164 protein-coding genes (1 of these 164 cut by a window edge) are annotated in these 172,520 nt (G+C 68.9%); 88 read left to right on the forward strand and 76 right to left on the reverse strand.

The window, feature by feature from the left end; genetic code table 11:
* The 4 genes from MKD38_RS02645 to MKD38_RS02660 form a co-directional block, all read right to left on the reverse strand.
* A protein-coding gene (locus tag MKD38_RS02645; RefSeq protein WP_252674519.1) for a chemotaxis protein CheW crosses the window boundary here: on the reverse strand, positions 1-298 show its 5' portion. 266 nt of this gene lie to the left of the window's left edge; the window shows 298 of its 564 coding nt (coding positions 1-298); the start codon lies at positions 296-298; its stop codon lies off the left edge, out of view.
* Between the two features lie 64 nt (positions 299-362).
* Positions 363-734, reverse strand: coding sequence for a response regulator (locus MKD38_RS02650; protein ID WP_012352035.1), 372 nt, complete (start codon positions 732-734; stop codon positions 363-365).
* Between the two features lie 38 nt (positions 735-772).
* Positions 773-1,300, reverse strand: a complete 528-nt coding sequence (locus MKD38_RS02655; protein WP_305882505.1) for a response regulator — start codon at positions 1,298-1,300, stop codon at positions 773-775.
* Positions 1,301-1,638: 338 nt separating this feature from the next.
* Entirely contained in the window at positions 1,639-1,809 is a 171-nt protein-coding gene (locus MKD38_RS02660) for a rubredoxin (protein ID WP_010813017.1), read from the reverse strand.
* Between the two features lie 241 nt (positions 1,810-2,050).
* Between MKD38_RS02660 and hemL the strand changes: the two genes are divergently transcribed.
* From hemL to MKD38_RS02680, 4 genes are all read left to right on the forward strand, one after another.
* Complete coding sequence (hemL, locus tag MKD38_RS02665; RefSeq protein ID WP_252674520.1) at positions 2,051-3,343, forward strand: glutamate-1-semialdehyde 2,1-aminomutase; 1,293 nt, start codon at positions 2,051-2,053, stop codon at positions 3,341-3,343.
* 101 nt (positions 3,344-3,444) lie between these two features.
* Entirely contained in the window at positions 3,445-4,071 is a 627-nt protein-coding gene (locus tag MKD38_RS02670) for a LemA family protein (RefSeq protein WP_025582727.1), read from the forward strand.
* A gap of 13 nt (positions 4,072-4,084) precedes the next feature.
* A complete protein-coding gene (locus MKD38_RS02675) occupies positions 4,085-4,948 on the forward strand; it encodes a TPM domain-containing protein (RefSeq protein ID WP_252674521.1) in 864 nt (287 codons plus the stop codon).
* A gap of 20 nt (positions 4,949-4,968) precedes the next feature.
* The gene (locus tag MKD38_RS02680) at positions 4,969-5,472 is read left to right on the forward strand and encodes a TPM domain-containing protein (RefSeq protein WP_252674522.1); all 504 of its coding nucleotides are present in this window, start codon (positions 4,969-4,971) and stop codon (positions 5,470-5,472) included.
* A 15-nt stretch (positions 5,473-5,487) separates the two neighbouring features.
* Here the strand turns inward: MKD38_RS02680 and MKD38_RS02685 are convergent, their stop codons facing one another.
* Positions 5,488-6,786 carry an MFS transporter gene (locus MKD38_RS02685; RefSeq protein ID WP_252674524.1) on the reverse strand — a complete coding sequence of 433 codons (1,299 nt, stop codon included), beginning with the start codon at positions 6,784-6,786 and terminating at the stop codon, positions 5,488-5,490.
* A gap of 81 nt (positions 6,787-6,867) precedes the next feature.
* Between MKD38_RS02685 and MKD38_RS02690 the strand changes: the two genes are divergently transcribed.
* The 4 genes from MKD38_RS02690 to MKD38_RS02705 all read left to right on the forward strand — a co-directional run bounded on the left by MKD38_RS02690 (position 6,868) and on the right by MKD38_RS02705 (position 11,501).
* Positions 6,868-7,836 (forward strand): LysR substrate-binding domain-containing protein, encoded by a 969-nt coding sequence (locus MKD38_RS02690; RefSeq protein ID WP_252674526.1) that lies wholly within the window; start codon positions 6,868-6,870, stop codon positions 7,834-7,836.
* Between the two features lie 1,136 nt (positions 7,837-8,972).
* Positions 8,973-10,349: a sigma-54 dependent transcriptional regulator gene (locus MKD38_RS02695; protein WP_252674527.1), complete on the forward strand. Its 1,377-nt coding sequence runs from the start codon at positions 8,973-8,975 to the stop codon at positions 10,347-10,349.
* A 31-nt stretch (positions 10,350-10,380) separates the two neighbouring features.
* Positions 10,381-11,115, forward strand: a complete 735-nt coding sequence (locus MKD38_RS02700; RefSeq protein ID WP_252674528.1) for a class I SAM-dependent methyltransferase — start codon at positions 10,381-10,383, stop codon at positions 11,113-11,115.
* On the forward strand, positions 11,112-11,501 hold the full coding sequence (locus MKD38_RS02705; protein ID WP_252674529.1) for a GtrA family protein: 390 nt from the start codon (positions 11,112-11,114) through the stop codon (positions 11,499-11,501). Before MKD38_RS02700 ends, MKD38_RS02705 begins: the two co-directional genes overlap by 4 nt.
* A gap of 29 nt (positions 11,502-11,530) precedes the next feature.
* Here the strand turns inward: MKD38_RS02705 and MKD38_RS02710 are convergent, their stop codons facing one another.
* Complete coding sequence (locus MKD38_RS02710) at positions 11,531-12,553, reverse strand: glycosyltransferase family 2 protein (protein ID WP_252674530.1); 1,023 nt, start codon at positions 12,551-12,553, stop codon at positions 11,531-11,533.
* A 768-nt stretch (positions 12,554-13,321) separates the two neighbouring features.
* Here MKD38_RS02710 and MKD38_RS02715 point away from each other — a divergent pair.
* The 16 genes from MKD38_RS02715 (at position 13,322) to MKD38_RS02790 (ending at position 29,847) form a co-directional block, all read left to right on the forward strand.
* Positions 13,322-14,791, forward strand: coding sequence for a hypothetical protein (locus tag MKD38_RS02715; RefSeq protein WP_252674531.1), 1,470 nt, complete (start codon positions 13,322-13,324; stop codon positions 14,789-14,791).
* A 1,350-nt stretch (positions 14,792-16,141) separates the two neighbouring features.
* Positions 16,142-16,330, forward strand: coding sequence for a Flp family type IVb pilin (locus MKD38_RS02720; RefSeq protein WP_252674532.1), 189 nt, complete (start codon positions 16,142-16,144; stop codon positions 16,328-16,330).
* Positions 16,331-16,423: 93 nt separating this feature from the next.
* Positions 16,424-16,597 carry a Flp family type IVb pilin gene (locus MKD38_RS02725; RefSeq protein WP_252674533.1) on the forward strand — a complete coding sequence of 58 codons (174 nt, stop codon included), beginning with the start codon at positions 16,424-16,426 and terminating at the stop codon, positions 16,595-16,597.
* Between the two features lie 57 nt (positions 16,598-16,654).
* A complete protein-coding gene (locus MKD38_RS02730; protein ID WP_252674534.1) occupies positions 16,655-17,188 on the forward strand; it encodes an A24 family peptidase in 534 nt (177 codons plus the stop codon).
* 77 nt (positions 17,189-17,265) lie between these two features.
* The gene (locus MKD38_RS02735) at positions 17,266-18,684 is read left to right on the forward strand and encodes a DUF8689 domain-containing protein (RefSeq protein WP_252674535.1); all 1,419 of its coding nucleotides are present in this window, start codon (positions 17,266-17,268) and stop codon (positions 18,682-18,684) included.
* 44 nt (positions 18,685-18,728) lie between these two features.
* Positions 18,729-19,568, forward strand: coding sequence for a Flp pilus assembly protein CpaB (gene cpaB, locus MKD38_RS02740; RefSeq protein ID WP_252674536.1), 840 nt, complete (start codon positions 18,729-18,731; stop codon positions 19,566-19,568).
* Between the two features lie 66 nt (positions 19,569-19,634).
* On the forward strand, positions 19,635-21,518 hold the full coding sequence (locus MKD38_RS02745) for a type II and III secretion system protein family protein (RefSeq protein WP_252674537.1): 1,884 nt from the start codon (positions 19,635-19,637) through the stop codon (positions 21,516-21,518).
* A 34-nt stretch (positions 21,519-21,552) separates the two neighbouring features.
* The gene (locus MKD38_RS02750; RefSeq protein WP_252674538.1) at positions 21,553-21,888 is read left to right on the forward strand and encodes a hypothetical protein; all 336 of its coding nucleotides are present in this window, start codon (positions 21,553-21,555) and stop codon (positions 21,886-21,888) included.
* A gap of 25 nt (positions 21,889-21,913) precedes the next feature.
* Positions 21,914-23,170, forward strand: a complete 1,257-nt coding sequence (locus MKD38_RS02755; RefSeq protein ID WP_252674539.1) for a pilus assembly protein TadG-related protein — start codon at positions 21,914-21,916, stop codon at positions 23,168-23,170.
* A 9-nt stretch (positions 23,171-23,179) separates the two neighbouring features.
* Entirely contained in the window at positions 23,180-23,689 is a 510-nt protein-coding gene (locus MKD38_RS02760) for a TadE family protein (protein WP_252674540.1), read from the forward strand.
* Entirely contained in the window at positions 23,686-24,144 is a 459-nt protein-coding gene (locus tag MKD38_RS02765) for a TadE/TadG family type IV pilus assembly protein (protein WP_252674541.1), read from the forward strand. Before MKD38_RS02760 ends, MKD38_RS02765 begins: the two co-directional genes overlap by 4 nt.
* 23 nt (positions 24,145-24,167) lie before the next feature.
* Positions 24,168-25,361 (forward strand): CpaE/TadZ family protein, encoded by a 1,194-nt coding sequence (locus MKD38_RS02770; RefSeq protein ID WP_252674542.1) that lies wholly within the window; start codon positions 24,168-24,170, stop codon positions 25,359-25,361.
* A 57-nt stretch (positions 25,362-25,418) separates the two neighbouring features.
* The gene (locus tag MKD38_RS02775; protein ID WP_252674543.1) at positions 25,419-26,789 is read left to right on the forward strand and encodes a TadA family conjugal transfer-associated ATPase; all 1,371 of its coding nucleotides are present in this window, start codon (positions 25,419-25,421) and stop codon (positions 26,787-26,789) included.
* A 45-nt stretch (positions 26,790-26,834) separates the two neighbouring features.
* The gene (locus tag MKD38_RS02780) at positions 26,835-27,812 is read left to right on the forward strand and encodes a type II secretion system F family protein (protein WP_252674544.1); all 978 of its coding nucleotides are present in this window, start codon (positions 26,835-26,837) and stop codon (positions 27,810-27,812) included.
* Positions 27,813-27,887: 75 nt separating this feature from the next.
* The gene (locus tag MKD38_RS02785) at positions 27,888-28,862 is read left to right on the forward strand and encodes a type II secretion system F family protein (protein WP_252674545.1); all 975 of its coding nucleotides are present in this window, start codon (positions 27,888-27,890) and stop codon (positions 28,860-28,862) included.
* A 211-nt stretch (positions 28,863-29,073) separates the two neighbouring features.
* Entirely contained in the window at positions 29,074-29,847 is a 774-nt protein-coding gene (locus tag MKD38_RS02790; protein WP_252674546.1) for a metallophosphoesterase, read from the forward strand.
* Between the two features lie 117 nt (positions 29,848-29,964).
* Here MKD38_RS02790 and groL read toward each other — a convergent pair whose 3' ends face one another.
* The 14 genes from groL to leuC form a co-directional block, all read right to left on the reverse strand.
* Positions 29,965-31,608, reverse strand: a complete 1,644-nt coding sequence (gene groL / locus MKD38_RS02795; RefSeq protein ID WP_211956260.1) for a chaperonin GroEL — start codon at positions 31,606-31,608, stop codon at positions 29,965-29,967.
* Between the two features lie 47 nt (positions 31,609-31,655).
* The gene (gene groES / locus MKD38_RS02800) at positions 31,656-31,946 is read right to left on the reverse strand and encodes a co-chaperone GroES (RefSeq protein WP_008644494.1); all 291 of its coding nucleotides are present in this window, start codon (positions 31,944-31,946) and stop codon (positions 31,656-31,658) included.
* A gap of 414 nt (positions 31,947-32,360) precedes the next feature.
* Positions 32,361-32,987 carry an isochorismate family cysteine hydrolase YcaC gene (ycaC, locus tag MKD38_RS02805; protein WP_115706148.1) on the reverse strand — a complete coding sequence of 209 codons (627 nt, stop codon included), beginning with the start codon at positions 32,985-32,987 and terminating at the stop codon, positions 32,361-32,363.
* A gap of 104 nt (positions 32,988-33,091) precedes the next feature.
* Positions 33,092-33,397 carry a YciI family protein gene (locus MKD38_RS02810; RefSeq protein WP_111518769.1) on the reverse strand — a complete coding sequence of 102 codons (306 nt, stop codon included), beginning with the start codon at positions 33,395-33,397 and terminating at the stop codon, positions 33,092-33,094.
* A gap of 11 nt (positions 33,398-33,408) precedes the next feature.
* Positions 33,409-33,813, reverse strand: coding sequence for a nuclear transport factor 2 family protein (locus MKD38_RS02815; protein ID WP_252674547.1), 405 nt, complete (start codon positions 33,811-33,813; stop codon positions 33,409-33,411).
* A 43-nt stretch (positions 33,814-33,856) separates the two neighbouring features.
* Positions 33,857-34,576 carry an ABC transporter ATP-binding protein gene (locus MKD38_RS02820; RefSeq protein WP_252674548.1) on the reverse strand — a complete coding sequence of 240 codons (720 nt, stop codon included), beginning with the start codon at positions 34,574-34,576 and terminating at the stop codon, positions 33,857-33,859.
* Between the two features lie 2 nt (positions 34,577-34,578).
* Positions 34,579-35,385, reverse strand: a complete 807-nt coding sequence (locus tag MKD38_RS02825; protein ID WP_252674549.1) for an ABC transporter ATP-binding protein — start codon at positions 35,383-35,385, stop codon at positions 34,579-34,581.
* Positions 35,382-36,371, reverse strand: coding sequence for a branched-chain amino acid ABC transporter permease (locus MKD38_RS02830; RefSeq protein WP_252674550.1), 990 nt, complete (start codon positions 36,369-36,371; stop codon positions 35,382-35,384). The genes MKD38_RS02825 and MKD38_RS02830 overlap by 4 nt, the downstream gene beginning before the upstream one ends.
* 2 nt (positions 36,372-36,373) lie before the next feature.
* The gene (locus MKD38_RS02835; protein ID WP_252674551.1) at positions 36,374-37,261 is read right to left on the reverse strand and encodes a branched-chain amino acid ABC transporter permease; all 888 of its coding nucleotides are present in this window, start codon (positions 37,259-37,261) and stop codon (positions 36,374-36,376) included.
* Between the two features lie 39 nt (positions 37,262-37,300).
* The gene (locus MKD38_RS02840; protein ID WP_252674552.1) at positions 37,301-38,461 is read right to left on the reverse strand and encodes an ABC transporter substrate-binding protein; all 1,161 of its coding nucleotides are present in this window, start codon (positions 38,459-38,461) and stop codon (positions 37,301-37,303) included.
* A 70-nt stretch (positions 38,462-38,531) separates the two neighbouring features.
* Positions 38,532-39,455, reverse strand: a complete 924-nt coding sequence (locus MKD38_RS02845; protein ID WP_252674553.1) for an NAD(P)-dependent oxidoreductase — start codon at positions 39,453-39,455, stop codon at positions 38,532-38,534.
* Between the two features lie 16 nt (positions 39,456-39,471).
* On the reverse strand, positions 39,472-40,464 hold the full coding sequence (locus MKD38_RS02850; protein WP_252674554.1) for a Bug family tripartite tricarboxylate transporter substrate binding protein: 993 nt from the start codon (positions 40,462-40,464) through the stop codon (positions 39,472-39,474).
* Positions 40,465-40,518: 54 nt separating this feature from the next.
* Positions 40,519-41,157 carry a 3-isopropylmalate dehydratase small subunit gene (gene leuD, locus MKD38_RS02855; protein ID WP_252674555.1) on the reverse strand — a complete coding sequence of 213 codons (639 nt, stop codon included), beginning with the start codon at positions 41,155-41,157 and terminating at the stop codon, positions 40,519-40,521.
* A gap of 21 nt (positions 41,158-41,178) precedes the next feature.
* Complete coding sequence (gene leuC / locus MKD38_RS02860) at positions 41,179-42,594, reverse strand: 3-isopropylmalate dehydratase large subunit (protein ID WP_252674556.1); 1,416 nt, start codon at positions 42,592-42,594, stop codon at positions 41,179-41,181.
* Positions 42,595-42,717: 123 nt separating this feature from the next.
* Between leuC and MKD38_RS02865 the strand changes: the two genes are divergently transcribed.
* Entirely contained in the window at positions 42,718-43,572 is an 855-nt protein-coding gene (locus MKD38_RS02865; RefSeq protein WP_252674557.1) for an IclR family transcriptional regulator domain-containing protein, read from the forward strand.
* A gap of 25 nt (positions 43,573-43,597) precedes the next feature.
* On the opposite strand, the gene MKD38_RS02870 is transcribed toward MKD38_RS02865, so the two are convergent.
* From MKD38_RS02870 to MKD38_RS02885, 4 genes are all read right to left on the reverse strand, one after another.
* Positions 43,598-44,437: a dioxygenase family protein gene (locus MKD38_RS02870; RefSeq protein WP_252674558.1), complete on the reverse strand. Its 840-nt coding sequence runs from the start codon at positions 44,435-44,437 to the stop codon at positions 43,598-43,600.
* A 20-nt stretch (positions 44,438-44,457) separates the two neighbouring features.
* Entirely contained in the window at positions 44,458-46,104 is a 1,647-nt protein-coding gene (locus MKD38_RS02875; protein WP_252674559.1) for a class I adenylate-forming enzyme family protein, read from the reverse strand.
* A complete protein-coding gene (locus tag MKD38_RS02880) occupies positions 46,101-46,898 on the reverse strand; it encodes a citryl-CoA lyase (protein WP_252674560.1) in 798 nt (265 codons plus the stop codon). The genes MKD38_RS02875 and MKD38_RS02880 overlap by 4 nt, the downstream gene beginning before the upstream one ends.
* Before the next feature lie 151 nt (positions 46,899-47,049).
* Positions 47,050-47,373: a hypothetical protein gene (locus MKD38_RS02885; protein ID WP_252674561.1), complete on the reverse strand. Its 324-nt coding sequence runs from the start codon at positions 47,371-47,373 to the stop codon at positions 47,050-47,052.
* 211 nt (positions 47,374-47,584) lie between these two features.
* On the opposite strand from MKD38_RS02885, the gene MKD38_RS02890 reads away from it, so the two are divergent.
* Positions 47,585-48,271: a TetR/AcrR family transcriptional regulator gene (locus MKD38_RS02890; protein WP_252674562.1), complete on the forward strand. Its 687-nt coding sequence runs from the start codon at positions 47,585-47,587 to the stop codon at positions 48,269-48,271.
* A 52-nt stretch (positions 48,272-48,323) separates the two neighbouring features.
* Here the strand turns inward: MKD38_RS02890 and MKD38_RS02895 are convergent, their stop codons facing one another.
* Positions 48,324-49,283: a hypothetical protein gene (locus MKD38_RS02895; RefSeq protein WP_256504651.1), complete on the reverse strand. Its 960-nt coding sequence runs from the start codon at positions 49,281-49,283 to the stop codon at positions 48,324-48,326.
* Positions 49,284-49,666: 383 nt separating this feature from the next.
* Between MKD38_RS02895 and MKD38_RS02900 the strand changes: the two genes are divergently transcribed.
* Positions 49,667-50,062 carry a hypothetical protein gene (locus MKD38_RS02900; RefSeq protein ID WP_252674563.1) on the forward strand — a complete coding sequence of 132 codons (396 nt, stop codon included), beginning with the start codon at positions 49,667-49,669 and terminating at the stop codon, positions 50,060-50,062.
* Between the two features lie 66 nt (positions 50,063-50,128).
* Here the strand turns inward: MKD38_RS02900 and MKD38_RS02905 are convergent, their stop codons facing one another.
* From MKD38_RS02905 to MKD38_RS02915, 3 genes are all read right to left on the reverse strand, one after another.
* Positions 50,129-50,416 carry a helix-turn-helix domain-containing protein gene (locus MKD38_RS02905; RefSeq protein ID WP_092308394.1) on the reverse strand — a complete coding sequence of 96 codons (288 nt, stop codon included), beginning with the start codon at positions 50,414-50,416 and terminating at the stop codon, positions 50,129-50,131.
* A 207-nt stretch (positions 50,417-50,623) separates the two neighbouring features.
* Positions 50,624-52,882 carry a xanthine dehydrogenase family protein molybdopterin-binding subunit gene (locus MKD38_RS02910; protein WP_252674564.1) on the reverse strand — a complete coding sequence of 753 codons (2,259 nt, stop codon included), beginning with the start codon at positions 52,880-52,882 and terminating at the stop codon, positions 50,624-50,626.
* 16 nt (positions 52,883-52,898) lie between these two features.
* Positions 52,899-53,363, reverse strand: a complete 465-nt coding sequence (locus MKD38_RS02915) for a (2Fe-2S)-binding protein (protein WP_115706136.1) — start codon at positions 53,361-53,363, stop codon at positions 52,899-52,901.
* Between the two features lie 376 nt (positions 53,364-53,739).
* Here MKD38_RS02915 and MKD38_RS02920 point away from each other — a divergent pair, with 376 nt between their 5' ends.
* Positions 53,740-54,786: an acyltransferase family protein gene (locus MKD38_RS02920; protein ID WP_371925615.1), complete on the forward strand. Its 1,047-nt coding sequence runs from the start codon at positions 53,740-53,742 to the stop codon at positions 54,784-54,786.
* Here the strand turns inward: MKD38_RS02920 and MKD38_RS02925 are convergent.
* Together MKD38_RS02925 and MKD38_RS02930 are read right to left on the reverse strand one after the other, a co-directional pair.
* Positions 54,783-55,670: a c-type cytochrome gene (locus MKD38_RS02925; RefSeq protein ID WP_252674566.1), complete on the reverse strand. Its 888-nt coding sequence runs from the start codon at positions 55,668-55,670 to the stop codon at positions 54,783-54,785. The genes MKD38_RS02920 and MKD38_RS02925 overlap by 4 nt on opposite strands.
* A gap of 98 nt (positions 55,671-55,768) precedes the next feature.
* Positions 55,769-56,167, reverse strand: a complete 399-nt coding sequence (locus MKD38_RS02930; RefSeq protein ID WP_252674567.1) for a nuclear transport factor 2 family protein — start codon at positions 56,165-56,167, stop codon at positions 55,769-55,771.
* Positions 56,168-56,517: 350 nt separating this feature from the next.
* Here MKD38_RS02930 and MKD38_RS02935 point away from each other — a divergent pair, with 350 nt between their 5' ends.
* The gene (locus MKD38_RS02935; RefSeq protein ID WP_252674568.1) at positions 56,518-59,901 is read left to right on the forward strand and encodes a diguanylate cyclase; all 3,384 of its coding nucleotides are present in this window, start codon (positions 56,518-56,520) and stop codon (positions 59,899-59,901) included.
* Positions 59,902-60,012: 111 nt separating this feature from the next.
* On the forward strand, positions 60,013-60,714 hold the full coding sequence (gene hutC, locus MKD38_RS02940; protein WP_172582611.1) for a histidine utilization transcriptional repressor HutC: 702 nt from the start codon (positions 60,013-60,015) through the stop codon (positions 60,712-60,714).
* A gap of 64 nt (positions 60,715-60,778) precedes the next feature.
* Here hutC and MKD38_RS02945 read toward each other — a convergent pair whose 3' ends face one another.
* Entirely contained in the window at positions 60,779-61,861 is a 1,083-nt protein-coding gene (locus tag MKD38_RS02945; RefSeq protein ID WP_252674569.1) for an SRPBCC domain-containing protein, read from the reverse strand.
* A complete protein-coding gene (locus MKD38_RS02950) occupies positions 61,858-62,241 on the reverse strand; it encodes an ArsR/SmtB family transcription factor (protein WP_252674570.1) in 384 nt (127 codons plus the stop codon). The genes MKD38_RS02945 and MKD38_RS02950 overlap by 4 nt, the downstream gene beginning before the upstream one ends.
* Before the next feature lie 159 nt (positions 62,242-62,400).
* Between MKD38_RS02950 and hutU the strand changes: the two genes are divergently transcribed.
* From hutU to MKD38_RS02985, 7 genes are all read left to right on the forward strand, one after another.
* Positions 62,401-64,086, forward strand: coding sequence for a urocanate hydratase (gene hutU / locus MKD38_RS02955; protein WP_252674571.1), 1,686 nt, complete (start codon positions 62,401-62,403; stop codon positions 64,084-64,086).
* Between the two features lie 196 nt (positions 64,087-64,282).
* Positions 64,283-65,602, forward strand: a complete 1,320-nt coding sequence (locus MKD38_RS02960) for an MFS transporter (protein WP_252674572.1) — start codon at positions 64,283-64,285, stop codon at positions 65,600-65,602.
* Positions 65,599-66,582, forward strand: coding sequence for a formimidoylglutamase (gene hutG, locus MKD38_RS02965; protein ID WP_252674573.1), 984 nt, complete (start codon positions 65,599-65,601; stop codon positions 66,580-66,582). Before MKD38_RS02960 ends, hutG begins: the two co-directional genes overlap by 4 nt.
* Positions 66,583-67,107: 525 nt before the next feature.
* The gene (locus tag MKD38_RS02970) at positions 67,108-68,415 is read left to right on the forward strand and encodes a dicarboxylate/amino acid:cation symporter (protein ID WP_252674574.1); all 1,308 of its coding nucleotides are present in this window, start codon (positions 67,108-67,110) and stop codon (positions 68,413-68,415) included.
* Positions 68,416-68,580: 165 nt separating this feature from the next.
* Positions 68,581-70,566: a sensor histidine kinase gene (locus tag MKD38_RS02975; protein WP_252674575.1), complete on the forward strand. Its 1,986-nt coding sequence runs from the start codon at positions 68,581-68,583 to the stop codon at positions 70,564-70,566.
* Positions 70,556-71,875: a sigma-54-dependent transcriptional regulator gene (locus MKD38_RS02980; RefSeq protein WP_252674576.1), complete on the forward strand. Its 1,320-nt coding sequence runs from the start codon at positions 70,556-70,558 to the stop codon at positions 71,873-71,875. The genes MKD38_RS02975 and MKD38_RS02980 overlap by 11 nt, the downstream gene beginning before the upstream one ends.
* A gap of 415 nt (positions 71,876-72,290) precedes the next feature.
* Positions 72,291-72,887 (forward strand): helix-turn-helix domain-containing protein, encoded by a 597-nt coding sequence (locus MKD38_RS02985; RefSeq protein WP_018007160.1) that lies wholly within the window; start codon positions 72,291-72,293, stop codon positions 72,885-72,887.
* A gap of 28 nt (positions 72,888-72,915) precedes the next feature.
* Here the strand turns inward: MKD38_RS02985 and ocd are convergent, their stop codons facing one another.
* Both ocd and MKD38_RS02995 read right to left on the reverse strand, forming a co-directional pair.
* Entirely contained in the window at positions 72,916-74,001 is a 1,086-nt protein-coding gene (gene ocd / locus MKD38_RS02990) for an ornithine cyclodeaminase (RefSeq protein WP_252674577.1), read from the reverse strand.
* Positions 74,002-74,016: 15 nt separating this feature from the next.
* Positions 74,017-74,895: a dimethylarginine dimethylaminohydrolase family protein gene (locus MKD38_RS02995; RefSeq protein ID WP_252674578.1), complete on the reverse strand. Its 879-nt coding sequence runs from the start codon at positions 74,893-74,895 to the stop codon at positions 74,017-74,019.
* A 190-nt stretch (positions 74,896-75,085) separates the two neighbouring features.
* Between MKD38_RS02995 and MKD38_RS03000 the strand changes: the two genes are divergently transcribed.
* From MKD38_RS03000 to MKD38_RS03030, 7 genes are all read left to right on the forward strand, one after another.
* A complete protein-coding gene (locus tag MKD38_RS03000; protein WP_183283943.1) occupies positions 75,086-75,505 on the forward strand; it encodes an Lrp/AsnC family transcriptional regulator in 420 nt (139 codons plus the stop codon).
* Between the two features lie 157 nt (positions 75,506-75,662).
* On the forward strand, positions 75,663-76,799 hold the full coding sequence (locus MKD38_RS03005) for an HPP family protein (protein ID WP_012351965.1): 1,137 nt from the start codon (positions 75,663-75,665) through the stop codon (positions 76,797-76,799).
* Positions 76,800-77,655: 856 nt separating this feature from the next.
* Positions 77,656-78,840 (forward strand): AI-2E family transporter, encoded by a 1,185-nt coding sequence (locus MKD38_RS03010; protein ID WP_252674579.1) that lies wholly within the window; start codon positions 77,656-77,658, stop codon positions 78,838-78,840.
* Positions 78,840-79,538 carry a paraquat-inducible protein A gene (locus tag MKD38_RS03015; RefSeq protein WP_252674580.1) on the forward strand — a complete coding sequence of 233 codons (699 nt, stop codon included), beginning with the start codon at positions 78,840-78,842 and terminating at the stop codon, positions 79,536-79,538. The genes MKD38_RS03010 and MKD38_RS03015 overlap by 1 nt, the downstream gene beginning before the upstream one ends.
* Positions 79,535-80,272 carry a paraquat-inducible protein A gene (locus tag MKD38_RS03020; RefSeq protein ID WP_252674581.1) on the forward strand — a complete coding sequence of 246 codons (738 nt, stop codon included), beginning with the start codon at positions 79,535-79,537 and terminating at the stop codon, positions 80,270-80,272. Before MKD38_RS03015 ends, MKD38_RS03020 begins: the two co-directional genes overlap by 4 nt.
* A complete protein-coding gene (locus MKD38_RS03025) occupies positions 80,259-81,935 on the forward strand; it encodes a PqiB family protein (protein WP_252674582.1) in 1,677 nt (558 codons plus the stop codon). Before MKD38_RS03020 ends, MKD38_RS03025 begins: the two co-directional genes overlap by 14 nt.
* Positions 81,932-82,558, forward strand: a complete 627-nt coding sequence (locus MKD38_RS03030) for a PqiC family protein (RefSeq protein WP_252674583.1) — start codon at positions 81,932-81,934, stop codon at positions 82,556-82,558. The genes MKD38_RS03025 and MKD38_RS03030 overlap by 4 nt, the downstream gene beginning before the upstream one ends.
* Here MKD38_RS03030 and MKD38_RS03035 read toward each other — a convergent pair.
* Entirely contained in the window at positions 82,555-83,085 is a 531-nt protein-coding gene (locus tag MKD38_RS03035; RefSeq protein WP_252674584.1) for a nucleoside 2-deoxyribosyltransferase, read from the reverse strand. The genes MKD38_RS03030 and MKD38_RS03035 overlap by 4 nt on opposite strands.
* A gap of 188 nt (positions 83,086-83,273) precedes the next feature.
* On the opposite strand from MKD38_RS03035, the gene MKD38_RS03040 reads away from it, so the two are divergent.
* The 5 genes from MKD38_RS03040 (at position 83,274) to MKD38_RS03060 (ending at position 86,957) form a co-directional block, all read left to right on the forward strand.
* A complete protein-coding gene (locus MKD38_RS03040; protein WP_252674585.1) occupies positions 83,274-84,215 on the forward strand; it encodes a 2-hydroxyacid dehydrogenase in 942 nt (313 codons plus the stop codon).
* A gap of 80 nt (positions 84,216-84,295) precedes the next feature.
* Positions 84,296-84,490 carry a DUF1059 domain-containing protein gene (locus MKD38_RS03045; protein ID WP_062797129.1) on the forward strand — a complete coding sequence of 65 codons (195 nt, stop codon included), beginning with the start codon at positions 84,296-84,298 and terminating at the stop codon, positions 84,488-84,490.
* Between the two features lie 222 nt (positions 84,491-84,712).
* Positions 84,713-85,483: a molybdate ABC transporter substrate-binding protein gene (modA, locus tag MKD38_RS03050; RefSeq protein ID WP_252674586.1), complete on the forward strand. Its 771-nt coding sequence runs from the start codon at positions 84,713-84,715 to the stop codon at positions 85,481-85,483.
* Between the two features lie 18 nt (positions 85,484-85,501).
* Positions 85,502-86,212, forward strand: a complete 711-nt coding sequence (modB, locus tag MKD38_RS03055) for a molybdate ABC transporter permease subunit (RefSeq protein WP_115706113.1) — start codon at positions 85,502-85,504, stop codon at positions 86,210-86,212.
* Positions 86,213-86,234: 22 nt separating this feature from the next.
* Positions 86,235-86,957, forward strand: a complete 723-nt coding sequence (locus tag MKD38_RS03060; RefSeq protein ID WP_252674587.1) for an ATP-binding cassette domain-containing protein — start codon at positions 86,235-86,237, stop codon at positions 86,955-86,957.
* A 47-nt stretch (positions 86,958-87,004) separates the two neighbouring features.
* Here MKD38_RS03060 and MKD38_RS03065 read toward each other — a convergent pair whose 3' ends face one another.
* From MKD38_RS03065 to MKD38_RS03075, 3 genes are all read right to left on the reverse strand, one after another.
* Entirely contained in the window at positions 87,005-87,604 is a 600-nt protein-coding gene (locus MKD38_RS03065) for a LysE/ArgO family amino acid transporter (RefSeq protein ID WP_252674588.1), read from the reverse strand.
* Positions 87,605-87,656: 52 nt separating this feature from the next.
* On the reverse strand, positions 87,657-88,451 hold the full coding sequence (locus MKD38_RS03070) for a TOBE domain-containing protein (RefSeq protein WP_252674589.1): 795 nt from the start codon (positions 88,449-88,451) through the stop codon (positions 87,657-87,659).
* A gap of 81 nt (positions 88,452-88,532) precedes the next feature.
* A complete protein-coding gene (locus MKD38_RS03075; RefSeq protein ID WP_252674590.1) occupies positions 88,533-89,375 on the reverse strand; it encodes a tyrosine-protein phosphatase in 843 nt (280 codons plus the stop codon).
* 245 nt (positions 89,376-89,620) lie between these two features.
* Between MKD38_RS03075 and MKD38_RS03080 the strand changes: the two genes are divergently transcribed.
* On the forward strand, positions 89,621-90,316 hold the full coding sequence (locus MKD38_RS03080) for a transglycosylase domain-containing protein (RefSeq protein ID WP_252674591.1): 696 nt from the start codon (positions 89,621-89,623) through the stop codon (positions 90,314-90,316).
* A gap of 30 nt (positions 90,317-90,346) precedes the next feature.
* Here MKD38_RS03080 and MKD38_RS03085 read toward each other — a convergent pair whose 3' ends face one another.
* Genes MKD38_RS03085 through MKD38_RS03105 form a run of 5 tightly spaced genes read right to left on the reverse strand, consistent with a single transcriptional unit; the run spans position 90,347 to position 96,472 of the window.
* The gene (locus tag MKD38_RS03085; protein WP_252674592.1) at positions 90,347-90,571 is read right to left on the reverse strand and encodes a formate dehydrogenase subunit delta; all 225 of its coding nucleotides are present in this window, start codon (positions 90,569-90,571) and stop codon (positions 90,347-90,349) included.
* Positions 90,568-91,443, reverse strand: coding sequence for a formate dehydrogenase accessory sulfurtransferase FdhD (gene fdhD, locus MKD38_RS03090; RefSeq protein ID WP_252674593.1), 876 nt, complete (start codon positions 91,441-91,443; stop codon positions 90,568-90,570). Before fdhD ends, MKD38_RS03085 begins: the two co-directional genes overlap by 4 nt.
* A gap of 15 nt (positions 91,444-91,458) precedes the next feature.
* Positions 91,459-94,338, reverse strand: coding sequence for a formate dehydrogenase subunit alpha (gene fdhF / locus MKD38_RS03095; protein WP_252674594.1), 2,880 nt, complete (start codon positions 94,336-94,338; stop codon positions 91,459-91,461).
* A 35-nt stretch (positions 94,339-94,373) separates the two neighbouring features.
* On the reverse strand, positions 94,374-95,936 hold the full coding sequence (locus tag MKD38_RS03100) for a formate dehydrogenase beta subunit (protein ID WP_252674595.1): 1,563 nt from the start codon (positions 95,934-95,936) through the stop codon (positions 94,374-94,376).
* A complete protein-coding gene (locus MKD38_RS03105) occupies positions 95,933-96,472 on the reverse strand; it encodes a formate dehydrogenase subunit gamma (protein ID WP_252674596.1) in 540 nt (179 codons plus the stop codon). Before MKD38_RS03105 ends, MKD38_RS03100 begins: the two co-directional genes overlap by 4 nt.
* A 160-nt stretch (positions 96,473-96,632) precedes the next feature.
* On the opposite strand from MKD38_RS03105, the gene MKD38_RS03110 reads away from it, so the two are divergent.
* Positions 96,633-97,733: a substrate-binding domain-containing protein gene (locus MKD38_RS03110; RefSeq protein ID WP_111518648.1), complete on the forward strand. Its 1,101-nt coding sequence runs from the start codon at positions 96,633-96,635 to the stop codon at positions 97,731-97,733.
* On the opposite strand, the gene fdxA is transcribed toward MKD38_RS03110, so the two are convergent.
* Positions 97,730-98,059 carry a ferredoxin FdxA gene (gene fdxA, locus MKD38_RS03115; protein WP_252674597.1) on the reverse strand — a complete coding sequence of 110 codons (330 nt, stop codon included), beginning with the start codon at positions 98,057-98,059 and terminating at the stop codon, positions 97,730-97,732. The genes MKD38_RS03110 and fdxA overlap by 4 nt on opposite strands.
* Before the next feature lie 151 nt (positions 98,060-98,210).
* Positions 98,211-98,678: a hemerythrin domain-containing protein gene (locus MKD38_RS03120; RefSeq protein ID WP_252674598.1), complete on the reverse strand. Its 468-nt coding sequence runs from the start codon at positions 98,676-98,678 to the stop codon at positions 98,211-98,213.
* 359 nt (positions 98,679-99,037) lie between these two features.
* Between MKD38_RS03120 and MKD38_RS03125 the strand changes: the two genes are divergently transcribed.
* Together MKD38_RS03125 and MKD38_RS03130 are read left to right on the forward strand one after the other, a co-directional pair.
* On the forward strand, positions 99,038-99,685 hold the full coding sequence (locus MKD38_RS03125; protein ID WP_252674599.1) for a recombinase family protein: 648 nt from the start codon (positions 99,038-99,040) through the stop codon (positions 99,683-99,685).
* Between the two features lie 61 nt (positions 99,686-99,746).
* Positions 99,747-100,163 carry a hypothetical protein gene (locus MKD38_RS03130; RefSeq protein WP_252674600.1) on the forward strand — a complete coding sequence of 139 codons (417 nt, stop codon included), beginning with the start codon at positions 99,747-99,749 and terminating at the stop codon, positions 100,161-100,163.
* 15 nt (positions 100,164-100,178) lie between these two features.
* On the opposite strand, the gene MKD38_RS03135 is transcribed toward MKD38_RS03130, so the two are convergent.
* The 8 genes from MKD38_RS03135 to MKD38_RS03170 form a co-directional block, all read right to left on the reverse strand.
* Positions 100,179-101,126, reverse strand: a complete 948-nt coding sequence (locus tag MKD38_RS03135; protein ID WP_252674601.1) for a glycosyltransferase family 4 protein — start codon at positions 101,124-101,126, stop codon at positions 100,179-100,181.
* Complete coding sequence (locus MKD38_RS03140) at positions 101,119-102,120, reverse strand: glycosyltransferase family 9 protein (protein ID WP_252674672.1); 1,002 nt, start codon at positions 102,118-102,120, stop codon at positions 101,119-101,121. Before MKD38_RS03140 ends, MKD38_RS03135 begins: the two co-directional genes overlap by 8 nt.
* A 125-nt stretch (positions 102,121-102,245) precedes the next feature.
* The gene (locus tag MKD38_RS03145; protein WP_252674602.1) at positions 102,246-103,232 is read right to left on the reverse strand and encodes a glycosyltransferase family 2 protein; all 987 of its coding nucleotides are present in this window, start codon (positions 103,230-103,232) and stop codon (positions 102,246-102,248) included.
* Positions 103,219-105,000, reverse strand: a complete 1,782-nt coding sequence (locus tag MKD38_RS03150; RefSeq protein WP_252674603.1) for a carbamoyltransferase family protein — start codon at positions 104,998-105,000, stop codon at positions 103,219-103,221. Before MKD38_RS03150 ends, MKD38_RS03145 begins: the two co-directional genes overlap by 14 nt.
* Positions 104,981-106,222 carry a glycosyltransferase family 9 protein gene (locus MKD38_RS03155; RefSeq protein WP_252674604.1) on the reverse strand — a complete coding sequence of 414 codons (1,242 nt, stop codon included), beginning with the start codon at positions 106,220-106,222 and terminating at the stop codon, positions 104,981-104,983. The genes MKD38_RS03150 and MKD38_RS03155 overlap by 20 nt, the downstream gene beginning before the upstream one ends.
* Positions 106,219-106,860, reverse strand: coding sequence for a D-glycero-alpha-D-manno-heptose-1,7-bisphosphate 7-phosphatase (locus tag MKD38_RS03160; RefSeq protein WP_252674605.1), 642 nt, complete (start codon positions 106,858-106,860; stop codon positions 106,219-106,221). The genes MKD38_RS03155 and MKD38_RS03160 overlap by 4 nt, the downstream gene beginning before the upstream one ends.
* Positions 106,857-107,627 carry an SDR family oxidoreductase gene (locus MKD38_RS03165; protein ID WP_252674606.1) on the reverse strand — a complete coding sequence of 257 codons (771 nt, stop codon included), beginning with the start codon at positions 107,625-107,627 and terminating at the stop codon, positions 106,857-106,859. Before MKD38_RS03165 ends, MKD38_RS03160 begins: the two co-directional genes overlap by 4 nt.
* 190 nt (positions 107,628-107,817) lie before the next feature.
* Positions 107,818-108,336, reverse strand: coding sequence for a hypothetical protein (locus MKD38_RS03170; protein WP_252674607.1), 519 nt, complete (start codon positions 108,334-108,336; stop codon positions 107,818-107,820).
* A gap of 385 nt (positions 108,337-108,721) precedes the next feature.
* Here MKD38_RS03170 and MKD38_RS03175 point away from each other — a divergent pair, with 385 nt between their 5' ends.
* From MKD38_RS03175 to MKD38_RS03190, 4 genes are read left to right on the forward strand one after another with little or no spacing between them, the layout of a single operon-like run.
* Positions 108,722-109,993, forward strand: coding sequence for a glycosyltransferase (locus MKD38_RS03175; RefSeq protein ID WP_252674608.1), 1,272 nt, complete (start codon positions 108,722-108,724; stop codon positions 109,991-109,993).
* 48 nt (positions 109,994-110,041) lie between these two features.
* On the forward strand, positions 110,042-111,070 hold the full coding sequence (locus MKD38_RS03180) for a UDP-glucuronic acid decarboxylase family protein (protein ID WP_252674609.1): 1,029 nt from the start codon (positions 110,042-110,044) through the stop codon (positions 111,068-111,070).
* A gap of 29 nt (positions 111,071-111,099) precedes the next feature.
* The gene (locus tag MKD38_RS03185) at positions 111,100-111,858 is read left to right on the forward strand and encodes a PIG-L family deacetylase (protein WP_252674610.1); all 759 of its coding nucleotides are present in this window, start codon (positions 111,100-111,102) and stop codon (positions 111,856-111,858) included.
* A gap of 25 nt (positions 111,859-111,883) precedes the next feature.
* The gene (locus MKD38_RS03190; protein ID WP_252674611.1) at positions 111,884-112,792 is read left to right on the forward strand and encodes a glycosyltransferase family 2 protein; all 909 of its coding nucleotides are present in this window, start codon (positions 111,884-111,886) and stop codon (positions 112,790-112,792) included.
* A 12-nt stretch (positions 112,793-112,804) separates the two neighbouring features.
* Here MKD38_RS03190 and MKD38_RS03195 read toward each other — a convergent pair whose 3' ends face one another.
* Positions 112,805-115,528, reverse strand: coding sequence for an ABC transporter transmembrane domain-containing protein (locus MKD38_RS03195; protein WP_252674612.1), 2,724 nt, complete (start codon positions 115,526-115,528; stop codon positions 112,805-112,807).
* A gap of 185 nt (positions 115,529-115,713) precedes the next feature.
* On the opposite strand from MKD38_RS03195, the gene MKD38_RS03200 reads away from it, so the two are divergent.
* Entirely contained in the window at positions 115,714-116,325 is a 612-nt protein-coding gene (locus tag MKD38_RS03200; protein WP_252674613.1) for a UdgX family uracil-DNA binding protein, read from the forward strand.
* A 15-nt stretch (positions 116,326-116,340) separates the two neighbouring features.
* Here MKD38_RS03200 and MKD38_RS03205 read toward each other — a convergent pair whose 3' ends face one another.
* Positions 116,341-116,622 carry a hypothetical protein gene (locus MKD38_RS03205; protein WP_252674614.1) on the reverse strand — a complete coding sequence of 94 codons (282 nt, stop codon included), beginning with the start codon at positions 116,620-116,622 and terminating at the stop codon, positions 116,341-116,343.
* A gap of 262 nt (positions 116,623-116,884) precedes the next feature.
* Between MKD38_RS03205 and MKD38_RS03210 the strand changes: the two genes are divergently transcribed.
* Positions 116,885-117,265, forward strand: coding sequence for a hypothetical protein (locus tag MKD38_RS03210; protein ID WP_252674615.1), 381 nt, complete (start codon positions 116,885-116,887; stop codon positions 117,263-117,265).
* A 13-nt stretch (positions 117,266-117,278) separates the two neighbouring features.
* On the opposite strand, the gene MKD38_RS03215 is transcribed toward MKD38_RS03210, so the two are convergent.
* The gene (locus tag MKD38_RS03215; RefSeq protein WP_252674616.1) at positions 117,279-118,220 is read right to left on the reverse strand and encodes a zinc-binding dehydrogenase; all 942 of its coding nucleotides are present in this window, start codon (positions 118,218-118,220) and stop codon (positions 117,279-117,281) included.
* Positions 118,221-118,433: 213 nt separating this feature from the next.
* On the opposite strand from MKD38_RS03215, the gene MKD38_RS03220 reads away from it, so the two are divergent.
* Positions 118,434-119,447: a LacI family DNA-binding transcriptional regulator gene (locus MKD38_RS03220; RefSeq protein WP_252674617.1), complete on the forward strand. Its 1,014-nt coding sequence runs from the start codon at positions 118,434-118,436 to the stop codon at positions 119,445-119,447.
* Between the two features lie 79 nt (positions 119,448-119,526).
* The gene (locus MKD38_RS03225; protein WP_252674618.1) at positions 119,527-120,471 is read left to right on the forward strand and encodes a LysR substrate-binding domain-containing protein; all 945 of its coding nucleotides are present in this window, start codon (positions 119,527-119,529) and stop codon (positions 120,469-120,471) included.
* 53 nt (positions 120,472-120,524) lie between these two features.
* Here the strand turns inward: MKD38_RS03225 and MKD38_RS03230 are convergent, their stop codons facing one another.
* From MKD38_RS03230 to xseA, 5 genes are all read right to left on the reverse strand, one after another.
* Positions 120,525-122,234: an amidohydrolase gene (locus tag MKD38_RS03230; protein ID WP_252674619.1), complete on the reverse strand. Its 1,710-nt coding sequence runs from the start codon at positions 122,232-122,234 to the stop codon at positions 120,525-120,527.
* 67 nt (positions 122,235-122,301) lie between these two features.
* Positions 122,302-123,282, reverse strand: coding sequence for a tripartite tricarboxylate transporter substrate binding protein (locus MKD38_RS03235; RefSeq protein WP_252674620.1), 981 nt, complete (start codon positions 123,280-123,282; stop codon positions 122,302-122,304).
* Positions 123,283-123,334: 52 nt separating this feature from the next.
* Entirely contained in the window at positions 123,335-124,429 is a 1,095-nt protein-coding gene (locus MKD38_RS03240; protein ID WP_252674621.1) for a porin, read from the reverse strand.
* A 449-nt stretch (positions 124,430-124,878) separates the two neighbouring features.
* Positions 124,879-125,460: a superoxide dismutase [Fe] gene (sodB, locus tag MKD38_RS03245; RefSeq protein WP_012351891.1), complete on the reverse strand. Its 582-nt coding sequence runs from the start codon at positions 125,458-125,460 to the stop codon at positions 124,879-124,881.
* A 199-nt stretch (positions 125,461-125,659) separates the two neighbouring features.
* Entirely contained in the window at positions 125,660-127,045 is a 1,386-nt protein-coding gene (xseA, locus tag MKD38_RS03250) for an exodeoxyribonuclease VII large subunit (protein WP_252674622.1), read from the reverse strand.
* A 1,083-nt stretch (positions 127,046-128,128) separates the two neighbouring features.
* Between xseA and MKD38_RS03255 the strand changes: the two genes are divergently transcribed.
* The 7 genes from MKD38_RS03255 to MKD38_RS03285 all read left to right on the forward strand — a co-directional run bounded on the left by MKD38_RS03255 (position 128,129) and on the right by MKD38_RS03285 (position 133,474).
* Positions 128,129-128,749, forward strand: coding sequence for a MotA/TolQ/ExbB proton channel family protein (locus MKD38_RS03255; protein ID WP_252674623.1), 621 nt, complete (start codon positions 128,129-128,131; stop codon positions 128,747-128,749).
* Between the two features lie 23 nt (positions 128,750-128,772).
* Complete coding sequence (locus tag MKD38_RS03260; protein ID WP_252674624.1) at positions 128,773-129,198, forward strand: ExbD/TolR family protein; 426 nt, start codon at positions 128,773-128,775, stop codon at positions 129,196-129,198.
* Positions 129,199-129,352: 154 nt separating this feature from the next.
* Positions 129,353-130,456 carry a tetraacyldisaccharide 4'-kinase gene (gene lpxK, locus MKD38_RS03265; RefSeq protein WP_252674625.1) on the forward strand — a complete coding sequence of 368 codons (1,104 nt, stop codon included), beginning with the start codon at positions 129,353-129,355 and terminating at the stop codon, positions 130,454-130,456.
* Positions 130,437-130,640, forward strand: coding sequence for a Trm112 family protein (locus tag MKD38_RS03270; RefSeq protein ID WP_012351886.1), 204 nt, complete (start codon positions 130,437-130,439; stop codon positions 130,638-130,640). The genes lpxK and MKD38_RS03270 overlap by 20 nt, the downstream gene beginning before the upstream one ends.
* Before the next feature lie 11 nt (positions 130,641-130,651).
* The gene (kdsB, locus tag MKD38_RS03275; RefSeq protein WP_252674626.1) at positions 130,652-131,461 is read left to right on the forward strand and encodes a 3-deoxy-manno-octulosonate cytidylyltransferase; all 810 of its coding nucleotides are present in this window, start codon (positions 130,652-130,654) and stop codon (positions 131,459-131,461) included.
* Positions 131,462-131,850: 389 nt separating this feature from the next.
* Positions 131,851-132,516: an adenylate kinase gene (gene adk, locus MKD38_RS03280; protein ID WP_018008913.1), complete on the forward strand. Its 666-nt coding sequence runs from the start codon at positions 131,851-131,853 to the stop codon at positions 132,514-132,516.
* 199 nt (positions 132,517-132,715) lie between these two features.
* A complete protein-coding gene (locus MKD38_RS03285) occupies positions 132,716-133,474 on the forward strand; it encodes a 3-hydroxyacyl-CoA dehydrogenase (protein ID WP_252674627.1) in 759 nt (252 codons plus the stop codon).
* 21 nt (positions 133,475-133,495) lie between these two features.
* On the opposite strand, the gene MKD38_RS03290 is transcribed toward MKD38_RS03285, so the two are convergent.
* Positions 133,496-134,305, reverse strand: coding sequence for a helix-turn-helix transcriptional regulator (locus MKD38_RS03290; RefSeq protein ID WP_252674628.1), 810 nt, complete (start codon positions 134,303-134,305; stop codon positions 133,496-133,498).
* A gap of 160 nt (positions 134,306-134,465) precedes the next feature.
* Here MKD38_RS03290 and MKD38_RS03295 point away from each other — a divergent pair, with 160 nt between their 5' ends.
* On the forward strand, positions 134,466-135,245 hold the full coding sequence (locus MKD38_RS03295) for a class I SAM-dependent methyltransferase (protein ID WP_252674629.1): 780 nt from the start codon (positions 134,466-134,468) through the stop codon (positions 135,243-135,245).
* Positions 135,246-135,260: 15 nt separating this feature from the next.
* Here MKD38_RS03295 and MKD38_RS03300 read toward each other — a convergent pair whose 3' ends face one another.
* A complete protein-coding gene (locus tag MKD38_RS03300; RefSeq protein WP_252674630.1) occupies positions 135,261-136,178 on the reverse strand; it encodes a LysR family transcriptional regulator in 918 nt (305 codons plus the stop codon).
* A gap of 104 nt (positions 136,179-136,282) precedes the next feature.
* On the opposite strand from MKD38_RS03300, the gene MKD38_RS03305 reads away from it, so the two are divergent.
* Positions 136,283-137,308 carry a bile acid:sodium symporter family protein gene (locus tag MKD38_RS03305; RefSeq protein ID WP_111518559.1) on the forward strand — a complete coding sequence of 342 codons (1,026 nt, stop codon included), beginning with the start codon at positions 136,283-136,285 and terminating at the stop codon, positions 137,306-137,308.
* Positions 137,309-137,386: 78 nt separating this feature from the next.
* Here the strand turns inward: MKD38_RS03305 and MKD38_RS03310 are convergent, their stop codons facing one another.
* Positions 137,387-138,901, reverse strand: a complete 1,515-nt coding sequence (locus MKD38_RS03310; RefSeq protein WP_252674631.1) for an N-acetylmuramoyl-L-alanine amidase — start codon at positions 138,899-138,901, stop codon at positions 137,387-137,389.
* A complete protein-coding gene (gene tsaE, locus MKD38_RS03315; RefSeq protein ID WP_252674632.1) occupies positions 138,895-139,407 on the reverse strand; it encodes a tRNA (adenosine(37)-N6)-threonylcarbamoyltransferase complex ATPase subunit type 1 TsaE in 513 nt (170 codons plus the stop codon). Before tsaE ends, MKD38_RS03310 begins: the two co-directional genes overlap by 7 nt.
* 16 nt (positions 139,408-139,423) lie before the next feature.
* Between tsaE and queG the strand changes: the two genes are divergently transcribed.
* Positions 139,424-140,638 carry a tRNA epoxyqueuosine(34) reductase QueG gene (queG, locus tag MKD38_RS03320; protein ID WP_252674633.1) on the forward strand — a complete coding sequence of 405 codons (1,215 nt, stop codon included), beginning with the start codon at positions 139,424-139,426 and terminating at the stop codon, positions 140,636-140,638.
* Positions 140,639-140,659: 21 nt separating this feature from the next.
* Here queG and MKD38_RS03325 read toward each other — a convergent pair whose 3' ends face one another.
* Positions 140,660-141,553, reverse strand: coding sequence for an AEC family transporter (locus MKD38_RS03325; protein WP_252674634.1), 894 nt, complete (start codon positions 141,551-141,553; stop codon positions 140,660-140,662).
* A 156-nt stretch (positions 141,554-141,709) separates the two neighbouring features.
* Here MKD38_RS03325 and MKD38_RS03330 point away from each other — a divergent pair, with 156 nt between their 5' ends.
* From MKD38_RS03330 to plsY, 6 genes are all read left to right on the forward strand, one after another.
* Positions 141,710-142,417, forward strand: coding sequence for a chalcone isomerase family protein (locus tag MKD38_RS03330; RefSeq protein ID WP_252674635.1), 708 nt, complete (start codon positions 141,710-141,712; stop codon positions 142,415-142,417).
* Positions 142,418-142,520: 103 nt separating this feature from the next.
* On the forward strand, positions 142,521-143,489 hold the full coding sequence (locus tag MKD38_RS03335; RefSeq protein WP_252674636.1) for a tripartite tricarboxylate transporter substrate binding protein BugE: 969 nt from the start codon (positions 142,521-142,523) through the stop codon (positions 143,487-143,489).
* Between the two features lie 104 nt (positions 143,490-143,593).
* Positions 143,594-144,073, forward strand: coding sequence for a methylated-DNA--[protein]-cysteine S-methyltransferase (locus MKD38_RS03340; protein ID WP_252674637.1), 480 nt, complete (start codon positions 143,594-143,596; stop codon positions 144,071-144,073).
* Positions 144,070-145,008 (forward strand): site-specific tyrosine recombinase XerD, encoded by a 939-nt coding sequence (xerD, locus tag MKD38_RS03345; RefSeq protein ID WP_252674638.1) that lies wholly within the window; start codon positions 144,070-144,072, stop codon positions 145,006-145,008. Before MKD38_RS03340 ends, xerD begins: the two co-directional genes overlap by 4 nt.
* Positions 145,009-145,031: 23 nt before the next feature.
* Positions 145,032-145,523, forward strand: a complete 492-nt coding sequence (locus MKD38_RS03350) for an aminoacyl-tRNA deacylase (RefSeq protein WP_252674639.1) — start codon at positions 145,032-145,034, stop codon at positions 145,521-145,523.
* Positions 145,524-145,647: 124 nt separating this feature from the next.
* Positions 145,648-146,256 carry a glycerol-3-phosphate 1-O-acyltransferase PlsY gene (gene plsY / locus MKD38_RS03355; protein WP_111518543.1) on the forward strand — a complete coding sequence of 203 codons (609 nt, stop codon included), beginning with the start codon at positions 145,648-145,650 and terminating at the stop codon, positions 146,254-146,256.
* A gap of 32 nt (positions 146,257-146,288) precedes the next feature.
* Here the strand turns inward: plsY and MKD38_RS03360 are convergent, their stop codons facing one another.
* Both MKD38_RS03360 and MKD38_RS03365 read right to left on the reverse strand, forming a co-directional pair.
* Positions 146,289-147,560, reverse strand: coding sequence for an ATP-binding protein (locus tag MKD38_RS03360; protein ID WP_252674640.1), 1,272 nt, complete (start codon positions 147,558-147,560; stop codon positions 146,289-146,291).
* Positions 147,561-147,631: 71 nt separating this feature from the next.
* The gene (locus MKD38_RS03365; protein WP_252674641.1) at positions 147,632-148,375 is read right to left on the reverse strand and encodes a response regulator; all 744 of its coding nucleotides are present in this window, start codon (positions 148,373-148,375) and stop codon (positions 147,632-147,634) included.
* A 310-nt stretch (positions 148,376-148,685) separates the two neighbouring features.
* On the opposite strand from MKD38_RS03365, the gene MKD38_RS03370 reads away from it, so the two are divergent.
* The 4 genes from MKD38_RS03370 to MKD38_RS03385 are packed head-to-tail and all read left to right on the forward strand — an operon-like array spanning position 148,686 to position 158,084.
* Positions 148,686-150,140: an MdtA/MuxA family multidrug efflux RND transporter periplasmic adaptor subunit gene (locus MKD38_RS03370; RefSeq protein WP_252674642.1), complete on the forward strand. Its 1,455-nt coding sequence runs from the start codon at positions 148,686-148,688 to the stop codon at positions 150,138-150,140.
* A gap of 9 nt (positions 150,141-150,149) precedes the next feature.
* Positions 150,150-153,272 carry an MdtB/MuxB family multidrug efflux RND transporter permease subunit gene (locus MKD38_RS03375; RefSeq protein WP_252674643.1) on the forward strand — a complete coding sequence of 1,041 codons (3,123 nt, stop codon included), beginning with the start codon at positions 150,150-150,152 and terminating at the stop codon, positions 153,270-153,272.
* 2 nt (positions 153,273-153,274) lie between these two features.
* Positions 153,275-156,571, forward strand: a complete 3,297-nt coding sequence (locus tag MKD38_RS03380) for an efflux RND transporter permease subunit (RefSeq protein ID WP_252674644.1) — start codon at positions 153,275-153,277, stop codon at positions 156,569-156,571.
* 25 nt (positions 156,572-156,596) lie between these two features.
* Positions 156,597-158,084 (forward strand): efflux transporter outer membrane subunit, encoded by a 1,488-nt coding sequence (locus MKD38_RS03385; RefSeq protein WP_252674645.1) that lies wholly within the window; start codon positions 156,597-156,599, stop codon positions 158,082-158,084.
* On the opposite strand, the gene MKD38_RS03390 is transcribed toward MKD38_RS03385, so the two are convergent.
* Positions 158,081-158,983 carry a LysR family transcriptional regulator gene (locus MKD38_RS03390; protein WP_252674646.1) on the reverse strand — a complete coding sequence of 301 codons (903 nt, stop codon included), beginning with the start codon at positions 158,981-158,983 and terminating at the stop codon, positions 158,081-158,083. The genes MKD38_RS03385 and MKD38_RS03390 overlap by 4 nt on opposite strands.
* A gap of 108 nt (positions 158,984-159,091) precedes the next feature.
* Here MKD38_RS03390 and MKD38_RS03395 point away from each other — a divergent pair, with 108 nt between their 5' ends.
* The 7 genes from MKD38_RS03395 to MKD38_RS03425 all read left to right on the forward strand — a co-directional run bounded on the left by MKD38_RS03395 (position 159,092) and on the right by MKD38_RS03425 (position 165,764).
* Positions 159,092-159,556, forward strand: coding sequence for a PACE efflux transporter (locus MKD38_RS03395; protein WP_252674647.1), 465 nt, complete (start codon positions 159,092-159,094; stop codon positions 159,554-159,556).
* A 153-nt stretch (positions 159,557-159,709) separates the two neighbouring features.
* Entirely contained in the window at positions 159,710-160,963 is a 1,254-nt protein-coding gene (locus tag MKD38_RS03400; protein ID WP_252674648.1) for a flavin-dependent oxidoreductase, read from the forward strand.
* 43 nt (positions 160,964-161,006) lie between these two features.
* Positions 161,007-162,158 carry an ABC transporter substrate-binding protein gene (locus MKD38_RS03405; protein ID WP_252674649.1) on the forward strand — a complete coding sequence of 384 codons (1,152 nt, stop codon included), beginning with the start codon at positions 161,007-161,009 and terminating at the stop codon, positions 162,156-162,158.
* Positions 162,155-162,742, forward strand: a complete 588-nt coding sequence (locus MKD38_RS03410; RefSeq protein WP_252674650.1) for a MarR family winged helix-turn-helix transcriptional regulator — start codon at positions 162,155-162,157, stop codon at positions 162,740-162,742. The genes MKD38_RS03405 and MKD38_RS03410 overlap by 4 nt, the downstream gene beginning before the upstream one ends.
* Before the next feature lie 51 nt (positions 162,743-162,793).
* On the forward strand, positions 162,794-164,428 hold the full coding sequence (dacB, locus tag MKD38_RS03415) for a D-alanyl-D-alanine carboxypeptidase/D-alanyl-D-alanine endopeptidase (protein ID WP_252674651.1): 1,635 nt from the start codon (positions 162,794-162,796) through the stop codon (positions 164,426-164,428).
* Positions 164,429-164,616: 188 nt separating this feature from the next.
* On the forward strand, positions 164,617-165,441 hold the full coding sequence (locus MKD38_RS03420; protein WP_252674652.1) for an AzlC family ABC transporter permease: 825 nt from the start codon (positions 164,617-164,619) through the stop codon (positions 165,439-165,441).
* Positions 165,438-165,764 (forward strand): AzlD domain-containing protein, encoded by a 327-nt coding sequence (locus tag MKD38_RS03425; RefSeq protein ID WP_252674653.1) that lies wholly within the window; start codon positions 165,438-165,440, stop codon positions 165,762-165,764. Before MKD38_RS03420 ends, MKD38_RS03425 begins: the two co-directional genes overlap by 4 nt.
* Before the next feature lie 34 nt (positions 165,765-165,798).
* Here the strand turns inward: MKD38_RS03425 and MKD38_RS03430 are convergent, their stop codons facing one another.
* The 7 genes from MKD38_RS03430 to pgk all read right to left on the reverse strand — a co-directional run.
* Positions 165,799-166,788, reverse strand: a complete 990-nt coding sequence (locus MKD38_RS03430) for an L-threonylcarbamoyladenylate synthase (RefSeq protein WP_252674654.1) — start codon at positions 166,786-166,788, stop codon at positions 165,799-165,801.
* A gap of 39 nt (positions 166,789-166,827) precedes the next feature.
* Positions 166,828-168,072, reverse strand: coding sequence for a 5-(carboxyamino)imidazole ribonucleotide synthase (locus MKD38_RS03435; RefSeq protein WP_252674655.1), 1,245 nt, complete (start codon positions 168,070-168,072; stop codon positions 166,828-166,830).
* Between the two features lie 41 nt (positions 168,073-168,113).
* The gene (purE, locus tag MKD38_RS03440) at positions 168,114-168,611 is read right to left on the reverse strand and encodes a 5-(carboxyamino)imidazole ribonucleotide mutase (RefSeq protein WP_252674656.1); all 498 of its coding nucleotides are present in this window, start codon (positions 168,609-168,611) and stop codon (positions 168,114-168,116) included.
* Between the two features lie 81 nt (positions 168,612-168,692).
* A complete protein-coding gene (locus MKD38_RS03445; protein ID WP_111518501.1) occupies positions 168,693-169,601 on the reverse strand; it encodes a phosphoribosylaminoimidazolesuccinocarboxamide synthase in 909 nt (302 codons plus the stop codon).
* A 103-nt stretch (positions 169,602-169,704) separates the two neighbouring features.
* A complete protein-coding gene (gene fba / locus MKD38_RS03450; protein ID WP_018008879.1) occupies positions 169,705-170,769 on the reverse strand; it encodes a class II fructose-bisphosphate aldolase in 1,065 nt (354 codons plus the stop codon).
* 50 nt (positions 170,770-170,819) lie between these two features.
* On the reverse strand, positions 170,820-172,256 hold the full coding sequence (pyk, locus tag MKD38_RS03455) for a pyruvate kinase (RefSeq protein ID WP_112773703.1): 1,437 nt from the start codon (positions 172,254-172,256) through the stop codon (positions 170,820-170,822).
* Between the two features lie 91 nt (positions 172,257-172,347).
* The coding region (gene pgk / locus MKD38_RS03460; protein WP_252674673.1) for a phosphoglycerate kinase at positions 172,348-172,520 on the reverse strand (173 nt) is incomplete at its 5' end.

The following is a 172,520-nucleotide window of genomic DNA, read 5'->3' on the forward strand; positions in this document are numbered from 1 at the left end:
GCGTCGGCGCGCCGCCGCAGAACAGGCTGAAGTCGATCACCCCCATCAGGCTGCCGCGCGCGTTGACCAGGCCGCTGTACCACGGCTGGGTCAGCGGCACCGGGCTCGGCTGGCGCATATCCAGCACCTCGCCGGCATCGGCCAGCGGCAGCAGCCAGTGGCGCGCGCCCACCTGCAGCGCCAGGTAGCTGTCGGCGGCCGGCAGGCTGCGCGCCTCGCGCAGGCGCCGGGCCAGCATGGCCTGGTAATCCTGCAGGCGGGTGTGGCGGGCGCGGAGGTCTTGGCGTGGCGCGTTCATGTGCGGTCCCCGGAACAGGTGGCAGTGGCTTGCCGTGCGGCGGGCGCGGCCGGCGCAGGCGGGCTTAGTGCGCCAGCGCGGCGATCTTGCCCAGCAGCTCTTCGCCATCGACGGGCTTGACGATGTAGTCCGACGCGCCCTGGCGCATGCCCCAGATGCGGTCGGTATCCAGGCCCTTGCTGGTGCACATGATCACGGGGATGTCCTTGAAGCGGTCGTCGCGCTTGATCGCGCGGGTGGCCTGGTAGCCGTTCTGGCCGGGCATCACCACGTCCATCAGGATCAGGTCGAAGGCTTCGGCCTGCAGGCGGGCGAAGGCCTGCTCGCTGTTGCTGGCGACCGCGACCTTGAAGCCGCGCTTGCCGAGCAGGTCGGACATGAACAGCGCTTCGGTCGGGGAGTCGTCGACGATCAGGATCTTGTGAATGGCGGTCATGAGGTTTTCCTTCGATTCGTACACGGCGTGCCTGCGGTTCAGGCGGGCAACGCCTCGCCCGCGGGCTGGCATGGCAGGCAGGCCTGCACGGCCTGCAGCAACGCGTCGCGGGTAAATGGCTTGGCCAGGTGGTCATGCGCGCCGACCAGGCAGCCGCGCGAGCGGTCGAACACGCCGTCGCGCGAGGACAGCATGATCACGGGGATGGCGTGGAAACGCGGACTCTTCTTGATCAGCGAACAGGTCTGGTAGCCGTCCAGCCGGGGCATCAGGATGTCGCAGAAGACCAGGTCGGGATGCAGCTCGCCCACCTTGGCCAGCGCCTCGAAGCCGTCCTCGGCCAGCATCACCTGGTAGCCGGCCTGCGCCAGGAAGATTTCCGCGGTACGGCGGATGGTGCTCGAATCGTCGATGACCAGAACCTTGCGGCGCGGCGGTGGAGCGATCCCGGGCTTGAGGTCCGGATTGATGTCCGGCGCGGCGCCCGGAACAGGAACGCCAGGCGCCACACCGTGGGCGCCGGCGGTATTGACCCGCTGGTTTTCTTCTAAATGAGCGACCCGCATGTTGTTCCCGCGACCAGCGGCCCCTGGCGGAGCGCCGGCAAGCACCAGAGAACACCCGTGCGGAGCAGCGCGACCCATGCGCGCCCCGACGGACCCCCGAAATTCTTTTTATTTCCCTTCCAAGGCCGGGCTGAGCCCGGCAGTGGCGATGCGTGATCCCCGCATCTGCCCGCCGTCCTCCCCGCCGCGGGCGGAGGGACAGCCAGTCATTTTTGCAACAGAGTGTGACAAGACGCCGGGGGGCCGTCAATCCGGTGGGGCCAGCCCCCGGCGGCGTTCTGTCGCATCGGCGCGACGGGCGCGCCTGCCGTGTCGTTGTTCTTCTGGTTAGTGGCCGCTCAGATCGCGACCATCTCGAAATCTTCCTTGCGCGCGCCGCATTCCGGGCAGGTCCAGTTGATCGGCACGTCTTCCCAGCGGGTGCCGGGGGCGATGCCGTCTTCCGGCGCGCCGGCGGCTTCGTCGTAGATCCAGCCGCAGATCAGGCACATCCAAGTCTTGTATTCCATAACAGGCTCTGGCCACTCTCCATTAAAATCCAGCGCAGATGGTACCGAAACCGTGCCGCCGGCGCCAGCCGCGCGAGGGCCGGAATCGGGCCAGTTCCGCCGTGTTCGCACCCGTTAGCGCCTTGTTAGCGCACGATTGGCGGGCAATTGCAGCGAACTTCCGCTGTTTTTGCCGCATGTCAACGCTCGGGCCCAGGCCCGCCGAGCACGATCCCTGCAGTCCTGTCCTCACCTCAACGCCATGTCCCGTAATCAGCAGCTTTTCGACCGCGCCCAGCAGACCATTCCCGGGGGCGTCAATTCGCCCGTGCGCGCCTTCCGTTCGGTAGGGGGCACGCCGCGCTTCATCACGCGCGCCGAGGGCGCGTACATGTGGGACGCGGACGGCCAGCGCTATATCGACTACATCGGCTCCTGGGGCCCGATGATCGTCGGCCATGCCCATCCGGAGGTGGTGCGCGCGGTCCAGGAAACCGCCGCGCACAGCTTCTCGTTCGGCGCCCCGACCGAGGCCGAGATCACCATGGCCGAGGAAATCTGCAAGCTGGTGCCGTCGATCGAGCAGGTGCGCCTGGTCTCTTCCGGCACCGAAGCCACCATGAGCGCGCTGCGCCTGGCGCGCGGCTTTACCGGCCGCGACCTGATCATCAAGTTCGAAGGCTGCTACCACGGCCACGCCGACAGCCTGCTGGTCAAGGCCGGTTCCGGCCTGCTGACCTTTGCCGACACCACCCGCAACGCGCCGTCGTCGGCCGGCGTGCCGGCCGACGTGACGCGCCACACCATGGTGCTGGAGTACAACAACGTCGAGCAGCTGGAACAGGCCTTCGCCAAGCATGCGGGCGAGATCGCCGCGGTGATCGTCGAGCCGGTGGCCGGCAACATGAACCTGGTGCGCGCCAGCGATGCCTTCCTGCAGGCCATGCGGGAGCTGTGCAGCCGCGATGGCGCGGTGCTGATCTTCGACGAAGTCATGACCGGCTTCCGCGTGGCGCTGGGCGGCGCGCAGGCGCACTACGGCATCCGCCCCGACATGACCTGCCTGGGCAAGGTCATTGGCGGCGGCATGCCGGCGGCGGCGTTCGGCGGACGGCGCGACATCATGGCCAGCCTGGCGCCGCTGGGCGGCGTGTACCAGGCCGGCACGCTGTCGGGCAACCCCCTGGCGGTGGCGGCAGGCCTGACCACGCTCAAGCTGATCCAGGCGCCCGGCTTCTATGACCGCCTGGCCGCGCAGACGCGCAAGCTGGCCGACGGCCTGGCCGAAGCCGCCCGGGACGCGGGCGTGCCGTTCGCCGCGGATGCAGTCGGCGGCATGTTCGGGCTGTATTTCCGCGACGGCGTGCCCGGCAGCTTCGCCGAAGTCACACAGAGCGACACCGCCCGCTTCAACCGCTTCTTCCATGCCATGCTGGACCATGGCGTCTACCTGGCGCCGTCGGCGTTCGAAGCCGGCTTTGTCTCCGCGCAGCACGACGACGCCATCCTGGACGCCACCTTCGAGGCCGCGCGCAAGGCCTTCTCGGCGGCCTGAGCCGGCGCCTGCCGCCGGGCGCCACGTTGCGCCGGCGGCCCAGGCGTGACGACAAGGGCGGTGCGCTACACTTGGAGTTCGTCCAATCGCCGGAGCCTCCGATGCGCGCATCCTCGTCCCCTTCGCTGTCCACCCGCTCGCCGCTGTCCGTGTTGCGCTGGCTGGTGCTGGCGGTCATGGCCAGCCTGCTGTCGGCCTGCGGCTACAACGACTTCCAGGCCAAGGACGAGGCGGTCAAGGCGGCCTGGGGCGAAGTCATCAACCAGTACCAGCGCCGCGCCGACCTGATCCCCAACCTGGTCAACACCGTCAAGGGCTACGCCTCGCACGAGCGCGAAACGCTGGAAGCCGTGACCAAAGCGCGCGCCGCCGCCACCAGCATCCAGGTCTCGCCCGAGACCCTGAACGACCCCGAAGCCTTCAAGCGCTTCCAGCAGGCGCAGGGCGAACTGTCCGGCGCGCTGTCGCGCCTGCTGGCGGTGTCCGAGAACTACCCGCAGCTCAAGGCCGATGCCTCGTTCCGCGACCTGCAATCGCAGCTCGAGGGCACCGAGAACCGCATCACCGTGGCACGCCAGCGCTATATCGCCGCGGTGCAGCAGTACAACGTGCTGGCGCGCAGCTTCCCCACCAACCTGACGGCGATGATCTTCAAGTACCCGGTCAAGCCTTCGTTCACCGTGGAAAACGAGAAGGCCATCTCCACGCCGCCCGCGGTCAAGTTCTGACGGGATCGCAGCGATGCGCCACCCCCGGCGTTGGTTCCACCTGCACGGCTGGCTGGCCGCCGCCCTGCTGTGGCTGGCGGCCCTGCTGGGCGGCCCGGCGCTGGCGGCCGACGGCTTCGTCGCGGTCCCGCCGCTGAGCCAGCGCGTCACCGACCTGACCGGCACGCTGACGCCGCAGCAGCGCGGCGCGCTGGAAAACGTGCTGGCCGAGTATGAACAGCAGCGCGGCAGCCAGATCTTCGTGCTGATGGTACCCACCACCGATCCGGAGCCGATCGACGCCTACAGCATACGCGTGGCCGACGCCTGGCGCGCCGGGCGCCAGGGCATCGACGACGGCGTGATCGTGCTGATCGCCAAGGACAACCCGCCCGGCCTGCGCAAGATGCGGCTGGAGGTGGGCCGGGGGGTGCAGGGCTCGCTGACCGACGCCATGTCCAAGCGCATCCTGCAGGACGTCATGGCGCCCCACTTCCGCCAGAACGACTTCTACGGCGGGCTGGCGGCCGGCATCTCGGCGATCCAGGCCACCATCGACAAGGAAGGCCTGGCGGCGCCGCAGCGCAAGGCGCAGCAGGTATCGGCGGTGGACCAATGGCTGCCGGCGCTGCTGCCGCTGGCGATCATCGTGTTCTTCTTCCTGAGCGCCATCCTGCGCCGGCGCGGGCCGCAGATCGTCACCACCCGGCGCGGCCGCGACGTGATCGCCGGCGGCCTCGGCGGCCTGGGCGGCTACACCATCGGGCACGACTGGGGCCGGCGCAGCGGCGGCTGGGGTGGCGGCTTCGGCGGAGGTGACAGCGGCGGCTTTGGCGGTGGCTTTGGCGGCGGAGGCGGCGGCGGCTTCGACGGCGGCGGCGCGTCCGGCAACTGGTGACAGTACGAGGAACGACAACCATGCCGCATCTCAAACGCGCCCTGCACCATATCGCCACCACCGCCGGCACCGCGCGCAGGCACTTTCCGCCGGAAGCGCAGCAGCAACTGCACCACGCCGTGCACGCCGGCGAATCCAGCCACCGCGGCGAGATCCGCGTAGTGATCGAAGCCAGCCTGCCGGTCGGCGACGCCTGGGCCGGGGTCACGCCGCGCGAGCGCGCGCGCTTCCTGTTCGGCGCGCTCGAGGTCTGGAACACCGCGGACAAGACCGGCGTGCTGCTCTACATCAACCTGGCCGACCACGCCGTCGAACTGCTGGCCGACCGCGGCATCGACGCCAGCGTGGGGCCTGCCACCTGGCGCGAACTGTGCGATGAACTGGCGCAAGGGCTCAGGCAAGACCTGTCGGTACGGCCGGTGCTGGTCACGGTGGCGCGCGTCCACGGCTTGCTGGCCACGCACTTCCCGTCGGACGGCGGGCATAACCCTAACGAGCTGGACGATCGGCCGGTGTTTTTGTAGCTCCCCTGCCCCGGCTCAGCGGGCGGCAGCCGCCTCGCGACGCGCGCGCCGCCCACCCACCGCATACCACACCGCCGCCAGCACCTGCAGCACCACCAGCCCGGCCCATGCCGCCAGGTGCGCCGCCTTCGGGTAATGGCCGCCGCTGGCCGGCCACAGGTCGAGTACGAAGCCGACGCCCACCTGGCAGGCAAAGGTCGACAGGAACACGGTCAGCGTCAGCGCCGTGGTGGCGCGGCCGATCAGTGCGTCGGGAAAGCTGCGCGCAAGCACCGCATAGGTCAGGATGCCGCTCGAGCCGAACACGCCATAGGCGGCCCACAGCAGCACCGCCGGCAATGGCACCTGCGCCATCAGCAGCAGCTGGATCACGATAAAGCCGGTCATGCCGGTGCCGGCAAACGCATAGAGGCTCACGCCCAGGCGCTCCAGGTGGCGCGCGGCCCAGCCCGAGCCGACGCAGCCGGCCATCATGGCAAAGCCGATCACCGACACCAGCCGCGCGCTGGTGCCCGCGCCGTAGCCGGACACATCGCGCAGGAAGGCGCCCACCCACAGCGTCTGCACCGCCAGGAATACGCCCTGGTTGAGCAGCGTCAGCGGCACCACGCGCCAGAAGCGCTCGCTGCCCAGGATCTGGCGCGTGCCGCGCAGCTGCTCGCGCAGGCTTTCCTTGCCGACGCGGGGCTTGTCGGGCGCGCTGAACCACAGCAGCGCCGCCATCGCCAGCGACACGCCGGCCAGGCCGATGCTGACGGTGCGCCAGTCGGTCAGCGACAGCAGCCACGACAGGGGCGTGCCGACCAGCACCGCGCCCAGACCGCCGATCGCCATCACCACGCCGTTGAGCAAGGGCATGCGCGACAGCGGGAACCACATCGACAGCGCCTGGATGGCGGCGCCCAGGCACACCGACACGCCCACGCCGATCAGCAGCCGGCCGGCGGCCAGCCCGGCCATGCCCGGCGCGAGCGCGAACACCAGCGAGCCGGCCACCGCCACCAGCAGCATCGCCGCCTCGGTGCGGCGCGGGCCGTAGCGGTCCAGCAGGATGCCCGCCGGCAGCTGGGCGCAGGCAAAGCCAAGGAAATAGAAGCTGGTAAGCAGGCCGAGGTCGCCGGCATTGAGGCCAAGCTCGCGCGTCAAGTGCGGCGCGAAGCCCAGGTTGACGCCGCGGAACACATAGGACACCAGGAAGCCCAGCGAAAACACCGCGAGCACGCGCCAGCGCGCGCTGGCGGCCGCACCGGCGGCCGGTTGCGGGTGCGAGGGCTGCGAGGGTACGGAAGACAAGTTTGAAGTCGAAGTCGTCATGATGGCATGCATTGTCTTCCCCATCCCGGTGCAAAGCCAACGAAAGATACCTGCGGCAATTGTGAGTAGAATTTGACGGCCATGGCAAAAACCCCCGCCAGACCCGCCCAACGCCCCGCCCATCTGCCGCCGCTGCAAGCGCTGCGTGCACTGGAGGCTGCCGCGCGCCACCGCAGTTTCTCCCGCGCGGCCGAGGAGCTGGCCCTGACCCACAGCGCGATTAGCCACCATGTCCGCGCGCTGGAAACCAGCCTCGGCACCAAGCTGTTCCAGCGCAGCGGCAGCCAGATGGCGCCTACCAGCGTCGGCGCGCGTCTGGCCGAACAGGTGCGCGGCGCGCTCGACGACATCGAAAGCGCGCTGCGCGAGGCCGGCAACAGCGCCGCACCGCCGGTGATCCGGCTGCAGGTGAGCGTGATGGCCGACCTCGCCAATGCCTGGCTGATCCGCCGCCTGCCCAGCCTGCACGCCCAGGTGCCGTCGCTGGACCTGCACCTGCGGCTGCATGCGGAGATCACGCCGCCGGACCCGTACAGCGTCGATGTGGGGATCTGGCACCAGCGCATCGACCTGCCCGGCTTCGAGTGCCACAACCTGATCGAAGACCACGTGATCGCGGTGGCCAGCCCGGCGCTGCTGGCGCGCTACCCGGGCTTTACGCTGGCCGACGTGCCGCGCCTGCCGATGCTGCGCTTTGCCCTGCGCCCCTGGCGCGACTGGCTCGAGGCCGCCGGCCTGCCCGGCGACGAACCGGAGCGCGGCCCGATCTTCCAGGACGCCGGCCTGATGCTGCAGTCCGCCGTGGCCGGCCTGGGCGTGGCGACCGCGCGCGCACAGCTGGCGCACGACTACCTGGCCAGCGGCGAACTGGTGCAGATCGGCCCCACCCGGATCCCGTCGAGCCTGCATTACTGGGTGACCTGGCGCGAAGGCAACCCACGCGAAAAGGCCATCCAGCAGTTCCATGCCTGGCTGCAGGAACAAGTGCGGCTGGAAGACGCGCCAACGCCCCCGGCCGCCGCCGGCCATGCCGGACAGTTTCATCCGTGAAATTGTTTGGCGCGGCCAAGTTGGCAATACGAATCATTTTCGTCTAGGCCCGCGAAATCAAAGGCTTGGCGCCTGCCGGTACCCTCTCCGTCGCTTCCATTCCATGGCGCGCTACCTGGTCGCCGCGGTGTCCGAGTTTCACGGATGCAACCATTCGGCTCCGTGTGCCAGCGGCGCTGAAAAAACTGCACGCCCCATCCAAACAGATGAGAAGCGGCTGAGGCGCCCGGCCGCGATTCATGCAAAGGCTTGTCAACGTGCCCCTTGTCTCCATCGCGCCGCCGCGGCCGGCAGCGGCGCGGCACTAAAAGGCTGAGGCCGCAGGTGTCGCGAAAAGTCAGCGGAAGATGTATGCACTTCAAATCCTTGTAACGGATATGAAACTGTTTCGACGGGCAACGACGTGCAGTATCGGAGCCCTCCGTGGCTACCGTTTCCAATTTTTGCTTCCCTCCTTTGGGCGGGCGTTGCGCCTTAAAAATGCCTAGTCATGCACCGCGCTCTCCGGTTCGGTGGCCGATGCATCCCATTCCGGGCGAAAGTTTTTTCGCAGCGCAGCATAAATTGACCGGACGACGTAACAAGAGCGGAACGTTTTGAATCCGGCATGACCGGCAAGGCATCCCTCCAAATATCGCTTTATCTTTCTTTTCAATGACTTAGCCCGCTCTGGCACATTCGTCGCAGATATGTCGGCGCGAACAGAAGCCCGGAACAAAGGGGAAGTCTGAAACGAAAGCGGCAAACACACTGGCACGCGTTCGCCGAGGAGGATCAGTTTCAGGACAACCCCCGCAACCCAGGGCGGGAATTGGACTGGCGCTGTAAGCGGGGGCCACGCGGCAGGAACTGGCCCGCCTCGGCACCCGCCATGACATGGGTGTCGACAAGATAAAGCGGAGGTCATTCGGGCGCACGGGCCGCAAGCGCAAGCAAGCGGTCCGTGCCACCTGAATCCCGCGGCATGCCGGCATGCCGGTGCGCCCGGACAAGAACGGGGTGGAACAACAGAAATTGGGGAGCGCGCCGCGCCGCATCGCCACGATGCGCCGGCGCAAGCCTTAGAGCCAACGGAACGAGCGGCCGGCCCTGCCGGCCGCCAGTTCCGCAAAAAACAAGAATCCGGGGAAAATCTCATGAGCGCGTACGCCAACCGCCCGCTGCTGTACCTGTCGCAGCACCATGACGCCACGCTGTGCCGGCTGTTTGCCCAGCGCGGCTGGAAAATCAGCTTCGCGTCGAACCTGCAGGACCTGCAGGCCCTGCCTGCCGGCAACCAGCCGCTGGCCGCGCTGCTGGACCTGCAAGGCGGTTTCGGCGATGCCGAACTGGAAGCCTTCGAGCCCTGGCTGGCGCAGCGGCATGTCGGCTGGATCGGCATCGTCGCTGGCCAGCACGCACTGAGCGAGACCGCGCGCCGGCTGCTCGGCCTGTATTTCGTCGACTACCACACCGCCCCGCTCGAGCATCCGCGCCTGGCGGAAGCCCTGGGCCACGCACTCGGCATGGCCCGGCTGCGGCCCGGCGCGCAGCACGAGACCCCGCGTACGGCCCGCCCCGATGGCATGATCGGCAGCTGCCCGGCGATGCAGTCGCTGTTCCGCGGCATCGAAAAGGTGTCGCGCTGGGATACGCCGGTGCTGATCTCCGGCGAGTCCGGCACCGGCAAGGAACTCGCCGCGCAGGCCATCCACCGCGCCTCGGCGCGGGCCTCGCGCCCGTTCATCGCGGTCAACTGCGCGGCGATCCCGCCCACGCTGCTGATGTCGGAGCTGTTCGGCTACGAGCGCGGCGCCTTCACCGGCGCCACCAAGCGCAAGCCCGGCCGCATCGAGATGGCGCAGGGCGGCACGCTGTTCCTCGATGAAATCGGCGACATGCCGATCGAAAGCCAGACCAGCCTGCTGCGCTTCCTCGAGACCGGACGCATCGAGCGCCTTGGCGGCACCGAATCGATCGAAGTCGATGTGCGCATCATCTCCGCCACCCACGTCGACCTGGAAGCCGCGATCGCCGCCGAGCGCTTCCGCGGCGACCTGTACCACCGGCTGTGCGTGCTGCGCGTGCGCCAGCCCCCGCTGCGCGAGCGCGGCAGCGACATCCTGCTGATCGCCGAACACGTGCTGGACACCGTGCGCAAGCAGTCGCCGGCGCGCATCCGCGGCTTCTCGCCGCTGGCGCTGCGCGCGATCCAGCTGCACACCTGGCCCGGCAATGTGCGCGAGCTGATCAACCGCATCCGCCACGCCGCCGCCATGTGCGAAGACGGCGTGATCCAGCCCGAAGACCTGGAACTGGCCGCGCCCGCCGACGATCGCCCGCTCACGCTGGCCGCGATCCGCGAGGCCGCCGAGCAGAACGCCATCGTCGAAGCGCTGCAGCGGCACCATGAACGGCTGATCGACGTGGCCGCCGAGCTCGGGATCTCGCGGGTGACGCTGTTCCGGCTGATGCGCGACTACAAGCTGCAGGTGAAGAAGGGAGACCTGGGATTGATCTGCGTGCAGGGCTAGCACCACGACGCTTCCACTGAAGGATCGCCACATGTCCCCTGACGCCTACCTCGAAATGGCCGACACCGAGGCCAGCCACTGGTGGTTCCGTGGCCGGCGCGAGATCGTCGCCACCATCCTCTCCGGCCTGGCCTTGCCGCGCCACGCGGCTATCCTCGAGATCGGCGCGGGCACCGGCGGCAACCTGGCGATGCTGTCGCAGTTCGGCAGGCTCAGCGCGGTGGAAATGGACGACACCGCGCTGCGCCTGGCACGAGAGAAGACCGGCGACGCCTACGACCTGCGCCACGGCAAGTGCCCCGACCAGATGCCGTTCGCCGAGCGCAGCTTCGACCTGGTCTGCCTGCTCGACTGCCTCGAACACATCGCCGACGATGCCGGCTCGCTCGACTGCGCGGCCAGGCTGCTGAAGGCGGGCGGCGCGGTCTTCATTACTGTGCCCGCCTACCAGTGGCTATGGAGCGCGCACGACGTCTTCCTGCATCACCAGCGCCGCTACAGCAAGCGCTCGCTACACGCGCTGGCCAGCCGCTGCGGCCTGCACGTGGAGCGAATGTCTTATTTCAACACGATGCTGTTCCCGCTGGCCGTCGCCGCGCGCATGGGCGACCGGCTGCGCGGCAGCCGCCGCGCGACCGGCGCCGGCCTGCCGGCCGCGCCGGTCAACCACGTGCTGCACCGCGTGTTCCGCGCGGAGCGCCACTGGCTCGCGCGCGGCTCGCTGCCGTTCGGCATTTCGCTGATGGCCGTGCTGCGCGCATCGTGAACGCCAGCGGCACCGCGCCGGGACTGCGCCAGTTCACGCGCTTTCTGTTTTCCGGCGCCACCTCGACCGGCGTGCATGTCGCCATCACGGCCACGCTGATCAACGCGCTCGGCGCCTCGCCCGTGGCGGCCAACTGCGTCGCCTTCGTCTGCGCGACGGCGTGCTCGTACCTGCTCAATACCCTGTGGAGTTTTTCTTCGCGCTTGCGCAACCGCACCCTGCGACGCTTTGCCGGCGTCTCGCTGCTGGGCCTGGCATTGACCGTGGGTATCTCGTGGACCGCGCAACGGCTCGGCGCCAGCTATTGGGCCGGGCTGGCGGGTGTGGTGCTGACCGTTCCGGTGTTCACCTACCTGCTGCACCGGGCCTGGACCTACCGCGATTGATTCGCGGCAGATCCCGCTGGCATTGAGCTTCAGCGGCCGTTGCTGACCTGGCCGCGATCGATCCGGATCACCCGCCGGCCCGACGCCACGCCCCTACCTTGCCCGGTCTCCTGGTAGCGCCGCCGCACCAGGTAGATCGGCCGGCCCTTGGCCTCGTCGTAGATGCGGCCGACATATTCGCCGACCACGCCCAGGCCGATCAGCTGGATGCCACCGAGAAACAGCAGCGCCGACAGCAGCGACGCATAGCCCGGCACATCGATGCCCAGCACCAGCGTGCGCGCGACGATAAAGGCGCCATAGCCGAACGCCCCCAGCGCGATCGCCACGCCGATATAGGTCCACCCGCGCAGCGGCATGGTGCTGAAGCTGGTGATGCCCTCGAGCGCGAAGTTCCACAGGCGCCAGCCCGAGAACTTGGAATGCCCGGCGCTGCGTGGCTCGCGCTCGTACGGCACGATCACGGTGCGGTAGCCTACCCAGGCGAACAGGCCTTTCATGAAGCGCCGGCGCTCCGGCAGCTGCTTGAGGGCGTTGACCACGACCCGGTCCATCAGCCGGAAATCGCCTACATTGACCGGCAGCTTCTGGTCCGACAGCCGGTTATGGACGCGGTAGTAGGCACCTGCCGTCACGCGCTTGAGCCACGAATCGCAGGCTCGGCTGCTGCGCTGCGCCAGCACCACCTCGGCCCCTTCGCGCCAGCGCCTGACCAGTTCGGGAATCAGTGCGGGCGGGTCCTGCAGGTCGGCGTCGATCGGGATGACCGCATCGCCCAGTGCCTCGTCCAGGCCCGCAGTCAGGGCCGCTTCCTTGCCGAAGTTGCGCGTCAGGTCCAGCACGCGCACGCGCGGGTCGCGGTGCGAATGGGCGATCAGTTGGTCCAGGGTGTCGTCGGTGCTGCCGTCGTTCACCAGCACGATCTCGAAGCGGAGGGCGTCGAGGGATTCGAGTACTGGAATGACGCTGGCGAAAAACTTGCTGATGCTTTCTGCTTCGTTGTAGCAGGGCACCACCAGAGACAGCAGCCTGCTTTCGTATGGACCCGACATGATGCGCTCCCCGGACGGCGTGGCGCAGGTGGCCGCCGTCGTGCTCGCACGGTCCTGCGCATGGTCTTGTTATCGGCGCGGCTGGCGGATGGCATTGCGAGTCGTGCGATGCTGTCCTGCCGTGGCCTGCTGTCGGTTGCGTTGCTGCTGGAAATGCAGCGGCAACGCAGCGACGCACTGGCTTCATTCTGGTCAGGCCACCAGCGATATACAAGCACCGCCGAGGTTCCTGGCGAAGCGCGCAAATCCGCCTCGCGCAAGCGTTTCCAGATTGAATCACCACCTGCTTCGGCTGCGCGCCCGCCTGGCGTTTAGCTTCGCGTGGGTCTCGAGCGAAGCCTCCCATTGCCTCGCCATTTCCCCGCGTTTCTCCACTGAAACGTCGTGCGCCCGCCGACCCGAGCCTGGCGAAGCCCGATGCGCATGGTGAAGCCGCATCTTTTCGTGGCCGGATCCACCAAAGGCACGGTGTACGGTGCGCTCCGGCTCATCCTTTCGGCGCAGAGCCCGCGCCACCTCACCGTCCCCGTTCACCGGCCGTCGCTCAACAGGAAATTAAGCACGATTCGAAGCGGAAACGACGCCCCCGATCCATCGCCGTCAAGCGGGGCCAGCCCCGCATGCGAGGGCTGAAAAACCCCGTAAAACCAAGGCATCTCCGGCAATGGCGCACTCCTTGCAACCAGGCCACGCGCCCGCGGGCCGCATTGGGGAAGTGCGCGCCGGATTGACGAGAACGGGCCATCACCAGAGCCACAGCGAGACGCCATGAAAACCAATACCACGTGGGTCGGGGCAACCGGCACGGACGGCCTGCTCCAGCAGTGCGCCAGGCAGCGCTGGTTCTGGCCGGCGCTGTACGGAATCAGCGTGTTCTCGATCCTCTCGTTTGCCGGCGCCCGCTTGCTGGTGGACGCAGATACGTTCTGGCACATCGCCGCCGGCAAATGGATCCTGTCCAACCGCGCAGTGCCGGCCACCGATCCGTTCTCCTTCTCGTTCCACGGCGCCAAATGGGTGCCGCATGAATGGCTCGCCGAAGTCATCCTTGCCGCCTCCCATGCCTGGCTCGGCTGGGCCGGGCCGGTGCTGGTCACCGCGCTGGCGACCGCCATCACGTTGACCGTGCTGTTGCGGTTCCTGCTGCGCTATATCGAACCCCTGCACGCGTTCAGCGCCACCCTGCTTACGTTCCTGACGCTGGCGCAGCATCTGGTCGCCCGCCCCCATGTCATGGCCTGGCCGCTGATGGTGATCTGGACCGCGCAGCTGGTGCTGGCGCGCCAGCAAAACAAGCGGCCGAGCCTGTGGCTGCTGGTCGTCATGCTGGCCTGGGCCAACCTGCATGGCAGTTTCCTGCTCGGCATCGGGCTGGCGGCAGCGCTGGCCGCCGAGGCGGTCCTCACCGAAAAGCAGCCGGTCCGCAGCGCCAGGGCGTGGGCCCCCTTCCTCGCACTGACGGTCGTGGCGGGCCTGCTCACGCCGCACGGCGTGGATGGCCTGCTCTTTCCTTTCCACGTCTCTGGCATGAGCTATACGCTCAGCGTGATCGGTGAATGGAAACCGCCCGATTTCCGCCTGGTCCAGCCGGTCGAGCTGTGGCTCGGCATTGTGCTGTTTGGCGCGCTCTACTTCGGCTTCCGGCTGCCGGCGATGCGGATCGTGATGTGCTTCGGGCTGGTCCACCTTACCCTGACCGCGGCCCGCTATGCCGAATTGCTAGGACTGCTGGCCCCGCTGTTGCTGATGCCAAGCGTCGGGCCCCAGCTGCGCGCGGCGATCCGTCCGGAGATCAAGCTGCAGCTGTCGCCACCGCTGCTTCGGATCCTGACCTCGTTGTGCCTGGCACTGTTCATGACCAGCATCCTCCTGCTTGCCAAAGGCATCCCGCACGACCATCGGCGCATACAGCCCCGCGACGCCGTCAATGCGGCCATCGCGGCAGGCGGCGGCGGGCCGGTCTTCAACAGCTACAACTTCGGGGGCTACCTGATCTTCTCCGGCATTGCGCCGCTTATCGACGGCCGCGCCGACCTCTACGGCGACGACTTCGTGCGCCGGTATATGAAAGCCCATTCCGGCGACGCCAAAGCACTGCAGGACATGTTCGAGGAATACAGGATCCGCTGGGCGGTTCTTGAACCCGGGAGTCCTGCATTGAAGTGGATCGATGCCTTGCCGGGCTGGCGAAAAGTCCACGAGGATGACATTGCCGTCTCCTATGTCCGCGAACGATAGGGCCGCCAGCACGCTCGTGCGCGTATCCGGCTAGCCGGATACGCGCACCGCCCGCCGCGTACCGCGCGCCATGCCTGGCCGCGCACGAAGGCATCTCTGCCAGCGACACGCGCACGCATAACAAGCCCCGTGCCATCTGCACGGTACGTGCGCCGCCATCTGCATCCTGCAGTCCCGACCGCCCTGCGGCGCACCAGCTGTGGCCGCCCGCGCGCCTCTGCGTGTTCCCCGTTTCCCATGCTCGCGGACAACCATCGCGAAGCCTGGGTAAAACCCCGCTCCATCGGCTTCTCGCACATCTCTCCAAGGCGCGAAGGCTGCATGAACGCGCGTCTTGCCGTGCTGCTTTTTCCCCCGCGTTCCCCCCTGCGTGTGATGGCGGCCGCGTGCGTGCAGGCTCGGCATTGCAGCGCAGAAGCGCCGTACCCCGCCCCATGTTTCCAGACTGAATCACGCTGTCGCGCAGGGCTGCAAGCCTTGCCACACAAGGGTTTCGAGGACATACCCGGGAACTCCACCAGGTCTCTCGCACCGCGGCTCCCATTCGCAACGTTTCGATCCGGAAACGCGGCCCCGTCAAGAGCCGCCCTCATCCGTCAGTCTGGCAGGCACCGGCGCATGGGGCCAGGCCAGGCGGGAAGACTACGGCTTGTGATGCATGCCGCCCCCCGGCGCCATCGCCGCCTCATGCTTTTGGATGAAGTTGCCGAGCCGCTCGCATTAGTCCGGCGCACGTGGACACGTTGCGCGATCTAGGGCGTTCGTAGCGCCCTCGGGAATGGCTTGCCAGCGCTGCGTTTCCACCCAGCAACGAAGCCCCGCCGAAATGCCGCCGGCAGGCCTGCCAGCCCCGCGACGACTGCGGGCCGCTACCCGCAAACCCTTGTGGCACAACGGATTGCGCCGGGCTGGCCCGCCGCTTGCCTATGCCAGGCATGCGGTACCGCAGTCCTGGTTACCGCAGTGCCGGCGCAACGTTCGCCGGCATCAAACCAGAACGATACGGGGAGCTTCACCATGCCAGTCGTGCGCCAACCTGCGATGTCACACCGGAATACCGGCCACGCTGCTGCCGCCAGGGGCGCTGGCAGCGCGCCATTCCGTTGCAGGGCTCGCTCGGGCCACGTACAGCACGCCGCGCGTTGCATGCATGCGTCGGCGCTACGCCGGCTGCAATCACGCAACCCGCGCATCGAGCACGGCGGTCCCGGCCGGTGGCCGTTCCATGCCTGCGCAATCTGCGCCCCGCCCTGCTGCCGGGTTTCCAGGCGCTGATATCCGGTGCCATCCAGCGCCCTATCGCAGTTCCGTAGTCCTGCAGTGCTTGTTCCCAAACCAAAGGAGTCTGTCATGCAAAACCTGACCACCATGCTGAAGCAATTCTTCCGTGACGAAGACGGCGTGACCGCCATCGAATACGGCCTGATTGCCGCGCTCATCGCCGTTGTCATCATCGTTTCGGTTCGCCTGATCGGCACGAACCTGAACATCATCTTCGACTTCATCGGCGACACGCTGACCAACGCCCTGCCCGCCTGATAGCTGGCGGGCCCGCATGGCTGTCCGGTTCCGGGCGGCCATGCGGCAGACACTTCCAAAGCGAACCAACAACACCGACAACGGAGACGCCAAATGTCGAAGCTTCTCGCCAGTTCAGCCGGCTTTCTGCGCGACGACCGCGGTGTCACGTCCATCGAATACGCATTGCTTGGCAGCCTGATCGCCATGGCAATCGTCGGCTCCGTATCCGCGCTCGGCGAAACCGTGCAAGGCATGTACGAGCAGATTGCCGCCAGGATGCCCTGAGTAGCCGGATCCGATCCGTCCATACCGAACACAACCAAGCTGCCAGCACCCATCACCATGCAAGCCGCCACCGCCCTCGCGCCCTTCATCGGCCCCGCCACGATCGGCATCGTGCTCGCCGCCGCGGCGATCGACCTGAACCGGCGGCGCATTCCCAACTGGCTGACCTTCGGCGCGTGGATCGCCGCGCTGCCCGTGATGGCAGCCATGCACGGCCTGGGTACCGGCGCGCTGGCGTGGCTGTCGGGCTGGCTGGTGGGCCTGGTGCTGTTCCTCCCGTTCTACCTGCTGCGCGGCATGGCCGCCGGCGACGTCAAGCTGATGGCTGCGGTAGGTGCCTGGCTGGGCGCCTGCATGGCGCTGAAGATCGCGCTCGCCACCTTCGTGATTGGCGGACTGTGGGCACTGGTCCAGGTCTTTGCGACCGGACATGGGCGCACCACCCTCGCCCGCGTGGGACACATGCTGAAAGCCGCCGTGGCGCCTGGCTCGCAGTCCGCGCCACCACAGGCCGGGGAGTCCGCCGGATCCATGCCCTACGGCGTAGCGATTGCCGCGGGAACGCTGACCATGCTCTTTGCAGGCACATGACGCAAGCGAGGCAGCGCAGCGCGGGCAGCGGCAGCCTTCAGCAAGAAGACGAACTGACCAGGGAACGGGGGACGGCAATGAACGAGCATCACGACACAGGTCACGCACCACGGCTGCTCGAGCCCGTGGCGACCGGCAGGAATCTCCATGCCGAGCCTGCCACGCCGCCGTTGCCGCCGTGGCACGTGCTGCCGCGCACGATTGCCGATACCGGGCTGGAGATCGCGCAGTTGCTCGGGCTGCTGATGAAGGCCGCCTACCAGCACCGCACCGTCACGCTGGCGGTGCTGACCGACACGCTCAAGCTGCCCGCACTGGTGGTCAATGAAATCGCGGCGGTCGCGGTGCGCGAGCGCCTGCTGGAAATCGCGCACCGCGGCGCCAGCGACCTCGATGTGCGCTTCCGCCTGACCGATGCCGGTTATGTCCGTGCAGGCGAAGCCGCGGCGCGCTGCAGCTATGTCGGCACGGCGCCGGTGACGCTGGACGCATACATCGACGCGGTCAAGCACCACTCGGTCAGCCACGCCAGCGTGACCAAGGCGGATGTCACCGCGGCCTTCCACGACCTGGTGATCCCGGTCCAGCTGCTGGATTCGATCGGCATGGCGCTGAACACCTGCCGCGCGCTGATGATCTACGGGCCGGCCGGCAGCGGCAAGACCTACCTGGCACAACGGCTGGGTACGCTGTTGCCCGGCGCGGTGCCGGTGCCGCACGCCATCACCGTGGGTGGCGAGATCATCCAGGTGTTCGACCCGCTGGTCCATGTCCCGTGCAACGACGGCGAAGCCTCGCTGGCGCACCGCTCGCTGGACCGCCGCTGGACGCTGTGCCACCGCCCGGTGGTGCTGTCGGGCGGCGAGCTGACGCTGTCCACGCTGGACCTGCGCTATGACCGCACCTCTGGCTTCTACCAGGCCCCGCCGCACATGAAGGCCAACAACGGCATCTACATCATCGATGACCTGGGCCGGCAACTGGTGGGGGTGGCCGACCTGCTCAACCGATGGATCGTGCCGCTGGACCGGTCCATCGACATGTTCACGCTGCACACCGGCGTGCGCTTCTCGGTGCCGTTCGATGTCTGGCCGGTGTTCTCGACCAATCTCGAGCCGGGGGCGCTGGGCGACGATGCCTTCCTGCGCCGGCTGGGCAGCAAGCTCTATGTGGGCCCCTTGTCGGTGGACGACTACCGCGAGGTGTATCACCGCACCGCCGCCGACTTCGGGCTGACCAGCACCGACGCGGTCTTCGATTTCCTGGTCGACAGCCTGCACTACGCCAGCGATACGCCGCTGCTGGCGTGCATTCCGCGCGACCTGCTGCGTCTGGTGGATTCCGGCGTGCGCTACCACGGCAAGGCCACGCACGTGACCGAGGCCGGCCTGCTGTCGGCGTGGCAGAACTACTACGGACTGCGCACCTCGGCCGAACCGACGACGCATCCGGGCGGCGCCCACCGATGGTCGGACGATCACCGCGCCGCCGGCTGAACTGCACTACCGAAGATTCGGGACAACTGTAGGGGAGAGTCATCATGAAAAACACACGTGCAATCCTGATGCTGCTGGTCGCCCTCGTCGCCGGCGCGGCGGCGGTGGTGTCGGCGTCGCGATGGCTGGTCCAGCAGTCGTCCGGCTCCGTCAAGCAAGTGGTGGTCGCGGCCAACGACCTCAACCTGGGCCAGCCGCTCAACGGCGGCCAGCTGCGCATGGTCAGCTGGCCCGCGGGCAGCGTGCCGCCCGGCGCCTTCACCGACCTGAAGGCACTCGAAGGGCGCGTGGTCCGCACCAGCCTGCAGCGCGGCGAACCCGTTCTCGACGCCAAGCTGGCGCCGATCGGCACCAAGGGCGGGCTGTCCGCGGTGATCAACGACGGCAAGCGCGCCATCACGGTTCGCGTCAACGATGTAGTCGGCGTGGCCGGCTTCGCACTGCCTGGCAACTACGTCGACGTCATCGTCAACACCAACGAAGAAGCGAAGAGCAACCAGAACAGCAGCATCTCGAAGATCGTGCTCGAGAAGATCCTGGTGCTGGCGGTCGCGCAGCAGGTCAGCCGTGACGAAACCCAACCCAAGGTGGTCAACGCCGTGACGCTCGAAGTCTCGCCTGACCAGGCCGAGAAGCTCGACGTGGCGCGCAGCGTGGGCACGCTCTCGCTGGTGCTGCGCAACCAGATGGACGTGGCCGACATCAGCACCGGTGGCGCCACCAAGGGCACGCTGCTGGGCAAGGCACCGGAGGCACCGCCCAAGGTCGTGACCAAGACCGAGACCCGCACCGTGGTCAAGACGCGCACCGTGGCGAAAGCCCCCGCGCGCGGCAACTGCATCGGCGTGCTGGCAGGCATGCAGGGCGGCGTCGAGTGCTTCTGAGCGCCGGCACCACGGCATCCAACGAATCCTGAGCTGCAACACAGCCTCTCCGGGGGGAGATTCAAAATGAACCAGACACGATCCGACGTCGCAGGCGGCACCCGCATCCTGGTGCTGGCCGCCTTCCTCTGCACGCCTCTGGCCGCCGCGGCGCAGGCCGCCGTCGAGGCAGGCAACGTTACCCGGGCCACCGCACCGGCAACCGCCAAGGCGCCGCAGGGCCCGATGCAGATGACCATCAGCATGACGCCCGGCGCCGCCGCGCCGGCCGCGCAGGCCCCGGCCGCGACTTCGGCGGAGGCGCGCGGCCCCAACTGCACCGGCGCCATCCGCAGTGAATCCAGCGTGATTGTGGCGGTCGGCAAGTCCCAGCTGATCACGCTGCAGGAGCCGGTACGCAACCGTACCCTGGGCAACCCGGGCGTGGTGCAGGCCACCATGGTGTCGCCGCAGACGCTCTATGTGCTGGGCCGTACGGTGGGAACCACCAACATGATCGTGCAGGGCCGCAGCGGCAGCTGCAGCATCATCAACGTGGTGGTCAACGCCGATGCCGGCGGGCTGCAGACCTCGCTCGGCCAGTTGCTGCCCGGCGAGCCCGGCATCCGCGTGACCACCGCCGCGGACAACCTGGTGCTGACCGGCAGTGTCACCAACGCGCAGGCGGCGCAGCAGGCGATGGAAATTGCCCAGGCTTACGCCAACGCTGCGCACAATGGCGAGGGCAACGGCAACGGCGGCAACAAGAAGGGCAACGTGCTGAACATGTTGTCGGTCGATACCCCGCAGCAGGTGATGCTGGAAGTGAAGGTGGCCGAGGTGTCCAAGACGCTGCTGAACCAGCTCGGTTCCGCAGTGAACCTGCAGGGCGGCTTCGGCTCCTGGACCGGTGGCCTGGTGACGTCGCTGCTGACTGGCGCGTCGGCAGCCTTCTTCGGCAGCAAGGCCAACAACCTGCCGTTCGAGTTCGCCATCGATGCACAGAAGAACGACAGCCTGGTCAAAATCCTGGCCGAGCCGAACCTGGTCACCATCAGCGGGCAGGAAGCCAGCTTCCTGGCGGGCGGCAAGATCTATATCCCGGTGGCGCAGGCCAACGTGCTGAACGGGGCCGGTACGGTCACGCTTCAGGAAGAAGAGTTCGGCGTGGGCCTGAAGTTCACGCCCACGGTGTTGGCCAATGGCCGCATCCACCTGAAGGTCGCGCCGGAAGTATCCGAGCTGTCACCGACCGGCGCCACCATCCGTGGCGGCACCCTGACCGGCCAGACCGTGCTGCCGGTGATCACCACCCGCCGCGCCTCCACCACGGTGCAGATGCGCGACGGCGAGAGCTTCGCCATCGGCGGCCTGCTGACCGACAGCGCACGCGGCTCGCTCAAGGCGCTGCCGGGTGCCGGCGAAGTGCCGGTGCTGGGCACGCTGTTCCGCAGCACGCAATACCAGCAGGACCTGTCCGAACTGGTGTTCATCATCACGCCGCGCCTGGTCAAGCCGATGCAGACCAGCAACTACCCGCTGCCGACCGACAGCTTCTCCACGCCCAACCCGCTGTCGCTGTACTTCATGGGCAATATGGAAGGCGACGGCAAGCGTCCGACCCAACCCGCCCCGGCACCGTCGCAGCCCGCCGCGCCGGCCGCAGTCCCCGCCGCACCGCCGGCAGCACCGCGCAGCGAAGGCGCGCCGGTTACCGCGGTCTCGGCCATGCCGACCGGCAGGCCGCTGGACGAGCCGGCGCCGGCCGCGCCGCAAGCCTTGGCCGCAGCCAGCCCGCGGCCGGCCCTGCCAGCGCCGGCGGCCCCTGCGCGCAGCAGCGCGGTGGCGCCTGCACCCGCCGAAGACACCGCCGCGCGCATTGCCCGCATCGAGGCGACCGCCGCCCGGCTGGCGCAAGCCAGGGCCGCGGCCGCGGCCACCACCGGCCGCACGTCATCGGGCGGCAACTGACCCGCCGCGCCAACCGCAGAACCGGAGAACGACCATGAACAAGACTCTGAAGCTTTCGCGCGGCGCCACCGTGGTGGTGCTGGGCGGCCTGGCCTGCCTCGGCCTGTCGGCGTGCATGACCTCCACGCCGGTATGGGACGGCCAGCGCGGCGTGGCACTGGCCACCGTCACGCAAATGCAGATCATCAATCCCGACGCGCCGGCCGGCCTGCCTACCGTCACCGGCACCGACGGCAAGACCGCCGTGGCGGCGATGAAGAACTTCGACCGTTCGCTGTCGAAGGGCCAGCAAGGCGGGGCGCCTGCCATGACCATCGACTTCGGCGCCGGCGGCTATGGCGGCATTGGCATGGGCGGCGGCGGCCGCTGAGCACCGGAACCAGGGGGAGGCGATCATGTCTACATCGCGCTTCGCACGATCCACGCTGACGCGGCGCAAGCGCCAGCGTGGCGCAGTGGCCATCATCGTAGGGCTGTCGCTGGCCGTGCTGATCGGCTTTGTCGGGCTCGCACTCGACCTGGGCAAGCTCTATGTGACCAAGAGCGAGCTGCAGAACAGCGTCGATGCCTGCGCGCTGGCGGCCGCACGCGATGTCACGGGGGCCACGCCGCTGCTCGTGTCCGAGGCCGCCGGCCTCACCACGGGCACGAGCAACGCCGCCCTGTTCCAGGGCAAGGCCGTGGAAATGTTCGAGAACCTCAACGTCACCTACAGCGATACGCCTGACAACAACTTTTACCCCAAGAGCGAGGTTCCCTACTCGCTCGACAAGATCAAGTACGTGAAATGCACGGCCGAGCGCACCGGTATCGCCCACTGGTTCATCCAGGTACTCAATGCGCTGCCAGGGATGAATATCCAGCCCAGCACGGTCAATGCCATGGCCGTCGCCACCACCACCAGCGCACAAACCGCCTGCGCGATCCCGGTCTATATCTGCACGCCGCAAACCGCGAATCCGGTGCGGACCGCCTACAACCGTGGCGACTGGATCAAGTCCAAGGACGAGAAGGATCCCTACGGCCCCGGTAGCTTCGGCTGGGCTGACCTTACTCCGCCCGGCGGCGGCGCCTCCGAACTGGCGGAACTGCTGGCCGGCTCCGGGCAGTGCGACCTGTCGGTAGTAGGCTCCAAGGTCGGCCAGCCAGGCAGCATTTCGTCGCTGATACCCGCGTGGAACACCCGCTTCGGCATCTATACCGGCTCCTACAAGGGACCGGAGCACGGCACACCGGACTTCACGGGCTATTCCTACAGCGTTACAACATGGAATTCGCCCAATGGCGGCAACGCCTACCCGGACTTCATCCAGAAGCGCGGTGCCAATGAGCCGTACCAGACCGACGCGAACAGCGGACTGTCGACCCATGGCACGGCTTCGACCAAGGCGGTCCATCAGGCTGGCGCAGACCGCAGGCTGGTACAGGTGCCCGTGGTGAACTGCAACGACCTGGCCTCGACCAAGCAAGCCACGGTGGACTCCTGGGCCTGCATGCTGATGGTGCAGCCGATGCAGGATCCCAGCGTAAAGGACGTGACCTACATCGAGTACCTTGGCGATTCGAAGGATCCCACCAGCCCGTGCGCGACCCAGGGCGTGCCCGGATCCAGCACGGGTCTTGGTCCGCGCGTGCCGGTGCTGGTGCAATAGGAGCCGATCATGAAGCGATGCAGGCAACGCAGGTGCAACCGTCGCGGCGCGGTCGCCGTGGAGTTCGCGCTGGTACTGGTGCCCTTGCTGATGCTGGTGACCGGGGTGGCGGAGTTCGGGCGGGCCATCTACCAGTACAACGCCCTGGCCAAGGCCACCCGCGATGCGGCGCGCTTCCTGTCGCAGTACGCGCCCAGCGAACCGAATTATCCGGTGGACCAGGCCAAATGCATCGCCGTCTATGGCAAGACCACCTGCGGCGGCACGGCGCTGGTGAAAGGCCTCAGCACGTCGATGGTGGTGGTCTGCGACCGCGTCGACTCGACCGGCTGCGCCGGCAAGCAGTTTGCCAACGTCGCCATCTACGAAGGCGGCGGCAGTTCCGGCACGCCGGCGGGCACCATCAACCTGGTGGCAGTGAAGATCTCGGGCTTTACCTATTCGCCCATGCAGAGCTATCTCGAAGTGGGGGCCCTGGCGTTCTCCGATATCACGACGACAATGAGGCAGGTGCTATGACTCCGACCCGCGCTCCGCGCCTGCGTTCGCGCCAGACCGGCGCGGCCGCCATCGAGTTCGCCCTGGTCGCCAGCATCTTCTTCATGCTGCTGATCGGCATTGCCGAGTTTTCGCGCGTGCTGTTTTACTGGAACACCGCCGGCGAAGCCACCCGGCTGGGAGCCCGCATCGCCGTGGTGTGCGACGTCACCGACACCGCCATCAAGGACCGGATGACGCATCTGATGCCCTTGCTGAAGGCCAGCAATATCCAGGTCGCGTTCGAGCCCAGTGGTTGCGACGCCGACGACGACTCAGCGCGCAATTCCTGCCGCTCCGTCACCGTCAGCGTGGCCGACGTTACGGTCAAGACCTTTATTCCGGTGGTGCCGATCACGGTGTCGCTGCCCCCGTTCTCGACCACGCTGCCGCGGGAGAGCCTCGACTCTTCCACCGGCGGCAAGATCTGCAACTAGCGCGCATGAACCAGGAGCACACCATGCTCAGAATTCTGATTGTTTCCGAAGATGCCGACCGGTTGGCCGAGATCCACCGAATCAGCGCCACGGTGGGCAATTTCCAGGCCATGACGCTGCAGGATGGCCTGCCACGTCTCCCTCTGCATGCCAGCCGGCTGCGCATGGCGGACCTGCTGGTCCTTGAATTGCCGGTCATCAGCGCGCAGCAGATGCAGGCGGTCGAGCTGCTGCGCCAGCAGCATCCCGAGCTGCCATGCATCCTGGTCACGCCGGCGCCCAGCTCGGAGGTGCTGATCAAGGCGATGCGCGCCGGTATCCGCGACGTACTGCCGTGGCCACTGGACAAGGCGCAACTGGCCGAGGCGCTCAGGCGCGTGGAGGCCGCCCACGTGCCACGCGCCCAGGACAACGGGCAGGTGATTTCCGTGATCTCGTGCAAGGGTGGCGCGGGCACCAGCTTCATCGCGGCCAACCTGGGCGACGCGCTGGCACGGCACCTGGGCAAGCGCGTGCTGGTGGTCGACCTGAACCGGCACTTCGGTGACCTGACCTATATCGTCAGCGACAAGATCCCGCCCTCCACGCTGCCCGAGATCTGCAGCCAGATCGACCGCATGGACAGCGCCTTCCTCGAGGCCTGCCTGGTGCATGTGGACAACGGCTTCGACATGCTGGCGGGCGCGTCCGACCCGGTCAAGGCCAGCCAGATCCAGAAGGACAAGCTGGAGTGGATCCTCTCGGTGGTGCAGCCGGCCTACGACTTCGTGATCTTCGACCTGGGCCAGAGCATCGACCCGCTGTCGATCGGCGTGCTCGACCACAGCGACCGCATCTGCGTGGTGGCCGAGCCCGCGATCTCCTTCGGCCGTCCGGGCCGCAGGCTGCTCGATATCCTGAGCGCCCTGCACTACCCCGCCGACAAGGTCCGCCTGGTGCTGAACCGCACCGGCCGCAAGCACGAGATGCCGCGCGCCACCATGGAAGAGATCTTCGGCGTCAAAGCCGCCTTTATCCTGCCCGACGACCCGGCTGCGGTGGACGAGGCCATCAGCCATGGCGAGCCCGTGGCCAAGCTGAGCCGGCGCAGCGCCATGACGCGCGCGCTGCAGGCGATGGCCACGCAGCTCTGCACGCCGGCCGAGGCCGAGCGGCGCAGCCGCACCGAAACCGCATCGCCGCTGCGCCGGCTGATGTTGCGCGCGAAGAGCACCTGATTCATCGATTGCAGCCGACCGGCCACGGTCAACCGCACCGCCAACGAGGAGTCCATCATGTCGATCCGAGAACAACTGGCCAATGCCGGGCCTGCCTTCACTGCCAATGGCCACGCCGCGATCCAGTTTGCGACCTCTGCCGCCTCTGTCTCGGGCGGCTACCACCAGCTCAAGCGCGAGGTGCACGAAACCGTGCTCGACCGCGTCGAGCTGGAGCGCCTGGCACGCTATCCGCAGGAACAGGTGCGGCAGGAGATCACTTCGCTGGTCAACCTGATCGTCGACGAGCAGAAGGTGCTGCTCAACGACAACGAGCGCCGCCAGTTGGCCGTCGAGATCCATGACGAGATGTTCGGCTTCGGCCCGCTCGAGCCGCTGCTGAAGGACCCGACGGTGTCCGACATCCTGGTCAACACCGCGCGCCAGACCTATGTCGAACGACGCGGCAAGCTGGAGCTGACCGACGTCGTGTTCTACGACGACGCGCACCTGATGAAGGTGATCGAGAAGATCGTGTCGCGCGTCGGGCGCCGCATCGACGAAACCAGCCCGATGGTCGACGCGCGCCTGCCCGACGGCTCGCGCGTCAACGCCATCATTCCGCCCTCGGCCATCGACGGGCCGTTGCTGTCGATCCGCCGCTTTGCCGTGAATCCGCTGCAAGTCGCCGACCTGGTCAACCTGCGCAGCCTGACCCCGCCGATGGCGCAGCTGCTGCAGGCGCTGTCGCAGGCCAAGGTCAACGTGCTGGTGTCGGGCGGCACCGGCAGCGGCAAGACCACGCTGCTGAATATCCTGTCCGGTTTTATCCCGGAAGACGAGCGCGTGGTCACGATCGAAGACGCCGCGGAACTGCAGCTGCGCCAGCCCCATGTGCTGCGCCTGGAAACGCGCCCGCCCAATATCGAAGGCAAGGGCGAGATCACGCAGCGCGCGCTGGTGCGCAACGCACTGCGCATGCGTCCGGACCGCATCATCCTGGGCGAAGTGCGCGGCGGCGAGGCGCTGGACATGCTCAACGCGATGAACACCGGCCATGAAGGCTCGCTCACCACCATCCACGCCAACACTCCGCGCGATGCGCTGACGCGGCTGGAAAACATGGTCAGCATGGCGGGCCTGACCATGCCGGCCAAGGCCATGCGGCAGCAGATCGCCTCGGCCATCACGGTGATCGTGCAGGCCGCGCGCATGACCGACGGCCGCCGCAAGATCATCAGCATCCAGGAGATCACCGGCATGGAGGGCGACATCATCAACATGCAGGAGATCTTCACGTTCCAGCGCACCGGGGTGGACAAGGACGGCACCGTGCGCGGCAACTTCCGCGCCACCGGGGTCTATCCCAAGTTTGCCGAGCGGCTGCGCGTGTTCGGCGTGGGACTGCCTGACGATACCTACGACCCCGCCAAGCGCTACGAAGTCTGACCGGCCAGGGCACATACCAATACGATCCATCCGGGGGAGCTACACATGAGTACGATCTTCTACGCCTTCGGCATCCTGCTGTTCGTTGCCGTGGTGCTCTGCGTCGAGGGCATCTATCTGTGGTGGAACAATGCCCACGGACCCGCGGCCAAGCGTATCGAAGCGCGGCTGCGGGCACTGTCGGCCGGCGGACACGTTGGTGCCGAGCGGCTCTCGATCCTGAAGAAGCGCATGCTGGCCGACTCGCCGCGCATGCAGCAGTGGCTGATGCGGGTGCCGCGCATCGGCGCGCTCGATCGCTGGCTCGAACAGTCCGGCAGCAGCTGGTCGGTGGCACAGTTGTTCGGGTACTGCGCGATGGTGGTGCTGTGCACGGTCGCACTGATTCCGCTGTTGCCGGTACCGGCTTCCCTGGTGATGCTCGGCGCGGTGCTGGCCGCCATGCTGCCGGTGCTGCACGTGATACGCCTGCGCGGCAAACGGCTCAAGCAACTCGAGGCCCAACTGCCCGACGCGGTCGACATGATCAGCCGCGCCCTGCGCGCCGGCCATTCGTTCAGCGGGGCGCTCAGCATGGTCGGGCAGGAAATGAAGGCGCCGATCGGGCCGGAGTTCCGCACCACCTTCGAAGAGATCAACTATGGCGTGGCGCTGGACGAAGCCATGACCAACCTGGCCATACGCGTGCCGGTGGCCGACCTGCGCTACTTTGTCATCGCGGTGCTGATCCAGCGCGAAAGCGGCGGCAACCTTGCCGAGATCCTCGACACCATCGGCACCATGGTGCGCGAACGCCTGAAGCTATTCGACAAGATCCGCGTGCTGTCGGCCGAAGGCAAGATGTCGGCATGGGTGCTCGGGCTGCTGCCGTTCTGCACCGCCGGCCTGATCCTGGTAGTCAATCCGGGCTTCATGAATGTGCTGTGGGAAGACCCGCTGGGCTTGCGCATGATCGGCGGAGCGTTGGTGTCGATGAGCTTCGGCGTGCTGTGGATGCGCAAGATCATCCGGATCCGGGTCTGAGGCGTCGGCGGCGGTTGCCTCGGGGCAGTGCCAGAAGAAGCAGGGCTTGGACAGCCATACTGACGGGAGTCCATCATGCAAGAGATTTTCCAGGGGTTCCAGGGCGACCAGATGATCGTGCTCGCGCTGATCTTCGTGGCCGCGTTCGGCACGGTGTTCGGCGTGCTCCATGTGTTATCGCCCCATCGGCTGCGCGGCCGGGCCGAACAGATCGCGGGCCAGGCGGGGTCGTTCCAGCCCGACCAGGGGCGGCAGCAGGCGCTGATCGAAAGGCTGGTGAAGTGGGCGCAGCCAGTTTCGCGGCTGTCGCTGCCCAAGGAAGGCTGGGAGAATTCGCAGCTGCGCGTGCGCTTCATGAATGCCGGCTGGCGCAATGCCAGCGCCGCGCCGCTGTACTTCGGCGCCAAGACGGTATTGGCCGTCGGCCTGCCCATGCTGGGACTGCTGGCGGTCAGCAGCCAGCCCGGACAGCAAAGCCAGCAGCTCATGTTCGCGCTGCTGGCAGTGCTCGGCGCCATCGGCTACTACCTCCCCAACGTAGTCCTCGCCCGCAAGGTCTCCCAACGCCAGCGCACCGTCTTCGAAGAATTCCCCGACGTGATCGACCTGCTGACCGTCTGCGTCGAAGCCGGCCTCGGCCTGGACGCGGCGCTGATGCGCGTGGCGGACGAGCTGGCGCTGCGCTGCCCGGTGCTGGCCGATGAGCTGCAGCTGATGCTGCTGGAACTGCGCTCGGGCTTCTCGAAGGAAAAGGCGCTGACCAACCTGTCGCTGCGCACCGGCGTCGAAGACGTCGACAAGTTTGCGTCGATGCTGGTCCAGGCCGACCGCTTCGGCACCAGCCTGGGCGAGTCGCTGCGCGTGCTGTCCGACATGCTGCGCACCAAGCGCCGCATGCGTGCCGAGGAGCAGGCCGCCAAGATCGCGCTGAAGCTGCTGTTCCCGCTGATCTTCACCATCTTCCCGTCCTTGCTGCTGGTGTTGCTGGGGCCGGCGTTTATCCAGATCTATCGCGTGCTGCTGCCGACCATGGCGGGACAGGCCGGATAGCGCCTCCGGGAAACCGCGATCGTTTCCCCCGGCTGTCTCCCGGTGCAATGCCGGCAAGACAGTCACTTGCCCGGAACCCAGGTTCCGGGCTTTTTTGCTTTGCCGGGCCAATACCGGGGCTTGACCGGACGGGCTGGCTTCTGAAGAATGCAGGCAATCCCCTGCCGGCGCCGAGGCCACGCAGCGCGCGCCCTACCCGCCTGGAGTCCCGATGAAGCTACGCATCCTGAGCGACCTCCACATCGAACACAACCTGCCGCAGTCCGTACCCGCATGCGACGCCGACCTCGTGATCCTGGCCGGCGACATCGCCAACGGCCGCGACGGCATCGACTGGGCCATCGGCACGTTCAGCCAGCCCGTGGTCTACGTGCCGGGCAACCACGAGTACTACGAGAGCAATTTCGACACCGTCGACCAGCACATGGCCGAGGCCGCGGCAGCGCATCCGCGGGTGCGCCTGCTCAATGGCGAGGTGGCGGAATTCGACGGCGTGCGCGTCATCGGCACGACGTGGTGGACCGACTACACGCTGTTCGGCACCGACCGGCGCGACGAGGCGATGCAGGCATGCGCCAAGGCTATGTACGACCACCGGCTGATCGAGATCCGCGGCGACGACGGCCACATGCGCCAGTTCACGCCGCAGGACGCACTGGCACGCCACCGCGCCGCCTCCGATTGGCTTCAGGCGCAACTGGCGCTGCCCTACGCCGGCAAGACCGTCGTGGTCACGCACCACGGCCCGGACCTCGGCAGCCTGGATCCGCGCTTCTCCCACGACCTGGTCTCCGGCGGCTTCCTGTCCCGCCGGCCCGACCTGGTGGCGCAGGCAGACCTGTGGATCCACGGCCATACCCACACCAGCTTCGACTACTGCGTCGACAACTCGCGCGTGGTGTGCAACCCGCGCGGCTATGTCAGCCGCCGTACCGGCGAGGTGGAGAACAAAGCCTTTGACTGGTGCTGCGTGGTCGAGGTCTGACGCGACCGGGCCCGCGCACCACCGCGCCGGCCATCCAAACAAAAACCCCCGCGGACTCGCGCCCGCGGGGGTTTTTTCATCGCAGCCTGCCCTGACGGGCAGTGGGCTGGGAATGGATTACATCATGCCTTCCATGCCGCCCATGCCGCCCATGCCGCCCGGCATTGCCGGAGCCGACTCTTCCTTCGGCGTTTCGGCCACGGCGCAGTCGGTGGTCAGCATCAGCGAAGCCACCGAAGCGGCGTTCTGCAGTGCGGTGCGGGTAACCTTGGTCGGGTCCAGCACGCCCATTTCGACCAGGTCGCCGTACTCGCCCGAAGCCGCGTTGTAGCCGTAGTTGCCCTTGCCTTCGATCACCTTGGCAACGACCACCGAAGCTTCTTCACCGGCGTTCAGCACGATCTGGCGCAGCGGCTCTTCCATGGCGCGCAGCACGATCTTGATACCGGCGTTCTGGTCCGGGTTTTCACCGGTCAGGGCCGAGATCGCAGCGCGGGCACGCAGCAGGGCCACACCGCCGCCGGGGACGATGCCTTCTTCCACCGCAGCGCGGGTGGCGTGCAGGGCGTCTTCCACGCGGGCCTTCTTTTCCTTCATTTCGACTTCGGTGGCAGCGCCAACCTTGATCACGGCAACACCGCCGGCCAGCTTGGCCACGCGCTCTTGCAGCTTTTCACGGTCGTAGTCCGAGGTCGCTTCTTCGATCTGGGCACGGATCTGCTTCACGCGGCCTTCGATCGCACCAGCGTCGCCGGCACCGTCGATGATGATGGTGTTTTCCTTGCCGATCTCGATGCGCTTGGCCTGGCCCAGGTCGTTCAGGGTGGCCTTTTCCAGCGTCAGGCCGATTTCTTCAGCGATGACGGTGCCGCCGGTCAGGATGGCGATGTCTTCCAGCATGGCCTTGCGGCGGTCGCCGAAGCCCGGGGCCTTGACGGCGGCGGTCTTCAGGATGCCACGGATGTTGTTGACCACCAGGGTCGCCAGGGCTTCGCCCTCGACGTCTTCAGCGATGATCAGCAGCGGGCGGCCGGCCTTGGCCACTTGCTCCAGCACCGGCAGCAGGTCGCGGATGTTCGAGACCTTCTTGTCGAACAGCAGCACGAACGGGCTGTCCAGCTGGACAACCTGCTTTTCGGGGTTGTTGATGAAGTACGGCGACAGGTAGCCGCGGTCGAACTGCATGCCTTCCACGACTTCCAGCTCGTCGGCCAGCGACTTGCCGTCTTCGACGGTGATCACGCCTTCCTTGCCGACCTTGTCCATGGCTTCGGCGATGCGCTCACCGATCGAGGTGTCGCTGTTGGCCGAGATCGCGCCAACCTGGGCGATTTCCTTGCTGGTGGTGGTGGGCTTGCTGACCTTCTTCAGCTCTTCCACGGCGGCGGCGACAGCCTTGTCGATGCCGCGCTTCAGGTCCATCGGGTTCATGCCGGCGGCAACGAACTTCATGCCTTCGCGCACGATCGACTGGGCCAGCACGGTAGCGGTGGTGGTACCGTCACCGGCGTTGTCGCTGGTCTTGGAAGCCACTTCCTTGACCATCTGGGCGCCCATGTTCTGCAGCTTGTCCTTCAGCTCGATTTCCTTGGCCACGGACACGCCGTCCTTGGTCACGGTCGGGCCGCCGAAGCTGCGCTCCAGCACCACGTTGCGGCCCTTCGGGCCCAGGGTCACCTTGACTGCGTTGGCGAGGATGTTCACGCCTTCGACCATCTTGGCACGGGCGGCGTCGCCGAACACTACGTCTTTTGCTGCCATGTTCTGAATCTCCTGAAATCTGTACGGGTGGGGCTACAAGTAACGGATTACTTGTTGACCACGGCCATGATGTCTTCTTCGCGCATGACCAGCAGTTCCTGGCCATCCACCTTCACGCCCTGGCCGGCATACTTGCCGAACAGCACGCGATCGCCGACCTTGACGTCCAGGGCGATGTTGTTGCCCTTGTCATCCTTCTTGCCGGGGCCGATTGCCAGCACTTCGCCTTGATCGGGCTTCTCGGCAGCGTTGTCGGGAATCACGATACCGGACGCGGTCTTGGTTTCGTTGTCCAGACGCTTCACGATCACGCGGTCGTGCAGAGGACGCAGATTCATACGGACTCCTAGATACAAAGTGAGTTTTTGATCACAAATCGGCCGGCTACCGAGGCGACGGCCGTCAGAAATGTTCAGGTGTCGCAGGAGGGCTGTTAGCACTCACCCCTGACGAGTGCTAATTATAGGGACGGGGTAGGGGCATTTCAAGACAGGCGCTGGATACGGGTTTTCCCGGGGACGGGCGCAGCGCACATTGAGATCCGGCGCCGAGGATGGCGCCGGAAGCGATGCGGTCGATCATCGCGATAACGTCGACGATGCGGCACGAATCCGACTCGCGCCGCATTGCCTGCAGAATAATGCCTTGCTGCCTGGCCTTCGGCCAGCGTGGTGCCGGGGGGCGCCGCGCCGCAGCTCGCCGGCTTGCCCGGCGCTGCATTTGGCGTTTTTTTGCAGATGGCGGGCGTGATGCTATTTGCCGCCCTTCACGGTGGTGTACGCCGTAATCAGGTTCCGATAGTCGGGAATATGGTTGGAGAACAAGGTCCCCAGCCCCTCGATGTCGTTGCGCCAGTCGCGATGAAGCTCGCAGGCAACGCCGAACCACGTCATCAGTTGGGCGCCGGCCTCGGCCATGCGGTGCCACGCCGATTCGCGCGTCACCTCATTGAACGTCCCGGATGCATCGGTCACCACGAACACATCGTAGCCTTCTTCGATCGCTGACAAGGCCGGAAATGCCACGCAGACTTCAGTCACCACCCCGGCGATCAGCAACTGCTTCTTGCCGGTTGCCTTCACCGCCTTGACGAAGTCCTCGTTGTCCCACGCATTGATTTGCCCGGGACGCGGAATAAACGGCGCATCGGGGAACATCGCCTTGAGCTCCGGCACCAGCGGCCCGTTGGGTCCGTCCTCGAAGCTGGTGGTCAGGATCGTCGGCAGCTTGAAATACTTGGCCAGATCCGCCATGGCGAGAACGTTGTTCTTGAACTTGTCCGGCTCGATGTCGCGCACCAGCGACAGCAGGCCGGCCTGATGATCCACCATCAGTACCGCTGCCTGGCTCTTGTCCAAACGCTTGTAGGTCTTGCTCATCTTCCGCTCCTGTGAATGCGCGTCCGGTTCGGTTGGACACGCGTGGTGAAATCTTCTGCATGGCGCTGCAATCCATGCACGGCTGCCTGCTCACTCCCGGTGAACTAAAGCGGGCGCTGTGCGCCTGGATGGTTGTCCACCCGCAGCAGGAACGGATGAATGTGGATCTCTTTCCACACGCCCGCCTGCTGGAAGGGATCGGCCCGGTTGAAGTCGATGACCTGCTGTTTGTCCTGCGCACGCACGAGGAACAGGCTGCCGATCATGCGCGCGCCGTCGTCGGACATCAACGGCCCGCACATCACGCACCGGACCTCCGCGGTTGCCAGGTAGGCGCGATGTGCGTCGTAGCTGTCGAGCCGGCGCTGCAAGGCATCGGCGTGGTCAAGGCAATGAATGATGAAGTCCATATCCCATATACCTATTGAAATGCCGGGCCTGGCGCCGCAGCAGCCGGCGCGGGGATCGGCGTCGAGGCCCACGCCAGCATCTGCCACGCGCGCTCCCGCCGCTTCCACACGCTGAGGAAGCGGTTGTCGAGCGTGCGCTCCACGCCGTCGACCACGGCAACCAGCAGGGCCTTGCCCTGCATCACCGCGATGTCGTTGTAGATTTCCTGCCCCACCTCCTGTACCGAGGCCCGCAGGTAGCGCACCCGCCCGCTGCGCAGCGATGCCAGGTATGCCTGCTTGTCTTCGCGCAACGCCGACGAGTGCGTGTAGCTGAGTTCATCCGCCAGCAGGTCTTCCAGCCCCGCGATATCGCCGGCGAGCATCGCGCGGTATCGCGCAGCATCTGCCTGCCTGAGCGCAGCGAGATCTTCCATATATCCTCCGGTCTTCGTGTCCGGTTTGCCCATGTCGCTGTCTTCAGCCATGCAGATACGCCTTCACCAGCGTCTTGTCGCTCAGCAGCGCCTGCCACTCTCCGCGCCGCACTTCGTGGATGACCCGTCCCACCGAAAGCACGTAGGCGCGGTCGGTCATCTCCGCGGCAATCGCCACGCTCTGTTCCACCAGCACGATGCTCAGCCCGCGCTCGCGCAGCCGGTTGAGCACGGCCAGGATTTCCTTGACAATGCGCGGCGCCAGGCCCGTGGTCAGCTCGTCCATGATCAGCAGGTCGGGCTGCAGCAGCAGCGCGCGGGCGATCGCCACCATCTGCTGCTGCCCGCCCGAGAGCAGGCCAACCTGGCCGCTGCCGCGCTCGCGCAGCAGCGGGAACAGTTCGCAGACTTCGTCGTGCGTGAAGCGCATCGCGCCGCCACGCGCGCGCCTGCCGGCTTGCTCGGCAAGCCGCAGGTTGTCGCGCACCGACAGCTCGCCGAACAGGTTGCGGTTCTCCAGCACGACGGCAATGCCATGCTCGAAGCGGCGATGCCCCGGCACGTGGCCGATTTCCACCCCATCCTTGACGATGCTGCCCGCTATCGGCCGCACCAGCCCGGACAGCGTGCGCACCAGCGCCGTCTTGCCCGCGCCATTGGCACCTACCACGGCCACCGCCTCGCCCGGCCCGACCTCGATGTTGATGTCATGCAGCACTGGCACCGGGCTGTAGCCGGCGTGCAGGCCTTTCACTTTCAGCATGGTCAGACTCCCATATAGGCTTCGCGCACGCGCGGATCCGCCTGCACGGCTTGCAGCGTGCCGCTCGCGATGATTTCCCCGTAATACAGCACGTGGGCGCTGCCGCAGATCGTCATCAGCCCCATGTCGTGCGACACCAGCAGGATGGTCATGCCTTCGCCGTTCAGGCGCAGGATCCATGCGCGCAGCAATTCGATTTCCTCGCTGTTCAGTCCCGAGGACGGTTCATCGAGCAACAGCAGGCTGGGTTCGCCGATGCAGGCGCGCGCCAGTTCCACGATGCGCCGCTGGCCCGCGGGCAGCGCGCCGGCGCGGTGCTGCAGCAGGCCTTCCAGACCGAACTTCCGTGCGCATGCCAGCGCGGCTTCGTGCATCGACTGCAGCTCGCGGCGCGACAGCGGCGAACGCAGCATCGCATGCACCACGCCCGAGCGCGTGGCCTTGTGGCAGCCGGCCATCAGGTTTTCCAGCACCGTCATGTGCTCGAACACCTGCGGCGTCTGGAACGTGCGCACCAGCCCGGCGCGGCTGCGCTGCTGCACGCTGTCGGCGGTGATGTCGCGCCCCGCCAGCAGCACCTTGCCGCCCCTGGGCCGCAGAAAGCCGGAGATGATGTTGAAGCAGGTGGTCTTGCCACTGCCGTTGGGGCCGATCAGGCCGACGATGCCGCCGGCCGGCACATCGAACCCAACATTGCGTAGCACGTCAAGGCCGCCAAAGCTGTGCGCGACCGCTTCGACCCGCAGCAGGGCCTGTGCGCCTGCCGCGCCCGCGGCACTGGTGCCGAATTCAGCGATAGCGGATTTCATCGGACCTCCTTCAATGCGGGGTTCTGCGTGCGGCCGAAGGTGCGGCGATGCATGCGGCCAACCATGCCCGCGAGTCCACCCATGATCCCGCCAGGCATCAACGTGACCACCAGCACCAGCACCGCGCCAAACAACACCTGGTGGAAATCCCCCAATCCGCTCAGCAGCTCCGGCACCAGCGACACAAACAATGCGCCGATCACCACGCCGCAGGTGGAGCGCGCGCCTGCCACCACCGGCACCAGCAGGAATACGATCGAGCGCTCCACCGTAAAGCTCTGCACGCTGACGAACGACACGTAGTGCGCAAACAGGCTTCCCGCCAGCGAGCCGAGCATGGCCGACAGCACGAACATCGCGGTCTTCAGCCGGTGCATGTCGATGCCGAGCACCTGCGCTGCCGGGGCCGCGTCGCGCATGGCCCGCATGGCCAGGCCGGGGCGGCCCTTGACCAGGTTGTCCACCAGCCAGAGCAGCAGCGCCACCAGCGGCCAGGCAAAGTAGTAGTAGCGCTCCGGCGTATCCAGCAGGAAGCCGAACAGCGACAGCTTGGGGATGCCACCGATGCCCAGCGTGCCGCCGGTCAGCCAGTCCCATTCGAAGAACAGCACATTGGCGATGCTGCCGACCGCCAGCGTCGCCAGCGCCAGGAAGAAGCCGCCCAGGCGCAGCACCGGCAGGCCGATCGCCGCCGCCAGCGCCGCGCTGGCCAGCAGGCCTGCCGCGGCACCGGCCGGCGCCGGCCATCCGAGCACCGTGGTGCTGTAGGCCGAGGCATAGGCGCCGATGCCGTAGAACGAGGCCTGCGCCAGGTTGACGATGCCGCACTGCCCCAGCAGCAGGCCGACGCCCAGGCCGCCCACGGCCAGGATGGCGGCGAAGTTGAGCAGGTCGATGTGGTGGCGCGACAGCAGTTGCCCGCCCAGCGCCCACACTACCACCGCGGCCACCACCAGCCAGCGCGTGGCGTTGGATGATGCATTCATGCTTATCCTCCCTTGCGCCCCGCGCGGCCCAGCACGCCGTTGGGGAGCAGAATCATGATGACGACCAGGATCGACAGCGCGACCACGTCGCGATAACCCGACGGAAACCCCACCACCGCCAGCGATTCGGTCAGGCCCAGCAGCAACCCGCCCACCACCGCGCCCAGCGGATTGCCCAGCCCGCCGAGGATGGCCGCGGCAAAGCCCTTCAGCGTCAGGCCGATACCCATCTGGTAGTTCATCGACAGCAGCGGTGTCACCAGCACCCCCGCTACCGCGCCGAAGCCGCCGCCAAGCAGGAACGTCAGCGTGCGCATGCGGCGCACGTTGATGCCGGTGGTGGTCGCCCCGTCGGGGTCCAGCGACGCCGCCGTCATGGCCAGGCCCACCAGGGTCTTCGTGTAGAACAGCCGCAACGCCGCCACCAGCAGCACCGCAATGCCCACTAGCGCCAGGGCATGCACCGGCGCGGTCGCGCCCAGCAGCTCAACCACGCCCTCGCCGCCGATGGCCGGCAGCAGGTGCGAATCGCGCCCGCCGAAGTACAGCGCCGCGGCCGACAGCGCGAACGCCAGGCCGATGGTCAGCAGCAGGAAGCTCTCCTCGCAGGCGCCGCGGCGCATCATCGGGCGCACGAACAACGTGTCGATGGCCAGGCCGCTGGCGGTGCCGGCGGCAATGCCGCCGGCAATCGCCACCGGATAAGGCAAGCCCAGCGTCTTGAGCGCGAATACCGCAACCAGCGCGCCAATCACCGCAAACTCTCCCTGCATCGCATTGACGATGCGCGTGCCCTTGAAGATGATCGATATGCCCACGCCGATCAGCGCGTAGACGAAGCCGTTGGTGATCCCGGACAGGACCGCCTGGATAACTAGGGTGTCAGACATTGCCGATCCTTTTGCCGATGCGTTTTGCCGCTACACCGGCTAGGGCCGGGCCTTGTAGTCCAGCCGCACGAACTGGCCCTTCCGCAGCTTCGAGTAAGTAAAGCCGGCCAGCGTCATGCCGCCCATATCGGGCGCAGAAAAGTCATAGCCCATCGTGACGCCCTGGTAAGGCCGGCGCAGCGCGCTGCAGAGCTTGTCGCCGGCCACATCGGCGCCCGCCGCCTTCAGGCCGCTGGCCAGCGCCATCACCGCATCCCAGCCCACGGCCGCGAAATGCTTGGGCAGCTTGCCGTACTCCTTGCGGTAAGCCTCGACAAACTCCTTCTGCCCCGGCAGCGGATCTTCGGAAACGATGAACTCGGGATGGATGATGTTGTCGGCGGCCTCGCCCATGCCCTTGACGGTCTCGTAGGTGGCGGTGCCGTGCACGGAGATGATCGGTGCGCCGACCTTCAGCTGGCGCACATTGCGGAACGGCGCGGGCGAGGTAGAGATGACGACGATCGCGTCCGGCGTGGCGGCCTTGAGCTTGGCAGCCTGGGTGGTGACGTCGGTGGCGGCGATCTCGAATTTCTCGACCTGCACGAAGGTGACGCCGTATTGGCGGTCCAGCGTCTTCATGCTGCTCCACACCACCTGCCCGTAGCCCGAATCGTGCAGCACGCCGATGCGCTTGAGCCCGTTGTCGCGCGCATAGGACAGCACCGCGCGCGCATTCAGTTCCTGCGAGGGCGTCAGGTGGAAGACGCAGGTACGCTCGCGTTCCACCGCCGGCCCGAGTCCGGAGAACGCAAACAGCGGCACCTTCTGCGCCTGCGTGATGCCGCCGATTGCCACCGTCTGCGCGATGCCGGACGGGCCGACGATGGCGCGCACCTTGTGCGTGTGCAGCAGTGCGTTGGCCTTGGCCACGGCGGTATCGGGGCTGGAGCCGTCGTCCTCGACGACCAGCTCCAGCGGCCGCCCGCCGATGCCACCGCGGGCATTGATGACTTTCTGCGCCAGCAGCGCGCCTTCGCGCTCGGCCAGCCCCACGGCGGCAAGGCCGCCGGTCGTTGAAAACAGGCCGCCGATGCGCACCGGCTCCGCGCCCGGCCGGGCCTGGGCCAGCGCCGGCTGCTGCGCCAGCCCGAACATCACTGCGGCGACAGCCGCGCACAGGTCGCCGTGCGGCGTCCGGATGATTTGCTTGAGGTTCATGTCTCCATCCCTTTTGTCATGATTCATGGGTTCTGGGCGCGCTCTCGTGGCGCGCCTCAGTTGACGGCGGCTAGCGCGCCTCCCCGTCCGGCGCACTACTCCAGGCCGGCACATCGGCCAGCGCGGCAATGTCGAGATGGTTCAGGTCGCGCTGCTGCATCATCGCCAGGTACTGCCGCACCAGCGACGAGATCGGCAGCGCCACGGCGTTGTCGCGCGCCACGGCAAGTGCCAGGTCCAGGTCCTTCACCACCAGCGAGATCGGGCCCGCTGCGCCGTATTCGCGCTGCTTGAGCTTGTCAGCCTTGGTGCGGTAGTGCGCGCTGCCGACGATGCTGTCATTGATCGCATCGACCATCAGCGTGCGGTCCAGCCCTGCGCGTTCGCCGAAGGCCAGCCCTTCGCCGATCACCGCGGTGCTCATGAACACCATCATGTTGATCATCAGCTTGATCACGCGCGCCTCGTCGCCGCCGCCGACATAAGACTGGCGCGCGGTCAGGCAGGCCAGCAGCGGCTGCACCGCAGCGAACGCCTCGCGTGGCCCGGACACAAAGCAGCTCAGCTGCGCGCTCGCGGCCAGCGACACCGTGCCGGACACCGGCGCGCGCAGCCAGCTGGCCTCGCGCTGCGCCAGTGCCCCGGCAACCTCAGCCGAGGCTTCTGGCGATACCGTGCTCATGTCGACAAAGACCTGGCCCGCGGCCGCCGCGGCGGCAATGCCGCCGTCGGACAGGAACAGCGCGCGCAAGCTGCTGTCATCGAAGATGGTAGAGAACACCACATCGGATTGCGCTGCGGCATCCTGCGCGGACAGCGCGGCATTGGCACCCGCTGCAACGACCGGCTCGCACTGGGTGGGCACCTTGTCGAACACCGTCAGCGCGTGGCCGGCCTTCAGCAGGTTCAGGCACATCGGCCTGCCCATGGCGCCGATGCCGATCCAGCCGATGCGCGGCGATGACGAGGTGCGTTCGTGATTCACGTCTTTCATGTCCTTGCCTTCCGGCCTACTCGACCTTGACGCCCGACAGCGCAACGACCTTGCGCGTCTGCTGCGTCTGCGTTTCGATGTAGCGCGCAAACTGTTCCGGCGTCAGCTTCATCGGCACCATCCCCTGCGCCGCAAAGTGCTTCTCGACAAAGTCCTGTTCGTCGAGGATTTCGCGGATGGTGGCATTGAGCTTGTCGACCACCGCGCGCGGCACCTTGGCCGGCGCCAGCACGCCGTAGACCGCGGAGATGTTCATCTCCTTGTAGCCGGCCTCTTCGAAGGTGGGGACCTGCGGCAAGGCGCGCGTGCGCTTGTCGCCGCTGACCGCCAGCACCTTGAGTTTCTTCGCCGCGACGAAGCTCTGGATCGTCGGCAGCGCCGGGAACGTCATCAGGATCTGTCCGCCGACGACATCGGCCACCGCGGGCGCCGAGCCCTTGTACGGCACGTGCACAAGGTCCGTGCCGGCCAGCTTGTTGAACAGCGCGCCCATCAGGTGCGGCTGGCTGCCGGCCCCGAACGAGCCGTAGCTGAGCGCCTGTGGGCGGGCCTTGGCATAGGCCGCCAGCTCCTTCACGCTGTCCACCGGCAGGCTGCCCGATACCGCCATCACCAGCGGCACATAGCCGATCGCCGCCACCGGCGCAAAATCGCGCGCGACGTTGTAGGACACCGATGGCAGTACCACCGGATTGAGCACGAAGGTGGCGTCGTTGGTCAGCAGCAGCGTGTAGCCGTCGGGCTGCGCCTTGGCGACCGCGTCGGCCCCGATCACGGTGTTGGCACCGCTCTTGTTCTCCACCACTACCGGCTGGCGTAGCTTCTCGGACATGCGCTGGGCCAGTTGCCTGGCGATGATGTCGGTCGTGCCGCCGGGTGCGTAGGGCACCACCATGCGGATCGGCTGTGCGGGATAGGCCTGTGCCAGGGCGGAACTTGCGCCGGCGAAGCAGGCCAGGCCGAGCACGGCGGCGCACAGCGCGCGAGGGGTGTGAGTGTTCCGATCCATCATGTCTCCATCTATCGTTGTGAGGTTTCCCGGCTCGGGCGGCCGGATCTCCGTTCAGTTGAACAACCAGGGTTCGCGCTGCCGCCGCACCTGCTCGTACGCGTCGATCTGCGCAGCGTGGCGCAGCGCGAGCGCGATATCGTCCAGCCCGTTGAGCAGGCAATGCCGCTTGAACGGGTCGAGCGTGAAAGCGATCACCTCCCCGGCCGGCGTGACCACCTGCTGCGCGGCCAGGTCCACCTGCAGCCGGTAGCCCGGCGTGGCGGCCACTTCGGCAAACAGGCGGTCGACCACCTCCGGCGCCGCCACGATCGGCAGCAGGCCGTTCTTCAGGCAGTTGTTGTAGAAGATGTCGGCAAAACTTGGCGCGATCAGCGCGCGCAGGCCGAAGTCTTCCAGCGCCCACGGCGCATGCTCGCGCGAGGAGCCGCAGCCGAAGTTTTCGCGCGCCAGCAGGATCGACGCGCCGCGGTAGCGCGGCTGGTTCAGCACGAAGTCCGGGTTCAGCGGCCGCGTGCTGCAGTCCTGCCCAGGCTCGCCATGATCGAGGTAGCGCCACTCGTCGAACAGGTAGGGGCCGAAGCCGCTGCGCCGGATGGATTTCAGGAACTGCTTGGGCAGGATGGCATCGGTATCGACATTGGCGCGGTCCAGCGGCGCTACCAGGCCATCCAATGTGGTAAAGGCTTTCATTTGCTCGGCTTCCTCTGTGTGTTACAGCGCGCGGACATCGATGAAGTGGCCCGCGACGGCGGCCGCGGCCGCCATCTGCGGGCTCACCAGGTGGGTGCGCCCGCCCGGCCCCTGCCTGCCTTCGAAATTGCGGTTTGACGTCGATGCGCAGCGTTCGCCCGCCGCAAGGCGGTCGTCGTTCATGCCCAGGCACATCGAGCAGCCCGGCTCGCGCCATTCGAAGCCAGCGGCGATAAAGACCTGATCGAGCCCCTCGGCCTCGGCCTGGGACTTGACCAGCCCCGAGCCCGGCACCACCAGTGCCTGCCGGATGCGCGGCGACACGTGCCGGCCGCGCACGACCTGCGCCGCGGCGCGCAGGTCTTCAATGCGCGCGTTGGTGCATGACCCGATAAAGACCTTGTCCACCGCGACCGCTTCGATGGGCGTATTCGGCAGCAGGCCCATGTAGCGCAGCGCCGCCTCGATGCTCTTGCGCCGCACCGGGTCGCGCTCGTCGCGCGGGTCGGGAATGCGTTCGCCGACGGGCACCACCATTTCGGGCGATGTCCCCCAGGTCACGTGCGGGCGGATGGTGGCGGCGTCCAGATCGACCACGGCGTCGAAGGTCGCGCCCGGGTCGCTGCGCAGCGTGCGCCAGTATTCGACGGCCGCGTCCCACATCCGGCCCTGCGGGGCCTGCGGCCGTCCGTGCAGGTAGTCCAGCGTGGTCTCGTCCACGGCCACCATGCCGGTGCGCGCGCCGGCCTCGATCGCCATGTTGCACACCGTCATGCGCGCTTCCATGCTCAGGCCGCGGATGGTGCTGCCGGCGAACTCGATCACATGCCCGGTCGCGCCGGCCGTGCCGATGCGACCGATCAGCGCGAGCGCGATGTCCTTGGCGGCAATGCCCTTGCCCAGCCCGCCCTCTACGCGCACCAGCATCGACTTGGGCTTCTTCATCCACAGGCATTGCGCAGCCAGCACCTGCTCGACTTCCGAGGTGCCGATGCCGAACGCGAACGCCGCGAACGCGCCATGCGTGGAGGTATGCGAATCCCCGCAGGCTATGGTCATGCCGGGCAAGGTCGCGCCGCGTTCCGGCCCCACCACATGCAGGATGCCCTGGCGCAGGTCGTCCATGCCGAAGTTGACGATGCCGTGCTCTTCGCAGTTGCGGTCGAGCGCGTCGACCTGCGCGCGGCTCACCGGATCGGCGATGCCCTGGCTGCGCGCGGTGGTGGGCACGTTGTGGTCGGCGGTGGCCAGCACCGAGGCGGCGCGCCACACCTTGCGCCGGGTCAGGCGCAACCCTTCGAAGGCCTGCGGGCTGGTCACCTCGTTGACGAGGTGGCGGTCGATATAGATCAGCGCGGGGCCACCGGCCTCCTGGTGGATCACGTGGCTGGCCCAGAGCTTGTCGAGCAGGCTCGCGGGGCGGTTGGGGTCGGTCATGATGTCTCCTTGCTGGTCCTCAATTCAGTACTGCGGCACGCCCTCCCATTCCGGCACCAGTCGGGCGCCGGAATGGGGAGCTGCCTTTTGTTCCGGCCTGGACGTTGCGGATAGAATGCGTGCATGACTTCCGCCGCCAAACCCACCGCCCCCGTCGACCACGACACCCCGCGCAAGCTCGAAGAAGGCCACCGCGACTACGTCGCGGCGCTGGCGCGCGGCTTGGCGGTGATCCAGGCGTTTACCGAAACCACGCCGGAAATGACGCTCAGCGAAGTCGCCCAGGCCACCGGCATGACGCCCGCCAGCGCGCGCCGTGCCTTGCTGACGCTGCAGGCGCTGGGCTACATCGGCGCCAACGGGCGGCGCTTCGTGCTGCTGCCCAAGGTCCTGTCGCTGGGTGCCGCCTTCCTCAGCTCGATGAACCTGCGCGACATCGTCCAGCCCTTCCTGCAGGAAGTGGCCGAGCGCTTCCGCGACTCGGTCTCGCTCGCCATCCTCGACGGCGACAGCGTGGTCTACCTGGCGCATGTGCCCAGCCAACGGCGCATCGCGTTCCGCGCCTCGGTCGGCTACCGGCTGCCGGTGCATTGCACCTCGCTCGGCCTCGCCTTGCTGGCCCATGCGCCCAAGGCCCAGCAGAACAAGGTCCTGGACCAGGCACCGTTCCAGAAATTCACGCCGAAGACGCTCAGCGATGCGGATGCGCTGCGCGCGGCGCTGGCACGCACGCTCGAACAGGGCTATGCGGTCCAGGAAGGCCAGCTCGAACTCAACGTCCTGTCGATCGCCGTGCCCGTGCGCGATCCGCAGCAGCGCGTGATCGCCGCCATCAACTGCTCCACCGAGACCGAGCGCACCAGCCCCGAAGAGCTGGTCGCGACACGGCTGCCGGCACTGCGCGAAGCAGCCGCGATGATCGAGGCCGCGATCCGGCGGGCACCCACGCTGGCGCATTCGATCCTGGCGGCTTCCTGAGCGACGCACGCCTTAGCCCACCACCTCAGGCCGCCACCTCTGGCTCGATCGCCACATCCAGCGTCAGCAACTGGTAGCCGTCACGCTGCGGATTGGGCCCCACCTCGACGATATGGTCATTAATGGTCGAGAAGATGCAGTCGACCGGGTTGGCGGGGTCGCCCTTGAAATAGATCTGCGACGTCAGCGTGCGGTATCCCGGCTGCACCACCCGGTAATGGATATGCGGTGCGCGCTGGCGGTTGCGGCCCAGGCGCCGCATCAGCACGCCGACCTCGGTGTCCTCGCGCCCGATGATGTAGCCGCCCGGCCGCACCGTGAAGATCTGGAAGCCGCCTTCCGCATCGCAGCGCAGCTTGCCGCGCAGGTTGTCTTCGGACTGGGCGTCGTCTTCGTTCTCGTAGCGCCCGAACTGGTTGGGCTGCCACACGATCAGCGTCGCGCCCGGCACCGGCTGGCCCGTGCGCGCATCCAGCACGCGCCCGCGCACCTCGAGCCGCTGCCCGGGCTCGTCCGCCGTCGCCAGGTGGCAGGGGTTGCTGCCTTCGGCGACCTGGTCCTTGGGGAACGGGCCGGTCACGTTCTGCGGCGTTGCTTGGTCGCCGGTGCGCGCCAGGTCCAGCGCGCGCATGGTCAGGCCCATCATGTCGCACAGCATGATCAGCTCGTCCTGCGCGGACACCCGGCCCAGCCAGGCGGCAATGCGATAGAGCTGCGCGTCGGTCAGCTGCAGCTCGTCGAGCATGGCGTGGAAATGCCGTAGCGCCACGCCGAATTGTGCTTGCAGGGTAGCGTCCGAGCCGGGCGCGCCGGGGCACATGGCGTCCAGCGCGCGCTGCAGCGTGTAGTTGTCCTGGGTGCTCATCCTTGTCTCCATAATTCTGATTATTGGCTGGCGCCCGACAGGTCGATCGCGCGCGCCAGCAAGGTCCGGTCGGCCTTCAGCTTGTGCTTGGCGGGCTTGTGCGTCGGCGTGTGAGGAATCGCCTCGACGGTGGCGATATAACGCGGCAGCTTGTGCACGGCCAGGCGGGCGCGCGCCCACGCGAGCAGCTCCGCCGCATCGGCCGACTGGCCCGGGCGGAACTGCACCGCCAGCAGGATTTCTTCCTCGCCTAGCTCCGCCGGCACGCCGATGGCCGCCGCTTCTTCCACTGCCGGGTGTTCGCCGAAGATGCGGTCGAGCTCGGCACCCGACACGTTCTCGCCCTTGCGCCGGATCACATCCTTCTTGCGTGCGACAAAGACGTAGTAGCCGTCCTCGTCCTGGCGCACCAGGTCGCCGGTGGCGAACCAGCCGTCGCGGAACGCCGCCTCGGTCTGCACCGGGTCGCGGTAGTAGCCTTGCATCAGCGTGGGCGTGCGGATCAGCAATTCGCCCTCGCCGCCAGGAACCACTTCGCCGCCCTCGTCATCGACGATGCGGGCCTGCGGCAGCGGCACCGCCGGATCCGGATGCGGCGAGATCAGGCCCATGGTGCCGAGCTTGTGCGGGCCGTCGAACGGATTGGCGATCACGCCCGGGATTTCCGTCATGCCATAGCATTCGATCAGGCGCGGCACGTGGAACTCGTGCTTCATCACGCGCACCATTTCCCCGGTCTGCGGCGCGATAAACATCTTGGTGATGCGGTGGCCGGGCACGAACTCGGCCCGCGGGCGCCGGGCCAGGATGCTGCCCGCCGCCGCCACCAGGTTCACCTCCGTCGCGCCGGTCTCGGCGGCAAAGCGCCAGAACGACGACGCCGAGAACCTGCGCATCAGCACCAGGCAGCCGCCGCATGCCAGCGCCCCGCCCACCGAATACATCAGCGCATTGATATGGAACAGCGGCATCACGCACATCACGCGCTCGTCGGGCTGCAACTGCAACCGGCCGACGAAGGCTTCGGCGGTCAGCACGTAGCCGCGGTGGCTGTGCATCGCACCCTTGGGGAAGCCCGTCGTGCCGGAGGTGTAGATGATCAGCGCGGTGTCCCGGTCGCTGCCGTGGGCGGCAAGTTCATCGGCAAATTCATTGGTGTCCGCCGCCATCGACTGCTCCAGCGTCGGCACGCCATGGTCGCCGGACTCGTTGGCGCGCAGCCAGACTTCGCCGCCGAGCGCGCGGACGATGGCCGCGCCGGTTTCCAGCGTGGCCGGCGCGCATACCAGCCCGCACACCTGCGCATGCTCGAACACGTACAGCGCCTCGTCCAGACGGTATTCCGGGTTGGCCGGCACCATGGTCGCGCCCAGGCGCGCCAGCGCGAACATCAGCACGACCGTGGACGGATGGTTGGGGGACAGCACACCGACGCGGTCGCCGCGGCGCACGTGCATGGCCTGCGCCAGCCATTGTGCGGCCTGCGCGATCCGGGCCTCGAGTTCGCGATAGCTCCAGGTCTCGCCCTCGAACAGCAATGCCGGCTTGTCCGGATGCGCCGCCACGCGGGCCGCAAGGAAACCGGTCAGCGTGAAGTCGTGCGCCGGGTACTGCCTGAGCACGTCGAGCGGCGCCATCGTGCCGATGTGGGTGGCGGGCGCGTTCATGATGCTTGCGCCGGCGCGGCGCTGTAGGCGATGGCGTGTTCGGCGGCATCGGCCAGGATGAAGCCGATCGGCTGGCGGCGTTCCTCCTGCAAGTGGGCGATCAGGCTGGCCACGCGCGCCAGCAGCGGCACGCCCTTGAGCGCGGTGGCGGGATAGCCTGCGTCCAGCAGGACAGCGGGGATCGCGCCCGAAACATTGAGCGGGAGGGGCTTGCTGTAGTGCTCGGGCACGGCGGCGGCGACCGCTTCCAGCGCGGCCACGTGATCACCGGCGATGTCCAGTTCACGCGCAACGGCCAGCAGCCGGTGCGCGCGCGGATCCCCCAGCTTGTGCGTCGGATGGCCAAAGCCGGGCAGCGGCTTGCGCGCCTGGCGCACCGCCCGGACTACGGAGTTCGCGCTCTCGGCCAGCGTGCCGTGTTCTCGCCCGGCGAGCACTTCCGCCAGCAAGTGGCCCGCGCTTTCCGATGCGCCCAGGATCACCGAGCCGCAACCCAGCACGCCAGCCGCCACCGCGCCCTGCAACGCATCCGGCGCGGCGGCCAGCGTCATGCGCGCGGCCTGCACCGAGGGGACCAGGCCATGCTCCGCGATCGCGACGAGGCAGGCATCGGTGATCGCCACCAGCTTTGCGTCAGGCTCGCGGCCGATCAGCAGGAACAGGAAGTAGGCAGTGAAGCCGGTCTTGCCGATCAAAGCCTCGCTCAGGTCTTTCCCATGTACCGACACGCCGTGGATGTCCACCTGCGCGATGCTGGTCTGCCCGGCTGCCCGGGGGTGTATCGTCTCCGCCACGTCGTCTCCATTTTTGCGCTGTGCGCAATATAATGCGATATACGAATTATTTTAGGTGGAGGTGCGGAGCTCCGCAAGAACGGTAAACCCGCACCCGCCCTCATCATGTGCGGCCGGCACTGCCCTTCGGCGTGCAGGACCGGCATGCCGTTCAGGCGCCATCCGTGAACAGGTCCGCATTGCCAATCTTTGCGAGGGCGCCGTCGGTAAACAGACCCACCTGGCGCACCGCGCCGTCGGTGAACGGATCCATTTGCCGCGCGCCATCCGTGAACGGATCGGCCTTGCGCACGGCAATCCGGCGAAACTGCTCGTCAGCCAGGCGGCCCGACTGCGAACGCTGCAGTGCCTCGGCGACATGCCCACCGTTTGTGTAGACCTCGGGGGCGCGCACCGCGGCTTGCGCCCCGGCCGCCATCACTACCGTCAGCGCTGCGCCAATCGATGCTTTTTTCATCACATGCTCCTTTTCCATTGAGAAGAACCTCGTGTCCGGCGGGGCCCATGCCGCGCGCCTCTCACGATCCAACTATAGTTAAACCGTACCGTATGGTACTAGAATTGTTAGAGTGTGTTTATCAAATTCTTTGAAGAAATGGCCGTCGGCCTGGCGGCCGCTTGGAGCGCGCATGCATTTGGTAGACTGCGCGGGGCGACAGCGCCCCCTTGTCATTCCCGGCTACCCGATGGCATCACCCGCAAGCAATACCGACACCCCTTCGCACCGCCCGCCCCAGCGCATGACGCGCCGTGGCGAAGAGAAGCGCGCCCTGATCCTGAGCACCGCCGCCGACATGTTTCTCGAGCATGGCTACGACGGCGTCAGCCTCGACGACATCGTCAAGGCGTGCGGGGGCTCCAAGACCAACGTCTACAGCTATTTCGGCGGCAAGGACGGTTTGTTCGTGGCGGTGGTGGAACGGCTGTGCGACCGCTTCCTGGAAAAGACCGAGAAGGGCGTGGATGTGTCGCACTGCGATGCGGCGCAGGGGCTCGGCAAGATCGCGCACAGCTTCCTGCAGTCGTTGCTGGAGGAACGCCACCTGGCGTTCCTGCGGCTGATCTTCGCGGAATCGCGGCGCTTTCCCGCGTTGGGTAACGCCTGGTATACGCGCGGTCCGGCGGCGACCTGCGCCTATGTGGCGGCGTTCCTTGGCAGCCAGCAGGCCAAAGGCACGCGGCTCTCGGCCAGTCCCGAGGTCAGCGCCAGGCTGTTCCATGGCATGGTGCTGGCCAGCGTGCTGCACCGTACGCTGGCCACCGGCATCCGTCCGGACGATGCAGAGATCGATGCGCTGGTGCGTGACGCCATTGCGGTGATCGTGCCGGCGGTCGATGCCGCCACGCCATCGACTGAACGGCGCAAGCGATAGCGCCAGCCGCAGAGGGTAGCCAGGGACTGACTCGGCTCGCGTGCAGGGAACGCTAGAAACTCGCGGCGAGCCCGAACGACACCCCCGAGACGCCATTCCCGAAGACGTAGCGCACCACCGCGCGGATCCGGGTCACGAACACTTCGTGGGCGCTGGTGTCGAGTTCCAGGCCGGTGCCCAGCGTGGTGAGGTAGTTGAACCCCAGCGCCCCGGCCTGGTTGCCGAGGTAATGCGAGTGCGACAGCTCCAGCACGTAGCGCACCGGCCGGTCGAGCGCGCGCAGTCCGGTTGGCGCGCGCCAGCGCGCGTACAGGCTGGCGGTCTGCGCGACGGACGAGGCCTCCAGGCCGGACGAGTCGCCGAAGCTGCGCAGGTAGATGTTGGTATAGCGCAGTTCCACGTCGATATCGCGGTTGTCGCGGTGGCTTTCCCAGTCGAGCATCACCGATCCGCCCAGGCCATAGGCATTCATGACGCCGTCGTCGAGGAAGGCGATGTCGCGCTCGGTCTTGTGCTCGACCGCGAACTGGGCGATGGACAGGTCGCTGGCGACGCGGCCGAGCGAAGCGTTGAAGATGGGGCGGAACACCAGCTCCTTGCTGGGGATCAGCGGAAAATCCCAGCCGACGCCAACGGTGCCGGCGAAGGTGTTCCACTTGGCCGGCAGCTTGCGGGATTCCACCCCGTTGGAGGCGACAAAGGCGGGGTCGTAGCGGTTGTAGGCGATCGACCCTTCCAGATAGAGCGGAAACGACTGGCTCAGCGTAAAGCCCCCGCCGAGCTGCCACAGGGTCAGGTCGGGGTTGTCGGTGCTGGCACTGCTGATCGAAAGCGAGCTGGACGCCAGGTCCGGTACCACCGCAAACGACATCAGCGTCAGCACCGCACTGGCGTGCTTCTGCACATTGGTGCCGACCACGCGAAACGCCGGCTCCGTCTGCGCCAGCGCGGGCTCCGGCGCGGCCGCAAGGCCGGCCAGCAACATCAACACCAGGGGGCCTTGCGCTCGCATCGATTCCCTCATCCGGTCCTGGGCCATTCCACGCTACGACAGCATCGTGACAACAGCGTCATCGGCAGCTGGTCCAGGCTGGCGGACCGCGGCGTCACGCTTCCTGCGGGCCATGGTGGCGGAAGTGCCGCGTCCGCAGAAGTGAATCTTCTTGCCGCGGAATTAAAGGAAATGAAAGATGCCTTAAACCGGTGTGCGCGGCCGCGACTGCGCGCTTGTAGGAGCAATTCCGGCGTCTCATCGGCGCCTGCCCGACAGCGCCACGCCGGGCTGCTGCCTAGACTGGCCTTGTCGCCGCAGGCCCGCCAGGCGGGCATGTGCGGCATACGGCGCGCCGGGCCCCGACCGGCCGGCGCTTCCGACCCTAACCCTGGAGGTATTCCATGGATCCGAAACAAGCCGCTCGCCATACCCGAATCGCCAGCGTGATTGCGGCAGGCCTGGCAGGCCTCAGCTGCGCCGCGTCCATCGCACAGACCGCCACGCCTGCCACCCCCGCCACGCCGGCAACCCCTGCAACGCCTGCCGTGCCGGCCACCGCGGCCAGCCCCGCCGGCCCCGGCGCCGCGCCCGGCGTGACCCAGATCCAGCCGCCGAAGGACCCGCTGGTCGAGCGCCGCGAGGCACGCCGCGAGGCCGCCGCCGAATACAAGGCGAAGAAAAAGGCCGCCAAGGGCGAATACAAGGACGAAGTCGGCGCTGCCAAGCAGGAACGCAAGGTCGAGAACAAGGCGGCGGACGCAGCGGCCCGCCAGGAAATGACCGCGCCCAAGCAGTGACGCAGCGGTCGCGGCGCTCACCGCCGCACCAATGCAAACGGGCCCCGCGGGGCCCGTTTAGCCGTGTCAGTCGGCCAGTCCGCTGGCGTCGATATAGCCCAGCGCTTCGGTGACCGCGCGCCGCGCCTTCAGCACGTAGCAGACCCGCCGCTCCTGGATCGACAGCGCCAGGACGTCGGCCTGCACCAGCTCCGAGAACACATGGCCGGCGCGCCCCAGGCTCAGTCGCGCCACCTGCGCCAGGTCGGTGGCCGGCAGCCCGGCCTCGCCGGCTTCGAGCAGCGCGCGGCAGATGCGGATGCGTGCAGGTTCGGTCATCAGCGCCAGCGTCAGGGTACTTTCCTGGGTCTCCATGATCACACCTCGGTCTCCGGGCACGGCACCCGGGCCGGGCGATACGCGGCGGCGGGGGCGATGCGGGGGTCACTCTTTGCCGCGCAGCGTGGCGCGCGCGGTTTTCCCCGTTCTACGCGGCTCGCCCCGCAAAGGCAATAGGTGCTGCCACGGCCGGGCGGACACTGGCGCGATTACAACAGCGCCATGCTGCCCGGCCGGCCGCGCTCAGGCCATCACAAACGGCAATTGCCGCTGGCGCTTGCCGGTCAGCGTGAACAGCGCATTGGCCACCGCCGGCGCGATCGGCGGCACGCCGGGTTCGCCCAGCCCGGTGGGGTTGTCCTGCGACGGCACGAAGAACACGTCCACCACCGGCGCGTCGGTGATGCGCGGCGGCGGATAGTCGGGGAAGTTGCTGTTCTTCACCGCGCCGTTGTCGATCTCGATGGCAAACCCGGGCCGGGTCATGGCCAGCCCGAACACGCACGCACCCTGGATCTGGGCTTCGGCCGACAACGGATTGACCACGCGGTTGGCATGCACGCCGGCGGTGACGCGATGCACGCGCGGCTCGCCCTTCACCACCGAGACATCGACCACATAGGCCACCACGGTGCTGAACGACTCGTGCACGGCGACGCCCCAGGCATGTCCCTTGGGCAGCTTGCGCTTGCCGTAGCCGGACTTGTCCACCGCCAACTGCAGCGCGGCGCGATGGCGCGCGTGCTTCTTTTCGTCGAGCCGCGCCAGGCGGAACGCCACCGGGTCCTGCTTGGCGGCGGCGGCCATCTCGTCGGCCAGCGTTTCCTTGACGAAGGCGGTATGCGTATTGCCGACCGAGCGCCACCACAGCACCGGCACGTCCACCTGCGGATGGTGCACCGACATCTGCAGCGGCAGGTCGTAGTCGTTCTCGACGATGCCCTCGGTCATGGTGGCATCGACGCCGTTCTTGACCATGAACGGCTCGAACGGCGTGCCCTTCAGGATCGACTGGCCGACGATGGTGTGCTGCCAGCCCACCACCTTGCCCTGCGCGTCCAGGCCGATGCGGGCGCGGTGCAGGTGCAGCGGGCGGTAGTAGCCGCCGCGGATATCGTCCTCGCGGCTCCACACCACCTTGAGCGGCTCGGTGTGGCCCGCGGCGACCCAGGCCTTGAGCACGTTGGCCGCTTCGACGATGTAGTCCGAGGTCGGCACCGCGCGCCGGCCGAAGCCGCCGCCGGCCATCATGGTGTTGAGCACCACCTTGTCCGGCGCCAGCCCGAGCGTGCGGGCCACCGCGGCCTGGTCGACGGTCTGGAACTGCGAGCCCACCCAGACCTTGACCGACTGCACCTTGCCGCCGGCCACCTCGGGCTGCAGCGTGCAGTTCAGCGGCTCCATCGGCGCGTGCGCCAGGTACGGGAAGCGGAAGTCGGCCTCGATCTTGCGCGGCGCGCGCTGGATCGCCGCGGCGATATCGCCCTCGCCGGCGCGCGCGACCGTGCCGGGCTGGCCGGCCAGCTTCGCGTATTCATCGAACAAGGCCTGCGACGAGACTTTCGAGCCGGCGTCCTCCCACTGGACCTCGAGCGCATCGCGGCCCATCTTGGCGGGCCAGTAGCCGCTGGCGACCACGGCCACGCCGCTGCCGCCGCGGTCGACCGGCACCTGGAGCACGCCGCGCACGCCCGGCACCGCACGGGCCTTGTCGGCGCTGAGGCTTTTCACCTTGCCGCCGAAGCGCGGCGGCCGCGCCACCACCGCCACCACCATGCCCTTGAGCTGGGTGTCGATGCCGAACGGCGTGGTCGCTTCCATCTTGCCGCGCGCATCGAGCCGCGGCGTGGGCTTGCCGACGATGCGGAACTGCGCCGGGTCCTTCAGCGTGACCTGCTGCGGCACCGGCAGCTCCATCGCCGCCGGCGCCAGTTCACCGAAGGTGGCGCGCTGGCTGCCGGACGTGACCACGCCCTGCTCCACCTTGCAGCTGACCGGATCGACCTTCCAGCGCTGCGCCGCGGCCGCGACCAGCATCGCGCGGGCGCGCGCGCCGAGTTCGCGGTACTGCTGGAACGAGTGGTTCAGCGCGGTGGAGCCGCCGGTCATCTGCATGCCGAAGCCGGGATCCTTGTACGGGTCGCCCGCCGGGGCCAGCGCCGCGCGCACGTTGCGCCAGTCGGCATCCAGCTCTTCGGCCAGCGCCATCGGCAGCGCGGTATGCACGCCCTGGCCGAATTCGAGCCGGTTCACCGCCACGGTCACGGTGTTGTCCGGCGCGATGATCAGGAACGCCTGCGGCGCCGCCGGCGGCGCCTTGGGCTTGGCGCCTTCCTGCGCCTGCGCCAGCGGTGCCACGCCCAGCGCCAGCCCGCCGCCGGCCAGGCCGGTCAGCTTCAAGAAACTGCGGCGGTCGAGCGTCGCCACGCCGGCGTCGCCACGCGCTTCGCCGCTATTGCCTGCCTGGCCGCCAGCCAGGGCTTCGATGCCTCGGATACGCATATCGGTTCGCTCCCGCTCAGGCCAGCGCACGGGCGGCGTCTTTGATCGCCGCGCGGATACGCTGGTACGTGCCGCAGCGGCACAGGTTGCCGGCCATGGCCTGGTCGATGTCGGCATCGGTGGGCCGCGGCTTGCTGCGCAGCAGGCCGACGGCGCTCATCACCTGGCCGTTCTGGCAATAGCCGCACTGGGCGACATCGTGCTTGAGCCACGCGTCCATCACGGCGCGCCCGACGCGGTCGGTGCCGATGCCTTCGATGGTGGTGATGCGCGCACCGGCGACCGCGGAGGCCGGCGTCACGCAGCTGCGCGTGGCCTGGCCGTTGACGTGCACGGTGCAGGCACCGCACGCGGCCATGCCGCAGCCGAACTTGGTGCCGGTCATTTCGAGGTTGTCGCGCAGCGCCCACAGCAGCGGCGTGGACGGGTCCACGTCGACTTCACGGGTCTTGCCGTTGACGTTGATGGAGAGGGTGGTCATTTGGGGGACACTCCTTGGGTACGTTGCCCGCTGGTCATTGCCTGTGCGCCGCAGCCTGGCGCAACGGACAAGTGAGGATAGTGCAATTTGCGGCACCTTGCCGGACGCTGTGCGCACTAACGTGCCCGTGAGCGCCGGTTGCACGAACTTTGTGCAAGGAACGGCTGTCCCTCATGGATTGCCTTTCCATCCGGCGGGATTCCGGTGTGATCCGATCCCTGCCGCTGAAACAGTGCCATCGACTATTCCAGAAAACTCGTTGACCGCAGCCGGTACCGCCCCGGCCCGCAGCGCCGCTGCCCCGCCCGGCACGGCCGTCTCCTCCGAAGCCCGCGTCCGCGCCGCTTCGTCACCCTCGTTAGCGCGGCTCGACAGCATCCAGGCCCTGCGCGGACTGGCTGCGGCGCTGGTGGTGCTCTACCACTCCGGGCTCACGCTGGGCGGCGCCAACGCGCCAGTGCTGAACTGGCTGACCCACAACGTGATCAAGCGCGGCCATGTCGGCGTCGATGTGTTCTTCGTCATCAGCGGCTTCATCATCGCCTGGGTCGGGGTGCTGGCCCGGCCCCGGCCGGAGCGTCCGCTCGGCTTCATGATCCGGCGCCTGTGCCGGCTGGCGCCGCCGTACTGGACCATGTCGGCACTCCACGCGCTGCTGCTCAACCCGGTCACGCCGGCCGCGTTCGCCGCGTCGCTGGCGTTCCTGCCGACTTCCACCGGCCATGCGCCCTACTACGGCTATCCGGCGCTGTACGTGGGCTGGTCGCTCAACTACGAGCTGGCGTTCTACGCGGTGTTTGCGCTCGGGCTGCTGCTGGCCGGGCGGCGCGCGCTGCTGGTGGTGCTGGGGGTGTTCGCGCTGTTCACGCTGGTGCTGCCGTGGTGGCGCTTCGGCGCGCTGGTGGCCGATCCCACGCAGGGCTATCCGTTCGCGGCGCCGTGGCTCGCCATGGTCAGCAATCCGCTGGTGCTCGAGTTCCTGCTGGGCTGCGGGCTGGCGTGGTCCTATGCGCGCTGGCGCCACTTGCTGACGCCGGCGTCAGCGCTCGCGCTGCTGGCGCTCGGCAGCGCGGCGTTCGCGCTGTCGCTGCCGATGGTCGGGCCGGATTTCAGCCTGGCGGGACGCGGCTTGCCGGCGGCGCTGCTGGTGGCCGGCGTGGTCGCCGCCGAGCACGCCGGCATGCTGCGCGTGCCGCGCGCGCTGATCTGGCTGGGCGAACTGTCCTACGCCCTCTACCTGACCCATCCCACCGTGATCGAAGCGGTCAAGCGCCTGATGCCCGAGCTGGGCGCGCACCAGACCGCCATGCAGCTGCTGCGCTTTGCCATCGACGCCGGCCTGGCGCTGGCGCTGGCCTGGCTGCTGCACCGCTGGGTCGAGCTGCCCGGCATCGCGGCCGGGCGCCGGCTGGCACGCGGCTAGCGCTGCGGCAGGCCGGCCAGGAACAGGTACAGGGCCGTCAGTTCGGTATCGTTCATGCGCCCGAACGAATCGAACGGCATCACGCGGCTGAGCGCGCTGCCGTCGGGCCGCTTGCCGCTGCGCATCATCTCGATGAACGCGGCGGGCTCGCCGTAGCGGGCCATGGCGCCGCCTGGCGCGGGGCGCAGGTCGGCGGCCGGCGGCCAGTCGGGCGGCGCGCCCGGGATCTTGCCGCCCCGAAACTCCGGGCCGTGGCATCCCAGGCAGACATTGGCCACGTAGGCGCCATAGCGCGGCGTCGGCTCGGGCACTATCGCCGCCTGCGCCGGCAGGCTATGGTCGATCTTGGAAGCCGCGTCCTGCACCACCCCCACGCCATACAGGGCGCGCACCAGCCACGGCATGGTGATCTCGGCGGGCGCGCCCATCGCCGCGGGCAGGCTGCGCAGGTAGCCGATCAGCGCACCGAGGTCCTCGTCGCTGAGCCGGTTGTAGTCTTCGCTCGGCATGACCAGCAGCGGACGCAGCGAGGGCGCCACGCCATGGCGGATGCTGCGCACCCAGTCCACTGGCTCGTAAGCGGCAATGGCCGGGTTGGCGCGGGTCAGGTCCGGCGCGCGCACGCGCAGGCCGCCGGGGTCGTCGATTACCTGCTTGCCGCCCCCGCCGGCGCCATGGCATTCCATGCAGCCGCGCGATTCATACAGGTACTTGCCGTGGGCGATGGCGCTGGGATCGTCGCGGATGGCAACGGGGGCGACCGGGACTTCCACCACGCGCTGTGCCTTGCGCTCCCCTACCCAAGCCGCGCCGTACGCCGCCGCGGCCACCACGACGGCCGTGCCGGCAAGCCCCCATGCCGCCATCCGCAGAACCCGCGCCATTTGCCTTCCCCTGTCCGCCGCACTGGATGCCGCAGCTTGCGGCCAGTGCCCCGGGGGCTGTCGGTGGGAAAGGCAACATAGTGCAGCGCCGGCGGCACTCAGGCCAGCCCGGCCGGGGCGCGGTCGATGAAGCCGGTCATGCGCGCCAGCCGGCCATCGGCCGACACCGTGGCAAAGTCGGTGCCGACCACGAGCGCGGCTTCGCCGGCGGGGCCCAGCTCCCAGGTAAAGCGCAGGTGCTCCCCGTGCGCATCGACCGGGCTCACGCGGGTGAAGCGGAAACCGGGAAACTTCGCCTGCACCGCGGCGATCATCGCGTCGATGCCGGCATGGCCGTCGCCCCGCATCAGCGGATCCACATAGCAAGCCGTTTCCGTCCACGCCGCCGCGATCAGCTCGCGCCGGCGCGCGGCATCGGTCTCGTTCCAGGCGGCGAGGTAGCGGTCAGCAAGGGTGGCGGCGTGGTCGACCTGGGGGGACTGGGTGGCAGCGGACATGGCGTTCTCCTTGGGTTGGGTGGTCAGGGACTCGGGCCTGGCGTCAGGCCATGGCTGCATGATCGGCGCGGGGGCGCGGCGGCGCGATTACCGGGGAGGTTATCGGCGCGGATACCGGCATCGCGGACCCCGGCTGTTGCCGCCCTACCAAAAAATCGCCCCCGACACCAGCGGCAAGTAACCCCCCAACCTGCCCCCTGTCCTGCCGATGGCCACGCGCTTATCCTCGCTACATTGCCCCTACGCTGGGCGGCAGTCTGTCCGGGCGTTTCGGGGGCGTGCCGCCGGGCGCGCCGGTCACGCCGCCTCCTTCCCACCCGCATCGCACCGCCTTTGCCTCGCTCTCGTCCATGACGCCCGACACGGCCCCGCCGAGCCTTCCGGCCGCCCCAGCCCCTTCCGCCGCGCCGCGCCGCTGGCTGCCCTTGCTGCTGGCCGGCGCCTGCTACTTTGTGCTGGCGGCGGCGGCGCTGTGGCTGGCGCGGCTGCCCGGCACCGTGGCCTCGGTGTGGCTGCCCAATGCGTTCGGGCTGGGCCTGCTGCTGCAGCGGCCGCGCGCGGAGGCGCCGTGGCTGCTGGCCGGCATGCTGGTGGCCAGCGTGCTGGCCAACCACGGTGCCGGCGACAGCGTCGGCACGGCGCTGATGCTGACCGGCGCCAACCTGGCGGAGATGCTGTCCGCGCTGCTGCTGTTGCGCCTGCTGGACCGGCATGGCGTGACCGGACGCCACGGCCCGCTGGCCGCGTTCGCGGTGATGCTGGCGGTCGGCGGCATCCTGGCGCCGATGGTCGGGGCCAGCGCCGGCGCGGCGGCCATCGCCGCGGTCGCGGGCAGCCGCTTCGCGCCGGTGTGGTGGACCTGGTGGCAGGCCAGCGCGCTGGGCATGGCGCTGCTGCTGCCGCTGATGCTGTCGATGACCGCGGTGCGCGTGCGCGCCGCCGCCGCGCGGCCGATGCTGGCGCCGCAGGCGGGCGCGCTGGCGCTGAGCCTGGCCATCGGCGCGTTCGCGCAGTGGCAGGGCCACGACCCGTTCGCGGCAATGTCGCTGCCGCTGGTGCTGCTGGCGCTGGCCGGCAATCCGTTTGCCACCGCGCTGCTGGCGCTGGTGGCCACGCTGTGCCTGCAGGCGCTGATGCTGCTGTCGCACCGCCATGAAGCGGTGCCGCTGTCGGCCGCGGTGATCATGGTGCTGCCGGTCTGCATTGCCTACCTGACCGAACAGAACCGGCACGGCCGCGCCAGCCTGCGCAGCAGCGACAAGCGCTTTCGCCAGGCCATGGAGCATTCGGCCATCGGCATGGCGCTGGTCGACATGGACGGCCGCTGGCAGACCGTCAACCGCGCCATGACCGAGCTGCTCGGCTACAGCGCGGCCGAACTGCGCGAGCTGAGCTACCAGCAACTGACCCACCCCGACGACCTGACCGGCGACCTGCGCCAGGTGGCCAACCTGTTGTCGGGCAAGGTCGAGGCCTATCGCCTGGAAAAGCGCTACCGCCACAAGGACGGCCACTACCGCTGGGTGCTACTGGCGGTTTCGCTCGTGCGCGATGAACAAACCGGCGAGCCCCAGCACTTCATCACGCAGGTGGAAGACATCCACGCGCGCAAGCTGGCGCAGCAAGAGCTGGAACGGCTGTCGCGACGCATCCAGCTGGCGGTCGAAGCCGGCGGCGTGGGCATCTGGGAATGGGACCTGGCCGGCGCTGGCATCACCTGGGATGCGCGCATGCATGCGCTGCACGGCACCGACCCCATCGGCGGCGCGCCGCTGTCGGAGCAATGGATAGCGCTGCTGCATCCCGACGATGTCAGCCGCGTGCGCGGCGAGATGCGCCGCGCCATCCGCGGCGAGGCCGCGTTCGACACCGAATACCGCATCGTGCGCCCGGGCGGCGAGGTGCGCCACGTGCGCGCCATGGCGATGGCAACCCGCGGCGCCGACGGCACGGCCCAGGCGCTGGTCGGCACCAACTGGGACACCACCGAGCAGCGCCGGCTGACCGAGGCGCTGTTCGAGGAGAAGGAGCGCCTGCACATCACGCTGCGTTCGATCGGCGATGCGGTGATCTGCACCGACGCCACCATGCACGTGACCTTCATGAACCCGATCGCGGAACAGCTGACTGGCTGGACCATGGCCGCCGCCACCGGGCTGCCGCTGGAACGGGTCTTCCGCATCGTCGACGAGAGCAGCGGCGAGCCCATCCCGAGCCCGGTCGAGGCCTGCCTGCGCACCCTGACGCCGGCCTACCTGCAGGAAGGCGCGGTGCTGCAGAGCCTGACCGGCGAGCGCCACGACGTGCAGGACTCGGCCGCGCCGGTGCTGACCGCGCGCGGCGAGGTGCTGGGCGCGGTGCTGGTGTTCCAGGACATCACCGCCGCGCGCGCGATGCAGCGCGAGCTGGCGCGCTCGGCCATGCACGATGCGCTGACCGGCCTGCCCAACCGCACCTGGTTCGAGAAGCGGCTGCGCGAGTCGTGCGACGCGGCGCGGATGCACGGCCATCGCGCGGCGCTGTGCTTTATCGACCTGGACCGCTTCAAGATCGTCAACGACACCGCCGGCCACGGCGCCGGCGACGTGCTGCTGCGCGAGCTCGGCTACCTGATCCGCAACCATGTGCGCCCGGACGACGTGCTGGCGCGCCTGGGCGGCGACGAGTTCGCGCTGCTGCTCAAGGACTGCACCGTGGACCAGGCCGAGCAGGTGTGCCAGGGCGTGATCGATGCCATCCGTGGGCGCCGCTTCCCGTGGGAAGGGCGCGTGTACGACGTCGGCGCCAGCATCGGCATCGCCGCCATCGACCTGGACGTGCCGCCGGTCAGCGAGCTGATGAGCCGTGCCGACGTGGCCTGCTATGCGGCCAAGGCCGCGGGCCGCAGCCGGGTCTCGGTGTACCGCCGCGACGAAAGCGACGCGCGCCGCCACCACCGCGAGCTGGAAGTGGCCGCCGGCATCCACTCGGCGCTGGAGGCCAACCGCTTCCGCCTGTTCGCGCAGGAGATCCGCGCGCTGCAGCCGGAACACGAAGACGATGGCAGCGGCCACCGCCATATCGAGATCCTGGTGCGCATGGTCGACGAGCACGGCGAGCTGATCCTGCCCGGCGCCTTCATTCCGGCCGCCGAGCGCTATGACCTGATGGGCCACGTCGACCGCTGGGTCATCCGCAACGTGCTGCGCGGCTACGGCGAACGGCTGGGCGCGGTGCCGGGGCTGTCGGTATCGATCAACCTGTCGGCCAACTCGCTGGGCGAGCCCTTCCTGCTGCCGTTCCTGCATGCCGAACTGGAGGCCAGCGCCCTGCCCGCCAGCCGCATCCGGCTGGAGATCACCGAAACCGCGCTGATCAACAACATGGCCGCGGCCAACCGCCTGGTGGCGGAGATGCGGCGCGCCGGCTGCACCGTGTCGCTGGACGACTTCGGCTCGGGCCTGTCGTCGTTCGCCTACCTGAAGCAGTTCCCGGTGGACTTCCTCAAGATCGACGGCAGCTTTATCCGGCAACTGGCCGACAACGCGGTGGACCGCGAGATCGTCAGCTCGATCAACGACATCGGCCACCGCCTGGGCGTGCGCACGGTGGCGGAGTGGGTCGAGGACGAACGCACCCTCGATGCGCTGCGCGCGATCGGCGTCGATTACGCGCAGGGCTATGCGATCGGGCGGCCGGTGGCGCTGGACGTGTTCCTGGCCGGCTACGCGCAGCGCAACGCGCAGGCCTCATAGCCCGCCGGTCTGTCCACGCAGCGGCCGTGATACATTCGGCGCCTGTCCGCGTGGCCACCCGGCCGCCTGACCGAAACCAAGGGGAACCCGTTGTCGCTCGTGTCCGACCCGATGCCGGCGCCGCTGTATGCGCGCGTCAAGCAGCACATCAGCAGCCGGATTGCTGACGGCAGCTGGCCGCCCCATCACCGCGTGCCGTCCGAGACCGAGCTGGTCGAGGCGCTCGGCGTCAGCCGCATGACCGTGCACCGCGCGCTGCGCGAGCTGACCGCCGAGGGCATGCTGGTGCGGCTGCAGGGCGTCGGCACCTTCGTCGCCGAGCCCAAGCGGCGCACCGCGCTGTATGCGGTCAACAATATCGCCGACGACATCGCCGCGCGCGGGCACCGCCATCGCGCCCGCGTAATCAGCCTGGCGGCCGAGCGCGCCGGTCCGGCGCAGGCCGCGGCGCTGGAGGTCGCGCTGGAAGCGCGGGTGTTCCATTCGGTGATCGTCCACTACGAGGACGACGTGGCCATCCAGCTGGAAGACCGCTACGTCAATGCGGTGGTCGCCCCCGACTACCTGGCGCAGGACTTCAGCAGCGAAACCCCTTACCAGTACCTGTCGCGCATCGCCCCGCTGACCGAGGGCGAGCATGTGGTCGAGGCCGTGCTGGCGCTGCCGGAAGAATGCGAGCTGCTCGCCATCGAACGCGGCGAGCCGTGCCTGCTGATCCGCCGCCGCACCTGGTCCGCCGGGCGCGTGGTGACGTCGGTGCGGCTGGTGCATCCCGGTTCGCTGCATCGGCTGGAAGGCCGGTTCACGTCCTGATCCTTGCCCGCGCGGCGGCACTCACCCGGCCGCGATCCGGCGTCACCACGACGACCGCCGCGCCTCAGCCATGTTCCGGCTGCGTCGCTGCGAAGCTCGGCCGCTCGCGCATCGCCGCGTGCGCACGCCGCACGTTCGGGCACTTTTCCAGCAAGTCTGTCCCCTCGGGGAACATGCCCACATAGGCGATGATCGGCGCCAGCAACAGGTCCGCCATCGACAGCGTCGCGCCCACCAGGTAGTTGCGGTCGCCGTACACCTGCTCGAGCACCTCGAGATGCCGGGCGATCTCCGGCAGCGCGGCGTCGATCACCGCGCGGTCCGGCTGGCCGTTTGGTCCCTTCGGGAAGATGTACTGCAGCACGTAGCGCCGGATCATCGCATCGTAGGCATGGGCGTTGATCAGGCTGATCCACTGCTCGCCGCGCGCCTGGGCCGAAGGCCGCCCCTGCGGCAGCAGGCTGGGCCCATCGAAGGCATCGTCGATGTAGCCGAGGATGGCGCGGGTCTCGTAGAACGAGATCGGGCCATCGCACAGCACGGGGATGCGCCCGAACGGATTGAGCGCGAGCACTTCCGGCGCATGCGGCGGCAACGGCTTGAGCGTATAGGCCACGCCCTTTTCCGCGAGCGCCATGCGCACCGTGCGGCAATAGCTGCTGCGCGGATCGCCGATCACCACCACCGTCGCGGCGCTGCCGTCCGGGTCAAGGTAGTCGACCAGGCGGTTGTACACCGACTGCCAGCCGGTCGCGTGGCCATCGCGCGACTGCGTGTCCGGGAAGCCGCTGTGCCGCATGTGCAGATGCGTGCCGCCCTCCTGCGCCGTCAGCGTGACCTCGATCAGCGTCCTGATATGCGGCGGCATGGGCCCGGCTTCCGCCTGCCATGTATAGGCGAGGAAGTCGGCGCGGGAAACTACCTGGTACTCGCCGTGCACGGCATGCCGGGCACCGTCGCGGCCAGCCATCACGATGCGGTACTTGCCGCCCACGCGGGCGTCGGCGCTGGCCTCGATCACCCCCATGCCGCGCGGGCAATGCCAGGCGGCAAGCGCCGCCTGGTCTGTGAACGCATCGAACACCTTCTCGCGCGGCGCGCGGATGAAGCGGGTCATTTCCAGGTGAAAGCTAGCGGCTTCGGTCATGATTCGTTCCCTTGGTCCTTGGTTGCATGACCGGTGTCTGCGCTGACACCGGCGGCGTGGGTACGCTCGACAAATTCGACGAGGCGGTCCAGGTTGCCTTCCCAATGGCAGCGATAGGCCTCCAGCCAGTCGCGCGCGTCCCGCAGCGGGTCCGCGCGCAGGTGGCAGATGCGCCAGCGCGCGCTGACCTCGCGCTCGATCAGCCCGGCATCGGCCAGCACGCGCAGGTGCCGGGAGATCGCCGGAGCGGACATGGCGAACGGTCGCGCCAGCTCGCTGACCGGCGCATCCCCTTGCGCGAGCCGGGCAAGGATCGCGCGGCGGGTAGGGTCGGCCAGGGCGGCGAAGATGGTGGTAAGCGGATCGATTGGGTGTGGCATGAACTCATTTAACGCATTGGTTAAATGAAAGTCAAGGCGAAGCCTTGCAGATCCCCGGGAATACCCTGATTTCTATGAACTTGTATATACAGGAATATACATGCCTATGTGTTGACCCAAAGCGCGCGTTCCAGACCTGCAAGACCGAAGGAGTTTCCCGTGACCCAGACCCCCACCCAACCCACCCGTTTCCGCGATACCGAGATCCGCGCCCCGCGCGGCACCACGCTGACGGCCAAGAGCTGGCTGACCGAAGCTCCCCTGCGCATGCTGATGAACAACCTCGACCCCGAGGTCGCGGAGAACCCAAAGGAGCTGGTGGTCTACGGCGGCATCGGGCGCGCCGCACGCAACTGGGAATGCTATGACCGCATCGTCGAAGCCCTGACCCGCCTGGAAGACGACCAGACCCTGCTGGTCCAGTCCGGCAAGCCGGTCGGCGTGTTCCAGACCCACCGCGACGCCCCGCGCGTGCTGATCGCCAACTCCAACCTGGTCCCGCACTGGGCCAACTGGGAACACTTCAACGAACTCGACGCCAAGGGCCTGGCCATGTACGGCCAGATGACCGCCGGCAGCTGGATCTACATCGGCAGCCAGGGCATCGTGCAGGGCACGTATGAAACCTTCGTCGAAGCCGGCCGCCAGCACTACAACGGCGACCTGAAGGGCCGCTGGGTGCTGACCGCGGGCCTGGGCGGCATGGGCGGCGCGCAGCCGCTGGCCGCGACGCTGGCCGGCGCCTGCTCGCTCAACATCGAATGCCAGCAGAGCCGCATCGATTTCCGCCTGAAGACCCGCTACGTCGACGAGCAGGCCACTGACCTGGACGACGCGCTGGCCCGCATCGACCGCTACACGGCGCAAGGCAAGGCGATCTCGATCGCGCTGTGCGCCAACGCCGCCGAAGTGCTGCCCGAGCTGGTGCGCCGCGGCGTGCGCCCCGACATGGTCACCGACCAGACCAGCGCGCACGACCCGCTCAACGGCTACCTGCCCGCCGGCTGGAGCTGGTACGAGTACCGCGAGCGCGCGCAGCGCGAGCCGGCCGTGGTGGTGAAGGCCGCCAAGGCGTCGATGGCCGCGCACGTGCAAGCCATGCTGGACTTCCAGAAGCTGGGCGTGCCCACCTTCGACTATGGCAACAACATCCGCCAGATGGCCAAGGAAGAAGGCGTGGCCAATGCCTTCGACTTCCCCGGCTTCGTGCCCGCCTATATCCGTCCGCTGTTCTGCCGCGGCATCGGCCCGTTCCGCTGGGCCGCGCTGTCGGGCGATCCGCAGGACATCTACAAGACCGACGCCAAGGTCAAGGAACTGATCCCCGACGACGCGCACCTGCACCGCTGGCTCGACATGGCGCGCGAGCGCATCAGCTTCCAGGGCCTGCCGGCGCGGATCTGCTGGGTCGGCCTGGGCCTGCGCGCCAAGCTGGGCCTGGCGTTCAACGAGATGGTGCGCAGCGGCGAGCTGTCGGCGCCGGTCGTGATCGGCCGCGACCACCTCGACTCGGGCTCGGTCGCCAGCCCCAACCGCGAGACCGAGGCCATGCAGGATGGCTCCGACGCCGTGTCCGACTGGCCGCTGCTGAACGCGCTGCTGAACACCGCCAGCGGCGCCACCTGGGTCTCGCTGCACCACGGCGGCGGCGTCGGCATGGGCTTCTCGCAGCATTCGGGCGTGGTGATCGTCTGCGACGGCACCGACGAGGCCACCGCGCGCATCGCCCGCGTGCTGCATAACGACCCCGCCACCGGCGTGATGCGCCATGCCGACGCCGGCTACCAGATCGCCGTCGACTGCGCGCGCGAGCAGGGCCTGGATCTGCCGATGCTGCGCGACTGATCAGAGGCCACAAAACCTGATGTGTTCTCCCCTCTCCCGCCTGCGGGAGAGGGGCGGGGGAGAGGGCGGGCGTTCGCAATAGCGATACGCTCTCCTCTGTAGAGACGCCGGCCCTCTCCCCCGGCCCCTCTCCCACTAGCGTGGGAGAGGGGAGCAAACAAGCTGATTACACCAAGGCTCACCGGGAGACAACCGCATGCCATCCGATACCACTGCGCACGCCTACGATGGTGTCGCAGGCGCCCAGGCCGGCGCCCACACCCCAGCGCTGTCGCGCACGCGCGCCATTGCCGCCATCACCATCGGCAACGGCCTCGAGTTCTACGATTTCGTGGTCTACAGCTTTTTTGCCACGCTGATCGGCCGCCTCTACTTCCCCGTCGACAACCCCACCGGCCAGCTGCTGATGTCGTTCGCCACCTTCGGCGTCGGCTTCCTGATGCGTCCGCTCGGCGGCCTGCTGATCGGCATGTACGCCGACCGCGCCGGGCGCAAGCCCGCGGTGGCGCTGACGCTGTGGCTGATGGGCCTGAGCTCGCTGATCTTCGTGGTGACCCCGCCGTACGCGCAGATCGGCATCCTCGCGCCGATCATGGTGGTGATCGCGCGGCTGGTGCAGGGCTTCGCCATCGGCGGCGAGATGGGCGCGTCGACCGCGCTGCTGCTGGAATACGCCGACGACCGCACGCGCGGCTTCTATACCGCGTGGCAGCCGTTCAGCCAGGGCCTGGCGGCGCTGCTGGGCGCCGTCACCGGCCTGGTCCTGAGCAACCTGCTGGCACCGGCCGAGCTGGAAGCATGGGGCTGGCGCCTGGCCTTCCTGATCGGCATCCTGGTGATCCCGGTCGGCCTGCTGATCCGCCGCCGTCTGGAAGAGACCGCCACGCCCGCGCACCACGGCGAGCACGCCGCGCAATGGCCGCTGCTGCGCCAGCACGCGCGCGAGGTCTTTGCCAGCATCCTGTTGATGATCGGCCTGGCCTCTTCCACCTATATCGTCGTCTACTACCTCAGCAACTACGCCGTCAGCGTGCTGAAGATGCCGCTGTCGCTGGGCATCTGGGCCGGCTGCGTCGCCGCGGCGGTGCAGGTAGTGCTGTCGCCGTTCGCCGGCTGGCTGGCCGACCGCGTCGGCCGCAAGCCGGTGGTGCTGTGGTCGCGCGTGGCGCTGCTGGCGATGGTCTACCCGGCGTTCGTGCTGATCAATGCCGAACCGTCGCTGGCGCGGCTGCTGGTGGTGGTGGCGTGCCTGTCGGCGCCGATGTCGATGACGGCGCCGGCGTCGATGGTGCTGGTCAGCGAGGTGCTGCCCAAGCGCCTGCGCGCCACCGGCCTGTCGATCGCCTACTGCGTCGCCATCGCCATCTTCGGCGGCTTTGCGCAGTACTTCTCGACCCGGCTGATCCAGGTCACCGGCGACGCCAACGCCCCGGCACTGTATGTGATCGGCTGCGGCCTGGTGTCGCTGCTCGGCCTGCTGATGGTGCCCGAGACGCTGGGGCGTCGGCTGAAATGAGCGACCTGGCAGAGTTCGCGCCGGCGACCGAAGCTGCCGCCGCCAGCGGCCACGAGACGGTCTGGCGCGGCCGGCGCGATGCCGGCGAGGCCGGCGACACCCGGCGTCTGTTCGATATCGTCGCCGGCCCCGCCACGCCGCGCACGCCGGGCGTGCCGGTGCTGCTGGGCTTCTGCTGCGACGCCGGCGTGGTGCGCAACCAGGGTCGCCCCGGCGCGGCCGCGGGCCCGCGCGAGATCCGCCGCGCGCTGGCCGGCGTGCCGGCGCACGGCATCGGCCGCCTGATCGATGGCGGCGACATCCACTGCGACGGCGATGCGCTGGAGCCCGCGCAGCAGCGCCTGGGCCGCGCCGTCGCCGCCGAACTGGCGGTCGGCGCCTGGCCGCTGGTGCTGGGCGGCGGGCACGAAGTGGCCTGGGGCACGTGGCAGGGCCTGCGCATGCACCTGGACGCACACGGCGACCGCGGCCGCGTGCTGATCGTCAACCTCGACGCGCATTTCGACCTGCGCGCCAGCCGCCCCGGCAGCTCCGGCACCCCCTTCGACCAGATCGCCGCCGACTGCCGCCAGCGCGGCCTGCCGTTCGACTACGCCTGCCTGGGCGTGAGCCGGCTTGCCAACACCGCCGCATTGTTTGCGCGCGCGCACGCGCTGGGCGTGCGCCATGTCGAGGACACCGAGATGCAGGAGCGCCACCTCGACGCGCGCCTGGCCGAACTGGAGCGCTGGGTCGCCGATGCCGACCACGTCTACCTGACCATCGACCTCGACGTGCTGCCCGCCGCAGTCATGCCCGGGGTGTCGGCCCCGGCCGCCTACGGCGTGCCGCTGGCGGTGGTCGAAGCCATCGCCACGCTGCTGCGCGACAGCGGCAAGCTGCGCGTGGCGGACCTTGCCGAGTTCAACCCGCGCTACGACCGCGACGGCTGCGGCGCGCGGGTGGCCGCGCGCCTGTGTTACCGCCTGCTTGGCGGCTGACCTTCCCACCACCGCCAAACACGCACCGACGGTGTACTCCCACTCCCGTGCAGGGAGTGGGTAGTAAAGCGGCGGTAGTCCACACTCCCTCCACACCCCAAAACTCCGGGTTTACACCTAGAACACCGTTCGGATTCCCGAACGTCGCTTTCGCGCGGAGATCCGGTTTCCCGAACCGTGCGCCGGCATCACATCGTTTTCTCCTTTGGATTCAACAGCTTGCATGGCCCCAGCGACACCTTCGCGCTGGCACGGCGCGTGCAATATAGGCCGCCGCTCACAGCGCCAGACAGGTACGCCGGCACGCCCCCAGCGTCCCGGCCGATGCCAAAAAACAAAGGAGGACACACCCATGACCGACCCTGCCTTGCCCACCCCCGTCGCCATCCCGGCGCACCACCGGCACCTGTTGCCGCGCTGAACCCTGACACGGCCGGCCCGGCGCCCCGACGTCGCCCGGCCTTCCTGCAATACACAGTCGCCCGTCCCGTCACCGGGAACGGTCGCGCACAGGCCTGATCCACGATGAAACTGAATCGACTGCCCACCCTGATCTTCATTGCGATGCTGCTAGGCGTGCTGGCCGGCACCGCCGCGCACAACCTGGCGCCGGATGCCGCCACCGCCAAATCGATTGCCAACCACCTGTCCATCCTGACCGACATCTTCCTGCGGATGATCAAGATGATCATCGGCCCGCTGGTGTTCGCCACGCTGGTGGCCGGCATCGCCAGCATGGGCGACGGCCGCGCCGTCGGCCGCATCGGCATGAAGGCGATGATGTGGTTCATCGGCGCCTCGGTGACCTCGCTGCTGCTTGGCCTGGTGATGGCCAACCTGCTGCAGCCCGGCCACGGCATGAACCTGGCGCTGCCGGCCGCGGACGCCAGCGCGAACCTGAAGACCGGCGCGCTGAACCTGCGCGACTTCATCGCGCATATGTTCCCCAAGAGCTTCGTCGAGGCAATGGCGAACAACGAGATCCTGCAGATCGTGGTGTTCTCGCTGTTCTTCGGCTTTGCGCTGGGCACCGTCAAGGACGGCGTCGGCAAGCCGGTGCTGCAGGGCATCGAGGGCCTGGCCGACGTGATGCTGAAGGTCACCAACTACGTGATGGCGTTCGCGCCGGTGGGTGTGTTCGGCGCGATCGCGGCCGTGATCACCGCGCAGGGCCTGGGCGTGCTGGTGGTCTACGCCAAGCTGCTGGGCAGCCTGTACCTGGCGCTGGCGCTGCTGTGGGTGGCGCTGATCGCGGGCGGCTACTGCTTCCTGGGCCGCGACGTGTTCCGCCTGCTCAGGCTGATGCGCGCGCCGCTGATGATCGGCTTCGCCACCGCCAGCAGCGAATCGGCCTACCCCAAGGTGATCGACCAGCTGACCCGCTTCGGCGTCAAGGAGCGCATTACCAACTTCGTGCTGCCGCTGGGCTACTCGTTCAACCTGGACGGCTCGATCATGTACACCTCGTTCGCCGCGCTGTTCGTGGCGCAGGTGTATGGCATCCAGCTGTCGCTGACCCAGCAGATCACCATGCTGCTGGTGCTGCTGGTCACCAGCAAGGGCATCGCCGGCGTGCCGCGCGCCTCGCTGGTGGTGGTCGCCGCGGTGCTGCCGATGTTCGGCCTGCCCGAGGCCGGCATCCTGCTGGTGCTGGGCATCGACCACGTACTCGACATGGGTCGCACCGTGACCAATGTGCTTGGCAATGCGATTGCCACCGCCGTCGTCGCCAAAAGCGAAGGCGCCATCGGCGCGCCGGTAACGTCCGAGGAGGATGAACCCGCCGCGGATACCACCGGCCTGGCACCTGCCCAGGTCCTGGCGGCCAAGTAACACCGTCCGCCAGGCGTGCCAGGGCCCGGTTGCCGATCAGGCAACCGGGCCTTTTTGCATTGCGGCGGCCGGCACCCCTCGTTGGTGTGGTAAAAGTAGGCTCCCGCGCCCGGCTCCAGCCATTGCCGGCGCGGCGGCTATGCCACCTGCCTCGCCCAACACCTGATGACCGGCCCGCTACACCCTCCCGGCGATACCCCCCGCGCCAGCGCCGCCAGCCCCTCGGCTGCGGCGAACTCCGCTACGCCTGCCGCGGCCAACGGCTCGCGCCTGCCCCACGGCCTGCGCGGCGCCGCGCCGCTGCTGGCGCTGCTGGCACTGGCCGTACTGATTGGACTGGCGGGCGCGCTCGGCTACCGCTACACCTACGACAGCGCGCTGGCGCGCCAGGCCGAACGCGGGCAGGTCCAGCTGCGGCTGTACACGCAGGCGCTGGAAAGCGAGCTGGCGCACTACGACTACGTGCCCGGCCTGCTGTCGCTCGACGAGCGCATCGCCGCGCTGCTGCTGCGCCCCGACGACGCCACCCGCACCGCGCGCGCCAACGAATACCTGAGCGCGCTCAATGCCCGCGCCGGCACGCGCGTGATCTACGTGCTGGATGCGCACGGCAAGGTGCTGGCCACCAGCAACTGGCAGCGCCCGGACAGCTACCTCGGCGAAGACCTGAGCTTCCGCCCGTATTTCCGCTCGGCCATGGAGGGCCAGCTGGGCCGCTTCTACGGCGTCGGCACCACGCGCAGCGAATCCGGCTACTACCTGTCGGCGCCGCTGGGCGAGCGCGACAACCCGGTCGGCGTGGCGGTGGTCAAGATCGGGCTGGAGCCGCTGGAAAACCGCTGGCAGGGCGCCGACAGCCAGATGCTGCTGACCGACGAGAACGGCGTGGTGATCCTGGCCTCGGACCCGTCGTGGAAGCTGGCCGCGCTGCGCCCGCTGTCGGCCGAGGCGCGCGAGCGCCTGGCGCGCAGCCTGCAGTACAACCGCGCGCCGCTGCCGCAGTTGCCGCTGACCCGGGTGCGCAAGCTGGACAATGGCAACGGCAGCGCCGTCAGCACCACCAGCGACGAGCTGGTGCGCCTGCGCCGCGGCCCGCCGATGCTGGCCCAGCATGCCGCGCTGCCCGGCACCGACTGGCAGCTGACGCTGCTGACCAATACCTCGCAGGCGCGCGTGGCCGCGCTCAACACCGCGGCGCTGGCCGGCGTGCTGACCGCCTTCGTGCTGCTGCTGGGCGCGGCCTGGAACGTGCGCCGGCGCATCATCAACGAACGCCTGGCAGCGCGCGCGGCGCTGGAGGCGGCCAACAGCGAACTCGAGCGCAAGGTGGCCGAGCGCACCGCCGACCTGTCCACCAGCAACCAGCGCCTGCAGGCCGAGGTCACCGAACGCATCCGCGCCGAGACCGTGCTGCGCCAGGCCCAGGACGGGCTGCTGCAGGCCGGCAAGCTGGCCGCGGTCGGACAGATGTCGACCGGCATCGCGCACGAGCTGAACCAGCCGCTGGCGGCGCTGCGCACCATCTCCGGCAATACCGGCAAGTTCCTCGAGCGCGGCGACTACGCCACGGTGCGCGCCAACCTCGACACCATCATCGGCCTGGTCGAGCGCATGGGCCGCATCACCGGCGCGCTCAAGTCGTTCGCGCGCAAGCCCGGCAATGGCGGGCGCCAGGCAAACCTGGCCGAAGCGGTCGACAACGCGCTGTTCCTGTTGCAGACCCGCGTCGACGCGGTGCAGCCGGCGCTGCACCGCGATGTCGACCCGGCGCTGGCGGTGGTGTGCGACCCCAACCGGCTGGAACAGGTGCTGGTCAACCTGCTCGGCAACGCGCTCGACGCGGTGGCCGGCAAGCCCGGCCCCCGCATCGCCCTGCATGCGCACGTGGCCGGCGGCATGGTCCACCTGACCGTGCGCGACAACGGCGCCGGCCTGTCCGAGGAAGCCTTTGCGCGGCTGTTCGAACCGTTCTTCACCACCAAGCCCGCGGGCCAGGGGCTGGGGCTGGGGCTGACACTGTCGGCCGGCATCCTCAACGAGAACGGCGGCAGCCTGTCCGCCACCAACCATCCCGACGGCGGCGCCTGCTTCACGCTGGTGCTGCCGCTGGCGCTGGAATCTCATTCACCGGATGCCGAACATGCCGGCTGATCTGACCGTACTGGTCGTCGAAGACGATGCCGACGTGCGCCTGGGCTGCGAGCAGGCACTGCGCCTGGAAGGCATCGCCACGCGCGGCGTGGGCAGCGCCGAGGCCGCGCTGCGCGAGGCTGGCCCGAGCTACGCCGGCGTGGTGGTCAGCGACATCCGCCTGCCCGGCCAGGACGGCATGGCGCTGCTGGCGCAATTGCGCGCGCGCGACCCCGCGCTGCCGGTGATCATGATCACCGGCCACGGCGACGTCGGGCTGGCGGTGCAGGCGATGAAGCAAGGCGCCTATGACTTCCTGGAAAAGCCGTTCTCGCCCGAGCAGCTGGTCGATGCCACGCGCCGCGCGCTGGAGCAGCGCCGGCTCGCGCTGGAAGTATCAGAACTGCGAGAACGGCTGGCGGGCCGCGAGAAGCTCGAAACCCGGCTGATCGGCCATTCGCCCGCGGTCGAGCGGCTGCGGCGCCTGATCGCCGACCTGGCGGGCACCGACGCCAACGTGCTGATCCACGGCGAGACCGGCACCGGCAAGGAACTGGTCGCGCGCTGCCTGCACGAGGCCAGCCAGCGCCATGCGCGCAACTTTGTCGCGATCAACTGCGGCGGCCTGCCCGAGCAGCTGTTCGAAAGCGAGATCTTCGGCCACGAGGCCGGCTCCTTCACCGGTGCCGCGCGCCGCCGCATCGGCAAGGTCGAGCATGCCGAAGGCGGCACGCTGTTTCTCGACGAGATCGAGAGCATGCCGATGCCGCTGCAGATCAAGCTGCTGCGGGTGCTGCAGGAACGCGTGGTGGAACGGCTGGGCTCGAACCAGCCGGTGCCGGTCAACACCCGCGTGGTGGCCGCCACCAAGGCCGACCTGCGCGCGCTGTCCGATGCCGGCCAGTTCCGCGCCGACCTGTACTACCGACTAAACGTGATCACGCTGGAGCTGCCGCCGCTGCGCGAGCGGCGCGAGGACGTGCCGGCATTGTTTGAACATTTCGTCGCGCAGGCCGCGTTGCGCTTCGAGCGCGACGCGGTGCCGGCCACGCCCGCGGAACTGTCGGCGCTGGTGGCCTACCCGTGGCCGGGCAATGTGCGCGAACTGCGCAACCTCGCCGAGCGCCATGTGCTGGGCCTTGGCTGCAACCCAGGCCAGGGCGCCACCGCACCCGAGGCCATGCCGCTCGCGCAGGCCGTCGAGCAGTTCGAACGCGCGCTGATTGCCGACGCCATGCGCCGCCACGACGGCAACCTGAGCCGCGCCAGCGAAGCGCTGGGCGTGGCCAAGACCACGCTGTTCGACAAGGTGCGCAAGTACGGATTGTGAAGCTGTGAAGCGCCCGCTGAATTCAGCACACGCTGCAGACATTGCAGTCATGGGAACCATGACGAAGCTGGCAGGTCTGCACTGACAACCTGTTGTCATCACAACGCACTCAATGTGCGTTAAGAAACAAAAGCCCCGCAGATTTATGTTTTTTCCTACAGATACTTTGTCGTTTGCGGCATATTATTAGCTTCCAGCAAATCCAGCATCGAGACATCCAATACATTGGGATCGCGCTGCGCTTGCTGGAAATGCACAAAAGATCAAAACAACCACAAAAAGCAGCCTGGCCGGCGGGGGAGCGGGCCGGGCACACAGGGTCAGTCAACTGTTGGCAGTGACAAACGCGCGGCGCCAGTGCCAGGGGCCGCGTGCGCCATGACGGCGCGACTGCCTATGGACTACGGGTGATGGGATGAAACTTGATCCGGCACTGGCTGAAAAGCCTTACTACAGCACGCGGACAGCGGCAAAACTGCTCAACGTCTCACTGGGCACCGTCCAGAAGATGGTCGAGCGCGGCGAACTGGGGGCCTGGAAGACCAACGGCGGCCATCGGCGCATCCACAAGGAAACCGTGCATCGCCTGCTGGCGACGCGCATCGGGCCCGAGTCGGCGTCGCCGCACGGGCTCGACCTGGTGGTGTTCCACCCCAACCACCAGGAGGCGCAGCGCATCCACAGCCAGCTGGCCAAATGGGGTCTTCCTCTCAAGAGCGTGGTGGTGGACGACGTGCTCGACACCGTCATCACCTCGGTCAGCGAGCATCCGCGCGTGGTGCTCTACTACGTCGACGAGCTCAACGATGCCGAGTCGGCCACCGTCGAGAAGCTGCAGAACTTCTTCGCCAGCCAGCACGTGATCTTCGCCGTCATCACCAACCGCCAGGCCTATGACGGCGTGGCCGATGCCCTGCAGCACTGGGGCATCATGGTGTTCCTGAAGACGCCCTCGCTCGAAGAGGTCAAGGGCTTCCTGCGCGCGCAGCTGATGATGGGCCGCGCCGCCTGAAGCCTCGGGTCACGCCTCGGATCACGCTTCAGGCCACGGCCGCCGGCCGTGGCACTGGCCGGCCCGCGCCGCCGCCGTCCGCCTGCGCCAGCATCCAGCCGTACAGGTTGCGCGGATCGGGCGGCATCGCCACCAGCTCTACCGCGGTGCCGGCGCGATGCGCCTGCGCCGCGGCGTAGAGCCAGCGCAGCGCGGCATAGTCTTCCAGCGCAAACCCCACCGAATCGAATATGGTCACCTCGTCAGCCGCGGCGCGGCCAGGGGCCTGGCCGGCCAGCACCTGCCACAGCTCGGTCACGGGCGCGTCGGCGGGCAACTGCTGGATCTCGCCCTCGATGCGCGTCTGCGGTTCGTACTCCACCACGATGCGCGCGCGGCGCAGGATGTCGGCATGCAGCTCGGTCTTGCCAGGGCAATCGCCGCCGACCGCGTTCAGGTGCATGCCGGGCCGCACCAGGTCCGGCGTCAGGATGGTGGCGCGGGTCTTGTCGGCGGTGACGGTCGAGACGATGTCGGCGCCGGCCAGAGCGGCCTCGATCGAATCGGCACGCCGGATCGCCAGGCCTGGCACCGCGGCAAGATTGCGCATCAGCCGTGCAGTGGCGGCGGGATCGATGTCATAGGCGGCGATCTCGCGCACGCCCAGCATCGCATGGAAGGCCAGCACCTGGAATTCCGCCTGCGCGCCATTGCCGATCAGCGCCATGGTCGCCGCGCCGGGCCGCGCCATGGCGCGCGCCGCCAGCGCCGAGGTGGCCGCGGTGCGCAGCGCAGTGGCCAGCGTCAGGTCCGCCAGCATCAGCGGGAAGCCGGTCTCCACTTCGGCCAGCAGGCCGCACGCCATCACCGTGGGCATGCCGTGCTGGGCATTGCGCGGATGGCCGTTGACGTACTTGAAGGCATACTGGCTGCCGTCGCTGACCGGCATCAGCTCGATCACGCCGCGTGCGGAATGGCTGGCCAGCCGCGCGGACTTGTCGAAATCGGCCCAGCGCGCGAACGCCTGGCGCACCTGCGCGGCCAGATCGACGATGGCCGCCTGCGGGCCGATCGCGGCCACCAGCCGGGCGACGTCGGTGGCGTCGAGAAACAAGGATCGGACGGTATTCTTCATGACCCCTCCCCGCGTTCAGGCGGCCGCCGCGGCGACGCCGCGACCGCTGCTGCGGTCCAGCCGCAGGGTCATGCAATAGGCGCCGCCGCCCGACAGCATGAACGGCGACAGGTCGACCTCATGCAGCTGGTAGCCGCGCCGTCCCAGCTCGGTGCGCAGGTGCGGCGTGGTGCGAGTCATCACCACCTGGTCGTCGAGGTTGACCGCATTGACGCTGAAATGGCGCAGGTCGTCGGCGCTGGCCTCGATGCGCAGCCGTGCCGGCACGCGCGCGCGCAGTTCGCGCAGCGCCGCTGCGCTGAAGGCCGGCGGGTAGTACAGCACCTCGCCGCCCGACAGCGGGCAGAAGCACACGTCGAGGTGATAGCTCTGCTCGGTGGCCAGCTCCAGTGCCACCACGTCCTTGCCGAAATAGCCCGACACCGCCAGCGCCGCCTCGTGCGACGAACGCGGGCCGAAGCCAGCCCAGAAATGGCCGCGCCCCGCGTCCCAGATGCAATCGCCGGCGCCTTCCTGGTAGCACCCTTCCGGCAGCAGCGCGACTTCATCGAGCAGGCCGCGCTCGCGTAGCCGGCCAAAGATGTCCGCAAACGGCGCTTCCTCGCCGCGGCGCTGCGGGTAGCGGAAGCGGGCCAGCAACGCGCGCCCATCGAGCACCACGGCGGCGTTGGCGGGGAACACCATGTCGGGCAGCCCCGGCGCCCCCGGCGCCAGCTCTACCGCGAAGCCCGCGCGCCCGAGCGCGTCGCGCAGCGCGTGGAACGACTGCGTCGCATTGCGGTGCATGCCATGCGGATCGCGCGCCCAGGCGGCCGGGTCCATCCACGGGTTGATGCTGTACGACACGTCGTAGTAGGTCGGCTCGACCAGCAAGATGGTGGGGGTCTGGATCACGGCGGCTCCTGGTAAGCAATGGCGGGGCGACGGCGTCCTGTCAGGGAAATCCATCCGTCGATTGAATTCTGGTGCAAGCGCCCGTTAGCCAAAAGCCAGCAAACTGCCCGCTTTGCGCCTACCATTGTGCAAAACGCCAGCCGCGACTGGCGCTTTGCCAATCGCCCCCAAACCCTCCCTCTGCCCGCCCATGGATGCCACCGACCAGCAGCTGATAGCCCTCCTGCGCGACAACGCGCGCACGCCGGTAACAGCACTGGCGCAGGCGCTGCGGGTGTCGCGCGCGACGGTGCAGAACCGCATCGACAAACTGGAACAGGAAGGGCTGATCGTCGGCTACACCGTGCGCCTGCGGCCCGAGGCCGAGGCGCACCGCATCCGCGCCTGGATGACGGTCGCCGTCGACGGCAACAAGACCCGCACCGTGCTGCAGGCGCTGCGCGGCGAGCCCAACGTGCAGGCGCTGCACACCACCAACGGCCGCTGGGACATCATTGCCGAGCTGCGCGCCGACACGCTCGAGGCCTTCGACCGCGCGCTCGACCGGATCCGGCTGATCGACGGCATCAGCGCCACCGAGACCAGCATCCTGCTGTCGACCTACAAGTAAGGCCGTCGGGGTCCCGCATCTGGCGGCGCATTGCCCTGCCGTGCCCTTGTGCAGTGCGGCATGCCCCATCACCGGGATGCGCTGCACCAAGGACGACCCGATATATCACCCCGTGATATATTACGTGCACCATTCCAAAGCGCCCCCCGTCACAAGAATGCCAACCGCCCCCGTCTCCGCCCTGGCGCATAACGCCCGTGCCTGGCTGCGCACATTCGTTCCCTTGCCGGTCGCCGCCAGCCGCAAGGAGCGCCTCAAGAGTTGCTTCGGTGCCCTGCTGGGCCTGCTGTGCACGGAATGGATCAGCCACCAGACTCTGGGCGGCTTCAACCCCTGGTTCGTCGCGCCGATGGGCGCCTCGGCGGTGCTGCTGTTCGCGGTGCCGTCGTCGCCGCTGGCGCAGCCGTGGTCGATCATCGGCGGTAACTTGATCGCCGGGGTGGTCGGCGTGGCCTGCGCGCGCTGGATTCCCGACCCCGGCCTTGCCGCCGCCGTCGCGGTGGCCGTCGCCATCGCCCTGATGTTCCAGTTCCATTGCGTGCATCCGCCCAGCGGCGCGGTGGCCATCACCGCCGTCTTCGGCGGGCCGGCGGTCAGTGCGCTGGGCTTCGGCTTCGTGGCGGTGCCGGTGCTGTTCAATTCGATGCTGATGCTGATGATGGCGCTGGCCTTCAACAACCTGTCGCGCCGGCGCTACCCGCATCGTCCGCCCGAACCCGCGGTGCAGCATGGCACCAAGGACCTTCCGCCCACCCAGCGCGTCGGCGTCACCCGCGCGGACCTGGATGCGGCACTGAAGGTGCGCGGCGAATTCCTGGATATCGAGGAAGACGACCTCGAGCAGATCCTGGTCGCGGCGCAACTCCGCGCCTATCGCCGCCATTTCGGCAACGTGCTGTGCGGCGAAATCATGTCGCGGGACGTGATCACGGTGACGCCCGACCAGCCCGCGCATGAAGCCGGGCACCTGCTGTCGCGGCACCGCATCAAGGCGCTGCCGGTGGTGGATGCAACGCGCAAGCTGGTGGGGATCGTCACGCAAAGCGACTTTTTTGCGGCACAGCGCGATACCGGCGCGCGGCGTCTGGCCGGCACCGTGCGCAACCTGATGACACATGCCGTGGTCACGGCGCGGCCCGAGCAGCCGATGGTGGAACTGGCGCAGGCGTTTTCCGATGGCGGGCTGCATCATGCGCCGGTGATCGACGATCAGCGGCGCGTGGTGGGGATGGTGACGCAGTCGGATCTGGTGGCGGCGTTGTTGAAGAGTGGGGTGATGGCGGTACCGGATTAAAGGACTGGCGCGGGTGTTTGGCTTGATGCCAGGCGGTGGGTCGTCGCTCTTCGCGGACGCGGCTGTTTCGCCGGCGTAGCCGGCGAGTCACTTTTTGGCGGAGCGCCAAAAAGTAACCAAAAAGCGCGTCGCCTGTGCGGCTGGCAATCAATTCCACGGCGTTGGTGGTTCGGACGGTGGTGCTTTCCGTTTGGGCGTGGGTGCCCGTTCGGCCCTGCTACGCTATGTGAGTCAAGGGGGGTGCCTGCGATCACCCACTATTGGACAATCCCAATGAGGGTGTAGGCAGCCTGCTGCCGGCCGTATCGCGGGGACGCCTACGGCTGCTGCGCGGGCACAATTGCGCTGGCCGGGCATTTGGCCTTTGCGCGATTTCGCCAGCCCCGGTCACAGGCCGGCAGCGCCAAGCGAGCGCAGCGAAGCGTACCGTGCCAGAGCCCACGCCCCGCGATAGGGCCGGCGCAGCAGCCGTAGGCGTTCCTACGACAAGACCAGCAGCAGGGGCCACTCCGCGCTCTGGGCTCGTTCAACCATCATTCCAACGCCCCTCCCACCGTCGCGCACCACCGCGGCAGGCAGTCCCGCTATGTGAGGAAGCAAAGCCCCGTACGAAAACCCCCAGGCACACTACGATAAGACATGCCGCCCGCAGGGCAGTAAACGCGCTTTTTGGTTACTTTTTGGCGCTCGGCCAAAAAGTGACCCGCCCAGGAGGGCGGAACCACGCGGTTCAAAGGCCGACAGCATGTCATCAACCGCGCCGCCCCCCTTTCCCAGCCCCCCACCCTCCATAAGCTATATTTACGCCGTCCCCGTCACACCCAAACCCCCAGGGACAAACGGAGACCCCCCAACCATGAGTTCCGGCCAGTTGATCGAAAAAATCGCCGCCGTCTTCGCGCTGATCGTTCTGATCGGCGGCTCGCTGCTGGTGCTGGCGCCGTTTACCACGGCCCTGCTGTGGGGCGCGATCCTGGCGTTCAGCTCCTGGCACCCCTATACCGTGCTGTCGCGCTGGCTCGGCAACCGCCGCGGCCTGGCCGCGCTGATCTGCGTGCTGCTGGCGACGGTGATCGTGCTGGGCCCGTTCGTCTATGCCGGCGCCAGCTTCTCCGCGCACCTGGATGACCTCGCCGCGCTGGTCGACCGCTATATGGAGCAGGGGCTGCCACAGCTGCCGCTGTGGCTGAGCAGCCTGCCCTATGTCGGCGGCTACCTGCAGAGCTCATGGGACGGCCTGATCAATGCCGATTCCGAGATGGTCGCCAACGTGCGCAAGCTGATCGCGCCGGTCGGCCACGTGCTGCTCGGCGCGGGGCTGTCGATCGGGGCCGGGCTGGGGCAGCTGGCGCTGTCGATCATCCTGGCGTTCTTCTTCTACACCGGCGGCGAGTTCGCCATCGCCTGGCTGCGCGCCGGCATGCGCCGCATCGCCGGCGAGCGCGCCGACCACCTGCTGGAACTGGCGGGCAGCACCGTCAAGGGCGTGGTCTACGGCGTGCTGGGCACCGCCTTCATCCAGGCCGTGCTGGCCGGCATCGGCCTGTGGATCGCGGGCGTACCGGGCGCCGCCATCCTCGGCTTCGTCACCTTCTTCCTGTCGGTGGTGCCGGTCGGGCCGCCGCTGGTGTGGCTGCCGGCGGCGCTGTGGCTGTACCACACCGGCGCCACCGGCTGGGCCATCTTCCTGGTGGTGTGGGGCGTGGGCGTGGTCAGCATGGCCGACAACATCGTCAAGCCGCTGCTGATCAGCAAGGGCACCGGCATGCCGCTGATCTGGATCATGCTGGGCGTGCTCGGCGGCGCGCTGGCGTTCGGCTTCCTGGGCGTGTTCATCGGCCCGACCTTGCTGGCGGTGGCCTATGCCCTGCTGCGCGACTGGACCATCGGCTCGCAGGGCGAGCTGCAGCGCGACCTGCAGCAGGGCGCGGCGCTAGCATCCGCGCCGGCAACGGGCGCGGCGCCCGCTCCGGCATCGGCCCCGGCCGTGGTCGACAACCCCGATGTGCCGCCGGCCACCACCGGCAAGCGATCCGGCTGATGGCGGCACACGACGTACCCCCGGCTCCGCCGGACACCGCCCTGCACGACACCTCGCCGGCCGCGCTGCACCGGCTGGTGGCCTGCGAATACTGCGACGCCGTCTACGAGCGCACCCCGATCTCGCCCGGCGAGCGCGCGCTGTGCCTGCGCTGCGGCGGCCAGCTCTACCGCGAGAGCCGGCGCCACTACCACCGCCTGCTGCCGCTGGTGATCACCGCGCTGATCCTGTTCCTGATCTCCAACGCCTACCCCATCGTCGAGATGGACCTGAAAGGGGTGCGCACCCAGACCACGCTGCTGGGCGCGGTACAGGCGCTGTATGCGGACCAGATGGCGCTGGTGGCGGCGCTGGTGTTCGCCACCACCATCCTGTTCCCGCTGTCCGAATTGCTGATGATGATCTACCTGCTGGTGCCAATGGCGCAGCACCGCATGCCGGCCGGCTTCGACCGAATCGTGCGCGGCATCCGCCAGACCCGCCCCTGGGGCATGATCGAGGTCTTCATGATCGGCGTGCTGGTGACGCTGGTGAAGCTCTCGACCATGGCGCGCGTGCTGCCGGGCATTGCGCTGTGGTCGTTCGCCGCGCTGGTGATCGTGCTGGCGGCGATGCTGTCGTTCGATCCGCGCGACCTGTGGCGCTATCTGGAAACGCCCGATGACAAGGCCGCGGCGGCGGACGGGGAGCGCCGATGACGCGACCGCAGAGACCGCCGCCGCCCCCTGGCCGCCTGGCCCGTCCGCGCCAGCTAGCGCGCGAGGTGGTGGCGGAACTGACCGACGACGACGAGAACACCCCGCTGCCGCAGGTGCCCACCGCCAGCCGGCTCGGCCTGGTGTCGTGCCACGCGTGCGACCTGGTCAGCCCGCGCACGCTGGAAGGCGCGCCCTGCCCGCGCTGCGGCGCCATCCTGCACCATCGCAAGCCCGACAGCCTGGCGCGTACCTGGGCCTTCCTGCTGGCCGCGTACATCCTCTATATTCCTGCCAACATGCTGCCGGTGATGGTGACGCAGTCCATCCTCGGCACGCAGCAGGACACCATCCTGTCGGGCGTGATCTACCTGTGGCTGTCCGGCTCGCACATGCTGGCGGTGCTGGTGCTGGTCGCCAGCATCGTGGTGCCGCTGCTGAAGATGGTGATCCTGACCTTCCTGCTGCTGTCGGTGCATTTCCGCTCGAGCTGGCGGATCCGGCAGCAGACCCGGCTGTACGGCCTGGTGGAGGTGATCGGCCGCTGGTCGATGCTCGATATTTTCGTGGTGGCGCTGCTGGCCTCGCTGGTGCGGGCCGGGGCGCTGGCCACCATCATCCCCGGCGGCGGCGCGCTCGCCTTCGGCGCGGTCGTGGTCATGACCATGCTGGCCTCGCTCAGCTTCGATCCGCGCCTGCTGTGGGATTCGCTGGAACCTGACAATGCCCGACACTGACAACCAAGCCCCGGCGGGTGCCATGCCGCCCTCCCCGCCGCCATCCCCGCCTTCGTCGCCTCCGTCCGGCCTGCCCCGGCCCGAACGCCGGCGCCGCGCGCGCTGGCTGCCCTCGCTGGTATGGCTGATCCCGATCGTCGCCGCGGTGGTCGGGATTTCGCTGCTGATGCATACGCTGGCCTCGCGCGGGCCCGAGATCACCGTCAGCTTCCGCACCGCCGAAGGCCTTACGCCGGGCAAGACCGCGGTGCGCTACAAGGACGTCGACATCGGCCTGGTCAAGTCGGTGCGCCTGGCGCGCGACCGCTCGCATGTGGTGGCGACGATCGACCTGACCAAGGACGCCGAGAATTTCGCCGTCGCCGATACCCGCTTCTGGGTGGTGCGCCCGCGCTTCGCGGCCAGCGGCGTGTCGGGGCTGGAGACGCTGCTGTCGGGCGCCTATATCGGCGTCGACGCGGGCAAGTCAACGGAATCCGCGCGCGACTTCAAGGGCCTGGAAGTGCCGCCGGTGGTGACCACCGACGCTTCCGGCAAGCAGTTCGTGCTGCGCGCGTCCGAGCTGGGCTCGCTCGATATCGGCTCGCCGGTCTACTACCGGCGCGTGCTGGTGGGCCAGGTGGTGGCCTACCAGCTCGACCCCAACGGGCGCGACATCACGCTGCGCGTGTTCGTCAACAAGCCCTACGACAAGCTGGTCACCGCCGACACGCGCTTCTGGCATGCCAGCGGGGTCGACCTCAAGCTCGATGCCGGCGGGCTCAAGCTGTCGACGCAATCGCTGGTGACGGTGCTGCTGGGCGGCGTCGCGTTCCAGGCCCCTGACCACACCACCGCCACCGACGCCGCCGCCGAAAACACCCAGTTCCTGCTGGCCGGCGACCAGGGCGAGGCGATGAAGGAGCCGGAAGAGCTGGCGCCGACGCTGGCGGTGCTCAATTTCGACCAGTCCGTGCGCGGGCTGTCGCCGGGCGCGCCGGTGGACTTCCGCGGCGTGGTGGTGGGCCAGGTGCGCTCGATCGGCATCGAGTTCCAGCGCGAGAAGCGCGCCTTCCGCATGCCGGTGGTGGTCGAGCTGTACCCGTCGCGCATGGGCTTCCGCGAACGCGACGTCGAAGACCGCGAACGCGCGCGCAAGATCATCCAGGGCCTGCTGCAGCGGGGCATGCGCGCGCAGCTGCGCACCGGCAACCTGCTCACCGGGCAGCTCTACGTGGCGCTCGATTTCTTCCCGAAGGCGGCGCCGGCCAAGGTTGACCTGGACGCGCCGATTCCGGAGTTCGCCACCACGCCGGGCGCGTTCGACCAGCTGCAGGCGCAGGTGGGCGACATCGTCAACCGCATCGACAAGGTGCCGTTCGACCAGATCGGCCAGGACCTGCGCACCACGGTGACGAGCCTGAACCAGACCCTGGCCAGCGCCGACAAGCTGGTGCAGCAGCTCAACGGCGATGTCGCGCCGCAGGTGCTGGCCGCGCTGCAGGACGCACGCAAGACCCTGACCGCGGCCAACGGCACGCTGGCGTCGGACGCGCCGCTGCAGCAGGACACGCGCCGCATGCTGCAGGAGCTGACGCGCACCGCCACGTCGCTGCGCACGCTGACCGACTACCTTGAACGCCACCCTGAAGCGCTGCTGCGCGGCAAGCCGGAGAAAGAATGATGAAGCGCCTTCCGCTCACCCTGGTCTGCGCAAGCGCCGCCGCGGCGGTGCTGGCTGGCTGCGCCTCGCCCGAGCCGCGCTACTACACGCTGGCGCAAGGCCCGGGCGCCGTGGCGGCGCCGGCGCCGGCAACCGCCCCGTCGACGGACACGCTGTGGCTGGAAGTGGCACCGGTGCGCGTGCCGGAGCGCCTCAACCGGCCGCAGCTGGTGGTGCGCGATGGCCGCAACGGTAACGACAGCGGAAGCGATGCCGGCGTGCGCCTGCTGGACCTGTCGCGCTGGTCCTCGCCGCTGCCCGACGAGCTGCGCGATGCGCTGTCGCAGCGCCTGCAGGCCACGCTGGGCGCGGTCGACACTTACCAGCAGGGGCTGTCCGACGTGCAGCCGCTGTACCGCATCACCACCGAAGTGCTGCGCCTGGACGCCGACGTGGGCCAGCGTGCCGGCGCCACCATCAACTGGACCGTACGCCGGCTGCCCGATGGCAAGGTGGTCAGCGGCAGGACCCAGGCCGAGCTGTCGGCGCCGGGCGCGGTCGACGGCGTGGTCGCGGCGTATCGCGAGATCGTCGCGAGTACCGCCAACGATATCGCGGCCGGCGTGCAGGCGCTGCGGCGCTAGCCGCCGCTACCGAGGGCCGCGTCGAGGTCGTGCCGGGCCGCGGCCATGGCCGCCAGGCATTCGGCCGCCCCGCCCTGCACCAGCCGGACCGGACACGCCAGCATCAGGTTCTTGCCGAGCCCGAAGTCCTCGACGGTAAACCCGCACGCATCCAGCGGCGTGCCGTCGGCATCGGTGGCCACCGTGACGCGCTCGCGCAGCGTGCCGGCATCGGCGCTGTAGGCCCATACGGGCTTGCCCAGCGCCACCGCAAAGCCGACTTCGAAGGCCGTGCCGGAATCCGCTTCGCCCGGGCCGCGGAAGTCATCCAGGTTGGCCATCACCAGGTCGGCGCGCCGCAGCAGCGCGATGTTGGCGTCATAGATCCAGCGTGCGGTGTCGGGGCCGGACAGGCCTGCGGGGGCGGACTGGTCGAGCGGATACAGGCCGGTGAAGCCATGCGCCGCGCACAGCGCCTTGAGATGCTCGCCCCAGGCGCGCGCGTCCTTGCGGAACACGTCAAAGCCGGCGAGGTAGATGGTGGTCATGGCACGTGGAAGAAGCGTGGGTGCGGCGCCGGGCCGCGAGGCTTGCAGCATAACCCGCGGCCCGCGCCGGTGGTACGCGGCCACCGCCCGAACATCGCACAGCTTGCGCGCAGGCGGCCGGCCGGGCGCCGACGCGGGCCGCGCCCTTGCGCTACCATTGCCCGTCACGCCTCGACCTCCTCGTCCCCATGCCCGCTTCCCAGATCCTCCAGGTCGGCCCGCTCGCGCCGCAGACCAATGCCACCCTGCAACAACAGTACGGCGCCGCGGCGCTGTGGCAGCAGGCCGATCCGCTGGCGTGGGCGCGCAGCGAGGGGCAGCAGGTGCGCGTGGTGGTGACCTCGGCGCGCCACGGCTGCAGTGCCGCGCTGATCGATGCGCTGCCGCGCCTGGAAGCCATCGTCAGCTTCGGCGTCGGCTATGACGCGATCGCGCTGGACGCCGCCCGTGCGCGCGGCATCCAGGTCAGCAACACGCCCGACGTGCTCAACGACTGCGTTGCCGACCTCGCCTTCGGGCTGCTGCTCGACGCGGCACGCGGCATCGCCCATGGCGACCGCTTCGTGCGCGCCGGGCGCTGGCCGCAGGGCGGCTTCCCGCTGACCACGCGGGTCTCCGGCAAGAAGCTGGGCATCCTCGGGCTGGGCCGCATCGGCGAGATCGTCGCGCGGCGCGCGCTGGGCTTCGACATGGAGATCGCCTACCACAACCGCCGCCCGCGCGCCGGCGCGCCGTGGCGCTTCGAAGCGGACCTGAAGGCGCTGGCAACGTGGGCGGATTTCCTGGTGGTGGCAACCGTCGGCGGACCGTCGACCGTGGGGCTGGTCTCGCGCGAAATCCTCGACGCGCTCGGCCCGCGCGGCATCCTGGTCAACGTCTCGCGTGGCAGCGTGGTCGACGAGGCGGCGCTGGTCGCGGCACTGGCCGAAGGCCGGCTGGGCGGCGCGGGCCTCGATGTGTTCCAGGACGAGCCCAACGTGCCGCCGGCGCTGCTGGCGATGGACCAGGTTGTGCTGGCGCCGCACATGGCCAGCGGCACGCACGAGACGCGCGCCGCCATGACCGCGCTGACGCTACAGAACCTCGACGCGTTCCTGGCCGGCGGCAAGGTGCTGACGCCGGTGCTCTAGGGCACCAACCGACAAGGACCGCGTGCCTATACTGGAGGCACCGGCTCCAGCCCACCTGCGGGCCGGCGTCAGGAGGCATCATGGCACGCAAGTTTATCGATTGCCGCGAGTTTCCGAGCGACACCCACTGCACGGTCGCGCTGAGCGCCGACAGCGAGGACGAACTGCTCGAAGCCGCGGTCCAGCATGCGGTGGCGGTGCACAAGCATCAGGACACGCCTGAGCTGCGCAGCCAGCTGAAATCCATGTTCAAGGAAGGCACGCCGCCGGCCTGAAGCCGGCAGGGCTGGCGCCGGCCAGGCGCCAGCCGATCCACCTCGGGGCTCATTCGCAGCCCCGGATACAGCACTTATCCCGGTTGGAATACCCGTGACGCCTGTCATGGCGCATCATTGACGCCCCGCTATATACAGACGTATATTGCGCCTGACAGTCCACCCGCTCCGGCCCTGCCGCGCCTGCCCATGCATGCCGGCGGCCGCTTCCCGAGGATTCCGATGCCTGCCTTCCGTTCCCGCCGCCGCGGGCTGCTGCTGGCCGCCGCCGCGATGCTGGCGCTGGCCGCCCCGCCCGCCTTCGCCGCCGACCTGGTGGTGTCCGCCGCGGCCAGCCTGACCAACGCCTTCAAGGCGCTGGCCGAGTCCTACCAGCGCGCCCACCCCGGCACGCAGGTGGTGCTGAACTTCGGCGCCTCGGACGTGCTGATGCAGCAGATCGTCAAGGGCGCGCCGGCCGATGTGTTCGCCTCGGCAGACCAGGAGGCAATGAACAAGGCCGAGGCCGAGAAGGTGATCGCGTCGGGCTCGCGCCGCAACTTCGCCGCCAACCAGGTGGTGCTGATCGTGCCGGCCGACAGCAAGCTGCCGATCGCCTCGCTGCAGGACCTGACGCGCCCCGAAGTCCGCCGCATCGCCTATGGCAACCCGGCCTCGGTGCCGGTGGGCCGCTACACCCGCGGCGCGCTGGAAGCGGCCGGGCTGTGGGACGCGGTTGCCGCCAAGGGCGTGCCGGCGCAGAACGTGCGCCAGAGCCTGGACTACGTCGCGCGCGGCGAGGTCGAGGCCGGCTTCGTCTTTGCTACCGACGCCACCGTGATGCCGGACAAGGTCAGAGTGGCGGTTCGGGTGCCCAGCCGCACGCCGGTGACCTACCCGATCGCGGTCACCAGCCAGGCGCGCCAGCCGAAGGAAGCGGCGCAGTTCGTCGACTATGTCGCCTCGCCGGCCGGCCAGGCGATCCTGTCGCGCTTCGGCTTCCACAAGCCCTGAGGCCGCGCCGCGCACGCCATGGATGCCGTCTGGGTACCGCTGCTGCTGTCGCTGAAGGTGGCCGGCTGGGCCACCGCGCTGAACGCCGTGCTCGGCGTCGGCGCGGCCTGGGCGCTGGCGCGCTGGCGCTCGCCGCTGCGCGACGTGGTCGACGCGGTGCTGACGCTGCCGCTGGTGCTGCCGCCGACGGTGCTGGGCTATTACCTGCTGGTGCTGGTGGGACGCCGCGGCGTGTTCGGCGAGTGGTTGGCGCGCCTCGGCATCGAACTGGTCTTTACCTGGCAGGGCGCGGTGCTGGCCTCGACCATCGTCGCCTTCCCGCTGGTGCTGAAGTCCGCGCGCGCCGCCTTTGAAGGCGTGGACCACCAGCTCGAAAACGCCGCGCGCGTGCTGGGCGTGTCCGAAGCCGGCATCTTTTTCCGCGTTACGCTGCCGCTGGCGGCGCGCGGCATCATCGCCGGCGTACTGCTGGCGTTTGCGCGCGCGCTGGGCGAATTCGGCGCCACGCTGATGATCGCGGGCAACCTGCCCGGGCGCACGCAGACACTGTCGGTGGCCATCTACGAGGCGGTCCAGGCCGGCGACGACAACACCGCCAACCTGCTGGTGCTGGTGACTTCCGTCACCTGCGTGCTGCTGCTGGTGATTGCCGGACGCCTGGTGCCGGCAGCCGCGCGCAATCCCGCTGAACTCTACGAACGCCGGCGCTTGCGTCCGCGCGTCCGCTAACGCCAGGGACTCGCATATCGCCATGAGCATGCACGTCAGCATCCGCAAGCAGATGGTCTCGGCCGACCGCCACTTCGCACTGGATATCGACTTCGACTCGGCCAGCCGGCGCATTGCGCTGTTCGGCCCCTCGGGCGCCGGCAAGAGCCTGACGCTGCGCGCCATCGCCGGCCTGCTGGCGCCGGACAGCGGCCGCATCGTGCTGAACGGCCGCACGCTGTTCGACGCCGACGCCGGCATCGACGTGCGCCCGCAGGAACGCCGCGTGGCCTACCTGTTCCAGGAATATGCGCTGTTCCCGCACCTGACCGTGGGCCAGAACATCGGCTTCGGCCTGGCGCGCGGCTGGCGCAATCCGCGCCGCGGTGCCGTGCATCCGCAGGCGCAGCGCTGGATCGATGCCTTCGGCCTGGCCGACATCGCCGGCAATTACCCGGCGGAGATTTCCGGCGGCCAGAAACAGCGCGTGGCGCTGGCGCGCGCACTGGTGGCGCAGCCCGACATCGTCCTGCTGGATGAACCGTTCTCGGCGCTGGACCCGGCGCTGCGCGCGCGCATGCGGGCGGAGCTGCGCACGCTGCAGGCCAGCCTCGACGTGCCGATGCTGGTGATCTCGCACGATCCCGCCGACGTCGAGGCGCTGGGCGACCACGTGCTCGAAATCCGCGAAGGCCGCATCTTCGGCAGCGGCACCAGCCGCCACCACCCGCCGGTCTACGCGCCGGTGTCGGCGCGCGTGGCCTGAGCGGCGCGCAGCAGGTCGACGTAGGCCGACATCCGCGCTCCTTTCGTTCAAGCCATCAGCAAACGCGCGGCAATCACCCACATGGTGATGCCGATCACCACCTCCAGCACCTGCCACGCCCGTGGCCGCGCAAACACCGGCCGCAGCAGCGCGGCGCCATAGCCCAGCGCGAAGAAGAACAGGAACGAGGCCGTCATGGCGCCCGTGGCGAATTCACGCGCGTGGCCCGCGAACTGGGTCGATACCGAGCCGATCAGCATCACCGTGTCGAGATACACATGCGGATTGAGCCAGGTGAAGGCCAGGCACACGGCCAGCGTCGGCGCCAGCGGCCGCGGCGCGGCATCGCTCGGGTCCAGCACCGCGTTCGAGCGCCACGCCGCGATGAAGCTGCGCGCGCCATACCAGAGCAGGAAGGCCGCGCCACCATAGCGCATCGCCTCGCCCAGCCACGGCAGCGTGCGGATCATCACGGCAAAGCCCGACACGCCCAGCAGGATCAGCAATGCATCCGACAACGCGCACACCAGGCAGACCCAGAATACATGCTCGCGCCGCAGGCCTTGCCGCAGCACGAAGGCATTCTGGGAACCGATGGCAAGAATCAGGGAAAGACCGAGGGAAAAGCCAGCCAGCGCGGCGTGCATTGCGGGGGAAACGACATGCTTTCGGGGCGGCCATTATTGCACGCCACGGCAGTCATCCCATCACGCCGAGGATCACGCTCGAGGCCTTGAATACAGCCACCGCGGCCACGCCGGCCTGCAGTCCCAGCGCCTCGACGCTGCCGTTGGTGACGATCGCGGCGACCGTGCCGCCGCCGTCGAGTTCGATCACCACCTCGGCGTTCACCGCGCCGGGCATCACGCGCGCCACCACGCCCGCCAGCTGGTTGCGCGCCGACAGCCGCAGGCCCGGCTCGGGCAGCCCCACCAGCACCGACGACGCCTTGATCAGCGCAAATGCCTCCACGCCCTCGGCCAGCTCCAGCGTCTCGACGCTCTCGTGCGTGATGGTGGCGACGATGCGCTGGCCGCCGGCCAGCTCCAGCACCACCTCGTCGTTGACCGCGCCGCCCTTGACGCTGGCCACGCGTCCGAACAGCTTGTTGCGCGCACTGGTCTTGATCATCATTCGCCTCATCAGGTGGATATCGTCGGCCGCGCCCTCGCCCAGCCGCGACAGCTGCGCGACGAAGCGCCGGTGCTCGTCCTCGAGCGCGCGATAGGTGCGGATCAGCTGGTCGCCGCGCGCGGTCAGGCGCGTGCCGCCGCCGCCCTTGCCGCCCGCGGCGCGCACCACCAGCGGCTCGCCGGCGCTGTTGTTCATCGCGTCGATGGCGTCCCACGCCGCCTTGTAGCTGATGCCGACGGCGCGCGCGGCGGCCGTGATCGAGCCGTGCTCGCCGATGGCGGCGAGCAGCGCGATGCGGTCCTTGCCGCCCCAGTCCTGCGAGCCGGAGCGGAACCAGATGGCTCCCTGGAGTTCAAGCATTGGGGATCGGGCGCCGCTGGCCGGCACCGCAATGAAGTCCGAAACGCGATTATGGTAATCCGATTCCGGGCTCGGCCCGACTCAGCCGGCCAGGTAGTGCGCGCGCAGCTGCGCGACGTCGACCTGCAGCGCGTCGCACAGGTAGTTGGCGACGCTGCCCCAGCCCGCGTCGATGGCCTGCATCGACGCGTCGAGATAGCTGGCCCGGACTTCCAGCAGCGGCATCATCACCGCGGCATCGACCCCGAGCCCGCCCATCTGCGCCAGCGCGGCCGCATTGAACTGCGCGTTGCGCTGGTTCGACTCCAGGTAATTGGCCAGGATATCGTCCTGGCCGACACCCAGTGCGGCCAGCAACAGCAGCGCGGCGAAGCCGGTGCGGTCCTTGCCCGCGGTGCAGTGGAACAGCAGCGTCTGGCCGCCCTGCACGGTCTGCATGAAGCCGCCGAAGGCTGCGCGGTAGCGCACCGGGAAATCGCGGTACACCTCGAGCATGAAGGCATCCATCTGCGCCGGCGTGCTGGCGCGCAGGCGCGGCATCAGCACGTCCATCGCCATGCTGCCTTCCAGCACCGGCACCGCCTGCCAGCGGAAGCGCTGGCCGAACGCCGCTTCGCCCGCAGACTTCTCGCCGGGCGAGCGGAAATCCACCACCATGTCGAGCCCGAGCGCCTGCAGCCGCTGCAGGTCGGCGTCGCTCGCCAGCGCCGGGTTGCCGCTGCGGTAGAGCCGGCCGTGGCGCACGCGGCGCCCGTCCGCGCCCACCAGTCCGCCCAGGTCGCGCGCGTTGCTGATGCGCTCGAACACCAGGTCCGGCACGTCCGGCATGTCCAACATGTCCGGCACGGCGCCGGTCGCCGCCGGTGTTGGCGGCATGGCCGCGAGGGCATGCGGGCAGGCCGCGCGTTGAAGCCACTTGAGCATTGTTCTTTCCAGTTTGTCGTTGTCCGGCGTACCGGTACCGGTGCGGTCGTGTCAGCGCGCGCGGTACGCCGGCACCTTCATGGTCGGCTCCAATTATTTCAGATCACTCCGGCTCGTGCATCAGGCGGCCCGGCGCAGCGCCGGCATCAACGCATGCGGACTGCCGCCCAGGCCTTCTGGGTGTAAGCAAACCCGCAAACCCTCGGGCTCGCGCGGGGCGCGTGGCGGCTGGCACAATACGCGCCATGAAACGCCTGTGCTCCGCCCTGTTCAAGCTGCTGCTGCTCGCCGCGATCGGCGGCGCGCTGCTGGCCGCCATCGCCATTCTCGCCGCCAACCGGCAGCTGCCGTCGCTCGACGCGCTCACCGCCTTCCGCGATACGCCGGACTACGTGCCCATCGGCAAGATGCCGCGCGCGCTGACCGAGGCCGTGGTGGCGATCGAGGACGAACGCTTCTACCTGCATGACGGTATCGATTATGTCGGCGTGATCCGCGCCGGCGTGGCCAACCTGTCGGACGAGCTGTCGCAGGGGGCGTCGACCATCACCATGCAGGTCGCGCGCAATTTCTACCTGTCGCGGGAGAAGACCTACACGCGCAAGCTGTATGAGGTGCTGCTGTCCTACCGCATCGAAAAAGCCCTCAGCAAGGACGAGATCCTCGAGCTGTACCTGAACAAGATCTACCTGGGACAGGGTGCCTATGGCTTTGCCGATGCCGCGCAGACCTACTTCGGCAAGCGGCTGGACCAGCTGACGCTGGCCGAGTGCGCGATGCTGGCGGGCCTGCCCAAGGCGCCCTCGGCCAACAACCCGGTGGCCAATCCCCGGCGCGCGCGCCAGCGGCAGGTGTATATCCTGCAACGCATGCTGGACCTGGGGCGGATTTCGCGCGGCGAGTACGACGGCGCCCTGCTGGAGCCGTTGCGCCTGCGCTGAGCCGCGCCGGCAAGCGCGTCGCTGCGCCTGCTACTCGAGCATGGCGCGGTGCCGGCCCAGCGCCTCCCGCACGATCTCCAGCAGCCCGCTGCCGGCATCGGCATCGACGTGCCCGAGCAGTGCCCTGCGCATGCGCGGCTCCCAGAAGCGCTTGATATGCCCGGCAATATCCGCGACGGCCTCGTCGCGATCGGGCATGGCTTCGAAGAAGCTGCCGATCTGGTTGGCCATGGTGACAAGGTTGTCGATCTTCATGCCAGGCTCTCTTGGGTGCTGTCGTGCTGCAGTCGTTGGGGGTGGGCATAGACCACGTGCGCGCCGGGACGCACGAAGCCTGCCAGGGTAATGCTGGTCTGTTCGGCAAGCCGCACGGCCAGCGCGGTCGGTGCGGAAACGGCCGCGAGCACGCCCGCGCCGATCGCGGCGGTCTTCAATACCATTTCATAGCTGGCGCGGCTGGTCACCAGCACCGCGCCGCTGGCGATGTCTTCACCGCTGCGGGCCAGCGCGCCGGCCAGCTTGTCGAGCGCGTTGTGGCGGCCCACGTCCTCGCGCACCAGCGCGACATGGCCGTCGGCGCGCAGCCAGGCGGCGGCATGGGTCGCGCCGGTATGGCGCTGCAAGGCCTGGCGCAGCTGCAGCTGCACGAAGGCGGCCTGGATCACGTCGGTATGGAAGCTCGCCGTGCTGTGCACCGGCGCCGGCGTGCGCATCACCTGTTCCAGCGATTCGGTGCCACATAGCCCGCAGCCGGTGCGCCCGGCCAGCGTGCGGCGCCGGTCCTTGAGACGCATGAAGGCTTCCGAGGCGATCTCCAGCTGCACGGCGATGCCGTGCGCGCGCGTGTCGACCTCGATGTCGTAGACCTCGCGCGCGCTGCCGACGATGCCTTCGCTCAGGCTGAAGCCGAGCGCGAAGTCTTCCAGGTCGGCCGGCGTGGCCAGCATCACCGCATGCGAGATGCCGTTGTACTCCAGCGCCACCGGCACCTCCTCGGCCACCTCGTCGGGTCCCAGCATCAGCTCGCCGCCGCGCCAGCGGTTGACGGCGAAGGTGCTGTGGGTCGGGCTTGCGGCGTCATCGGCCGCGACCGGATCGCGTTCCGGCGACTGCATGCAGCGCAGCATCGCATTCCCCTCCGCTCAGCCCGCGGCCTGCGCCGGGTCGGCGCTGGCCGCCTCCAGCAGCCGCAGCTGCGTGGCGTTGAAGTCCTGGTACTCGCGCTGCCATGCCGACGGCTGCGCCACCGGCAGCACCTGCACCGCGGTGACCTTGTACTCGGGGCAGTTGGTGGCCCAGTCCGAGTTGTCGGTGGTGATCACGTTGGCGCCCGACTCGGGGAAGTGGAAGGTGGTGTAGACCACGCCCGGCTGCATGCGCTCGCTGACAATGGCGCGCAGCACGGTGTCGCCGGCACGGCTCTGCACCCCGACCCAGTCGCCGTCCTTGATGCCGCGCTCTTCGGCATCGTGCGGGTGGATCTCGAGCCGGTCCTCGGCATGCCAGTAGACGTTGTCGGTGCGGCGCGTCTGCGCGCCGACGTTGTACTGCGACAGGATGCGCCCGGTGGTCAGGATCAGCGGGAAGGCGCGCGTGATCTTCTCGGTGGTAGGCACATACCTGGTGATGATGAACTTGCCCTTGCCGCGCACGAAGGCATCGATATGCATGGTCGGCGTGCCTTCCGGCGCGTCGGCATTGCACGGCCACTGGATGCTGCCCAACTGCTCCAGGCGCTGGTAGCTGACGCCGGCGAAGGTCGGCGTCAGCCGCGCGATCTCGTCCATGATCTCGGACGGATGCTGGTAGTCCATCGGGTAGCCGAGCGCATTGGCCAGCAGCATGGTGGCCTCCCAGTCGGCATAGCGCGCCTTGGGCGGCATCACCTTGCGCACGCGCGAGATGCGGCGCTCGGCGTTGGTGAAGGTGCCGTCCTTTTCCAGAAACGACGAGCCCGGCAGGAACACGTGCGCGTACTTGGCGGTCTCGTTCAGGAAGATGTCCTGCACCACGATGCATTCCATCGACGACAGCGCCTCGGACACGTGCTGGGTGTTCGGGTCCGACTGCACGATGTCCTCGCCCTGGCAGTACAGGCCCTTGAAGCTGCCCGCCAGCGCGGCCTCGAACATGTTGGGAATGCGCAGGCCCGGCTCGGGGCTGATCTCGACATTCCAGGCATCTTCGAACAGGCCGCGCACGGTCGAGTCCGACACGTGGCGATAGCCCGGCAGTTCATGCGGGAACGAGCCGATATCGCACGAGCCCTGCACGTTGTTCTGCCCGCGCAGCGGGTTCACGCCCACGCCCTCGCGGCCGATATTGCCCGTGGCCATGGCAAGGTTGGCGATTCCCATCACGGTGGTCGAGCCTTGCGCGTGCTCGGTCACGCCCAGGCCGTAGTAGATCGCGGCGTTGCCGCCGGTCGCATACAGGCGCGCCGCGCCGCGCAGCTGGTCGGCGGGGATGCCGGTGACGCTCTCCATGGCCTCTGGCGAGTTCTCCGGCAGCGCGACAAAGTCGCGCCACTGCCCGAACGCGCGGTCCTCGCAGCGCTCGGCGATAAAGGCTTCGTTGAGCAGGCCTTCGGTAACGATCACGTGCGCCAGCGATGTCACCAGCGCGACGTTGGTGCCCGGGCGCAGCTGCAGGTGGAAGTCGGCGCGGATATGCGGCGAATCTACCAGGTCGATGCGGCGCGGGTCGACCACGATCAGCTTGGCGCCGGCGCGCAGGCGCTTCTTCATGCGCGAGGCGAACACGGGGTGGCCATCGGTCGGGTTGGCGCCGATCACCATGATCACGTCGGCCTTCTCGACCGACTTGAAGGTCTGCGTGCCCGCCGATTCGCCCAGGGTCTGCTTCAGCCCGTAGCCGGTCGGCGAATGGCACACGCGCGCGCAGGTGTCGACGTTGTTATTGCCGAACGCCGCGCGCACCAGCTTCTGCACCAGGTAGCCCTCTTCGTTGGTGCAGCGCGACGACACGATGCCGCCGATCGAGTCCTTGCCGTGCCTGGCCTGGATCCGCTTGAATTCGGACGCGGCATAGTCGATCGCCTCTTCCCACGACACCTCGCGCCACGGGTCGGTGATCTTCGCCCGGATCATCGGCTTGAGGATACGGTCCTTGTGCGTGGCGTAGCCCCAGGCAAAGCGGCCCTTGACGCAGGCATGGCCCTCGTTGGCCTTGCCGTCCTTGTACGGCACCATGCGCACCACTTCATTGCCCTTCATCTCGGCCTTGAACGAACAGCCCACGCCGCAATAGGCGCAGGTGGTCACGGTGCTGTGCGAAGGCTGGCCCAGCTTGATGATGGAGGTTTCGGTCAGCGTCGCGGTCGGGCACGCCTGCACGCAGGCGCCGCACGAGACGCAGTCCGACTCCATGAACGGCTGGCTGGTGCCGGGCGAGACGCGCGAATCGAAGCCGCGGCCGCTGATGGTCAGCGCGAAGGTGCCCTGGGTTTCCTCGCAGGCGCGCACGCAGCGGTTGCAGACGATGCACTTGGAGGGATCGTAGGTGAAGTAGGGATTGGACTCATCCTTTTTCATCTGCGTGTGCGTGGCGATCGGGGCCGCGTCCGGACCGCCGTCGTTGTAGCGCACCTCGCGCAGGCCGACCACGCCGGCCATGTCCTGCAACTCGCAGTTGCCGTTGGTGGGGCAGGTCAGGCAATCGAGCGGGTGGTCGGAGATATACAGCTCCATCACCCCGCGGCGCAGGTCGGCAAGCTTGTCGCTCTGGGTCTTCACCTTCATGCCGGCTTCCACCGGCGTGGTGCACGAGGCCGGATAGCCGCGCCGCCCTTCGATCTCGACCAGGCACAGCCGGCACGAGCCGAACGCTTCCAGGGTATCGGTGGCGCACAGCTTGGGCACGGCGATCTGCGCCTCCATCGCGGCGCGCATCACCGACGTGCCGGCCGGCACGGTGACGCTGACGCCGTCGACCTCCAGCGTGACCAGTTCGGTGGAAAGGCTGGCGGGTGTGCCGAAATCAATCTCGTTGCGGGCGTTCATGGCGGTTTGTCTCCCGTGTCTCTGACGGACCTGGCTCAGGCGGCCCTGGCCGGATTGGATGCGAGGCCGAAGTCCTCGGGGAATTCGTTCAGCGCGGACAGCACCGGGTACGGCGTCATGCCGCCCATCGCGCATAGCGAGCCGTTGAGCATGGTGTCGCACAGGTCGCGCACCAGCTGCACATGCCGCACCGGCTGCTCGCCGGCGATGATGCGGTCCATCACTTCGACGCCGCGGGTCGAGCCGATCCGGCACGGCGTGCATTTGCCGCACGATTCGATCGCGCAGAACTCCATCGCGTAGCGCGCCTGCTTCGCCATGTCGACGGTCTCGTCGAACACCACGATGCCGCCGTGGCCGACCACGCCGCCGAACGCGGCATAGGCTTCGTAGTCCAGCGGCACGTCGAAGCGCGACTCGGGCAGGTAGGCACCCAGCGGCCCGCCCACCTGCACCGCACGGATCGCGCGGCCGCTGCGGGTGCCGCCGCCGTAGTCGACCAGCAGCTCGCGCAGCGTGACGCCGAACGCCTTCTCCACCAGCCCGCCATGCCGGATGTTGCCGGCCAGCTGGAACGGCAGCGTGCCGCGCGAGCGGCCCATGCCGAAGTCGCGGTAGTACTGCGCGCCGCGCGCCAGGATCACCGGCACCGTGGCCAGCGAGATCACGTTGTTGATCACCGTGGGCTGGCCGAACAGCCCCTTCAGCGCCGGCAGCGGCGGCTTGGCGCGCACCACGCCGCGCCGGCCTTCCAGGCTTTCCAGCAGCGCGGTTTCCTCGCCGCAGACATAGGCGCCGGCGCCCTTGCGCACTTCGAGATGAAAGCGCCGGCCGCTGCCGCGGATGTCGTCGCCGAGCCAGCCCGCGGCGCTGGCGATGCCGATCGCGCTTTCCAGCACGGCGATCGCGTGCGGGTATTCGGAACGGCAGTAGATGTAGCCCTGCTCCGCCCCGACCGCCAGGCCGGCGATGGTCATGCCTTCGATCAGCATGAAGGGGTCGTCTTCCATCACCATGCGATCGGAGAAGGTGCCGGAGTCGCCTTCGTCGGCATTGCAGACGATGTACTTGGTTGCGGACTGGGCGCCGAGCACGGTCTTCCACTTGATGCCGGTCGGGAACGCCGCGCCGCCGCGGCCACGCAGGCCGGAGTCGGTGACTTCCTGCACGATCCCGGCGGGCGGCATCGCCAGCGCGCGTTCCAGGCCGGCGTAGCCCTCGTGCGCGCGGTAGTCGTCCAGCGACAGCGGGTCGGTGATGCCGACCCGGGCGAAGGTCAGGCGCTCCTGCCGTTGCAGGAACGGGATCTGCTCGGTCGGGCCGTGTGCCAGCGCGTGCGCGCCGCCCTGCAACAGGCCGGCGTCGAACAGCCCCGGCACGTCGGCCGCGCCGACCGGGCCGTAGGCCACGCGGCCGGCAGCGGTCTGCACCTCGACCAGCGGCTCGAGCCAGAACATGCCGCGCGAACCGTTGCGCACGATGCGCACGGCCTCGCCGCGCGCGGCGGCTTCGCGGGCGATGGCGTGCGCGACCTCGTCGGCGCCCAGCGCCAGCGCGGTCGAGTCGCGCGGCACGAAGAGGGTGGTAACGGTGCTCATGCCTGCGCCTCCGCTTCTGCGGGGGTGGACGGTGCGCGCAGCGCGCGCACCAGCGCGTCGAAGCGCGCCGCATCGACATAGCCGTGCAGCTGCTCGCCGACCATCACCGCCGGGCCGCAGGCGCACTGGCCCAGGCAATAGACCGGCTCCAGCGTCACCTGTCCGTCCGCGCTGGTTCCATGGAAACCGCAACCCAGCGCGCGCTGCGCGTGCTCGGCCAGCGCCTCGGCGCCGACCGCCTGGCACGCCTCGGCGCGGCACACCTGCACCACGTGGCGGCCGGCGGGCTGCTGGCGGAAGTGATGGTAGAAGGTGATCACGCCGTGGACCTCGGCGCGCGACAGGTTCAGCGCGCGCGCGATCACGGGCACGGCGGTGTCGGGAATAAAGCCCTGGGTGTCCTGGATCTCGTGCAGGATCGGCAACAAGGCGCCCGGCATGTGCTGGCGTGCCGCGACGATGGCGGCGATGTGCGCGGCATCGGGCGATGCCGCGGCGCCGGGGGCACGGGGTGCGTGGGGGGCGATGTCTGGCATGGCGTCTCCTGTGAGGGCTCGCCAGGACCGGCCAAAGTGCCTGCCGGATCCCGCTTATATGCTATTTTTTTCCTATTTCCGGGCTACCGGATCGCCGTTTCGCCCGTTAGGCGGACTATATGAGAGTGACAGCGGGCCTTCAATAAGCTATTTTCTACATATGATCCGTATCTCGATCCAGCCTCACCTGCAAATCCGGGACGACGCCCGGCCGGGCGCCGAGCCGCTGGACGTGTCCCGGCTGGTGGCCCTGCTCGGCCATATCGGCGAATCCGGCAGCATCAGCCAGTCGGCCCAGGCGGTGTCGCTGTCGTACCGCTATGCGTGGGGCATCCTGCGCGATGCCGAGGCGCTGTTCGGCGGCCCGCTGATCGACAAGACGCGCGGGCGCGGCAGCGCGCTGACGCCGCTGGCGCAGCAGCTGGTGTGGGCCAGCAAGCGGATCGGCGCGCGGCTGTCGCCGACACTGGACAGCCTCGCGTCCGAGCTGGAGATCGAGCTGAAGAAGCTGATGGCGCAGCCCGAGGCCACGGCGCGGCTGCATGCCAGCCACGGCTTTGCGGTGGCGGCGCTGCGCGACTTCCTCGACGAGCAGCAGGTGCGGCACGACCTGAAGTACTGCGGCAGCGTCGAGGCCGTGGCGGCGCTGGCCGAAGGCGCCTGCGACATCGCCGGCTTCCATGTGCCGGTGGGCGAGTTCGAGCACGGCATGTGGCGCCACTTCACCACCTGGCTCAAGCCCGAGACCCACTGCCTGGTGCACCTGGCGGTGCGCAGCCAGGGGCTGTTCGTGCGGCCGGGCAACCCGCTCGGGATCCATACGCTCGAAGACCTGACCCGGCGCGAAGTGCGCTTCGTCAACCGGCAGGTCGGCTCCGGCACGCGGCTGCTGCTGGACCTGATGCTGGCGGCGCGCGGCATCGACGGCGCGCGCATCGAGGGCTACAGCAATGGGGAATTCACCCACGCCGCGGTGGCGGCGTACATCGGCAGCGGCATGGCCGACGTGGGCTTCGGCGTCGAGACCGCGGCGCGGCGCTTCGGGCTGGCCTTCGTGCCGGTGATCAAGGAGCGCTACTTCTTTGCGATCGAGCGCGCCAAGCTGCGCAGCGCGGCGCTGGCCGGCGCGGTCGGGGCGCTGACCAGCGAGGCCTTCCGCCAGCGCGTCAACGCGCTGCCCGGCTATGACGGCACCCTGACCGGCACCGTGCAGACCTTGCCAGAAGCCTTCCCGGACTACCGCGACACGCCGCCGCGCTAGCGTTGCAGCAACGACAGGCGGTCAGCATGGCCGGCCCACCGCTCGTGGTCCGGCAGCGGCCCCTTCGCCTTCATCAGCGGCAGCCAGTCCGGCCGTCGCGACAGCTCGGCGTTGAGCGCAAGGAAATGGCGCTGGTGTTCCGGCAGGTCATGCTCGGAATAGATGGCGCCGACGGGGCACAACGGCACACACATCGAGCAGTCGATGCATTGGTCGGGATCGATGGCCAGGAAGTTCGGCCCTTCGTGAAAGCACGACATCGGGCAGACTTCGACGCAGTCGGTATGGCGGCACTGGATGCAGGCATCCGTCACGACAAAGGTCATGGGGCAGTCACGGCACGGCAGGGAAATTAGTGAGTGATGGTAGCGGCCGGCCGGGGCGCGTGGGGCACCCCGGCTTGTGCGAGTCCTTCAAATCCGCTGAAGCGGCGGGGCGCCGCGCACGCCCGGAACCGCCGCGTCAGGCACCACCGCGTCAGGCGGTCTCGCGCATCAGCTCTTCCTTGCGCGCGGCCATGGCCTGCGCCACGTCGCGCAGGTCGACCTTTTCCTTGATCACGTTCTTGAACAGCTCGCCTTCCTCTTCCTCGACGTGGTGCGAGACGTATTCCGACAGCACCGTGAAGCTGGCCTCGAGCATGTCGCCGGCGGGATCCTCTTCGATCGCGGCGATCAGGTCCTTGGCGACCTGGTGCTCGACCTGGGCCTCGTCCAGCATGTCATCGATTTCTTCGCTGACGCCCCGCAATGCCGGATAGAAGATTTCTTCCTCGATGGTGGCGTGCACCGTGAGCTGGTGGCACACGTCGAGCGCGATCGATTCCTTCTCGTCGCGGTCGTCGGTGTCCTTGAACGCCTTGAACTGCTTCTTGACCGCACGGTGGTCGTCCATCAAGGCACCGAGTGCCTCGGCCTGGTCTGCGGGGATCTTCGACTTGTCCACGGTTCTCTCCTGGTGGGGAGCCGGCACTCCGGCTTCGCCCCGCAAGGCAGGCAGATTCCGTGCCCGCACCGCAGCGGGCGCCGTGGCCGCGCATGGCGGGCCGTCCTGCCGGTCATTGCAATTCCTGCGCGAAGCCTTGTAATTGTGCCCGCGGCGGCGCGTGAGGACGCGCATGGCGTGCCCGCATCGCCTTTGCCCGCCGGTATAGCGTTGCGCCGCTTTGATGGGGGACGGCACGCGCGGCATGAAAGTTGCGGCAGCTACGGCAACCGTTGCGTTATCGCGCAACCAGCCGGAACAGAATCCTCTGCCCGGACCGCTCTCACCAGCGTGCGGCGCGCGCGCCGTCCGACACCATCATGCCGACCACCTTCCTCTACTCCAATTGCGCCGATGCAGCGTCGGCGCTCCAGGATGAACTGCAGGCCGCCAGCGCCGCCGGCTATGGCATCGACCCGCAACACGTGTTCTGGGAGGCCGCGCCCGCCTCGGTGCCGGCACTGCAGCGCCCGCGCCTGCGCGCGCTGCAGCACCAGGTGCAACCGGGCGACGCGGTGGTCGCGCTGCGCCTGTGCAGCCTGGGCTGGAGCGTGCCCGAAGTGCTGGCCACGGTCCGGCGCTTCCGCCTGCTGGGCGTGGCGCTGTACTGCGTGCAGCTGTCGCGCGATGACCTCGCCAGCGCGATGCCGCCCGAAGCGGTCGAGGTATTGCGCGCGGTGGCCGCGCTCGAAGGCGCCACCCGCAGCGTGCGCGTGCGCGAGAGCCTGGCCGCGGCCAAGGCCATGGGGCGCCAGGTGGGCCGGCCGCCCAAGCACACGCCCGAGCAGCGCCACGCGATCCTGAGCGCGCTGTCGGCAGGCTATTCGGTCAGCGAGACCGCACGGCGCTTCAGCACGTCGCGCCAGACCGTGCTGCGCATCCGGGCGGCCGAGCCGCTGGCGCAGCGTGCGGCCGCCATCGCCCTGGCCGACGCCGAAGAATCCGCCACCGAAACGGCGACGGAATGAAACCCGCCGCCGCAACGCGCGGCACGGCAGTGTCGCGCCCGGTCACGTCTGGCTGGCTGCCATGACCGACCGCCCGCCCAACGCCACGGACCTGCCTGCGGCACTGGTCGATGCCATCAGCGGGTCGCCGGAGGCCACGCCGCTGCCCGCGCGCTTTGCCAGGCCTACCCTGCTGCTCGAAACGCTGCTGGCGACGCGGCTGGAATTGCTCAGCCGCGACCACGGCTGGCCGCCGCATACGCTGGCGCAGCGCCGCGCCGTGCTGATGCGGCTATGGGAGCAGCGCGCGCCGGGACTGTTCGAGCAGGACGGCACCGCCGACAGCATCGAACGCTGCCTGCAGGCGGCGTTCGCCGACGCGGCCGCCGGACGCCGGCTGGAAGCGGCGCTGCAGTTCAAGCGCGCCTACTACCTGGTGTGCTGCACGGCGTCGTCGGGCAGCCGCGCGCGGCTCCACGGCACCGGCGGTCCGGGCTAGCGGCACGTGCCGCAGTCACGCGCAGACCGCGCGCAGCGTCTCGTCCCACTCCGCCACGAAGCGGCCGATGCCGAAGCGCTCGCGCGCCACCCGGCAGCCGCGCTCGCCCCAGGCGCGCGCCAGTTCCGGATCATCCAGCAGTTCGCGCATCACGCTGACCAGCACCTCGATGCGGGTATCGACATAGCCGTTGTTGCCGCTCTGGATCACGGTAACCAGCTCGGTGGTGGCCAGCCCCACCACCGGCACCCCCAGCATCATCGCCTCCACCACCGCCAGCCCCAGGCTGGTGTAGCGGATCGGATTGAAGAAAAAGCGGTAGCGCGCGACGAACGCCGCCAGTTGCGGGTTGGCCACCTCGCCCAGCCCGCCCGCCTCCTGCGCCGCCATGCCGACCAGGTCCAGCGGCACCTGCTCGCGCACGCGTGCAAACAGATCGGCGCCGAGCCGGCGGCCGCGCCGCGACAGGTGGTTGACCACGCTGATGCCGCGCACCAGTTCGCCGCTGTAGCGCACCGCCTCGTCGACCAGCACGCCGTGTTCGATCACCCGGCACGGCGTGACGCCGCTGTCCCACATCAGCGCGTTGAACGGCGTCACGTGCACCAGCAGCATCGACGGATCCTGCACCGGGTGGCGCGTATTGGTCGGGTGTTGCTGCGGCGGATCGTGTTCCAGGTAGATAGCCGGCAGCGCGCGTTGCGCGGCGCTGAGCAGGTCTGCGCGGTCATGCTCGTAATGGTGGCGGTGCTGGTACAGCACGCAGTCGAAGCGGCCGGCCGGGACCGCATCGTAGGGCACCTCGTGCACGTTGGCGCCCCACGGCAACGCGCCCCCGACGCCGGCATAGCCGGGCGTGCCGTCATCGCGCGTGACCAGGTACAGCTCGTGCGGGATCTGCGACAGGTAATACAGGTAGTTCCCATGCACATGCCAGGTCAGGATGCGCAGTCGCCTAGCCATGGCCGCGCTCCTGGGCCGCGAGCGCCAGCGCGGCCTCCACCACGCTGGCCACGCTGATATTCGAGGCGCACGGGTGCCCGGCAAGCGGGCAGCGCTGATGCATGCACGGACGGCATGGCGGCTGGTCGGCCAGCACGCGGTGCAGCGTGGTGTCGAGCGGCGCCCAGCGCGCGCTGTCGCTGCCGCAAGAGACCACCACGCTGGGCGTGCCCACCGCCGCGGCGATATGCGAGGCGCCGGTGTCATTGCACAGCAGCAGGCGCGCGTCGCGGATCAGCGCGGCCAGCGTGCCCAGCGCGGTCTGCCCGCACAGGTTGACCACCGGCTTGCCCAGGCGCCGTGCCAGCTGCGCTACCAGCGCCGCCTCGTCGCGGCTGCCGGTCAGCACCACCTTCCAGTGGCGCCGCAGCGCGCGCCCGGCCTCGGCAAAGCGCTCCACCGGCCAGCGCCGCGACAGCATGCGCGCGCCCGCGTGCAGGCAGACGTATTCGCCGGCAACCAGCCCATGCTCGGCGGCCAACAGCCGCCAGCTGGCGTGGTCGAGCGGACGCAGCGGAAACGCCAGGCTGCGGTCCGCGCACGGATAGCCCAGCGCCTGCATCAGCGCCAGCAGCCGCTCGACCTCGTTGCCCTGCGGCCACGGCACCAGCACGCCGGCGCGGCTGCAGCGCGCCGCGGTGGAGTCCGGGCAGAAGCCGGCCATGCGTCGGGCGCCCAGCCGCTGCACCACGGCGTTGGTCAGCGCGCCGCTGCCGTGCAGCTGGATCGCCAGGTCGAAGCGCGCGGCGTGCGCGGCCGCGTAGAACGGACCCGCGGCGGTCTCGGCGCAAGGTTGTTCCGGCATCCCCGGTGCGCCGGGAAACACCATCAAATCATCCACCAGCGCACTGAAGCGGGACACGAACTCCTGCGCCCACGGCAGGCCGATCAGCGTGATGCGGGCCTCGGGCTCGCCCGCGCGCAGCGCCCGCAGCGCCGGCACCGCGCACAGCATGTCGCCGAGCTGGAGCGCGCGAAACACCGCGATGCGCCGCACGCGCGCGGGCGCCGCGCGGCGCCGCGCCGCTTGCTGCGGATGCCGCGCGAGGGGCAAGGGCGTGACCGGCTCGACGCGTGCGCTCATAGGAACACCACCCGGAAGGCCAGCGCGCCGCGCAGCCGCCAGTACAGCGATAGCGGCGGTATCAGCATCGAGGTGAACGCCATCTCGGCCACATGGGCCGGCGTCAGCGCCGCGCCGCGCAGGCGCCGCGCGCAGAATGCCGCGGTAAATCCGAGCCACAGCAGGCCCGCCGCCGCGGCCACGGCCGGCGCGCCCGCCAGCCATGCGATCGGCACGGCCAGCAGCGCCAGCACCGTCACGTAGTAATGCCAGGGCGGCACGCGCCGGATGCGTTGCCGGTACAGGCGCGGATGCTTCTTGTACAGCAGCGCGTCGAAGTACACCTTGGCCTGCGCCGCGACGCTGCTGCCCCAGGCAGCCGGCCGCACCGGATGCGCCACCACCGCCGCGGGCGCCCGTCCCACCGGGCAGACCTGCTCGATCAGGCGGAACTGCAGGTCCGAATCCTCGCGCCACGCGCGCGTGAAGCGCTCGTCGAAGCCGCCGATGCGCAGCAGCGCGTCGCGCCGGACGAAGCAATTGGCGGTGACGAACTCGGCGTGCGCGAGGCCGCCGGTATCGCGCTCATGGTCGGTCGGCCGCGCCGGCAGCGGCACGTGCACGGTGCCGGCCACGGCGCAGCATTCCGGCTGCTCCGCGAGCGCGGCGCAGCCCGCTTCGAGCCAGCCCGGATCCGGCACGGTGTCGTCGTCGGTAAAGGCAATCACGGATGCGCGCGCGCGGCGCCAGCCCGCATTGCGCGCGCCCGACGGCCCTTGCGTGCCCGGCACCGGCACATAGCGCAGCGCATGGTGCGGATGCTGCGCGGCCATCAGCGCCACCAGCCGTTCGATGCGGGCCTCGCAGCCATCGTCGGCAACGATGATCTCGTACGCGTGCGCAGGCAGGCGCTGCGCGCACAGCGCCTGCAGGCAGCGCGCCAGCAGCGCCGGCCGGCGCCAGGTGGGCACCACCACCGCGACGCTTGGCTCAGGCCTGTCCATGGGCGCCTCCCGTCTGTGCCTGGGCGCCTCCGGCGCCGGGTTTCTCCAGCAGGAACGGGCCGATCACCAGCGCGTCCAGCGGCGAGGTCCAGAAGCACTCCACCGCATCGCGCGGCGTGCACACGATGGGCTCGCCGCGCGTATTGAACGAGGTGTTGACCAGGATCGGCACGCCGGTGCGGCGCTCGAACGCGGCCAGCAAATCGTAATAGGCCGGGTTCTGCTCGCGGCGCACGGTCTGCACGCGCGCGGTGCCGTCGACGTGGCAGACCGCAGGAATGCGTGCCGCCTGCTCGGGGCGCACGTCGTAGATGAACAGCATGAACGGCGCTTCGCCGCGGCCGGGCTTGGCCGCGCTGAACCAGTCCGGCGCGCGCTCCTGCATCACCACCGGCGCCACCGGGCGGAAGTCTTCGCGGTCCTTGATCTGGTTCAGCCGCTGCTGCATGCCGGGATCGATCGGCGAAGCCAGGATCGAGCGCGCGCCCAGCGCGCGCGGGCCGAACTCCATGCGGCCCTGGAACCAGCCGATGATCTTGTTCTGCGCCAGCAGCTCGGCGGTCTGCCCGGCCAGGTCGTCGAGCCGACGGTAAGGCAGCTTGGCCCAGTCGAGGAAGGCCGCGATCTCGTCCTCGCCATACGCCGGGCCCAGGTAGGCGTGTGCCATCGACCATTGCCGCGCAGGGCGCCCGCGTTGCAGGAAGTCGATCCACAGCGCCGCGCCCAGCGCGGTGCCGGCGTCGCCGGCGGCGGGCTGCACCCAGACCTCGTCGAACGGGCTCTGGTCGCGCACGCGCGCATTCATCACGCAGTTCAGCGCCACCCCGCCGGCCATGGCCAGCTGCCGTTCGCCGGTGGCCTCGGCCAGCCAGGTGGTCATGCCGACCACGGTTTCCTCCAGCACCTCCTGCAGCGAGCGCGCGATATCGAAATGCGCGGCGCCGAAGGCCTCGCCGCGCTGGCGCGGCGGCCCCAGCAGCGCTTCCAGGTCGGGCTGCGCCACGCGGTAACCGCCTTCGGCATCGCGCCGGACCATGTCGCGGAACACGCCAAGGTGCGCAGGCTTGCCGTAGGAGGCCAGCGCCATCACCTTGTACTCGTCCGACGAATGCAGGAAGCCCAGATGACGCGTGACGCGTTCGTACAGAAGCCCGAGCGAGTCCGGCAGGTCGATCTGCTTGATGCGCCGATACGCCTTGCCGTCGAACACGCCGTAGCTGGTGGTGGCGCGTTCGCCGCGGCCGTCCATGGTCAGCACCGCGCAGCGCGCGAACGGCGCCGCCAGGAAGGCACTGGCTTCATGCCCCATGTGGTGCTCGACGAAATGCCAGCGGAACGGCCCGTCGTGGCGCACGCCGCGAAAGCGCGCGGCCAGGTGGTGCGGCGCGCCGCCGGCCAGTTGCCGCGGCGCGTTGACCACGTACGACAGGAACAGCGGATCCCACGGCGACTCATGCCCACTGGCAGCGCCGTGCGCCGACGGTTCCAGCGGCAGCGTCACAGTGGCGTCATGCCGGCGCGCGCCCAGCATCAGCGCAGGGTCGAAGGCATAGGCGACATGATCGACGTCGCGCAGCGCGATGCCGGCCTCGCCCAGGCAATAGTCGATGGCGTGGAACGGCAGCTCCCACGCCGTGAACGGCACCGGGCGCTTGCCGTGCTTGATATGGGTGAAGCGCTCGTCTTCCGCCGCGGCGATGACCTCGCCATCGCGCGCCAGGCAGGCGGCGGAGTCATGGTAGGCGGCGTTAATGCCAAGGGTGTACATGGTCGGCCTCGTCATGGGGGATGTGGCAGGTTGCCCTGTCGTCCGGCATGGGCACCAAGGCGTCGAACTCAGCGGGCGCGGCCGCCACGACGGCAGGGCCCGGCCACGGCAGTTCGACCGCGGGCATGCTGTCGGGATTGCCGCCCAGCAGCGCCAGCGCGGCCTGCACCGCGTGCGCGGCCGGCACGTCTTCCAGGCACCGATGGTGTCCCTGCGGGCACATGCTCTTGTAGCAATAGCGGCACGGCACATCGGCAAACAGCGTGCGGTGCGACACCTGCCAGGGCGTGTGCTGCGGGTTGGTCAGCGCGTACAGGTCCACCACCGGCGTGCCCAGCGCGGCGGCCAGGTGAACCGGCCCGGTGTTGTTCGACACCAGCAGGTCGGCGGTTTCCAGCAACGCGCCCATTTCGCCCAGGCGCAAGGCGCCGGCGAGCGGCACCACGCGCGCGTGGCCGGCGGCGGCGCAGACCGCGCGCACGATGTCGTGCTCGGTGGCATCGCCGGTCACCAGCACGTGCGCGCCGGCCTTCACCGCCAGCGCGTGTGCCACCTGGGCAAAGCGCGCCGGCGGCCAGCGCCGCGACGGCGCGCTGGCGCCGGGATGCACCACCACCACCGGCCCGCTGCGCCCGCCGCGGATGGCAGCCAGGCGCCCCGCGACCGCGGTGCGGTCCGCCGCCAGCACGCGAAAGCGCAGGCGCGTCTCGCGTGCGACGGCTCCTACCTGCGCCACCAGGTCGAGCTGGCGCTGCGCCTCGTGGCGCGGACGCTGGCCCGGCTGCGTGCCCGGCTCGGTGTCGGGGATCCAGTCGCTCAGCAGCGTGTAGGGGTTTTCGCGGCAGCAGGCCAGCCGCAGCGGAATGCCCGCCAGCGCGCACAGCACCGCGGCGGGCAAGGGGCTCTGGCTGTAGACGGTAAAGATCACGGCCGCGTCGAAGCGGAAGCGCGCCAGCCAGCGCGCGCAAGCGGCGATCTCCGGCCCCGGCGCCGGTGCCGCCTGGGCCTCGGCATGCCTGGCCCACGGCGCGTCCCAGGCCAGCACGCGGCTGACCATCGGCAGGTGCGGCGCCAGGGCCGCCGCGCTGTGCGAGGTCAGCAGCGTCAGCCGGCGGCCCGGCAGTGCATCGGCCAGGGCCTGCATCGCCGGCGTGCTCATCAGCACGTCGCCCATGTTGTCGAGGCGCACGCACAGCACGCTGCGCGCGGATTGCCAGTTCATGGCGCCTCCGCATGGCATGGTGACGCTACCGTCGATGCGGCGGCGCCGATCGGACCCGCGGCCCGGGTGCGCGCAACCACCAGGCGCGCGGCGGTGTCGAGCGTGGGCACCACGTAGTCGGCCTGGCGCGCGGGCGACAGCTGCCATTCGGTCTCGTTGCCGCAATCGACCAGCACGGTGGTGCAGCCCGCGCGTTTGCCGGCCTCGACGTCATTGAGGATGTCGCCGATCATCCAGGACCGCGCCAGGTCGAGCCGCCATGCCGCGGCCGCCTGCAGCAGCAGCCCGGGCATGGGCTTGCGGCACAGGCACGCGCGCGCGTAGGGCGCCACCTGCCCTTCGGAATGATGCGGGCAATACAGGAAGCCGCTCAGCGCCGCGCCATGCTCGGCAAACATGGCCGCCAGCCGTTCACGCACCGGCACCAGCTCGGCCTCGGTATGCAGGCCATGGGCCACGCCGGGCTGGTTCGTCACCACCACCAGCGGCAGACCCAGGCCGCCCAGCAGCCGCAGCGCGGCGGCGGCGCCTGGCGCAAGCCGCATGCGCGCCGGATCGACGTTGTAGGGGACGTCGTCCAACACCGTGCCGTCCTTGTCCAGCAGCACGGCCGCGCGTAGCGGGGGTGCGAGGCTCATGGCCACGAGGTCTCCTTCATGGGCAGCACCATCACCTCGGGGATCACGGTTTCTTCCGGCTGCGTCAGCACGAAGCGCACCGCGTTGGCGACATTGGCCGGATCCTGCAGGTTGCCCTGGTCGATGTCGGGAAAGCGGTCGAGCAGGAACGGCGTGCGCATGCCGCCCGCGACGATCGCCGAGACCTTGATCCCGTGCGGCCGCAGTTCCGCATGCAGTGCGTGCGAGAAGCCCAGCAGCCCCCACTTGGTGGCGTGGTAGGCCGAGGCATTGGGCCACGCGCGCTTGGACGCGGTCGAGGCAATGTTGACGATATGCCCCCCGCCCTGCGCCTTCAGCACCGGCACGGCGGCATGCGCCATCAGGTAGGGGCCGTACAGGTTGACCATCAGCACCTTGCGCCAGGTCTCGGCATCGACCTCGTCCACCGGCAGCGTGATGTCGATGGCGGCGTTGTTGACGATGCCGTCGAGGCGCCCGCCGCGCGCGCGCACGGCTTCGAAGGCGGCGCGCACGGAAGCGGGGTCGGAGACATCCAGGTGCAGCGGCCACGCCTGCGCGCCGGCCTCGGCCAGCCCGCCGGCGCTGTCGCGCGCGAGCTTGTCGTCGATATCGGCCACGATCACGGCCGCGCCGGCCGCGCTCAACGTGCTGCAGATGGCGGCGCCCAGGCCCCGGCCCGCGCCGGTGACGAGATAGGTGCGGTCCTGCAGCGGCGTGGCGGTGCCGGTTTGCGCGGCGGGTCGTGGCGAATGCGAAGTTGGCATGGTGGTTCCCTGGCGATCGGTATGTGGTGGACTGTGATTCGGACTACGAATCGGACAACGAATCGGACATCGGTGCTGGCACCTTGTCGGCTGCGGCATGCAGCGATCAGGACCGGCATGGCCGGGTGCGCAGGCTTGCTGCCAGTGCGAAATGTGTGCCAACGGTCGGGCGAGCGCGCGGCAACCGGCATCAGCCGGCCGGCTGCGCGCGCTTGCAGGACCCTTGCGCCACGGCCCGCAGCAGCATCGCCACGCAGCCGGCAAAGGCCTCGTCGTACCACGCGTTGGCCCCGCTGACGGCGACCACGATGCCATCCACCACGGTGGCGCCACCGAGCAGGGTGTCGTCGCTGCGCAGCCGGTGCGGGCTGCAGTGGACCACCTGCGCGCTGGCCATGCCGGTGCGCCAGCTCAGGCTGGCCTTGGCGCGCGCGTAGCGGCTGTAGTCGGCATCCCAGGCCTCGCGCGACGGCAGCGAATGCTCATAGAGGATCGCTTCCTCGAAGGCGCAATCGCCGGGCTGCAGCGTCGGATCCATCACGACCACGTGCATGCAGCCGCTTTCGCCGACGGCCTTGTCGCACAACGAAGCCTGCAGCATCGGCAACGCCAGTTCGACCGCGCGCCGCGCCGCGGCGGGATCGCTGAACCGGCTGGCGCCGGCATGGGAGGCGCGGGGCGCCTGGCCCGCATCCGGGTTGAGTGGCATGGGCAGCTCCATCGATGGTTTGGGACGGCACGCCGCGCCGGCATGGCGTGCAGCGCGGCTTGCATCGGAGTCCTCGACACAGCAAACATCGGGCCGGTTGCAAGCCTGCTCTGCCTGGAGTCCAAGCGGAAAGATCGGTAAGCGCAAATTACAAAGCGGCGGCGTAAGAATGACTAAACCGCGCACGGGCAGGCTCCGTGCGTCTTCTTCGCAATGCGGGGAGCCTGGCCGCTCGAGAACCGCTATAACGCTTCTGCATCGGTTCCCCGCCCGAGGTGTTTAGCGCCGGAATATTGCACCGGGGCGATGGCACGCTAGCTGCAAGGGCCACCACCTCCATCCCGCCCGCGTTCGCGGTCACGGCGGCAAACCACCGGAGCCAACCATGCGCAAGATCGCGCTTATCAGCGAACATGCCTCGCCACTCGCCAGCGTTGGCAGCACCGACTGCGGCGGTCAGAACATCTATGTGGCGCATCTTGCAAGGCAGCTTGGCAGCCGCGGCTACCAGGTCGATGTCTTCACGCGGCGCGACAAGGCGCTGTTGCCCGAGGTGGTGTCGTTCGCGCCCAACGTACGCGTGATCCACGTCACGGCCGGGCCGCCGGTGCAGATCCCGAAAGAACAGCTGCTGCCCTATATGGAGGACTTCGGCGCGTTCCTGGCCGACTTCGTGCGCGGCGATGCCACCGGCTATGACGTGCTCCATGCCAACTTCTTCATGTCCGGGCTGGCCGCGCTGCGTGCGCGCCACACGCTCGGCATCCCGCTGGTGATGACCTTCCATGCGCTGGGCAAGGTGCGCAGGTTGCACCAGGGCAGCACCGACGGCTTTCCCGACGACCGCTTCGGCATCGAGGACACGCTGGTGCGCGAGGCCGACTGCGTGGTGGCGGAATGCCCGCAGGACCTCGACGACCTCGTCAATCTTTACAGCGCCGATCCCGCGCGCGTGCAGACCGTGCCGTGCGGCTTCGATGCGGCCGAGTTCGCGCCGGTGCCACGCGACGCGGCGCGGCGCGCACTGGGCTGGCCGCTGCATGGCTTCCGCGTGCTGCAGCTGGGGCGGCTGGTGCCGCGCAAGGGCATCGACAACGTGATCCGGGCGCTGGGCTGCCTGCGCCGCGACACCGGCCTCGACGCCACCCTGTACGTGGTGGGCGGCAACGCCGAGCAGCCGAGCGTGCAGGCCACGCCGGAAATCGGCCGGCTGCAGGACGTGGCCAGCGCCGAGGGCGTGGCCGAACGCGTGGTGTTTACCGGCCGGCGCGGGCGCGACACCCTGCGCCTGTTCTACAGCGCCGCCGATGTCTTCGTGACCACGCCGTGGTACGAGCCTTTCGGCATCACGCCGGTGGAGGCGATGGCGTGCGGCGCGCCGGTGATCGGCGCCGACGTCGGTGGCATCCGTTCCACCGTGGTGGACGGGCACACCGGCTTCCTGGTGCCGCCCAAGGCGCCGGCGGCGCTGGCGGCACGGCTGGCGCAGCTGGCCGCCAACCCTGCGCTGGCGCGCAGGCTGGGCGAAGCGGGCCGGCGCCGGGCGCAGGCGCATTTCACCTGGGCCGGCGTGGCCAGGCAGATGGAGGCAGTCTATGCGCGCGTCTGCGCCGGGGCGCCGGCACTGCAGGCCGGGGCCCGCCGTGTCGCGGCCTGATGCGGACACGACCGGCCCGCACGAGCAAGCAATACAAGGAGAGCGGAAATGAAGGAAAGCGATCGCAAGCGCATCCTGGTCACCGGCGGCGCGGGATTCCTCGGCTCGCACCTGTGCGAGCGGCTGGTGCGCGCCGGCCAGGACGTGCTGTGCGTGGACAACTTCTACACGGGCACCAAGGACAACATCGCGCACCTGCTGGGGCGGACCAACTTCGAGCTGCTGCGGCACGACGTCACCTTCCCGCTGTATGTGGAAGTCGACGAGATCTACAACCTCGCGTGCCCGGCCTCGCCGGTGCACTACCAGCACGACCCGGTGCAGACCACCAAGACCAGCGTCAACGGCGCCATCAACATGCTGGGACTGGCCAAGCGGCTCCGCGCACGCATCCTGCAGGCCTCCACCAGCGAGGTCTATGGCGACCCTGAGCACCATCCGCAGCAGGAAGGGTACTGGGGCCACGTCAATCCGGTCGGCATCCGCTCCTGCTATGACGAAGGCAAACGCTGCGCCGAGACCCTGTTCATGGACTACCACCGCCAGCACGGGCTGGACGTGCGCATCGCGCGCATCTTCAACACCTACGGGCCGCGCATGCACCCGGCCGACGGCCGCGTGGTCTCGAACTTCATCACCCAGGCGCTGGCCGGGCAGCCGCTGACGGTTTACGGCGACGGCGCACAGACGCGTGCCTTCTGCTATGTCGACGACATGGTCGATGCGCTGGTCCGGCTGATGGAAGCCCCCGCCAGCGGCACCCCGGTCAACCTGGGCAACCCGCGCGAAACCACCATGCTCGAGATCGCGCAGGCGGTGCTGCGCGCCACCGGCTCGCCTTCGCGCATCGAGACGCGCCCGCTGCCGGCCGACGACCCGCACCAGCGCTGCCCCGACATCACGCTGGCGCGCCAGCTGCTGGGCTGGGAGCCGCACACCGCGCTGGAAGACGGCCTGCGCCGCACCGTCGATTATTTTGCCGCGCGGCTCGCCGCGCAGGCACATGCCGAAGGCGCACCCGGCAACGTGGTGCCGGTGTCCGCCACGGCGCGCGAAGCGCGTGCCGCGCTCAGTTGACGGCGTGCCGGAGCGCGCGAGGGGACGGCATGGGCACGGCGATGGTGGTCGATCTCGCCGCAGCGGTGACCGTGATCTCGCCGCACCTGGACGATGCCGTGTTCAGCTGCGGCGGGCTGATCGCGGCCGCGCGCGCAGCGCGGGTGGTGACGGTGTTCGCGGGCGTGCCGCCGGCGGACATGCCGGCCCCCGACTGGGACCAGGCCGCCGGCTTCGCCAGCGCCGAGCAGGCGGTGCTGTCGCGCCGGCGCGAGGACAACCACGCGCTGACCATGCTGGGTGCGCACGCGGTGTGGCTGGAGTTCTGGGACAGCCAGTACGGGCGCCGCTACACCGCGCAACAGCTTGCCGACGCGCTGCACATCGTGCTGCTGACGCAGACCGAGGGCGTGGTGGTGGCTCCGCTCGGGCTGTTCCATTCCGACCATGCGCTGGTGCATGACGCCTGCCGGCTGCTGATGCTGGCCGCGCACGCGCGCGGCGCGGCCTGGAACGGGCCGGCAGCCGCACCCGCCGCCGCGCCGCCGCCCGTGCAGTGGCTCTATTACGAGGACGCGATCTACCGCCGCATGCCGGGCCTGCTGCAGCAGCGGCTGGTGCAATGCCGGGACAGCGGCCTGTGCGCCACGCCCGTCAACCTGCCGGTGGCGCAGTACCTGACGCAGAAGAGCTACGCGCTCAACGCCTACCAGAGCCAGCTACAGCTGTTCAGCGAAGACCGGCTGTGTGACCTGTGCGCACCCGAGCGCTACTGGATGCTGCAGCCGGCCGGCGCCGGCCCTGGCTGAGCCATGCGCGAGCCGGCCAATACCCATGCCGATACCAACCACCGCTGCCCCTGCCCGCCCGTCCCCGCGCGCCCGCCCCTGCGATATCAGCGTGGTGGTGCTGACGCACAACCGGCGCGATTCGGTACGCACCGCGCTGGCGCGCCTGAGCGCACTGCCGGAACGCCCGCCCATCGCCGTGGTCGACAACGCTTCGGACGACGGCACCGCGGCGATGGTGCGGTGCGAATTTCCGCACGCCGCGCTGCTGCGCAGCGCGCGCAACCTCGGCGCCGCGGGCCGCAACCTGGGCGCGGACTGGGCCCGCACCCGCTATGTCGCCTTCTGCGATGACGACTGCTGGTGGGCGCCGGGCTCGCTGTCGGCGGCCTGCGCCATGTTCGAGCGCCATCCGCGCGTCGCCGCGCTGACGGCGCGCATCCTGGTGGGCGAGCACCGCGGCGAAGACCCCACCTGCGCGCGCATGGCGGCCAGCCCGCTGCCCTCGGCGATGCTGCCGGGCCGCGCGATCCTCGGCCTGATGGCGGGTGCCACCGCGTTCCGCACCGATGCCTTCCGCCAGGCCGGCGGCTACCATCCGCGCTTCTTCCTCGGCGGCGAAGAAACGCTGCTGGCACTGGATCTGGCCGCGCATGGCTGGCAGCTGGTGTACGCGCCGCAGCTGGTGGTGCACCACCATCCCAGTCCGCTGCGCAATCCCGCGCAGCGCCGCTCGCTGCTGGCGCGCAATGCGATCTGGTCCGCGTGGCTGCGGCTGCCCTGGCATGTGGCGCTGGGCGAGACCGCGGCGGCATTGCCGCAGCTGTGGCGCTGCCAGGGATGGCGCGGCGTGGCCGAGGTGCTGGGCGGCATGCCGTGGGTATGGCAGGAGCGCCGCGTGATCCCGGCAGAGGTGCTGAAGCTGCGCCGCCGGCTGCGCGAGCCGCGCGCCTGAGGCGCGACCGCGCTACGCTTGCTGCGCGTCCTGCGCGGAGCGCACCGCCAGCGAACGGATCGCCGCCACCAGCTCGCCCACCCGCACCGGCTTGGACAGGTGCAGCTGGAACCCCGCCATCAGCGCGCGCATGCGGTCCTGCGGCTCGGCGTGCCCGGACAGCGCGATCGCGGTCATGCGCTTGCCCAGCGGCACCTGCATCTGCGCCTCGAGCCGTCGCACCCGGCGCAGCACGGTGTAGCCGTCTTCCTCGTCGAGCGCGAGGTCGCACAGCAGCACCTGCGGCCATTGCCCCGGATGCGTGCCCGCCAGCAGCGCGATCACGTCGTCGCCGCGCTGCTGCGCGATGGCATGGGCGCCGTAGTCTTCCAGCGAGGCGCTCAGCACCTCGCGCGTGGGCTCGTCGTCGTCCAGCAGCAGCACGCGCAGGCCCTTGAGCGCCTGCGCATCGGGCGCTTCGGGCGCCTCGGGCACGGGCCCGGCGCCTGGCGCGGCGCCCGCAGCGGCAGCCGGCGCGCGGCGCGGCTCCGGCTCCTGTACGGCGCGCATCGGCATCAGCAGCTGGTAGGCATGCGCGGGCCCGTCGGCAGTCAGCGTGACGCCGTGCTCGGCCAGCCATTCATGCAGGCCCTGCACATCCGGCAGCGGCAGTTCGCCCGGCGTGGCGGACAGCCGCAGGCCGGCCTGGCCGTCCAGCCGCTCGAGCCGCAGTTCCAGCCGCCCGCCCGGCTCGATGGTGGCAATCATGTGCTGGCACAGTTCCCAGATCGCCTTCTGCAGCACGCCCGGATCGCCGGTGACGCGCAACTCCGATTCGCTCTGCACCGTGAACAGGTTGAGATGGCGCTCGGCGATCAGCTCGCGCAGCCCGTCGACCACGCTGGCCAGCAGGATTTCCAGGCGCACCGGCTGCAGCGCCAGGCGCCGTTCGGCCCGCTCCAGCTCGCGCTGCTGCTGCTGCAACTGCCACATCTGGGTGTAGATGCCGCCGCGCTCGAGCAGCGTGGCATGGTTGCCGTCTTCAATGATGCGGCCGTGCTCCATCACCAGGATGCGGTCGGCATCGACGATGGTGGAGAGCCGGTGCGCGATGATCAGCGCGGTGCGCCCGCGCGCGACTGCGGACAGCTCCTGCTGGATCGCGCGCTCGGAGCGCGTGTCCAGCGCCGAGGTGGCCTCGTCGAAGACCACGATGGGCGGGCGCTTGAGCATCGCGCGCGCAATCGCCACGCGCTGGCGCTCGCCGCCCGACAGGCGCACGCCACGCTCGCCCACCTGGGTTTCGTAGCCGTCGGGCAGGCGGTCGATGAAGGCGTCGAGCTGCGCCGCGCGCGCCGCGGCGACGATGTCGGCGCGGGTGGCGCCTTCGCGGCCGTAGCCGATGTTGTAGCCGATGGTGTCGTTGAACAGGATGGTGTCCTGCGGCACGATGCCGATCAGTTCGCGCAGGCTGCGCTGGGTCACCAGGCGCAGGTCCTGGCCGTCGATGCTGATGCTGCCGCTGTCGGGCTGGTACAGCCGGAACAGCAGCCGCGCCAGCGTCGACTTGCCCGAGCCGCTGCCGCCCACCACCGCCACGGTCTGGCCGGCGCCGGCGCGGAAGCTGACGTCCCACAAGGTCTGGTGGCTAGGGTCATAGCTGAAGTTGACGCGGTCGAACACGATCTCGCCGCGGCTCACGCGCAGCGGGCGCGCGGCCGGCGCGTCGCGGTCCTCGCCGGGCTTGCCGTGCGCGTCGAGCAGCGCGAACAGCCGCTCGACGTTGGTCATGGCGTCGTTCGACTCGCGGAAGATAAAGCCCAGCGTGTTGAGCGGCAGCACCACCTGGATGATGTAGGCATTGATCAGCACCAGGTCGCCCACCGACAGCGAGCCCTGGATCACCCGTTGCGTGGCCAGCAGCATCACCGCGCCGACCCCCACCGCGATGCACAGGCTCTGCCCGATATGCAGCGCCGACAGCGCATACTGGTTTTCCACGCTGATGCCGATCCAGCGCTGCAGCATCTCGGACAAGCGCCGGGTCTCGAAGGACTCGCGCGCGAAGAACTTGACGGTGTCGTAGTTGAGCAGGCTGTCCACCACCTTGCTGTTGGTGGTGGCCTCGACCGCATTGACCTGGCGCTGCACGCGCATGCGCCGCTGCGTGAAGACATAGGTAAAGCCGGCGTACAGCACGAACACGCCCAGGATGATGGCGGCGAAGGCCGCGCCATAGGCGCCGATCATGATGGCCAGCACCGACACGATCTCCATCAGCGTCGGCACGATGGTGAAGACCGCCACGCCCAGCAGGAAACCGATCGCCGCGGTGCCCTTCTCGAGGTCACGGATCACGCTGCCGGTGGCCCGTTGCGCATGGAAGCGCGCGCCCAGCGCATGCAGGTGCGCGAAGGCCCGTTCCATGAAGCCCGCCACCGTGCTCTGCGTGACGTAGGCAAAGACCACGTCGCGCAGCTCGCTGAAGGCATTGCCGAGCAACCGCAGGATGGCATAGGCCAGCACCAGGAACACCGGCATTGCCACCAGCCCCAGGCGCGCGGCATCGGTACCGGCCGCGGCCGGCGTAACCTCGTCGACCACCAGCTTGAGCATCAGCGGCACCGCCACGGCACAGGCCTTGGCAAGCAGCAGCAGCGACACCGCGACCAGCACGCGGGCACGGAAGCGCCAGATCGCGCGGAACAGTTCAGCAGCGATGCGGCGGCGGGAGGCGGGACGGATGGTCTGGGGCATGCGCGCGGTTCAGGCGTCGTTCGGTGCCGCAAGGCAAGGCGCACGGGCGCGTGGCCGGCGCGCGGTCATGGGAGAAAGCAAGGGGAGAAGGCAAGTTCCATACCGATCGCAACGCGGCGCCATGGCGCGAAACCTGCAGCGGATCCGCTGCAGCGCCCGTGCGCGCTGCGCCACTGTCATCCGTCATGCCCGAGCGCAACAAGCCGCCTGTCAGCCGCGGCGAACTGAACGAATGCCGGCGCTGCCCGTTGTGGCGCAACGCCACCCAGGGCGTGCCCGGCGCCGGCGCGGCCCACGCGCGCATCATGCTGGTAGGAGAGCAGCCCGGTTCGCAGGAAGACCTGCAAGGCTCGCCCTTCGTCGGACCGGCCGGGCACTTGCTGGATGAAGCGCTGCAGGCCGCTGGCCTGGACCGCGACAAACTCTTCATGACCAACGCGGTCAAGCATTTCAAGTTCGAGTGGCGCGGCAAGCGCCGGCTGCACAAATCGCCGGCGCAGCAGGAGATCGAAGCCTGCAACCTGTGGCTGGAGCGGGAGTTGGAGAAAGTGCACCCGACGGTGGTGGTCGCGCTCGGCGCCACCGCGGCGCGCGCGGTGCTGGGCCGCAAGACCGTGACGCTGGCGGGCATGATGGAGACGCCGGTCGAGCATGAGGGGCGGCTGGTCATCGCCACCTACCACCCCTCGTTTGCCCTGCGCCAGCGCAGCGACGAGGCGCGGGCCGCGGCGTTCGACCGCATCGTGCGCAGCCTGCGGGCCGCCGCGCGCCTGGCGCGCGGCGCGAAGCCGGGCTGACCGGTCAGGACCGGCTTACGGTCGGCGGCGGGTCGGCGGCGCGTCGGGATCGCGGCTGCCGGGATCGTGCAGGTCACGCGCGCCGACGCCCGGCGGCATCTCGCCCTTGCCCGCCTTGTCCGGCTTGCGCGCCGGTTGATCGTCCTTGCGGTGTGATGCCGCATGCTCCCACTCGGCGCGGGCGCGCTCGCGCGAGCGCTGGTTGTCCGCGGCGTTTTCCTTCAGTTCACGGTCATCCAGGCCCTGGCGCCGGTCCAGCGCGGGATCGTTCGACGTATCGTGCTTGCTGTGCTTCATGACGCCTCCGCTGAGATGGGCCGCAATCGCGGGCCAGCGCTGAAGTGCGCGCAACTTCCGTTCCCGGGGCACTGGCCCCGGCCGCTGCCCGCGCCTGCTGGCACTGCATCGCCCGTCGCCGCCGCGTCCTTGTAACAACCGCCGGCGCTTGTAGAAAGTGCGCTGCGCCGGTGCGCCGCCCGGCCCCGCGCGGCAGCACGCGAGATGGCCCGGCAAATGCTTTTGCCGTACCAGCATGGCAGCGTTTGACAGGAGAACCCAGATGCAATCCACCATCCCCCGCGCCGCGGCCGTCGCGCTGCTGTGCGCGCTCGCCGGCGGCACCCTGGCGCAGCCCGAGACCGGCGTGCGCACCGACAAGGGCCCCAAGGGCAGCCAGACCATACCGCCGCCGGGCGCCAGCGTGGCGCCGGCAAGCACGCCGGGCGCAACCCCTACCAACCCCGGCGGCCTCGCCAAGGATCTCGGCGACGTGCCCAAGGAGCCGCACACCGCGGGCGGCCTGCCCGGCCGCGACAAGCCCAAGCCCGCGTCAGAAAGCGCCGGCAAGGCCGACCGCGATGGCCTGCACGGCAAGCCGCGCACGGGCAGCGGCGGGGCCTCGATCGACCAGACCCGCGTGCCGGACGCCAAGGGGCGCTGATCCGGACGCGACTTCAGGGCACCAGCACGAAGCGCTGGCGCGCGCCCCGGGCCTGCGCCGCCCACACGCGCCCGACCGCTTCCAGCGGCTCGGCGACGATATCGATCTCCATGCGCCCGGCGGCGGTATGCCGGCACAGTTCGGCGTAGGCCTGTGCCTGCGCCGCGATGGGGGCATGGTAGTAGGCGAAGCCCATGATGTCGAAGCACGTCTGGCGCGCGGCGGCGCCGGCAAAGGTGATGGTCGGCGCGACCGTGGTGCCGATATGGACCAGCCGCCCGCCGTGGCCGAGCGCCAGCAGCGCGGCTTCGGCAGGCGCGCCGCACAGGTAGTCCAGCACGATATCGACGCTGCCGTCGGCCGCATTGCGGTAGGCGTCGAGCAGGTCGCCGGGCTGGTCAAGCGGCACCACCGCATCGGCGCCCAGCCTTCGCGCACGCTCCAGCGCGCGCACGTCGCGCCCGGCGGCGATGACGCGGCCGGCGCCGAGCAGCTTGGCCGCGGCCACCGCCAGCAGACCCGAAATGCCGGTCGCGCCGAGCACCAGCACGGTCTCGCCCGGCTGCATGCGCGCGCGCCACGACAGCGGCAGCCATGCCGCCAGGCCGGCGTTGCCCAGCGCGGCTGCGCGGGCGTCGTCGATGCCGTCCGGCACCGGGAAGGTCAGCGCCGGGTCGACCAGCGCGCGCTGCGCCATCGAGCCGTACGGCGCGTGCGGCGCGTTGACGTTGAAGTAGACGCGCCGGCCATCGGAGAGGCGCCCTACGCCCTCGCGCCCCACCACGAAGCGGCCCGCGCCCGGCTTGAGGTAGTGGCGGCCTTCGGCAATGGCCATGTCCAGCCGCGTCAGCGCAGACGCGGCAACCTTGACCACCACCTTGCCGGGCTCGGCGACCGGGTCGTCGAACTCCTGGTACACCGGCGCCTGGCCGGCGAGCGATACCGCTGCTTTCATCTCTGTCTCTCCTTTTGCTGGCCTGGGCCGGCTGCGGCTTGGCATCGCCGCCCGGGCAGATTACAATGCAATCGATTGCACGACAAGCGCAAAGCCTGGTGACATCCGGGCCGATTGTAGGAATCGCCGCGGCCTTGCGTCCAATCCACTTTTTGCCGGTATCCCGATAACCAGGCGGTATGGCGCGCCGTCTGCCACACGTAGCACTTAGCGATGAGCAAGCCCACCATCAAGCAGATTGCCGAAGCACTCGACGTGCATCCGTCGACCGTATCGCGCGTGCTGAACCCGCAGACCCGCCACCGCATCGGCGACGAACTGGTGGCGCGCGTGCTGAAGGCGGCGCAGGACCTGCACTACTCGCCCAACCGCATCGCCGCGGCGCTGCGCACGCGGCGCTCCGGCACCATCGGCGTGGTGGTGCCGGACATCGGCAGCCCGGTGTTTCCGCCGATCGTGCTCGGCATCGAGAACGCACTGTCGCGGCACCGCTATATCCCGATCGTCGCCAATGCCGGCGGCGACAAGACGCGCCAGACCTTTATCGTCGACCAGTTGCTGGCGCGGCAGGTCGACGGCCTGATCCTCGCCACCGCCGAGCGCAACGACCCGGTGGTCGACCATTGCCTGGCGCAGGGCGTGCCGCTGGTGATGGTCAATCGCAGCGACGATGCCGGGCGCGTGTCCAGCATTGTCGGCGACCACCGCCAGGCGATGGCGCTCGCCGTCGGCCACCTGCACGCGCTGGGCCATCGGCGCATCGGCCATGTGGCCGGACCGACCAATCTCTCGACCGGCCACGAGCGCGAAGCGGGCTTCCTGCAGGCGGTGGCGGAGCTGGGTATGGCCGCCTCGCACTGCCCGGTGGTGCGCGCGCCGGCCTACACGGAAGCGGCCGGCCAGGCCGCGTGCGCGCAACTGCTGGCGCAGCGCCGGCGCGTCACCGCGGTGGTGGCCGCCAATGATTTCCTGGCGCTGGGGTGCTATGCGGCCGTCAACGCCTCGGGCGGCAGCTGCCCCTCGAACCTGTCGGTGGTCGGGCACAACGACATGCTGCTGATGCATGCGGTGGCCCCGGCGCTGACCACCATCCGCGTGCCGTTCTACGAGATGGGCACGCGCGCCGCCGCGTTGATGCTGGGCGCGCTGGACGGCAGCATCACCACCACTGCGCGGACCCTGCTGGCACCGGAACTGGTGGTGCGGGATTCGACCCGGCCGCTGTAACGCTGGCGCTCGCAAGGGCGCCGTTTTTTTCGACAATTTGTGCAATCGATTGCACAAATCCGGCCAGTAGAGCTACGCCATGGATCTCCGACAGCTTCGCTACTTCAAGGTGCTGGCCACGCTGCAGCACTTCGGCCGCGCCTCGGCAGCGCTGCATATCGCGCAGCCTGCGCTCAGCCGCCAGATCCGGCTGCTCGAGGAAGAACTGGGCGTGCGCCTGCTGGAGCGCCACGTGCGCGGCGCCACGCCCACGCCGGAGGGCCTGGTGCTGCTGGACCGCGCCTCCTTCCTGCTGCGCTACGCCGACCAGGTCAAAGTGGACATCGCCGACCTCGCCGCGTCGCCGCGCGGGCTGGTTGCGGTGGGGCTGACGCCGGCGCTGGCGCCGCTACTGTTCATCCCGCTGGCCGAAACGCTGCGCGAGCAGTATCCGGAGATCCGCCTGCGCCTGGTGGAGAATTTCGCTCCCGCGCTGCAGGATGCGCTGCTGCAAGGCACGCTCGACGTCGCGCTGCTGAGCGGGCCGGTGTCGAGCTCCGGGGTCTCGGCGGTGCCGCTGGTGGCGGAGAGCCTGTGCGCGATCGGCCCGCGGGGTGATGCCGCGCTGGGTGATGGGCCGGTGGAGATCGAACAGCTGCAGGGCCTCCCATTGATCCTGACCGGCGTGCCGAAGTCAGGCGTGCGGCTGGCGCTGGAAGCGCTGGCGGCGCGCCAGGGCCTGGAGCTGCAGGTCACGATGGAGGTGGAATCGATCGAGGTAGCCCGGCGACTGGTAGCGCGCGGGTTCGGCTGGACCGTGCATTTCGCCGCGGCGATCCGGGACGAACTGGAGGCCGGACACCTGCAGGCCGTGCCGGTGCAAGGGCTCGAACTGCATCGGCTGATCGGCTATGCCGCGGCACGGCCGCCGTCGCGGGCGACGCTGGCTGTGATGGAAACGCTGAGGCGGGTGGCGACGGAGTTGGCGGTGGCTGGGAGCTGGCCGAATTGCAGGGTGCTGGGGGAGATCGGGGGTGGTTCTTAGTGGGCGTTGGCGCGGTTAAGCACGTCTTCCCTTCCGCGGAGCTTTCGCTGCTCCTATCGCTCCTTGCGCGCAGCAAAACCCCCATCGCCATGCACCACCCTGCCACCCACCATCGTCAGCACCGAACGGATGCGGTGGATGTCTTCAACCGGGACGGTCAGGTAGGGCCGGTCCAGCACCGCCAGATCGGCCAGCTTGCCCGCCTCCAGCGTGCCGCGCGAAGCCTCATCGAACGAAATCCACGCCGCGTTGGCGGTATAGAGCCGTAACGCCTCCAGCCGCGACAGCCGGAACTCATCCTTGCGCCGGACTTCCCGGCCGATCGAATAGCCCCCGACATGGAACTCCAGCGCACGCCAGACGCCCGGGATACCGATGCGCGTGGCATCCGTGCCCCCTGCCACTTTCAGCCCGTGCTGCAGGGCCAGCCGCACCGGCGGCGCGGCCTCGGCCACATGATGGCCATTGGCGTGGCCGATGGCGCCGGCCTCGAAGTACGGCCCCATCTGCACCGTGTAGGCCAGCCCTAGCGCCTTCATGCGGCGGAAGGTCTCGGGCTTGCCGGTGTTCAGGTGGGCCATGGCCCAGCGCAGCTTGCCCAGGTCGTGGTGTTTTGCCACTTCCTCGAACACGTCGAGGATGGCGTTGGCGGCATCGTCGGTATAGGCGTGTATCTCCACCGGATAGCCGCGGCTGGCGGCAAAGGTGGCAACCTTCAGCAGCTCCTCGCGGTCCTTTGCCGACGGCTGGAATCCGGGCCCCATCTTCACGCCGTCGTCCATGCCGAACACCAGCATTTCGCCCGGTCCCAGGAAACGCAGCTTGCCGTCGCCCATGCGCGGCGGCAGGTAGGCCAGCGTGTTGCGGAACCACTCGGCCTCGTTGCCCGCGACCAGGGTCGGAATGCGATAGCCCACCCGCAGCGACAGCCGGTCTTCGCGCCACAGTGCGAACAGCGGATCGTACGCGGCGCCTGGCCCGGCAGTCGGGTCGATCAGCGCGGTAACACCGAGGCTGTTGAGCCGGCCGAAGAAGGCCTGCAGGCTGGCCTTGGCATCCACCTGGCTCTGCGCCAGGATGCGGCCGAACAGTGCCGACAGCGGCCGGATCGCGCCGAACACACGGCCGGTGAGGCGGCCTTCGCGGTCGCGTTCCATGCGGATGCCGGGTGGCAACGCATCGGGCTGGTCGAGGCGCAGCGCCTCGATCGCCCGCGCGTTGACCAGCGCGTAGTCGTACAGGTACTGCACGTAGGCCGGATTGTCAGGCAGCAACGCCGTCAGCTCGGCCGGCGTCGGCGCGCGTTTCTCGGTGAACTGGTCGGGGTGCCACGAGCCGGTCACGGCCACCCATTTGCCGGGGCCGCGCGCCAGCGCGGTCTTGCGCAGCTGTTCCAGGCCCGCAGCCAGGCTCGTGGTTTCGCCTTCGTACCAGTAGGTCTCGAAGGCATAGCTCTGGCCGCCGCGAATGGCGTGGATATGGGTGTCGATCAGGCCCGGAATCACCGTGCGCCCGCCCAGGTCGATGACCTCGGTGGCCGGGCCGGCCAGGCGGCGGATCTGCGGGTTGCCGCCGACCGCGACGATGCGCTCGCCGCGGATGGCGATGGCCTGCGCCACCGTATCGGTAGCGTCCATGGTGAGCACCGTGCCGTTCACGAGGATCCGGTCCGCGTGCGCGGCGGCCTGCGCCTGTGCCCCACAGGCAGCCATCAGGCTAGCTGCCGCCACGGCATGCGCGAGCGTACGTGCAATGCAACCCATACCTGTGTTCCGTGTGTCAGAAGAAGCGGCGCCCGACTCGCGCCGGGCGCCGGCACTGCATGCAGCGTTACTGGCCCGGCTGCGCGCCCGAGCGCTTGACGATGGGCTCGAGCTTGGCGATGTCGGCGGCAATCAGCTTGTCGAACGCGGCCGGCGTCGACGGCTTGGCCTCGGCGCCTTGCGCGATCAGCTTGTCGCGCGTCGCCGGCGCACCCAGCGCCTGCTGCATCGCCGTGTTCAGGCGCGCCACGATCTCCTTGGGCGTGCCCGCCGGCGCCAGCACGCCGAACCAGGCATCGAACACATAGCCCGGCACGCCCGCCTCGGCGATGGTGGGCACGTCAGGCAGCGACGGCACGCGCGCCGCCGTGGCCACGCCCAGGATGCGCAGCTTGCCGTCCTTGACGAACTGCAGCGCGGTGATCGACGGGGCGAAGAACATGTCGACGCGTCCGCTCATCACATCGGTGATGGCCGCCGGGGCGCCCTTGTACGGGATATGCCGGGTCTGCACGCCCGCGCTCACGTTGAACAGCTCGCCGCTCAGGTGCGAAGAGCTGCCGCTGCCCGCCGAGCTGTAGGTCACCGAGTCAGGCCTGGCGCGCGCCGCGGCCAGCAGGTCCTTGAGTGTGCGGTACGGGCTGGAGGCGCTGACCACCAGCAGGTAGGGCATGGTCGCCACGGTCGAGATGCCCTTCAGGTCGCGCGTGGTGTCGTACGGCAGCTTCGGATAGAGCGTGGGATTGACCGCATGGCCGGCGGAGGTCAGCAGCAGCGTGTAGCCGTCAGCGGGCGCCTTGGCCACCACCGCGGTGCCGATGGTGCCGCCGGCGCCGGGCCGGTTGTCGACGACGATCTGCATGTTCGACGAGGCGCTCATCTCGGCGCTGACGATGCGCGCCAGCAGGTCGGTGGCGCTGCCGGCGGCAAACGGCACTACCATCCGGATCGGCTTGTCGGGATAGCTGTCGGCGCGCGCCGCGCCGTGCAGCAGCGGCAAGGACAAGGCGGCGGCCAGCGTGGCGCACAGCATGTGGCGGAATCTCATGTGGGGTCTCCTGGATCGTCGGTGTCTTGGTAATGGCCCGGGCGAAGCGCCCTCAGAACACGTGGCGCATGCCCAGCGCAAAGGTCTGCGGATCGGCGCCGGCGGAGATGCCGAGCTCGTTGATGGCAAAGTCGTAGGTGGCGTTCTTCTTGTTGAAGATGCGGCTGTAGAAGCCGAATACCGAGGTGCGCTTGGACAGCGGGTATTCGTAGCCGACGGTGGCCTGCACGGCGCCGGTGTCCGGACCGCTGCGGAAGAAGCCGACGGTCTCGGTGGCGTTGCCGCGGCCATTGCCGGCGTAGCCGACGCCGGCGCGCAGGCTGCCGGTCCACAGCTTCTGCACCACCGAGGCGTAGTACGCATCGCGCTTCAGGTCGCCGGTGGCGGTGCGGTAGTGCAGCCGCTCGTAGATCACGGAAACCCTGGTGGTCGGGAACTGGTACGACAGGCCGATCTTCATGCCTTCGTCGTCGCGGCCCGCGGTCTGGTAGTTGTTGTGGCGCTCGTAGGCCAGCACCACGTTCAGCGGGCCGTTGTCATAGGCCCCGGCGAACGACCACAGGCTCGGGTTGCGCGGCACCGTGGTGCGCTCTTCATTGACGCCCCAGGTTACGCCGCCGCTGAAGCCGTTCCATTTCGGGCTGCGGTAGTGCAGGCTGTTCTTCTGTCGGCGGTCGAAGGCACTGGTGTCCTGGACGTTGTCGGAGGTCGGGGTCGAGCCGTTGCCGATCAGCGCCATATAGCCGGCCGTGGTCGGATAGAACGGATCGTAGGACGACGTGGCTTCGAGGTAGGGCGTGGTCCAGTTGCCCATGAAAAAGCTGCCGGCCGACCCGGCCAACCCGACGCGGGTATTGCGGCTGGCCAGTTGCCCGCTGCCCGTATCCAAAGAGATATTGCTTTCGATCTGCCAGATCGCCTTCAGACTGCCATACAGCGCCTCTTCGCCACGCATGCCGAACACCGAGCGGTTGTTGGTAAGGCGGCCGGTGCCGCCCAGCCTGGTGCCATCGGATGCCGTCGATGCGTCGGAATACTCCATCGACGTATTCAGCCGGCCATACAGCGTGACGTGGTTCTGCGCCGAAGCGACGGTGCAGCAGGCCGCGAGCGCCGCAAAGGTGGCGCCCGCAAGGGGGTTCTTCATGTTGTCTCCAGTGTCGGTCTTGCGCCTGTCCGAATCGATACGGGGATGCCTGCCCCGCCCCGTGCACGAAATCGCGGGCAGCAGCAACCCCTGCCCGGACTACGGCATCAGCAATGTCTGGATTCTTGATTGCGCTATCTCATGCGGCGGATGTACGCGGCGATGCAGCGTGAGGGGATTCTAGAAATCGGGTATCGCAGCGTCCATTCGCATTTTCTTTTGGTCACCATATCGATTTGTTATCGTGAAGGCGGACCACGCTGGCATGGACATTCGCAGCTTAGGGCGCAGGTGCGGGACCCGGTAGTGGGCGGTGGTGTGTCGCTGTGTTCCAGCCATGGGACGGCGTGAACACAGGAAGTGCTGAGTGTGCGGGACTACGGAGTGGGGGCAACAAAAAAGGGCCTGGCGGCCCTTTTTTGTTTGCTGCGGTCTGGACGATGCGTGGATCAGCCAGCGAAGTTCTTGCCGGCGAAGTCCCAGTTCACGACGTTCCAGAATGCCTCGACGTACTTCGGGCGGGCATTGCGGTAGTCGATGTAGTAGGCGTGCTCCCACACGTCGCAGGTCAGCAGCGGCTTGGCGTCGGTGGTCAGCGGCGTGGCGGCGTTGGAGGTGGACACCAGGTCCAGCGAGCCGTCGGCCTTCTTGACCAGCCAGGCCCAGCCCGAACCGAAGGTGCCGACGGCAACCTTGGTGAACTCTTCCTTGAACTTGTCGAACGAGCCCCACTTGGCGTTGATGGCATCGGCCAGTGCGCCGGTCGGCTGGCCGCCGCCGTTGGGCTTCAGCGAATCCCAGTAGAAGGTGTGGTTCCACACCTGGGCGGCGTTGTTGAAGATGCCGCCCGACGACTTCTTGACGATCTCTTCCAGGGTCGCGTTTTCGAACTCGGTGCCCTTGATGAGGTTGTTCAGGTTGGTGACGTAGGTCTGGTGGTGCTTGTCATGATGGAACTCCAGCGTCTCCTTGGAGATGTGCGGAGCCAGGGCATCATGCGCGTACGGAAGCGGGGGGAGCTTGTGTTCCATTGTTCTGTCTCTGTGGGTTGGGGTTGTGGGTCCGGAATTGCCGATTGTAGGGGACTTGCAAGACCCACGCAAACCGCGGCGCAAAGCCCCCTGCTCCGATGTTAGTTTGTCCGCGCGCGGCTTTCCGGGAGATTTCGGCGCGGCCTTTCGGGCCTGTGCCGCACGCGCATGGGAGGCGTTCCCGGCGCCGCGCGGCGGCTCAGAATTCCGGCAGCTTGGCCTGCACGCCGGCAATCGCCAGGTCGGCCACGCCTTCGGCCAGATGCGCTTCGACCACGCTGCCGGCGCGGATCTCGGCGGGAGCGCGCAGCGCGCGTCCGCGCTGGTCGAGCAGCACCGCATAACCGCGTTCAAGCGTGCGCTGCGGCGCCAGCAGCTCGAGCGCGCCGGCGCTGCGCGCCAGGCGCTGGCCGGCGCGCTCGTGCTGGCGCAGCGCGGCGGCCTGCAGCCGCTGCCACAGGCGCGTCGCGTCGGCGTGGGCCGCGGCGGCGTCGGGGCGGCATGCGCGCCAGCGCATCGCCAGCAACTGGTGGCGATGGCGCTGCGACACCACGGTGTCACGCAATGCCGACCGCAAATGTCGCGCCAGATTGTCGACCTGCGCGCGGCGCTCCTGCAGCTGCGCCTGCGGGCTGCGCACGCGCCGCGCCAGCCAGTCGAGGTGCTGCGCGCGCAGGTCGAGCCCGCGGCGCAGGCATTGCCTGAGCGCGTCGCGCGCGCGCGCGGTCTGCGCGAGCAGGTGCGCGCGATCCGGGCTGACCAGCTCGGCCGCGCCGGTGGGGGTTGGCGCGCGCACGTCGGCGACGAAATCGGCGATGGTGAAATCGGTCTCGTGGCCGACGCCGGAGACCACCGGCAGCGTGCAGCGCGCGATCGCCTGCGCCACCACCTCTTCATTGAACGACCACAGGTCTTCGATGCTGCCGCCGCCGCGGCACAGGATCAGCACATCGCATTCGGCGCGCGCGGCCGCCATGTCGAGCATGTCCGCGATCTTCTGCGCCGCACCCGCGCCCTGCACCGGTACCGGATAGACCACCACCGGCACATGCGGCGCGCGCCGCCGCAGCGTGCTCAGCACATCGCGCAGCGCCGCGGCCTGCAGCGACGTGACCACGCCGATGGTGCGCGGCTGCGCCGGCACCGCGCGCTTGCGCTCGGGCGCGAACAGCCCGGCCTGCGACAGCTTTTCCTTGAGCCGCAGGAAAGCTTCATACAGATTGCCGAGGCCGGCGCGGCGCATGGCCTCGACCCCCAGCTGCAGCTCGCCGCGCGCCTCGTACATCGAGACCACGGCGCGCACTTCGACCGCTTCGCCCTCGCGCGGCTGGAAGTCGACATGCTGGTTGCGTCCGCGGAACATCACGCAGCGGATCTGCGCGCGCGCGTCCTTCAGCGAGAAATACCAATGGCCGCTGGCGGCGCGCGTGAAGTTCGAGATTTCGCCCCGTACCCAGGCGAGCGGAAAACTGCGCTCGAGCACGCGCGCGATCGCGTGGTTGAGTTCGCCGACGGAGATCACCTCGCGGCCGCTGCGTGGCGTGGTGGCGGAAGGGTCACGCGAAAAATTAGGCAAGTCAGACATGGGGCAGCCGCGGTCAAGCGACGAAGATCAGACATGTCCACAGCATAACTGCAATGTCAAGGGGGTAGCGCTGATGGGCGAGCGCTCCCCTGAAAGGCGCATGGATTCGTGCAAGCCTTTGATTCTTATGCGGTTTATGAGCGCAACAAAAATTAGGCAATATAACCATTTCTCTTTTGCATCAACCACTTACATGCCGGGCCAAGGGCTTGTTCACAAAGTTATCCACAGCTTCTCTGGATAGAATGCGGCTTAAAAAGCATTTTTTCAGGCCGCGTGGCGGGTAGCGCGCTTATCGGATGCGCCAAGCGCCTCGATCTGCTCCCTGCCTACAGCCGCCCGCCGACAGCGCCGTCTCGGAACGCTTCTGCTGCATTTGCACATTTTCTCGGCAATACCAATAAAGCCCTTGTTTTTCAAAGCCTTGGATATCTTCTCCCGGATATATCCACAAGCCATCCACAGTCCTCTCCCTCGCCGCTGTGGACAAACCCCGTTTTTTACCCCGCCAGGCCGCTGCGGCGCCGGGCCACAGAGAATAGGCCTGCCTGCCTGTTTTTTAAGCAATGGATGGGACTGCCTTTGGAATCAATGGCTTATGAAAACTCTCAGGTACCTTTCCACAAGCCCTCCACAGTACTGTCCCGCTGCTTTGTGGAAAGTCGTGGCGAAAGGTGCGCTTGCGCACAGAAGCGGGGCCTGAAACCGTGGCAGCCGTCGCTGCCGCACGTGCCGGATGCGCCGCAGCCGCTGCGGAGCGCTGTTGCACAAAATTTAAGCAGCACCGGCTTTGCCCTTTCCGATCAATGAGTTAGCCATCTTGTCCGGCGGCTTTCCACAATCGATCCACAACACTGTCCCTGCCGGCTGTGGAAAGCGGCCGCCAGCGCGGCAAGGACACGACGCGCGCCGGAGACAGGCGCGCATCGTCCCTTGCCGCGCGTCAGGCCGCGGGTTAGAGTGGCGCCTGTTTTTTCAGAGCAATGCCGGAGCGCGCAGCAAGGCATCATGCCCACGCGCCTCAAGGCATGCCGGTTGGTGGTTTGGGGTTTCGTTATTCGGTTGTCGATCCCGGGGGTCCAATTGTTTTCCATCATTCAAGCGGCCGGCTGGCCGATCTGGCCGCTGTTGCTCGCCTCGGTCATCGCGCTGGCGCTGATCGTCGAACGCTTCCTGTCCCTCAAGCGCAGCAAGGTCCTGCCGGCGAAGCTCTATGAAGAGGCGCTGGCGGCCGCGCAGCAGCGCCGCGCCACGCCGGAAGTGGTCAACACGCTGGAACAGAATTCACCGCTGGGCCGCGTGCTGGCAGCCGGACTGCGCCACGTGGTGCTGCAGCCGCATACCTCGCGCGACGCCGCCAAGGACGTGATCGAGGAAGCCGGCCGCGTGGTCGCGCACGAGCTCGAGCGCTACCTGAACGCGCTCGGCACGATCGCCTCGGTGGCGCCGCTGATGGGGCTGCTGGGCACGGTGATCGGCATGATCGAGATCTTCGGCAGCCAGGGCGGCACCGGCACCAGCCCCGAGCAGCTGGCGCACGGCATCTCGGTGGCGCTGTACAACACCGCCTTCGGCCTGATCGTGGCGATCCCGGCGCTGATCTCCTGGCGCTACTTCCGCCGCCGCGTCGACGACTATGTGGCCGAGCTGGAATTCCGCGCCACCTCGTTCCTCGACGCCATCCTGCCGCAGCGCCGCGCCTGAGCGCAGCACGCACCCCGAACGCCATGCACTTCCGTTCCCGCCAGCGGCGCGAAGAGCCCGAGATCAACCTGATCCCGCTGATCGACGTGCTGCTCGTGATCCTGATCTTCCTGATGATCACGACCACGTACTCGCGCTTTACCGAGCTGCAGATCCAGCTGCCCACCGCCGACGCCGAGCGCGCGCGCCAGCAGCCGCAGGAAATCGTGGTGTCGGTGTCCGCGCGCGGGGTCTACTCGGTCAACAAGCAGGTGATGGAGCATAAGGACGTCACCAGCCTGGCCGACCAGCTCCGCACCGTCGCGGGTGCCGGTGGCCAGCCGCCGGTGCTGATCGTCAATGCCGACGCCCAGGCCACGCACCAGGCCGTGGTCAACGTGATGGAGGCCGCGCGGCTGGCCGGGCTGTCGCGCCTGACCTTCGCCACGCAGAGCGCGCAGCCGCGCTGAGCCCCAGGGCCGGCCTGCGCGCCAGCGTGCGCCGGCGGCCGGCGGCCTTGCTCCATGCGCACGCCAATGCCCATAATGGTTGGGTCGCCCGAGGGGCGTAGCCGCGAGCGCACTACAATCGCATCCCGACCATCGACTCTCGCCCGCCGCGTCCATGCCCGTTCCCCGCCATGCCCTTGCCGACTTCGTGACCGCCCAGTGGCAACGCCGCGGCTGGTTCGCGTGGCTCATGCTGCCGTTCTCGCTGCTGTTCGGCCTGGTCGCGCGGGTGCGCCGCCATGGCTACCAGCGCGGCTGGTTCAAGTCGACGCGGCTGCCGATGCCGGTGGTGGTGGTGGGCAACGTCACTGTCGGCGGCACCGGCAAGACCCCCGCGGTGATCGCGCTGGCGCATGCGCTGACCGAGGCCGGGCTGCGGCCCGGCGTGGTCTCGCGCGGTTACGGCGTGCAGCTGAAGCACCCGCGCCGGGTCAAGCCGACCTCGCAAGCCGGCGACGTCGGCGACGAACCGCTGCTGATCGCGCGCGCCACCGATGTGCCGGTCTGGGTCTACCCCGACCGCGCGCTGTGCGCGCAGGCCATGCTGGTGTCGCATCCCGGCATCAACGTGCTGCTGCTCGACGACGGCCTGCAGCACTACAAGCTGCAGCGCGACTTCGAGATCGTGATGTTCGACGCGCGCATGGGCGGCAACGGCCTGATGCTGCCCGCCGGCCCGCTGCGCGAGCCGCTCTCGCGCCCGCGCGACGCCACCCTGATCAACGACCCCAACTACCGCGCCACGCCGGACCGCCCGGGCGTGTACGGCATGCGCCTGGAGCTCGATGACGCCTGGCAGCTTGCCGACCCCACCATGGCGCGGCCGCTCAGCGCCTTTGCCGGACGGCGCGTGCTGGCGGCGGCCGGCATCGGCAACCCCGAGCGCTTCTTCGCCAGCCTGCGCGGCGCCGGCCTGGCGCCGAAGACACTGCCGCTGCCGGACCACTATGACTTCGTGGTCGACCCGTTCGTCGACCATCCCGATGCGCTCGACGCCGACGTGATCCTGATCACCGAGAAGGATGCCGTAAAATGCGAGCGCTTCGACGACCCGCGCATCTGGGTCGTGCCCACCAGGCCCGTGATCGACGCGGGCCTGATCGACAAAATCCGCCGCGCCGTGCAGGCGCAAATCCAACCCGCGCCGACCGCGCCGGCCGCCGCAAGCGGCGCCGCCGGGCGCAACGAGGAACACCGAGATGGACAACCGGCTGCTTGAAATCCTGGTCTGCCCGCTTTGCAAGGGCAAGCTGGAATACGACCGCGCCGCGCAGGAGCTGATCTGCCACGCCGACAAGCTGGCCTACCCGATCCGCGACGGCATCCCCGTGATGCTGGCCGACGAGGCCCGCCAGTCGGTGCCGGGCCGCGTGATCGAGCCGGACGCGCCGGCGGGCAACTGAGCAGCGCGGCCATGACCCTGCCTGCGTTTACCGTCGTCATTCCCGCACGGCTGGCTTCGACCCGCCTGCCCGACAAGCCCCTGGCCGATATCGGCGGGCGCCCGATGGTGGTGCGCGTGGCCGAGCGCGCGCATGCGTCGTCGGCGCAGCGCACCGTGGTCGCCACCGACGCGCCCGCGGTGGCGCAGGCCTGCGCCGCGCACGGCATCGAAGCCGTGCTGACCCGCGCCGACCACCCCTCCGGCACCGACCGCCTGTCCGAAGTTGCCGCGCAACTGGGCCTGGCCGATGACGCCATCGTCGTCAACGTGCAGGGCGACGAGCCACTGATCGAGCCGGCGCTGATCGACGAAGTGGCGCTGCACCTGGCGCACCACGCCGATTGCGCCATTGCCACCGCGGCCCATCCGCTGCACGACAGCGCCGAAGTGTTCAATCCCAACGTGGTCAAGGTGGTGTGCGACGCCGCCGGCCGCGCGCTGTATTTCTCGCGCGCGCCGATTCCGTGGGCGCGCGACGCATGGTCCGGCGTGCCGGCCATGCCCGCCGCGTCGGCCCGGGTGCCGCTGCCGGACATGCCGGTGCTGCGCCATATCGGGCTGTATGCCTATCGCGCCGGCTTCCTGCGCCGCTTCCCGACGCTGGCGGCAGCGCCGCTGGAGCAGGCCGAGGCGCTGGAGCAACTGCGCGCAATGTGGCACGGCGAGCGCATCGCCGTGATGCAGACCGCCGGCGCGCCCGCGCCCGGCGTCGACACCCAGGCCGACCTCGAGCGGGTGCGCGCGCTGTGGGCGCAGTCGATGGCCCAGGAAGGGCCCTGACCGGCATCCCCCAGCCATCGCCGCCGGCGCGGGCGGCGCCCGCCCGCTCAGGTCGATTCTGCTGCAACCGAACCGGGGGGCCGATTTCGGGCCGAATCCCCGCTGCCTCATGGCATAATGCTTGCCGATACAGAGCCGCCCCGCTGGCGCGAGCAATCGCGCCGCCGGCCAAGGCTCGGTGGGGAGATAAAGATAGAGCCCGTCCGGTGCGCCGCGCCGCCATCCCCCTGGCAGCCGCCGCCGGCCGTACGCGTGGGTACGCCTGAGCCGTGCCCGCGCTGAACGCAGTCAGCGCGCACCGGGACCGCAGTCAGTCTCGCGTCAAGTTACGGCGTTACCCTCCTTCTGATCTCCTGCCATACCGGATTAAAAACTCTGAGGACCCGTAAATGCGTTTGATCCTGTTGGGCGCGCCTGGCGCCGGCAAAGGCACGCAAGCCAAGTTCATCTGCGAGAAGTTCGGCATTCCGCAAATCTCCACCGGCGACATGCTGCGCGCCGCGGTGAAGGCCGGCACGCCGCTGGGCGTGGAAGCCAAGAAGGTCATGGACGCGGGCGGACTGGTGTCGGACGACATCATCATCGGCCTGGTGAAGGACCGCCTGAAGCAGGACGACTGCAAGAGCGGCTACCTGTTCGACGGCTTCCCGCGCACCATCCCGCAGGCCGAGGCGATGAAGGACGCGGGCGTGGCGATCGACTACGTGCTCGAGATCGACGTGCCGTTCGACGCCATCATCGAACGCATGAGCGGGCGCCGCGTGCACGTGGCATCGGGCCGCACCTACCACCTCAAGTACAACCCGCCCAAGGCCGAGGGCGTCGACGACGAGACCGGCGAGCCGCTGATCCAGCGCGACGACGACAAGGAAGAAACCGTCAAGAAGCGCCTCGACGTCTACTCGCAGCAGACCCGTCCGCTGGTCGACTACTACTCGGCATGGGCCGCCAACGGCGACGCCGCGGCCAAGGTGGCACCGCCGAAGTACCGCAAGATCCTGGGCGTCGGCAACGTCGACGAAATCACGGCGCGGGTGTTCGAGGCGCTGAAGTAAGTGCCTCGCTGGTGCAGACAGCCATGAAAAAAGCGGCCGCCCGGCCGCTTTTTTTTTTGCCAATGCACCGCGTCGCTAATCGGCGCTTAGGCACCGCTACCCCTCGATTTCTTCGCCTGGCCCCCCTTGCACATCGGCCCTGCCTCCGTACAATGCTTAACGTTTACGTAAACGGAAACCATACCGAGGAGACAGCATCGTGGAAATCAAGGACAACGTCTTCATCATTACCGGCGGCGCCTCCGGGCTTGGCGCCGGCACCGCCCGGCTGCTCGCCGAAGCCGGCGCCAGGGTTGTCATTGCCGACCTGAACGAGGCCGCCGGGCAGGCGCTGGCAGGCGAGACCGGCGGCCGCTTCGTGCGCTGCGACGTCACCTCGGAAGGCGATGGCCAGGCCGTGGTCGCGGCGGCGCAGTCGCTTGGCCGCCTTGCCGGCCTGGTCAACTGCGCCGGCATTGCCACCGCCAACAAGACGGTCGGCAAGAATGGTCCGCATCCGCTCGATGCCTTCGACAAGACCATCCGCATCAACCTGATCGGCACCTTCAACATGATCCGCCTGGCCGCCGCGGCGATGGTGCAGAACGCCCCCGACAGCGAAGGCGAGCGCGGCGTGATCATCAATACCGCCTCGGTGGCGGCCTTCGACGGCCAGATCGGGCAGGCCGCCTATGCCGCGTCCAAGGGCGGCGTGGTCGGCATGACGCTGGCGATCGCGCGCGACCTGGCGCGCGACGGCGTGCGCTGCATGACCATCGCCCCGGGGCTGTTCGAGACCCCGATGCTGCTGGGCATGCCGCAGGAGGTGCAGGACGCGCTGGGCAAGATGGTGCCGTTCCCGTCGCGGCTGGGCCGGCCCGCCGAATATGCGAAGCTGGCGCGCTCGATCATCGAGAATCCCATGCTCAACGGCGAAGTGATCCGCCTGGACGGCGCGATCCGGATGCAGCCCAAGTAAGTAGCCCTGGCTGCTGCCCGCTCAGCCGGGCAGCAGCATCACCAGCATCAGCCCCGGCGCCGCCGCCGGCACCAGCGTCAGCTGCTCGAACTGCAACGCGCCCTGGCGCGGATGACGAAAGCCGCGGCGCCCGCCCTCGCGTTCTTCCACGTCCTGCGACAGCCAGGCGGCGCGGAAGTCGGCGCTTTCCGCCATCAATCCCTCGATCAATGCCCGCGTCGGCGCCGCATCGGCGTGGCGGATGCTGTGCGCGCGGAATTCGGCCACCAGCCGTGCGGCGCGATGGGGCCAGTCTTGCACCAGTGCCTGCAGCGCCGGCGACAGGAACATCGCGCGCAGCAGGTTGCGCTCGGTGGCGGCGGCCTCGAGCCAGCCGATGAACAGGTCCGCGGCGGCGGCGTTCCAGGCCAGCGCGGTCCATTGGCGGTCGAGCAGATACGCCGGTCCGTCGATGGCATGCACGCTGGCCAGCACCGCGGGCGGCACCGGCTCGCCGGCGGCGTGTTGCGGATCGCGCCGGCCGGCCAGCTCGAACAGGTAGGCGCGCTCGGCGCGCGACAGCCGCAGCGCCACAGCCAGGCTGGCCAGCGCGCGCGCCGACAGCGCCACCGGCCGGCCCTGCTCCAGCCATGTCACCCAGGTTGTGCTCAGCCCTGCCAGGTGTGCGACTTCCTCGCGGCGCAGGCCGGGCGTGCGGCGGCGCTGCCCGGGCGCCAGGCCCACGTCCGCCGGCGCCAGGCGTTCGCGGTGCGCGCGCAGGAAGGCGCCGAGCACGGCTTCGCGCGAGGCTGGCGAGGATGGCGGATCGGCAGGCGGGGCGAGTGGCGGCATGGCAGGCTGGTGGCGCTTATACCAGGATAAAGCGGTGACTTGTACCGGGAAAACGGCCCGCCTACAGTATGTCGAAGCCGCCTCGCGGGCAAGTCCCCTCGCCGACAACAACAGCGCCCGCCCGACCTCGCTCGGCCGCGGCTTAAAGGAGCCCAGCACCATGCAGCAACAGGAACTCGTCGCCGCCCAGTTCGGCGCCACCGCCAGCGCCTATCTCACCAGCGCGGTCCACGCCAGCGGCGCGGACCTGCAGCAACTGAAGGACGAACTGGCCGCGCTGATTCCCGCGGCCAACCGCGCGCGCAGCCGCGTGCTCGACCTGGGCTGCGGCGCCGGCCATGCCAGCTTTGCCGCCGCAGCGGTGGCGGGCGAGGTGACCGCTTACGATCTGTCGGCCGACATGCTGGCGGTGGTCGAGGCCGCGGCGCGCGAGCGCGGGCTGGCCAATGTGCGCACCCGCCAGGGCGCGGCCGAGCAACTGCCGTTCGACGATGCCAGCTTCTGCGCCGTGGTGTCGCGCATGAGCGCGCACCACTGGCGCGACGTGCCGGCCGCGCTGGCCGAGATCCGCCGCGTGCTCAAGCCCGGCGGCAAGGTGGTGATGATCGACATCGCCGGCACGCCGGACCCGCTGCGCGATACCTGGCTGCAATCGGTCGAACTGCTGCGCGACCCTTCGCACGTGCGCGACTACACCCCGGCGGGCTGGCGCGCGATGTTCGAAGCCGCCGGCTTTGCCGCGGAAGCGATTGCCGTCTCCGCAACCTGGCGCATCGGCATCGAGTTCGACAGCTGGGTGCAGCGCATGCGCACGCCGACGGTGGCGGTGGCCGCAATCCAGCACCTGTGGCAGGTGGCGCCCGCGGAAGTGCGCGAGCACTATCGCGTGCAGGACGACGGCAGCTTCGAGCTGGAAGCGGTGATGCTCACCGCGCGCTGACAGGAGCAAGCCCACTCAGGCCGCGGCGCTGATCGTTGGCGCCTCGGCCCGCACGGTCAGGCGCCGCACCAGTTCCCACACCGCCGCCGCGGCCGGCGACAAGGAGCGGTCCTCGCGCCGCACCATGACGATGCTGCGTTCCTCGCACGGCACCAGCGGGCGCCACACCAGCGGCGACGCCGCCGGCAGGGGCAGCGAGAACGACGGCAGCACCGACGCGCCGATGCCGGCCTCGACCATGCCGAACACGCTGGCCGAATGGCCCAGTTCCTGCACCACCTGCGGCACCACGCCATGGCGGCCGAACACGCGGTCGATCAGCGGCCGGCTGCCCGAGGCAAAGTCCAGCAGCACCAGCCGCATCCCATGCAGCGCCGACCACGGCACCGATTCCGCCTGCGCCAGCGGATGGTCGCGCCGGCAAACGAAGCAGAACGGGTCAGTTGCGACCGGCTCCACCAGCAGCCCATCGCGCACCAGCGGGTCGATCAGCACGCCGAAGTCCACCGCGCCGGCGCGGACCTGCTCCAGCCCGTCGGCCTGGACGTTGTCGCGCACGGTCAGGCGGATCTCGGGATATTGCGCGGCGCAGGCGGCCACGTAGAGCGGCATCAGCCGGGCGGAGATGGTCGGCGCGCCGGCTATCACTACGCGACCGCGATAGCGCTCACCTAGCTGCCGCGTTTCTTCGAGGGTGTCGTCCAGTTGCCCGAGCAGCCGCTCCAGCGCCGGCGCCAGCGCATGGCCGGCCTCGGTCAGCACCACTTCGCGCGTGGTGCGGTCCAGCAGGCGCACGCCGAGCGCGTCTTCCAGCTCGGCAACGCCGCGGCTGACTGCCGGCTGGGTCAGTCCGACCGCGTCCGCGGCCCGGCTGAATCCGCCACTGCTGGCCACGGCCAGGAACACGCGCAACTGGCGCAATGTGTAATTCATGCAACAAATGGATAAATAGATTCTATAAATGAATTTGCATTCTAGACCCGGCTAGCGTCCAATACTAGGCAAAACCCTAACATCGCAAGATTTCACCCGCAGTCATGTCCCGTATCGTCCGCAATCTCAAAAAGCTCTATGACCTGATCGACGGCTTTGTGCTCGTCATGCTGACCGCCATCGCCATCGCGCTGGCCGCGCCCGAACTCGGCACCGGCGACGGCCCGCTGCAACTCGGCGTGGTCACCAGCCTGGGCGTGGCGCTGGTGTTCTTCCTGCACGGCGCGGCGCTGTCGCGCGACAAGCTGGTGGCCGGCGCCAAGCACTGGCGCCTGCATGTGTTCGTGCAGGTCTTCACCTATGTGGTGTTCCCGGTGGTGGGCGCGCTGCTGATGCTGTCGCTGCGCAATACGCTGCCGGCCGACCTGCTGCTGGGGGTGTTCTTCCTGTGCGCGCTGCCGTCCACGGTGTCGTCGTCGGTGGCCATGACCTCGATGGCGCGCGGCAATGTCTCGGGCGCGATCTTCAACGCCACCATCTCGGGCCTGATCGGCATGCTGGTGACGCCGCTGCTGATGGGGCTGGTGATCAGCGCCAGCGGCGCCTCGATGCCGCTGGGCAAGGCGCTGACCGGCGTGGCGTTGCAACTGCTGCTGCCGTTCGCGCTGGGGCAGTTGCTGCGCCCGCTGATCGGCAGCTGGCTGGCCAAGAAGAAGCACATCACCAACAAGATCGACCGCGGCGTGATCGTGCTGATCGTCTACTCGTCGTTCTGCGACGCCACCGCCGAAGGCCTGTGGCACCAGTACCAGTGGCAGACCATCGGCGCGGTGATGGGCATCGCCGCGGTGCTGCTGTTCGTGGTGCTGGGCTTCACCACGCTGACCGCGCGCCGCCTGGGCTTTTCGGTGGAGGACGAGATCACCGCGGTGTTCTGCGGCTCGAAGAAGAGCCTGGCCAACGGCATCCCGATGGCCAAGATCCTGTTTGCCGGTCATCCGGCGCTGGGCCTGCTGGTGCTGCCGCTGATGGTCTATCACCAGCTGCAGCTGATCGTCTGCTCGGTGATCGCGTCGCGCTATGCCAACCGCGATGCGTTGCTGGAGGACCAGGCCACGGCACGGGCCTGAAGCACGCGCCCATGAAAAAAACCGGACATGCCCTGGGGCATGTCCGGTTTTTTCTGTGCCCGCCGCCTGCGCGGCGGATCAGACCGACGGATTCTTCGACAGCGGCGGATTGCGCGCGAAGTACGAGCGGATGCCTTTCAGGATGGCATTGGCCAGCTGTTCCTGGTGCGCGTTGTCGTTGAGCTTGCGCTCCTCTTCCGGATTGCTGATGAAGGCGGTCTCGATCAGGATCGACGGGATGTCCGGCGCCTTCAGCACCGCAAACCCGGCCTGTTCGACACGGGCCTTGTGCAGCTTGTTGATGCCGCCGATCTCGCCCAGCACCGCCTTGCCCACCAGCAGGCTGTCGTTGATCTGCGCGGTGGTCGACAGGTCCAGCAGCACGCGCGCCACCTGCGCATCCTTGTTGCCCATGTTGGCGCCGCCGATCAGGTCGGAGGCGTTTTCCTTGTTGGCCAGCCAGCGCGCCGCGGTACTGGACGCGCCGCGCTCGGACAGCGCGAACACCGACGCGCCGCGCGCCTCGGGCGACAGGAAGGCATCGGCGTGGATCGACACGAACAGGTCGGCCTGCACCCGGCGCGCCTTCTGCACGCGCACGTTCAGCGGCACGAAGAAATCGGCGTCGCGCGTCATCATCGCGCGCATATTGGGCTGGGCATCGATCTTGGCGCGCAGCCGGTGCGCGATCTGCAGCACCACGTCCTTCTCGCGCGAGCCGGCCGCCCCGATCGCGCCCGGGTCTTCGCCGCCATGGCCGGGGTCGATCGCCACGGTCAGCAGGCGGCGCATCTTGAATGGACGCTCGGCGGTGGGATTGTCGCGCGCCACCGGCGGCACCACGGGCGCATTCGGGGCCGGCACCGGCGGCACCGGTGCCGTGGACGGTGTCGAGGGCCGTGGCCGGGCCGCGGCCACCGGCGGCGGCGCGGTGGTGGGCGGCACCTCGCCCTTCTCGTCGAAGCGGCGCACCAGCGCGCCAATGGCATCTTCCTCGGCGCCGGCCGGGGCGCCGGCGATGCCTTCCGCGCCCGGCGCCGGGTCGGAGGTGGCAAAGCGGCGCTGCTTTTCCTCGGTGTCGCGCACCAGCTTCCACAGCGGGTCGGGCGGGTTGACCGGGTACAGGTCGAACACCAGCCGGTTGCGGTAGCTGCCGATGGGCGCCAGCGTGAACACCTGCGGCGCCACGTTTTCCTTCAGGTCGAACACCATGCGGACCACGCGCGGGCGGTTCTGGCCGACGCGCACGGTCTGGATATACGGGTCGTTCGGGGTGATCTTGGCCACCAGCTCGCGCAGCGTGGGCGACAGGTCGAGGCCGTCGATGTCCACCACCAGCCGGTCGGGGTCGCGGATCATCTGGTGCGCCGCGGCCAGCGGCGTATCGGATTCGATGGTGACGCGGGTGTAGTCCTCGGCCGGCCACACGCGCACCGCGACGATGCCGGCGCCGAACGCGATCTGCGGACCGGCCAGCGTCAGCACGGCGGTGCCGGCGCCCAGCTTCAGCGCCTGCGCCATCCATTTGCGGCGCGCCTGCAGCAGGCCGTCGGGTCCATCGGGGCGGTCGGTGGCAAGTCGCTTGATCAGCATGCGTTCAGCAAGGTAAGTCCAGTGGGAGTATAGGCGCGCAGCGTCGCGATCCGCCGCTCGCCGGCGTCATCGGCGCCGGCCATGTCCGATTGGAGCAACACGTGCAGGTCGGGTTCCCCCAGCAGGCGCCCGGCCTTTTCCGGCCACTCGACCAGATTGAAGGCCGGTTCGGCGAAGCAGTCGCGAAAACCCGCGTCGAGCCACTCTTCGGGATCGGCAAAGCGGTACAGATCGAAGTGGTAGACCGTCAGCGGCGAGCCGTCGGCGCGCGCGACATCATAGGGCTCGCACAGCGTATAGGTGGGGCTGCGGACCTTGCCCGCATGACCCAGCGCGCGCAGCACGGCGCGCGACAGCGTGGTCTTGCCGGCGCCCAGGTCGCCGGACAGCTGCACGTGCACCGTGCGCGGCGGCATCGCCTGCACGGCGGCGGCCAGCGCGGCGCCCAGGCGCGCGGTGGCGGCTTCGTCGGGCAGCGTCAGGGTGCGTTGTTCGAGCAAGGGCATTGCGTACAATTCAGGAATGATCGACCGAGTCGCCCCCGGGCAGGCGGATGCGCCGCCCACACCAGTACCAGACACCAGCGGCCACGCGGCCGCGGGCCCGGGGGAGCTTGCGGCGCTGGCCGAGTCGATCCGCGCATGGGGCGCGGCGCTGGGCTTTGCCTCAGTGCGCATCGCCGATGTCGACCTCGCGCACGCCGAGCCGGGACTGCTGGCATGGCTGGCGCAGGGCTACCACGGCGACATGGATTATATGGCCAACCACGGCCTGCGGCGCGCCCGTCCGGCCGAACTGGTGCCCGGCACGGTGCGCGCGATCGTGGCGCGCATGCCCTATGTCCCGGTCGCCGGCGCGCACGCGCAGGCCGCCGACTGGCGCCGCCACGAGCTGGCGCGCCTCGACGACCCGGCCACCGCGGTGGTGTCGCTGTACGCACGCGGACGCGACTACCACAAGGTGCTGCGCAGCCGCCTGCAGCAACTGGCCAGCCGGATCGAGGCCGAGATCGGCAAGTTCGGCTACCGCGTCTTTACCGATTCGGCCCCGGTGATGGAAGTGGCGCTGGCCAGCCAGGGCGGACTGGGCTGGCGCGGCAAGCATACGCTGCTGCTGGACCGCGACGGCGGCTCGATGTTCTTCCTCGGCGAGATCCTGGTCGACATCCCGCTGCCCACCGATCCGCCCGAGTCGGGCCATTGCGGCAGCTGCCACCGCTGCCTGGACATCTGCCCCACGCGCGCCATCGTCGCGCCCTATCGGCTCGATGCGCGCCGCTGCATTTCCTACCTCACCATCGAGCACAAGGGGGCGATCCCGGTGGAATTCCGCGCGCCGATGGGCAACCGCGTCTACGGCTGCGACGACTGCCAGCTGGCGTGCCCATGGAACAAGTTCGCGCACGTGGCCACGGTGCCGGACTTCGACGTGCGCAATGGCCTGGACGCACCCGACATGGTGGCGCTGTTCCAATGGACCGAAGCGGAATTCAACCAGCGCCTCGAGGGCAGCCCGATTCGCCGCATCGGCCATGAGCGCTGGCTGCGCAACCTGGCGGTGGGACTGGGCAACAGCCTGCGCACGGCACTGTCGGGCTCGCGCGCCGAGGACGCGGCACTGGCCGCGCGCATTCGCGGCGCACTGCTGGCGCGGCGCGAGACCGCCACCCCCATGGTGCAGGAACATATCGACTGGGCCCTGGCGCAAGGCGGCCCGCCGGCGCAACGGGCCGGCTGAACTCCCACCTTCCCGGTCAGCTCAGCTCACCAGCGCCAGCCACAGCGGCGTGGTGACGATCGCCGCCACCGTCATCAGCGAGATCGTCGCCGCCACCATCGGCCCGTTGCCGCCCATGCGCACGGCCAGGATGTAGGCGCTGGAGGCGGTCGGCAGCGAGGCGTACAGCACCACGATCTGGTATTGCAGCGCGGTCAGCGGCAGGTGCCGCCCCACCAGCCAGGCCACGCACGGCATCGCCAGCAGCTTGACCCCGGTCCACCACGCCACCGGCCCGGCGGTGCCGGTGGCGCCGCTCACCTGCAGCCCGGCGCCCACCGTCATCAGGCCCAGCGCGGTCGACGCCGAGCCCAGCCGGTTCAGCGTCATGCCCAGCACCTCGGGCGCGTGCAACCCCATCAGGTTGGTCGCCAGGCCGCCCGCGGTGGCCAGGATCAGCGGGTTGCGCGCCAGCTCCTTCCACAGCGCGGCCTGGCCATGCCGGGCCAGCGCCCACACCGCCGCCACGTTGCACAGCGGCACGGTGCAGCCGACGATCACCGCCATCAGCGCCAGCCCTTCGGACCCGCCCAGCCGCGCGGCCAGCGCCAGCCCGATATAGGAATTGAAGCGGAACGCGGTCTGCAGCCCCGAGGCAAAGCTGACCGGGTCCGGGCGCAGCACCCATTTGACGGCGTAGCCGCCGGCCAGGCCGGTGGCCAGCACCAGCAGCGCCAGCCCCAGCATGGCCGAAGTCGACGAGAAATCGAGCACCGCGGTATTGGTCGACTGCAGCAGCAGCGCCGGGAACAGCACGAAGTAGACCAGCCGCTCCACCCCGCCCCAGAAGGCGCGGTCGAAGGGGGAATAGCGCACCAGCAGCCAGCCGATCAGGATCAGGCTGAAGTCCGGGACCAGCAGGAGGGCGGAAGACATCTAGGGTTGTTGTTGTGGTGGCAGTGGCATGGCGCGGCACTGCCCGGGCAGCCGTCGCACAGAAACAGCGGCGGGAGAGATAACGGCAAAACCGCCGGAATGTGCAGACTAGGGCAGATACGGATAGGTATTCTTCCAGATTTCGGGCAGCATGGCATGCCAAGTTGTACGTCTGCCGCCATGTTGTCCCGCATCCGTTCCGCGCGCCTGCGCGTGGACACCCTCCTCCGCTCCCGACTCAGCCCTGGCCGCTGCCCTGGCTTCGGGCCGGGCCGCCGCCTGCGCCTGGCCGTCGTGCTGGCGGCGCTCGGCGCCGCGGCCGTGGTGCATGCCGTGCCGGGGCCGGCGCGCGCGGTCGAGATCGCCGGCGTGCGTTTCGACGACGCGGCGCGCGTGGGCGGCAAGGAACTGCAGCTCAATGGCGCGGCCCTGCGCACCGGCTTCCTGACCAAGGGCTACGTGGCCGCGCTGTACCTGGAGGAAAAGGCCCGCAACGCGGCCGTGGTACTCGGCACGCCGGGCGCCAAGCGGCTACAGTTACGCATCCTGCGCGAGACCGAACCGCCGGCGGTGGTGCGCGCGATCCGCCAGGGCATGCGCAACAACCACAGCGAGGCGCAGATGCAGGCGCTGGCGGCGCGGCTGGTACAGTTCGAGCGCACCCTGGGCGAGATCGGCACCGCGCACAAGGGCGATGTCATCAACCTGGATTTTTCCCCGCAAACGGGGACGGTCGTCGCCATCAACGGCACGCCGCGCGGCCGGCCGATTCCCGGCGAAGACTTTTACCAGGCCCTGCTGCGGGTGTTCCTGGGCGAACGCCCGGTCGACGCCGGCGTCAAGCGCGGCCTGCTGGGCGGCTGATCCAGATTACGCTGCCGGCGCACCGCCCGACCTGTGGCACTGCGACGGTTTTTTTGCTTCCGGGCGGCACCCTGCCCGGATTTCTGACGGGAGACATGATCTCATGCAAGCTGGCAAACTCGCACTGACCCTGGCCCTGGCGGCCGCCGCCACCGCGGCGCAAGCCCAGAGCTACCCCACCAAGCCGATCCGCCTGATCATTCCGTTCGCCCCCGGCGGCACCACCGACATCGTCGGCCGTGGCGCGGCGGACCAGATGAGCCGCATCCTGGGCCAGCCGGTGGTGGTGGAAAACCGCGCCGGCGGGGGCGGTTCGATCGGCGCCGACGCCATCGCCAAGGCCGCGCCGGACGGCTACACCATCGGCATCTCGACGGTCTCGACCATGGCCGTGAACCCGGCCTGCAACCCCAAGCTGTCGTACGACCCGATCAAGGACTTCAAGCCCATCACCAACCTGGCCAACGTGGCCAACGTGATCGCGGTGAACCCGAACTTCCCGGCCAAGGACTACAAGGAGTTCCTGGCCGTGCTGAAGGCCAACCCGGGCAAGTATTCGTACGCGTCGTCGGGCACCTGCGGCTTCGGCCACATGCTGGGCGAGCAGTTCAAGGTCTCGACCAAGACCTTCATGGTCCATATCCCGTACCGCGGCGCGGGCCCGGCACTGAACGACGTGCTGGCCGGCCAGGTGCCGATCATGGTCGACAACCTGCCGTCGTCGATGCCCTACATCAAGGCCAACAAGCTGCGACCGATCGTGGTGGCCTGGAACAAGCGCCTGGAGTCGCTGCCCAATGTGCCGACCTTCGCCGAAATGGGCCTGAAGGAGCCGAACGATCCGGCCTGGTACGGCCTGGTGGCGCCGGCCGGCACGCCTGACGACGTCATCAAGAAGCTCAACGAAGCCGCGGTCAAGGCCCTGCAGGACAAGGACTTCCAGCAGCGCCTGCGCACCGCCGGCGCCGAGCCGTCGGGCAATACGCCGGCGCAGCACGCGGCCGAGATCAAGAAGGAATTCGACAAGATGAAGAACCTGGTCAAGGTGCAGAACATCAAGCTGGAGCAGTAATCCGGCCGGTGTGACACCAACCGCCAAAGGCCGCCGCAAGGCGGCCTTTTTTCTAGCCCCGCCAAAAAGCACTAAAATCCAGCATTCGCCCCAGCCTGACCGCCATGCCCGCACCCTACGACGCCATCCTTACCGCCCCGTTCGGCAAGATCGGCGTGCGCACGGACGGCGCGCGCATCCGGGCCATCGTGTATCTTCCCGGGCACGTCGAGGCGCTTGGCCCGGCCGATGCGCTGACGCAGCGGCTCGCGGCGCAACTGGCGGCCTATTACGACGATCCCGACAGCGCCTTCGACGTGCCGCTGGCCGCCGCCGGCAGCGCCTTCCAGCAGCGCGTGTGGCAGGCCATCTGCGCCGTGCCGCGCGGCGCCACCACCACCTACGGCACCATCGCCGAAGCCATCGGCGCGATGCCGCGCGCGGTCGGCCAGGCCTGCGGGCAGAACCCGTTCCCGATCCTGGTGCCCTGCCATCGCGTGGTCTCGGCGCGCGGCATCGGCGGGTTCTCGCACCATGCCGAAGACGGCTTTTACCTCGACGTCAAACGCTGGCTGCTGCGCCATGAGGGCGCCATGCTGATATGAGCGGCGCCCCGGCGGCAGCCGAGCTCACCGCCGTCGCCAGCGCTGCCGACGCGGCCCTGGTCAGCCGCTTCTGCGACGCGCTGTGGCTGGAAGACGGGCTCTCGCGCAACACCATCGATGCCTACCGGCGCGACCTGACGCTGCTGGCGCGCTGGCTGCAGCACGAGCAGCGCGGCGAATTGCTGGACGCTGACGACGGCGCGCTGTCGGCGTACTTCAGCGCGCGCCATACGCAGACCCGCGCCTCGTCGGCCAACCGGCGCCTGGCGGTGTTCCGCCGCTTCTACCAGTGGGCGCTGCGCGAGCACCTGGTGCAGACCGACCCCTGCCTGCTGCTGCGCCCCGCCAAGCAGCCGCCGCGCTACCCCAAGACCCTGACCGAGGCCCAGGTCGACGCGCTGCTGGAGGCGCCCGACACCGCCACGCCGCTGGGACTGCGCGACCGCACCATGCTCGAGCTGATGTACGCCAGCGGCTTGCGCGTATCGGAACTGACCCAGATGAAGACCGTCGAGATCGGCCTGAACGAAGGCGTCGCGCGCGTGGTCGGCGGCAAGGGCGACAAGGAGCGCCTGGTGCCGTTCGGCCAGCAGGCCGGCGACTGGCTGCGGCGCTACCTGGCCGGCGCGCGTCCGGTGCTGCTGGCCGGGCGTGCCTGCGACGCGCTGTTCGTCACGCAGCGCGGCGAAGGCATGACGCGGCAGGCGTTCTGGCACCTGATCAAGCGCCATGCGCGCGATGCCGGCGTGCATGCCCCGCTGTCGCCGCACACGCTGCGCCATGCCTTCGCCACGCACCTGCTCAACCACGGCGCCGACCTGCGCGTGGTGCAGCTGCTGCTGGGACACGCCGACATCTCTACCACCCAGATCTATACCCACGTCGCCCGCGAGCGCCTGCGCGAGCTGCACCAGCAGCACCATCCGCGCGGCTGAACGCCAGGGCGGCGGCCACTGTCATGAGCAAATCCAGGCACGTTTCTGAAACCCCCGCCACGCAAGCGCTGCGCAAGCACGGCGTGGCCTTCGGCGAGCACCCCTATGACTATGTCGATCACGGCGGCACCGGCGAATCCGCGCGCCAGCTGGGCGTGCCCGAGCATGACGTGATCAAGACCCTGATCATGGAAGACGAGCGCACGCAGCCGCTGGTGGTGCTGATGCACGGCGACTGCTCGGTCTCGACCAAGAACCTGGCGCGCCAGACCGGGCGCAAGAGCGTGCAGCCGTGCAAGCCCGAGGTGGCGCAGCGGCACAGCGGCTACCTGGTGGGCGGCACCTCGCCGTTCGGCACCAGGAAGCGCATGCCGGTGTACGTGGAAGCGACCGTGCTGGAACTGGCGCGCATCTATATCAACGGCGGGCGCCGCGGCTACCTGGTCAGCCTGGATCCGAAGCTGCTGCCGGCGCTGCTGGACGCCCAGCCGGTGCAGTGCGCGCTGCCGGACTGACCTTGCCGGCCGCGTGGCGCTGCTTCAGGTCGAAGCAAGCCTCCACGCCAATCCGGGAAGTCAACGTCGTGGCGAGGCCCCTGCCGCGCTACAATCGCGCCAGCCTGAAAACATCCCACTCCACATGGCCAATCTGCTTTTTGCCCTTGCCGCCTACCTGATCGGCTCCGTTTCCTTCGCTGTGGTCGTCAGCAAGCTGATGGGGCTGCCGGACCCGCATTCCTACGGCTCGGGCAACCCCGGCGCCACCAACGTGCTGCGCACCGGCAACAAGAAGGCGGCGATCCTGACGCTGATCGGCGATGCCCTGAAGGGCTGGCTGGCGGTCTGGCTGGCGGCGCGCTTCGGCCCGGCGCACGGCCTCACCGACACCGGCCTGGCCATGGTGGCGCTGGCGGTGTTCCTGGGCCACCTGTTCCCCGTGTTCCACCGCTTCGCCGGCGGCAAGGGCGTGGCCACCGCGGCCGGCATCCTGCTGGCGATCAACCCCATTCTCGGCCTGGGCACGCTGGCCACCTGGCTGATCATCGCCTTCTTCTTCCGCTATTCGTCGCTGGCGGCGCTGGTGGCGGCGATCTTCGCGCCGTTCTTCCACGTGCTGATGAACGGCGTCGACGTGATGGCCGGCGCGATCTTCGCCATCAGCGTGCTGCTGATCGCGCGGCATCGGCAGAACATTGCCAAGCTGCTGGCGGGGAAGGAAAGCCGGATCGGGGAGAAGAAGAAGGTTTGAAGGAAGCGGGAGAGAGAGTACACCAGCGGTCATCAGACCGTAGCCGCTCCAAACAGCATCTCCACCCGCAGCCCGCCCCCCTCGGCATTCACCAGGTTCAGCTTCCCCCCCGCCTGCCGCACCAGCCGGTCCACGATCGCCAGCCCCAGCCCGGAATGCGCATTGCCGCCGCGCGCCGGGTCCAGCCGTACGAACGGCAGCGTGGCGCGTTCCTTGTCGTGGTCGGGAATGCCGTCGCCCTGGTCTTCCACCACCAGCATGTAGCCGTGCGGCGTGCGCGTGGTCGCGATGCAGACCGGCGGCTTGCCATAGGCGTAGGCGTTGTCGACCAGGTTGCCGACGATGCGGTCCAGCTGCGTGGCGATCATGCGGAAGCCCTCGCCCGCGCCCAGCGACAACACCACCTGGCGCTCCTGCTCGGCCAGCGAGGCCGCCAGCTCGTTGACGCGCCGGTCCACCGGCACTGGCCGCGCGGTCGACTCGCTGGTCTGCGCGAAGCTCAGGAACTGCTCGACGATGGCGGCCATCGAATCGACATCGCGCGTGACCCCCGCGGCGGCCTTGGGATCGGCCAGCATCTCGGCGCGCAGGCGCAGCCGCGCCAGCGGCGTCTTCAGGTCGTGGGCGATGCCGGCCAGCATGGTGTTGCGTTCCTGGTCGATGCGCGCGAGGTCGGCCACCATGCGGTTGAAGCGCTCGATCAGCTGGCGCAGCTCATGCGGGCCGCGCTCGCGCAGCGGCGGCACGGCGTGCTGGCGCGACAGCAGCGCGGCCGCGTTGGCCATGTCGCGCACCGGGCGCTGGATCTGCCACGCGATCAGCACGGCGAACACGATCGCCACGCCCACCACCAGCATCACCCCCGGCACCAGCCGGTTGTCCGGCGGCGGGTTGTGGACCCACAGGATCGGCATCGCGATCCAGTCGGCGCGGCTCGGCAGCTTGATCCAGATGCGCGGCGTGGTTTCGTCCTCCAGCCGGATCTCGGTGCCCTGCGGCAGCCGGCTGATGAACTGCTCCACCAGCCGGCGCGAGCGGCCGCCCTTGGGTGCGGTGGCGTGCTCGTCGGCATCGGCGGTGTTGGCGGTTTCCACCAGGCTGGGCAGCTTCGCCGGAGGCCGCGCATCGAGCGCGCGCTCGATGCTGTCGAGCTGGAACAGCATCTGCTCCACCGAATAGTCGACCTGCTGCTGGCGCCGGTCCATGCGCAGGATGGCCAGCCACGAGAAATGGCTGATCACCAGCACCGCGGCGATCAGCAGCGCAATGCGGCCGAACAGGGTATCGATACGTCGCAACTTCATCGGGAAGCAGTCCTGGTGGCGCCGGTGGCTATTCGGGGCGCCGGCGGCGCCGGCGCGGGGCCGGCGCCGGGTTATTCAGGGAGGCCCGCCGGAATCTCTTCCGCTTCGTCGGGCACGAAGGTGTAGCCGCGGCCGCGCACGGTCTGGATATAGCGCGGGCGCTGCGCATCCTCGTCCAGCAGCCGGCGCAGGCGCCAGATCTGCACGTCGATGCCGCGGTCGCTGATGCCGCTGGCGCTGCCGTACATCAGCTCGACGATGCGCTCGCGCGACAGCACTTCAAGCGGATGCATCAGCAGCAGCTTGAGCAGCGCGAATTCGGTATCGCTGATCGACAGCGGCTGGCCGGCACGCGCCAGCGTGCGCTGGCGGAAGTTGACGCGGAACGGGCCGAAGGCGACCGACTCGCGGTCCTCGGGCGCCGCCGCCGGGCGCGCCAGCTTGCGGCGCAGCACGGCGTTGATGCGCGCCAGCAGCTCGCGCGGCGAGAATGGCTTGCCGAGATAGTCGTCGGCGCCGATCTCGAGGCCGACGATGCGGTCGATTTCGTCGCTGCGGGCGGTAAGCAGGATCACCGGGATATCGTCGTTCCTGGCGCGCAGGTTGCGCAGCGCGGTCAGGCCGTCGACCTTGGGCATCATCAGGTCCAGCACGATCAGCGCCGGCCGCTCGCGCTCCAGGCGCGCCTGCAGGCCGTCGCCGTCATGCATCACCGAAACCGCGAAGCCCTGCTGGGTCAGGTACTCGCGCAGCAGGTCGCGCAGTTCGGGATCGTCGTCGACGACAAGGATCTGGGTAGGCTGGTTCGTTCGCATAGGCACATGATAGTCAGCCCGGGCGGCGCACACGCCAGATCGGCCGGGCGGTATTGTTTCCGGAGGTTACACCCGGGCCGCTGGTAATCCTCTGTAATAAAAGTGCGGGGCGCCGAAATACGGGCGTCCGCGCCCGCACATTATCCTTGCCGCATGACTTGCCGTCAGCGCCGCCCCATGCGCGCTGCACGGCACGCGCCGGCACGCCGGCGGCCCGCAGGCGCCCATGGCGATGCGGCATACTGCGGCATCGTCACTTGCCAGCAGAACACGACGGTGCGCCGCGCGCACCGTTCCCAGGATTGCGGACATGTCCAACCCCGAACCAGGCCAACCTAACCCCTCCCCCTCCCCGTCTTCGCGCCCGCCGCGCCGAAACCGGCACCGGCTCTATGCCGGGCTGCTGGTGCTGCTGCTGGCCGCGGGCGGCTGGTACTGGTATGCGCACCGCGGCGACGCGCCCCAAGGCGTCGCGGCAGGCCCGGGCGGTGCCCGCGGACCCGCCGCGGCTGGACCTGGCGGCCCGGGCGGGCGCGCGGGCATGCCGCGCTCTCCCGTGGTGGTCGCCGCCGTGGTCCAGCGCGACATGGACGTGGTCCTGAACGGGCTCGGCAACGTCACCCCGGTCTCGAACGTGACCGTGCGCGCGCAGGTGTCCGGGCCGCTGCTCAAGGTGCTGTTCAAGGAAGGCCAGATGGTCAAGGCCGGCGACGTGCTGGCCGAGATCGACCCGCGCCCGTTCCAGGCCGCGCTCGACCAGGCCGTGGGCCAGCTGGCGCGCGACCAGGCGCTGCTGCAGAACGCAAGGCTGGACCAGCAGCGCTACCGCACACTGCTGGGCCAGGATTCGATCTCCAAGCAGCAGGTCGATACCCAGGACGCACTGGTGCGCCAGTACGAGGGCGTGGTCAAGACCGACCAGGGCAACGTCGCCAACGCGCGCCTGCAATTGGGCTACACCCGGATCGTGGCGCCGGTGTCGGGCCGCATCGGCCTGCGCCAGGTCGATCCCGGCAATATCGTCAATACCGGCGACACCAACGGCATCGCGCTGATCACGCAGATCCAGCCGATCGCGGTGATGTACACCATCCCCGAGGACAACCTGCCGTCGGTGCTGAAAAAGCTCAACGCCGGCGAAAAGCTGCCGGTGCAGGCCTGGGACCGCCAGGTGCGCAACCAGCTCGGCGAAGGCACGCTGCTGACCACCGACAACCAGATCGACACCACCACCGGCACGGTCAAGCTCAAGGCGGTCTTCCCCAATGCCGACGGCATGCTGTTTCCCAACCAGTTCGTCAACGTGCGCACACGCGTCGATACGCTCCGGGACGCCACCGTGATTCCGGTGGCGGCGATCCAGCGCGGCCAGCAGGGCACCTTCGTCTATACCGTCGACGAAGCCAGCCAGGTCAAGGTGCAGGTGATCGAGCTGGGCCCCGGCGACGGCACCCGTAGCGCGGTGCTCAAGGGGCTCGAGCCCGGCCAGCGCGTGGTGGTCGACGGCGCCGACCGGCTCAAGGAAGGCATGACGGTCGAAACCGTCGACCCGGCCGCGCGCGCCGCCGCGGTGGTGCCGGCCAGCCAGCCGCGCGCGCGCGGACGGCGCCATCGCGATGGTGCTGGCGGTGTCGGCGGTGCCAGCGGCGCGCAGGCCGATGCCGGCGCTGCAGGCGCTGCAAGCGCCTCGGCACCGCAAGCCGAACGCCGTCGCCACCGCGAAGCCGGCGCCAGCGCACCAACCGCGCGCGCGCCGCAGCCGTAAGGACGCCGCATGAACCCGTCCCGCCTCTTCATCGAGCGCCCGGTCGCCACGGCGCTGCTGATGCTGGCTATCCTGCTGTCCGGGCTGGTGGCCTACCGGCTGCTGCCGCTGTCGGCGCTGCCCGAGGTCGACTATCCCACCATCCAGGTCACCACGCTGTACCCCGGCGCCAGCCCGGACGTGATGACCTCGTCGGTGACCGCGCCGCTGGAGCGCCAGTTCGGCCAGATGCCGGGCCTGAAGCAGATGTCGTCGTCCTCGTCAGGGGGGGCGTCGGTGATCACGCTGCAGTTCGAGCTGACGCTGCCGCTGGACGTGGCCGAGCAGGAGGTGCAGGCCGCGATCAATGCCGGCAGCAACCTGCTGCCGTCGGACCTGCCGATGCCGCCGGTCTACAGCAAGGTCAACCCGGCCGACGCGCCGATCATGACCATCGCCATGACCTCCGACACCATGCCGCTGCCCAAGCTGCAGGACATGGTGGATACGCGCGTGGCGCAGAAGATCTCGCAGATCCAGGGCGTGGGCCTGGTCACCATCAGCGGCGGCCAGCGCCCCGCGGTGCGGATCCAGGCCAACCCGGCCGCGCTGGCGTCGCTGGGCATGTCGATCGACGACCTGCGCACCGCCATCGGCGCGTCCAACGTCAACGGCGCCAAGGGCAGCTTCGACGGCCCGCAGCGCGCCTCCACCATCGACGCCAACGACCAGCTGCGCTCGGCGGACGAGTACCGCCAGATCATCCTGGGCTACAAGAACGGCGCGCCGATCCGCATCACCGACGTGGCCGAGATCGTGGACGGCCCCGAGAACAGCCGGCTGGCCGCATGGGCCAACGACAAGCCCGCGATCGTGCTGAACATCCAGCGCCAGCCCGGCGCCAACGTGATCGAGGTGGTCGACCGCATCAAGGCGCTGCTGCCGCAGCTGCAGAACGCGCTGCCGGCATCGGTGCACGTGCAGCTGCTGACCGACCGCACCACCACCATCCGCGCCTCGGTCGATGACGTGCAGTTCGAGCTGCTGCTGGCGATCGCGCTGGTGGTGCTGGTGATCTTCCTGTTCCTGCGCAATATCCCCGCCACCATCATCCCCGGCGTGGCGGTGCCGCTGTCGCTGGTGGGCACGTTCGGGGTCATGTACCTGGCCGGGTTCTCGATCAACAACCTGACGCTGATGGCGCTGACCATTGCCACCGGCTTCGTGGTCGACGATGCGATCGTGATGATCGAGAACATCATGCGCTACATCGAGAAAGGCGATTCGCCGATGCAGGCGGCGCTGAAGGGCTCCAGGCAGATTGGCTTCACCATCATCTCGCTGACCTTCTCGCTGGTGGCCGTGCTGATCCCGCTGCTGTTCATGGGCGACGTGGTCGGCCGGCTGTTCCGCGAGTTCGCGATCACGCTGGCGGTGTCGATCCTGATCTCGGCGGTGGTGTCGCTGACGCTCACGCCGATGATGTGCGCGCGGCTGCTGCATCATGTGCCGGAAGAGAAGCTGTCGCGCTTCCACCGCGCCACCGGCCGCTTCTTCGACAACGTGATCGAGCGCTACGGGCGCGGCCTGGAATGGGTGCTCGATCGCCAGAAGGCAACGCTGGTGGTGGCGGTGGCCACGCTGGCGCTGACGGTGCTGCTGTACCTGCTGGTGCCCAAGGGCTTCTTCCCGGTGCAGGACACCGGCGTGATCCAGGGCATCACCGAAGCCGCGCAGACCACCTCGTTCGGCGCCATGGCGCGCAAGCAGGAAGCCGTGGCCAAGGTGGTGATGCAGGATCCGGCGGTGGCCAGCCTGTCGTCGTTCATCGGCGTGGACGGCACCAACGCCACGCTCAATGCCGGGCGCATGCTGATCAACCTCAAGCCCAAGGACGAGCGCGATCCGATCGACGTGGTGACGCAGCGGCTGCAGCAAGCGGTGCACGACCTCGGCGGCGTGTCGCTGTTCACGCAGCCGGTGCAGGACCTGACCATCGAGGACAAGGTCTCGCGCACGCAGTACCAGTTCACGGTCGAAGATCCCGATCCCCAGACGCTGGCGACGTGGGTGCCGAAGCTGGTGGAGCGCCTGCGCCAGGAGCCGGAGCTGCGCGATGTCACCAGCGACCAGCAGAACAACGGCCTGCGCGCCTATGTCGATATCGACCGCGACGCCGCGGCGCGCTTCGGCATCACCACCGCGGTGATCGACAGCGCGCTGTACAGCGCCTTCGGCCAGCGGCTGGTGTCGACCATCTTCACGCAGTCGAGCCAGTACCGCGTGGTGCTGGAGACCATGCCGGAATTCCGTACCAGCCCGCAATCGCTGGCCGAGCTGCGCCTGCCCTCCTCGTCCGGCGGACAGGTGCCGCTGGGCGCGTTCGCGCGCATCACCGAGCGCACCGGGCCGCTGGTGATCAACCACCAGGGCCAGTTCCCGGCGGCGACGATCTCGTTCAACCTGGCGCCGGGCGCATCGCTGGGCGCGGCGGTCGACAAGATCACCCGGGTCGAGCAGGAACTGGGGCTGCCGATCTCGATGCAGACCAGCTTCCAGGGCGCGGCGCTGGCGTTCCGCGCGTCGCTGTCGAACACGCTGTGGCTGATCCTGGCCGCGGTGGTGACCATGTATATCGTGCTGGGGGTGCTGTATGAAAGCACCATCCACCCGGTCACGATCCTGTCGACGCTGCCGTCGGCCGGCGTCGGCGCGCTGCTGGCGCTGCTGGTGGCGGGGATGGACCTGGGCATCATCGCCATCATCGGCATCATCCTGCTGATCGGTATCGTCAAGAAGAACGCGATCATGATGATCGACTTCGCGCTCGAGGCCGAGCGCGAAGGCGGCATGAATCCGCGCGACGCGATCTTCCAGGCCTGCCTGCTGCGCTTCCGCCCGATCCTGATGACCACCATGGCGGCGCTGCTGGCGGCGCTGCCGCTGATGCTGGGCTCCGGCATCGGCAGCGAGCTGCGCCGGCCGCTGGGCGTGACCATGGTCGGCGGCCTGCTGCTCAGCCAGGTGCTGACGCTGTTCACCACGCCGGTGATCTACCTGGCCTTCGACCGCGTGGCGACGCGCGTGAAGGGCTGGCGCAAGCGCCGCTTCGGCGATCCGGAGGAAGGCGGCACGGGCGAGGAGCCGGTCTGAGCATGAATCTCTCGGCTGCCTTTATCCATCGCCCGGTCGCGACCGCGCTGCTCACGCTCGGCATTTTGCTGGCGGGGCTCGCGGCGCTGCGGCTGCTGCCGGTGTCGCCGCTGCCGCAGGTGGACTTCCCCACCATCTCGGTGTCGGCGTCGCTGCCCGGCGCCAGCCCCGAAACCATGGCCGCCACCGTGGCGACGCCGCTGGAGCGCGCGCTCGGCACCATCGCCGGCGTGACCGAGATCACCTCCAGCAGCTCGCTCGGCTCGACCCGCGTGACGCTGCAGTTCGACCTGTCGCGCGATATCGACGGCGCCGCGCGCGACGTGCAGGCCGCCATCAACGCCTCGCGCGCGACGCTGCCGACCAGCCTGCCCAACAACCCGACCTACCGCAAGGTCAACCCCGCCGACGCGCCGATCATGATCATCGCGCTGACCTCGCCGACCATGACGCGCGGGCAGCTCTACGATGCGGCCTCGACCATCCTGGCGCAGAAGCTGTCGCAGGTCGAGGGCGTGGGCCAGGTCACCATCGGCGGCGCGTCGCTGCCGGCGGTGCGGGTCGAACTGAACCCGACCGCGCTGAACAACTACGGCATCTCGCTCGAGGACGTGCGCAATACCATCAGCGCGACCAATGCCAACCGGCCGCTGGGCACGCTGGAGAACGCCAGCAACAACTGGCAGGTCTACGCCAACGACCAGGCGATGAAGGCGGAAGACTACATGCCGCTGATCATCCGCTACGCCACGCCGGGCACGTACTCGTCGGCGTCGGCGGGCGCGCTGATCGCCAGCACCGCCAACGCCACCGCCAGCGGCGGCGTCAGCACCAAGGTGGTCAACGGCGTCACCGTGACCACGCTGACCACCAGCAGCGGCACCACCACCATCACCAGCGGTGCCACCGGCGGCACCAGCGCCACCAGCGGCCCCAATTCGTTCGCGGTGCCGGTGCGGCTGCGCGACGTCGCCAACGTGGTCGATTCGGTGCAGGACATCCGCAACGCCGGCTCTGCCAACGGCAAGCCGTCGGTGCTGCTGGTGCTGAACCGCTCGCCCGGCGCCAACATCATCGAGACCGTCGACCGCGTCAACGAAATACTGCCGCAGCTGCAGAAGATGATCCCCGCGGCGATCTCGATGGACGTGATGATGGACCGCACGCCCACCATCCGCGCCTCGCTGCGCGAGGTCGAGCACACGCTGATGATCTCGGTGGCGCTGGTGATCATGGTGGTGTTCGTGTTCCTGCGCAACGTGCGCGCCACCCTGATTCCCAGCGTGGCGGTGCCGGTATCGCTGATCGGCACGTTCTCGGTGATGTACCTGGCCGGTTTCTCGCTGAACAACCTGTCGCTGATGGCGCTGACCATCGCCACCGGCTTCGTTGTCGACGATGCCATCGTGGTGCTGGAGAACATCTCGCGCCATATCGAGGAAGGCATGAAGCCGCTGGCGGCGGCGCTGCGCGGCGCGCGCGAGGTCGGCTTCACGGTGCTGTCGATGAGCCTGTCGCTGATCGCAGTGTTCATTCCGCTGCTGATGATGGGCGGCATCGTCGGGCGGCTGTTCCAGGAATTCGCGATCACGCTGTCGGTGGCGATCCTGGTGTCGCTGGTGGTCTCGCTGACCACCACGCCGATGATGTGCGCGCGCATGCTGCGGCCGGTGGAACCGGAACGGCAGGGACGCTTCTTCCGCGCCACCGAGCGCATGTTCCAGTGGCTGCATGACGGCTATGCGCGTTCGCTGGCGACCGCGCTGCGGCTGAGTCCGCTGGTGTGGCTGGTGCTGCTCGCCACCATCGCGCTCAACGTGTACCTGTATGTGATCGTGCCCAAGGGCTTTTTCCCGCAGCAGGACACCGGACGGCTGATCGGCTTTATCCGCGCCGACCAGGCGACCTCGTTCCAGGCCATGCGCGGCAAGCTCGACAGCTTCATCAAGATCGTGCAGTCGGACCCGGCGGTGGAGAACGTGACCGGCTTTACCGGCGGCTCGCAGCGCAATACCGGGCAGATGTTCGTCACGCTCAAGCCACTGGCGCAGCGCGAATCGGCCGACACCATCATTGCGCGGCTGCGCGACAAGCTGGCCAAGGAACCGGGCGCGAGGCTCTTCCTGCAATCGGTGCAGGACATCCGCGTCGGGGGGCGCCAGAGCAGCTCGCAGTACCAGTTCACGCTGCAGTCCGACGACCTGGAGGTGCTGCGCGCGTGGGAGCCCAAGGTGCGCGCGGCGCTGTCCAACCTGAAGGGGCTGGAGGATATCGACACCGACACCAACGACAAGGGCCTGCAGACCTCGGTGATCATCGACCGCGACGCGGCCTCGCGCCTGGGCGTGACCGCGCAGCAGGTCGATGCGGTGCTGAACGATGCCTTCGGCCAGCGGCTGGTGTCGACCATCTACCATCCGCTGAACCAGTACCGGGTGGTGATGGAGCTGAGTCAGGAATACCTGCAGGGGCCCGATGCGCTCAAGGACATCTATGTGGTCACCGGCAACGGCAACCGCGTGCCGCTGGCCGCGTTCGCGCGCGTGACGCCCAGCAGCACGCCGCTGGGCGTGAACCACCAGGGCCAGTTCGCGGCGTCGACGATCTCGTTCAACCTGGCCGAAGGGACTTCGCTGTCGCAGGCGACCGACGCCATCAACCGCGAGATGGCGCGCATCGGCGCCCCGGAGACCCTGCGCGCCAACTTCCAGGGTGGCGCCAAGGCGTTCCAGGACTCGCTCAAGAGCCAGCCCATCCTGATCCTGGCGGCGCTGGTCACGATCTATATCGTGCTGGGCGTGCTGTACGAGAGCTACGTGCACCCGCTGACGATCCTGTCGACGCTGCCGTCGGCCGGCGTGGGCGCGCTGCTGGCGCTGCTGGCCTCGAAGACCGACTTCAGCATCATCGCGCTGATCGGCGTGATCCTGCTGATCGGCATCGTCAAGAAGAACGCGATCATGATGATCGACTTCGCCATCGACGCCGAGCGGCGCGAGGGGCTGTCGCCGCGCGACGCCATCTACCGCGCCTGCCTGCTGCGCTTCCGCCCGATCCTGATGACCACCATGGCCGCGCTGCTGGGCGCGGTGCCGCTGGCGCTGGGCCGAGGCGACGGCGCCGAGCTGCGCGCGCCGCTGGGCATTTCCATTGTCGGCGGGCTGGTGGTGAGCCAGCTGCTGACGCTGTACACCACGCCGGTGGTCTACCTGACGCTGGACCGCTGGCGCCTCAGGATGAAGGCCTGGCGCCAGCGCCGCCGCGGCGCCGACACACCCGACCAGCCGGCCGCCGTCTAGTTTTGCAGTAATGCAGAGATTCGCCATGACCGCTTTTTCCCGCCTGCTGACCCCTGCCCTGCCGCTGGCGTGCACGCTGCTGCTGGCAGGCTGCGCCGTCGGCCCGGATTACCAGCGCCCCGACGCCCCGGTGTCCGCGGCCTTCAAGGAAGCCGACGCCGCCACGCCCGCCTGGACCGGCGACTGGAAGCCCGCCGAGCCGCAGGATGCGCTGGCGCGCCCCGACTGGTGGACCGTGTTCGGCGATGCGCAGCTCGACGCGCTGATGGCCGAGGTGCAGATCTCGAACCAGAACATCAAGGCCGCCGAGGCCCAGTACCGCCAGGCGGTGGCCTCGCTGCAAGCGGCCCGCGCGGGCTTCTTCCCGCTGGTCGATGCGCAGGCCGGCGCCTCGCGCGCGCGCAATGCCAGCGGCAACACGCTCAACGGACAGAGCGCCACGCTCGGCGCGACCTGGGAGCTCGACGTCTGGGGCCGGGTGCGGCGCCAGGTCGAAAGCAGCGAGGCCAGCGCGCAGGCGAGCGAGGCAGACCTGGCCTCGACCCTGCTGTCGACGCAGGCCACGCTGGCGCAGAGCTACTTCCTGTTGCGCGTGGCCGATGCGCAGAAGGCGCTGCTGGACCGCACCGTGGCCGACTACCAGAAGTCGCTGCAGCTGGTGCAGAACCAGTACGCGGCAGGCACCGCGCAACGCTCCGACGTGCTGCAGTCCGAGACCCAGCTCAAGAGCGCGCAGGCGCAGCAGATCGACATCCAGATCACGCGCGCGCAACTGGAACATGCCATCGCCGTGCTGGTCGGCAAGCCGCCGGCGGCGCTGGCGGTGGCCGCCGGCGAGTTCCGCGCCGCGCCGCCGCGCGTGCCGGCGGCGGTGCCGTCGCAACTGCTGGAGCGCCGCCCCGACATCGGCGCGGCCGAGCGGCGCATGGCCTCGGCCAATGCGCAGATCGGCGTGGCGCAGGCGGCCTACTACCCGACCCTGTCGCTGTCGGCCAGCGGCGGGCTGACCGCCAGCACGCTGGCGCGCTGGATGTCGCTGCCGGACCGGATCTGGTCGATCGGCGGCGGCCTGGCCGGCACGCTGTTCGACGGCGGCGCGCGCCGCGCGGCCAAGGCGCAGGCGGTGGCGGCCTACGACCAGACCGTGGCCAACTACCGCCAGACCGTGCTGGGCGCGTTCCAGGAAGTCGAGGACAACCTTGCCGCGCAGCGGCTGCTGGAACAGGAGGCGGTGGTGCAGAACGACGCGCTGCGCTCGGCGCGCGAGGCGCTGGCGCTGGTGAACAATCGCTACCGCGCCGGCACCGCCGGCCTGCTCGACGTGCTGACGGCGCAGACCAGCGCCTACACCGCGGAACGCACCGCGCTGTCGATCACCGGCCGCCAGTACACCGCGGCGGTGGTGCTGATCAAGGCGCTGGGCGGCGGCTGGCACGCGCAGCCGGCGGGTGGTAGCGGCAGCGCAAGCACCAGCGGGGAAACCGCCGCGCCCGCCACCGTCGGGCAGCGCTAGGCGCTGCGCTGCGGCGCGCTCGGCAGCGGCTGCGCGCAGATGCGCTCGCGCAGCCAGGTGGCGGCCTTGCCCAGCGGCCGCTGCTTGTGCCAGACCAGCTCCATCGCCACCGGCCAGTCCTGCTGCTGGAACGCCAGCGGCGGCGACACCAGCTGCGCCGCGGCCGGCGAATTGGCGACCACGTGCCATGGCACGAAGGCCCAGCCCAGTCCGCGCTTGACCAGCTCGACGATCACCCACTGGCTTTCCACCCACCACACGTCGGCGGCCACGCGCAGGCGCATCTTTTCCTCGCTGTCGGTGCGGGTCGCGACCATCAGCTGGCGGTAGCGCTTGAGTTCTTCCCAGTCCACCCGCTGCGACGCCAGCGGATGGTCGGGCGCGCACAGGATCTGCATCGGCATCCAGCCGAGCGCATGGAAGCCCAGCTCCGGCGGCAGCACCTCCTGGCGCCACATGATGCCGAGGTCGGCACCACCCTCCAGCACCAGCCGGCTGACGTCCTCCATCAGCGGGAACAGCAGTTCCAGCTCGACCGCCGGGAAGCGCCCGGAAAACTCCACCAGCAGCGCGCCCAGCGTTTCTTCCGGATAGAGCTCGTCGACCGCCAGCACCAGCCGCGTCTCGACACCCTCGCCCAGGCTCTTGGCGACGCCGCGGAAATGCTCGCAGCGCTCCAGGATCACGCGCGCCTCGGCCAGCAGGCGCTCGCCGGCCGGGGTCAGCACCGGGTAGCGGCCGCTGCGGTCGAACAGCGCGTTGCCGGCATCGATCTCGAGGTTGGACACGGCCGCGCTGACCACCGACTGGGCCTTGCCGAGCCGGCGCGCGGCGGCCGAGAACGAGCCCGTGTCGGCGGCCGCGACAAAGGCCTGCAATTGCTCCAGCGAGAGACTCATACGTATCTCCGCCCCCTCATGTATCTGTTAAAGCGATGGTATCCAACTTGGCAATCCCTGCCCAGCAGATAGACTAGGCCCCATCGTCTTTGCCAGCAAGGAGAAACCATGCGCAAAACCTGGGACCGGATCCGCCATGCCGTTGGCTTCGAGGTGGTCGGCCTGCTGATCTTCGCTCCGCTGGCGAGCTGGGCCTTCGGCTATGAACTGCACCAGATGGGGCTGATCGGCGCGGTCGCCTCGCTGATCGCCACCGGCTGGAACTACCTGTACAACGTGCTGTTCGACAAGGGCATGCTGCGTTTCACCGGCCAGCTGCGCAAGTCGGTGCCGGTACGCGTGCTGCACGCGCTGCTGTTCGAACTGGGCCTGCTGGTGGTGTTCCTGCCGTCGCTGGCGTGGTACCTCGATATCAGCCTGGTCGACGCGCTCATCATGGATATCGCCGTGGCCGGCTTCTACATGGTCTACGCGCTGGTCTACAACTGGCTCTACGACATCGTGTTCCCGGTGCCGTCGCTCAAGGCCCAGGCCACTTCCCCAGCCAAGCCGGAAAGCGCCGCGCTGGGCTGAGCGCGGGTTTTTCCCGACCCCGGATGCCAGCTGCCGGGGTCTTTCCCGTCTTGCCGCCACCGGCCGAATCGTTATACTCCATAACAAATTCGATCCGCCGGCGGCGGCGCCCTGCGCGTGGCCTCCGGCACGACCTGTACGCGGGGAGACACCATGAAGATCGCAATCGCCGGGGGCGGCATCGGCGGCCTGACGCTGGCGCTGCTGTGCCACCGCCACGGCATCGAGGCCGAGGTCTGGGAGGCCAGCGAAACGCTGCGCCCGCTGGGTGTGGGCATCAACCTGCTGCCGCACGCGGTGCGCGTGCTGTCCGAACTGGGCCTGCGCGATGCGCTCGCCGCGATCGCGGTCGAGACCTCGTCGCTGTCGTACTACAACAAACTGGGCCAGCGCATCTGGCATGAGCCGCGCGGGCTGGCCGCCGGCTATGACTGGCCGCAGTACTCGATCCATCGCGGCGAATTCCAGATGTTGCTGCACCGCACCGTGGTCGAGCGCCTTGGGGCCGGCGCGGTCCATACCGGCCACAGCTTCGAATCCGTGCTGGACACCGGCGCGCATGGCCAGGCGCGCTTCGTGCTGCGGCGCCGCGGCGACAACGCCGCGGTCGAGTCCAGCGCCGACGTGCTGGTCGGCGCCGACGGCATCCATTCGGCGGTGCGCCGCCATTTCTATCCCGGCGGCGACCTGCCGCGCTTCTCGCGCCGGCTGCTGTGGCGCGCGGTCACCGAGGCGCCGCCCTACCTGGACGGCCGCTCGATGTTCATGGCCGGGCACCAGGACCAGAAGTTCGTCGCCTATCCCATCTCCGAACCGCTGCGCCGCCAGGGCCGCTCGCTGGTCAACTGGATTGCGGAACTGCGCGTGCCCGACAGCGTGTCCGACACCCCGCCGCGCAGCGACTGGAACAAGCAGGTCGACAAGTCGGTGTTCCGGGCGCAGTTCGCCGGCTGGCGCTGGGACTGGATCGACATCCCCGCGCTGATCGACGGCGCCGAGGCCATCTACGAATTCCCGATGGTCGACAAGGACCCGCTGCCGCGCTGGACCTTCGACCGGGTCACGCTGCTGGGCGACGCCGCGCACCCGATGTACCCGATCGGCTCGAACGGCAGCGCCCAGGCCATCCTCGACGCGCGCTACCTGGTCGACAGCCTGCTCGGCAGCCGCGACACTGCTTACGCGCTGCGCGAATACGAGGCCGAGCGCCTGCCGCGCACCGCCGGCATCGTGCTGCGCAATCGCATGAACGGGCCCGAGCAGGTGATGCAGCTGGCCGAGGAACGCGCGCCGCAGGGGTTCAGCGACATCGACCAGGTGATCCCGCGCGCGGAGCTGGAAGCGATTTCGCTGCGGTACAAGCAGCTGGCGGGTTTCGACCGGCAGTCGATGCAGGGCAAGGCGTAAGCTTGAAAACACATAAGATCATTCAGCTTCGAGGAGAACCACCATGGCGTCCCACATCCCTGCCAGGCGCACCCGCCTCGCACTCGGCATCGCCCTAGCCTTCACCGCCGCCACCGCGCTCGCCGAGATCACCGTCGGCGTCAGCCTGTCGACCACCGGCCCGTCCGCTTCGCTCGGCATCCCGCAGAAAAACTCGCTGGCCTACCTGCCGCAGCGGATCGGCGGCGAGCCGGTGCGCTACATCGTGCTGGACGATGCCTCTGATCCGACCCAGGGCGCCAAGACGGCACGCCGCTTCGTCGCCGAGGACAAGGTCGACATCATCCTGGGCTCATCCGCGGTGGCGCCGTCGATCGCGATTGCCGAGGTGGCCGACGAAGCCCAGACCGTTCAGCTGGCGTTCTCGCCGATCGAGCTCAAGCCCGGGCGCGGCGCATGGACCTTCCGGCTGGCTCAGCCGGTGCGGCTGATGGCCAATGCCGTGGCCGCCACCGCCAAGACCCAGGGCGTCAAGACCATCGGCTTTATCGGCTTTGCCGATGCCTACGGCGAGACCTGGCTGAAGGATTTCACCGCCGCCGCCACCGCCAACGGCATCCGCCTGATCGCCACCGAGCGCTACGGCCGCGCCGACACCAGCGTGACCGCGCAGGCGCTCAAGCTGATCGCCGCCAAGCCCGATGCCATCCTGATCGCCGGCGCCGGCACCGGCGCCGCGCTGCCGCACACCACGCTGCGCGAGCGCGGCTACGGCGGCACCCTCTACCAGACCCACGGCGCGGCCACCAAGGACCTGATCCGCATCGGCGGGCGCCTGGTCAACGGCGCGATCCTGCCCGCCGGCCCGGTGATCGTGCCGGAGCAGCTGCCCGCCGGCGATCCGGTGCGCAAGCCCGGGCTGGACTACGTCACCCGCTATGAAAAGCAGTACGGGGCCGAGACCCGTACGCAGTTCGGCGCCCACGCCTACGATGCCGGGCTGGTGCTGGAGCGCATCGTGCCGGTGGCGCTGAAGCAGGCCCGTCCCGGCACGCCGGCCTTCCGCCAGGCGCTGCGCCACGCGCTGGAAACCGAGCGCGACATCGTGGTCTCGCACGGGGTGCTGAACTTCAGTGCGCAAGACCACTATGGCTTTGACCAGCGTGGTCGGGTTATGGTGACAATTGAGAACGGCAACTGGAAACTGCTCAAATGATTCCCGACGCATCCGGCACCCCGCCCGCCACCCCCGCGCGGCGGGCTCGCACCGCCGCAGCCCCCGCGCGGCGCAGGACGCGCGATGCGCTGGCGCCCGACCCGGCCGCCGGCGACGGTACCGACGCCGGCTTCGACCCGCATGTGCCGAACATCGACTACGGCGTGCTCGACAACCTGGTCGGCTACGCCATCCGCCGCGCGCAGATCCGCATCTACGAAGACTTCGTGCAGTCGCTGGCGCAATGGCAGATCACCCCGCCGCGCTTCTCGGCGCTGGTGATCATCTCGCGCAACCCGCACCTGAAGCTGACCGAACTGGCGCAGATCCTGGGCATCGCGCGCTCCGGCGCGGTGCTGCTGGTGGATGCGCTCGAGGCCATGAAGCTGGTGGCGCGGCGCCCCGCCGCGGGCGACCGGCGCGCCTACAGCCTGGTGCTGACCCCGGCCGGACGCCGCACGCTGGAAGCCGCGACGCAGGCGGTGGTGGCGCACGACGCCCACGTCAGTTCGGCGCTCAGCGAAGCCGAGCAGGCCACGCTGAAAGCGCTGCTGGCACGGCTGGCGCCGCCGCGCGCCGGCTGAACCGCGGCGCCGTCGTAACTGTCATCCGATTGCGGACGGCCATGCGTTAACATGGCCGCCATGCCAAGAACCCTCGCCGCGCCCACCGCAGCGCGACCCGGCGCGCTGCCGCGCCGCCTGTCGCTATTGCTCTCGCCCCTCCTTGCCGCCGTGCTGCTGGCCGGCGGCCCGGCACTGACACCGGCCTACGCCAAGCCGCCCACCAAGGCGGCCAAGGCGACCAAGGCCACCAAGCCCGCCAAAGCGTCGAAAGCCGGCAAAGCCGCCGCCAAGGCCGCCACCAAGGCCGCCGCCGATCCGGCGCTGGTCGGCGCCGGCGTGCCCGCCCCGGTGGCCGCGGCCCTGCGCCGCGCCGGGGTGCCGGCCGCGGCGGCCAGCTTCTACGTGGTGCGGCTGGGCGACAGCACCGCGCGCGCCAGCTGGAACGCGCAGCAGCCGATGAACCCGGCGTCGACCATGAAGCTGGTCACCACCTTCGCCGGCCTGCAGCTGCTCGGCCCCGACTACCGCTGGCAGACCTCGCTCTACGCCGACGCGCAGCCGGGCTTCGACGGCACCGTCAACGGCAACGTCTACCTGCGCGGACATGGCGATCCCAAGCTGGTGCCCGAGGAAATGGCCAAGCTGGTGGCGCGGGCGCGCGCCGCCGGCGCCAGCACCATCAACGGCGACCTGGTGCTGGACCGCAGCTACTTCGCCGATGGCCTGGACAGCAACGGCACCATCGACGGCGAGGTGCAGCGCGCCTACAACGTCGGGCCCGATGCGCTTCTGTACGCCTTCAAGACGCTGTCGTTCACGCTGACGCCGGACCCGGCCTCGCAGACCGTGGCGGTCAGCGTCACGCCGGAGCTGGCGCAGCTCAAGCTGGACAACCGCCTCACGCTGACCAACGGCCGCTGCGGCGACTGGCAGAGCAGCGCCAGCCCGACCGTGCTGCCGCAAGCCGATGGCACCGTGCTGGCCTCTTTTTACGGCGACTATGCCAGCGACTGCGGCGAGCACGTGCTCAATATCGCCACGCTGTCGCATGCGGAATTCACCTGGGGCGGCTTTGTCGCCGAGTGGCAGCGCGCCGGCGGGCGCTTTGCCCGGCTGCCGGCGCTGCGCAGCGGCAAGGTGCCGCGCGGCGCGGTGCTGCTGGCGCGCCACCACGGCCTGCCGCTGGCGGATATCGTGCGCGACATCAACAAGTTCTCGAACAACGTGATGGCGCGGCAGCTGTTCCTGACCCTCGGCGCCGAGATGGATCGCGGCGGGCCCGCCAGCACCGGGCGCTCGATCCGCGTGGTGCAGCGCTGGCTGGCGCGCCAGGGGCTGGACATGCCGGGCTTGGTGCTGGACAACGGCTCGGGCCTGTCGCGCGCGGAACGCATCAGCGCCTATGACATGGCGCGGCTGCTGCAGCAGGCTGCGGCCAGCCCGGTCGGGCCGGTGCTGATCGACTCGCTGCCGGTGCTGGGCGTCGACGGCACGCTGCGCAACCGCCTGACCCGCGCCAGCGCGGCCGGCAGCGGCTACCTGAAGACCGGCACGCTGGCCGATGTGCGCGCGCTGGCCGGCTATGTCGATGCGGCCGAGGGCGGCCGCTACGTGGTGGTGAGCATGATCAACCATGCCAACGCCGCGCAGGCGCAGGAGGCGCACGACGCGCTGCTGCAGTGGGTGTACCGCGGGGCACCCTGATGCCGCCCGGGCCGGGCCACGCCACGGCGCCGTGGCCTGCGGCCAACGCCGCGGCGGCATTTTGTTAAGCGCTCGCTTACCAGCCCGCCATCCCACCCTATAATGCCAGGGTGCCGGCCGCGTCCTGCGGCGGCAGCCTTCCGGGCCGGCCTTCGGCCCCGGGCCGCATCGCCCCCGCTTCCTCTGACATGACTTCCCGACAACCCCCGGTGTGGTTGCGCCTCTGGCATCGCTTCGCACCGGCCGAACGCGCCGGCTTTATCGACGGCGCGCGCCGCTTTGCCCCGTCCCTGCCCGCGGTATTTTCCTGGGGCCTGGTCACCGGCGTGGCCATGAGCAAATCCGTGCTGACCGTGCCCGAGGCCATCGGCATGTCGCTGCTGGTCTACGCCGGCTCGGCGCAGCTGGCGGTGCTGCCGCTGTTCGCCGCGGGGCTGCCGCTGTGGACCATCTGGCTGACCGCGGCCATGGTCAACCTGCGCTTCGTCATCTTCAGCGCCGGCATGCAGCCGCATTTCAGCTACCTGACGCTGGCGCGGCGCACCGTGCTGGGCTTCTTCAACGGCGACCTGCATTTCGTCTACTTCCTGCAGAAGTACAGCACGCCCGGCTATGAGCCGGGCAAGGAAGGGTACTTCTGGGGCATGGCCCTGACCAACTTCTGCATGTGGCAGGTGTCGTCGATCATCGGCATCGTGCTGGCGAGCCTGTTCCCCGACAGCTGGGGCCTGGGGCTGGCCGGCACCATGGCGCTGATCCCGGTGATGATCGCCACCATCAACTCGCGCTCGACGCTGATGGCGGTGGTGATTTCCGCGGTGCTGGCGCTGCTGTGCTTCGACCTGCCGTACCGGCTCGGGCTGGTGGTGGCCGTGGTGGGCGCGATCGCCGCCGGCATGGCCAGCGACGAACTGGCCGCGCGTGCCGCGCTGCGCGGCATCCAGCGGCGCAAGCAGGCACCGCTCGCCAAGCCGGCGTCCGAGCCTGCGGACCTTCCGGGAGACCGCGCATGAGCCATACCGAAGTCTGGATCGCGCTCGTCGGCATGGCGGTCGTCACCGTGATCACGCGCGCGCTGTTTCTGATGGCGGGGGAGCACATCACCGTGCCGGACCGCATCCAGCGCGCGCTGCGCTATGCGCCGGCAGCGGCGCTGGCCGCCATCATCCTGCCGGACCTGATGACCTGGCAGGGGCATTTCACCGTGGCGTTTTCGAACTACAAGCTGATGGCCGGGGTGGCGGCGACGGTGTTCTACCTGCTGACCCGGAAGATGGTGGGGATGATCGTGGTGGGGATGGCGGTGTATACGGCGTTGCGATTGTTGGCGGGGTAATGTCGACGGCCGCGTGCCTGGCACGCGCCGGCCCTCACCCCCCAAACGCCGCCGCCGCCCGCTCCAGCCGGTCGCGCACCCCGGCCCAGTCCTGCCCCTCCGGCAACACCTCGAACACCAGCTGCGTATATCCCTGCCGGTCGAGCTTGCGCAGCAGCCGGTACAGCTCCTGCGCATACGCGGCGGCATCGGCAGGCGCCTGCACCCAGGTGCAGCGCTGGTCCGCCAGCGGCGCGCGCCCGACCCATGCCACGCGGGCATCCGCCGGCAGCGCTTGCAGGCGCGCGGCGGCGGCCTGCGCGTCGGCCAGCAGCAGCGGCGTGTGCGGCGCGTAGTGGGCCTTCAGGGTTCCCGAAGCGCGCGGCGCGGCGGCGTCCGGTGGCAGCGGGGCTTCGCCCAGCACCTGCGCGAGCATCCCCACCGTGACCGCGCCCGGGCGCAGCAGCACGGGCCCGATGCCCTGCTCCAGCCGCGACAGGTCGACGATGGTCGATTCGATGCCGACTTCGACGCCATCGCCCTCCAGCACATAGACCGCGTCGCCGAATTCCTCGCGCACATGCTGCGCGGTGGTCGGGCTGACCTGGCCGAACTTGTTGGCGGAAGGCGCGGCAATGCCGCCGCGGCCGCGCTTGAAGCGCGACAGCAGCGCCTGCGCCACCGGATGCGACGGGCAGCGCAGGCCGATGCTGTCCTGCCCGCCGGCGACGGCGGCGTCGATATGCGCGGCGCGCTTCAGGATCAGCGTCAGCGGGCCGGGCCAGAAGGCGTCGATCAGCTGCTGCGCGGCCGCCGGGACGTCGTCGGTCCAGTAGCCGATATCGGCACCGTCGACCACGTGCACGATCACCGGATGGTTCGACGGCCTGCCCTTGAGCGCGAAGATGCGGCCGACGGCCGCGGGATTCTCGGCATCGGCGCCAAGGCCGTAGACGGTCTCGGTCGGGAAGGCGACCAGTTGCCCGGCCTCGAGCAGGCGGACGGCTTCATCCAGTTCGGCGGCCGTGGGCGTGCGCGGCGACATCGTGTTCCTTCAAAAGGTGGCGTGGCGGTCGACGGAAACTCAGAGCGGGATATGCAGCGCCTGCGCGGCCGCGGCGAAGGCCGCGTCGGCGGCTTCGGCATGCTCGCCGATGCAGTTGACGTGCCCCATCTTGCGCGACGGGCGCGCATCGCTCTTGCCGTACAGGTGCAGCTTGGCGCCGGGTTGCGCCATCACTTCGTCCCAGGCCGGGGTGCGTTCCAGGCCGAACTCGAACCACACGTCGCCCAGCAGGTTCAGCATCTTGCCGGCCGAATGCTGGCGCGTGCTGCCCAGCGGCAGCCGCGCCATGGCGCGCACCTGCTGCTCGAACTGGCTGGTCTCGCAGGCGTCCATGGTGATGTGGCCCGAGTTGTGCGGGCGCGGCGCCATTTCGTTGGCGACCAGCGAACCATCGGTCAGCACGAAGAACTCGATGCACAGCACGCCGACATAGCCCATTTCCGTGGCAATGGCGGCAGCCGCGGCGCGAGCGCGCTCGGCGATCTCGGGCGAGACGCTGGTCGACGGCATCTCGGTCGAGAACAGGATGCCGTCGCGGTGCACGTTCTCGGCCAGCGGCCAGGTCGCGGTGGCGCCGTCCGCGCCGCGCGCGGCCAGCACCGACACCTCGTACGCCAGCGGCAACATCTGCTCCAGCACGCACGGCACGTGCTGCATTGCCTTCCACGCGGCGCGCACGTCGTCGCGCGTCTTCACGCGCGCCTGGCCCTTGCCGTCGTAGCCCATGCGCGCGGTCTTGAGGATGCCGGGCAGCACGTGCTCGGGCAGCTGGTCGACGTCGGCGTCGTGCTGGATCACCCAGTGCGGCGCCGTCGGCACGCCGGTGCGCTCGGCGCAGGCGGCAAAGAACTTCTTCTCGCCGATGCGGTTCTGCGCGATCGACACGCAGTAGCCGCGCGGCGCGACGAACGCACCCAGCTGCTCGAGCCGGTCCAGCGACAGCGACGGCACGTTCTCGAACTCGGTGCTGACCGCCTGGCACAGCTTGCCCATCTCGGCCAGCGCGGCCTCGTCGGTGTATTGGGCGCAGATATGCTTGTCGGCGACCACGCCCGCCGGGCTGTCCTGGTCCGGGTCGAGCACGCACACGCGATAGCCCATCGCCTGCGCCGCATGCGTGAACATGCGGCCGAGCTGGCCGCCGCCCAGCATGCCCAGCCACGCGCCGGGCAGGATGGGCGCGTCGGGACGGTCGACGCCGAACTCGGCGCGCGATTCCGGCGTGTGGGCTTCGGAGAGGTGGGGATGGATATCGGTAGGCATTGCTCGGTTCCGTGTGGGTCCGGAGGGTTACAGCGGCAGCATTACAGCGGCAAGGTCATGGCGCGCGCGGCTTCGGTCTGCTTCGCGCGGAACGCTTCCAGCGCGGCAGCCAGCGCGTCGTCGGTAGTGGCCAGCGTGGCGATCGCGTGCAGCGCGGCGTTGGCCGCGCCCGCTTCGCCGATGGCGAAGGTAGCCACCGGCACGCCCTTGGGCATCTGCACGATCGACAGCAGCGAGTCCTCGCCGCGCAGGTACTTCGACGGCACCGGCACGCCGAACACCGGCACGATGGTCTTGGCGGCGATCATGCCGGGCAGGTGCGCGGCCCCGCCGGCACCGGCGATGATGGCGCGCAGGCCGCGGCTGCGGGCGCTCTCGGCATAGCTGAACATGTCGTCGGCCATGCGGTGCGCGGATACCACCCGGGCTTCGAACGGCACGCCGAAATCCTTCAGCATCGCCACGGCGTGCTGCATCACGTCCCAGTCGGAGCTGCTGCCCATGACGACGCCGACCAATGGCTTATCTTGCTTGCTCACGTTTGATCCTTGCTTGTTTGCTGCCCTTTCCCGTGAGGGGAGAGGGCAGCACCGTCGGCTTGCGCGAAGCCGAAGGGAAACTTACTTCAACTCTTCGCCCGTCAGGCGCGTCAGCGCCTCGCGGTACTTCGCCGCGGTCTTCTCGATCACGTCGTCCGGCAGCTGCGGCGCCGGCGCGGTCTTGGGCCAGGGCTTGCCGTCGATGCGCACGGCTTCCAGCCAGTCGCGCACGAACTGCTTGTCGAACGACGGCGGGTTGGTGCCCACCTGGTACGAATCGGCGGGCCAGAAGCGCGACGAGTCGGCGGTCAGCACTTCGTCCATCAGCGTCAGCACGCCGTTGTCGTCCAGGCCGAACTCGAACTTGGTGTCGGCGATGATGATGCCGCGCGTGGCGGCGAACTCGGCCGCTTCCTTGTACAGGCGGATCGAGATCTCGCGCATCTGGCGCGCCAGCGCGATGCCGATGCGGGCCTCGACCTCGGCGAACGAGATGTTCTCGTCGTGCTCGCCCATCTCGGCCTTGGCCGCCGGCGTGAAGATCGGCTCGGGCAGCTTCTGCGCGTTCTGCAGGCCCGGCGGCAGCTCGATGCCGCACACCTTGCCGGTGGCCTGGTAGTCCTTCCAGCCACTGCCGGCAAGGTAGCCGCGCACCACGGCCTCGACCAGGATCGGCTTGAGGCGCTTGACCACCACCGCGCGGCCCCTGACCTGCTCCACTTCATCCGCGGCCACCACGGTCTCGGGCGCGATGCCGGTCTCGTGGTTCGGCACGATGTGGGCGAGCTTGCGGAACCAGAAGTTCGCCATCTGGTTCAGCACGCGGCCCTTGTCGGGGATCGGCTCGCCCATGATGACGTCGAACGCCGACAGGCGGTCGGTGGTGACGATCAGCAGCTTGTCGTTGCCGACGGCGTAGTTGTCGCGCACCTTGCCGTGGCCCAGCAGCGGCAGCGAGTTGATGGAGGACTGGTAGAGAGCGTTGGTCATGATGGTTCCGATAAAACGGCGAAGCCGCCGGGCGCTGGAAGCGTGCCGCGGCGGCCGGAACTGCAAGCCGCCTTCCCCTTGCGCGGAAGGCGGACACGGGACATTACTGCACGACCTGCGCCAGCTTGCCCGACTTGTACTGCTGCGCGATCTCGCTCAGCGCCACCGGCTTGATCTTGCCGGCCTGGCCTTCGCAGCCGAACGCCAGGTAGCGCGCCTTGCACACCTGCTTGGCGGCCTCGCGCGCCGGCTTCAGGTATTCGCGCGGGTCGAACTTGCTCGGGTTCTCGACGAAGAAGCGGCGGATCGCGCCGGTCATGGCCAGGCGGATATCGGTGTCGATATTGATCTTGCGCACGCCGTACTTGATCGCTTCCTGGATTTCCTCGACCGGCACGCCGTAGGTTTCCTTCATGTCGCCGCCGAACTTGCGGATCTCTTCCAGCAGTTCCTGCGGCACCGACGACGAGCCGTGCATCACCAGGTGGGTGTTGGGAATGCGCGCGTGGATTTCCTTGATGCGGTTGATCGCCAGGATGTCGCCGGTGGGCTTGCGGGTGAACTTGTAGGCGCCGTGCGAGGTGCCGATGGCGATCGCCAGCGCGTCGAGCTGGGTGGCCTTGACGAAGTCGGCGGCCTGCTCGGGATCGGTCAGCAGCATCGAGTGGTCCAGCTTGCCTTCGGCGCCGATGCCGTCTTCCTCGCCGGCTTCACCGGTTTCGAGCGAGCCCAGGCAGCCCAGCTCGCCCTCGACGGTCACGCCGATGGCGTGCGACAGCTGCACCACCTTGCGCGTCACGTCGACGTTGTATTCGTAGTCGGCCGGGGTCTTGCCGTCTTCGCGCAGCGAGCCGTCCATCATCACCGACGAGAAGCCCAGGTCGATCGCGGCCTGGCAGATCGCCGGCGACTGGCCGTGGTCCTGGTGCATCACCACCGGGATATGCGGATAGGCTTCGACCGCGGCTTCGATCAGGTGGCGCAGGAAGTGCTCGCCGGCGTATTTGCGGGCGCCGGCCGAGGCTTGCATGATCACCGGAGCGTTGACCTCGTCGGCCGCCTGCATGATGGCCTGCACTTGCTCGAGGTTGTTCACGTTGAAGGCCGGCAGGCCGTAGCTGTTCTCGGCTGCGTGGTCCAGCAGCTGGCGCATCGAAACGAGTGGCATGTCTAACTCCTAAATGAAAATGGGATGTCTCGGTATTCTTCTGTCGGCGCTCAATGCCCCACCCTGACGATCTTCAGGGTGTTGGTACCGCCCGGCTGTCCCATCGGTTCGCCGATGGTCAGCACGATGAAATCGCCCCGCTGCACCACACCTTGCGCCAGCAGCAGCTCCTCGGCCTGCTCCAGCGCGGTATCGCGGTCGGTGCTCGACTGCAGCGGCAGCGGCACCACGTTGCGGTAGAGCTGCATCTTGCGCTGCGACGCCAGGTTGGGCGTCATCGCGTAAATCGGTACATGGATGCGGTGCCGGCTCATCCACAGCGCGGTCGCGCCGGAATCGGTCAGCGCCGCGATCGCCTTCACCTGCAAATGATAGGCGGTGAACAGCGCCCCCATCGCCACCGACTGGTCGATGCGCGAGAAGGTCTGGTTCAGGAAATCGGTGTCGAGCTGCACCACCTCGGACTTCTCGGCCTCGATGCAGACCGCGGCCATGGCCTCGACGGTCTCGACCGGATAGCGGCCGGCGGCGGTCTCGGCCGACAGCATCACGGCATCGGTGCCGTCCAGCACGGCGTTGGCCACGTCCGAGACCTCGGCGCGGGTCGGCACCGGGTTGACGATCATGCTTTCCATCATCTGCGTCGCGGTGATGGTCAGCTTGTTGGCCTCGCGCGCCAGCCTGATCATGCGCTTCTGCAACGCCGGCACGGCGGCGTTGCCGACTTCCACGGCGAGGTCGCCGCGCGCCACCATGATGCCGTCGGAAGCCTGCAGGATTTCTTCCAGCACGCCCGGATGGATGGCCTCGGCGCGCTCGATCTTGGCGATCATGCGGGCCCGGTGGCCGTGCGGCTGGCCGGCCACGGCGGCCAGCTGGCGCGCCATTTCCATGTCGGTGGCGTTCTTGGGGAAGCTCACCGCGAGGTAGTCAGCGCCCAGGGCCATGGCGGTCTTGATGTCTTCCATGTCCTTGGCGGTCAGCGCCGGCGCCGACAGCCCGCCGCCCTGGCGGTTGATGCCCTTGTTGTTGGACAGCTCGCCACCCACGCGCACGGTGGTGAAGATCTCGTTGCCCAGCACGCGATCGACCACCAGCACGATCAGGCCGTCGTTGAGCAGCAGCAGGTCGCCCGGGCCGACGTCGCGCGGCAGGTCCTGGTAGTCCAGGCCGGCGCGCTCTTCGTTGCCAAGCTTGCAGCTGGAATCGAGGATAAAGGGCTCGCCCGCCTTGAGCAGGACCTTGCCGTGCTCGAACTTGCCCACGCGGATCTTGGGACCCTGCAGGTCGGCCATGATGGCGACCTCGCGCCCGCATGCCTGCGCCGCCTCGCGCACCAGCCGGGCGCGGTCGAGATGGTCCTGGGCGGTGCCGTGCGAAAAGTTCAGCCGCACCACGTCGACCCCCGCCGCGATCATGCGCGTCAGGATTTCCAGCGAGCTGGAGGCGGGGCCGATGGTGGCGACGATCTTGGTGGAACGGGTCATGCGGGGTTTCCTGGTTTCAGCGCTCGATGGCCCGACGGCCGGTTGGCGCGACCGGCGGGCCCACGGCTCCGCCAGGCGCGGGGCGGATGCGTCAGCCTGCGGCGCGCTGCTCCAGCACTTCGAAGGCGGGCAGCGTCTTGCCTTCCAGGAATTCCAGGAATGCGCCGCCGCCGGTGGAGATGTAGCCCACGCGGTCGGCAATGCCGTACTTGGCGATGGCGGCGAGCGTGTCGCCGCCGCCGGCGATCGAGAACCCCTTCGATT

Origin of the sequence: Cupriavidus sp. WGlv3, assembly GCF_023952475.1 — a bacterium.
Classification (GTDB): domain Bacteria; phylum Pseudomonadota; class Gammaproteobacteria; order Burkholderiales; family Burkholderiaceae; genus Cupriavidus; species Cupriavidus phytorum.

Bases quoted from the DNA above. Each gene is read 5' to 3' on its own strand.
- MKD38_RS03070 (WP_252674589.1), bottom strand. From the start codon at position 88,451: ATGCTTGAACTCCAGGGAGCCATCTGGTTCCGCTCCGGCTCGCAGGAC.
- MKD38_RS03040 (WP_252674585.1), top strand. From the start codon at position 83,274: ATGCCCGCTTCCCAGATCCTCCAGGTCGGCCCGCTCGCGCCGCAGACC.
- MKD38_RS02835 (WP_252674551.1), bottom strand. From the start codon at position 37,261: ATGTCTGACACCCTAGTTATCCAGGCGGTCCTGTCCGGGATCACCAAC.
- MKD38_RS02755 (WP_252674539.1), top strand. From the start codon at position 21,914: ATGTCTACATCGCGCTTCGCACGATCCACGCTGACGCGGCGCAAGCGC.
- MKD38_RS03200 (WP_252674613.1), top strand. From the start codon at position 115,714: ATGCCCGAGCGCAACAAGCCGCCTGTCAGCCGCGGCGAACTGAACGAA.
- MKD38_RS03190 (WP_252674611.1), top strand. From the start codon at position 111,884: ATGCCGATACCAACCACCGCTGCCCCTGCCCGCCCGTCCCCGCGCGCC.
- MKD38_RS03335 (WP_252674636.1), top strand. From the start codon at position 142,521: ATGCAAGCTGGCAAACTCGCACTGACCCTGGCCCTGGCGGCCGCCGCC.
- tsaE (WP_252674632.1), bottom strand. From the start codon at position 139,407: ATGCCCTTGCTCGAACAACGCACCCTGACGCTGCCCGACGAAGCCGCC.
- MKD38_RS03135 (WP_252674601.1), bottom strand. From the start codon at position 101,126: ATGGCTAGGCGACTGCGCATCCTGACCTGGCATGTGCATGGGAACTAC.
- MKD38_RS02710 (WP_252674530.1), bottom strand. From the start codon at position 12,553: ATGTCGGGTCCATACGAAAGCAGGCTGCTGTCTCTGGTGGTGCCCTGC.
- MKD38_RS02780 (WP_252674544.1), top strand. From the start codon at position 26,835: ATGAGTACGATCTTCTACGCCTTCGGCATCCTGCTGTTCGTTGCCGTG.
- lpxK (WP_252674625.1), top strand. From the start codon at position 129,353: ATGCCCGTTCCCCGCCATGCCCTTGCCGACTTCGTGACCGCCCAGTGG.
- MKD38_RS02850 (WP_252674554.1), bottom strand. From the start codon at position 40,464: ATGGATCGGAACACTCACACCCCTCGCGCGCTGTGCGCCGCCGTGCTC.
- MKD38_RS02700 (WP_252674528.1), top strand. From the start codon at position 10,381: ATGTCCCCTGACGCCTACCTCGAAATGGCCGACACCGAGGCCAGCCAC.
- fba (WP_018008879.1), bottom strand. From the start codon at position 170,769: ATGCCACTCGTTTCGATGCGCCAGCTGCTGGACCACGCAGCCGAGAAC.
- MKD38_RS03215 (WP_252674616.1), bottom strand. From the start codon at position 118,220: ATGAAAGCAGCGGTATCGCTCGCCGGCCAGGCGCCGGTGTACCAGGAG.
- MKD38_RS02840 (WP_252674552.1), bottom strand. From the start codon at position 38,461: ATGAACCTCAAGCAAATCATCCGGACGCCGCACGGCGACCTGTGCGCG.
- hemL (WP_252674520.1), top strand. From the start codon at position 2,051: ATGTCCCGTAATCAGCAGCTTTTCGACCGCGCCCAGCAGACCATTCCC.
- MKD38_RS02895 (WP_256504651.1), bottom strand. From the start codon at position 49,283: ATGCGAGCGCAAGGCCCCCTGGTGTTGATGTTGCTGGCCGGCCTTGCG.
- MKD38_RS02985 (WP_018007160.1), top strand. From the start codon at position 72,291: ATGAAACTTGATCCGGCACTGGCTGAAAAGCCTTACTACAGCACGCGG.
- MKD38_RS02685 (WP_252674524.1), bottom strand. From the start codon at position 6,786: ATGACGACTTCGACTTCAAACTTGTCTTCCGTACCCTCGCAGCCCTCG.
- MKD38_RS02975 (WP_252674575.1), top strand. From the start codon at position 68,581: ATGACCGGCCCGCTACACCCTCCCGGCGATACCCCCCGCGCCAGCGCC.
- MKD38_RS02770 (WP_252674542.1), top strand. From the start codon at position 24,168: ATGCTCAGAATTCTGATTGTTTCCGAAGATGCCGACCGGTTGGCCGAG.
- MKD38_RS02950 (WP_252674570.1), bottom strand. From the start codon at position 62,241: ATGCCACACCCAATCGATCCGCTTACCACCATCTTCGCCGCCCTGGCC.
- MKD38_RS03045 (WP_062797129.1), top strand. From the start codon at position 84,296: ATGGCACGCAAGTTTATCGATTGCCGCGAGTTTCCGAGCGACACCCAC.
- MKD38_RS03220 (WP_252674617.1), top strand. From the start codon at position 118,434: ATGAGCAAGCCCACCATCAAGCAGATTGCCGAAGCACTCGACGTGCAT.
- MKD38_RS02830 (WP_252674550.1), bottom strand. From the start codon at position 36,371: ATGAATGCATCATCCAACGCCACGCGCTGGCTGGTGGTGGCCGCGGTG.
- MKD38_RS03150 (WP_252674603.1), bottom strand. From the start codon at position 105,000: ATGTACACCCTTGGCATTAACGCCGCCTACCATGACTCCGCCGCCTGC.
- MKD38_RS03400 (WP_252674648.1), top strand. From the start codon at position 159,710: ATGAAGATCGCAATCGCCGGGGGCGGCATCGGCGGCCTGACGCTGGCG.
- MKD38_RS02820 (WP_252674548.1), bottom strand. From the start codon at position 34,576: ATGCTGAAAGTGAAAGGCCTGCACGCCGGCTACAGCCCGGTGCCAGTG.
- MKD38_RS03165 (WP_252674606.1), bottom strand. From the start codon at position 107,627: ATGCCAACTTCGCATTCGCCACGACCCGCCGCGCAAACCGGCACCGCC.
- groL (WP_211956260.1), bottom strand. From the start codon at position 31,608: ATGGCAGCAAAAGACGTAGTGTTCGGCGACGCCGCCCGTGCCAAGATG.
- MKD38_RS03290 (WP_252674628.1), bottom strand. From the start codon at position 134,305: ATGCCGCCACTCGCCCCGCCTGCCGATCCGCCATCCTCGCCAGCCTCG.
- MKD38_RS03405 (WP_252674649.1), top strand. From the start codon at position 161,007: ATGGCGTCCCACATCCCTGCCAGGCGCACCCGCCTCGCACTCGGCATC.
- MKD38_RS03105 (WP_252674596.1), bottom strand. From the start codon at position 96,472: ATGCCAGACATCGCCCCCCACGCACCCCGTGCCCCCGGCGCCGCGGCA.
- MKD38_RS03100 (WP_252674595.1), bottom strand. From the start codon at position 95,936: ATGAGCACCGTTACCACCCTCTTCGTGCCGCGCGACTCGACCGCGCTG.
- fdxA (WP_252674597.1), bottom strand. From the start codon at position 98,059: ATGACCTTTGTCGTGACGGATGCCTGCATCCAGTGCCGCCATACCGAC.
- MKD38_RS02825 (WP_252674549.1), bottom strand. From the start codon at position 35,385: ATGAAATCCGCTATCGCTGAATTCGGCACCAGTGCCGCGGGCGCGGCA.
- MKD38_RS02655 (WP_305882505.1), bottom strand. From the start codon at position 1,300: ATGCGGGTCGCTCATTTAGAAGAAAACCAGCGGGTCAATACCGCCGGC.
- leuD (WP_252674555.1), bottom strand. From the start codon at position 41,157: ATGAAAGCCTTTACCACATTGGATGGCCTGGTAGCGCCGCTGGACCGC.
- MKD38_RS02935 (WP_252674568.1), top strand. From the start codon at position 56,518: ATGACGCCCGACACGGCCCCGCCGAGCCTTCCGGCCGCCCCAGCCCCT.
- fdhD (WP_252674593.1), bottom strand. From the start codon at position 91,443: ATGCTGCGCTGCATGCAGTCGCCGGAACGCGATCCGGTCGCGGCCGAT.
- MKD38_RS03410 (WP_252674650.1), top strand. From the start codon at position 162,155: ATGATTCCCGACGCATCCGGCACCCCGCCCGCCACCCCCGCGCGGCGG.
- MKD38_RS02945 (WP_252674569.1), bottom strand. From the start codon at position 61,861: ATGACCGAAGCCGCTAGCTTTCACCTGGAAATGACCCGCTTCATCCGC.
- MKD38_RS03155 (WP_252674604.1), bottom strand. From the start codon at position 106,222: ATGAACTGGCAATCCGCGCGCAGCGTGCTGTGCGTGCGCCTCGACAAC.
- MKD38_RS03295 (WP_252674629.1), top strand. From the start codon at position 134,466: ATGCAGCAACAGGAACTCGTCGCCGCCCAGTTCGGCGCCACCGCCAGC.
- MKD38_RS02680 (WP_252674522.1), top strand. From the start codon at position 4,969: ATGCCGCATCTCAAACGCGCCCTGCACCATATCGCCACCACCGCCGGC.
- MKD38_RS03010 (WP_252674579.1), top strand. From the start codon at position 77,656: ATGAGTTCCGGCCAGTTGATCGAAAAAATCGCCGCCGTCTTCGCGCTG.
- MKD38_RS02650 (WP_012352035.1), bottom strand. From the start codon at position 734: ATGACCGCCATTCACAAGATCCTGATCGTCGACGACTCCCCGACCGAA.
- MKD38_RS02690 (WP_252674526.1), top strand. From the start codon at position 6,868: ATGGCAAAAACCCCCGCCAGACCCGCCCAACGCCCCGCCCATCTGCCG.
- MKD38_RS02735 (WP_252674535.1), top strand. From the start codon at position 17,266: ATGAACGAGCATCACGACACAGGTCACGCACCACGGCTGCTCGAGCCC.
- pyk (WP_112773703.1), bottom strand. From the start codon at position 172,256: ATGACCCGTTCCACCAAGATCGTCGCCACCATCGGCCCCGCCTCCAGC.
- MKD38_RS03005 (WP_012351965.1), top strand. From the start codon at position 75,663: ATGCCAACCGCCCCCGTCTCCGCCCTGGCGCATAACGCCCGTGCCTGG.
- MKD38_RS02870 (WP_252674558.1), bottom strand. From the start codon at position 44,437: ATGAGCACCCAGGACAACTACACGCTGCAGCGCGCGCTGGACGCCATG.
- modB (WP_115706113.1), top strand. From the start codon at position 85,502: ATGGATGCCGTCTGGGTACCGCTGCTGCTGTCGCTGAAGGTGGCCGGC.
- MKD38_RS02890 (WP_252674562.1), top strand. From the start codon at position 47,585: ATGGCATCACCCGCAAGCAATACCGACACCCCTTCGCACCGCCCGCCC.
- MKD38_RS03205 (WP_252674614.1), bottom strand. From the start codon at position 116,622: ATGAAGCACAGCAAGCACGATACGTCGAACGATCCCGCGCTGGACCGG.
- MKD38_RS02910 (WP_252674564.1), bottom strand. From the start codon at position 52,882: ATGCGTATCCGAGGCATCGAAGCCCTGGCTGGCGGCCAGGCAGGCAAT.
- MKD38_RS03025 (WP_252674582.1), top strand. From the start codon at position 80,259: ATGCCCGACACTGACAACCAAGCCCCGGCGGGTGCCATGCCGCCCTCC.
- MKD38_RS02765 (WP_252674541.1), top strand. From the start codon at position 23,686: ATGACTCCGACCCGCGCTCCGCGCCTGCGTTCGCGCCAGACCGGCGCG.
- MKD38_RS03370 (WP_252674642.1), top strand. From the start codon at position 148,686: ATGTCCAACCCCGAACCAGGCCAACCTAACCCCTCCCCCTCCCCGTCT.
- MKD38_RS03180 (WP_252674609.1), top strand. From the start codon at position 110,042: ATGAAGGAAAGCGATCGCAAGCGCATCCTGGTCACCGGCGGCGCGGGA.
- MKD38_RS03385 (WP_252674645.1), top strand. From the start codon at position 156,597: ATGACCGCTTTTTCCCGCCTGCTGACCCCTGCCCTGCCGCTGGCGTGC.
- MKD38_RS03130 (WP_252674600.1), top strand. From the start codon at position 99,747: ATGACCGACCGCCCGCCCAACGCCACGGACCTGCCTGCGGCACTGGTC.
- modA (WP_252674586.1), top strand. From the start codon at position 84,713: ATGCCTGCCTTCCGTTCCCGCCGCCGCGGGCTGCTGCTGGCCGCCGCC.
- MKD38_RS03445 (WP_111518501.1), bottom strand. From the start codon at position 169,601: ATGACCAACGCTCTCTACCAGTCCTCCATCAACTCGCTGCCGCTGCTG.
- MKD38_RS02915 (WP_115706136.1), bottom strand. From the start codon at position 53,363: ATGACCACCCTCTCCATCAACGTCAACGGCAAGACCCGTGAAGTCGAC.
- MKD38_RS02785 (WP_252674545.1), top strand. From the start codon at position 27,888: ATGCAAGAGATTTTCCAGGGGTTCCAGGGCGACCAGATGATCGTGCTC.
- MKD38_RS03435 (WP_252674655.1), bottom strand. From the start codon at position 168,072: ATGCCTACCGATATCCATCCCCACCTCTCCGAAGCCCACACGCCGGAA.
- MKD38_RS03065 (WP_252674588.1), bottom strand. From the start codon at position 87,604: ATGCACGCCGCGCTGGCTGGCTTTTCCCTCGGTCTTTCCCTGATTCTT.
- MKD38_RS03175 (WP_252674608.1), top strand. From the start codon at position 108,722: ATGCGCAAGATCGCGCTTATCAGCGAACATGCCTCGCCACTCGCCAGC.
- fdhF (WP_252674594.1), bottom strand. From the start codon at position 94,338: ATGAACGCCCGCAACGAGATTGATTTCGGCACACCCGCCAGCCTTTCC.
- xerD (WP_252674638.1), top strand. From the start codon at position 144,070: ATGAGCGGCGCCCCGGCGGCAGCCGAGCTCACCGCCGTCGCCAGCGCT.
- MKD38_RS02885 (WP_252674561.1), bottom strand. From the start codon at position 47,373: ATGGAAAAGGAGCATGTGATGAAAAAAGCATCGATTGGCGCAGCGCTG.
- MKD38_RS02925 (WP_252674566.1), bottom strand. From the start codon at position 55,670: ATGGCGCGGGTTCTGCGGATGGCGGCATGGGGGCTTGCCGGCACGGCC.
- MKD38_RS03030 (WP_252674583.1), top strand. From the start codon at position 81,932: ATGATGAAGCGCCTTCCGCTCACCCTGGTCTGCGCAAGCGCCGCCGCG.
- MKD38_RS03380 (WP_252674644.1), top strand. From the start codon at position 153,275: ATGAATCTCTCGGCTGCCTTTATCCATCGCCCGGTCGCGACCGCGCTG.
- MKD38_RS02730 (WP_252674534.1), top strand. From the start codon at position 16,655: ATGCAAGCCGCCACCGCCCTCGCGCCCTTCATCGGCCCCGCCACGATC.
- MKD38_RS03375 (WP_252674643.1), top strand. From the start codon at position 150,150: ATGAACCCGTCCCGCCTCTTCATCGAGCGCCCGGTCGCCACGGCGCTG.
- MKD38_RS03240 (WP_252674621.1), bottom strand. From the start codon at position 124,429: ATGAAGAACCCCCTTGCGGGCGCCACCTTTGCGGCGCTCGCGGCCTGC.
- MKD38_RS02750 (WP_252674538.1), top strand. From the start codon at position 21,553: ATGAACAAGACTCTGAAGCTTTCGCGCGGCGCCACCGTGGTGGTGCTG.
- MKD38_RS03060 (WP_252674587.1), top strand. From the start codon at position 86,235: ATGAGCATGCACGTCAGCATCCGCAAGCAGATGGTCTCGGCCGACCGC.
- MKD38_RS03020 (WP_252674581.1), top strand. From the start codon at position 79,535: ATGACGCGACCGCAGAGACCGCCGCCGCCCCCTGGCCGCCTGGCCCGT.
- MKD38_RS03125 (WP_252674599.1), top strand. From the start codon at position 99,038: ATGCCGACCACCTTCCTCTACTCCAATTGCGCCGATGCAGCGTCGGCG.
- MKD38_RS03305 (WP_111518559.1), top strand. From the start codon at position 136,283: ATGTCCCGTATCGTCCGCAATCTCAAAAAGCTCTATGACCTGATCGAC.
- MKD38_RS02715 (WP_252674531.1), top strand. From the start codon at position 13,322: ATGAAAACCAATACCACGTGGGTCGGGGCAACCGGCACGGACGGCCTG.
- MKD38_RS03235 (WP_252674620.1), bottom strand. From the start codon at position 123,282: ATGAGATTCCGCCACATGCTGTGCGCCACGCTGGCCGCCGCCTTGTCC.
- MKD38_RS03110 (WP_111518648.1), top strand. From the start codon at position 96,633: ATGATCCGTATCTCGATCCAGCCTCACCTGCAAATCCGGGACGACGCC.
- MKD38_RS03085 (WP_252674592.1), bottom strand. From the start codon at position 90,571: ATGAAGATCGACAACCTTGTCACCATGGCCAACCAGATCGGCAGCTTC.
- MKD38_RS03230 (WP_252674619.1), bottom strand. From the start codon at position 122,234: ATGGGTTGCATTGCACGTACGCTCGCGCATGCCGTGGCGGCAGCTAGC.
- MKD38_RS02745 (WP_252674537.1), top strand. From the start codon at position 19,635: ATGAACCAGACACGATCCGACGTCGCAGGCGGCACCCGCATCCTGGTG.
- MKD38_RS03270 (WP_012351886.1), top strand. From the start codon at position 130,437: ATGGACAACCGGCTGCTTGAAATCCTGGTCTGCCCGCTTTGCAAGGGC.
- MKD38_RS02790 (WP_252674546.1), top strand. From the start codon at position 29,074: ATGAAGCTACGCATCCTGAGCGACCTCCACATCGAACACAACCTGCCG.
- MKD38_RS03425 (WP_252674653.1), top strand. From the start codon at position 165,438: ATGAGCCATACCGAAGTCTGGATCGCGCTCGTCGGCATGGCGGTCGTC.
- MKD38_RS03420 (WP_252674652.1), top strand. From the start codon at position 164,617: ATGACTTCCCGACAACCCCCGGTGTGGTTGCGCCTCTGGCATCGCTTC.
- MKD38_RS02660 (WP_010813017.1), bottom strand. From the start codon at position 1,809: ATGGAATACAAGACTTGGATGTGCCTGATCTGCGGCTGGATCTACGAC.
- MKD38_RS03330 (WP_252674635.1), top strand. From the start codon at position 141,710: ATGCCAAGTTGTACGTCTGCCGCCATGTTGTCCCGCATCCGTTCCGCG.
- MKD38_RS02775 (WP_252674543.1), top strand. From the start codon at position 25,419: ATGTCGATCCGAGAACAACTGGCCAATGCCGGGCCTGCCTTCACTGCC.
- queG (WP_252674633.1), top strand. From the start codon at position 139,424: ATGATCGACCGAGTCGCCCCCGGGCAGGCGGATGCGCCGCCCACACCA.
- cpaB (WP_252674536.1), top strand. From the start codon at position 18,729: ATGAAAAACACACGTGCAATCCTGATGCTGCTGGTCGCCCTCGTCGCC.
- MKD38_RS03310 (WP_252674631.1), bottom strand. From the start codon at position 138,901: ATGCTGATCAAGCGACTTGCCACCGACCGCCCCGATGGACCCGACGGC.
- MKD38_RS02760 (WP_252674540.1), top strand. From the start codon at position 23,180: ATGAAGCGATGCAGGCAACGCAGGTGCAACCGTCGCGGCGCGGTCGCC.
- dacB (WP_252674651.1), top strand. From the start codon at position 162,794: ATGGCCGCCATGCCAAGAACCCTCGCCGCGCCCACCGCAGCGCGACCC.
- MKD38_RS03325 (WP_252674634.1), bottom strand. From the start codon at position 141,553: ATGTCTTCCGCCCTCCTGCTGGTCCCGGACTTCAGCCTGATCCTGATC.
- kdsB (WP_252674626.1), top strand. From the start codon at position 130,652: ATGACCCTGCCTGCGTTTACCGTCGTCATTCCCGCACGGCTGGCTTCG.
- MKD38_RS02695 (WP_252674527.1), top strand. From the start codon at position 8,973: ATGAGCGCGTACGCCAACCGCCCGCTGCTGTACCTGTCGCAGCACCAT.
- ocd (WP_252674577.1), bottom strand. From the start codon at position 74,001: ATGAAGAATACCGTCCGATCCTTGTTTCTCGACGCCACCGACGTCGCC.
- MKD38_RS02670 (WP_025582727.1), top strand. From the start codon at position 3,445: ATGCGCGCATCCTCGTCCCCTTCGCTGTCCACCCGCTCGCCGCTGTCC.
- MKD38_RS02810 (WP_111518769.1), bottom strand. From the start codon at position 33,397: ATGGACTTCATCATTCATTGCCTTGACCACGCCGATGCCTTGCAGCGC.
- MKD38_RS02675 (WP_252674521.1), top strand. From the start codon at position 4,085: ATGCGCCACCCCCGGCGTTGGTTCCACCTGCACGGCTGGCTGGCCGCC.
- MKD38_RS02960 (WP_252674572.1), top strand. From the start codon at position 64,283: ATGCCATCCGATACCACTGCGCACGCCTACGATGGTGTCGCAGGCGCC.
- MKD38_RS03145 (WP_252674602.1), bottom strand. From the start codon at position 103,232: ATGGACAGGCCTGAGCCAAGCGTCGCGGTGGTGGTGCCCACCTGGCGC.
- MKD38_RS02905 (WP_092308394.1), bottom strand. From the start codon at position 50,416: ATGGAGACCCAGGAAAGTACCCTGACGCTGGCGCTGATGACCGAACCT.
- plsY (WP_111518543.1), top strand. From the start codon at position 145,648: ATGGCCAATCTGCTTTTTGCCCTTGCCGCCTACCTGATCGGCTCCGTT.
- hutC (WP_172582611.1), top strand. From the start codon at position 60,013: ATGCCGGCGCCGCTGTATGCGCGCGTCAAGCAGCACATCAGCAGCCGG.
- MKD38_RS03390 (WP_252674646.1), bottom strand. From the start codon at position 158,983: ATGAGTCTCTCGCTGGAGCAATTGCAGGCCTTTGTCGCGGCCGCCGAC.
- xseA (WP_252674622.1), bottom strand. From the start codon at position 127,045: ATGTCTGACTTGCCTAATTTTTCGCGTGACCCTTCCGCCACCACGCCA.
- MKD38_RS03170 (WP_252674607.1), bottom strand. From the start codon at position 108,336: ATGCCACTCAACCCGGATGCGGGCCAGGCGCCCCGCGCCTCCCATGCC.
- MKD38_RS02980 (WP_252674576.1), top strand. From the start codon at position 70,556: ATGCCGGCTGATCTGACCGTACTGGTCGTCGAAGACGATGCCGACGTG.
- MKD38_RS03160 (WP_252674605.1), bottom strand. From the start codon at position 106,860: ATGAGCCTCGCACCCCCGCTACGCGCGGCCGTGCTGCTGGACAAGGAC.
- MKD38_RS03210 (WP_252674615.1), top strand. From the start codon at position 116,885: ATGCAATCCACCATCCCCCGCGCCGCGGCCGTCGCGCTGCTGTGCGCG.
- MKD38_RS03350 (WP_252674639.1), top strand. From the start codon at position 145,032: ATGAGCAAATCCAGGCACGTTTCTGAAACCCCCGCCACGCAAGCGCTG.
- MKD38_RS03075 (WP_252674590.1), bottom strand. From the start codon at position 89,375: ATGCTCAAGTGGCTTCAACGCGCGGCCTGCCCGCATGCCCTCGCGGCC.
- MKD38_RS03080 (WP_252674591.1), top strand. From the start codon at position 89,621: ATGAAACGCCTGTGCTCCGCCCTGTTCAAGCTGCTGCTGCTCGCCGCG.
- MKD38_RS03000 (WP_183283943.1), top strand. From the start codon at position 75,086: ATGGATGCCACCGACCAGCAGCTGATAGCCCTCCTGCGCGACAACGCG.
- hutG (WP_252674573.1), top strand. From the start codon at position 65,599: ATGAGCGACCTGGCAGAGTTCGCGCCGGCGACCGAAGCTGCCGCCGCC.
- MKD38_RS03340 (WP_252674637.1), top strand. From the start codon at position 143,594: ATGCCCGCACCCTACGACGCCATCCTTACCGCCCCGTTCGGCAAGATC.
- MKD38_RS03360 (WP_252674640.1), bottom strand. From the start codon at position 147,560: ATGAAGTTGCGACGTATCGATACCCTGTTCGGCCGCATTGCGCTGCTG.
- MKD38_RS03035 (WP_252674584.1), bottom strand. From the start codon at position 83,085: ATGACCACCATCTACCTCGCCGGCTTTGACGTGTTCCGCAAGGACGCG.
- MKD38_RS02815 (WP_252674547.1), bottom strand. From the start codon at position 33,813: ATGGAAGATCTCGCTGCGCTCAGGCAGGCAGATGCTGCGCGATACCGC.
- MKD38_RS03395 (WP_252674647.1), top strand. From the start codon at position 159,092: ATGCGCAAAACCTGGGACCGGATCCGCCATGCCGTTGGCTTCGAGGTG.
- leuC (WP_252674556.1), bottom strand. From the start codon at position 42,594: ATGACCGACCCCAACCGCCCCGCGAGCCTGCTCGACAAGCTCTGGGCC.
- MKD38_RS03365 (WP_252674641.1), bottom strand. From the start codon at position 148,375: ATGCGAACGAACCAGCCTACCCAGATCCTTGTCGTCGACGACGATCCC.
- MKD38_RS02930 (WP_252674567.1), bottom strand. From the start codon at position 56,167: ATGTCCGCTGCCACCCAGTCCCCCCAGGTCGACCACGCCGCCACCCTT.
- MKD38_RS03185 (WP_252674610.1), top strand. From the start codon at position 111,100: ATGGGCACGGCGATGGTGGTCGATCTCGCCGCAGCGGTGACCGTGATC.
- ycaC (WP_115706148.1), bottom strand. From the start codon at position 32,987: ATGAGCAAGACCTACAAGCGTTTGGACAAGAGCCAGGCAGCGGTACTG.
- MKD38_RS02725 (WP_252674533.1), top strand. From the start codon at position 16,424: ATGTCGAAGCTTCTCGCCAGTTCAGCCGGCTTTCTGCGCGACGACCGC.
- MKD38_RS03195 (WP_252674612.1), bottom strand. From the start codon at position 115,528: ATGCCCCAGACCATCCGTCCCGCCTCCCGCCGCCGCATCGCTGCTGAA.
- MKD38_RS02875 (WP_252674559.1), bottom strand. From the start codon at position 46,104: ATGAACGCGCCCGCCACCCACATCGGCACGATGGCGCCGCTCGACGTG.
- MKD38_RS02970 (WP_252674574.1), top strand. From the start codon at position 67,108: ATGAAACTGAATCGACTGCCCACCCTGATCTTCATTGCGATGCTGCTA.
- groES (WP_008644494.1), bottom strand. From the start codon at position 31,946: ATGAATCTGCGTCCTCTGCACGACCGCGTGATCGTGAAGCGTCTGGAC.
- MKD38_RS03225 (WP_252674618.1), top strand. From the start codon at position 119,527: ATGGATCTCCGACAGCTTCGCTACTTCAAGGTGCTGGCCACGCTGCAG.
- MKD38_RS03430 (WP_252674654.1), bottom strand. From the start codon at position 166,788: ATGTCGCCGCGCACGCCCACGGCCGCCGAACTGGATGAAGCCGTCCGC.
- MKD38_RS02900 (WP_252674563.1), top strand. From the start codon at position 49,667: ATGGATCCGAAACAAGCCGCTCGCCATACCCGAATCGCCAGCGTGATT.
- MKD38_RS03140 (WP_252674672.1), bottom strand. From the start codon at position 102,120: ATGCTGTGCGCGGTGCCGGCGCTGCGGGCGCTGCGCGCGGGCGAGCCC.
- sodB (WP_012351891.1), bottom strand. From the start codon at position 125,460: ATGGAACACAAGCTCCCCCCGCTTCCGTACGCGCATGATGCCCTGGCT.
- MKD38_RS02845 (WP_252674553.1), bottom strand. From the start codon at position 39,455: ATGAAAGACGTGAATCACGAACGCACCTCGTCATCGCCGCGCATCGGC.
- MKD38_RS03015 (WP_252674580.1), top strand. From the start codon at position 78,840: ATGGCGGCACACGACGTACCCCCGGCTCCGCCGGACACCGCCCTGCAC.
- adk (WP_018008913.1), top strand. From the start codon at position 131,851: ATGCGTTTGATCCTGTTGGGCGCGCCTGGCGCCGGCAAAGGCACGCAA.
- MKD38_RS03300 (WP_252674630.1), bottom strand. From the start codon at position 136,178: ATGAATTACACATTGCGCCAGTTGCGCGTGTTCCTGGCCGTGGCCAGC.
- MKD38_RS02865 (WP_252674557.1), top strand. From the start codon at position 42,718: ATGACTTCCGCCGCCAAACCCACCGCCCCCGTCGACCACGACACCCCG.
- MKD38_RS02720 (WP_252674532.1), top strand. From the start codon at position 16,142: ATGCAAAACCTGACCACCATGCTGAAGCAATTCTTCCGTGACGAAGAC.
- MKD38_RS03260 (WP_252674624.1), top strand. From the start codon at position 128,773: ATGCACTTCCGTTCCCGCCAGCGGCGCGAAGAGCCCGAGATCAACCTG.